Raw genomic sequence first — 223042 nt, 5'->3', positions numbered from 1 at the left:
ACTGGAACCACAGTTCGCTATGCTCGAAACCAGCCTGATGCAGACGCGCTTTGTGGGTTTCAACCGAGTCGGTCAGCATGACGTTTTCCAGCATACTGCGCTTCTGGCTGATCTCCAGTTCGCTGTAGCCGTTGGCGCGTTTAAAGTCATGGTGCATATTGAACAGCAATTCGCCAACCGTTGTGTCTTCAAAGCTGAACTTTTCCGACAGCACCAGCGCGCCGCCCGGATTCAGACCCTGATAAATCTTATCCAGCAAGGCCTGGCGCTCAAGCGGCTCAAGGAATTGCAGGGTAAAATTCAGCACCACCATTGAGGCATTCTCGATGCTGATGTCGCGAATATCGCCTTCCACAATCTCAACCGGGGTCGGGGCTTTGTAAGCGTCGATATGACGGCGGCAGCGTTCAATCATCGCCGGGGAGTTGTCGACGGCGATGATTTTACAGTTGGCATGATGAATATTACGACGCACCGAGAGCGTCGCAGCGCCCAGTGAACAGCCTAAATCGTAGACCTGCGTATTGGGTTGTACGAAGCGTTCGGCCAGCATGCCAATCATGGAGATGATATTGGAGTAGCCGGGAACAGAGCGCTGGATCATATCCGGGAAGACTTCAGCTACCCGTTCATCAAAGGTCCAGTCGCCCAGACTGGCGATAGGCGCAGAAAAAAGCGTGTCGCGGTGAGACATAACGTAAAAATCCGGGAAAAATAAAGTGGCGTATTGTGCGCTAATGCAAGGAGAAAACCAACTCCCAGGGCATATACCAAAGATTCGCCAGCACCATCAGCAACAAGGCGCACCAGGTCGCACTCATCCCGGAACGCCGCCAGCGAAACAGACGGTGGTGGAAACCGTAATAATGCATCAGCCGACCAGCGATTAAAATAATCCCGCAGATATGCACCATCCATGTTTCGGCGCCGTTCATTTCCATAAACAGCAGCAGCGCGACAGCGATAGGAATATATTCCACCGCATTACCGTGAATGCGGATGGCGCTTTGCAGTTCGCTAAAACCGCCGTCACCGTAGGCAACGCGATACAGCATCCTTAGTCGGACAACATCAAAAGAGAACTTCATCAACAACAACGCACCTAATACGGTATATAGCGCGCTTACCATACAAACTCCCTTTAAAATGCCTGATGGCACTGTCTATGATAGGTGGCAATTTCAGAAAAGAGAAGATTGCTGTGGAATAGACGGTGCGGTTCCAATGCCGGGCAAGGCCGCGCGTAAATCTCCCCATAATGTATTCACTAACTCGGGAGCCTGCGCGATATCTGGCGTGTGTAGAAAAAGATACGGCGTAGAGGTCGTTTCCCACTGCGGGAGTTTCGCCAGCCAGTCGGCAAAAAATGTCTGATTCTGCACCATATTGTCGCTGCCGATGAACCTGATCAACGGATGCTTCGCGGTCACGATGGCATGGACCGGCACTTTAGGTTTTTTGCGTTGCGCTTCGCGAATGGCCTGGTTATGAGGATGCGCGGCATGTACCGGGCGGCTGTCGAGGATCACCCGATTCACCTCGCGTTCAACCAGGCCGCGATTGAGCTGTTGTTCTTCCTCGCCTTTGGCGAAAAACACGGGATGGCGCACTTCGACGCCATAGGTGAATGCCTTTGGCAACGCGTCAAGAAAGCGCCAGAGCGCAGGGAGGTCGCGCGGTGAAAACGTCGCGGGGAGTTGCAGCCAGTACTGACCAATTCTTGCTTCCAGCGGCGACATGCGGGTAAAAAATTCCTGCACAAGATCGTCGCAGTTACGCAGCGCGGCCTGATGCGAAATCGTTGCGGGGAACTTAAAGCAGAAGCGAAAATCGTCCGTTGTTTGCGCATGCCAGCGTTCGACAATTTCTGCTTTCGGCAGCGCATACAGGGTGGTGTTGCCCTCCACACAGTTAAAGTGGCGGGCATACTCTTCAAGACTGGTGATACCCAGACGCACCCATTTAGGATGCGACCATTGCGGTAATCCGATGTAGATCATAACGCGTTAAGGATCTCCTCCACGCTGCGCACTCTGGCGATACGCGGAAAAATATGTGTCATGCTGCTTTGATGCTGTTCCGTGCTGGCGGCGCTACAGGCATCTTCGGCGATCACCAGACCAAAACCCAGCTCCCAGGCGTTACGCGCGGTGGATTCTACGCCGATATTGGTGGAGATGCCGCACAGCACGATGGTGTCGACTCCCCGGCGGCGTAATTGTAACTCAAGATCGGTGCCATAGAACGCGCCCCATTGACGCTTGGTGACTTCCAGGTCACTGTCGCCTTTACCGAGCGCCGCCGGGTAACGCCACCAGTTTTCCGGCAGCGCGTTGGCTGGCGCCCGGGCATCGACGGGTTGCTTTAACGCGTCGGCATAATCGTCGGACCAGCCGACGCGAACCATCACCACCGGCGAGCCGTTTGCCCGACATTTTGCGGCCAGTTTCGCTGCGCGGGCGACAACATCGCTTGCCGCATGGGGGCCGCCAGCGAAAGGTAAGATCCCTTCCTGTAAATCAATAACGACCAGGGCAGTGGTTGCGGCGTTCAGTTCCAGCATGATGACTCCTGTAAAATAGATGATTCCGCTACACCTTAAGCGCGTTCCCGAAGGAAAGTGACGACAAATATTGTTAATTTTTGTGAGAATACGCAATAACCGCGTAGCAAACACGCGTACAGTCAGTATCGGACTTATCGTGCGGCAGAATTTCCAGTATAATAGCCGCCTTTTTTCATTCAGTTGTGACATTCAGCTAAAGCTGCGACAACGTCGCCTGTAAAGCAGGCAACAATCCGCCAGCGGCTAAGTTAAGGGATATCTCATGCGTACAGAATATTGCGGACAGCTACGTCTGTCCCACGTGGGGCAGCAGGTGACTCTGTGTGGTTGGGTCAACCGTCGTCGTGATCTTGGTAGCCTGATCTTTATCGATATGCGCGACCGCGAAGGTATCGTACAGGTCTTCTTTGATCCGGATCGTGCGGATGCGTTAAAGCTGGCTTCTGAACTGCGTAATGAGTTCTGTATCCAGGTGACCGGCACCGTGCGTGCGCGTGACGAGAAAAACGTCAACGCCGACATGGCGACGGGCGAAATCGAAGTGCTGGCGTCCGATTTGACGATCATCAACCGTGCAGATTCTCTGCCGCTTGACTCTAATCACGTCAATACCGAAGAAGCGCGTCTGAAATACCGTTATCTGGATCTGCGTCGCCCGGAAATGGCTCAACGCCTGAAAACCCGTGCCAAAATCACCAGCCTGGTGCGTCGTTTTATGGACGACCACGGCTTCCTCGACATCGAAACCCCGATGTTGACCAAAGCGACGCCGGAAGGCGCGCGTGACTACCTGGTGCCTTCGCGCGTTCATAAAGGTAAATTCTACGCGCTGCCGCAGTCTCCGCAGTTGTTCAAACAGCTGCTGATGATGTCCGGTTTTGACCGCTACTATCAGATCGTAAAATGCTTCCGTGATGAAGATTTACGTGCTGACCGTCAGCCTGAATTTACCCAGATCGACGTCGAGACCTCCTTCATGACTGCGCCGCAGGTGCGTGAAGTGATGGAAGCGCTGGTACGCCATCTGTGGCAGGAAGTGAAAGGCGTGGATCTGGGCGACTTCCCGATCATGACCTTCGCCGAAGCCGAACGCCGTTACGGTTCCGATAAACCGGACCTGCGTAACCCGATGGAACTGGTGGACGTTGCCGACCTGCTGAAATCTGTAGAGTTCGCCGTCTTTGCCGGCCCGGCTAACGATCCGAAAGGTCGCGTAGCGGCCCTGCGCGTGCCGGGTGGCGCAAGCTTAAGCCGTAAGCAGATCGACGACTACGGCAATTTCATTAAGATCTACGGCGCGAAAGGGCTGGCTTATATTAAAGTCACCGAACGCGCGAAAGGTCTGGAAGGCATCAACAGCCCGGTGGCGAAGTTCCTGAATGCGGAAATCGTGGAAGCGATTCTGGATCGTACCGCTGCACAAGACGGCGATATGATTTTCTTCGGCGCCGACAACAAAAAAGTGGTTGCCGATGCGCTGGGCGCGCTGCGTCTGAAAGTGGGTAAAGATCTGAACCTGACCGACGAAGCCAAATGGGCGCCGCTGTGGGTTATCGACTTCCCGATGTTTGAAGATGACGGCGAAGGCGGCCTGACGGCGATGCACCATCCGTTCACCTCACCGAAAGACCTGACCGCCGCCGAGCTGAAAGCCGCGCCGGAAAACGCGGTTGCTAACGCCTATGATATGGTGATCAACGGTTATGAAGTCGGTGGTGGTTCCGTGCGTATCCACAGTGGCGACATGCAGCAGACCGTGTTTGGTATTCTGGGCATTAATGAGCAGGAACAGCGCGAAAAATTCGGCTTCCTGCTGGATGCGCTGAAATACGGTACGCCGCCGCATGCGGGTCTGGCGTTTGGTCTGGACCGTCTGACTATGCTGCTGACCGGCACCGACAATATCCGTGACGTTATCGCCTTCCCGAAAACGACTGCCGCTGCCTGTCTGATGACCGAAGCGCCAAGTTTCGCGAACCCGGCAGCGCTGGCTGAGCTGGGTATTGATGTCGTTAAGAAGGCCGAGAATAACTGATATGGCATACAAACAGCCTGTCTCGGTGTTAGTCGTGATTTATGCAAAGGACACCGGGAGAGTGCTGATGTTACAGCGACGCGACGATCCTGATTTCTGGCAGTCGGTTACCGGCAGTCTGGAAGAGGGCGAAACCGCGTCGCAAGCCGCTATGCGCGAAGTAAAGGAAGAGGTCACAATAGATGTTGCAGCAGAGCGACTGACCTTAATTGACTGTCAGCGCACGGTGGAATTTGAGATTTTTTCACATTTACGTCATCGCTACGCGCCGGGAATTGAGCGTAATACTGAATCCTGGTTTTGCCTGGCACTTCCCTCTGAACGAGAGATCGTGTTCACCGAACATCTGACCTATCGTTGGGTTAATGCGGATGAAGCCGCGCAGTTAACCAAGTCGTGGAGTAACCGGCAGGCGATTGAAGAGTTTGTAATTAACGTCGCCTGAGAAGGCGCGCTTTTTGGAGATATTATTTATGGCAGGTCATAGTAAATGGGCCAACACCAGACACCGTAAAGCAGCGCAGGATGCTAAACGCGGTAAAATTTTCACCAAAATCATTCGTGAGCTGGTGACGGCGGCCAAACTGGGCGGCGGCGACCCGGACGCTAACCCGCGTCTGCGTGCGGCAGTCGATAAAGCGTTGTCGAACAACATGACCCGCGACACGCTGAATCGTGCGATTGCGCGCGGCGTCGGCGGCGATGATGATGCGAACATGGAAACCATCATCTATGAAGGTTACGGTCCTGGCGGCACGGCTGTGATGGTTGAGTGCCTGTCTGACAACCGTAACCGTACCGTTGCGGAAGTGCGTCACGCTTTCAGCAAATGCGGCGGCAACCTGGGTACTGACGGTTCCGTGGCTTACCTGTTCAGCAAAAAAGGGGTGATCTCCTTCGAACAGGGTGACGAAGACACCATCATGGAAGCTGCGCTGGAAGCCGGTGCGGAAGACGTTGTGACCTTTGATGACGGCGCGATTGACGTCTACACCGCATGGGAAGAGATGGGCAAAGTGCGCGACGCGCTGGAAGCTGCGGGTCTGAAAGCGGACAACGCTGAAGTGTCCATGCTCCCGTCCACCAAAGCGGATATGGATGCGGAAACCGCGCCGAAACTGATGCGTCTGATCGATATGCTGGAAGACTGCGACGACGTGCAGGAAGTTTACCATAACGGTGAGATCTCTGATGAGGTTGCGGCTACGTTATAATGACGTGGTTTAATTCCGTTCTAATCGGAGGCGCGTGATGTCTATTATTCTCGGTATCGACCCGGGTTCACGCGTCACGGGTTATGGCGTGATTCGTCAGGTGGGCAGGCAACTGACTTACCTGGGCAGCGGGTGTATCCGCACGAAAGTGGATGATTTACCGTCTCGTCTGAAGCTGATTTATGCGGGCGTGACGGAAATCATCACCCAGTTCCAGCCGGACTATTTCGCGATTGAACAGGTGTTTATGGCGAAGAACGCGGACTCCGCGCTTAAGCTGGGTCAGGCGCGCGGCGTGGCGATTGTCGCGGCGGTAAACCAGGATCTTCCGGTGTTTGAGTATGCCGCCCGTCAGGTGAAGCAAACCGTTGTCGGGATCGGCAGCGCCGAGAAAAGCCAGGTACAGCACATGGTGCGCACGTTGCTGAAACTCCCGGCAAATCCCCAGGCGGATGCGGCGGATGCGCTGGCTATCGCCATCACCCACTGCCACGTTAGCCAGAACGCGATGCAAATGAGTGACTCGCGGCTCAATCTGGCGCGTGGGCGGCTACGATAATGACAAATGAGGCTGGATATCTATCCAGCCTTTTTTTATGATACCACTTTACTTTTTCGGCCCCAACGCAGGAGCGCAATGTGATAGGCAGACTCAGAGGCATTATTCTGGAAAAACAACCCCCGCTGGTATTACTTGAGGTGGGCGGCGTAGGCTATGAAGTCCATATGCCGATGACCTGTTTTTATGAGCTCCCGGAATCTGGAAAAGAAGCGACCGTATTCACCCATTTTGTGGTGCGTGAAGATGCGCAATTGCTGTACGGGTTTAACAATAAACAGGAGCGAACCCTGTTTAAAGAACTGATCAAAACGAACGGCGTTGGGCCGAAACTCGCGCTGGCGATCCTCTCCGGGATGTCGGCTCAGCAGTTTGTGAATGCCGTTGAGCGCGAGGAGCCCGCCGCGTTGGTGAAACTGCCGGGTATTGGTAAAAAAACCGCAGAACGCCTGATCGTTGAAATGAAAGATCGCTTCAAAGGCCTGCACGGTGACCTCTTTACGCCGGCCGCCGACCTGGTGCTGACCTCTCCGGCAAGTCCGGCAACGGATGATGCGGAGCAAGAAGCGGTTGCTGCGCTGGTGGCGCTGGGCTATAAACCACAGGAAGCCAGCCGCATGGTGAGCAAAATTGCCCGCCCTGACGCCAGCAGTGAAACATTGATTCGCGAAGCACTCCGCGCCGCGTTATGAGGTAAAGGATGATAGAAGCAGATCGCCTGATTTCAGCAGGTGGAACCCAGGTGGAAGAGGTTGCCGATCGCGCCATTCGCCCGAAGTTGCTGGAAGAGTACATTGGTCAGCCTCAGGTGCGTTCGCAAATGGAGATCTTTATCCAGGCGGCAAAGCTGCGCGGCGACGCGCTCGATCACCTGCTGATCTTTGGCCCGCCGGGGCTGGGGAAAACGACGCTGGCTAATATTGTCGCCAATGAAATGGGCGTGAACCTGCGCACCACGTCTGGCCCGGTGCTGGAAAAGGCGGGCGATCTGGCGGCGATGCTGACCAACCTTGAACCTCATGATGTGCTGTTTATCGATGAGATCCACCGTTTATCACCGGTGGTGGAAGAGGTGTTGTATCCGGCGATGGAAGATTATCAGCTGGACATTATGATTGGCGAAGGGCCTGCTGCGCGTTCGATAAAAATCGATCTGCCGCCTTTTACGCTGATTGGCGCCACCACGCGAGCCGGGTCATTGACGTCGCCGCTGCGTGACCGTTTCGGTATTGTTCAGCGGCTGGAGTTTTATCAGGTGCCTGACCTGCAACACATCGTCGGGCGCAGCGCGCGGTTTATGGGGCTGGAAATGAGCGATGAAGGCGCGCTGGAGGTTGCCCGCCGCGCTCGCGGTACGCCGCGTATCGCCAACCGCCTGTTGCGTCGCGTACGTGATTTTGCCGAAGTGAAACATAACGGCGCCATCTCTGCGGATATCGCCGCTCAGGCGCTGGATATGCTGAATGTCGATGCGGAAGGGTTTGACTATATGGACCGCAAGCTGCTGCTGGCCGTAATTGATAAATTCTTTGGCGGCCCCGTCGGTCTCGATAACCTGGCCGCAGCCATTGGCGAAGAGCGTGAAACGATTGAGGACGTACTGGAACCGTATTTGATTCAGCAGGGCTTTTTGCAACGAACCCCGCGCGGGCGAATGGCGACGGTGCGGGCGTGGAATCATTTTGGAATAACGCCGCCGGAAATGCCTTAACTTATGTGAGTTAGGCCGGATGGCGGCTGCGCCTTATCCGGCCTGCCGTAGGCCCGGTAAGCGTAGCGCCACCGGGAAACAACACGCTTAGCTCGCCTGCTTCTTCATCATGCTGAAAATAAACAGCAGCGCGGCACACAGCACCACTGACGGGCCTGCCGGCGTGTCGTAAAACGCAGAAAACGTCAGACCGCCTGTAACCGCTATCATACCCATTCCTACTGCGACACCCGCCATCTGCTCCGGGGTGCGGGCAAAGCGACGCGCCGTGGCGGCAGGAATAATCAGCAATGAGGTGATGATCAACGCGCCAACGAACTTCATCGCCACGCCGATAGTCAATGCGGTGACCAGCATCAGCAGGAGCTTAACGCGCTGTAACTTCACGCCATCGACAAAAGCCAGATCCGGGCTAATGGTCATCGACAGCAGATTACGCCACTGCCAGAAGAGGATCGCCAGCACGATAACCACGCCGATGGCGATGAAAATCAGGTCTTCCGGCGTCACGGCCAGCAGGTCGCCAAACAGATAAGCCATCAAGTCCACGCGAATGTTGGACATCAGGCTGACGACCACAAGACCTAACGACAGGGCACTGTGCGCCATAATGCCGAGAAGCGTGTCGATAGCGAGGTGAGGGCGTTTCTCCAGCCACACCAGACCGGCTGCCAGCATCAGCGTAACGGCAATCACCGCATAGAACGGGTTGATGTCCAGCAGCAACCCAAAAGCGACCCCCAGCAGCGAGGCGTGCGCCAGCGTATCGCCAAAATAGGACATTCGACGCCAGACCACGAACGAGCCCAGCGGGCCAGCGGCGCAGGCCAGCATGATCCCAGCTAACCAGCCAGGCAATAACAGTTCAATCATGAGTGTCCATTTCCCCGGCGCAGTACGATACGGCCTTGTAAATCGTGGCGATGATTATGATGATGACGGTAAATCCCCAACTGTTCTGCGCCGCGCGGCCCGAACATAGAGATGAATTCAGGATGCATGGAAACGATTTCAGGGGTGCCGGAGCAACAGATGTGGTGATTCAGACACAGCACTTCATCCGTTTTCGCCATCACCAGGTGCAGGTCGTGCGAGACCATCAGCACCGCGCAATCCAGCTCGCGCCGCAGCTGGTCAATGAGATCGTACAGGGCGACCTGACCATTGACATCCACGCCCTGAGTCGGCTCATCCAGCACCAGCAGCTGTGGTTGATTCAGCAGCGCGCGGGCTAACAAAACGCGCTGGGTTTCACCGCCGGACAGCTTTTGCATGGGGGCGTCAATGAGGTGTCCGGCCTGAACGCGTTTCAGGGCCGGAAGAATGTCGGTTTTTTGCGTACCGGGGCGTAAGCGTAAAAAGCGGCTTACCGTCAGCGGCAGCGTGGTGTCGAGATACAGTTTTTGCGGGACGTAGCCAATACGCAACTGCCCGTTGCGCTTGATCAGCCCTTCATCAGGCGCTACCAGCCCTAATACTACGCGTACCAGCGTAGACTTCCCGGCACCGTTTGGGCCGAGAAGCGTCAAAATTTTTCCTGGTCTGAGTTCAAGCGACACGTCAGAAAGGACGCGGCGTTGACCGAAAGAGACCGAAACATTTTCCAGTGAAACCAAAGTCGTCATGTCAATTTTAGGCTTGCAGAAGTCATAGAATGTTATAATATCACATTTCTCACATTCATTACGATGATTAGTCGCATTATGTTACATAAAAATACGCTTCTTTTCGCAGCATTATCCGCTGCGCTATGGGGTGGTGCAACACAGGCCGCAAATGCCGCCGTTGTCGCCTCTCTCAAGCCCTTAGGTTTCATCGCTTCCGCCATTGCCGATGGCGTCACGGACACCCAGGTTTTATTGCCGGATGGGGCGTCTGAGCATGATTATTCACTGCGTCCGTCTGACGTAAAACGCTTACAGGGCGCGGACTTAGTTGTCTGGATCGGCCCTGAGATGGAAGCGTTCATGGAAAAGTCAGTAAAGAACATTCCTGACGGAAAACAGGTAACGATTGCGCAGCTCGCCGACGTGAAACCGCTACTCATGAAAGGCGCTGATGACGACGATGACGATCACGATCACGGGCATGAGCACGGTGAAAAAGGTGACGCACATCACCATCATGGTGATTACAACATGCATCTTTGGCTTTCCCCAGAGATAGCGCGGGCTTCAGCGGTTGCAATCCATGAAAAATTAGTGGAACTTATGCCGCAAAGTCGAGCCAAACTTGACGCCAACCTGAAGGATTTTGAGGCACAATTAGCCGCAACCGATAAGCAGGTAGGTAACGAGCTCGCACCGCTCAAGGGGAAAGGGTACTTCGTTTTTCATGACGCCTACGGCTACTACGAAAAACATTATGGGCTAACTCCGCTTGGTCACTTTACCGTGAACCCTGAGATTCAACCTGGTGCGCAGCGTTTACATGAAATAAGAACACAGTTGGTTGAGCAAAAAGCAACCTGCGTTTTTGCTGAGCCACAGTTCAGGCCAGCGGTCGTTGAAGCCGTTGCGAGAGGGACATCCGTTCGAATGGGAACGTTGGATCCCCTCGGAACGAACATTAAACTGGGTAAAACAAGCTATTCAGCGTTTCTGAATCAATTAGCCAACCAGTATGCGAGCTGCCTGAAAGGAGATTAATGAGGAAGTGAATACGTGCAACAGATAGCCCGCTCTGTCGCCCTGGCATTTAATAATCTGCCCCGACCCCACCGCGTTATGCTGGGGTCGCTTACTGTTCTGACACTGGCCGTCGCGGTATGGCGGCCTTACGTTTACCACCCTGACTCTGCGCCCATCGTCAAAACCATCGAACTGGAAAAGAGTGAAATTCGTTCGCTGCTGCCTGAAGCCAGCGAACCGATTGATCAGGCTGCGCAGGAAGATGAAGCGATCCCACAGGATGAGCTGGACGACAAAACGTCTGGCGAAGTGGGCGTGCATGAATATGTTGTCTCCACCGGCGATACGCTGAGCAGCATTTTGAATCAGTATGGCATTGATATGGGCGATATCAGCCGACTGGCCGCTGCGGATAAGGAACTCCGTAATCTGAAAATCGGCCAGCAGATCTCCTGGACGTTGACGCCGGACGGCGATTTGCAACGCCTGACCTGGGAAGTCTCACGCCGCGAAACGCGTACCTACGATCGTAGCGGAACGGGTTTCAAAATGAGCAGCGAAATGCAGCAGGGCGACTGGGTCAATAGCCTGATGAAAGGCGCGGTTGGCGGGAGCTTTGTCGCCAGTGCGAAAGACGCCGGTTTGACCAGCGCAGAAGTCAGCGCCGTCATTAAAGCGATGCAGTGGCAGATGGACTTCCGTAAGCTGAAAAAAGGCGATGAGTTCTCTGTGTTGATGTCGCGTGAAATGCTGGATGGCAAGCGTGAACAGAGCCAGCTTCTGGGCGTGCGTCTGCGTTCAGATGGAAAAGATTATTACGCGATTCGCGCGGAAGACGGTAAGTTCTATGACCGAAACGGCACAGGGCTTGCGAAAGGATTCCTGCGCTTCCCGACGGCGAAGCAGTTCCGCATTTCGTCAAACTTTAATCCGCGTCGTCTGAACCCGGTGACCGGTCGCGTTGCGCCGCATAAAGGCGTCGATTTTGCGATGCCGCAAGGTACGCCCGTGCTGTCGGTCGGTGACGGTGAGGTCGTGGTAGCGAAACGCAGCGGCGCGGCAGGTTATTATGTCGCTATCCGTCACGGCCGTACTTACACCACGCGTTATATGCACCTGCGTAAGCTGCTGGTGAAACCTGGGCAAAAAGTGAAACGTGGCGATCGTATCGCGCTGTCAGGCAATACCGGGCGTTCTACCGGGCCGCATCTGCACTATGAAGTCTGGATTAACCAGCAGGCTGTTAACCCGCTGACGGCAAAACTGCCGCGTACCGAAGGGCTGACAGGTTCTGACCGCCGTGCTTATCTGGCGCAGGTCAAAGAAGTCCTGCCGCAGTTGCGCTTCGATTAATAAATATGCTTATGGAGCCGGTACGCGATGCGTACCGGCTTTTTTATTTTGTGTGGCGCACAGCGCGCCGCTACACTATCAACAGATTTACTTTTCGTGGCATCAAACACTGGAAAAGCATGGAAACGAAAAAAAATAACATTGAGTACATCCCTGAGTTTGAGAAATCTTTTCGTCATCCACGCTATTGGGGTGCCTGGCTGGGCGTGGCCGCAATGGCGGGTATTGCATTAACGCCCGCGTCGTTTCGCGATCCTTTACTGGCGAAGCTGGGACGTTTTGCCGGACGTCTGGGGAAAAGCGCCCGGCGTCGCGCGCTGATCAACTTATCTCTGTGTTTTCCTGAGTACAGCGAAGCAGAGCGTGAAGCTATCGTCGACAGAATGTTTGCGACCGCACCACAGGCGATGACCATGATGGCCGAACTGGCGATTCGTGGGCCTGAAAAACTGCAAAAGCGCGTCGACTGGCAGGGGCTGGAGATCATTGATGAGCTGCGGCGGAATAATGAAAAGGTGATCTTTCTGGTGCCGCACGGGTGGGGCGTGGATATTCCCGCGATGCTGATGGCGTCCCAGGGGCAGAAAATGGCGGCGATGTTCCATAACCAGGGTAACCCGGTATTTGACTATGTCTGGAACACGGTCCGTCGTCGTTTTGGTGGTCGTCTGCATGCGCGCAATGATGGCATCAAGCCGTTTATCCAGTCTGTCCGTCAGGGCTACTGGGGATACTATCTGCCGGATCAGGATCATGGCCCGGAACACAGTGAGTTTGTTGATTTCTTCGCAACCTACAAAGCGACGCTGCCAGCCATTGGCCGGTTAATGAAGGTGTGTCGTGCTCGCGTGGTGCCGCTTTTCCCGGTTTATGATGGTAAAACGCACCGTCTGACCATCCTGGTGCGACCGCCGATGGACGATCTTCTGACTGCGGATGACCACACTATCGCCAGACGGATGAACGAAGAGGTGGAAATTTTTGTCAGACCGCATCCTGAGCAATATACCTGGATTCTGAAACTGCTCAAAACCCGCAAACCGGGTGAAATTCAGCCGTATAAGCGCAAAGAGTGGTATCCCATCAAATAAAAAAAGCCTCTCGTCAGAGAGGCTTTTTTGTTACCCGGCCTGTAAGCCTGATAAGCGAAGCGCCATCAGGCTTATCACCAACGATTACTCGACGGTCAGGATACGCGTGGTATTGGTGGAGCCGATGGTGCTCATCACGTCGCCCTGGGTCACGATAACCAGATCGCCCGAAACCAGATAGCCTTTATCGCGCAGCAGGTTAACTGCTTCGCTTGCCGCGACAACGCCGTCCGCCGCGCTGTCAAAGTGAACCGGCGTAACGCCACGGTAAAGAGAGGTCAGGTTCAGCGTGCGTTCATGGCGGGACATGGCGAAAATCGGCAGGCCGGAACTGATACGCGAAGTCATCAGCGCCGTACGACCGGATTCGGTCATGGAGATAATCGCCGTTACCCCTTTCAGGTGGTTCGCCGCATACATGGCGGACATTGCGATCGCTTCTTCAACGTTGTCGAACTGGACATCCAGACGGTGTTTAGAGACATTGATGCTCGGGATCTTTTCTGCGCCCAGGCAAACGCGCGCCATTGCCGCAACGGTTTCTGCCGGGTATTGTCCTGCCGCCGTTTCCGCCGACAGCATGACGGCGTCGGTGCCGTCCAGCACGGCGTTCGCCACGTCCATCACTTCCGCGCGGGTCGGCATTGGGTTGGTGATCATCGATTCCATCATCTGCGTGGCGGTAATCACCGCACGATTCAACTGACGAGCGCGGCGAATCAGCGCTTTTTGAATCCCGACCAGTTCAGGATCGCCAATCTCAACGCCGAGGTCGCCACGCGCAACCATCACCACGTCTGATGCAAGAATAATGTCGTCCATTGCGTTCTGGTCGCAGACGGCTTCCGCGCGCTCTACTTTCGCGACGATTTTGGCGTCGCAACCTGCATCGCGCGCCAGGCGACGCGCATAATTCAGATCTTCGCCGCAGCGCGGGAAGGAGACAGCCAGATAATCCACGCCGATCTGCGCTGCGGTAACGATATCCGCTTTATCTTTCTCGGTCAGCGCTTCGGCGGAGAGACCGCCGCCCAGCTTGTTGATCCCTTTATTGTTAGAGAGCGGGCCGCCGACGGTCACTTCGGTGAAGACTTTCATGCCCTGAACTTCCAGCACTTTTAGCTGTACGCGACCATCATCAAGCAGCAGGATGTCGCCAGGCACGACGTCAGCAGGCAGGCCTTTATAATCAATACCGACTTTATCTTTGTCGCCTTCGCCTTTGCCCAGGTTGGCATCAAGAAGGAATTTATCGCCAATATTGAGGAAAACTTTGCCTTCTTTAAAGGTGGATACACGAATTTTTGGCCCCTGGAGGTCACCCAGAATCGCCACATGACGCCCCAGTTTGGCGGCAATCTCACGAACTTTATCCGCGCGCACTTTGTGATCTTCCGGCGTGCCGTGAGAGAAGTTCATACGTACGACGTTCGCGCCAGCAGCGATAATCTTTTCAAGGTTGTTATCGCGGTCAGTTGCCGGGCCTAACGTGGTAACGATTTTGGTTCTGCGAAGCCTTCTGGACATGTAATACTCCGTTGACTGAAACAACTTGGTGTTGCGTGAACATTGATCCGGTCGTTCTGAGACCTTAACGGTTAAAAATGAACGTATCCGAATGACGAAAAGGATAGAACATTGTTATTGCTTTTAGCTGTCATTACTCTTGATGAGTAATTCTTTATCAAAACGCGATTCCTTGAGCGCTTCCTTGACACGCTTCAAGTTATCTCTGAATTTTGCCCCACGACGCAAAGTAAATCCTGTTGCCAGCACATCTATCACGGTCAGTTGAGCAAGTCGAGAGATCATGGGCATATAAATGTCAGTATCTTCCGGCACATCAAGGGTAATTGCCAGCGTTGCTTCTCGTGCCAGCGGCGTTCCGGCAGAGGTTAGCGCAATCACCATCGCATCGTTTTCGCGCGCCAGCTGCGCCAGTTCCACCAGACTTTTGGTTCGGCCGGTGTGGGAAATGAGCACGACCACGTCATCATCGCTACAATTCATACAACTCATACGTTGCAGGACAATGTCGTCGGAGTAGATCACCGGCACGTTGAAGCGAAAAAACTTGTTCATGGCGTCGTGCGCCACGGCCGCAGAGGAACCCAGGCCAAAAAAGGCGATTTTCTTCGCCTGGGTGAGCAAATCGACGGCACGGTTTATCGCAGATTTATCCAGCGACTGGCGAACGTGGTCCAGACTGGCCATCGCAGACTCGAAGATTTTCCCCGTATAGGACTCAACGCTGTCATCTTCATCCACATTGCGATTAACATAAGGGGTACCATTCGCCAGACTTTGTGCCAGATGCAGTTTAAAATCAGGGAAGCCGCGCGTATCCATGCTGCGGCAAAAACGGTTCACGGTAGGCTCACTGACGTTCGCTTCCTGGGCCAGCGTAGCAATACTTGAATGAATCGCGCGGTCGGGGGAGGCAACGATAACATCGGCTACTTTACGTTCTGACTTGCTCAAATGTTCCAGTTGAGACTGGATTTTTTCTAGCATATTCATGATGTAGAAAAGCTCACAGTTAATAACGATTTCAATGATGTGAGAAATCGAGATGCGATTTTGTTAGATATTACCCCTGAGCATCCGGGAAGGGGGCAAAATGGATAGAATAGTTGTTGTTTTTTTTCATTACATGATCGGTGTCTGATTTTAGCTGTCTGTCACATGTACGAAAACGACAATTTTTTTATCTGTTTTACGGCTATTTACCGCGGGAAAACCGAAGATCGCCCGAATCGCACGGGTGGATAAGCGTTTACAGTTTCGGGATTCACGTAAAAGCAGTACAGTGCATTGTAATAAAATTACAACTATACCCTGGCAAAAGCACCGGGATATTTAACTGAGGAGAATGACATGGCGGTAACGCAAACAGCCCAGGCATGTGACCTGGTCATTTTCGGCGCGAAAGGCGACCTGGCGCGCCGAAAATTGCTGCCTTCCCTGTATCAACTGGAGAAAGCCGGTCAGATTAACCCGGATACCCGTATTATCGGGGTGGGTCGCGCGGACTGGGACAAAGATGCCTATACCAAAGTGGTTCGCGAAGCGCTCGAAACCTTCATGAAAGAAAAGATTGATGAAGGCTTGTGGGATACCCTGAGCGGCCGTCTGGATTTTTGCAATCTGGACGTTAACGACACTGAGGCGTTTGGTCGCCTGGGGGCCATGCTGGATCAAAAATCGCGCACCACCATTAACTATTTTGCGATGCCGCCGAGCACCTTTGGCGCCATCTGTAAAGGTCTGGGTGAAGCGAAGCTGAACGCTAAACCGGCTCGCGTGGTAATGGAAAAACCGCTGGGCACCTCGCTGGCGACCTCGCGTGAAATCAACGATCAGGTAGGCGAGTACTTTGAAGAGTGCCAGGTTTACCGTATCGACCACTATCTGGGCAAAGAGACCGTTCTTAACCTGCTGGCGCTGCGTTTTGCCAACTCGCTGTTCGTGAATAACTGGGACAACCGCACGATTGATCATGTGGAAATTACCGTTGCGGAAGAGGTGGGTATTGAAGGTCGCTGGGGCTACTTCGACCAGGCGGGCCAGATGCGCGACATGATCCAGAACCACCTGCTGCAAATTCTGTGCATGATTGCGATGTCGCCGCCGTCCGATCTGACGGCCGACAGCATCCGCGATGAGAAAGTGAAAGTGCTGAAGTCGCTGCGCCGCATCGATCGCTCGAACGTGCGCGAGAAAACGGTTCGCGGGCAATACACCACCGGTTTTGCTCAGGGCAAAAAAGTGCCGGGCTACCTCGAAGAAGAGGGAGCGAACAAGAGCAGCAACACCGAGACCTTTGTGGCGATTCGCGTGGACATCGACAACTGGCGCTGGGCGGGCGTACCGTTCTACCTGCGCACCGGTAAACGTCTGCCGACCAAATGCTCTGAGGTTGTCGTCTACTTCAAGACGCCTGAGTTGAACCTGTTCAAAGAGTCCTGGCAGGATCTGCCGCAGAACAAGCTGACCATCCGTCTGCAACCTGATGAAGGTGTGGATATCCAGGTGCTTAACAAAGTGCCGGGTCTGGATCACAAACACAATTTGCAGATCACCAAGCTGGATCTGAGCTACTCCGAAACCTTCAATCAAACGCATCTGGCGGATGCTTACGAGCGTCTGTTGCTGGAAACCATGCGCGGTATTCAGGCGCTGTTCGTGCGTCGTGATGAAGTTGAAGAGGCCTGGAAGTGGGTGGACTCCATCACTGAAGCCTGGGAAATGGATAATGATGCGCCAAAACCGTATCAGGCGGGGACCTGGGGGCCGGTCGCTTCGGTGGCGATGATCACCCGTGATGGCCGTTCCTGGAATGAGTTTGAGTAAAATTCCATCTAGCCCATAGGTGTTATTTTACCGGTAACATGATCTAACACAGATTGTAGAACAATTTTTGCACTTTTAAGCCTCGCGTGGATTCACCCGCGGGGCTTTTTTTATTACACTGCCGGAAGTGATTTTGCCCCAGTGCGCCATATAACAAGCGATTCAGCAATATTTAACCTTACTGAAACTCTTTGTTAATCGGCGGCACAGACAAATAAATTTCAGGAGCCTCTATGAATCCAAATTTGTTACGCGTAACAAAACGCATTGTCGAACGCTCGCGTGAGACACGTTCTGCCTACCTCGCCCGTATTGAACAAGCGAGAACATCCACTGTTCATCGCTCGCAGCTGGCATGCGGTAACCTGGCGCACGGCTTTGCCGCCTGCCAGCCTGACGACAAAGCGTCACTGAAGAGCATGTTGCGTAACAATATCGGGATCATCACCTCTTACAACGACATGCTTTCCGCTCATCAGCCGTATGAGCACTATCCAGAGATCATCCGCAAAGCGCTGCATTCCGCGAATGCGGTAGGCCAGGTCGCCGGCGGCGTTCCTGCGATGTGTGATGGCGTGACGCAGGGGCAGGACGGTATGGAGCTTTCTCTGCTGAGCCGCGAAGTGATAGCAATGTCGGCGGCGGTGGGGCTGTCTCACAATATGTTTGATGGCGCGCTGTTCCTTGGCGTGTGTGACAAAATCGTCCCCGGTCTGGCGATGGCGGCGCTGTCATTTGGCCACCTGCCGTCTGTTTTCGTGCCTTCCGGCCCGATGGCAAGTGGTCTGCCTAATAAAGAAAAAGTGCGTATCCGCCAGTTATATGCGGAAGGGAAGGTCGATCGCATGGCGCTGCTGGAATCTGAGGCGGCCTCTTACCACGCGCCAGGCACCTGTACGTTCTACGGCACCGCCAACACCAACCAGATGGTGGTGGAGTTCATGGGGATGCAGTTGCCCGGCTCATCCTTTGTTCACCCGGACGCGCCGTTGCGTGAAGCGCTGACCGCTGCCGCCGCGCGCCAGGTGACGCGCCTGACCGGTAACGGCAACGAATGGATGCCGATCGGTAAGATGATTGATGAAAAAGTGGTCGTGAACGGCATTGTGGCGCTGCTGGCAACCGGCGGTTCAACCAACCACACCATGCACCTCGTCGCGATGGCGCGGGCGGCAGGCATCCTGATTAACTGGGATGACTTCTCCGATCTGTCGGAAATCGTACCGTTGATGGCGCGTCTGTATCCGAATGGCCCGGCAGATATTAATCACTTCCAGGCGGCAGGCGGCGTACCGGCACTGATGCGTGAACTGCTGAATGCGGGACTGCTGCATGAAGATGTGAATACCGTGGCGGGTTTTGGTCTGTCTCGCTATACCTTCGAACCGTGGCTGAACAACGGCGAACTGGACTGGCGCGAAGGGGTGGCGAAATCCCTGGACAGCAATGTGATTGCCACCTTTGATAAGCCGTTCTCCCACCACGGCGGAACGAAAGTGCTGAGCGGCAACCTTGGCCGCGCGGTCATGAAAACGTCTGCGGTGCCGGTTGAAAATCAAATTATTGAAGCGCCAGCGGTTGTTTTTGAAAGTCAGCATGATGTTTTACCGGCTTTTGAAGCGGGTCTGCTTGACCGCGATTGCGTGGTGGTTGTGCGCCATCAGGGACCAAAAGCGAACGGAATGCCAGAATTACATAAACTCATGCCGCCACTTGGTGTATTATTGGACCGTTGTTTCAAAATTGCGTTAGTTACCGATGGACGGCTTTCCGGTGCTTCAGGTAAAGTGCCTTCAGCAATCCATGTAACCCCGGAAGCCTATGATGGCGGGCTACTGGCGAAAGTACGCGATGGCGACATTATTCGTGTGAATGGACAGACAGGCGAACTGACGCTGCTGGTTGATGATGCGGAACTTGCTGCTCGCCAGCCTCACATTCCTGACCTGAGCGCATCGCGCATCGGTACAGGCCGTGAGATGTTCAGCGCGTTGCGTGAAAAACTGTCCGGCGCCGAGCAGGGCGCAACCTGTATGACGTTTTAAGACGACAAATTTTGTACTCAGGCGAGAGAAAACTCTGATGAAAAACTGGAAAACAAGTGCAGAAGCAATCCTGACCACAGGCCCGGTTGTACCGGTGATCGTGGTGAACAAACTGGAACACGCGGTGCCGATGGCAAAAGCGCTGGTTGCAGGCGGTGTGCGCGTTCTGGAAGTGACTTTACGTACCGCGTGTGCGATGGATGCCATCCGCGCTATCGCGAAAGAAGTGCCGGAAGCGATCATCGGTGCGGGTACGGTTCTGAACGCGCAACAGCTGGCGGAAGTGACGGAAGCGGGCGCGCAGTTTGCTATCAGCCCGGGCCTGACGGAGCCTCTGCTGAAAGCGGCGACCGAAGGCACCATTCCGCTGATTCCAGGTATCAGCACTGTTTCCGAACTGATGCTGGGTATGGACTACGGCCTGAAAGAGTTCAAATTCTTCCCGGCGGAAGCTAACGGCGGCACCAAAGCGTTGCAGGCGATCGCTGGTCCGTTCTCTCAGGTACGCTTTTGCCCGACTGGCGGTATCTCTCCGGCGAACTACCGTGACTACCTGGCGCTGAAAAGCGTTCTGTGTATCGGGGGTTCCTGGCTGGTTCCGGCTGACGCGCTGGAAGCGGGGGACTACGATCGCATCACGAAACTGGCTCGCGAAGCGGTAGAAGGCGCGAAACAGTAAGCTCAAATGCCCGGTGGCGCTGACGCTTACCGGGCCTACGTTTTATAGGGTTGTAGGCCGGATAAGCGCAGCGCCATCCGGCATTTTTTTACCCCGCGACTTTCACCTGTGCCGCCGCGTATTTTGCACGCTCAACGGCCTCTTCGACGCGTTCCGCTGTCGCCAGCGCGACGCCTAACCGACGAGTTCCGTCGATGTCCGGCTTGCCGAAGAACCGCACCTGTAAACCCGCTCCGACGGCCGCTTGTACATTATCAAACGTTACATTCTGGCTGGTGAGCGTCGGTAAAATAACGGCGGACGCGGCAGGGCCATACTGACGAATTTCGCCCACGGGCAGGCCGAGGAAAGCGCGAACGTGCAGGGCAAACTCTGACAGATCTTGCGAAATCAACGTCACCATGCCGGTATCATGCGGTCGCGGGGAGACTTCGCTAAAAACCACTTCATCGCCGCAGACAAAAAGCTCGACGCCAAATAACCCATAGCCGCCTAACGCCAGAACAACCTTGCGGGCGATCTCCTGCGCGCGCGCCAGCGCCAGATCGCTCATCTGCTGCGGTTGCCAGGATTCACGATAATCGCCGTCTTCCTGACGATGGCCGACAGGGGCACAAAAATGGACGCCGTCTATGGCGCTGACGGTCAGCAGAGTGATTTCAAAATCGAATTTAACCACGCCTTCGACAATTACGCGCCCTGCGCCAGCGCGGCCGCCCTGTTGGGCATATTCCCATGCCTGCGACAGTTGGTCGGCGCTGCGGATGAAACTCTGTCCTTTACCGGAAGAACTCATCACCGGCTTCACGATGCAGGGAAAACCGATCTCCGCCACCGCCTCGCGAAAGCGTTCTTCGCTGTCGGCAAAACGGAAAGAAGAGGTCGGCAACGCCAGCTCTTCTGCCGCCAGACGACGGATGCCTTCACGGTTCATCGTCAGTTGCGTCGCCCGGGCGCAAGGCACCACATTCAGTCCTTCCTGCTCCAGTTCTACCAGCATGTCCGTCGCGATAGCTTCAATTTCCGGCACAATGAAATGCGGCTTTTCGTGTTCAACCACGCGGCGCAGCGCTTCGCCATCCAGCATATTGATGACGTGTGAACGGTGGGCGACGTGCATCGCTGGCGCATCCGGGTAGCGATCCACCGCGATAACTTCCACACCCAGGCGTTGGCATTCGATCGCCACTTCTTTTCCCAGTTCGCCTGAACCCAATAACATTACGCGCGTAGCCGCCGGACGCAGCGCGGTGCCTAATAACGTCATAAAATATATCCCCTGATTTAACTGGGCGCAGTATATACGAAAACGTTTGCGTCTGTCTTTATTGCCAGGTTGATTTCATTACTGAAAAGTAATATACTGTACATAATTACAGGTTATTGAGAGGCTGCAAAAATGGCGGTTGAAGTTAAATACGTGGTCATTCGGGAAGGTGAGGAAAAAATGTCGTTTACCAGCAAAAAGGACGCCGATGCGTATGACAAAATGCTTGATACGGCAGACCTGCTCGACACATGGCTTGAGCAGTCTCCGGTAGCAATGGAAGACGAACAGCGAGAAGCGCTTTCTCTGTGGCTGGCTGAACAAAAAGACGTATTGAGCACGATCCTGAAAACCGGCAAATTGCCGTCGCCGCAGGTGGTTAAAAGCGATGCGACGACGGAGGATGACACGCAAGCGGCCTGAGTCTGACTTGCGCTCCTGATGTTTTGTACCATGCTTTTTCCTGAATCATTGTGCTATGCCCGTGGATTTCGCGTTGCAAACATGCAGCCTGAAAGACGAAGGAGATATAAGGAGAAAAAGTATGAATAAAAAAAGAGGAGCGCTGTTGAGCCTGCTGTTGTTGTCCGCCAGCGTATCGGTCTTCGCTGCCGATACGGCCAGCAAATCGGTGAAATTCCCGACCTGTGAAGGGCTGAACGCTGATGGGATCGCCGCCAGCGTAAAGCGCGATTATCAGCAAAACCGTATCGTACGTTGGGCTGATGACCAAAAAAAGGTCGGACAGGCGAATCCGGTAGTGTGGGTCAACACTCAGGATATTACCGGCAAAGAGGGTAACTGGATGGTTCCTCTGACTGTTCGCGGGAAAAGTGCCGATCTTCATTATCTGGTAAAGGTTGATTGCAAAGCCGGAACCGCGGAATACCAGCCCCGCTAATGACAAATTTGCGCATCTTTTGCTGAATTAGACACTTCCTGACACCCCCTCAAGTACGCTTTGACGATTCATCGTTTGTATTTGAGGGGCAAAATGGCTAACTGGCTAAACCAATTACAATCTCTTCTCGGGCAAAACGGAGCCTCTGCATCTTCTTCAGGCGAGCAAGGGCTGAGTAAACTGCTGGTTCCCGGCGCGTTAGGCGGTCTGGCCGGTTTACTGGTCGCCAATAAATCTTCCCGTAAGTTACTGACTAAATATGGCACCAGCGCCCTGTTGGTTGGCGGCGGCGCGGTGGCAGGCACCGTCTTATGGAACAAATACAAAGAGAGGGTACGTGCTGCGCATCAGGATGAGCCGCAATTCGGCGCGCAGAGTACGCCGCTGGACCAACGAACCGAGCGGTTGATCCTCGCCCTGGTGTTTGCGGCGAAAAGCGACGGGCATATCGATAGCCAGGAGCGTGCAGCCATCGAACGCCAGTTGCGTGAAGCCGGGGTGGAGGAGCAGGGACGTGTGCTTATCGAACAGGCGATTGAACAGCCGCTCGATCCGCAGCGTCTGGCGCAAGGCATCCGTAATGAGGAAGAGGCGCTGGAAATTTACTTCCTGAGCTGTGCCGCCATTGATATCGACCATTTTATGGAGCGCAGTTATCTGAATGCGTTGGGCGATGCGCTGAAAATTCCTCAGGATGTGCGGGATGGCATCGAGCAGGATCTGCAACAGCAAAAGCAGGCTCTGCCAGGCTAACGTAATCCCCTGCATAGCATGTTTCGCTTGCATCGTGCGTGACTTTTGCCACCCTTATAGGGTGTTTAAAGACAAAAGAACAAAGACATGCTACCAAAAGCCACCCGTATTCCGCACACCATGACGCTGCATGGCGACACCCGTGTCGATAACTATTATTGGCTGCGAGACGACTCCCGCTCGCAGCCTGATGTCCTTGACTATCTGCATCAGGAAAACGCCTATGGACATCAGGTCATGGCGTCACAGCAGGCGTTACAGGATCGCGTGCTGAAAGAGATTATCGATCGCATTCCGCCCAGAGATGTTTCCGCACCTTACGTTAAAAATGGTTATCGCTACCGGCAGATTTATGAGCCAGGGTGTGAATATGCTATTTACCAACGCCAGTTGGCGCGAAGTGAAGAGTCGGATGCGTGGGATTTATTGCTGGATGCGAATCAGCGAGCGGCCCACAGCGAGTTTTATACCCTCGGTGGAATGGCCATTACGCCGGACAACACCATCATGGCGCTGGCGGAAGATTATCTTTCCCGTCGTCAGTATGGGCTGCGTTTTCGTAATCTTGAAAGCGGTAACTGGTACCCGGAACTGCTGGATAACGTGGCGCCAGAGTTTGTCTGGGCGAATGATTCGCTGACGCTTTACTACGTGCGTAAACACAGCACCACGTTGCTGCCTTACCAGGTATGGCGCCATACCGTGGGTACGCCGGCCACGCAGGATCAACTGGTCTATGAAGAAAAGGACGACGCTTTTTACGTCAGTTTGCACAAAACCACCTCTCAGCATTATGTGGTGATCCATCTTGCCAGTGCGACCACCAGTGAAGTGTTGTTGCTGGATGCTGAACTGGCCGATGCGGAACCCTTCTCGTTTTTACCACGGCGTAAAGATCATGAATACAGTCTCGATCATTACCAGCATAAGTTTTATCTGCGTTCCAATCGCCACGGAAAAAACTTTGGTCTGTATCGCAGCCGGGTACGTGATGAAAATGCCTGGGAAGAGCTGATTGCGCCGCGCGAGAGCATCATGCTGGAAGGGTTTACCCTTTTTACCGACTGGCTGGTGGTGGAAGAACGCCAGCGTGGTTTGACCAGCCTGCGGCAGATTAACCGTAAAACGCGTGAAGTAACGGGGATTGCGTTCGACGATCCGGCCTACGTCACCTGGCTTGCCTATAACCCTGAACCGGAAACGTCCCGCTTGCGTTATGGTTATTCATCGATGACGACGCCGGACACCTTGTTTGAGCTGGATATGGATACCGGCGAGCGGCGCGTGCTCAAACAAACGGATGTGCCGGGATTTGACGCTGCGAATTATCAGAGCGAGCACCTGTGGATTGTCGCCCGGGATGGCGTAGAGGTTCCGGTTTCGCTGGTTTACCATCGAAAACACTTCCGTAAGGGGCAAAATCCACTACTTGTCTACGGCTACGGTTCCTATGGCGCCAGCATGGATGCTGATTTCAGCAGCAGTCGGTTAAGTTTGCTGGATCGCGGGTTTGTTTACGCCATCGTGCATGTTCGCGGCGGCGGTGAGTTAGGTCATCAGTGGTATGAAGACGGCAAGTTTCTGAAAAAGAAAAATACGTTTAATGACTATCTTGATGCCTGCGACGCGTTGCTGAAACTGGGCTACGGCTCGCCTTCATTTTGCTATGGCATGGGCGGCAGCGCGGGCGGCATGTTGATGGGCGTCGCGATTAACGAACGTCCTGAACTTTTTCATGGCGTCATCGCGCAGGTGCCGTTTGTTGACGTCCTGACGACAATGCTTGATGAATCTATCCCTTTAACCACGGGAGAGTTCGAAGAGTGGGGAAATCCGCAGGATGCGGAATACTACGCGTATATGAAAAGCTACAGTCCGTACGACAACGTCACCGCGCAGGACTATCCGCATCTTCTGGTTACCACCGGGTTACATGATTCGCAGGTGCAATACTGGGAACCCGCCAAATGGGTCGCTAAACTGCGCGAACTGAAAACGGATGACCACCTGCTGTTGCTGTGTACGGATATGGATTCCGGGCATGGCGGGAAGTCCGGGCGTTTTAAAGCGTATGAGGGAGTGGCGCTGGAATTCGCTTTTCTGATTGGCCTCGCTCAGGGCACGTTGCCAGGGCAGGCAGGCGCTCAGGCGTCGCTCAGATAGTGTTTAAGCGTTAAACGCAGCTCCGGGCTCATGTTGTCAAGGTTATTAAATAACCAGCGCAGATAGCCCGGATCGCGCTCGGCGACTTCAGAAACGGCTTTGCCGCGATATTTGCCAAACGTAAATGTCGTTAACAGAGCCGGGCGTCCGGTAATGTCGACCATTTGTTCCGCCGTCCAGCCTGACGTGTTCATAATATCGATCAGCAATGCCGCCGTGATGTAGCAGTCATACAATGCGCGGTGATGATGAAGGCCGGGCGGTGTTTGCACGCTTAGCTTACGGGATTTGTAGAGCGCCATGTTGCTGTATTTGATCCCCGGCCATAACCGGCGGGACAGCTTCATGGTACAGATCCACTCTCCCGGCATCTCTGGCAGTACACGCCGGTCGAAACTGGCGTTATGCGCGACATACCATTCGCTTCCGTGATAGAGCGGAATGATATCTTCGATCCAGGGTTTATCGGCAACCATCGATTCACTGATACGGTGAATCGCCATCGCCTGCGGACTGATGGGGCGGTCGGGACGAACCAGATGGCTCATTGGATTGACAATTCTCCCCGCCACCACATCGACAGAGGCAATCTCAACAATCCCGCCCTGTAGTCCGCAGGTTTCCGTATCTATAACTCGCAACATGGGGTGCTCCCGACCGAAAACACCTAGCGTAATGGAATGATATCGCCTTGCCAACCCCGTGTCGTATGCTGACCTGTTAACAACAGAGAACCGCTGTCCGCGCGGACAATGAGTTGGCCGCTTTCATCCCATAGCGCGCTGCTGCCTCCGGCGTTTGCCATCAACACGGCAATGGCGAAGCGATGCGAAAACCGTTGCAGCCGGGAGGTGGAGGTAAATAAATCATGTTCGCTGACGCACTGGCTGGTGGTGAATAACGAAAAGGCGGGATCGATATCAATGCCTTCCGGCTGCTCATCCATCACGCTTATCGTTTTCCGGTGGCGGGCCACGCAGGCGCCGTGGCTTTGATGAAAGATCAGCGGCGATGTCACCCAGGGGGCGAAAATGGCAATGCCTCTGACTAACTGGCCGTTATGCTCAACCGGCAGCCCGGCAATAATCGTCATGCGGTATGCGGATGCCGCATAAGCAAGCGGCTGTAATAAGGACTCATCGGGCGGGACAGGGAGCGCCTGCGCCGTATCGTTGCATCCGGTTAACGACAGGGAAGGGAATACCAGGAGTTCGCATTGCTGGCTGGCAGCAATCTCAACAAATTGCAGATGGTGCGCGACATGTTCTGCCAGCGTGGCGCGAGGTGGTTCATACTGCGCCGCCGCGATTTTCCAGTGTGACATAATGATTTCCTTTTCATAGTGTCTACAATCATCCTTAAATCTTAGTTTAAGAATGTACTTATACTGTAGCAACTCATGTGTAAGGAAGTGTAACGCTATATAAGTTTATTTAACTTTCGGTTCGTAAGGTAAGCGTGACAGGGAAACCGACGCCAGACGGTGGGCAATCAGACGTTCACGAAACCATTCGCGCAGGTGTTCTGGCTGTTCACGCTCAACGACTTCTGCCACGACGGGCATATTGTAACGCTCTTTAAACGCCACACCGGCTGCGGCCAGGTCAACGTTAATCTTATCCATGTCAGCTTGTTCAAGTTGAGCCAGGTTCGTTTGCATACGCTTCTCCTTATCATCAATGGCGCGCAAAAGTTACTAAGAGTGCGCCTCAATGGCAAGCCGGAAATGATGATTCTCGACTCGACCATTATAGAAGGTTATTCTCTGTAAATCAGACATAACAAAAAGGAATAATTGATATGGCTTCTACTGCACCTTCTTTGCGCTATGCTCTCCTTTTCCTCGCCTCAACGCTGGCGGCGCCTGCGGCCTGGGCACATGCGCATCTGACGCATCAATACCCGGCGGCTGACGCTGAGGTGACTGCCGCGCCGCAGGCATTGACGCTGAATTTCTCCGAAGGCATTGAGCCTGGCTTCAGCGGGGCGACGCTGACCGGGCCAAAGCAGGAAAGCATCAAAACGCGGCCTGCGAAGCGCAATGAGCAGGATGCGAAACAGCTCATTATTCCTCTGGATCAGACGCTTAATCCCGGAACCTATACGGTTAACTGGCATGTGGTGTCGGTTGACGGTCATAAGACAAAAGGGCAATACACCTTTAGCGTGAAGTAATCATGCTGACGTTTACCTGGGTAGCGCTTCGCTTTATCCATTTTAGCGCCATGATGCTGGTGTTTGGCTGCGCGTTATATGGCGCGTGGCTGGCGCCGGTTTCTGTTCGTCGCCTGATGACTCGCCGCTTTCTGCGCCTGCAACAGCACGCTGCCGTGTGGAGCTTTGTCAGCGCGACGCTGATGCTGGCGATCCAGGGTGGACTAATGGGGGCGGGCTGGCAGGACGTGATCTCGGTTTCGATATGGGGCGCGGTTTTACAGACTCAATTTGGCGGCGTATGGCTGTGGCAGATTATTCTCGCGCTTGTCACGTTGGTCATGACGCTGGTTGTGCCGAGAAATTTACCGCGTCTGCTGTTCATCCTGATGATTGCCCAGTTTACGTTACTGGCAGGCGTTGGCCACGCCACGCTGAATGATGGCGTGGTGGGCGCGGTACAGCAGATTAACCATGCGACTCATCTGGTGTGCGCTGCGGCCTGGTTTGGCGGCCTGCTGCCGGTTATCTACTGTATGCGCATGGCGCAAGGTCGCTGGCGACAACAGGCCATCGAAACAATGATGCGTTTCTCCCGCTATGGTCATCTGTTTGTCGCGGGCGTATTGTGCACCGGCATCGCAAATGTGCTTTTTATTACGGGGTTTTCCGCCCCCTGGCATACCGCGTACGGGCAGTTTCTTTTGTTAAAATGTGTCCTTGTCCTGCTAATGGTGGCAATTGCGCTAACGAACCGGTATGTTCTCGTACCACGTATGCGGCAGGAAAATCGCCGCGCGAATCTCTGGTTTATCTGGATGACTCAGATTGAATGGGGAATTGGAGCCGTTGTGCTGGCGATTGTCAGCCTGTTCGCAACCCTGGAACCCTTCTGATGGACTGGCAAAACTCATGAAAAAAATGATTCTCTCTCTGCTATTGTTGGCAAGTTCAGGCGCTGCGCTGGCGGCGCCTCAGGTTATCACCGTGAGCCGCTTTGAAGTGGGCAAAGACAAGTGGGCGTTTAACCGCGAAGAGGTGATGCTGACCTGCCGACCGGGCCATGCCCTGTATGTCATCAACCCGAGCACGCTGGTGCAATACCCGCTGAACGATGTCGCAGAGCAGCAAGTTGCAAGCGGCAAAACCAACGCGCAGGCTATCACCGTCATTCAGATTGACGATCCGGCAAAACCGGGTGAAAAAATGAGCCTTGCACCGTTTATTGAACGCGCGGAAAAGCTCTGCTAATTACCAGAAGTATCTTTCTGATTTCCAATAAAAAACCGCAAGCCTCATGCAGAGGAACTTGCGGTTTTTTCGTTGTTGCGGCTGACAACGGTCGTTTTTTACCGGCCACTTTCGTCGTGGACTGGAAAACCTGGCGTCGTCATCTATTCTTAAAGGGCAAGGCGACTTAGCCTGCATTAATGCCAACTTTTAGCGCACGGCTCTCTCCCAAGAGCCATTTCCCTGGACCGAATACAGGAATCGTATTCGGTCTCTTTTTATTTTCCTTTAAAATCAAAGGCTTATGTATCTTCCCTCGAAATCCCTCGAAATTTCCTCGAATTTCCGTATCCGGTCTTTTTCCCTTATACCACAACAAAATTAGATTTAACATTTTTTAAACTGAAAATCAGAGCATCATATACGCCTTTTCATCACGCTCATCGAGATACATTTTTGTTGTGTTCTCTGATGTATGCCCCAGCAGCTTCTGGGCGAAATCTTCGCCGTAGGCATCTTTGTACAGTCGCCCGGACAAGCTGCGGATTTCATGAAACGGCGGCGGGTTTTCGCTGAATGCAATGTCAGTTAATTTCCTGGCAGCGACAAACTTTTTCGTCAGGCTGTCAGGGTGAATACTCCCGTCCGGGCTGTTCTTCCTGACCCCTGCGCTGATCAGATAGTCAGTCCTGCTCACAAGTCGGCAGCGATCGACCACCGTTCCGAGGCGCAGGCCGACGGATGGGAGACTGAGCGACAACGGTAACGCTATTTTCATCCCTGTTTTGATCTGTTTTACATATAGACGGTCATCAATAATATTACTGAATCGCATGCAGGAAACATCTTCGCGACGCTGACCAGTGATCAACGCGAGATCCATAGCCAGAGGAAACCATGTCGGCAGTTTCTCTGCTGCTGCACGAATTTTTCTATACACGTCCAGTCTCAGACGATCACGCGCAACCTCGATTTTGGGCGCGCGGGTTGGCTCAACCGGATTCTGTGTTATATGCCCCTCAACAACCGCCTCCCTGAACATATCTGATAAGACAGATCGCATTGCTCCCGCCATAGTATTCTTCCCTCCTTCAATCCACGTTTCCAGAAACGTAGCAATATGCTTTGTGGTCACTTCCGCCAGGAGCATTCCGCCCATTTTGTCCCGTATAGTCGCTAACTGGTTGCCACGGATCTTGTATGTGTTCGCCGACAGATTGCGACGCTGTAACAGTACCTCATAGCGCTCGATCCACTTTGTGACAGTAAGCGAGTCCAGACCTTTAAGTTTTTCAATCAGCGCAACAGGGGTGTAATTCTGCGCGATGAAGTTGTTGGCCTCGATCGCCTGTGCGACCGCATCCCTGCGGGAAATTTGCCCCAACACAATTTCTTTTTTAGTCAGCGGATTACGCCAGTAAAACGCTCTGTCATTTTTACGATAGGTGAGGTTCTTGGGTAGATTAGCGTCGTATCTTTTTTGACTCATTTATTAACTGCTCCAGCAACGCACTTTTTTTACCAGTTCGCCCGTTGGGATGGTGCTGTTGCAGCACTTTTCCCGCTTTGTTGGGCTTGATATAAAACGCTTCCGGGTTAACGCGGTATTCACGCCCATGAAGCTCGGGGGGCGGGTAGATGTTTCCGTTCCTCGCCCAGCGTCTGAGGGTCACTCGCGCCGGGGGATTGTCGGGATAAATCTTCGCTGCCCAGGTGGTCAGAGTTACGTATGACATCTCGTTACCTCATGACAGGCTGCATTATCGATATACAGCCCGTTTAAAACTGATTTTCATAAATCACTTAAATGGACACGCCGCGTTGATAGCTGTGCTGACTGTTTACGGCCTGGCTCTCAGCTTTCTGACGCATGCGTTACGACGCTGGGCGATCAGCGCTACTCCGGTAGCTGTGTTTTGCATCGCGACAAGCTCAGTTAGTAACGTCTGGGCGCGACGAAATAACCCGCGTTGTTCAAGTTGAGCTATTTTCTCTTCCAGATCTTTTATTTCGTCATAACTGCACTTCGGCGGAGGGGCATCAGGAATAATCGTCGGGGAATAACCCGGCGCGGCGCTGAACAGGCTTATTTTACCTTCTCTTTGTCGAATAACTTTTCCTTCACCGATCAATTTGCTTAGTAAGTTACTGCAACTACTGTTATTTCCCATGCCTGATATTTCGGTAATAACAGAAAGGGGGGAACGGGGGTTGTGATATACGAAATTAGTGATGATTTCTTTTTTTGAAAGTTTCATAGCCATTAATGGCCCCGAAGGGCCACCTCCAAATTACCGAACCTGTAATGACTCCGCACCAATTTCTAAATGTGCGCCTTTAATTTCTTTGCCGGATTCAATAGCTTCTTTGATTTTTTTCTTATCAGGAGCAACAACAGTAGCAATGTCCACTAACTCATCCGGCAATTGATCAACGTTATCGATCACTACTGATACTGAACCTTTGCGCACTGTCAGGGTGTTGCGCTCGGTCTTGAAGTTCTTAAGTTGCGCCGCTTGTAGGCACTGGAGAATATACGCTTTAAGGTTTTTAGCCTGGTTTTCAAATGATTTTTTACGGTCACTGAGGCGTTTAACTTCTTCCGCTAAAGTGTTTGCCTGGCCTTCAATGTTTCGCACCAGAGACATAATTCCGTCGAACTTATCACCGAGTTGCATTTCCACATCTTCAAGAGTGTCGGCGATATCTTCGGAGGTAAATTCACCGTTCTCAACTAAAGCGAGAAGCTTTGTCATGTTTGCGGCGATAGAAATAGCGGTATTATTCTGGATCATATAATTGTTGCCTCTACATTGTTTCCGTTCGTTATCTTTACAAATGACCGCTCGCAATGCGGACAGGTTGAAATTGTGTCCCAGATCTCCCCAGCAGGGGCTGGCAGGGTTTTTATGACACGTCTGCAATCAGGGCATTTGAAGGTGATTAGATTTCTTCCATTCTGTTCAACCCTGCGCACGTATTTCAGGTAATCAGCCATTAACTGTCTCATGCCGATTGCTCCTGTTTTGTAACGTTCTCCAGCTCGCTGACTTTCTGCTCTACGGCACGGTGCAGAACCAGTAGACGCTTTTTCAGATATGCATCAAATTCGTTATCTGCTTTTGCCTGGGCATCTTTGCGGTACACATCCACTTCACGAGTGATTGTGCTGTAAACGCCTTTTGCTTCATTCGTTGTAACTGCTGAGCGAATGATTTCGAGGTTTCTCTCGATTCGTTCATCAAGCTCTTTACGTAAACGAATGGTGTCACCGGCTTTATCCGAAGCGTTTTTAATTGCGAACTCTGTGCGGTTCTCTTCCTGGTATTCTGGCTGGTCATAGAGACCGAGCCACACGTCGGCGCTGAAGCCGAGCAGTGAAAGGCCTTTTTTGATCGCATCGGTCAGTGATTTTTTCTGCGCTTCGCCGTCACACTTGAGGCCGTGTTTGGTTCTGTACAGGTACGGCGTGGCGCCATAGGAATAAACACTTCCCTCATCGGTTTCGGTCTGATACCAGAGACGGATTTTAATGCTGTGATTTTGCTCAAACAGCAGGGTTCCATCGGCATCGCGCAGCATGCGGTTGCAAATAAATTTCTTATCTTCGTAGATCGCTTCACTGAGTGGGGCGCCGGGGAGCATGCGATCTTCCAGAATTTCAAAACCCCAGCGGCTTCCGATCGGGCCAAATAACTCTGTTGCGCGCATAACCATGTATTCAGCGTTAATACTGGTTCCTTCAAACCCTGTGCCGCTCAGTTCCTTCGTGAAGCGCGGATCTGTACGCATAACGTTGCGCCAGATATTGAGGTTGTCCTGCGCTGTAGCAGGCTTCTCCGACAGCTCTTTCTCCAGGCTGTCACCAACACTCTGGAAATCAGCAGAAGGTTGACGCGGTAGAGTTTCTTCGGTGTCATTTTCCGTTTTTTCCCCCTCATTTGAGGGGGATGTATCCTGATGATCTTCATTTTTCGGCTGCTCAGCCATCAGGGAATCAACGGAGTAGATCCCATTGCCGTGGCTTTTAACCTCAGGTTGTTCGTGACGTGGCTCTACGTTCTCCTGGGGTGCTTTGTACGTGCCGTTCTTACGTGCCTGATACTCTTCCTGGCTGATTTCAGTGCAGCCATCGGAAAGCGCTTTGTTCAGGCCGGGCAGTTTGTTTGCACGACCAACCTTTTCACCGTCCGGGAACAGGAAATAAAACGGCCCCTGACGTTCGGTTACTACTTCCTTGCCTTCCTGAGGCTGCTCAGTAGATTGTTCCTGCTCCACTGGATCTGATTCAGACGGATCATCAGCCAATTCATCCGCATTCTGTGGTTCCTGTGCTTCGCTTTCATTTTCTTCACCGTCCGGCAGGTAATCAGGTAACAGTTCGTGACCCGCAAAATGTTCCCGTACATACGCACGGCGGGCATCATCATCTTTGATCAGGGACAGATCTTTCATTCCGTCCAGGGTGAGGGCGTACAGCTCGCTTTCAGGAAACAGGTAAATCCCCGGAATACCGATAAGCGTTGTACGCCATGCGCGCCACGCAGGATCACGCGATTCTTTTATGTGTTTTGCGTGTTTTACCTGTGTCGCATTGGCGGTTTCGGGATCAAGCCCCATAACGAGCAGCGCAACAACAGTGTCGAAACGGTCAGGATCACCGCTACCAACTTTCGCTTTTTCTTCTATCTGCTGAATGGTCTGGTTTGCTGCCTTTTCTCTTGCAATTTCGACAATGGATTTTGACGGGCCGGTTTCCTTCCTCTTGGAATCCTGGCGCTTTTTCCATGCGAACAGTTCGGCTTTAATTTCAGGCCATTTTTTATTTTGTGAGCATTTGTGCTTAACCCATCCGATAGCGTACAGCTTACGCTCAGGGTACATAGCGTTAATCTCAGGTGTTTTGTTGATTGCTTCAACAATATGACCTTCGAATGTGCCTTCTTCATCCTGCGTTAATTTCAGTGCGGCAGGGAGCATATCTTTTGTGACTTCAGTTGTGTCGAATTTAACGAGCACCGCGTTTTGCATTACTTTAGATAACGAATCGAAATCAACTGGTTCAGGTTCACTCTTGCGTAATACGGGATGGCCGATATCTTCCGGCCAGTCGTTTTTATAAAGAAATTCGTCATCCCACACGCCACGAACAGGGCGGCATGGAACATCGGGAGTATCTTCGCAAATGAGGATTTTATATGCTGCATCCTGTGAGCCTGGATATTCTTCCAGAAACAGGAATGAAGCTTTTGCTCTCGCGTGTTTCATATCTTTTGCATTGAATGCAGTTGCAACACGGCGAGCGCCAAACTCCTCAACTGATTTATCATCAGGAATATAACCAGCAATGAAAATTTTCTGTTCAGACATAATTTACTCCTTAATTAAAACTGTCATTCAGTAGCCAGGAAAAACGGTTTTCCCATTCTTGTTCTGCACGGTCATATGCAGCGACTGTTATAAAGTCGTTATAAGCTTCTATAGTTTTTGAAGATTGAAGCCCCATTCGAATATCGTTAGATAAATGAGTCGAAGCGAAATAGGCTGGTTCGGTTGGATATTCAGCTTTTATCTCTGCGGCTCGTTTATCTATCCACTCGTCGCGCGTAAGAGCTGCGTTATCCTCTTTGTCCTGCCGTTCCTTTATTTGGTCTTGAATTAAATAAGCTGGCATTATTCAGTACCTTTTAACGCCCCGTTTCCGGGGCGGTAACAATCAATGTACGCGTGAGTTAGCACCTTCTGAGAAAGTACGTTTATAAGCGGGGTAATCCATACCGGAAACTTCGCGGGCATCTTCGATTTGCATACGAAGAAACGAAATGTTTTTCACCGCTTCATTTTCATTATGAAACTTACCCAGCAGATATCCGCCATCAAGAAAAACGGTGTATGGGCCGTTCTCAGAAGGTGAGTGAATTACCCCTGATAAGTTTTCACCGCAATCAAATGATGCAAACTCATTAGTGAGTAGTTCCAGATTAATTTTTACAGATACCACTTTAACTTTTAACATACGATGCTCCTGATTTTAGGTTGATAAATACCCTGCCCGTTAGGGCATAAATAAAATTGTTTCTATGCTTAGTTAATTAATGCGTCTCCGCGACCATCCAGAAGAATGGTTATCCAGATATCTTTAGTTAGGGTGCTTTCCCTCATGTTATTTAAATAAAGTTTTCCGCCGCGATTCGCTGATGCTTTCCATATTTGGTTTTTATATAAAACCATCATACCTGCACGAACACATCCGCGAATTACTTCCTCTGTGCCGTAATGCTGATGTTTCATAATGCCTCCGCCAGCATTTTTACGCGGATCGCCTGCTTTACTTCTTCGACGGTCTCAAGGTGGCGGGGTAGAGCACCACAAAACCAGTGGGATGCTTGTCCAAAAATTGCCCGGTACACGCAACCCCTCTCGGGGTCGTAAGTAAAATCGGCAGTGGTTGTTTTCCAGGTTACAGGTTTAGCGCTCATAAGCTTTCTCCCATCGTGGCCTTAACGCGGCTAACGGAACATTTTTCTGAGTAATCACTGTGCTGTGATTGCTGTTGATGGGGTAACTTTAGTTTTCTCATGTTGCAAGGTCAAGAGAAATTATGAGAAAACTCAATATTTGTGGCGTGAGAAAACGCAACACATTGAATGTGAAGAGATTAAATTTTATTTCGAAGGTTTGTTAGGGCTGGTTATTACGCTTTCTGGCTTCAAGAAGTTCATTGAACAGGCGGTTAAAATTCTCAACACGCGCTTTCATTCCTTCAATTTGGGTGATCTGTTCTGATTCAGGCAATGCCCGATAAAGACGAAGAAGTTCTTGCTCATCTTCTTTTAGCACGGATGCGGTATCAGTAGGGCGTGGTTCTTCTGGAGTCTGGTCGGTATCACCAAAAAGTAGCCATGTTGGTGAACACTGTAACGCCGAGGCTAGTTTGTGCAGATTCGCGCCACGCGGGGCAGTGTTATCACTTTCCCACAGCGAAACGGAAGATTCAGAAACGCCAGCTGTTTTACTTAACTCATTCTGACTTAAGCCGATCTGCTTGCGTCTCTGTCTAATTCTTTGACCTAAAGTTATCTCACTCATTGAGTTATCTTAATATTTCTTGACTTGAGATTCCTTGCCTGCTTAAACTTGAGAAAACTCATGATAAGGTGCAAGTAATGTTGAAATCTGAAGTCATCAAATTCTACGGAACTAGGGTCAAGGTTGCGCGCGCAGCTGGTGTTGATCCGTCTGCTGTTTCTCAATGGGGTGAACTCGTACCGGAGAAAAACGCTGCTCGTTTGCAGCTTGATTCCGGCGGTGCCCTGCAATACGACCCTGAAATTTATATTCGCCATGCTAAAGCAAAGCGATCTGGAGAACTGAATCATGAAAATCAGTCCTCCGATTGATGCTGTTGCCGCAGAACTGGAAGCATGGGCGCTTGATGCTGGCTGGAAGGCCGTTGGCCTGGCCGTTGCTGAGCAATATCACTTAACGGGTGGCGGCGACATTCTGCCAGTAACCAGCACCGCGAAGGGACTGAATAACGCAACGCAGCGAGTTAAACGGATCTTCCGTGGATTCGATGGCCCGAGATATGCGCCGCAGGCCGAAGGTCTGAAAGCCGCAGCCCTGGCAGCACTACCGACAGAACGTCGTGCGCGACTGGAATATCCGGGCGATCCGGTCTTTCTGGCGGCGGTGGCAGCTAAAGAGGGGATCGAGGCGATTAACGCCGTGAACCTCGGCGCGGCGCCAGCATTAGTAATTCAGGCAATTAACGAAGCGATCGCCGCGTTCCTGGCTATTAAAGCTGCTGTTGAGCGGCTGCTGTGCGGCGAAACGCACGAAGTTTATCGGGGAAGTTATGCGTGATTACGCAACAGTATCACCTCAATTTTGGTTGGGGAAAACAGGCCGGGAGCTGAGGAAAGCTGGAGCGGAGGCGCAAGTCGTTGCGTTTTATCTGATGACTTCACCTCACGCGAACATGCTCGGCTTGTATTACCTACCAGTGTTGTACCTGGCTCATGAAACGGGGCTGGGCTTTGAAGGGGCATCGAAGGGGCTTCAAAGCGCCATCAAAGCGGGGTTTTGTAGCTATGACGAGCATACAGAGATGGTTTGGGTGCATGAAATGGCTGCTTACCAGGTTGGGCGTTCTTTAAAGCCGGGTGATAACCGCTGCGCTGGCGTGCGTAATGAATATGGATCATTGCCTGAGAACCCCTTTCTGCCTGCATTTTTCGACCGTTATCAGGGTGATTTCCACATGACAACAAAGCGCGGAAATACAGAGATACATGAAGGAGCTTCGGAGGGGCTAGGAAGCCAAGATCAGGAACAGGATCAGGAACAAGATCAGGATCAGGATAAAAACCTAATCCCCGGCGCTGATGAAAATCAGCACCAGGAACCAGAACCCGTTTTTATCTCGCTTCCACTTTCAGACGGAAAAAGTTTTTTCGACGTGACTGAAAACTACATGAGCGAACAAGCGGCCCTGTATCCCGGAATCAACATTGAACAGGAATTCCGCAACATGCGCGGCTGGTTAAACAGCAATCCGGCCAAAAGAAAAACGCCGCGTGGAATTAAACGATTTATCACAACGTGGTTGCAGAACAGCCAGGACAAACCGCGTGGCTGGCAATCGGGCAGGGCTGCACCAGCAAGAGACGTGAACGTCATCTCGCAGCCAGACAAAAAAGTTCCTGATGGTTTCAGGGGGTAAGCATGAAAGACATTTCAGCAGTTGGCGGCGCGCTGGAACGACTGAAACGGATTATTCCGGCAGGCGTTCAGCCAAAGTTTACTACCGCCGAAGAATGGCGGAACTGGCAGCAGGAAGAAGGGCGTAAACGCTCTGCTGAGGTGGACAAACTGAACCAGAAAGCGCGTGCAGAAAAGATCCTGGGGCGATCTGGCATACAGAATCTGCACCGGAACTGCACATTCAAAAATTACGAAGTAACTGGCGATTCGCAGCGCCGCGCACTGAGCCTTGCAAAAAGTTACGCCATGAATTTCGGTTCTGGATTTACCAGTTTTGTATTCAGTGGAAATCCGGGCACCGGGAAAAATCATCTGGCGGCAGCAATCGGGAATTACTTACTCCAACGGGATCACTCCGTTCTGATTGTTACGGTTGCCGATCTGATGCTGCGCGTTCGGGCGTGTTACGACGGGGGGCAATCGGAAGCAGCTCTGCTTGATGAGCTGGGCCATGTCGATTTGTTGGTTCTGGATGAAGTCGGGATCCAGAAGGACTCCCAGCACGAAAAAATAATCCTGAATCAGATTATCGATCGCCGCCTGGCATCCATGAAGCCGGTCGGGGTGCTGACAAATCTGAACTATGACGAATTAGCCAGAACATTAGGGGAGCGTGTTGTTGACCGCCTGAAAATGGATTCTGGCATGTGGGTAAATTTCGACTGGGGCAGCTATCGCAATAACGTTAGCCACCTCCGGTTAGTTAAATAATCGCTAAGGAGCGGAATCAGTGAAAATTATCAAGTTAAACCAGCAGGTAACGATTGAACGCCAGGAGGCCAACAAATGACTTATCCGAAAATCGGCGGTGTTTTAAAAAAGAAAAAAAATAGCAGCGCAAAATGCAAATGTGGTGCGGTTGCAAAATATAAAACCACGGTACAAGTGAACATTTTTCGCGGTGATGACGAGGTTTTTTGGGCTTGCGATGAGCATAAAAACGACAGTTTATTTTTGCTTACCGATATCAGTAAGGGGATCGCACAATGAGCAAAGAACGCGGAATGATTTTTAATGATGAAATGGTGCGCGCCATTCTTGAAGGTCGGAAAACGCAGACGCGGCGCCCAGTTAATTCGTCAACTGCTGACCTGCTTGATTTGCAAAAACAATATCCGCATAAGAAATACAACATTGTTTGCCCGTTCGGTCAGCCAGGTGATTGCCTGTGGGTGCGTGAGACGTTTCAGGGGCCGCTTGTTTCTGAGGAATTATTCGAGGAATACCGAGCCCATCATGAAAAGTTCGAAACGCCGCAATACTGCGAATATGCCGCCGATGGTGGTGCCAAACCTGAATACTGTGATCTTGACGATAACCTCCGTCATGGCTGGCGACCGTCGATCCATATGCCTCGTTGGGCCAGCCGCATCACGTTGGAAATCACCAGCGTGCGGGTGGAGCGGCTTAACGACATTAGTGAAGAAGATGCGCAGGCAGAAGGGGTGAAGAAACTGCGTGGTGGTTACTGGAAGCACTACCAACCAAACGAGTGGACGCAGTTCCAGCTCAGTGCGCGCGGATCTTTCGCTACTCTCTGGAATTTTATTTATGGAGAAGGTGGCTGGTGGGCTAATCCGTGGGTTTGGGTGATTGAGTTTAAACGAGTTGAAGGCGGTGCAGCATGACAGACAAACAGGCGCTGCGTGATATCGCAGAGAAAACAAAAATCGCTGGCGAAGCTCCGGTTATGCCGTTCGAGCAACGAATCAATGCGCTGAATGATTTCATGAAGCATTTTACCCCGGCAACTGCGCTGGCGATGCTGGATGAGCTGGAAGCCAAAGACAGGCGCATTGCCAAGTTATCCACTAAACGTGCAAGGGATGTCGAAACGCTCCAGAGCGAATTGATACAGGCAAGAATCCGAGCTGAGGACGCAGAGAAACGGATTGCTGAGTCTTCTGGTCAGAAACGGCTGATTGGGTGGCGGGCGTCAGATTACACCGATGAGACATCAGACCCTGAGTTAGCTAAAAACTGGGCTGCGGCGATTGGTGTGCTGCCTATTTTTGAAGGCGACGTGAATACCAAACTTAGCGCCGCTGGCATCGGTAAGGGGGAGTGATGGCAATGACACACGACGAACTTTGCCAGATTGCCTATCGGTTTCTGCAAAACAATGGTTTCAAGGTTGCTTTCCATGACCGGTTCCGCGCATGGACACCTTACGGCGAGCAGGCTGACGCAATCGGATTTCGCAATGGCGCCAGCTGCCTGATTGAGGCTAAGTGTTCCCGTTCTGACCTGTTGGCAGACCGCAAGAAACCTTTTCGGATTGAACCAGAGAAGGGTATGGGCGATTGGCGCTTTATGATTAGCGAGCCGGGAATAGTGAATGTTGAAGACTTGCCTGCTGGATGGGGGTTACTCCACGTTGTCAAAGGCCGGGTAAAAAAGGTTCACGGCTGGCCGGGCAATGGCCTCTGGGTAAACAAAGAGAGCAAGCCATTCAAGGCTAATAAACAGGCCGAGTGCGACTACATGTTTAGCGCTCTGCGTCGAATGGATTTACGTGGCCACCTCAAAGAGGTTTATGACGGCGTAATCGTAAACAAGACAGAAGGAAGCGCGGCATGACCACTATGACCAATAACAAACTAACAGGCCTCGGCAAAAATCATCCGGCCAACGGCCCGCTTACGACCGAGCGCCTTACTCACGTTCGCGACGTGTTACATCGCAATCTCAAATACTCAAACGGCGGAAGTATGGATTACATCATCGCTGACGCTGTGAAAGCGATTGATGAATTGTTAGCAGGGAGGAAGGCGGAGCCAATGGCGTGGTTATGGACAAACGAACGGCTTGATAAGCAGAGCGTTTCACTAACCGATCCGGCCGATGAAGAAAACACTCAGGATGCAATGGCGTGTGGCTGGAAGCATCAGCCTCTCTACACCGCCGCGCCGGTATTCCAGAATGGTTTGCAGCAGTGGGTTAGCGACGTTATTGAATATCTGGAAAATGGACTTGAAGCGGACGGTGAACTTGAGGCACAGGGTAGTATTGATGCTAAGCGCTTGCTCGCAGCTGCACCGCAGAAATGACGAAGAGTGATTCGGGTATTTTGTGTATCAGAAAAAGCTGAAAGAACATCGGAAAGATAGTAAAATCCGCCAAAACAGCGAGTTATATATTAACGCTTTGTTCGCATCTGCTGGATGCTGTAAACGTAAAAGAAGGATCAAATGACCTACGCAATCTGTTTGGTTGTCTACGTTCTGGGATTTGTTGCAATGTATTTTTATTCTTTGAAGCGTGATGTTGTGTGTGATCTCCCCAGAAATCCGCGAGAAGCGATCTGGTTTGCAATATTCTGGCCGGTGCTTGTCGTGTTTATGGTAATCGCTATTTTTATTGAAAAAGTCGTTTGCTTGGTCTGTGCAGGATATCGTCACTATAAAAAATATGGAAAATCATAGTGATGAAAAGTAATATTGCTGCGGGTGCTTGAGGCTATCTGTCTCGGGCATGAACACCAAAGGCAGATAGAGAAAAGCCCCAATCGACTATAAATCGACTGAGGCCAATCTGATGCTTGAACAACTGAAGATTAGCTTCTTAACAGAAAAAAATCAACTGAGGAAGCTATATGCGCAGGAGCTATGTGTATTGTCTGGTGGTGGTTTGTATCACCGTCCTGGCGTTTGTCTGGATGGTTCGCGGTTCGCTTTGCGAGCTGCACATCAAACAGGGGAACACAGAGCTTTCTGCGTATTTAGCCTACGAAGTTGAACAACGTTAAGAGCACCGGCGGGGAGAAATCCCCGCCACTCTTTTCTCGTTTTTGCAGCCTCAACGCGCCCACACTACTAACCCGCCGCTGGCGGGTTTTTTTATGCCTGTCGAAAAAAAACCATGAGAAACAGGTAACTGACTTTTGCAAAAAGTGCTCTATGCAGGTTGATCATTTTATATTTTAGGTGTACTGTTTTTATATACAGTATGTTTATTTATACAGTTATTTTGCGAAATGAGGAGATCACGCTATGGCCGTTGATAAGAAAAAAACTGCTCTTTCCGATAAGTCAAAACCAGCATCAAAGGAAGAAAAAGAGAAAGCGCTGACATCTGCTATTGCGCAGATTGAAAAAACATTTGGTAAAGGGGCGATTATGCGTCTGGGCGCTGAGAGCGATCTGAACGTAGAAACTATCTCCTCTGGTTCCCTGACTCTGGATATTGCGTTGGGCGGCGGACTTCCGACGGGGCGTATTGTAGAAATTTATGGCCCGGAGTCGTCCGGTAAAACAACAGTTGCATTATCAGCCATTGCCAGCGCCCAAAAACAGGGGCTTCAGTGCGCTTTTATTGATGCTGAACATGCACTGGATCCTGTATACGCCAAAAAACTTGGCGTTGATATTGATAGCCTGCTGGTTTCACAGCCTGATACTGGTGAACAGGCGCTGGAAATTACCGATGCGCTGGTGCGTTCCGGTGCTGTGAATATCATTGTTGTGGATTCTGTTGCGGCGCTCACGCCTAAGGCTGAGATTGAGGGTGAAATTGGTGACTCTCATATGGGGTTGCACGCTCGCATGATGAGCCAGGCAATGCGCAAGCTGAAAGGGAACATCAACAACAGTAAAGCCATTGTTATTTTTATTAATCAGATCCGCATGAAAATTGGTGTGATGTTCGGTAACCCGGAGACGACAACTGGCGGTAATGCCCTGAAATTCTACGCATCTGTGCGAATGGATGTGCGGAGAATTGGTCAGGTAAAAAATAAAGACACAGATGTTATTGGTAGCGAAACCCGAGTTAAGGTGGTCAAAAACAAGGTGGCGCCGCCGTTCAGACAGGCTGAATTCCGCATCATGTATGGCGAAGGTATTTCCCGGATTGATGAGATATTAACCCTGGCTGAAGGGTGCAAAATCATTACGAAGGCTGGCGCATGGTTCAGCTACGGTGGTGAACGTCTTGGACAAGGGCGCGACAATACGATCGAGTGGTTGAAACAAAATCCTGTGCTGCTGGCCGACATTGAGCAGCAGGTCAGAGAGAATTATCTGCGTCCTGACGCTACACCCCCCCAGATTACAGGCAAGCGCGAGTCATCAACTGATGATGAAACGCTGCCTGAATACGAAGAACACGACAATTAATACGTGGGGAGGGATGAGCAATGAAAATCGAAGTGACAATCGACCGTACTAAAAAATTGCCTGATGGCGCAGTACCGGCTCTGGAACAGGAGCTACTCCGTCGGCTGGAGCGGAACTTTGATGACTGCAATCTGATAATCCGGCGCGCTGGTTCCGATGGCCTCAGTATTATCGGTGGCGCCGACGATGATAAAAAACGTATTGAAGAGATCCTGCAAGAGACCTGGGAAAGCGCCGACGACTGGTTTTATTGAGTAATCCTTTTTTGTTGACGGGTGCAGCCGCCAGCTATCTGAAAATTACTACTCCTGTTGTCATTGTTGGGTGTAGGACCACCGTAGGGGCATCCCATGCATATTCCAGATGATTTGATCCCTGGACTACCGGCATTAACTGGCCCGGTGCTTATTTATTTTGTTAAGGGCAAGGCTGAACGGGGATTTGCGCTGCGCAAAGATGAGTTCGTAACGTCATTGCGAGCTCTGGAAGAAGCACGAAAAAAAGCTGGTTTGAAAGTATCAGAAGCAGAGTAACATCAGTTATAATCAACGAACAGGTCTGAACAACCTGCTGAGTAACACTGTGCCACGGAGAACAACCGATGGCACAGATTCAACTGATAAAAACCTCATCAACGACACTGACCACGGCTACGCCCGAGGCCAGTGAACTTTTGCAACGTGTGAAAACTGGCGCGTGGCTTAACTGTGATGTTAAGCAGGCCAGAAATTATCTTTTCCATAAGCGCTTTTTCGCGCTCCTCAATCTTGGGTTCGAATACTGGACGCCGACGGGCGGGACGATCACCCCTGCCGAAAAGCAGTATCTTACAGGTTATGTTCGTTACCTGATCTCCATCGTTGCTAACGACGACATTCTCATTGAAACCGAAATTGCTTATGCAGAGCTCACAGCGCAGCGGCGCGCGAACGGTCACGCCGTGGTTAAATCGTTCGAGGCTTTCAGGAAGTGGGCGACGATAGAAGCCGGTTTCTATGACGAGTTCGTTTTACCGGACAATACCCGCCGCCGGGAAGCTCGTTCTATCAGCTTTGCGAATATGAGCGAGGCCGAATTTCACGAAGTGTACAAAGCCGTTTTCAATGTCCTCTGGAACGTAATTCTTTTCCGCAAATTTGCATCCCAAAAAGAAGCCGAAAACGTAGCCATGCAGCTACTGGAGTTTGCCGCGTGACTAAATGGCCTAATGAAGTGCGGAATCTGTTTCTGACAGCAGTCGGCAATGCGGCAATAGATAATCAGAATGCCGAAAAACTCAGAGCACATATTAACCGTCTGTGGCTGGTTGATACCCCAGAAGAAACCATTATTCACGAAATATCTATCCTTGCTGATGCTATGGAGGGCGAACCATGCGCGAAATAATTGTTGATAATTTTGCTGGCGGTGGTGGTGCGAGCACAGGAATAGAGTTAGCAACGGGTCGTCCGGTAGACATTGCGATCAACCACGATCCACATGCTATCGCGATGCATACAGTAAATCACCCGAGGACGTTGCATTATTGCGAATCAGTTTTTGATGTTAAGCCCAAAATAGCTACTGGTGGTCTCCCTGTGGCTCTGGCGTGGTTCTCGCCGGATTGCCGCCACTTTTCAAAAGCGAAGGGTGCAAAGCCTGTCGAAAAAGCGATTCGCGGGTTAGCCTGGATTGTACTTCGCTGGGCGCTGGAAGTTAAACCCCGGGTAATGAAGCTGGAAAACGTCGAAGAGTTTAAAACGTGGGGACCGCTGCTTGCTGGTGAAATGCGCCCCGATCCGGCTCGTGCTGGTGAAACTTTCCAGGCGTTCATCGGCATGCTGACTACTGGCATCCGGGCTGATCACCCGGCACTGGCGGAGTGCTGCGAATTTCTTGAAATATCTATCGACAGCGATGCTGCTGCGCGGTTGGTTAAAGGGCTGGGCTATGCCGTAGAGTATCGTGAGTTACGCGCCTGTGATTACGGTACACCGACAATCAGAAAACGCTTTTTTATGGTTATGCGTTGTGACGGAAAACCGATTGTGTGGCCTGAGCCAACACATGGCGACCCGAAATCACCGGCTGTCCAGGCTGGTAAGCTGGCGCCGTGGCGTACTGCTGCTGAGTGCATTGACTGGTCAATCCCGTGCCCGTCAATTTTCGAACGCAAAAAGCCGCTGGCAGAAAATACCCTTAAGCGCATCGCGCGCGGCATCCAGCGATTTGTTATCGACAGTGCGTCGCCGTTTATCGTGAAGTGCAACCACACCAGCACCAAAACGCATTATGACTGTTTCCGGGGGCAGGCGTTGGGCGAACCGCTACAGACGATCACGAAAACTCCTGGTTACGCCATCGCAGTACCGCATCTGACGAAGTTCCGTACCGGCGCAACCGGGCAGGAAGTCACCGAACCAGTACCGACTGTAACCGCTGGCACGTCGGCGCGCCCGGGCGGGAATGGTCATGCGCTTGGTATCGTTGAAGCTGCGCTGACTCCGTTCCTGGCTGGTAACGGCGGCAGTGAGTACCAGGCTAAGCCGCGCCCGCTGGATAAACCAGCTCACACTATACTGAAACAATCCCGGGCATGTGTCGTTGCGCCGGTTATCGCCAGACAGTTTGGCGCCAGCACCGGCCACCGCGCAGATGAGCCGAGCGCGACTATTACCGCTGGTGGCGGCGGTAAATCGCAACTTGTTACATCGACACTGATCCAGATGGGATACGGGGAAAGGCCGGGTCAGGAACCTCGCGTTCTCCAGATCGAAAAACCGTTAGGGACAGTAACCGCTGGTGGTAACAAGTTCGCCGTGGCCAGCGCATTTCTGGCGAAACACTACGGCGGCAATTATACGGGGCCGGGCGTCGGGCTGGATGAGCCGACTCACTCAGTTACGACGGTTGATCATCATGCTGTAGTGACTTCTCATCTTGTGCATTTGCGAGGGTTCTGCAAAGACGGTCAAAAAATGGATCAGCCGGTGCCAACGATTACCGCCGGAGGCCAGCATATTGGGGAGGTGAAAACCACTCTGGCAGTTGAGCACTACGACGAACAGCGCGCGCAGCAGACTTTGGCGTTCCTGCGCGAATACTGTGGCGAAGAGTGTACCGGGCTTGTGGATATCGATGGGATCACATACCGGATCGTTGATATCGGTATGCGCATGCTGCAACCACATGAGCTATATCTCGCCCAGGGTTTTCCTGAGTGGTATGTGATCGATCGGGACGCAGACGGCAACCGCTACGCAAAAGATAAACAAGTGGCGCGTTGTGGTAACGCTGTGCCGCCGCAATTTGCTGAAGCGCTTGTACGTGCCAACCTCCCTGAACTGTGCCTCTCAAGGGAGGTTGCAGCGTGAAAAAAGTTGATCTCACAAAACAAGCGCGCGGGCGTGAATGTACTGTGCGTATACCAGGAATCTGCAATTTCAACCCGGAAACCAGCGTACTGGCACATTACCGGCTTGCCGGAACCTGCGGCACGGCCTGTAAACCCGATGATATGCAGGGGGCGATCGCCTGTAGCGCATGCCATGACCTGATCGATGGTCGAACCAAAACAAAAGAATTTACCCGTGATGAACTTCGGCTGATGCATGCCGAGGGTGTGTTGCGTACTCAACAAATCTGGAGAGAAGAGGGCTTTATATGATTTACCCAACAAATATAGGTAAGGCAGGGGAAATGATCCGCCTGAATACTCTCGAAAGTATGATGGTCCAGGGCCGCTTAAAAATGTGGGGGCGGTGGTCATATATCGGCGGCGGACGAGTCGGGAATATGTTCAACCAGTTATTGGTAAATAAAAAAATAACAAAGACAGCTATTAATGAAGCACTGCGCAGGATGAAGAAGGCAGGAATAAGCAAACCTGAGTTGGAAATGTTTCTTCGCGAAATGATGACCGGGAATAAAAAGAGTCATCTGGCTCACTGTACTGATGCTGAGGCTCTGATTATCGATCGCGTCGTGGGGACAGTTTTAGCTGATCACCCGGCTCTAATTGAGTTATTACACGAGCGTTATGATGGAAAAGGGAAAAGTAAAAAGAAACTAGCGCGGGAATTGAACGATAAACACCCTGAATGGTGCCTGAGAACCTGTGAAAGCCGTATTGATGTTTGGCTACATACGGCAGAATATATGCTTTATGTACCATTATGTGATGCTTTCGGTACAGATAGCAGCAAATTTCGCTTGCGGGCTTGCGCGGAAACTGCTTAAATTCATATATGCTTCGTAAGCTGTACCGCGAGGCGACAAGCAGAACATGAACACATTAAAACCCGCTCGATGGCGGGTTTTTTGCTATCTGTAATTAATCATCCAGTTTCCCGGTTGCTAGGCAGCGTTCGGCCTCGCCGCTGGTTTTCGCATTTTGCTGACAAAATTTTGTGACTTCTGGTGATGCTTCCGGGGCTTCTCGTAAATATCCATAGATTGTTACTAATCCAGCGCTTTCGCATGCCTCGGCATAGGCATATGTTGCTTTTTCTTCAAAGGTGGTTCTTTTACCGGGATTGGCATTAGCATCAGCGTTAAAGGATTTAAGTTTCTCAATTGCATAATTGCAGTCAGCTTGGGTTAATTGCACTGCATTCGCCTGGAGTGTTGGTAAAACGACAGCAAAAATACCGAGAATAAATCGTTTCATATGGATATTCCCTATCTAAATAGTTGGTAGTGTATATCTTAAGCATTTTCGGCGGTAACTCAGCAGAAATAGTAGCATAGCCTCGGCATTAGCTGGGGCTTTCTTATTTAAGGCCGCTGACAGGCCCGTTTAGTGCAAAGCTTTTCCCCGTTTTCCGCTCCTGGATTTTCGGGGTTTTTTTTATTCACAGCAGGCTCGCTTCGCCGGGCTACATATTTAGGGGGCTATGGTGAGCGAACCTGTATCCACTGTCACAACAACGACGGTGACTTTAACGAGCGTGACGTTTGCCAGTTTGATGGCAAATACGCCTGCGGGGGTGTATGTCGGCGCATTTGCTGGCGCTGTTGTCTACGTTCTCTCTTCTCAGGAACTTAGCCGATTTGCCCAGGTGGGATATTTCGTCGCTTCATTTCTAATCGGCATTCTGGGGGCGGATTTCACAGCAGCAATTCTCAACGATCTGATCGGGAAATATCTTCCTGACGATATCACGATCGGCAATTGGCTGGGGGCCACCGTAGCGGCTGCGCTTGGGGTGTGCATCCTCATCTCAATGAGGAAAATAAATATCCAGACAATCCTCAGCCGGTTAATTTCCGGGGGTGGTGATGGTAACGCTAAATGAATTCCTCCTTATGGTTAACGCGGTTGCGTGCATCGTGATAGCGACCAGTCTGGGTACATATCAGCGCAAGGGAGCTGCGCATAAAATTCTTGGTGCGCTTTTCGCTCTCGTGCTGATGATTGCCTGCGGATCAATCGCGATTTTGATTATTTGTGGTCGCTATAGTGTGGCGAATCCTGCGGAAACCATCATTAACGTCGTTCTCTGTGTGGCTGTTGTTCAGGCACGAGGTAATGCGATGCGCATCTTCAAACCGAAGAGGGAAGACAATGCAGACTAGCAAAAACCTCCAGGCCTTTCTCGACATGCTGGCATGGGCCGAGGGAACGGCGACACACCCGCTGACAAGAAATCGCGGCTATGACGTCATTGTCACAGGAATGGACGGCAAACCGGAGATTTTCACCGATTACAGCGACCATCCTTTCGCGCATGGCCGACCGGCGAAAGTGTTTAACCGTCGCGGTGAAAAGTCCACGGCGTCAGGGCGCTACCAGCAGCTTTACCTTTACTGGCCGCATTATAAGAAACAGCTTGCACTGCCGGATTTCAGCCCTCAGTCGCAGGATAAACTTGCGATCCAGCTAATCCGCGAGCGTGGCGCACTGGAAGATGTCAGGGCGGGGCGTATTGAGCGTGCAATATCCCGCTGCCGGAATATCTGGGCTTCACTTCCGGGGGCTGGTTATGGGCAGCATGAACATAAACTCGATGCGCTGATCGCGAAGTTTAAAGAGTTCGGCGGTACGGTGACATGATATGTCCATTCTCGAAAAATACTGGAAGCCACTGGCGATCACTTTGCTGGTGGTTTTTTTGTTATGGCGAGCATACAGCGCGGGGTTTGATTCTGCGGATTCCGACTGGAAAGGGAAGTGGTTACAGCGCGATCTGGCTGACTCTACCGCTGCGTTGCACAGGGATGTATCCGAACGGGCAGAAGAACAGCGCCGGCGGCGCGCCGCAGATGAAGAACGGGAAAGGGCAGATGAAGAACTGGCAAAAGTGCAGTCTGATGTTGATGCTGCTAACCGTGCTCGTGGCGGGCTGCAACAGCAACTCACAATCCTACAACGGCAACTCGCCAGAAGTGAAACCGGCCGCATTTCCGCCCTTGCAGCAGCAGGCGCGGCAAAAGCCGAGGCCGCCAGCTTGCTCGCCGAGCTGCTCAGCGAAGCTGACGCAATGGCGGGAGAATTCGCAAAAGAAGCTGATGAGCGTTATGTCGCAGGAAGCGTCTGCGAACGAACCTACGACAAAGTGACACAGCATTAGCACTACAGCAGGCATTCCCTGAGTGTCTGCGATAATGCAAAGCTGAATGTTGTTTCCTACCGTGCACCCTGCGCATGACAGCATGCAGCTTTTTATTTTCTTCTGATTTCCCGGCAGGTTTGGCGCTCACGGCAGCATAAAGGATCTGTTTTCGATCTTCTCGTTCTCACGTATTGCCGGAGTAATAGTTTTCAGACCAGAGGATTATTCTGTATGTCCAGAGTGAACTGGGAGGAACGATTATCCCTGTTCGCTGATGAATGGAAGCGGACGGGAATATCTCCTAAGGAGTGGTGCGAAAGAGAGGGTTTTTCGTGGGGAACTGCGAAAGCGTATATCTCGATAAAAGCGGCGAAAGCATTGCTGGCTGGTGGGGGAGATAAAACAGAAAAATCGGAGCGAAAATCGCGAAAAAAAACTCCGAAAAAAAGTGCGAATTCGGAGTCGGTAAAACGCGAAGAAAAAAACGCTGATAAGGGGGAAGCCGCAGAAAAATTATCAGCGTCGCGCTCTGTGCACGAGGATAACGAAACGCCTGATGATTTCGGACTTTCTGACCAGTTAATGACGTTCGCGCAATTTGTGGTGGATGGAAAAACCAGAGTCGAGGCTTACCGGCTGGCCGGGTACAAAGGCGAAGGAAACACAGCATATTCCAATGCATCCCGCATGCTAAGAAATGCCAGGGTTTCTCGTTATGTTCACCACCTCAGGAACGAGCGACAGAAACGCTACTCCGCCGAGCTGGATGATGTGATTACTCAGCTCGTCGCCATTATCAACGCCGACCCCAATGAAATAGCGCAATACAGGCGCGTCAATTGCCGTTATTGCTGGGGGGAGAATCACAAATACCAATGGCGTGATTTAGAAGAGCAGATAAGGGCAGAAAAAAAAGCCGAGTCGGAAAATAAACCGCCGCCGGATCTTTCCGGTGGAATTGGTTTTGTCGATAACGCTGATCCTAACCCTGATTGTCCTCGATGCAACGGGGAGGGAAAGGGGGAGGCTTTCTTTGCTGATACCCGTGATTTAGAGGGCGATGCGCGTTATCTGTTGCAGGGCGTGAAGCTCGGTAAATTCGGCATCGAAATAAATACTGCGGATAAGGATGCTGCTCGTCGTGAATTAGCCAGATTGCTTGTTGCTCGTGGCCCCGGAACGGGCAAGGAAAAAGGAAATGGCAAAGGCAACGAGCCAACGGTGATCATTAAACTGGTGAATTCCCCTGATGGCGACTGAACACGTTATTGAGTTCCTGCCGTTCCATGCAGGGCAAAAGAAAATTTATCGTTCTCCGGCTAAGCGAAAAGTTATCCGCGCCGGGCGCCGCTTCGGTAAAACCACCATGCTTGAACAGGCTGGCGGTAACTGGGCGGCGCGGCAGATGCGCGTAGGCTGGTTTGCGCCATCTTATAAAATCCTGTTGCCGTCGTTTAAAACTATCCGCGATTTATTACGCCCGATCACAACGAGCTCAAGCAAGACCGATTCCATCATTGAAGTGATGGGCGGCGGGCTGGTGGAGTTCTGGACGCTGGATAACCCTGATGCGGGGCGTTCCCGTAAATACCACAAAGTCATTATTGATGAGGGAAGCCTCGTTAAGAAGGGCATGCGTGATATCTGGGAACAGGCAATAGAGCCGACGCTGCTCGACTTTGACGGCGATGCAGTAATGGCCGGTACGCCGAAAGGCGTTGATGACGAGAATTTCTTCTACCAGGCATGTAACGATAAATCGATGGGCTGGGAGGAGCATCACGCGCCGACTGCTGCAAACCCTACGATTAATCCGGCGGCGCTGGCGCGAATTATTGACGGCCGCCCGCCGCTGGTGGTTCAGCAGGAATACAACGCTGAATTCGTTGACTGGCGCGGGCAGAACTTTTTCAAACTCGACTGGTTGCTGGAGAACGGTGCGCCCGTCGATTATCCGTTTTCCTGTGACACGGTTTATGGCGTCGTTGACTGTGCGCAAAAAGGGCAACTCCAGAACGATGGATCCGCATGTATCTGGTTTGCGCTGGATAATCTGCCATCGCCACACCTCATCATTCTGGACTGGGACATTATCCAGATTGACGGATATTTCCTGAAAGACGTTGTGCCGCAGTGGATCGGAAAGTCCAAACAACTTAGTGAAATTTGCCGCGCCCGCATGGGGACTACCGGCCTGTTTATCGAAGATAAGGCAACCGGCATCACGCTTTTACAGCAGGGCGCTAACGAGGGCTGGAACGTTCACCCTATCGACAGTGATTTAACGTCACTTCCCAAAGAATCCCGCGCCATCAACATTTCTGGTTATGTGGCGTCCGGGAAAGTACGCATTTCTAAATACGCTTTTGACAAAATCGTAGAGTACAAGCAGTCGAAGAAAAACCATCTTCTTACTCAGGTGCTCCGGTTCATCATTGGCGAAGAAAACCAGGACGACGATCTTTTTGACTGCTTTAACTACGGCGTCGCGCTTGGTCTTGGTAACGGAGAGGGGTTCTGATGCAGGACGACGACGATATTTGCATGGGTAGTAATGCTGGCGTCCTCAGTAAGATTCTGGAGGGCGGAAGCATTGAACCCGGCGCGCAGGCGGGGTATGAGCTCTGCAAGCTGATTTACTTGTTTCACCCGCTGGGCGGAAAGATGGTTGATCGCCCGATCAAACTTGCTATGTCAGAACCGCGAACCGTGCATGTTACGCGCGGACCAGAAAAGCGGTTGCGGGAGGCGTTCGAACGGGAATGGAAAGCCATTAAAGCCGATCGCATTATTGCCAACGTTGCGCGCCAGTCGCGTATTTATGGTGTTGGCGCGGTAGTGATGTTGATTGATGGCGAGCCGACTAACGAAGCCGCAGAATTCGACACGCTGTATAAGAAGTCCATCACCTTTAACGTGCTGGATCCGATGAATACAGCCGGTTCTGTTGTGCTTAATCAGGATCCTAATGCTGCTGATTTCCAGAAAGTGGGAAGCGTCACTGCGGCGGGACAACCTTATCACCAGAGTCGTTGCTGCGTGATGATGAATGAAGATCCGATTTACCTGGCTTATACGCCGTCGTCTTTCGGGTTCGCCGGGCGCAGCGTTTATCAGCGTGCGCTTTACCCCCTGAAATCATTCATTCAGTCGATGCGTGCCGATGACATGGTGACGATTAAAGCCGGGCTACTGGTGGCATTCATCCAGCAGGCCAGTTCCATCGTCAATAACATGATGCAGAAAATGTCCGGTATTAAACGCTGGATGCTGAAACGCGGCGGTAACGGTGATGTATTGCAGGTTGGCCCGAGTGACAAGATTGAATCACTCGACATGCAGAATCTTGAAAAGCCGCTGGATACTGCCCGAAATCACATTCTGGCGAATATCGCGACGGCGGCAGATATGCCAGCGATTCTGCTCAACAGTGAGACGTTCACGCGCGGGTTTGGCGAAGGTACAGAAGATGCAAAAGCGGTTGCACAGTACATCGACGATGTGCGCAAAGATTTGCAGCCGCTTTATGATTTTTTCGTTCGCATCGTTCAGTACCGGGCGTGGTCACCTGAGTTTTTCGATGCACTGAAAAATGATTTGCCTGAGTACAAAAGCCTCAGTTGGGAGACCTCTTTCAGTTCCTGGGTGAATAATTTCGATTATGTCTGGCCGTCGTCCCTGAAAGAGCCGGAAAGCGAAAAAGTGAAAGTCGATGAAACACGTTTTAAGGCGATCACTGAGATGCTTAACGTTCTGTTGCCGCAACTTACCAACGACCCGGAGAACAGGGCGACGCTCATTAAATGGGCTTGTGAGAACGCTAATATGAACGAAAACCTGTTTGCGGATCGCCTGGAACTGGATTACGAACTGCTTGAGCAAAATCCGCCGGATATAACGACAACTGGCGAGGGTAATTTTGATGAGCACCTTTCTGAAAGAGCTGCGTGATGCGATTAAATTCTTTCTGGAGCATGGCTACAGCAGTGAAGAAAGTCTGCTGATGTGGACTGAGCGCCTGCGTAATGCCACAGAGGATAAAATCGGCGGGGGTGATTTTTATAAATATGTCTCCCGGCGCTTAACAGCAGCCTACGATCTGGAAGTTGGCAGGGAAAGGGCGCTTAAACGTCACCCCGGCGTCAGCCGGTTCACGCTCAATTATCTGGAGCCAAAACTGCGGGCAGAGCTGGACAGGCGGATCATGGCATCGGCAGACCTGATAAAGCTGAACCGCACACAGGCAGTGGATCGGACAATTCAGCGTTTCAGCGGCTGGGCTACCAGTATTCCCCCCATCACATCAATAAGTCCCGGTTTGTCTGCTTCATCGCGTTCCGGGGTGGTTGCCACGAGTCAACATATCGCCAAATCAGCGCGGCAGATTGATTTTGAGCAACGCCGTGTGATGGTGGATCAGACGCATAAGCTGGTTGCTAACATCGATAACATCATTGCGACCGACGGCGGAGCAATCGCGGCGGTATGGCATAGCCACTGGCGCCAGCCCAATTATGATTACCGGGATCCACACAAGGATCGTGACCTTAAAACCTATGTGATACGCGGCAACTGGGCGTTGAAGAAAGGTTTTATGAAGGTGGGGCCGGATGGCTATCTTGATGAAATTACCCAGCCTGCCGAAGAAGTATTTTGTCGTTGCTATCTCACCTATATCTACAACGTCCGAAGCCTCCCTGATGAGATGAAAACCGAAAAATGGCGGAAGTTCGTCGAGGGGAATAAATCTGTTGGTCGTCGTTCTGCAAACTTTGAGGCCATAAAAAACGGAGGATAAGTGAAAACCTACGCTGCCGGGATCCTGTTTAAATCTGGCGGGAAAATATTTCTGGTTAAGCGTGGGGATGATGGTTCGTGGGCTGTGCCGGGTGGGAAGCTGGAAGAGGGGGAAACGCCGGAGTCTGCTGCAAGGCGTGAAGTGCTGGAAGAGTGCGGGTTTGATTATTCTGCACCATTGACGCCGCACACCCTGATTGATGGCTATGTCACCTATCTTGCCAATGATACCGGGATGTTTGATGCGGTTCTGAATGAAGAAAATCAGGCGTGTGGCTGGTTTTCTCCTGATGAACTTCCCGAGCCGCTTCATCCTGGCATGGTGGCGATGCTTGACGCTGAACCGCTCAACGAAATGGACGTTGCCAGCCTTATTGCTGGCGGGCAACTCACATCCCCGCAATTTTTCAGAAATATGTACCTGTGGGCGCTGCGTATCACCGGAACGGGTGTTACATGGCGATCCAAATTCAGGCAATACGCCTACCGATCACCTGAAAATTATCTGACGGATGAATTTATCGCCCGGTGCGCTGGCCTGCCGGTTATCTGGTGGCATCCAGAGAAAAACACGCTCGACAGCGAAGAATTCGCGTCCAGGACGATCGGAACCATCACGTTTGCCTGGATACAGGGTGATGAGGTGTGGGGAATGGCCCGCATCTATGACACCGACGCCGCCGCGAACCTTTTAACGCGGCAACTGAGTACATCCCCCACGGTGGTGGGCGGCGATGACGTTCTGATCAACGTTGACGGTGAACCGCTGCTGCTGGAAGGAACCCCGGAATTACTGGATCACCTTGCGATTTGTGAGCAGGGCGTCTGGGACAAGCTGGGGGAACCGACGGGAGTTAAATCCGACAAACTAAACGAGGTCCAGAAAATGGATGAAGAAAAATTATTAGCACTCATTAACCAGGCGCTGGACGCTCGCGAAGCCCGCGCAAAGGCTGACGCAGAGGAAAAAGCGAAAGCAGATGCGGAGGCCGCAGAAAAAGCCAAAGCGGATGAAGATGCCGCCCGCATCAAGGAAGAAGAAGAAAAGGCGAAAGCTGACGCAGAGGAGAAAGCTAAAGCCGATGCTGAAGCCGAAGAAAAAGCCAAAGCGGATGCAGAACTGGACAAGATCCGCGCAGACATGGAAGAAATGAAAAGCCGTGTACCTCAGGAACTCAGCGACGAAGAACGTAATGAGATTGCTGATACCCAGTGCAAGGCCGACAGTGTTTTTGCTTCTTTCGGCGAACGCGCGCCGCAGCCTATGGCGGGGGAACGTGCGATGCCGTATCGCCGCCGCATCATGACCCGCCTGCAAAAATACTCTCCCGATTATAAAGAAGTGGATCTGCATGCGATCGCAGACAGCCAGCTTCTGAGTATTGCGGAGAAAAAAATCTATGCCGATGCGCAGGCATCAGCGGCATCCAGTCTGGAACCCGGCGCGGGGCTGCGTGAAATCGTCCGCACTGACGCAACCGGGCGCCGTATCAGCACTTTTATCGGCGATCCGTCTGCGACATGGGCTCCTTTCCAGGCTGTCACCCGTAAAGTCGTTGGCATTAAACAGTAATCAACCGGAGAACAAAAAACATGGCGAGTGCATTGTCAGTTAACCCAATGCAGACCACTAACGCGTATGGCACTTTTTACGCGAAATCTGATGGTCTTATCCAGGGCGTGGCGCTGGATGATCCGGCAGCACGTTACGCGCTGGCATCAGGCACCCTTTCCGGCGATGAAGTAAAGCCTCTCTGGGGCGGTCTGGCCGTAAATGAACTGGTGCCGGGCGCTTCTTCTGCTCCGCGAGGCAGCGTCATCAAGCGGGCGGTCACACTTTCACAAATTGTGGGATTTTCCGTATTCAACCAGGCACATAACGGCCTGACCACGCCGCAATCACCGGTTCCGATTTTCCTCAGTAACATGAGCGTGTCTTTTTATCGCCTGGGGTCCGGGATGCGCGTTCCGGTTAAAGCATCTGATGCCGTTATCTCTCTGGCCAGCGCTGGTATTTCCGTTAATCAGCCGCTGGTATGGAACTTTGTTGACGATTGTCTGGATGTATTCAGCACAGTGGCAGAAGAAGTTGCTACAACCGATATCACCTGGACTGCGCCCACCGGAACTACGCCAGGCTTTGCAACCGCGACGACCGACGGCGCTCATGGTCTGAAAGTCGGGTCGTATGTGGACATTACGGGGGCGGTTCCGGCGGCTTATAACGGTACTGTTCAGGTTCTTAGCGTGCCGTCGGCGACAACTTTCACTTTTACCCCGGTTTCAGTGCCTGCGGGCAATGCAACCACTCAGGGAACCGTAGGCGCGGCTCAGGTAAAGGACGTTGCCCTTCCGGTAAAAATCATCGAAATGCAGATGGGTAACAGTAAAACCGTTTCTTACGATCCGGCTACTGGCTTTGTTACCTGGAACGACAGCGGAAACGCTGCGTTAATTCTGCTGTAATCAGGAGAGGCTAAAAGATGCCAGCTATTACACCCGCTTATCAAATTGTAAGTCCGTCGTACATCATGCCGGAAATGATCCTGTCATATCAGCAGGCTTCCGGCGCGTTCTCTGTCATGGCAAGCGGTAATCCGCTGGTTCGCCTGGCAGATGGCGACCAGTACGTTTATATGAAACGCCTGGATATTCGTACCCAGGTAACATCCAGCCAGTCAGGTAACGCAAACCAGCTTCCATCCGTTGCACTTGATGCGCGAATGGTCAGCACGCCGACATACATGTTCCGCGCACGCGCCATTTACGATCATCACGATATGGCCGCAGCCGGAAACTGGGGGATTGCGCTTCCTGAAGCCCAGCGCCTCGGCACCCGGCAGGCTATTTTCCAGCAACTGCGAAATGCAGGGCTTTACGGTATGAACCCGGCGGGCGGTGAAGGTATCCTGAACACCAACGGCGCGACCACGATCAGCCTGCCAGCAGACAGCGGCGGCAATACTACCGTTCTGACTTACGATCATGGCGAAATGGCAGTATTCCTGCTGGCGCAGATTCAGGCGATCCGCACCCGTACCATGCAAATGGGACGGGCTTCACGCATGGTTATCCTCGGACCTCAGCGCACGCTGGGTACGATGGAAATGCAGCAGATCGTCCAGTTGACCAGTTACCAGCGTCCTGGCGGTGGTACTGCTACAGTGAAAGGCACTGTTAACAACGTGGCGGATGATGCAGATTGTGAGATCGAGTGGGCTTATGACGATACGCTAATTGGCGCTGGTGCTAACGGTACTGATGCAGTTGTTATCGCTATGCCAGAAGTCGAGCGTCCCGAGGTTAACGCGAAGATCAACACCAACGAATTCGCGAAACTGAGCCCGTCACTGGAAGCCACCACGTTGATGTTGTGTGACATGGCTGCACCGCGTGAAATTCCTACCCCTATTGCGGGCGGGGCGATCGATGTGCTTTCCGAGCTGCGTTCTACCTCCGGCTGGGTGCTTCGTCCTGAAGCGCTGACCATTATTTCGATGAAATACAGCGATTAATTTTCCCTCGCTGATTCCCTGCGTGTCTGATGGCACGCGGGGATTTTTTTACCCAGGAGTAAACATGAAACTGTACATCGCCAATACAACCAAACAGCGCCACGATTTTGCATATCGCAAACCTGAAACCGGGCGCCTTGTGTATCACCCGATTAATGCCGGTTCCCAGGCTGTTGTTATCGACGGCACCCGCGCAGAGATTGATCTCATTATTCAGCAGCATGCTGAGTATGGCCTGATTGATGCGACAAAGATCGACCAGAACCGCGTTTATATCGGTCTGTGCTACAGCATTGATAAGCCCGTAGCGTCAAAAGTCATCGAGAAGGCTATGCGTGATAACGACAGTCACCTGAACCGTGCGGCTCATGATCGTCGTCAGGCATCCGTGCTGGCAATAAATAACGCGCTCAACGAGCAGGAAAACGGTTATCTCGGCGAGCTGGAAGTCAGTGCAGAACAGCGCCTGAGCGCTACTGATGATCGTGACGAAACGGCGTTTATCGATGAGACGCTGGCTGTTAGCACAGGCGCTAAAAAGAAAAAATAAGCGAGGGTTGTTATGCCTGAACTGGCCGGATTTATCCTGTTTATTCGTAATACGATGGAGGTTAGCGCCGACGATTTACCTGATGATGATCCGGCCATTATTCTTGCATGGTCAATGTCGCTGGACTGGGTAAACCGACAGATCGCATGTATCAGCCCGGTTCTTTATTCTCAGGCTGTTTATAACCTTGCGGCATCTTTCCTGATCAACTTCGGTCCCGGTGCTGTCTTCGGTTCGGTACGCGAAAAACTGGGTATCAACAATTTCACTGCTGGTGTTATCAGTGCGTCCTCTGATGAATCAACAAGCCAGACGCGGGTTGTCAGTGATGCGTTGAAAAATCTCTCTCTTGCCGACCTGCAACAACTCAAAGATCCCTATGGCCGGTGGTATCTGGCAATTGCACAGCAATACGGTGATCTCTGGGGGCTTACATGAAACTTCATCTGGGCGTTATGGATATTCCCTATGAAAACGAGAATACGACCAGTGGCGATGTGGCTGAAATTCTTGAGGGGAAATACCGGATCATGCAGACATTCTTTGACCGTCACGGCGAAGAAATTGCGCAGATGATGAGTGATGACCTTGCGGCCGGTCTCGAAAATATGCTGGCCGGTGCGCCGCTTCCTGCGGATCCTTTCGCTGAATCAATGTCACAGGTACATCACCTTTTTGTCGCTTTTCTCGATAACGCAGAGATGAACGGCACAGAAGGTGTGCCGACTGCCCGCGCGCTGGAGGGGATTAGCAAGCGTTTTAAAAACAAGAAAGGGGAGCCGCGCCCCTCTTTTATTGATACAGGCATGTTTCAGGCGTCAATGCGCGCCTGGGTAAGTGGGGTGCTGAATGCCTTCCCTCAATGAATTGTCTCAGGCAAAAACAGAACTCAATGCTTCACTGGTGCAGGGGCTGGAGGATATCAGCCGCTCGGCTTCTGTCACATTCACAAAGTATGTACGTAAGGTTCTTCCGCTTGATGGTTTTGTTTTTTGGGTAAAAGCGTCAATTCTTGCCGAAGATCCGAACAGTGAACCAGACACGAGAGAGGTAAAAGGCTACCTGCACCTGACGACCGAAACGATCCAGGATGAAGAACAGCTCTACGATAAAAACGTGGTTACCTTCACTGCGCAGGCGGATATTGACCCGTTTAACGATATTGGTTCAGAGGTGCTCTACATTGGGGAGTTTTACGGTATTCAGTTTGCTTTTTCCCGCCGTTCCGGGCTGAACGAACCGGCAAACATCTATCATTACACCGGGCATGCAATTTACCCGCATATGTTGTCGCAGATTATTAACTCTGTTGATGATATCGATCTGGCTGATGTTGTGGTTTCAAACTCGCTCCCTATCTGGTTATCTCTTAATCATTTTATGCCTATGTATCCTGCGATGCTGTCATTGCAGAATCTGGCGCCGCCGTATGCCACGGTTAAATGTGGGGATCCGGCTCCTGTGGCCGGGGCATTTTATCTGGATGAAAAGTCCAACCAGTATCAACTGGTTTCAGAGGAGGTGACGATTTATATCACCGGGCTTCGTAATGCAGCGGCAGAGGATTTCCTGCGTTATGTCCAGGACTATACGTTAAGTGATGATGCTGAAATGGGCGTGATGAATATTCCGGTTGTTAAAGATGACCGGGTGACGCAGAACGAACTAAATATCATCGCCATGCGGAAAATCGTCAAATTCAAAATCAATTACTACCAGCAGCGGATGAGGAATGTCGCCCGCAGGCTGATCACGTCTGCAATTCCGTCCATTTACGTGGAGAAATAATTTAAATGGCAATTGTAAATATCAATGTGTCGGTGACTAATCCGCCGAAACCATCCCAGTTATTGAAGTCTGGCGCGCTGGTATCAACCGGGGGGACAACTCTGGCGGCAGGAAGTTACCAGTTGCTTACGTCAAAAGATGATCTCAAGAATATTCTTGCGCCGGAGAAAAATATTTCATCCGTTTCGTGGGAAGAAAATACGGTCACGGTAACGCTTTCCGAAGCGCATGGGTGGAATACTGGTGATCAGGTTCCAGTCATTATTGCTGGCGTTACTCCCGCTGAGTATAACGGCGTGTTTGTCGTCACGATTACCAGCGATACCGATTTTACTTATTCACTCAGTAACGATCCGGGTGCCGTAACGGTCATGGGAACAGTAACTGCTGTTGCTGCCGGAGAAATCCAGCAAATGAACACCACTTACTGGGCGCAGGGGAGCAGCCGCGCTGTTTACGTTCTTGAGCTGGGAGAGATGAACGTTGCGTCAGCGGTTTCCGCGTTGAGTTTCTTCATTGATGAGGATATTTCTCTGGGGAACACGTACCAGAAATTTTTCTCTTACCTTGTGCCGCGTGAATGGGACACAGAAGCGACATTTAAAACGCTGGCGAACAATTACACATCGCCGGGGGCACTGGTTAAATTTTTCGTGACCACCACTATTTCGACATACCAGGACTGGGCGTCAGGCAAATATCCTAACGTTTTTGCAGGGGTTGAAGCTCCTGCAATTGGCGCGACAGAATTCTCTATGGCGGCGCCGTTCCAGTCCTCTCTGTCAAACGACCCTGGTTCCTCAAATATGGTTCCGCCAATGTCCTATCGGTTTATGTATGGCGTTACGGAATATCCGGCAGCGGGTAACGGCACGCTGCTGAAAACTTTGCAGGATAATAATATCAATTATATCGGTACGGCGGCAGAAGGTGGCCTGAGCAATAAGATGCTGGTAGCCGGTCACATGCTTGATGGCATGCCGTTTAACTACTGGTACTCAGTTGCCTGGTGCGCAATCAATCTTGAACTGGATCTGGCTAATGAAGTTATTAACGGTTCGAACACCACCGTTAACCCGCTTTATTACGATCAGCAGGGTATTGGTCGCTTGCAGCGCCGCGCGCTTAAAACTCTCCGTTCCGGTATCAGTTACGGGTTAATCCTGGGGCAGGTGATTGATACGCAGCTCACGCAGGATCGTTTTAACGAAGAGTATGAGAAAGGCGCTTATGCGGGGAACGCAGTTATCAACGCTGTACCATTCGCCAGCTATACCAGCCTGAACCAGTCTGATTACGCAGATGGAAAATATAACGGCCTTAGCGCGGTTGTTACGCCGCGTCGAGGTTTTGAGTCCATTACGTTTAATCTCAACGTAACCAACTTTGTGGGAGCGTAATAAATGCCAAATCCATTAGTACCGCAGGGATTTCTGAACCGCGTCAGGGGCGCTGTGACCGTCACTGATATCCCGGAACTGAACGTTACTGCGTCATATCTGGGGAAAGATGCGATCAACATGCGGCCGGATTCTGCTGCAACGGACATTATTCCCACACTGACCGGGACAGTCGGGAGCCAGGCCCCTTATCAGCAGGTAACGATCACCGTGCATTTGCTGCGGACGCAGGGGCTGGCGGCAAGCTATCAGAAACGCTTCGCCTCTGATACATCGCTGGGGGAAGTCGTTATTACGCCGGATGCAAGCACTTTTGGAAACTACACGGTTCTGAATGCGTATCTGGTTAACTTCAACGAACTGCCGATCACCGGTATGGATGCGGGGTATGTCGTGACGATTTCCGGCTACCTGATCACCAACGATAAAATGTGGGATTAATTTACGTGAAAATTGACAGAAAACTGAATTTCGTCAGCACCATTACCCGGGATGATGGTTCGCTGGTGTATCTGCATGTTGTGCCGTTCCCGTATGAAATCGTTGAGCAAAATTGTGTGCTGCTGGGGAATTTGTTCAACAACTTTTTCTCCCTTGTGGGTTCTGTTGGCGCGCCGCGAGTTGCAGCGATGATGTTGCGTAACATCATCAAATCACGACAGGAAGCGGGAGATCTTAAGCCGGGAACGCCGACGATTGTTGATGATATCCAGCGTCTGACGACGGTCATCTGGAACGATCAGGGGGTATGGAAAACGTCGTCACTTGATGCTGCATTTAAGCAGGAAATCATCACCGATGATGAGTACAGGGAAGTTGAGGGAGAAGTGGTTTTTTTTATGGTGAGCTCTGCTATTCAGAAAGCGAGCCTGATCGCCACGACGGTGGGGAAAGCGCTCGATATGTACAGTGGGCGACTCGTGTCATTGAGCGCTACGGCGTATCGCGATTCTTTACCGACGTCGAAAACGGTTACCGATACCCCGATCCCGGAAGTCCTGCCGGAACCATCACACATACCCTCCTGACATGGGCCTCCTGTGAAGGCTTCAGTCACCTCTGCCGTGAACTGGATTGCGGCGAATACAAAAGCCCTCTCCATTTCCGGCAGCGGTTCATGCTGGAGGAAATAAAACGCAAGGGGTATTTCAATGGCAGCTAAATCCATTGTTGAAATTGATGTTCAGGACGAAAAATTTCAGTCGTTCCTGGAAAAATTCAATGAATACCAGAAAGCGCTCAGTGAGTTACCGGAACAATGGCGGGGGGCGGTTCATGGCCTCGGTGAAACCGCAAAGGAAACAGAGCGGGTTCGTGATGGCACCGAAGCCATTACAAAAGCGTTTACCGATGGTGTGGCCGCAATTGCTTCTGTCAATGATGGCCTTGATCGCCTGAATGGTAATCTGGAAAAGGCCACAAAAACCCAGGCGGAATTCAGCAAGAAATCCAGTGGCGCCCGCAACTTCCTGAATAAAGCCAGCAAGGATGCAAAATCACTGGCCGGTCATATCAAAGATGCCACAAGCAGCCTTTTTTCATGGGGAACTGTGCTGGGCCTCTTTTCCGGGCTGGCTGGCGCTGGCGGGTTGTGGGGGCTTAATCGTCTTGCAGGAAATGCTTCCGCGCAGCGTTTTACGGCTTTGGGGCTGGGTACAACTGCTGGCGGGCTGAGTGCGAGCGCTGTCAATTATCAGAAGGCGCTGGGTAACCCGACAGGTACGCTTGGTGCGATACGTGATGCTCAACTGGATTTGAGCAAACGCTGGCAATTCCAGGCTATGGGGATTGATAACCCGAATCAGGATCCGGCGGAGCTGTTACCGCAGATGATCCGCAGCGCACGGGATATTTTTGTACGTAACGGCAGTACGCAACAGGGGGCAGAAGCCTACGGTCTGACGAACTACTTCTCTCTCGATGACCTGAATCGCTTTAAAAATATGAGCGATGCGGAAATCGATGCGATGGCGAAACAGGCGCAGAAAGATACCCAGCGCCTGCAACTGACCGATCAGCAGCTCCGTCAGTGGCAGGATTTTAACGTTCAGCTCGATCGCAGCAAAGTCAGTATCGGTAATACCTTTATCCGTGGTCTGGCTCCACTGGCGCCAGAACTGGACAAGCTTTCTGATGCGTTTTCAGGTGCGATAGAAACGGTTTTACAGTCCCCGGAACTGGGGAAATGGATTGATGGCCTTTCGGATGGTATCCGGCGCTTTGGTAACTATCTGGCTTCGCCTGAGTTAAAAAAGGATGTTGAGGCGTTTATGTCAGGTGTCGAACGGCTGGCGCACATCATCGGTAAAGTTATTGACTGGATCGCAGGAAAGACAAGCCTGTCAGTTGACGACGTGGCGTCGGGATCGTCCATTCTTGGAGATAAGCCGGTAACTGATGAAAAAACGGGGCAAAGTTACGTTCCCGGAAGCGAAAGCGATCCGCGTGTCTGGGGATGGCTGAAATCTGCAAAACGCGCCTCAGGCGTTGCACCTACCACCTATGATGAGTATTTCGAAGAGGCCGCGAAAAAATACGATCTCGATCCGAAATTGCTTAAATCAGTGGCCGCAGCGGAATCGTCATGGGATCAGAATGCTGTCAGCAAAGCTGGTGCACAGGGTCTGATGCAGGTGATGCCTATGAATTTTCAGCCCGGTGAAGATCCTTTTTCCCCTCGCGATAACATCATGGCTGGCGCGCGGGTTATGTCATGGGCGAAAGGCCAGGCGGGAGACGATGTTGAAGAGATGCTGCGCTGGTACAACGGCGGAAAGAACAGGGGAAGTAAGGAGAATCGCGAATACCCCGGGCGTGTACGAGAGAAATATGTCGCTCTTTACGGTTCTGATATGCCCGGAACAAACCAGAGTGCGCCGGTGGCGCCGCAGGCTCAGCCAGGTTCGGGAAAAACTGACCAAATCCTGCAACAAATTCTGGACAACCAGAAGCGTGGTAATGCTCAGGGTCTTGTCGTTTATAACAACACTGGTGGTAGTGCGATTGTCTCCAGTACACAACTTGGAGGGTTCGGTTAATGTCATTTACCCGCGAGCTCTACAAGCTCGGTTTTGAAATATCCCCGGTAATTCTTTGCGATGGTGTTGCACAGAGTATTCCCGGCGGTATGTTACCGATAGTTGCCCTTACCCAGAGTGCCAGCTATGTTTCTGGCCTTTTGGGTGGGGCTATCGAACTTACAGACCTGGATAAGTATTTTTGCCACTGGCGAGCTGCGCCCGGCGCGACAATGATTGATTACGATATCGGTCGCTACCCGTTTGCAAATCAGGCAGTGGCAGCAAATGCGCTACTTTCTCAGCCTCTGCGCATTCCTCTGCTGATGGATGCGCCAGTAAACGAAAATACTGGCGCTATGACAAAACTTGTCACCCTGAGTGCATTGCAGGCAGTCTTGCAGGCGCATGCGAATCTTGGCGGAACATTTATCGTTGCAACACCGGGCATAATTTACAGCAACTGCATACTGAGAACGGTGCGCGATGTTACCGGCTCAAATGACACCTTACCGCAACGGCAATGGCTCTGGGATTTTGAGCAACCCCTGATTTCTGAAACGGGCGCAGATCAGGCTATTAACAGCTATTTGAGCAAAATAGATAACGGTGATAAGGCGACGGAAAGCGCCTGGACAAGCACCGTTTCGGCGATCGGTAACACCTCATTGGGTAGCAGTGTATCAGGTGCTGTAATTGGCTTGATCGGTAAACTGAGCGGGGCGTTTAATCTATGAGCACTTCGTTTTATCCCTTTTCTGGTAATGAACAGAAAAGCATGGTTTTTACTCCCATTCTTGATGGCGAGGTTTATAACTGCCAGACAAAATGGAATATCGCTGCCCAGCGCTGGTATCTCAACATTACGGATAACTCAGGTCGGCGACAGCTGACAATTCCAGTAATTGGCTCTCCCAATAATTACGACATTAATTTGCTTGTTGGGGCATTCAGTACAACAAAAATGGTGTGGCGTATTTCTGATGGTCAAATAGAGGTTATTAACTGATGCGTTTTTATGACATTCAGATTTTTAATCATCCTGATACCAATGGAAACCCCGGAACGCTGTACAGGCAGTATACCAGTCTTAAAAACGGGGTATATAACCCCGGTTGTCTGATGATTGAATTTGATATCCTTCGTTTTGGTGAGTCGACCCCTAAAGGGAAGAGTTGCATCACCATCTGGGGGATCAGCCCGCAGGATATGCAGCAGGCCAGACAGAATATGTTTGGCATGACGATAAAAATGTGGGTCGGAATGTCAAAGGGGTTACCACTGGCGAAACCGGAGCAACAGGGGCTGGTACTGGAGGGGACAATCTGGCAGGTTCTGGGTAACTGGCAGGGTACTGAATTGCGTATGGATCTCATTGTTACCGCCGGGCCAGTGTCGAACGTCAACCCGATGCCTCTGGCGCCAGTCAATTTAACGGTGCCGTGGAATAAAGGGATTAAACTCTCTGTTGCGTTGACACAGTGTTTTCAGACGATGGGAGGCGATTACCGATACTCGATCAGCATCAGCGATCAGTTAATCAACAACTACGATAATAATATGTTTTGCGGAAGCCTTACTGAGCTTGCAACAAAACTCAAAACGCTGAGCAAAAGCATTATTAAAGACAATAATTATTCTGGCGTTGAAATAGCTATGGTCAACGGTAAAGAGATCCGTGTATTTGATAACGATTTTTCTAACCACCAGGATAAAGATTCGAAAAAAAGCGCATCGTACAGGAGTAAAAACCCAGTCCAGATCGAATTTACCGATCTCGTCGGTCAGCCTACGTGGATTCAGTTTGGTACGGTGAGCATCCCGTGTGTCATGCGTAGCGATATTCAGGTAGGGGATTATATCCGTATGCCTGAAAAATTAAGACCGATGATCCAGGCTTCCTCTTATTCCCAGTTTCGCGATGATTCTGCTTTTACTGGCGATTTCCTTGTGTCCTCTGTCAGGCCGGTAGGTAACAGCAGGCAACCGGACGCTAACAGTTGGGTAACCGTGCTGGAGGCACATCCGACAGGAGGGCTTGCAGCGACATGAGTATTGATAAGAAGCTAAATTTCGGCGGCAATATGCATAATTTTGCTGACCAGAAAATTGCTGATGCTATGCAAATGGCCGGTAAGGTATTACCCGCATCAGTCGTTAAACAATCCGGGAAGATGATTACCGTATCTTTTCTGCTCCGCGATATTCCCTACACATTGCCACAACTGACAATCCCCTTGTTTGGTCCCCAGTACATCCGGTATCCGATGCAAAAAGGGGACAGGGGGATCGTTATTCCTGCTGATACGTATCTCGGTGGTGCAAGCGGCCTGGGAGGGGGAACCGCTGATCTGACGCCCCCGGCTAACCTTAGCTCGCTGGTATTTTTACCGATCAGCCATACAGAGTGGGAGGATGTTGACGGGCAGGTTTTAACCCTCTACGGGCCGGAGGGCGTGACAATCCGGGACGCCAAAAGTAACACCACGTTTCTTCTGACACCGGACAGCATCACGATCGCTACGCCGAAACAGTTCAAAGTGACGGTAGGTAATACTGTGCTGACCCTGACAGCGGGCATGTGGTCTCTCACAGGGCAGAGCGGAAAACTCCAGGACAGCGCGGCCAGCACAAGCCCGCAAATCATGCATGAGGGCTGGCAGCAGCTTCTTCAGTGGCTCAATTCCCATCAGCACTCCAACGGCAACAACGGAAATAACACCGGGGGGCCGATATCAACGTTTAACGGGAGTATCACAGAATGAGAACTTACGGGCGGGATGAATCCGGCAGATGGGTTACGGTTACCACCGATGAAAACGGTTTTAACGATTCTGTTTACCTCACGACGCTGGTTCAGAATCTCAAGCTTGCTCCTCAGGAGTCCCCTTTTTATGCAAATCACGGCATACCTGCGAATGGTTCTGTGATTCAGCAGATACTGCCTACCTTTTATGTAAACAGGCTCCAGCAGCAGTTCAGCAAATATTTTTCCTCTCTCCAGATAGCACTTATGGGGGTTGATCCCCCGGTCTACAACATTTCAGTGATTACCAACTCAGGCTCTAAAATTGTGGCGCAGGTATACGTATGAGTGATTTACCGATCAGTTATGATATTGCCGGTCCTGTTCCTAAAACGACGGATGAACTACGGCAGCTTGTTATTGATACTGCGACAGCTCTTTCGCCGGGCATTACAACGGATTTACCCGGCTCTTTAGTTGAGGATATGGTCAGTACGAGTGTCGGTGCGCTCGTCGTGTGTGACCAGGCGCGTGTTGATTTGATCAACTCCTGTAGTCCGTATGCTGCGAACGTTCATCTGCTTGCACAACTGGGCGGCATGTATGGCGTGCAGAAAGGACAGGGAACTAATACATCCGTTTACGAAGTGTTCAGCGGGCCACCGGGATTTGCTATCCCGAAAGGTTTTATGGTCGGAGATGGGTCATACACTTATGCAGTCCAACGGGACACGATGATCCCGGAAAGCGGGCAAACTGAGCCGGTTTATTGCCTGGCAACAACTGAGGGAACATGGGCGGTGCCTGCGGGTTCTGTGAACCAGATAAAAACGTCTGTTCCTGACTCGTATAACCTGACATGTACCAACCTGACGGATGGTCTGCCCGGTGCGCCGGAGCAATCATTTTCATCCTACAGAGCACAGGTTTTTCAGGCCGGTATGTACGGCGTACAGGGAACGCCGGACTGCTACCGTATTGAACTGAAAAACGTCTACGGCGTACAGGAGAACCTGATCTCATATCGACAGGCATCACTCGGATCATGGGTTGCGGTCGCTGGTGGCGGGGATCCTTATGAGGTGGCTTATGCTATCTATAAGTCAGTACCGGACATATCTGCACTGACAAATGATGTATCGAATCCGTCCGGTTCCCCCGTTGAGAAAAAAACGATACCGATCATTGTGTATCCTGATACATATCAGGTGCCTTATGTCGTGCCATCGTCGCAGAATGTTTCAGTGATAATTACATGGAATACCGTATCAACAACCTATGTTGATCCTACGGGGATAGAGAAAGCAGTACAGCCAGATATTGCTGATTACATCAATGCGATCGCAGTCGGCGAACCTGTCAACATTTACCAGATTCAGGATCTATTTCTTAAGTCGGTACAGGGGCTTGTTTCCGCATCTCTTGTTTCTATGATCGACGTTCAGATCGGAATTAACGGGCAAATAGTGCCTCCTGTTGCTGATTCAAGTCTGGTGTATGGTGATACATACGCGTATTTCTCTACCTCCGCATCACAAATTCAGGTTAAGCAATATGCCAGCACCTCTTGATAAAATTATTCCGGCTTACCCGTATACTCAGTACAACGACGATCCAAATATTTCAGCCTTGTTTAACGCTTATAATCAACTGGCGCAGGGATACCTTGATTATCTCAATAACCTGAATCTTCCATGCTGGACGTCTCCTGCTATTACTGGTGATCTGCTTGACTGGATCGCACTGGGTATATACGGCGAAAAACGTCCATTGCTCCAGATTTCTGAGGATGCTATTGCGCGTGGGGCTTATAACACGGTTGAGTATAACAACGTTGCTTATGCAAAATTGAAGAATTATGTTCCGGGTTCGGCATCCTATGTTCCTGATGATTACTTTAAACGGATCCTGACCTGGAATTTTTATAAAGGCGATGGTTCTCATTTCTGCATAGACTGGCTAAAACGCCGACTGGCGCGATTTATACATGGGACTAATGGGATAGATCCTCCAGTCCAGGATACCTTTGATATTAGTGTGACGCCCGATAAGGGCGTTTTTTATATCTCTATTCCTGACTATGGCGACGGTGTCGGTTTTTTTCTAAAAGATGCAATTAGCCAGTCTCTTGTGAAACTCCCATTTATTTACACCTACAATGTAACGGTGGTTGAACAATGATTATTGGATTTGGAAATAATGTCGTTTCCTCTCTGGCCGCAGATATCACTGCCAGCCAGACGACTATTCAGGTTATGCCCGGTACGGGGGCGATGTTTGCTAACCTGCTTACTTATGATTATGCAAATAGCTCAAATGCGCTTAAAACTTACGCCAAAATAACGCTCACAGATGCGAAAGAAACAGTTTTCGAAATCTGTCATCTGAAATCAGTCAGCGATGACACCCTGACTGTAGTGCGCGGGCGAGAGGGAACGACAGCGAAAGGTTGGTCATTAAATGATGTGATCGCGAATTTCGCAACACGCGGTTCAGAAAATCAGTTCGTTCAAATTGAACAGCTACAGAGCGGGCACTATACGGCGGGCGTGGCGGGAGGGACGGCGAACGCGCTCACCCTGGCACTACCGGCCACGTATTTTGTCGATAACGCTACAGACTGGACATTGCGTACGCCGATTGTTGTCTATCCCGCACAGAATAATACTGGTGCCGCGACGCTACAGCTCACATTAGGTGGTAAAGCTCTCGGCACGTTTCCTCTGTATAAGGGAAATAAATCCCCGCTGGTGGCTAACGATATTTTAAAGGACGTGGCGCTTGTCTGTCTGATGGATAAAACGAAAACCTTCTTTAACGTTGCTAACCCCGGCGCGATTTATGCGGGGCTGGGAACCGCTGCCTTTCGCGATGTGACAACATCAAATTATGACGCAACCGCTGGCCGGGTATTGAAGGTCGGTGATTACGGGCTTGGTGTGAGTAACGGTAGTGTGAAGTCGTTAGCCAGCATTTACGATATTACTTGCTCAGGCGAGTATAACGCGATGGGAAGCGGAACTACCTCGCCGACAGTGGGCATCCCTGCTGATTCTGGTAATACAAGATTCGCCGTTTACGCTGGCAATATTTACAGCAATCAATACCTGGTAACTTTGACCAGCAGCGTACATTTTTATGTCGGCCTTGTTAATACAGCGAATAAAACAGCTACATGGTCAAGATTCTACAATACATTATATAAGCCCACCCCATCGGATGTTGATGCCGTATCCGCATCGAATGGAGGCGTGTTTAGTAAATTCGTTCGATTTAATGAAGGGCTTACTCTACGGGGTAGTAAGGTCGGCGATGCCGGAATGGTCGGCATTAACTTTGGCGCTGATGATGCCAGTTTTAATGGCGCGAATTTATTACTGCAAAGCTGGTATGGAATAGGTTTTTATAGTTCTTTTCCTGCCGATGCTCCACGCGGCATCATGGGTTATATCGATGTCCGTATGGGGCGACTGGCAATGAAAGAACAAGTCATTCCAGGCAATTATACGAACTTTGATGCGCGTTACCAAGCGAAAGGCAATTACACCCCTGCTGGCGAAGCTTACACAAAGGCTGCGTCTGATGCACGCTACGTGCAAAATATTCGAGTAAGCGCAACGCAAGTCAGGGAATTCCGTGACGGCAGCGGATACTCATCAAATGACGCTGCATTCGCCACAGCGATCCAAATGGTCGGCGGTTCATCAAACGTGGGTTCTCTGCTTGTCCGATACGTTCAAAAAAATATTAACGGCACCTGGGTTAATATCACAACTTAAGTCATGAGGGGAAATAACATGCAACACCTTAAGAACCTGACGAAATACACTCCTGATGACGCATATAATCTGTTTTTGATGGACGAGCATAATGCGGAATTTTTCATCTCTGATGATGGACGTGACTGGTATGAGTCCCAGGCTGATTTTCTACCGGATACACTGAAAGTTGCTTACGATAAATCAGGGGTTATTTGCTGTATCAGCAAAGATGTGTCGAGTATTTACCCGCGTGATTTCAGCGTCGTAGAAGTCGAAATTACCCCAGAAAATCAGGATGTGGACATTATGGGGGGCTGGGTGTTCAAGGACGGGAAAATTCAGCCGCGCGAATATTCACAGGAAGAATTGATCGCGCAGGCGGAAGCAAAGAAAGCCGAATTACTTGCTATGGCAGATGCTGCAATAGCTCCGCTTTCCCGTGCCGTAAAGCTGAAATTGGCGACAAATGAAGAAGTCGTAAAGCTCGAAGCATGGGAGCTATACAGCGTGATGGTTAACAGGGTTGATACCAGTAAACCGGAGTGGCCTGAGCTACCTGTTTGACAACGCATGTAGACTAACGCTATGTACTGAATTATTGCTTGGCGATATCTGTTAAAAAGGAGCAACCACACAGGTCGCTCCTTTTTACGCTATTTCGTGCCAGCGAGAAGCCTTAATTTGTATTTAAATTTATTTACAAAGCAAAGTTCCCGGATAAAAAACAATCTGATGCGACGGCTTATTTTTTGTGTTTTAAAGTATGGCTTGAGAGCCTTCTTTATATCATGGATTTGTGTGCTGTTAAAAAAACAATACCCATAAACTCTTTTGCTTATTTTTCTCGCGAGGTTGTATGTAATATATACAGATGGTGATATGACTTCAATCTCATCTTTAGTTTTATTATTGGCTAATTCTTTGAAAACACCCAAAGCATATATTATGTCATCAACATCCATACTTGTTGTGGAGTTGGTTATGCTTCCTTGCCTGATGCGATAGAGAACCAGTTCATCAGTTATACGGTGAATCTCTTTTGCTGAAAGGTATATTTTTGGTAATAATGCAACATCTTCGTAACGTCTCCCAGCGGGAAATCTTAATTCATTAAATAAATCTTTTTTATAAATCCTGGCCCAGGCATACCATTGGCTTCTTAGAAAAGTTTCACGTAAATCATTTATTGATTTTATTTTAAAATGTCCATCTGATGACGTTATTGATGGGATTTTCATTTTGTTATCATATTCATAAAATACTTTTATATTAAACTCTATTAAATCAGTCTCACCATTCTCTATTATTGGACGGGTTTTCTCCCAGAAGGATGGTGCCCAAAGATCATCTCCATCCAGTAGAGCAATGTATTTTCCAGATGATGCCTCTATTCCATTATTTCTTGCAATGGATATTCCCTGATTTTCTTGTGATATCACTCTGACAGTCTGGGGCGTTTTTTTGATAAAAGATTCTATCTCTTTAAGAGAGTTATCTGTTGAACCATCATTAATTACAATAACTTCAACACTATCATCAATTTGACGGCATACAGATTGCAAGCATTCATAAATATAATCTTGGCAGTTGTAGCAAGGAATTATGACGCTTAACAAGAAAGGGGCACTCATTGAATATATCCTTATTTTTACTGAATTTTGTTACAAATAGAGTCTCTTGAGAGGATTATCGTCTTTCTCATCCCAATACTTTATCATCAGTAACACGAAACAGGAAGTCTGAACGGGGCTCCATACTCAGAACACACAGCGATAATCTGATCTTTGCAAAGAGATGGCATTGATTTTGCTGAATCCCGAAAGTTCGGGATTACATGTATTACTATCCATGAGATTACCAGCTAACATACCACCAGAAATCATTGGCGAGCCGAAATTCTCCCGAACACCAACGAAAAAAGTGGTATGTATTTGATTATAAAAGTACGAGAATGGATGTGTTTTTGCTTGAAAAGTGCGCTATTTGTTTTATATCTATTTGAATTTACTGTCTTTGTTTGTGTCTTGGCGATAACAGGAATCGTATTCGGTCTCTTTTTATCTGTTTGTTTTGAAGTATGTTTTCAGATACTAACCCGAAACCACACGAAAGTTACTCGAATTTTCCATATCCTGTCCAAACCATAACATACTCTGTACCGAGTGCGTCCAGGGTTTTTTGATTGGTATGTTAATTTTTGTGCGTCAGAGTGCCGTGTGAAGCCAGGTTTACATGGATGAACGTTTATGAATCATGCTCGATGAGTTACTCATGCTGCGCACAGAAGGCTCGCAGAATGAGGATGACAGGGGTAAAAATCAGAGCGACATAAAACAGTATGATCAACACCGCGTCTAATGCGTGATAATTCAAAATGAAATAGATAACATTCCCAATAGATATCAGGATAAAGGTGTATTTACTAATAAATAAGCATCTTTTCATTTTGGTCGTAGCTATAAAGAGTTAATTTTTGTTTCTATTTACGTCTTTGGGCGTACTGGAATTCAGGGCTTTTTCACGACATGCTTCTTTTACCCATGCAGAAAAATTGCTGGTTTTTTCCTTCGCCATCACTTGCTCTATTTGTTTCAGCAAACTGTATGAAAAACGGATGTTTTTTATCACTGTTTTGCCTGTAAAGTTCTTTATCGACATAAGGTGCTTCTCGCAACTAATTCACATCACTGTTACTTTCGCGTAACTACGCATGAAGAGAATTGATTTACATCAATGAAATTAACGGTGATGACGGCGAGGTTTCCTGGTTGTGAATTGCGTCGCAACAAAGAATGCCTCAGCGATATCACATTGAAGAGTGGGGTTGTTCAGTGACTATTCTCTATTTTTTAATGCCTTGAATCTTTTCAAGATGTGCGATAACGATAATCAGATTGATTTTATTGGGTAATTCATATTGTGAGGGTAGATATTTATTAATTAATATCCGTGTGTTTTTGGGCTGTTTATACTCACAAAAAGATAAGCAAGCGCCGCATACGGAGTGTATGGACGCTTGCTGTATTATTAGAACTGATAGTTTAAAGACATCCAGTAGTTGCGACCTGGAATAACGTATCCGGTCGTTGACTGCGCTGTCTGGAAATAATCGCCAGCATAGGTGCTGGAACGGCCAGATTGATATAATTTGACGTCGCTAAAGTCTTTATCCAGTACGTTATTGACGGCGGTATTCAGGGTTAAATCTTTAGTCAGTTTATAAGATAACCCCATATCCAGCACTGTCCATGCTTTTAGATTTGCGCCTTTGTCATCATACACTTTCTGCTGTACCGCACTGAGATTGTCATAGGTCTGAGTAAAGCGGGGCGCTTTACCGCGATAGCGGGCGCTTAGCCAGGCATTTAAATCATCTGTCGCCTGCCAGTTAACGCGGGCATTTGCCATATGTTTTGGTGTATAGCTGAGCGGTGCGCCTTTATTATCTCCATCTTTCTGTTTGCTCTGAGTATAGGTATAGTTGAGCGACAGACTCAAATTATCCAACCAGAGCGGGAACGATGTTGCAAATTCGACACCATCGGTACGCGCTTTTCCGCTATTGGTATAGCTACTGGTATTGTCATCAATCGAATAAGAAACAATTTTATTGCGATATTCAGTGTAGAATCCGGTTATATTGGCATTGAACCCATTGCCATTATCGTAATAAAGTCCGGTTTCATAACTGGTGCTTTCTTCAGGTTTTAAATCTGGATTACCGACGGTATTGATTGTTCCCTGACCAGAAACACCGCTGATGCCGTTATGTAACTGGCTAAGAGAAGGCGCTTTATAACCGGTTGTGATTCCCCCTTTGAGCGTCCATTCATCTGTCATATCCCAGACCAGATAGCCACGAGGACTGAAATGACCGCCGAATACGTCGTTATGTTCATAGCGACTCCCTACGGTAAGCGCCAGAGAATCCAGAATATGCCACTCATCTTCAAGGTAAGTCGCCCAGCTTTTTTGATGGAACTTTTCACCTGAACTGGCCAGAACGACGCCATCTTTCATTCGTGCGTCCCAGTATTCGCCACCCACCGTCAGTAAATGTGATTCTCCCAGCGGCGTGAGAAGCACCGAGTTGAGAATAACATTGGTATTTTTCAGTTCACGATCGTCACCCGCTCTCCAGGCTTGATCGGGCGTCAGAGCGGAGGAAACCAGCTGCCGTCCTTTGTTTTCTGTCTCATTCCAGTTAAGAGACGATTTCCATGTACCAAACGTTAAGGCGGTGTCATGTCCTAACGTCACTTTATTGCGCTCATAGCGGAGCGTTTTATCATATCCTCCCGTGAGGCTACCAAGCTGACCGTCGCTGTTATCATAACGCTGTCGGGATGTGTCGAGATCCATCCATAGCGTATTGTTTGCGCTGGCTTTCCAGTCAAATCTCGCGCCGATGTTGTAGTTTTGCGACTCAGTGGGATAAGGAACGCGTGTTTCTGCGGTGTCGCTCAGTGATGTAATGCTGGAGCCTTGTCGCTGGGTTGTGCTTCCACGAACCTGCATATCCAGCGAGCCAGGAATCAGGGGACCGCTTGACCAGAAATTTGCGGTTGTGCTGTTTCCCCACTTATTACTTTCCTGTAGGTTCACTCCCGTATTAATGGCCGTGCTCCACTTATCGGTGCTTTTTTTGGTAATAATATTCACCACGCCGCCAATGGCGTCTGACCCATAAAGTGTAGACATGGGCCCGCGTATAACCTCTATACGTTCAATGGCTGAAAGTGGAGGCATAAAACTGGTATTCATTGCAGAAAAGCCATTCGGTGTTACATCCGATGTTCCATTCTGACGAATACCGTCAATAAGAATAAGGGTATAACTGGCAGGCATCCCACGAATACTTATTTCAAGCCCCCCTGTTTTTCCGGTACTGCTTTCAACGTCCACTCCCTCAACGGCCCTGAGAGCATCGCCAAGATCATTATATTTATTGGTCTGTAATTCTTGTTGTGAAATAACAGAAACACTGGCTGCCGCATTGGTGATCTTTTTCTCGTATCCCGATGCGGTGACGACCATGACATCTTCTGCAAAAACATTAAAACTTGTGGCGCCCAGACAAGATAAGACAAGTGAAGCGAGAGGTTTAATACGCATTATCGAACTTCCTTTGTTAAAAAAAGCAAAGTCAATAAGATAATGCATGAAAATGATAATAAAAATAATTATCATTACACTTTTACATAAGTTGGCATTTATATGATTTTATTGAAATCAACAAGAATTATTGCAGGTTAAATTATTGCTATAAAAATAATTAATGGTCTCAGGAGAGGCGGCCTGCGACTGAAGATTTCCTGCTATGGTTAAGTATGTCAGGTTCATTTTTACTGATGGTGAACCAATGAAACAGCCGGAAAACGTCTATCAGAAAATTGAGGGGAGTCAGTGGCGGCATGTCTGGATTGTCGGCGACCTCCACGGCTGTTTTTCGCAGTTGATGGAGAAACTACGACAGTGTCGGTTTGATCCGTGGCAGGATCTGCTGGTGTCGGTGGGGGATGTGATCGACCGTGGGCCTGACAGCTTGCGGTGTCTGGAACTTCTGCACAAACGGTGGGTGGTTGCCGTCAGAGGGAATCACGAGCAGATGGCGTTAGACGCGCTGGCCGCCTCGCAGTTGTCGTTATGGTTTATGAACGGCGGCGACTGGTATGCCGCATTGTCGGCAAACCAGCAGCGCCTGGCGAGGAAAGCGCTCGACGACTGTCAGCGTTTACCCTGGATTCTGGAATTGCACTGCCAGAACGGCATGCATGTTGTGGCGCATGCTGATTATCCGCATCAGGTCTATGCCTGGCAAAAAGAGGTGGATTTACACCAGGTGCTATGGCGTCGTTCCCGGTTGAGCGAGCGGCATGCGGGTCAGGGAAACGGCATTGCCGGGGCCGATCACTTCTGGTTTGGTCATACGCCGCTGCGTCATCGCGTTGATATCGATAATTTGCACTATATTGATACCGGCGCGGTATTTGGCGGGGAACTAACGTTGGTTCAACTTCAGTAATTAAAAATCACTGTACTGGCGAGCGGGTAGCCAGAAACCGTCAATAAAGTCTTCGACCGGAAAACAGCCACCGTGACGAATCCGCTGGTCGTCCATCGAATACAGGCACTGCTGCTCAGTATTGTAGATATCCACCACAATGTCCTCACAGCCGCCGTCCAGGTAGCAAACAAAAAGTACCAGTGCGAACATTCCATCCTCAAATTGTCCTGCCGTATCGATAGTGTAGGAGAGGTTGTCGCAAGGGGGAAAGGGTGAAATAAATAACCCGTCTGGCGACGGGTTCTTTTTGAGTCAGGCAAGACGCATGACCCAGGCATCGGACTTACGATCGTAACGGGTGCGGAATAGAACAGAGTGCTCTCCGTTTAAAATGGCGGGAATGCTGGTTTCATCATCCCAGGCATCCAGTTGCATACATAAATCTGGGTCGGATTTACAGGGAATGCTTAACGTTCGGTCCCCCGGCGATTCGCCATGTAACTCGGCATCGTCGATTTCAAAAGCGCCAATGCGCACACTGGTTTTCATCATCGTGCTCTCCGTTAGTTCGCTGATTGTGGTACGACCAGTTTGATCGCCCAAATTTCAGCGTAGCCAACTTCAGCAAAAGCGCCAGTAAAAAAGTGCGCTATTTTTGACCGCTTTCAGTCGTTACCAGTAAAGAGTTTGCCATCGCGAACCAGTTCACGTGGATAACTGTTCTTCAACCGGGAACCAATCCGTTTCGCCAGCCCAATGGGCTGATGCTGGAATGTGACCAGCACATCATCGGCAGACGGCGCGGTTTGCGGGTAGACATCCCGCCCCCGATACCACTCTTCCGCCTCCTGATGAGACAGCTCGAATGCGTTGGCATGATGTGGATCGGCGAGGGCGATCACCGCTTCATGCTGCCAGCGATAACCTTTATTATGGCTTTCCGCCAGTTTTATACCCAGGCGGGAAAAGCGGACTTTTCCGATCAGCGCTTCAATCTCTGCCGGGAATAACCACACCTCTTTATCTCGCTGCCAGAGGTGCAGGTTTTCTCCCCACTGAAGTCCACTGGCGTTAGCCGCCTGAGTGATTTGCGTCGCCTCACGCCCCTTCATCGGCGCGAACGGAAACTTGCCGACCTTATAGCCAGGCGCGGGAAGCGGGGGAATGGCTGCGGTTTTACGCAAACGGGCGACAAAGAAACCTTCGCAGTCGTAAATCTGCGGGAAAACGTGTAAAAAACCCTCTGCCGTCAGCGCGCGCTCCGCCTCCGGGAACAGATCGCCTAAAGGCAAAAATTCAACCGCTTCCGGGTAGGTCTCTTTCAGCCACAAGCAGACGGACTCATTCTCCTCGCGATTTAGCGTGCAGGTGGAGTAGACCAGCGTACCGCCAGGGCGCAGCGCGTGAAATGCGCTGTCGATTAGTTCCCGCTGTGTGGCGGCAATATCCAGGTTGCTTTCGACAGACCAGTTTTTAAGCGCGTCGGGATCTTTGCGCACCACGCCTTCACCTGAACAGGGCGCGTCCAGCAAGATAGCGTCGAATGTCTCCGGGAGCGCGGCGCCGAAGACGCGGCCATCAAAATGGGTCAGGGCAACATTACTGATCCCACAGCGGCTGATGTTGGCGTGCAGCACTTTGACCCGGCTGGCGGAGAATTCATTCGCCAGAATGGCGCCCTGATTATTCATCCGCGCGGCGATCTGGGTGGTTTTCGAACCCGGCGCGGCAGCAACATCCATAATACGTTCCGGCGTATTCCCTTCAGCAAACAGCGCGGCGACCGGCAACATTGAGCTGGCTTCCTGAATATAAAACAGGCCGCTCAGATGTTCGGCGGTGCTGCCCAGCGGTAACGATTCGTCATCATCGCGTTCGATCCAGAAACCTTCCTCGCACCAGGGAACAGGCGTCAGCGACCAGCCATAGGGTGCCGTCAGGGCAAGAAAGTCGGTCACAGAAATTTTTAGCGTATTCACGCGAATGCTGCGACGTAACGGGCGCTGGCAGGCGGCGAGGAAATCGTCAAAAGAGAGTGTCGAAGGCATTGCTTCGCGCATTTGCGTCAGAAAGGCATCAGGGAAATAAACAGCGTGTTGAGCCACTTGGGTACCACCGGCAATAAAACAGGCGCGCAGTGTAGCATAAATGCTCCGGCGCGAGCACGCCGGAGCGGGGGAGTTAACGTGGCAGGGCGGTGCCCCATTCGCGCCACTCTTTCGGTTCGCTTTCCAGCAGCAGGAAGTGTTTACCCGCCTGCGCTTTCGGCGCCAGCGGCGTCCCTGGCGGGGTTGCAAACGCGATGCCGCCGCGAATGAATTGATTGAAGGTGCCGGTTTTCACCACGCCGCCGGTCAGGCCAAAGTCCAGACTGTAGCCGGAGGCCAGCCAGAAGACGGAGTTATTACGCACCAGATGCTGATAACGCTGGCTGATGCGCATGGCAATCATCACGCGGTCAGACAGCGAACCCAACGTCATGCCCGTTACCGTGCCCACTTCGATACCTCTGAACAGCACTGGCGTGCCGATGTTCAGCGAACCTGCCTCAGGAGCTTCCACGACGATGCTCAGACCATCGAGATAGCGCGAGTCGGAAATGGTTGCTTCCTGCAATTCGAAATCACGACGCGGATTGCCGCGTCCGGGCTCCACGTTAATGTAGGGCTGCAAAATCGTATCGAGATGCTCCACGCCCGCGGCGGAGATTTGCGGCGTGATCACCGAGAAACGCGTACCGCTTCGGGCAAAGGTCTGGACATACTCCGGGTAGAGCACCGCTTTCGCCTGAACCTCATTGCGCGCGGTAATCAGCTCCAACGTCTGGATCTGGCCGATGTCGATGCCGAGATAACGAATCGGCATACCCGCCGCGAGTTTACCGGCGTCAAAGGCGTGCAGGGTGATTTGCCCACCCACCGCGCGGGCGGCAGTTTCCGAGGCGTAGAGTATTCGTTTGTCGCCTTTACGCTGGCTGGCGCTTGCGCCGCTCAGGTTATCGAAACTGATAGCGCCTTTCAGCGCACGCGACAGGGGAGAGGCCTGCACGGTCAGGCCGCTGCCGTTAAGCTGTACCTTCGCCCCGCCTTCCGCCCAGAATACGCTGTTGCTGGTTAACAGGTTGCGGTATTCCGGTTTGATATGCAGATCGATATCAAAGGCGTTAGCGCGTGGGCGCACGGTGATCACTTCACCTACCTCAAACTTACGGTACAGCACCACTGACCCCGTTTGTACATCCGGGAGCGTTTCAGCAGTGAGGCTCACCGTGGTCGTGGGGAGGTCGCTGAGGCTGTTTTCCACGGCCTTTTCCAGATTGGCGTACAGCGGGTAGCTGGATTTCATTTCGCCTTTTGTGCCGGGCAAAATACGAATGCCGCCGCTCACCCACTCGCTGGCGCTGGCGCCGAGAAACTCCACGCCGTCGAGACCGACTTTGATATCCACGCGACTGTTGACGACAAATTTGCTGTCACCCTGAATCAGGGCGCGATGTTGCGGATCGATAGCCACCGTGAACGCAACGCCTTTACTGGATAACTTACGTTCAATGACCTGGCCCACCTGCACGCCATGCAGAACCAGCGGTTGACCGGCGTCGATACCGTAGCTTTCCGGGGCGGTCAGGGTTAACGTCAGCGCATTTGGTTCATGGAGCAGGGCTTCTTCGCCAGGCACCACGACGAATTCACTGCGCGGTTCGCCTTCGCCTGGCACCAGTTCAAACGTTTTGCCGGTCAAAAGCGAACTGATACTGGCATCGCTCAGCGACAGCTTTGGACTGCGCAGCTCAATACGCGTCTTATCACGCAGGAGTGTTACCACGCTGGGGTCAACCGTCATTTCGCCCGTGACTTTCCCGCCGGGGTTGAGCGTTAATTTGGTGAGTTCGCCCACTTCAAGCCCCTGATACATCAGCGGCGTGGAGTCGGCTTTCAGGCCGTCGCCGCTGGGAAGTTCAAGTTTGACGATGACGCCGCGTTGGCTATGGGCTAAATCTTCATAGAGGCCAAATGCGTCATCTGCGGTTGCAGGCTGCGAATCGTCGGGCGAGTCAAACGCGATTGCGCCATTTACCAGCGCTGCCAGGCTCTCCAGCTTCACCTTCGCGCCGCTAAGGCTGACATCCGCATTGACGCCGGAGACATTCCAGAAACGGCTGCCTTTTTTCACCAGGCTGGTGAACCGACGCTCAATCAGTACGTCAATGGTGACGCCCTGTTTGTTGGGATTGATGGCATAGTCGTATACCCGACCCACCGGAATTTTGCGGAAATAGACCAGCGACCCGCTGTTAAGAGAGCCGAGGTCAGGCGCGTGAAGATGGATCATCAGGTCGCCGTTGTCCAGACGGTATTTCGGCTGGGTATCAAGCGCGACAAAGTGATCTTTCTCGGCCCCTTTGCCGGGCATCATGCCGATATAGTTCCCGCCGACCAGCGCGTCCAGACCCGAAACGCCCGCCAGCGACGCTTTTGGCGTCACCAGCCAGAACTGGGTCTCCTCGCGCAAGGCATCTTTCATGTTTGACTTAATACTGACGCGCACTTCTATCTTGCGCAGGTCTTTACTCAGGCTGATGTCCTGCACCGTACCCACTTCAACGCCCTGGTAGCGTACAGGCGTCCGCCCCGGAACAATGCCATCCGCCGACATAAAGTCGATCGTCACGGTGTTGCCGCGATCTTCATAACTTCCCCAAATCAGCCAGCCTGCGATCATCAACGCGATAAACGGCAGCAGCCAGAAAGGGGAAATACGACGTTTTGTTTTTATCTGCGCTTCAGTCGGCGAAGCAGGCGTTTCCTGACTCATGTGCATCCCAAAGTAAGCGGCTATCCAGCCATTCCACTGCAAGAATAGTCAATATTACCGCTGCGCCGAAATAAAACGCAGCCGGTCCCATAGTAAAAGCGAGTATCTGATCGCGATTAATCAGCGACATCGTTAACGAAATAACAAAGAGATCCAGCATGGACCAACGGCCGATCCAGGTCACCATCCGTAGCAACAGGATGCGCGTACGCAGCCCTTGCTCACATTTGAAATGGATGCTGAGCAGCAGTGTAAACATCACAATAACTTTGGTAAATGGCACCAGAATACTGGCGATAAAGACCACGGCCGCCACGGCGATATTGCTGTTCGCCAGTGACATAATGCCCGACAAAATCGTGTCCTCCTGACGCCCGCCATTCACGTAAATAATGGATATCGGCATCAGGTTTGCGGGCAGCAGCAGGACGACAGAGGCCAGTAGCGCCGCCCAGCATTTCTGTATGCTTTGATTTCTGCGCAGACGTAGCGGGATATGGCAACGGGGGCAACGTCCCCGTGAGTCAGGATAACCGGTGAAGTGGCATCCGAGACAGACGCGAAGTTTTTCGTCCGGGCGTCGGGCGGGGCGTTGTGGGTAAAAGCGCTCCCAGAGTTGCTCTACATTGAGATGCGACAGCGTCAGAATACTGAGGATCACCAGCGCCACAAAGGCGTAAAGCCCCAGGCCGGGTTGCAGGAAGGCGTAATCCTGCACTTTGATCGAGGCGACCCCAATGCCGACCAGATAAATGTCGAGCATCACCCACTCTTTGAGCCTCTCCAGCATCAGCAATACCGGACGCAGATTCATGCCGAGAATATTACCGAACCATAGATAAGCGATGGCGGTGACCAGAATTAACGGCGCGCCTGCCACGCAAAAGAGCACCATGGCGGCCGTAAGCGGATCGCCTTGCCTGGTCATCTGCCAGATGCCCTGCATCACGTTGGCGTCAATACGCACCCCTAACAGCCAGATACGCAATAGCGGCTCGCCCCAGGCAAAGGGCATCAGCAGCAGCATCGTAACGGCCAGCGCCGCCAGACGCGTCAGCGACCAGTCGCGTCCATCGCGAATTTTGGCCTGGCAACGCGGGCAATATGCGCTCTGGTGCGATTGCATTTTCGGCAGGCTAAACAGCATGTCGCATTGGGGACAGCGCTGATAATGGGCGCGGGGCAACGCTTCACTGATAGACCAGACCGTTATTCTCTTTGTTGGCGTGAGTCGCGGGGTGTTCAGGGCCATGTATCGTGAATCAAAGTGTTAGATTAATGTAATCTTAACTCATGACGGGAATGATCTTGAGCATTAACGCATTTAATGCTTATTTTAATAGGCTGTAGTTTTAGAGTAAGACAACTAAGTGACTATATAATGAGCAAAACAGAGCTATACGCGGATCTTAACCGCGACTTTCAGGCAGTAATGGCAGGTGAAACCAGTTTTCTCGCTACCCTGGCAAATACCAGCGCGCTGCTGTTTGAGCGCCTTTCGGGCGTCAACTGGGCGGGGTTCTATCTGCTGGAAAACGACACGCTGGTGCTGGGGCCGTTCCAGGGGAAACTCGCCTGTGTGCGGATCCCGGTTGGACGCGGCGTCTGTGGTACGGCGGTCGCGCAGAACCAGGTGCAGCGCATCGAGGACGTTCATGCGTTTGACGGACACATCGCCTGCGATAGCGCCAGCAATGCGGAAATTGTGCTGCCTCTGACGGTAGACAATCAGATAATCGGCGTGCTGGACATTGATAGCACGGTATTTGGCCGCTTTACCGAAGAGGATGAGCAAGGCCTGCGTGAGCTTGTTGCGCGGCTTGAAACCGTGCTTGCAACGACGGATTACAAAAAATTCTTTGCGACCGTTGCAGGATAATCAACGGATAACGTAGCAATTACTGATGGCGTCATTATAATGACGCCTGTTCATGCCTGCGGCTTGTTGGCTACGTCCGTTGTAATCAGGAAATTTCATGGAAAATCAACCTAAGTTGAATAGCAGTAAAGAAGTTATCGCGTTTCTGGCCGAACGTTTTCCACAGTGTTTTAGTGCGGAAGGCGAAGCGCGCCCGCTGAAAATTGGCATTTTTCAGGATCTGGTAGAGCGTGTTGAGGGCGAAATGAACCTCAGCAAGACACAACTTCGTTCCGCTTTACGTCTTTATACTTCAAGCTGGCGTTACCTGTACGGCGTTAAGCCGGGCGCAACGCGTGTCGATCTCGACGGCAACCCTTGCGGTGAGCTGGATGAGCAGCACGTTGAACATGCGCGTAAGCAGCTTGAAGAAGCGAAAGCACGCGTCCAGGCGCAACGTGCGGAACAGCAGGCGAAAAAACGCGAAGCTGCCGCTGCGGCAGGCGAAAAAGAAGACGCTCCGCGCCGTGAGCGTAAACCGCGTCCTGCGCCACGTCGTAAAGAGACGACTCCGCGTACTCCTCGCGCTGAAAAACCGGCGGCTAAAGCACCACGCGAAGAACAGCATACCCCGGTGTCTGATATTTCAGCGCTGACGGTAGGGCAGTCACTGAAGGTGAAAGCAGGCAACAATGCGATGGATGCCACCGTATTAGAAGTCACCAAAGATGGCGTCCGTGTGCAGCTGAATTCGGGTATGTCTTTGATTGTACGCGCAGAACACCTGGTGTTCTGAAACGGAGGCCAGGCCTGGCATGAACACTTTTTTTAGGCTTACCGCGTTAGCTGGCTTGCTTGCAATAGCAGGCCAGTCCTTCGCCGTCGATGACATTACGCGCGCCGATCAAATTCCCGTTCTGAAGGAAGAAACGCAGCATGCGACCGTGAGTGAGCGCGTGACTTCGCGCTTTACACGTTCCCACTATCGTCAGTTCAACCTGGATCAGGCGTTTTCGGCAAAGATTTTCGATCGCTATCTTAATCTGCTCGACTACAGCCACAATGTGCTGCTGGCGAGTGATGTGGAGCAGTTTGCGAAAAGCAAAACTGTCCTCGGCGATGAGCTGCGTACAGGAAAACTGGATGTTTTCTATGACCTCTATAACCTGGCGCAAAAACGCCGTTTCGAACGTTATCAGTACGCGTTAAGCGTACTGGAACGCCCGATGGATTTCACCGGTAACGACACGTTTAACCTTGACCGCAGCAAAGCGCCCTGGCCGAAAAATGAGGCTGAGCTGAACGCGTTGTGGGATGGCAAGGTGAAATTCGACGAACTTAGCCTGAAGCTGACGGGCAAGAACGATAAAGAAATTCGCGAAACGCTGACGCGTCGTTACAAATCTGCGATTCGCCGTCTGGCGCAAACCAACAGTGAAGATGTGTTCTCACTGGCGATGACCGCATTTGCGCGCGAAATCGACCCGCATACCAACTACCTTTCTCCGCGAAATACCGAACAGTTCAATACTGAAATGAGCCTGTCTCTGGAAGGTATTGGCGCGGTTTTGCAAATGGACGATGACTACACGGTCATCAACTCGATGGTTGCCGGCGGCCCGGCGGCGAAAAGCAAGGCGATAAGCGTAGGCGATCGCATTGTAGGCGTAGGCCAGACGGGGAAAGGAATGGTTGATGTGATCGGCTGGCGTCTTGATGACGTGGTGGCGCTGATCAAAGGGCCGAAAGGCAGCAAAGTTCGTCTTGAAATTCTGCCTGCCGGTAAGGGCACGAAAACGCGAACCATTACGCTGACGCGCGAACGCATTCGTCTTGAAGACCGCGCCGTTAAAATGACGGTGAAAACGGTCGGTAAAGAGAAAGTCGGCGTGCTGGATATTCCGGGGTTCTATGTGGGGCTGACGGATGACGTCAAAGTCCAGCTACAGAAACTGGAAAAACAGAACGTGAGCAGCATTGTTATCGATCTGCGCACCAACGGCGGCGGCGCGCTGACCGAAGCGGTTTCGCTGTCCGGTCTGTTTATCCCGTCTGGCCCGGTTGTTCAGGTTCGTGACAACAACGGTAAAGTGCGTGAAGACGCCGATACCGATGGCGTGGTGTATTACAAAGGCCCGCTGGTGGTACTGGTCGATCGCTTCAGCGCATCCGCGTCGGAGATTTTTGCCGCGGCGATGCAGGATTACGGTCGCGCATTGATTGTCGGTGAACCGACTTTCGGTAAAGGCACCGTACAGCAGTACCGCTCTCTGAACCGTATTTATGATCAGATGCTGCGTCCTGAATGGCCTGCGCTGGGCTCCGTGCAGTACACCATTCAGAAATTCTACCGTGTTAACGGCGGCAGCACGCAGCGTAAAGGCGTCACGCCGGATATCGTCATGCCGACGGGGAATGAAGAGACGGAAACCGGCGAGAAGTTTGAAGACAACGCCTTGCCGTGGGACAGCATTGATGCGGCAACGTACGTGAAGTCAGATGATTTAACGCCGTTTGGCCCGGAACTGCTGAAAGAGCATAACGCGCGTATCGCGAACGATCCTGAGTTCCAGTACATCCTGAAGGACATTGCCCGTTTTAACGCGATGAAAGATAAGCGCAATATCGCTTCTCTCAATTTCGCCCAGCGCGAAAAAGAGAATAATGAAGACGATGCCCTGCGTCTGGCGCGTATCAACGATCGGTTTAAACGTGAAGGCAAGCCGCTTCTGAAGAAACTGGACGATCTGCCGAAGGATTATAAAGAGCCGGATCCGTATCTGGATGAAACGGTACGGATAGCGCTGGATCTGGCGCATCTTGAGAAAGAGAAGCCCGCGGAGCAACCCGCAACCAGCAAATAGCGTCAAGCAGGCACAAGAAATTGTGCCTGTTTTTTTAACAAGCGCATGAAGCCGTCAGTCTTATGCAACAAAATGTAAAGTTGTGTCTTTCTGGTGACTTACCGCCCGCAGATGCTTGAAAATAGCCACAAGACCCATACGATGTGGGTATCGCATAGTGCGTTTTGTTAAGTTGAGGTTAAAAGAAAATTATGATGCGAATCGCGCTCTTCCTGCTGACGAACCTGGCCGTGATGGTCGTTTTCGGGCTGGTGCTGAGCCTGACAGGGATACAGTCAAGCAGCGTACAAGGCTTGCTGATTATGGCGCTGCTGTTTGGTTTTGGTGGTTCCTTCATTTCGCTGCTGATGTCCAAATGGATGGCGTTAAAGTCCGTGGGTGGGGAAGTCATTGAGCAACCGCGTAATGAAAGAGAACGCTGGCTGATGAACACGGTGGCGACGCAGGCGCGTCAGGCCGGAATCGCTATGCCGCAGGTGGCTATCTATCATGCGCCGGATATCAACGCGTTTGCGACCGGCGCGCGCCGTGATGCGTCGCTGGTTGCGGTGAGCACCGGCTTGCTGCAAAACATGAGCCCGGATGAAGCCGAAGCCGTTATCGCGCATGAGATCAGCCACATCGCTAACGGCGATATGGTCACCATGACGCTGATTCAGGGGGTTGTGAACACCTTTGTGATCTTCATCTCGCGTATTATCGCGCAGATCGCCGCGGGCTTCCTTGGTGGAAACCGTGATGAGGGTGAAAGCAGCAACGGCAACCCAATGATCTATTTCGCGGTGGCGATGGTTCTTGAACTGGTGTTCGGGATACTGGCAAGCATTATCACCATGTGGTTCTCACGTCACCGTGAATTCCATGCGGACGCCGGTTCTGCGAAGCTTGTCGGACGTGAAAAGATGATTGCCGCGTTGCAGCGCCTGAAAACCAGCTATGAGCCGCAGGAAGCCAACAGCATGATGGCGTTCTGCATCAACGGCAAGTCGAAGTCACTGAGCGAGTTGTTCATGACTCACCCGCCGTTGGATAAGCGTATTGAAGCGCTGCGTAGCGGCGAGTACCTGAAGTAAGGCGGTATGCCTGGCATTCTAAAAAAGCGCATCATCTGATGCGCTTTTTTTTACGCCACGGAGCGGGGTTGAGTGATGCGCAACCCGCTGATAATGGCGGCTACGGTCGCCAGGATGCCCGCCGTCATCAGGGAAATATGCGTACCGTTGTCCGCAAACTGATTCAACATGAGCGCAACCAGCGCTGCGCCGGTACTCTGGCCCAGAAGACGCGCCGTGCCCAGCATCCCGCTGGCCCCTCCGCTGCGATCGCGTGGCGCAGAGGTGATAATCGTGTGGTTATTGGGCGACTGGAATAAGCCAAAACCGGCTCCGCAAAGGATCATCGGCCAGATGATACTGATATCTGACGGCGAGGCTGGCAGCAGCATCAGCGCAAAAAGTCCTGTGGCCATAATTATCAGTCCTGACGCGCCCAGCAGCCCGGCATGAACCCGTTCAATTAAGTAGCCCGCCAGCGGCGCCATCACCATTGTCGCCAGCGGCCAGGGCGTCAGCAATAACCCGGTCTCGACTTCGCTACGCCCCAATACCGTTTGCAGATAGAAGGGAAGGGAAACCATCGCCAGCATCTGCGCGCAGAAAGAGCAAATACTGGTGCAGATCGACAGAGAAAAGAGCGGAATACGCAGTAAGTCAATCGGTAACAAAGGCACCGGGAGTGAGAGCTGGCGGCGAATGAAGAAGAAACCGACGACAAGCATAACCGCCAGTTCTGCGCCAATCAGCGTTAAAGGTTGCCCCTGTGCGAATCCGCTGAGAGCGGTGATCAGCAAGCCGAAGGTTAAGGCGTTCATCACTGCGCTGGGCAAGTCGAAGCGCGGTTTGGCGCTGCGAGCGCTGTTTGGGGGTAAGAAACGCATAGCCAGCAGTAATGCGATAATGCCTAACGGAACGTTAATCAGGAACAGCCATTTCCATGACGCTATCGACAGGATTGCTGCCGCAATGGTCGGCCCCGCAGCCGAAGACACCGCGACAATGAAGGAGTTGATGCCCATTCCGCGCCCAAGGTGGCGTTGCGGATAGATAAGCCGGATCAGCGCCGTGTTCACGCTCATCAGCGCGGCGCCGCCAAACCCCTGCGCGACGCGCGCAAGCGTCAGCATTTCCAGGGAGTCCGACAGCGCGCAGAACAGCGACGAAAACAGGAAAATGACCAGGCCGTATTTATAGATGCGTCGATAGCCGAACATGTCTCCCAGAAATGAGAGCGATAAGAGAGAAACCACGATCGCGATTTGGTAGGCGTTAACAACCCAGATCGACCGGGCGGCGGACGCCTGGAGATCGGTTGCAATGGTAGGGAGCGCGACATTCGCGATTGCGCCATCCAGCACGGCCATCGAGATACCAATAATGATGGTTAAAATGGCGCCGTAACGCTGGGGTAATGGCAGGCCATCGGCCTGGATTTTGTCCATAGAGAGTCAATGTCTTTCGGGGGATTATGATCAGAGTAATGATTTTAGCATTGATATCGCGGGGTTATGTCGCAGATTTGTAACTAAGTAAGCAAAGATGGATTGCGACCGCCATGACGTGAAATTATAATAAAAACCGGTTCTGATTTTTATAAAACACTCGCAATGAGGTGATAAATGGCTATCGCAGATCTGGATAAACAACCTGATTCTGTTTCTTCTGTGCTGAAGGTTTTTGGCATTCTGCAAGCGCTGGGTGAAGAGCGCGAAATAGGGATCACCGAGCTGTCGCAACGTGTCATGATGTCAAAAAGCACCGTTTATCGCTTTTTACAAACGATGAAAACGCTGGGTTATGTCGCGCAGGAAGGTGAATCTGAAAAATATTCGCTGACCCTGAAATTGTTTGAGCTGGGCGCCCGTGCGCTGCAAAACGTTGATCTGATCCGTAGCGCTGATATTCAGATGCGTGAAATTTCCCGCCTGACCAAAGAGACAATTCACCTCGGTGCGCTGGATGAAGACAGCATTGTCTACATTCATAAAATCGACTCCATGTACAATTTGCGCATGTATTCCCGCATTGGCCGCCGTAACCCGCTGTACAGCACCGCAATCGGTAAAGTGCTGCTGGCATGGCGCGACCGTGATGAAGTCAAACAGATACTGGATGGCGTGGAGTACAAGCGTAGCACCGCGCGCACGATTACCAGCACCGAGGCGTTACTGCCGATGCTGGATCAGGTGCGCGAGCAGGGGTATGGCGAAGATAACGAAGAGCAGGAAGAAGGTCTGCGCTGTATTGGCGTGCCGGTGTTCGACCGTTTTGGCGTGGTGATCGCCGGTCTGAGCATTTCGTTCCCGACGCTGCGTTTCTCTGAAGAACGTCTGCATGAGTATGTCGCTATGCTGCACACGGCAGCGCGTAAAATCTCTGAGCAGATGGGTTACAACGACTATCCATTCTGAGGTGAGCGTGCCCTGAGCCGTTCAGAAGCCAGCCGGTAGAAGATACCTGCTGGCTTTTTTATTGCCCTGAAAAGGGGCGGGAGAGTGGTTTCTCCCGCTAAAAAACGCATTAAAAAGGCATAACCACGTTATGCCTGATATTTATGCAGATGAATGGATGTGATGCCAGATTAGCCGTTATCGACCACCACGGCGCTTTTTCTGAATACAGGACAGTCTGACAGACCAATGATGCCGCTGTCAGTATGGACATATTGCGCTGTACTGGTGCCGCGAGCGGTCAGATATTGACATTGCAGACCCAGACCGGCGGCGTTCTCCTTGCTGCCAATCAGAACCCCATAGCCACTGAGCAATAAACCAATCCATACCAGAGCAATCAAAACAATCGCGCGAATGATCAAACGCATTACTACCTCTTTTCTTTTTTTGGTTAGAATAAGGGTAGCCTGAACGCCCACTGAAACAAGTGTATCATTCCTAAAAGTATATAATGTCGCTCCAGTTAGTTCCGGTTTAGATAACGCGTGGTAATTTGATGGCATAAGATGTGGATGCGGAGAGCGGAGTGAAAAAGTTTCGGTGGGTAATCCTGATTATTGTTGCGTTGGTATGTCTGCTGCTGTGGGCGCAGGTGTTCAACATAATGTGCGATCAGGATGTACAATTTTTCAACGGAATTTGTGCCATCAATAAATTTATCCCCTGGTGATAGCATTTTTACAACAGTTGATTACCTTCCCGTGTAGCAGTGGTAAAATACGGCGTCTACATTGAGGTGGTAACATGAACGAAGTTCTGAATTCTGGCGTACTGACTTTTACGTCTTTGATTGTATCGGTGGTGGTTCTGATTGTCGGGCTGGTCCTGTGGTTTTTTGTGAACCGGGCAAGTTCAAGAACAAATGAGCAGATTGAGCTGCTTGAAGCGCTGCTGGATCAGCAAAAGCGGCAAAATGCCTTGCTACGCCGTCTGTGCGAAGCTAACGAGCCTGAAAAAGTCGCTGAGGCCGAGTCTGAAGCGAAACCTCAGGAAGAGGATGACGATATCATCCGTCTGGTCGCTGAACGGTAACGACAAGCAGAGACAGGATGCGCGTCTGCCAGCCATTCCTTCAGGCAGGCCCATCCTGTTTTCATTAATGTAACCCTGTGTATACCAGGTCTGTTATTTCATTGATCATTTAATGCTTTAACTTAATCTCTCCTTAAATATATTTATCCATACGCTAATAATGTGATTATGTCGCTTTTGTGATAGCGATCGTTTTTATTAATAGCGAAACGTTTCTCTCACTTTTTTTGTGCGTTGTCATCATTCTTTCATTATTTTGGTGCACAACCAAAGCACGTATTGGCTATCAGTGAAACGGATGAAAAATGGTCGAATACTTCGCATTTTTAAACAATATTGGTTTTTTTGCGTTGTGACAATTTATGCATTACAAAGCATAAAAAGTGATATCTGTTTACCGTATCGATAAGATCAACGCATGACCTGGAACAACCGAAGTTATTGAGCTATGGTAGAAAAGCCGCTGTACGGGCGTAAGCCTGTCGAAAGGCGCCTGGAGAAGCGAGAATATATCGTCGGGAACTGTGCCGCATAACTGTGCAGTTGATCTTTGATATCTCTCTGGATTTGTGCGACTGATCGAGACACGTTTAAAAATGGCTTGCCATAATTAACGTTGTATGTGATAACACGTTTTGGGTTAAACGAGGTACAGTTCTGTTTATGTGTGGCATTTTCAGTAAAGAAGTCCTGAGTAAACACGTTGACGTTGAATACCGCTTCTCTGCCGAACCTTATATTAGTGCCTCAAGCAGTAATGTCTCAGTTTTATCTATGTTATGCCTGCGGGCGAAGAAAACACTCTAAGGAATTTTGCAAATGGCAAAGATTAAAGGTCAAGTTAAGTGGTTCAACGAGTCTAAAGGTTTTGGCTTCATTACTCCGGCTGATGGCAGCAAAGATGTGTTCGTACACTTCTCCGCTATCCAGGGTAACGGCTTCAAAACCCTGGCTGAAGGCCAGAACGTTGAGTTCGAAATTCAGGACGGCCAGAAAGGTCCGGCTGCTGTTAACGTAACAGCTATCTGATCGACACCACTGATTTGAAGCGCCAAGGCGCATCAACCTCAGATATAAAGCCTCGCCAGTGCGGGGCTTTTTAATTCAGGTTCCTTCAAAATATTTCTGAATACACTTCTGTTAGCGCTTTGTTGCAAAGCCGCGATGTTCGTAGCATTGTTTTTCCCGCTTTCCCTCGTCAATTCCCGTTAAATCAATCACCTGAAAAACGACCTTGCTGGAGACCAGGTGAAAAAGAAAAGCGACGGCGCCGTGCGTAATTTTGCTCCCATCCGTTTTGCTCTGCTGTGCGTGGCGATTTTGCTGAGCATGGGGTTATTGCTGGGACGCGTGGCGTGGTTACAGATCATCACGCCGACAAATCTGGTTAAACAAGAGGACAGGCGTTCGTTACGTGAGGTCACCACGGCGTCGCCACGCGGCATGATTACCGACAGAGAAGGGCGTCCGTTAGCCGTTAGCGTGCCGGTCAATGCGGTCTGGGCCGACCCGAAGACGATCGTCAGTAAAGGCGGCGTGGGGTATAACCAACGCTGGCAGGCGCTGGCGCAGACGCTGCATCTTTCACTGGCTACGCTGGCTGAGCGGGTAAACAGTAATCCTGCCGGGCGGTTTATCTATCTGGCGCGCCAGATTTCGCCGCAGCAGGCCGAATGGATCGATAAGCTCAATCTTCCTGGCATTAACCTGCGTGAAGAGTCCCGGCGTTTTTATCCGGCAGGGCATGTGGCGGCCAACCTGATTGGCTTTACCAACATTGACGGGCAGGGGATTGAGGGGATTGAGAAAAGTTTTAATGCCCAACTGACGGGGAAACCTGGTTCCCGCCTTGTTCGCAAAGATAAGTTTGGTCATGTCATCGAGAACATAACCGAAACAAATCCTGTGCCGGCGCATGAGCTTCAGCTCAGTATTGATGAGCGTCTACAGACTGTGACGGAGGATGCGCTGGATAACGCCGTCACCTGGAACAAAGCGGAGTCCGGCGCGGCGGTACTGGTCAACATCGCGACGGGGGAAATTCTGTCGATGGCGAGCTTCCCGGACTTTAATCCGAATAACCGGGAAGGCGCCGTGCTGGATGATTTTCGCAACCGTGCCATCAGCGATACCTTTGAACCGGGTTCCACGGTCAAGCCGCTGGTGATCATGACGGCGCTTCAGCAGGGCATTGTCCAGCCCGACAGCGTGATTGATACGCATCCGTTCAATCTTGACGGCCACCGGATTCGTGACGTGGGGTATTACCCGGAGCTGAGTTTGACCGGAATCCTGCAAAAATCGAGTGATACCGGCGTGTCGCGTCTCTCGCTCGCTATGCCGGTTCAACGACTGCTGGATACGTATAAAGGCTTTGGCTTTGGGCAGTCTACGGGACTGGGGCTCACCGGGGAGAGTAGCGGCTTACTGCCGCAGCGTCGTTACTGGAGCGATCTGGATCGGGCGACGTTTGCCTTCGGGTACGGTCTGATGGTGAAGCCGCTCCAGCTGGCGCACGTATATGCCACCATCGGCAGTTTTGGGATCTACCGACCGCTTTCCATTACGCGTATCGATCCGCCCGTTGTGGGGACGCGTGTGATGCCCGCCGAACTGGTGCATCAGGTTGAGCATATGATGGAGAGCGTCGCGCTCCCCGGCGGGGGAGGAACCAAAGCCGCAGTCAGAGATTATCGCGTGGCGGTAAAAACCGGTACGGCGAAGAAAATCGGCGATGACGGTAAGTATGTCGATAAATACGTGGCCTATACGGCGGGCGTGGCTCCGGCCAGCGATCCGCAATTTGCGCTGGTGGTTGTGATTAACAATCCGCAAAACGGATCTTACTATGGCGGCGCGGTGTCGGCGCCGGTGTTCAGCCAGATTATGGGCGATGTTCTGCGCCTGGAAAACGTTAAACCGGACGGTATGCCCGCCGACTCCGACCACCTGTTAGTGATGCACGGCAACCGCCTGTCGTCCCCCTCGCTGTAAGTTATTTTCCCGGGGCGCAATTCGCGTTACACTTGCGCCCTAAAATTACCGGCCGGAGTTGTCATGTCGTTTTCTTGTCCCCTTTGTCATCAGCCACTTGCGCAGGTGAAAAACAGTTTTATCTGCCCACAACGGCATCAGTTTGATGTGGCGAAAGAGGGATACGTCAACCTGTTGCCCGTGCAGCATAAACGGTCACGGGACCCGGGCGACAGCGCCGAAATGATGCAGGCGCGTCGGGCATTCCTTGATGCCGGGCATTATCAGCCGTTGCGCGATACCATCGTCAGGATACTTGCTGAACGGCTGGACGAAAATGCAACGTCGATTCTGGATATCGGCTGCGGTGAAGGGTATTACACACATGCCTTCGCCGAAACGCTGGCGTCAGGCACCACATTTGGTCTGGATGTCGCGAAAGTCGCCATTAAAGCGGCGGCGAAACGTTATCCGCAGGTGACGTTTTGTGTGGCGTCAAGCCATCGTCTGCCTTTCGCCGACGCCTCTATGGATGCGATTGTCAGGATTTATGCCCCCTGTAAGGCTGAAGAGTTAGCGCGAGTGGTAAAACCGGGTGGTTGGGTAATCACCGCTACGCCGGGGCCGCGCCATCTGATGGCGCTAAAAGGGCTGATATATGATGAAGTGCGCTTACATGCCCCGCATACTGAGCAGCTTGAAGGGTTTACGTTGCAGCAAAGCATGGCGTTAGGGTATGAGATGCGGTTGCGCGGTAATGAGGCCGTTGCGTTGCTCCAGATGACGCCTTTCGCCTGGCGTGCAAAACCTGACGTATGGGAGCGGCTGGCGGCTTGCCAGCAGTTTGATTGCCAGACGGATTTCAGCCTTCACATCTGGCAACGTGAGTGTTAACCGTGGAAGTGTGTCCAGAGGATCTGGGCGCCGATACCGATAAGTACAGCCCCGCCAAGAATTTCCGCCCGTTTGCCGAGCAGCGGGCCGATAAAGCGCCCCACCATGATGCCCAGCGTGGACATGATTAACGTGGCACAGCCGATAGCCAGCGCGGTCGCAATAATGTTCACCTGCAAGAACGCCAGACCGACGCCAACGGCCATTGCATCCAGGCTGGTGGCGATAGCGGTAGTGACCAGCAGCCAAAAACTGTGGCGGCGTAACGGCTCGTCATCTTCGTCATTACCGCCACGAACGCCTTCGATAATCATACGAATCCCCAGAAACACCAGCAGGATGAACGCAACCCAGTGATTCCATTCCAGTACGAATTTACTGGCCAGCATACCCAGCCCCCAGCCGATCAGCGGGGTGAGCGTTTCAACCGCGCCGAAAATAAGGCCGGTGCGCAGGGCTTCGGAGAATTTAGGTTTGTGTAGCGTGGCGCCTTTACCAATCGATGCCGCGAAAGCATCCATTGACATGCCGAAAGCGAGAAGAACAGTTGCGGTGATATTCATAACAGCGTCCTGACCGGGGTTCCATAAAACACATCACTGCCCCCAGCGAACATGCATACCTGAACATGGCGTTCATAAGCTATGCATAGCAGTTGATGTGCATATGGTCTCGCCTGACTGAAAATAGAGTGATATCAGTCCGTACGCGCCACGTTTTTCAACGAGTATGTTGACACGTACATTTCCTGAGTCTGGAAATCGGCTACTCCCCAAATGACGGCGCAACATTAACATATTTTGAGAATATAAAACAACAATGGAGAAATATTATTTGACTTCTAATTGAAAACGATTTTCATTTAGATTTAATTATCAATAAAACGTTAAAATAAATAACAAATCAGGCGGGATGAATATAGCCTTAGCTATGTTTTTTTGATCGCGAATATACTTAAAACATAGTTCAGGCTATATCTGTAACTCATTGAGATGAAACAAGAAGCTTATATATTCTTTCCAGATCGTCGATATTTCGTACGCGAATAAGCAGGCGCCGTTGTTCTAATTGCATCACCAGTACGCCATCTTCCGATAAATTCATCTCTTTAATACGGTTATATTCTATCCAGACATTGGCGAAGAAAAAACCTTTCTGTTTGAAGATGATCCTGGGGGCGCGAACCCAAAAAATATAAAACCCCATCAGCGCCAGTGCACATAATAACCATGTGGTAATTTGCGCGCCGTGACTGGTAACGTTGTTGTAGATAAGAATGGCGACCAGGCCGACGAAGATAACGCTATCAACACGACCACGACGCAGCAGAGGCACTGCAAGCAGAGTGGGGCCGTTACGGCGGGGCATGATGAACTGATCGTAAATGGCGTAAGCCAGTAACGCGACAATAAAAAGAACCAGCACCAGGTCCGTGACAGTCATTAATCCTCCAGATAAAAAAACCGGGGCCAAAGGGCCCCGGTAGTGTACAACAGAATTACAGACCCAGCAGGCCGCAAGCGTAACCGGCGATACCGATGACGAAGAAGCCAACGATGATCCACAGCGGGTTTACTTTCTTACGCAACAGCCACATACAGGCGAAGGTCAGCAGCAGCGGAACCAGACCCGGCATCAACTGATCGAGAATGGTCTGCACGGTGGTGACGTTTTCTTTACCCGTCTGGTCAGTGATGCGTGATACCACCAGCGGAATATTGACGTGCGTCCACTTGTTAACCAGCGCTCCCATGACAAACAGGCCGAGGATTGACGCCCCCTCAGTCAGTTTTTGCAGGAAGCCGCCGCCCATATCCTTAACGATATCGACGCCTTTACGGTAGCCGTAAGCCACGCCGTAGTAACGGGTCGCCAGACGCACCAGGTTAAACAGAATAAAGAACAGCAACGGCCCCAGCAGGCTGCCGCTCATCGCGATACCCGCGCCCAGCGCGGCGAATACCGGACGAACCGTACCCCAGAAGATCGGGTCGCCCACGCCTGCCAGCGGCCCCATCAGACCGACTTTGATACCGTTGATGGCACCATCGTCGATCTCCGCGCCGTTGGCGCGCTGTTCTTCCATCGCCAGCGTAACGCCCAGTACCGGAGCGGCAACGTAAGGATGGGTGTTGAAGAACTCCAGGTGACGTCTGATCGCCTGTTTACGCGCGTCGTTGTTTTCCGGGTACAGGCGTTTGATCGCCGGCACCATGGAGAAGCAGAAGCCCAGCGCCTGCATACGTTCGAAGTTCCATGACCCCTGGAACAGGTTAGAACGGATGAACACGCCACGAATATCACTCGGAGTGAGTTTTTTCTCAGTGGTAGTTTTAGTCATATCAACCATTTCGTTCACCTGTTAGTCCAGTTCGTTATCGAGATCGTTGTTACCAGCAGCCTGAGCTGGCGCACCGGCTACGCGGTTATATTTCGGGCTCAGCTGGATGTAGAGGATGGCCATTACCGCGCCAATTACGCCCAGAGCAACCAGGTTGAAGTTAGTGAATGCCGCAGTGACGAAGCCGAGGTAGAAGAACGGCATCAGATAGCCCGCGCGCATCATGTTGATGACCATTGCGTAACCGACAACCACGATCATGCCGCCGGCGATGTTCAGACCGCTGGTCACGACTTCCGGGATCGCATTCAGCATGCCCTGAACTTCACTGGTGCCGACAGAAATCGCCACGATAACCGCCGGAATCGCGATACGCATTGCCTGCAGGAACAGGGAGGATACGTGGATCCAGGACAGCGCCGTCAGGTTGCCGCTATCGGCCGCTTTATCCGCCGCGTGCTGGAATGCCACGGTGATGGTACGTACGATGATGGTCAGCACCTGACCTGCGGCCGCCAGTGGGATCGCCAGCGCGATACCTGCGCCAATGCCTTGATGACCGGCGATAACCAGCACGGTTGAAATAATGGAAGCCAGCGCGGCATCAGGCGCAACGGCAGCACCGATGTTCATCCAGCCAAGCGCGATCATTTCCAGGGTACCACCGATGATAATACCGGTTTTCATGTCCCCAAGAACGGCACCGATTAGCGTACAGGCCACCAATGGACGGTGGAACTGAAATTCATCAAGTACCGACTCCATACCCGCGATACATGCGACGATGAACACCAGCACAATCTGAAGAGTGGTAATCTCCATTGTACTTCTCCTATTGCTATACAGACTTAAGTGTGAATGCTAATTAAATGCCGGGTGGTTATTTCGCCACTTTGGCAATCAAATCCATCATTTTCAGTTTCTGATCGGTGGAAACTTTACGAACCTCAAGCTCGATACCGCGTTCGTTGAGCTTTTTAAAGGCGTCGATATCGGTCTCGTCGACGGAAACGGCGTTATTAACCTGCGTTTTACCCTGACGGAAAGCCATACCGCCAATGTTTACGGAAGTCACTTTCACGCCGCCTTCAACGATACGTTCCACATCGGTAGGGTTGGTGAACAGCAGCATCACACGTTCGCCTGCGTATTTCGGGTTGTTGTAGACACGAATCATCTTGGCAACGTCTACCACATGCGCCGTTACGCCCGGAGGTGCCACCTGTGTTAACAGCGTTTTACGTACGGTGTCCGCCGCAACTTCATCACTCACGACGATGATGCGGGTGACGTTGGTCTCTTTGGTCCAGCGGGTGGCGACCTGGCCGTGAATCAAACGGTCATCGATACGGGCGAGGCCGATTACCATGTAATCGTTGGGTCCCATTGGTTTAGCGGGCGCCGCCGCTTTTGGCGCAGCAACCGGCGCCGGAGCGGCTTTTTCAACCGGTTTCGCTTTCAGCGCTTTCACGCCTTCACGACCGGTTTCTACCGCCAGAGCGACTAATTCGTCAAAGCTCGGATTGTCATCGCGGGCCATGAACGTTTCCACCAGCATCGGAATATTGACGCCAGCAATGACTTCATAGTGCTCTTTGTCGACGACAATACGGCTGGCAGCATTAAATGGACTGCCTCCCCATGTATCAACGAGAAACAGCACGCCTTTGCTGGTATCGAGTTTTGCCAGCTGAGCGTTGTACTTTTCAATCAGCGTTTCGGCATTTTCGCCTGGAACGAAATCGATCCAGCCGACGTTTTCCTGCTCGCCTAACAGCATTTCTGCTGTTTTAAGTAACTGCTCTGCAGCCCAACCATGTGTGCCTATAACAATAGCAATGGTCACTTGCTACCTCCTTTATTATCGTTAACACATCAACGTGACAGATGTATTTTGAATCGCCGTCCGCACTCGAATCGATTCAGATAAGGGTTATAATGAAAAAACAGTTATTTCCGGGAATTATTTTAGATAGCGAAAAAAATATTTTATGTGATGAAGATCCGCAATTTAGCTTTCACATCAGAGAAATTTCGTAGTGTAAAATATCCCTGTAACATCTCATTGCAAAGGAAGGTAAATCTTTGCCAAAAAGACATTGTCTCTGTTATGTTTAGCTTCCGTTTAATTAGTAAGGAGTATAGGGCAGTAGCCCGCCGTATGGATCGTCACCGACGTCATTTCACTTTGAGGCCGTATCAGGCCTGTCTGTCTGGCTCTTTTGGCCGCAACCTTAATTCGCATATTGCTTTCTCGCCTGTTCGCTATTCCTTAAGCAGGAGCTTGTCATGGAATTCTTAATGGACCCCTCAATCTGGGCGGGTTTGCTCACGCTTGTTATCCTCGAAATTGTTCTGGGTATTGATAACCTGGTCTTTATCGCGATTCTGGCGGACAAGCTGCCGCCGAAGCAGCGTGATAAGGCGCGTCTTATCGGTTTGTCGCTGGCGCTGGTGATGCGTCTGGTCCTGCTGTCCATCATTTCGTGGATGGTGACCTTAACGAAACCGCTCTTTACCGTCTGGGATCTCACCTTCTCAGGGCGCGATCTGATCATGCTCATCGGGGGTCTCTTCCTCCTGTTTAAGGCCACGACGGAGCTGCATGAGCGCCTGGAAAACCGCGAGCATGACTCGGGGCACGGCAAAGGATATGCGAGTTTCTGGGTCGTGGTAACGCAGATCGTTATCCTTGATGCCGTCTTCTCCCTTGACGCGGTGATTACCGCCGTGGGTATGGTTAACCATCTGCCGGTGATGATGGCTGCCGTGGTGATTGCGATGGCGGTGATGCTGCTGGCGTCTAAGCCGCTTACCCGTTTCGTCAACCAGCATCCGACGGTTGTAGTGCTCTGTCTGAGCTTCCTGTTGATGATCGGTCTGAGCCTGGTGGCGGAAGGTTTTGGCTTCCATATTCCGAAAGGGTATCTGTACGCTGCTATCGGTTTCTCAATTGTCATCGAATTGTTCAACCAGATTGCGCGTCGTAACTTTATTCGCCATCAGTCAACGTTACCGCTACGTGCACGCACCGCAGACGCCATCCTGCGACTGATGGGCGGTAAACGTCAGGCGAGCGCGCAGCACGAGTCTGACAGCCCGGCGACGGTGCCTGTACCTGAAGGCGCGTTTGCTGAAGAAGAGCGTTATATGATCAACGGCGTGCTGACCCTGGCGTCCCGTTCGCTGCGCGGCATCATGACGCCTCGCGGTGAAATCAGCTGGGTGGATGCTGACCTGAGCGTGGATGAAATCCGCGAACAGTTACTCTCTTCTCCGCACAGCCTGTTCCCGGTGTGTCGCGGCGAACTGGATGAGATCATCGGTATTGTTCGCGCGAAAGAACTGCTGGTGGCGCTGGAAGAGGGCGTGGATGTGGCCGCGATTGCTTCGGAATCACCAGCGATTGTCGTCCCGGAAACGCTGGACCCGATTAATCTGCTGGGCGTCCTGCGTCGCGCTCGCGGCAGCTTCGTCATCGTCACCAACGAGTTTGGCGTCGTGCAGGGGCTGGTTACGCCGCTGGACGTGCTGGAAGCGATTGCCGGTGAGTTCCCGGATGCCGACGAAACGCCTGAGATCATTACCGAAGCGGGCGGCTGGCTGGTGAAGGGGGGAACGGATCTGCATGCCCTGCAACAGGCGCTGGATGTCGATAACCTGGTGAACGATGAGGAAGACATCGCCACCGTCGCAGGATTGGTTATCGCCGTAAACGGTCATATCCCGCAGGTGGGCGATGTTATCGACGTTGCGCCGCTTCATATCACGATTGTCGAAGCGAACGACTACCGTGTTGATTTGGTTCGTATTGTTAAAGAACAACCTGCTCACCACGAAGACGAATAAGCGCCGTTCCCCGGTAAAACCGGGATCTAACGAAACGGCATAACGGGCGTCATGTGTCCGTTATGCCGGGCGGGCGGCGGTGCGCTACCCGCCAGCCACTGAGGAAAATCGTGAAGCGGCATAGGCCTTGCGAACAGAAATCCCTGCAACGCCTGAACGCCGTGTCCCCGCAAATATTGCGCCTGCTCTCGCGTTTCAACGCCTTCCGCCACCAGTTCAATATTCAGTCTTTGCCCCAGCGCGATGATGATATCGGTCACCGTGGAGTTCACCGCATCAGTACCGATCGCTGCGGTAAATGATTTGTCGATCTTCAGCACGTCCGGGCGCAATTTCTCCAGCCATGACAGCGAACTGTTGCCGGTGCCAAAGTCATCAATGGCGAGCTTCACCCCTTTGCGGTGAAGTTCACGCATCAGCCGATAATCGACGTCCAGTAAGGCGTCCCGTTCCGTCAGCTCAAGCACAAGTTGCTGAACAGGATGGGCGCTGAACCAGTAATGATTGAGATCTTTTAATAGCATGCCATGACGAAAATGGCTGGCCGCAACGTTGATGCCAATATGGAACTGGCTGTTCATCGGGAAAAAATGCCGCTGCCGAATGGTTTCCGCAATGACATAGCGGGTAAGGGGGGCGATCAGGTTGTGTTCTTCAGCGATAGGGATAAAAACATCGGGAGAAATCCATCCCTGTCGCGGGTTATTCCAGCGCAGCAGGATCTCAACCCCCACGCATTGCTGCGTACGGGCATTTAACAGCGGCTGGCAAAACAGTTCAAATTCACGGGCGGCAAGGGCGAGATTGATCTCCCATGAAAAACTCATTCTGCTGGCCGTTGCCAGCCAGGCAAGGTATCCCACCAGTAAACTCAGCATCACCGCCAGCGGCAGCTGCGTCGGCAGGTGGCGTAGCGCCAGCTCGCCAGCGCCGGGCCCCGTCACGCTGATGGTGAAAGGGAAGTGCTGGGATGCGCGCTGATAACGTTTTTCACCGTTCAGGGCGGGTAGCGCCTCCACCACCCCCTGACCATAGAGTAAGTGGCGGTTGCCGACCGTCAGGCTTGCGCTGGCGATCTGCGGCTGTTGCGGTTCAAGCAGCATCATCGCCAGAAGATCAATATTGACGATCTCAAAGAGCCCGTTTTTGCCATCAGGCGATGACGGATACCACTGAATCAGAATCGGGCTGTCTTTGAGCAGGGACTGATCGGTAGACAACAGCAACAGGTTATTTGGCGCAGGCAGATCGGGTTGTAGCTGGTGAATCGGCACGTCGCGTGAACCAAAGATACTGGAGCAGTAGAGAATACCGTCCTGAACCAGACCAATGGAACGCACGGTTTGCAGTCTGGCGACCTGCTTACGCAGGGGAAAATGCGCGGCCGGGCAGGGTTGTCCTACCAGGGGCAGCAGGAGATCGCGCCCGGCCTGTAGAGGGCGGAGCACTTCATCCAGCGTCTCTACGGCGTGAGCGGCGAACGTTTCGGTGCGGTGCTGATTTATATTTCGCTCCGAAATAAATCGGATACTCAATGTGAGGATAAGCGTGATCAGCGCACAGACCGTGCAGACGATGAAACGATTGCGGCGATAATTTTTAATGATCCGTTGTGCTGTTTGCATGCGGGCCGCCTGATAAGCCGTTGGTCACAAAAGCCAATTGCAACACAGCAAGTGTAGTGGGGAAATTTACCGCAGACGAGATTGATGAGAAAAATTCGCCCATCAGTGGGAGATGGGCGAAGTGGCAGGCTATGTTTTGTTAATCACACTGGACTTTAATCGCCAGTCCGCCGCGTGATGTTTCGCGGTATTTCGCGTTCATGTCCTTGCCGGTTTCGTACATGGTCTCAATGACTTTATCCAGCGAGACGCGCGGTGCGCTGGTACGGCGCATTGCCATACGCGCCGCGTTGATCGCTTTTACCGAAGCAATCGCGTTACGCTCGATACACGGCACCTGAACCTGACCGGCAACCGGGTCACAGGTCAGCCCCAGGTTGTGCTCCATGCCGATTTCCGCGGCGACGCACACCTGCTCCGGGCTGGCCCCAAGCAGCTCCGCCAGTCCTGCCGCCGCCATTGAGCAGGCGACGCCGACTTCCCCCTGGCAGCCGACTTCGGCGCCGGAAATCGAGGCGTTCATTTTGTACAGCGCGCCGATAGCGCCAGCGGCCAGGAAGTAACGGGTGTAGATATCCGGGCTGACGGGTTCAATGAAGTGGTCATAGTAAGCCAGCACCGCAGGCACGATTCCGCAAGCGCCGTTGGTCGGCGCCGTAACGACACGCCCGCCTGCTGCGTTTTCTTCGTTCACCGCCAGCGCAAACATATTGACCCAGTCAATGACGTTCATCGGGTCGCTGGACAGTTTATCGCTGGAAACCAGCATGCGACGCAGTGCGGAAGCACGACGCGGAACGCGCAGCGGCCCCGGCAGAACCCCTTCGGTATTCATCCCGCGATCGATACACGCCTGCATGGTCTGCCAGACGTTGGCGAAATACTCTTCGATTTCCTTTTTGCTGTGCAGAGCCAGTTCGTTCTGCATCACCATCCCGGAGAGCGACAGACCGGTGCTGTTGCAATATTCCAGCATTTCGGTCGCCGATTTAAACGGATAAGGGACGCTGACCTCATTGGCGGCGTCCTGACCAAAATGCTCTTCATCGACAATAAAGCCGCCGCCGATGGAATAATACGTTTTGCTATAAATGACGGTTTCGCCATTGTACGCGTGGATCTGCATTCCATTTTCATGCAATGGCAGGTTGCCATTGTGAAAACGCATCCCGTTATCCTGGGGAAAATCCACTTCGTGCTGGCCCTGCGCCAGTAACAGGCGACCGCGCGCTTCAACGTCGCGAATAAAACCAGGGATGCTGTCAATATCCACGGTGGCAGGTTCGTTACCCGCCAGACCCATAATAATGGCGATATCGGTGTGGTGACCTTTACCCGTGAGCGACAGTGAACCATACACGTCGACGGCGACACGGGTAACGCTATCCAGTAATCCTTTTTCGACCAGGTCATCGACGAACTGTTTACCCGCCTTCATAGGCCCTACAGTATGGGAGGATGAGGGACCAATCCCCACCTTAAACATGTCGAATAGACTAATCACGATAATACTCCTGACAGGGTGACCGGGCTTCCCGGTTACGATGTAATAACTGCGCATAGTGTAAGAGGGAACGCGGCGATCGGCTTAACTATTCACATGAATTAAACTAATGGATAACCACGTATTTACTAATGTTGGGACGGGAATCTCAAGTTGTGTTCTGCGCGTGTAAAGATAAGTATAGTCAGGGTCTCACGCCAATTTGCAGCGCCAGCTCACGAATTATTCCGGCGGTCATTCCCCAGACGAAATAATGCTCATACCACGAAAGCCATACGCGATGTGAATCGCCGCGTCGATAAATATCCAGCGGATGATAACGCCCCAGACGCAGAGCTTCTGAAAGCGGCATCTCAAAAACAGAGGCCACCTCATCTTCGCTGGCGTGATAATGCAGATTCGGGGGAATAATGCCGACCACCGGCGTAACCTGAAAACCCGTGACGCTGTCTACGGGCGGCAGCACGCCAATCACTTCGACGGATTCCGGCGGGATCGCCACCTCTTCCTGCGCTTCACGCAGCGCAGCGGCAATCAGCGACGCATCGCTGCTGTCAACGGCGCCGCCGGGGAACGCGACCTGACCGGCGTGTTTGCGCAGGCGCGCTGAACGCTGAGTCAGCAATAGACCCGGCCGGGCGCGGCGAACCACCGGGATCAGCACGGCAGCCTGACGATGGTTTAACGTCTCACCATTCACCTGCGGGCGCAAAAGTTGAAAGCGCGATAAAAAATCATCAAGGGTCAGGCTGCTGTTTTCCACGACTCAGTTCTCCAGTTGCTGCAAAATTCGATTCACTTTATCAAACGTCTCCTGATATTCCGCGTCCTCCTGGCTGTCCGCTACGATGCCGCCGCCCGCAGAGCAATAGAGATGCCCGTCTACAGCGGTAAGCGTGCGGATCGTGATGCTGGTATCCATGTTGCCGCAAAAACTCAGGTAGCCGATGCTGCCGCACCAGGCGTTGCGCCTGTGCGGCTCCAGCGCGTCAATGATCTCCATCGCCCGGACTTTTGGCGCGCCGGTAATCGAACCGCCAGGAAAAGCGGCGCGCAGCAGATCGGTGGCATGTAAATTATCGGGCAAACGGGCGGTAATGGTACTGACAAGATGATGTACCGCCGGGAAGGGTTCAACCACAAACAACTCGGGAACCTTGACCGACCCCGGAACGGCAACGCGGCCGACGTCGTTACGCATCAAATCGACAATCATCAGGTTTTCTGCGCGGTCTTTTGCCGACATCGCGAGCGTTAGCGCCTGCTGGCGATCCGCCTGCGGGTCGTCCAGCCGGGGAAGGGTGCCTTTGATTGGGCGAGTCTGAATGTGCCCCTCTTCGGACTGAATAAAGCGCTCGGGAGAAAGGCTCAGAATCGCACCGTCCTCCAGGCGCAAAAACGCGCTGAACGGGGCGCGGTTAGCGTGATTAAGCCGCACGAAGGCCAGCCATTCGTCTCCCTGATAGTCAGCCTGAAAACGCTGGGCGAGGTTAACCTGATAACAGTCGCCGCTGTGCAGCCAGCTCTGCACCTGGCGGAATTTTTCACCGTACTGCGCGCGGGTCATGTTTGATTGCCATGCGGAGGTCAACGCGAAGGGCTTTCGCACCGGCACCTGCTGGCGCGCCAGCCACTCAAGGCGAGCGTGAACATCGGTATGGCTCAGCAGAGAGACGGTCTGTCTGCGATGATCGACGATTAAGGCCCAGTCGTAAATGCCGATCGCCATATCCGGCAGGGTGATATCGCGTTGTGCGAGCGTGGGCAGGGATTCAAAACGGCGGCCAAGGTCGTAACCTAACAGCCCCAGCGCGCCGCCCTGAAACGGCAGATTGGGGTCATATGGCGGCTGGATGCCCGCAGACGCCAGCGCCGCCTGCAACACGGTCATGGGATCGTCGGCGGTCGTGGTCGTGCCATGCTTATCGCGCACGCGGGTCTCTTCGCCGTGTGTCGACAGCGTTGCCACGGGGTCGGCCACCAGAATATCAAAACGATTATGCGGATGTTCAGCATGGCCGGAATGCAGCAGCATGGCCCAGGGCTGATGGCTCAGCGGGGCAAAATAGTACTCGGCGGCGTCCGGGCGCCACGGTAAAATAATAACAGCGGGTGATAATGTCTTCATCGGTCCTGGTCTACTGGCTATGTGCCGGGTAGCATGAAATAATTAGCGCAGACAATTTAGCAGGAGTTAACAATGTTTGCAGGTTTACCTTCACTCAGCCACGAGCAGCAACAAAAAGCGGTAGAGCGCATTCAGGAACTGATGTCGCAAGGAATGAGCAGCGGACAGGCAATCGCGCAGGTGGCGGATGAACTGCGCGCCACCCATACCGGCGAGCGGATCGTGGCGCGTTTTGAGGATGAGGACGAATAACGTCGCGTTACACTGCGGCGATAATCTTGATCTCAACTCTGTATTTCGGGTTCATCAGCCCGGCTTGCACCGTGCAGCGTACCGGCGCGTGACCGGCAACGACCCACGCGTCCCAGGCTTTGTTCATGGCGGCAAAATCGCTTTTATCGGCCAGGAAAATAGTGGCATCAAGAATACGTGACTTACGGGTGCCCTGTTTTTCCAGCACCGCATCAATTTGCGCCAGCGTGTTGGCGGTCTGTTCAAACGCATCGGCGTCGAGGTTTTCCGGCACACCGGTGTAATAAAGCGTGTTGTTATGGATTACTACATCAGACCAACGATCTTCGGCATCAATACGTATGATAGTCATAAATCATTCCTCGTTAACTTTCCGTTCGACGCGGCAAGACTGCCATAATGTTGCGTTGCCGTCACCTCTTCAACTGGCGTAAGCGACGGCGTCCTGACATAATCCCTGTTCAAATCAACAGGGGGTAGTGTGACGGACGATTTTGCAGCAGACGGTCAGTTGGCTAAAGCGATACCGGGATTTAAACCGCGCGAACCACAGCGGCAGATGGCCGTTGCCGTCACGCATGCTATTGAAAAATCACAACCGCTTGTTGTCGAAGCCGGGACGGGGACAGGCAAAACCTATGCCTACCTCGCGCCGGCGTTACGCGCCGGAAAAAAAGTGATCATCTCGACGGGATCGAAAGCGTTGCAGGATCAGCTCTACAGTCGCGATCTTCCCACCGTCTCAAACGCCCTCAAATTCAGCGGTAAACTGGCGCTGTTGAAAGGGCGCTCTAACTATCTTTGTCTGGAACGTCTCGAACAGCAAGCGCTGGCGGGCGGCGATTTGCCGGTACAAATTTTAAGCGATGTGATTTTGCTGCGGTCGTGGTCGAATCAGACCGAAGACGGCGACATCAGTACCTGCGTCAGCGTAGCGGAAGACTCGCAGGCGTGGCCACTGGTCACCAGCACCAATGACAACTGTCTGGGCAGCGACTGCCCGCTGTATAAAGACTGTTTTGTGGTTAAAGCGCGTAAAAAGGCGATGGACGCCGATGTGGTTGTCGTCAACCACCATCTTTTCCTCGCGGATATGGTGGTCAAAGAGAGTGGGTTTGGCGAACTGATCCCGGAGGCGGAGGTGATGATCTTCGATGAGGCCCACCAGCTTCCTGATATCGCCAGCCAGTATTTCGGCCAGTCGCTCTCCAGCCGACAGCTCCTCGACCTGGCGAAAGATTTTACCATCGCCTACCGCACGGAATTGAAAGACACCCAGCAGTTGCAGAAATGCGCCGACCGACTGGCGCAGAGCGCGCAGGATTTTCGCCTGCAACTGGGCGAGCCGGGCTATCGCGGAAATTTACGTGAGCTGCTGGCCGACCCACGGGTACAGCGCGCGCTATTGCTGCTCGACGATACGCTTGAGCTTTGCTACGACGTGGCAAAACTGTCTCTGGGGTGTTCCGCATTGCTGGATGCCGCTTTCGAGCGTGCGACCTTGTATCGTGCGCGGCTGAAACGCTTAAAAGAGATCAACCAGCCAGGGTACAGCTACTGGTACGAATGCACGTCGCGCCATTTCACGCTGGCGCTCACTCCGCTTACGGTCGCGGATAAATTCAAAGAGGTGATGGCGCAGAAACCCGGCAGTTGGATTTTTACCTCTGCCACGTTGTCGGTGAACGACGATCTCCATCACTTTACGGCGCGGCTGGGCATTGAACAGGCCGAATCGATGCTGTTGCCCAGTCCGTTCGACTATACCCGCCAGGCGCTGTTGTGCGTGCCGCGTAACCTGCCGCAAACTAACCAGCCGGGCTCTGCCCGACAGTTGGCGGCAATGTTAAGACCGATCATCGAAGCCAACAATGGCCGCTGCTTTATGCTGTGTACGTCGCATGCCATGATGCGCGATCTGGCGGAACAGTTCCGCGCCACCATGACGCTGCCCGTCCTGTTGCAGGGCGAAACCAGCAAAGGTCAACTGCTGCAACAGTTCGTCAGCGCCGGTAATGCGCTACTGGTCGCAACCAGCAGCTTCTGGGAAGGGGTGGATGTGCGCGGCGATACGCTGTCGCTGGTGATTATCGATAAATTACCTTTTACCTCTCCTGACGATCCCTTGCTGAAAGCGCGGATGGAGGATTGTCGTCTGCGCGGCGGCGATCCGTTTGATGAAGTGCAGCTACCCGACGCGGTCATCACGCTGAAACAGGGGGTGGGGCGTCTGATTCGCGATTCCGACGATCGTGGGGTGTTGGTGATTTGTGATAACCGGCTGGTGATGCGACCGTATGGCGCCACCTTCCTGGCGAGCCTGCCGCCCACACCGCGCACCCGGGACATCGCCCGCGCCGTCAGATTTCTCGCCATACCAACGGCCGAGTAATTTGTTACGGAGTATGGTAAGATGCGCGCCATTTTATTGATTTAAGCACGAAGACCCATGCGAATTCTGGCTATCGATACCGCCACAGAAGCGTGTTCCGTTGCCCTGTGGAATGACGGTAATATCAACGCTCATTTTGAGCTTTGCCCACGAGAACATACCCAACGTATTTTGCCGATGGTGCAGGATATCCTGGCCGCCAACAGCATTACGCTTACCGATATCGACGCGCTGGCGTTTGGTCGCGGCCCCGGCAGTTTTACCGGCGTGCGCATTGGCATTGGCATTGCGCAGGGGCTGGCGCTGGGCGCGAACCTGCCGATGACTGGCGTTTCAACGCTGGCGACAATGGCGCAGGGCGCCTGGCGTAAAAGCGGCGCTACGCGCGTGCTGGCGGCGATTGACGCACGTATGGGCGAAGTCTACTGGGCGGAATACCAGCGTGATGAAAATGGCGTCTGGCACGGGGAAGAGACCGAGGCCGTGTTAAATCCCGGGCTGGTTAGCGAACGGTTGAAGCAGCTTTCCGGGGAGTGGGCTACTGTTGGCACAGGCTGGCCTGCATGGCCTGATCTGGGTAAAGACAGCGGTTTGGCTTTGCGCGATGGCGACGTTCTGCTTCCGGCGGCGGAGGATATGCTGCCTCTCGCCAGTCAGATGCTGGCAGCGGGGAAAACCGTCGCGGTTGAACAGGCCGAACCGGTTTATTTACGTAACAACGTCGCGTGGAAGAAACTTCCGGGCAAAGAATGAATCTCAGTATTATCACCCTGAATAATTTGAACGTAGCTGTTACACACAGGCAGTTTGAAGTATGACGAGAATATGTGCTGAGAAAAAAGGAGTCGCACTATGGCGGTTCAACAACAGGTAATGAAAGGAATTCTGGCGGGAGTGGTCGCGTTAACGCTGAGTGGCTGCGTTACCGTCCCGGATGCCATCAAAGGTTCCAGTCCCACGCCGCAGCAGGATCTGGTGCGGGTTATGAATGCGCCGCAGCTGTACGTCGGCCAGGAAGCGCGTTTTGGCGGTAAAGTGGTGGATGTGCAAAACCAGCAGGGAAAAACGCGGCTGGAAATCGCCAGCGTGCCGCTTGATAACGGCGCGCGTCCGATCCTCGGTGAGGCTTCGCGAGGGCGGATTTATGCCGACGTGAACGGCTTCCTTGACCCGGTAGACTTCCGTGGGCAACTGGTGACGGTCGTCGGGCCGATTACCGGCACGGTGGACGGTAAGGTCGGCAGTACGCCGTATAAGTTTATGCTGATGCAGGCAACGGGCTATAAACGCTGGCACCTTACTCAGCAGATCGTCATGCCGCCGCAGCCGATCGATCCCTGGTTCTACGGTGGACGAGGCTGGCCGTACGGCTATGGCGGTTGGGGATGGTATAACCCAGGCCCCGCACAGGTTCAAACGATCGTAACTGAATAACCCCTTGTTTTATCAATAAAAGAGACAGCGGCTGGTCCGCTGTTTCTGCATTAATACGGACATAAGAAAAATAAATAGTGACGCGCTTCGCAACCTTTTCGTTGAGTGATTAATAAACTGGTACGCTGAGTTAATATTATGTTAACGACTTGTTTATTAACTGGGGTTGCGATGACGACGAACACTCATTTTAGAGGTGATGCTTTGAAGAAGGTTTGGCTTAACCGATATCCCGCTGATGTCCCGGCGGAGATCAATCCTGACCGTTATCAATCCCTGGTTGAATTATTTGAACATGCCGTCGTGCGTTACGCCGACCAGCCTGCGTTCGTCAATATGGGGGAGGTGATGACCTTCCGCAAACTGGAAGAGCGCAGCCGGGCATTCGCGGCCTATTTGCAGGAAGGGCTGGGCCTCAAAAAAGGCGACCGCGTCGCGCTAATGATGCCGAATCTGCTGCAATACCCGGTCGCGCTGTTTGGTATTTTGCGCGCCGGGATGATCGTCGTGAATGTCAACCCGCTGTATACGCCGCGTGAGCTTGAGCATCAGCTCAATGACAGCGGAGCGGCGGCTATCGTGATCGTCTCTAACTTTGCCCACACGCTGGAAAAAGTGGTCGATAAAACGTCCGTACAGCACGTAATTCTGACGCGCATGGGCGACCAGCTTTCTACCGCGAAAGGTACGCTGGTTAACTTTGTCGTGAAATACATTAAGCGTCTGGTGCCGAAATATCACCTGCCGGACGCGATCTCTTTTCGCCGCGCGCTACACGCAGGTTATCGGATGCAGTACGTGAAGCCTGAGCTGGTCACCGAAGATCTGGCGTTCCTGCAATACACGGGCGGTACAACCGGCGTAGCGAAAGGCGCGATGCTGACGCACCGCAACATGCTGGCAAACCTGGAGCAGGTAAAAGGCACCTACGGGCCGTTGTTGCATGAGGGGAAAGAGCTGGTGGTGACGGCGTTGCCGTTGTATCACATTTTCGCGTTGACCATGAACTGCCTGCTGTTTATTGAACTGGGCGGGCAAAACCTGCTCATCACTAACCCGCGCGACATTCCGGGCATGGTGAAAGAGCTGGCGAAATATCCGTTTACCGCGATGACCGGCGTTAACACCCTGTTTAACGCCTTGCTGAACAACAAAGAATTCCAGCAACTGGACTTCTCTACGTTGCACCTTTCTGCTGGCGGCGGTATGCCGGTACAGCATGCGGTTGCAGAACGTTGGGTGAAACTGACCGGACAATATTTGCTTGAAGGCTACGGTCTGACCGAGTGCGCGCCGTTGGTCAGCGTGAACCCGCATGATATCGATTATCACAGCGGCAGTATCGGGCTGCCCGTTCCCTCTACCGATGTAAAACTGGTGGATGACGAGGGCAACGAGGTGCCAACAGGCGAGCCTGGCGAGCTGTGCGTGAAGGGGCCGCAGGTGATGCTGGGATACTGGCAGCGCCCGGACGCGACGGATGAAATCGTCAAAGACGGCTGGCTTTACACGGGGGATATCGCGGTGATTGATGACGAAGGGTTCCTGCGCATCGTCGATCGCAAAAAAGATATGATTCTGGTTTCCGGCTTTAACGTCTATCCTAATGAAATTGAAGATGTGGTGATGCAGCATCCTGGCGTTCAGGAAGTGGCGGCAATCGGCGTACCTTCGGGCAGCAGCGGTGAAAGCGTGAAAATCTTTGTCGTGAAGAAAGACCCGGCGTTGACCGACGAGGCATTGATTACCTTCTGTCGTCGCCAGTTGACGGGGTATAAAGTGCCGAAGCTGGTGGAGTTTCGCGACGAACTGCCTAAATCGAACGTCGGAAAAATTTTACGACGAGAATTACGTGACGAAGCGCGTGGCAAAGTAGACAATAAAGCCTGAGCTTTAAGCAAGTCGCCAGACGCCGGTTAAGCCGGCGTTTTTTTTGGCGCAAACTAAAGAGAATATGATTTGAATTACCAAATGATCACTACGGACGACGCGCTGGCGACGTTATGTGAAGCGGTTCGGGCATTTCCGGCGATTGCTCTTGATACGGAGTTTGTCCGTACGCGCACCTATTACCCGCAACTTGGGCTTATCCAGCTGTTTGATGGCGAGCATGTCGCCCTGATTGATCCTCACGGTATTACCGACTGGTCGCCTCTGCGCGCCGTGTTGCGTGATACCGCGATAACCAAATTTTTGCATGCGGGCAGCGAAGATCTGGAGGTTTTTCTCAACACCTTCGGAGAGCTGCCGCAACCGCTGATCGACACGCAGATCCTTGCCGCATTTTGCGGCCGCCCCTTGTCCTGGGGTTTTGCCGCGATGGTGGAGGAGTTTACGGGCGTCGCGCTGGATAAAAGCGAGTCCCGTACCGACTGGCTGGCAAGACCGTTAACCGAACGTCAGTGCGAGTATGCGGCGGCGGACGTCTGGTATTTGTTACCGATCACCAAAAAACTGATGGTCGAAACCGAAGCATCCGGCTGGCTGCCTGCGGCGCTGGATGAGTGCCGTCTGATGCAGCAGCGTCGTCAGGAAATTCTGGCGCCGGAAGATGCCTGGCGTGACATCACCAATGCGTGGCAGTTGCGTACCCGTCAACTGGCCTGCCTGCAACTGCTGGCCGACTGGCGGCTGCGCAAGGCGCGTGAGCGCGATCTGGCGGTCAACTTTGTGGTGCGCGAAGAGCACCTGTGGGCGGTGGCGCGCTATATGCCGGGGAGTCTGGGCGAACTGGACAGCCTGGGGCTTTCTGGCAGCGAAATTCGTTTTCACGGTAAGACGCTGATCGCGTTAGTGGAGAAGGCGCAGGCGCTGCCGGAAGAGACGCTGCCGGAACCCTTGCTGAACCTGATGGATATGCCAGGCTATCGCAAGGCGTTTAAAGCCATCAAAGCGCTGGTGGCAGACGTTAGCGCGATGCACAACGTCAGTGCGGAATTGCTGGCGTCGCGTCGGCAAATCAACCAGTTGCTTAACTGGCACTGGAAGTTAAAACCGCAGGCCACGCAGCCGGAACTCATCTCCGGCTGGCGTGCGGAACTGATGGCGGAAAAACTGCGGAATCTGTTGCAGGAATATCCGCTGTAATACGGATAATGGCCGCTACCCGGCCGCTCCATCATTAGCGCAGCGCCTGACAGATAGCCTCCGCCATCTGCCGGGTGGAGGCGGTGCCTTTCAGATCCGGTGTTTTCGGGCCGTTGGCGATAACCTGCTCAATGGCCGCGAGAATACCGTCATGTGCCTCCCGGTAGCGCGTATCGCCATTGCCGAGGAAATCCAGCATCATGGCGCCCGCCCAGATGGTGGCAACAGGGTTGGCGATATTCTTGCCGTATATATCCGGCGCAGAGCCGTGTACCGGTTCAAACAGCGACGGGAATGTGCGTTCCGGGTTCAGGTTTGCGGAAGGCGCAATGCCGATGGTGCCGGTACAGGCCGGGCCAAGATCGGACAGAATATCGCCAAACAGATTTGAGGCGACAACCACGTCAAAGCGCTCCGGCTGCATGACAAAGCGGGCGCACAGAATGTCGATATGCTGCTTATCCCAACGAATCTCCGGGTAGTGCTGCGCCATGGCTTCAACGCGTTCATCCCAGAAAGGCATACTGATGGCCAGGCCGTTGGATTTGGTGGCGGACGTCAGCGTTTTGCGCGGTCGGCTTTGCGCCAGCTCAAAGGCGTAGCGCAGAATGCGATCCACTCCGCGCCGGGTAAATACCGACTCCTGAATCACCACTTCGTGCTCGGTTCCGGCATTGACGCGCCCGCCCAGCGAGGAGTATTCCCCTTCGGTGTTCTCGCGCACGACGTAGAAATCAATATCTCCCGCTTTTTTTCCGGCCAGCGGGCAGGGAACGCCGGGAAACAGACGTACCGGACGCAGGTTAACGTACTGGTCAAATTCGCGACGGAATTTAAGCAGCGATCCCCACAATGAAACATGGTCCGGGACGGTATCCGGCCAACCGACGGCGCCGAAATAGATCGCATCAAATGATTTTAGCTGCGCATGCCAGTCGTCAGGCATCATCGTACCGTGATGCGCATAATATTCGCAGCTGGCCCACTCAATCGGCTCAAAGCTGAGCGAGAGATCCCAGCGTTCGGCGGCGGTCTGCAATACGCGAATACCTTCAGGCAGGACTTCTTTACCAATACCGTCTCCGGGAATAGCGGCAATACGACAGGTTTTCTTCATACCAGCTCTCACTTATCAGCAGTCAAAATTGACTTACCCCTTATCCTATAATTGACTGATTGAGAGTTAATCCTTCCAACTGGTGAAACATAAAACACAGATCATGAATAATCTGCCTCTCCTGAATGATTTACGCGTCTTTATGCGGGTTGCCCGGCGTGCGGGTTTTAGCGCGGTTGCGGAAGAGCTGGGCGTTTCGCCGGCGTTTATCAGCAAACGGGTGGCGTTGCTGGAGCAGACGCTGAACGTGGTGCTGCTCCACCGAACGACCCGGCGGGTGACGATCACGGAAGAGGGCGAGCGTATTTACGAATGGGCGCAGCGCATTTTGCAGGATGTGGATCAGATGATGGATGAGCTGTCTGACGTGCGGCAAGTCCCACAAGGTATGCTGCGTATTATCAGCAGTTTTGGCTTCGGTCGGCGGATTGTTGCGCCCGCGCTGTCGGCGCTGGCGAAGCAGTATCCACAGCTGGAGTTGCGGTTTGACGTTGAGGACCGGCTGGTGGATCTGGTGAATGAAGGGGTCGATCTTGATATTCGTATTGGTGATGAGATTGCCTCTAATTTAATCGCGCATAAGCTTGGAACCAATTACCGTATTTTATGCGCATCGCCGGCGTTTCTGGCGCAGCACGGCACGCCGAAGCAGCTCAGCGATCTGGCAGCCTTTCCGTGTCTGGTGATTAAAGAGCGTGACCATCCCTTTGGAATCTGGCAGTTACGCACAAAAGAACGGGAATATTCGATTAAAGTGACAGGGTCACTGTCCTCCAACCACGGTGAGATTGTGCATCAATGGTGTCTGGACGGGCAGGGCATTGCGTTGCGGTCGTGGTGGGATGTCTGCGATAACATTGCCAGCGGCCATCTTGTGCAGGTTCTGCCGGAATATTATCAGCCTGCTAATATCTGGGCTGTCTCTGCTTCCCGTCTTTCCTCGTCGGCAAAAATTCGCATTACGGTTGAATTTCTGCGCCGCTATTTTCAGGAGCGTTACCCGAAGTTCAGCCTGGAATAAGCGCCGCCGCGTTACTGTTTATGGCACAGCAGCAAATAAAAGGCAGAATACTCTGCCTTTTTATCGCGTTGCGTTATCCGAAAAGAGATTATCTGGACTCTTCGGCTTCCGGTAATGTCACGTTAAGCTCGAGAATTGAAATATCGCCGTCTTTTTGCTCAAGCTGTACGGTGACCATTTCTGGATCAATTTGCACATACTTGCAGATGACTTCGAGAATATCTTTTCTCAACTGCGGTAAATAATGCGGCTCGGCGTCGCTGCGACGGCGCTCCGCAACAATGATTTGCAGTCGCTCTTTAGCGATGTTGGCTGTACTCTTTTTCCGCGAGAGAAAAAAATCCAGTAATGCCATAACTTATCCTCCGAACAGGCGTTTGAGGAAACCTTTCTTCTCTTCTTCAATGAAGCGGAAAGGACGTTCTTCTCCCAACAGACGTTCTACGGTATCTGCATAGGCTTTACCCGCATCAGCAGTGATGTCGAGAATAACCGGCTCTCCCTGGTTGGATGCGCGCAGGACTGACTGATCTTCCGGGATAACCCCCACGAGTTTGATGCGCAGGATTTCCAGCACGTCTTCCATACTGAGCATATCGCCTCTGTTAACGCGGCCTGGGTTGTAACGCGTCAGCAGCAGATGCTCTTTAATCGGGTCTTCGCCGTTTTCAGCACGACGGGATTTTGACGCCAGAATGCCCAGAATACGGTCAGAGTCACGTACTGAGGAGACTTCCGGGTTCGTGGTGATAATCGCTTCATCGGCAAAATAGAGCGCCATCAGCGCGCCGGTTTCAATGCCCGCCGGAGAGTCGCAGACGATAAAGTCGAAATCCATTGTCTTCAGGTCATCGAGAACTTTTGCTACGCCCTCACGGGTCAGCGCGTCTTTATCGCGGGTTTGCGATGCCGGAAGAATAAAGAGATTCTCAGTGCGCTTATCTTTGATTAACGCCTGGTTTAGCGTCGCATCGCCCTGAATCACGTTCACGAAATCGTAAACGACACGACGCTCACATCCCATGATCAGGTCGAGGTTACGCAGACCGATATCGAAATCGATAACGACAGTTTTCTTTCCCTTCTGGGCCAAACCAGTAGCGATGGCCGCGCTGGAGGTGGTCTTGCCAACGCCCCCTTTACCCGAAGTAACTACAATAATGCGTGCCATAGAAATTCCTTGTTAAAAAGGGATCAATTCAACGGTTGAACTGCCAAAGCGTTATCTGCTAACCGCAGACGCGCCGCTTTGCCATAAAATTCTGCCGGGATTTTATCACTCAGCCAATAAACACCTGCGATAGACACCAGTTCTGCCGTCAGATGGGTACAAAAAATTTGCGCTTCCCGATCGCCGCTGGCGCCTGCCAGCGCGCGGCCCCGCATCATGCCATAAACGTGGATATTACCGTCTGCGATTAACTCTGCGCCAGCGCTGACGTGACTTGTAACAATTAGATCACATTGTGGAGCATAAATGCGCTGACCGGAACGAACCGGTACGTCAATTAATCGCGTTTTTGTGATGGGGGTAACATTTTGCGGCGGCGCGCTCGGTGCCGGGGCTTCGACCGGGGCGGAACGAGCGACTTTCTCTTTACCTTCAGTCAGTAAAGGAAGACCCATCTCGTCAATTTCCGCTTTTAGCGCCGCGTCTTTGCAGCCACTAACGCCGATAATACGCAGACCGGTAGACGTCACCACCTCTTGCAGCGCAGGCCAGTTTACTGGACTTTCAAGGCCGCTGACGTTAATGACCACGGGAGCATGTTTTAAAAAAGCAGGTGCCTGAGCGATTTTGTCTTCCAACGCCTGACGAATAACCTTGGGTTCAGCTTCGTGCAAATGAACCACTGATAAGGTGAAGCTACTGCCTTTAAGCTCGATTGGCGTGTTTGACATCCTGGCCTTACTCAATTTGCTATTTATCATCCCCAATGCGGGGCGATATTCCGAAGACTAGAAGGCATGTTATAGTCAGTATTATATTGAGGCAAGTCACCATCCCGTTAATTCAGAGTAAAAGTATGTTTTGTGTGATCTATCGAAGTAGCAAACGCGACCAGACCTATTTATACGTCGAAAAAAAAGACGATTTCTCACGGGTTCCTGAAGATCTGATGAAGGGATTCGGGCAGCCAACGCTGGCAATGATTCTGCCGTTGGATGGGCGTAAGAAATTAGTGAATGCCGACCTGGAGAAAGTAAAACAAGCGTTAACCGACCAGGGGTATTATTTACAACTGCCGCCACCGCCGGAAGATTTACTCAAACAACATCTTTCTGCGCCGGGCGAAAATAAACCAGACGCTAAAAGTTAAACTGTATCCGGCAACGCGAATGCCCTGCCGATGCAGTTCCTGAAATCCACGATTACGTTAGGGGAAAATAATGTATCAACATCACAACTGGCAAGGTGCTCTGCTTGATTACCCGGTAAGTAAAGTGGTTTGTGTAGGCAGTAACTACGCAAAGCATATTAAGGAGATGGGTAGCGCAACGCCGGATGAACCCGTTCTTTTTATTAAACCGGAAACGGCGCTGTGCGATCTGCGCCAGCCGCTGGCGATTCCGACGGACATGGGTGCCGTTCACCATGAAGTCGAACTGGCGATATTGATTGGATCGACTCTGCGCCAGGCGACGGAAGACCATGTCCGCAAGGCGATTGCCGGTTATGGCGTGGCGCTCGATCTGACGCTGCGGGATATTCAGGGCAAAATGAAAAAAGCCGGTCAGCCCTGGGAAAAAGCAAAAGGGTTTGATAATTCCTGCCCGCTGTCAGGTTTTATTCCGGTTTCGGAGTTTCATGGCGATCCGCAAAATACCGCGCTCGGGTTGAAAGTGAATGGCGAAATCCGTCAGCAAGGCTCGACGGCGGAGATGATCCACCACATCGTGCCGCTCGTCGCCTACATGAGCCGTTTCTTCACGCTCAAGGCGGGAGACGTGATCCTGACCGGCACACCGGAAGGCGTCGGCCCGTTGCAAAGCGGCGACGAGCTGGAAGTCAGTTTTAACGGTCAAACGCTGACGACGCGCGTCCTGTAATCTCTGCTTGCCGCCTTTTCGGGCGGCAAAACTTGCATCAGCGTGCCAGACTGGTTATAAGGTGCAGCTTTACAGCAATGGTGGATACCCTGATGAGCGACATACCTTTCTGGCAAAGTAAAACCCTGGATGACATGACCGATGCCGAGTGGGAGTCGTTGTGTGATGGATGCGGCCAGTGTTGCCTGCACAAACTGATGGATGAAGACACCGACGAAATCTATTTCACCAACGTAGCGTGTCGCCAGTTGAATATCAAAACCTGCCAGTGTCGTAACTATGAACGTCGGTTCGAGTACGAGCCAGACTGCATTAAACTCACTCGCGATAATCTGCCAACCTTTGAATGGTTGCCGATGACCTGCGCCTATCGCTTGTTAGCGGAAGGAAAGGGGCTGCCGGGCTGGCACCCCGTTGTTGACCGGGTCGAAAGCGGCGATGCACGGCGAGCGTATTTCTGTGCGCCATATTGCGGTGAAAGAATCTGAAGTGCGGGACTGGCAGGATCACATCTTAAACAAACCTTCATGGGCTGATTAACTTAATGAGCTTAAAGGATTTTATGCCTACTCACTTTGAGCATGGGGCATCAGTGGGGCATTACTTCCAAAATTAGCGTTCAATATTGCCAGTTGGTTGTCATTGTTGTCGGACATCCATTTCCCGTAAACGCTGTAAACCATCTGTGCTGACGTATGCCCCATTTGAGCTGCAATGAAGTTGGGGTTAGCTCCGGCGCTTAATGCCCAGCAAGCGTATGTGTGCCGAGACTCATATGACTTGCGATGTGGTATACCGCTCCTTTTAAGTATGTTATTCCACGTCCCTGAGAATGATCCTGGTGAATACCATTCACCTCCTTTACCGTTCCTTGCCGTTAACCTGGGAACAAAAACGAATGTACATTCATCTCGGCGAGTTCTGCCAAACTCTCTGAGGTGAACGTCTATCTGATGTTGCTTACCCATTCTGGTGTATGCCAGTTGGCTTTTTAGAGCCTCGATAGCAGGAGTAGTAAGGTTAATTGTCCGGTTCCCGCTTTCTGTCTTTGGAGGCGTGAAGTGATCGGAAATGGCAAGGTTCCTGCTAATCCGAATCGTCCAGTTCTTAGTGTCGATGTCCTCCCATGCTAGTGCGCATATCTCACCATGTCGCATGCCTGTGTTAAACGCAAGCTTCCATAGGTTACGTATCTGTTCGCATGGGCATCTTTCAAGAAAGCGATGGTACTCATCATGGGTAAGTGGTGACGGATCCGACTTCGATTTCTTTAGCGGGGTAATTGCAGCAAATGGAGATTTGCTTATGTACCCATTCAATACCGCAAAATCAAACATCCCCTTCATGCAGGTAACATAGACGTTAACCGTCCTGACAGTCCTTCCTTTCTTCGCCGACCTGTTCTTCTGGTGCGCTCCGCATATCTGGTAGCCGGTCAGCAACTCTTTCCTTACGTTAAGCACATCCTCATGAGTTATGGAATCAACCATTCTATTTCCGCCGAGAATATCGGTTCCAATCGTGATATACGATACATATCGAAGATGTGCGTTAAGGGTTAAATCCATCCTCTTAAGTTCCAGCCATTTGGATGCCAGTTCAGCAACAGTTATCCCCGGCGGCGCGATATTGAACTTCTTCAGATTGGGTGACTGTGGGAACTGTCTGGCGTAATCGAATGCACCAGTTTTTATAGCAAAACAAACAGAGGCGCGAAGCTCTCCAGCAATGCGCCTGTTCTTTGCAGTATCAACAACCCCAAGGCTTTCCCTTACCCTTTTCCCGTTATATATGAACCATATGCGCAAAGTGCCGCCGTGGTTCTCCACTCCAGTTGGATAACCAGACATAAAATCTCCTGCGTAGTTTAATGGGGAGGGTATTTAAGCAGATTTCTGGCGTGGGATCGCTGGTCGTTGACGCTCAACCCAGTTATCGACTTCGTGTCGGTTATAGAGGATAGGTGAGTTCTCCTTTGGCTGACAGTCACCAGAGTAGTGACGATACTCTCGGCCCTCCATCCATGAATTTGTACGCGCAGATTTGATCGCGTTCTTTGTCAGGCCAGTAATAGCCATCAGAACTTCTTCGGATACCCACTTGTTGGGCGTCAGTTGGATAATGTCGCTCATGGTTTACTCCAGGCAAAAAAGAAGCCCGGCGCGGAACCGGGCAAAATGGTGGATAACGGAGCAGTGCTTTCGCACCCAATAGCTCATAACTGGCTATCAGTTGCGTCAATGCACAAGGCCGAGGTCGTAGTTGAGGTGCTCAAGGCATTCCCGGTCTTGCTCAAAGCAGTAATCCCAAAACTCTTGATCACGCCATTCACGAACCAGTTGCCACTTCCATCCGCCTTCATGCTTAACACGGCGAACCTTCCGCTTTACGATGGCGTCCATGTCAAAAATCACGCCGCCACCCCCTCCGATACCATTACGCAAAACGTCCAGATCCACTTCGATAACCCGGAACAACTTCGGTAATTTTGGTAACTCTTCAATGCGCATAATCTCTCCTCATGCCGCGCGCCGGGCACGCAGCGATTTAATGTGCTCGCTCGTCTCCAGTTCGGCGCGTATCTGTGCCGCCTCACGGTGATCGAGGTGCTCAAAATCAATGTTAAAACGGTCGATTGAGGCGGTGTTTATCCGGCCCTGTCGCCAGTAGCGGACTATCTGTGATGTGCAGCTGTGGATGATGACGGGCCAACCGTGCTGGTCAGCGTAAATCTGACCCCGTTGAATTAGCTGGAACATTGGCTGAGTCCTGCATCATGAGGAATACAATCATTGCGGCGCGTAGCGGGTTGACGTTGTCTTGATGATGTTCTGGGTCATAATCCCAACACCAACAACCATCCGTCATAACCCCTCCAACATGGGCGCACCATGACTTTTCAACTTCAGCCCAATTAAGGCTAATTTTGTTTTCTAAGATGATGGGCCATGCGTCTGATGGGTTTGTACATGGTTCGAAAAACGAGTATTGATGCCGACCATGACGTCTAAAAATCACTGAATGAGTTTCGCAAAAATCCTCTTCGAGGAAGCCGCCGACCGCCATAGCTACGCGCTTGCTAACTTCATAGTCACTCAATTCGCTGTAATCAATCATAATCCCCTCTGCTTATTCCTCAGTTCGATAATGCCCTGGCACTCCGCGCACGTCTGGCAGCCGGGAACGGCAGCGCGCCGCGGCTTGGGAATTGGTTCGTCGCATTCTTCACAACGCTCAGCTGATACGGCGTGACGGTTCAGACGGTGAGCGGAAAGGGCAGCGTTACGCTGAAGCTCTTCAATCTCTGCTGCGGTATCGATGATGTCCATGGTCAATGCTCCCGGAACTGTCGGTTAATTCGGTTGAAGGTGAACGCCAGCAATAAAAAAGGCCGCGATAGCGACCTGGTGATTAGTGCTTTCATGCTTACCCTCTCTTGATATAAGCCACAGGAATGTGTGTGCATTCATATCCAGTAGAAAGGAGTTCTGCGTACACTTTATCGACAACGCGCCTGTCTCGATTGCACTGGTGAGTGCCGCCGCGTTTTGATTTGAAATACATACCATCTTTCGTAAGCCAGTAGTTATCCAGCAATACCTCAGCACCATTTCGTGGGGTGGTAATGTCGGTCAAAGGGAATGGCTTAATGAATTTTTCCATGCTCATGCTGCACCTCCTTCATCCTTTTCGGCTTCGACTGCCATCTGCCCAAGCCGTCGAGATAGCTCGGCGGCCAGCGTCTTGAATTCTTCCTCGTTCGCCACCGGAATTGGCACGAAACGAATCCCAATATGTGCGAGGTGGTTGGCGATTTCGAGGCTCTTCCTCAGATCAACTGGAGAGGCTTTGTTCATGCGGCGCGATCCTCTTCCTGGAAGATAATTTCCATTTCCAGCTTCTCGTCCAGAGCATTCTCAGCGCGGGCGCCTGCAGATTTTTCCCAGCCACGCAGCATGAAAACAGCATCAGCACAGCGAAGCATTGATAGGCAGATGTCCATATACTCCGCCTGAGTTAATCCATCCGGGAGCAGTGCGGGATTAAGGACCACATGACCTTTCGACCCGAGGAAAAAATGCGCATGGTTGAAAGCGGCGCGGTTAAAATCAGGTAGCCCACTCATGGGGCCGGCAATATAAACTTTCACGATTCCACTCCGAAGCGGCGATTAAGCCGCCCTGTGTATACGACGAACTCCAGGAGGCTAACTCCCAGAGCTTCAATTTTCTTGTGATGCTTGTTGATGATGGGAGGCACCGTTTCGTTCCAGTTAGGCTTTGGCTTCTTGCGCATGGCCTGCTGGATTTCTTCGGTGCAGCGGCGACAGGCGGCGCGGATGGCGTTTTCCTGTTCTGGCGTCATGCTGCCTCCCGGCGGGCGAGAAGTTTCGCCCCGAAAGCCATCAGCTCGTCCCGGTCCACAGTTGCGAAGTGGCAGTGTGTACGCGGGTACGGTCGCCAGATTATGAGCATCGACCCTTTGTTATTTCCCGATACTGGCTTACCGGTGACCGGGTTGATAAACGCCAGCCGCCCTGCGGTGATGAAGCGAACCTCGCTGGCGGTCTGGATAGCCTCCTTAAACCAGCCAACCGATGTGTCTGCCGGAACCAGCATGACTGTGCCGATCTGATTGTTGCTCTCGGCGGCGGCCTTCTTAACGAATGGCGTGATGTCGCTGTATGGCGGATTAAGCCAGACGTAGCCGGGAATGCTCAGGTAATCAGCCCAGGGCGTTTCCAGCGTGTTCTGCTCGGCTGTGATGAACTTCCTGCACAGCGCGTTATGCGGCGCCGCGGCGGCATCCAACTGGAAGCAGAACTCAGCATCAAGGGAAGCGAAAAGGGCTGGTGGCGTGCGCCATAGGTCTCGCTGGTCTAACGGTGTTTTACTTCCGCCGTAATCACCGTTCAGCTTCTCGGCTGGCAGTGCTGCGGCAATGCGCTCACCAATCCAGCGCATAACCGGCACCGCCATGCTGTTACCGATCGCCTTATAGCGTGGCCCGTCCGGGCATTCATCAGCATCCTTCCCGCGCCAGCCGATCAGTGTGTGATTATCAGGAAAGCCCTGAAGGCGCTCGCACTCAATTGGAGTTAGGCGGCGAACCTGAGTCCCAAGAAAAACATGCGGATCCTGGTCGCTTCCTCCTCGACCATGATCAGCTTTAAGTGTTGGAAATATTTGATCGCTGGGCGCTGACCCTGCTCCTCGTGAAAGGTTTCCTGGCTGGAAAGCTATCGCTGGAGGTTGCCCGCCATTTGCGTGGCTGGTGTGGTGGTTCCCGGCCCGTAACGTTGTCGCCATATCAATAGTGGCATCCGCGCCGTTGTCTTTATAGCTAAATGCAATGCAGGCGTTTTCTTGTCCGTTGTTGCGGCCAATTGTGTGCGCCAGTTCGCAATTGGTATCTGGATCCTGCGTGCCGTGCACTGCGAAGGTTTCCACTTCAAAGTCTATTCTCTGTCCTTTCGCAGTCAGGCAGGCGGCAACATCGATGTTTCCACTGGTATTTCCACCGCCGAAAGCCACAACTTGAACGCCTCTCCCAGTTCCGTCCTCACTACCATCAAATCCTTCGCCCTTTAATGTGTGGCTAACGTCACCATTAGCGCACTGAGCTATCAGGTGTCCAGCTTGTGCCTGGTTGTCGTCTGCGCCACACGTTCCAACGCCTCGTGCAGTAAGGGCGGCAACAGCCTTTTGCGTTTCTCGGCACGGCGCAGAATCCCGGCGCACGCTGTCGAGCTCAAAAAGTACCGCTGCGGGATCGAATCCTTTTCGAGCACTTGCGACAACGAACACACGACGGCGGCGTTGGGCCACTCCGAAAAATTGAGCATCAAGGACACGCCAGGCAATAACCCTTTCTGGTCCAGACACACAACCTGCGTGCGTCCATTTTCCCCCTGCTGGCTGCAACTCACTGCTTTCTCCGGCAAGTCCTGCCAGAAAGCACCCGAAGGCATTGTCTTTGCTGCTGAGCACTCCGGGGACGTTTTCCCAGACGATGATTGATTCTGGCTCACCGCGTTCGCGGCGCTTTGCGTCGATTGCATTGGCTAATTCCACGTAAGAGAGGGTTAACTGCCCGCGGTCATCTGACAGGCCTTCACGCAAGCCTGCAATGCTGAAAGCCTGGCAAGGCGTGCCACCGACCAGAACATCAGGCGCTTCGACATCACCAGCGCGCACCACATCGGCGATTTTGGTCATGTCGCCGAGGTTTGTTACTTCCGGCCAGTGATGGGCGAGGACTGCGGAAGGGAATGGTTCGATTTCAGAGAACCAGGCAGGTTTCCAGCCGAGAGGTTCCCACGCTTTACTGGCAGCTTCGATGCCGCTGCACACGCTTCCGTATTTCATGATGTACGCTCCGGATCGTTAACATCCCAGCCATTACGCTCAATATTGGTTTGCAGCCGCTTATCTCCGACCTCTTCGATACTCCGACCAGTCATCTCTGCGACTTCTGCGTTGGTGTGGCGCCACAGGTATGCAATTTCTTCTGCTGTCCATTCAGGCATGACTTTTCCTCCTGACGCTCTGGTCAGAGACTGTAATTTGCTGCGTACGGAGTAGATGGAGCGCCCAGTTGCTGTGGCGACTTCTTCAGGGGGGAATCGGCTGAGCAGGAATAGCTCGGCTTTAGTCCAGCGTCTGCCGGTCATCCTGCTGATAAGCGGTGCGCCGATACGTGATGCCTGGCGAGTTATTGCCGATTCTGAGCGCTCAAGCTTTTCCGCTATTTCTGAGCGAGACATCTTTGTCCCAACCTCATGCAGGAACAGGTTTTCAAAAGGTTGCCAAAGTTCGCTCATTGGTTCTCCTTAAGGCGATACACGCAGCCGCCGATCGTTCCGTTTCCCCACTCCTCAGCGATCAGGTGCTGTTGTATTTTTTTCAGTGCCGGACCAGAGATGAATGTTTGTTGCATCACTAAGTTAGGGGCCCATCCCTCGTAATATGGCTCGTGGTAATTGAGGGTGATTCCTTCTGAGTGGCTTAGTGCGCCTGTTGAAGTTTTCCATCTGTGGAACGCGGTGATATTGTTCCGCGCGTCCTTGCGCAGAATGCTGAGGATAGTTTCAGGAGTCATATCGATAACGGCGATGCCGCCCGTTGTTAGATAGGAGAGGCGGTTATGCCGCCTGTTTAAGCTCTTTTATGCGAATGCCAGTGACTTCTTTGCATTTGTTCTGGTGCTCAGAAAATCCGTTAAGCAATTTCCATGTTTCTTCGTATCGATGCTTTAGCCGCTCGCTGTTGTTTTCAGAGCTGGCATATTCAGAGAAATCGGCAAGGATTTTGTCAGCATCCTCAGGCTGAGTTGTCCGCTCTTCCTGCTGGACCTCATTGCAAGGTTGCTCTTCCTGTTGGACTGCAGATCCGGATGGCAATGCCCATGCTGGCAATGCTGGAGCCTTCCAGTAAAACACGCCGACCTCTTTTGATTTTGCATACTGGAATCCCGGTGCGCGTGTTGCTGAAACTACGGCAAAACCTTCATCCAGGTTGTAGAGGTAACGTCCGATACCCCACTGAACGGCAGCGCGCTTCATTGCGCCAGAACGCCCACCTTTAATAGCTTCTACCTGGGTGTTTTCGGCCGCATCCCATTTGGTGATCCACTCGCCATCAACTTTGATGGAAATACCGCACTCAACCCCGCCATTATTTGGGATGTCGCGGTAGTCGTTACGCCAGCCAGCCTTTCCGCATACTTCATCCAGGCGTTTCATGATTGCCCGGTTAGTAACGTAAGCCAGCACTTTGGCCCAAATGCCGTTATTAGTTTTCCCTGCTTGCTGTATGCGCCATTCGATGTCGTCTGAATGGAATGGCTCATCTAATTTATTCAGATCCATGCTTCACCTCAGAACGGCAGGTTTTCGCCGAGAAAGTCACATTGATTGATACGTTCATCACGAGCCATACGCAGACAATGACGCTTCATGCTTTTGTTGGCGGCCTTGCGCCAGTACAGAGCTTCAACAACGTGATACTTACGTTTTATCCGGCTGAGTTCCGGTGTTCTTGCTAAATCAACGGGGATCATTGTTCACCTCAGTAGTGAATTTTTGCGCAGGGGATCAGGTCATCTTTCAGAGCTGTTAGCACTTCGATAGCCTGTTCGCGGGTTAAGCTGGTGTTGCTGGTGAGCGCGTTAACGATGTTGGTGCCGACGGCTTTGCGGTGCTTCACGTCAGCTTCTCGCTTTGCCTGCTCGTCGGCTTTGCGCTTCTCTTCGGCCAGGCGAGCCTTTTCTTTCGCTTCAGCTTCACGCTTGATGCGTTCTGCTTCTTCTTGTGCTTTACGCTGCTCGGCGGCGATGGCTTCCTGTTTTTCGCGCTCAGCACGTTCATCGGCTTCTTTCTTATCGCGTTCTGCCTTCTGCTCTGCTGCTATACGGTCACGCTCGGCTTGCTCAGCCCTAAGCTTCAACTCCGCTTCCCGCCGTGCAGCCTCAGCACGTTCGCGTTCGGCTTTCTCTTCGGATTCACGTTTAGCCTGTTCTGCTGCCTGACGTTTCAACTCTTCTTCACGAGCAATGCGCTGGCGTTCTGCTTCTTCTGCTTTTTCTTTTTCGTCGCGGTCGAAAGCGTCATTCATCAGCAGAGCCATTTCGTGGTCAGCTTCAAACTTGGCCGCCAGCTCCTGATCGAACTTGATGTTCATTTCAAACGCTTCGGCGTGCATCGCGTTCATGGCTTCTTCAGCCTTAATTCGTTCCTGTTCGGCTTCCCATTTGGTGAGTGGGCGGCGCACTTCATCCTTCAGCGCGTCCAGGCGCTCACGCACAATGCGGCGGCTTTCGTCGATCTGCTTCGGCAGGGCTTTAAGCTCGGCAACCAGATCTTTACCGGCGTTGTCGATGTAGGTTTTGGAACGGGCAACCTTGTGCGCCATGGATGCGATAGCGTCGCGGCCTTTGCGGGTCGACACATCCGGCACCAGGCTGCGAGCTTCTTTCTCGATCGCCTCAATAATCGGGTCGAGCTGCTCTTTGGTGGTGAATACCGCCATTGCGTTATGTTTCTCAATGACGACTAAATCCGTTACTTCGCTCATGGTTTCTCCTGAAATTTGGATGTGCAGATCCCGCCCGCGTAATGCCAGGCCGATCGGTTGAATAGGGTGGTTAGTGCTGGATAGGGTTGCCGTGACCGTCCAGAAGGACGTCAATCACGCAGTCATTGAGGCGGATGATTTCTGCATCGGTGTGCAGGTACACCCATTTGCGCTCCTGAATGACTGCTGAGACGCGATAGGTTCGGCCTTCATGCATTGCCATCATGCCTGGCGTGACGCACTGGCGAATGATGGGCGTCGTTCCATAGTGTGAAATCATGGCTTCTCCTCGACCTGCTGCAATAACCCGGATAAATCCATCTGCCAGCGGTTCATCGTGATTTTCTCTCGGGGTTTATCGACGGAGGTCAGTTGCCACTCGTTATCGTTGAGTTGTTTGGCGGTGTACCGCTTGCCGTTGTGGGTGACTGCCTTGTTATTCATCACTCACCTCATCCAGACGCAGCTTGATTACGGGGATTAGTGCCAGATAGATTTGAGCGTGCTTACTGTCTCCGTGTCGCTCTTTTACTGCCGACTCGAACTCGTCGATCGTTCCTGAGAAACATCCTCGGCTCACAACAATTGAGTTATCTTTCTGTCGAAAAGCAGTCAGAAATCCATTCTCAGAACCGATTGGGCCGATAGTGATCCAATGCGCATCGCCGTACACCCGCGCATCGCCGTACACCCGCGCATCGCCGTACACCCGCGCATCGCCGTACACCCGCGCATCGCCGTACACCCGCGCATCGCCGTACACCCGCGCATCGCCGTACACCCGCGCATCGCCGTACACCCGCGCATCGCCGTACACCCGCGCATCGCCGTACACCCGCGCATCGCCGTACACCCACGCATCGCCGGACACCCGCGCATCGCCGTACACCCGCGCATCGCCGTACACCCACGCATCGCCGGACACCCACGCATCGCCGGATTGATCCAGGTTGTTTTCTTTTTCCACCCAACCACCCAAATCACCTTCGGAAACATCGCCGAAAGAGACAACTGCACGAATACGGAATAATTTTCTGCCGAAAAACTCTTTCGTTAATTCGGCGACGAGTTCGAATTTTTTAGTCATGGTTATTTCCTTGTGATGCCGATGACGTTCGGCTGACGGAACGAATAGGACTTCTGCGCTAATGGGCGGTGGATGGCCGCCGGTTGTCATAAATGGGCAGACTCGAAAATCTGCCTATGTATGGCCGATAAAAAACCCGCCGGAGCGGGTTAATCTTCTTTTTCTCTTTCAACCGCGTCGGCTAATGACTGATCAACTTCAATGGTCTGCATGAAACATTCGTCATCAACGTCTTCGTATTGCTCCCTGAAGCTATCGGCGAGAGTGGAAACTGGATTCCATCTCATACCGCCAGCTGCATGCTCCGCGTCACCATCTGATCCACAATCCCAAGTGGAACCATCAGGTTCTCGCTCTAAAAAACCGACACACTCTGTCTTCTGTGGATTCCAGACCAGAACAACTTTTGCCATCGCCTTACCCTCTGTCGTTACCCGCTGATGCGGGAGAAATGCTTTGTGGTGGAGTGCTCCGGATTCGAACCGAAGTTTTCATGGGTGATCAGTCCATGCAGGCCCAGCCACACCCCACTACAAAACATTCCACGGTGTGCCCCGGCATAATCCGGGGCTGAATGTTGGTTTTCAGTCGTCACTGTTACCTGTTACATAACTCCTCCGATACGATGCGCCGCGTCGAAAAGGGTGGCAGCGGCTAGCCAGGAAATTTCGAAATGCTTTGGCGATTGGATGGCCGGTGCTGATCTCCGGCTTGCTGAGTTCTCACTCAATCTCATGGTGTCGGCTATGCCGTCTTTACGCTTTCGCACCGTAGCGCATCAGCCTGCGCATTCATCCAATCCCAAAACATTCCAGTTAGTGCCGGGGTATTTATCCGCGCCCGGCGCGCGCTCCCTTGCTTTCCACAGTCAAAGGAATGCCGTAGACTGATGAATCCACAGTCAAAAGGAGGTTTTATGTCAGATATTGCTAATCCTAAAACACACCCTGATCTTGCAGCCGCTCAATTGGTAATTGAGTTAGTGCGCGCTGAACGTGTTCCCATTCATCATGACAATGTGAATGGTCTATTGAAGATTTATGACCAGGCATTACAGCACTTTAAAACTGACCATTTTGAAGATGGCAGTGATAGGTAGTTAATTGTCGTATAGTTTAAAAAACGCCTCCCGGACGGTTTGAGCAATTGCTTTTGCTTTTTCCGTCCTGTTTTTCTCATCAATAAAGACCTCATCATTAAGCCTCTTAGCCAGAAGCTCTGCAGCTATTAACTGCACTTGTTCAGGTAATTCGTAAAACTTCATAAGCGCCTCTCTTTTTGTTTACCGTCAGCCCCTCGCAAAGAGCTGTTGGTAAATCGCTTTGCCATAATTGCCGCTCTTCCTGAGCCCGCCTATGGTCCGACGCATGGTTTACTGTCGCGCCGTTCGACTGACCGAATCTCCACTTCTCAGTTGGCTAACTTCGCTCAGCTGTCGATGTTTCGTTTCGATGGGTTGATAATAGCTTTGGGTATTCTTCGTGTAAATAGCTTTGGATATTATTTAATGCATTTGGGTATTTAGTTGTTGATAACCAAAGGAATTTATTTTTGTAAATGATGCGTGATATGCTCACAAAAACATCAATTGCCGAGGGTTTAGTGATGGATTACGAAGAACTGGCGCAGCTGCGCTATCAGGAAATGTGCCGGATTGTGGGTGATGTCGTGTTTGCGATGGTGGCTGAAGGGCATGAAACCAAAAGAGTGGCTATAGCGATCGTGGTGGCGGGAAATTGATGCTGCTATTATCGGTATCCCACCTTAATCAATAGGTTAGGTTGTCGGTCGATGGCGGGCGATGGGGGGGCGTCAGGCAAAAGAAAACCCGGCGCGGCGGCCGGGTGATGTTCTGCCTAGTCTGCCCATCCAGACTTGGTATTGATTTCAGATTCTGCCATTGTGTATTTCTGAACAGTATCATCTTTAAAAAGAATTGTTAGTTCCTTTTTAGTCCCGTTAGTTCCGTTATGGAACAACCCATAGAAAGGAATAAACGTAGTACCATTTACTTTTACTTTAGCAAAAGCATATTTCCAAATCTCATTACCACCATCAGTGTAAGATACTGCATCAGGAGATCCAAAATAAGATTTCACCTCCGACTTCGTGGTTTTTCCTTCCTGAATTTTTGTCTGAACGCTGGTTTCAGTTTCATTTTTCAGTTGCTGGTTTCCAGAGGATGCGCAACCCGCAAGAACAACCGCTATAGCTGCTGCTATCATCGCCTTTTTCATTGTAATTTCCTTTGCTGTGTCAGCTTCAATTATTGAAGCGAAAAATTAACCATGCTTCCTGTATGTTTGAGGCATACTGCCTATTATTTTTCCGAAAACATACAATTGATTCATTTCTTCACGCTCTATTGGCTCCCATGGGGCATAGGTTTTGTTATCTGATATCACCAATAGCTTATTTTTCATCTTTTGCAGGCGCTTCACATGGGCTGTACCGTCGTACAAAAAGGCATAAATCCCATCCCCATCAAAGTGCTGGATGCTTATATCTACGAATAGAAGGTCTCCTGGCTCAATGGTTCCAGACATGCTGTCTCCACGCACGTTAATGATACGGATCTGTTCCTGCTTCCTTCCATTAAACATATGCCGAGCTTCTTCAATGGGATATTCGACGGAGTGGAGCACCTCTACAAATTCGTTGTTTATGGCCCCATCACCTGCGCTAACAGTGAAGTCGAGAACCTCAATGCGGAAAATATTCCGCTCAGCACTGATCGTCGGAGCAATCGGCTGCTGACCTTCAATTCTCATCAGTCCATCACCATTGGCGAGCCAGTCAGGGCTAACCCCAAGAACTCTTGCGATTTCAAAAAGCTTCCGAGTGTTTTGTGTTTTCCCTGATGACAGCTTCCATACGCTCGGCTGGGACATGCCTACAGCCTCACCGAGTGATGCCTGACTGTACCCAGCTTCCTTCATGGCTTGATTTAGCCTGTCTGCAAAAGTTTCTTTTTTCATGAAATCAAAAGTATAGCTGTAGCTATTGTTCGTCAAATAACTAAAGGTATTTACACATCGAATAGCTTTGGCTATTATCCATGTAACTAACCAACCGTGGAGCTATCAATGGTTAACAACGCAATCAATTCAGCAATTGAAATTGTTGGAAGCCAGCAGAAGCTCGCCGATGCATGTGAAGTAAGTCAGCCAACCGTTTGGGCATGGCTGCATGGTCGAAAAAAAGCATCCGCACAGAACGCTGTGCGCATTGAAAAGGCGACCTGCGGGAAAATCCGGGCGTATCAAATCCGACCTGATTTGACTGAGTTGTTTCCGCATCCGAATTCTGCCGCTTGAGCTGCGATAAAGCTCACTGCTCTTTAACAATTTGGACTTATTAAACCGACTGAATAAACAGTCAAATGTTAACTATTCAAACGAAATGGAATGCATATGCAATCACTTATGTATCAACACAATACCGGATTCATTCCGGGAGCGATGATAAATCGAGCTCAACCTAAGCTAGCGCCAGATCACGACAAGATCCGTGATGCAGTGCGTGCCTGGTCGTCGGCGCTGGACAATCAGGACGTCGTGTCGGCGCTGATCATCAACGAGTACCGGGAGCAGGGCGGGACCGCCATCAACTTCCCGGAAGATATCAGCCGCGCGCGCCAGAAGTTATTTCGCTTCCTGGATAACCGCTTCGACTCCGATCAGTACCGCGAGAACGTTAGAGAACTGACCCCAGCAATCCTGGCTGTTCTGCCGCTTGAATATCGTCACCGGCTTCTGCCAGAAGACAGTTTCATGTCCCGCTTAGCGCGCCTAGAGAAGGAAACGAGCGAGGCGAAAGTTGCTGTGGTTATGAATGCCCCACGCCATCAAAAGCTGAAGGAACTGAGCGAGGGGATCGTAGAGATGTTCCGTGTTGACCCGGACCTGACTGCGCCTCTTATGGCCATGGTCACGTCAATGCTGGGGGTTATGTGATGAAAGGTATCAATAAAGGCGAAAGCCGCGCTGTTGGTAGCAGCTACGGCTCTCAAAACACTGTGTTATGTCAACAACACTAACGAGGTAAGTATGTCAGGAATAATTACTACGGGCAATATCCTGAAGATGACAAGCCGCGAAATTGCTGAATTGACCGGCAAAAATCACGCCCATGTTATGCGTGATATCGACGTGATGTTAGAGCAACTCGGAGAGCGTGCTGAGGGGTATATCCAGACTTGGGTACACCCCCAGAACGGTCAGGAATACCGTGAATATGCTCTTGACCGTGAGCATACCGAATGCCTGGTAACCGGCTACAGCGCTCAGCTTCGCATGAGAGTGATACGTCGCCTTCACGAACTTGAAGAACAATATCGCCCTTTGCTGCCGCAGACATTACCGGAAGCTCTGCGCCTGGCTGCTGATTTGGCTGAAGAAAAGCTTCATCTTGAGAATCAACTTTCCATTGCGGCGCCGAAAGTCCAGTTCGTTGACAACTACGTTAACGCGTCGGGATCTCTCGGATTTCGCGAGACCTGCAAACTTTTGCACATCAAAGAAAACCTCTTTCGCCAGTTCCTGCTGGATAACGAAATCATGTATCTGCTGGCCGGAAAGTTGACGCCGTATGCACAGCATATCGATGCCGGGCGGTTCACCGTGAAAACAGGTGAAAATCAGCTTAACGGTCATGCGTTTACCCAGAACAAATTCACACCTAAAGGCATCCAGTGGATCGCCGGGTTATGGACCGCCCAGCAGGTTAAGGAGCGTGCAGCATGACAATGGCGACCGTCTATGACTTAAACGCCGCAAGGCAACTCAGGAGCAACAGGATGGAAAACCAGAAGTCTGGTTACATCCCGTTGTACCGGAGCGTGCTTAAGCAGCCATGGGCGAAAGACGTTTATCTTCGCACCCTGTGGGAAAACCTGCTTATGAGCGCTGCCAGACAACCCTACATTGCCTCATTTAAGGGGCGTGAATGGCCTCTGCATACCGGTCAACTGGTAGTAACTGCAGCCGATTTAGGCCTTCAGCTTTGCGACAGAAACGGAGTGCCAGCAAGCAGGGATTCTGTTGAGCGAATGCTGTCTGTTTTTGTCCGCGAAGGGATGATCACCATCAGTGGAGAGAAGCGAAAAGGCCGGGTGATCACCATCACAAACTATAGCGAATACGCTCAAAAAATGGACGATTTACCCGCACATAAAGCCGCACATACGGGCGCACATGGTGAAGCCAGTAATGACGCGGGTTCGGATGGGTATGCCGCACATAAGGCCGCACAATTACCCGCACATCATGAACAAGAAGGTAATAACAAGAATAAAAACATTAAAAGATCTTCGTCCGAGAATTCTGGCGAATCCTCTGACGCCCGGATGAAGAAATTTTTGTCTGCTCATCCTGACGCAATGGTTTACACACCTAGCGGCAGCAAGTGGGGAACCGCTGAAGACCTTCGGGTTGCCGAGTGGATTTTCTCCAGGGTCAGGATGATCAACCCAACCTGCAAAGCCCCTGACATGACTACCTGGGCAAACACGGTTCGGCTGATGCGCCAGATCGACAACCGCAGCTACCAGGATATCTGTGCCATGTACGACTGGGCCAGCAAAGACTCGTTCTGGCACCGCAACATCCTGAGCCCTGAGGCGCTGCGCAAGCAGTGGGACAAACTGAACATGCAGCGAAGCGTGCCTGGAACTCAGGTTTCCGGGAAGCCAAAAGTCGACCTGACCAACACTGACTGGATTTACGGGGTGCAGATATGAAAAGCCTTGCAGAGCAGATGCATAACTTTGACCGCGAGCAGATGCGCCGCGTTGCGAACAACCTGCCAGAGCAGTACGACGACAAGCTGCAACTGGAGCAGGTTGCCCTGGTCATCAACAGCGTGTTCAGCCAGTTACTGGCAGCGTTCCCGGCAACCACTGCAAACCGTGACCAGACCGAGATGAACGAAATTCGCCGTCAGTGGGTTATGGCTTTTGCTGAGAACGGAATTACCACAATGGCGCAGGTTGATGGTGGTCTTCGTGTAGCACGTCGTCAGGAGCGTCCATTTCTGCCGTCGCCGGGTCAGTTTGTTGCCTGGTGCAAAGCGGAACAAGCGGCCGCCGCTGGACTGCCTGACGCGAATGAACTTGTCGATCTGGTTTATGAGTATTGCCGGACGCGCGGACTGTACCCGGATGCTGAGTCCTATCCGTGGCCCGGGAGAATTGACGGGCAGCATACGCAGGAATCATCTGCCAGCTACTGGCTGGTTACATCCCTGTATTCAAACATGCGAGCCAACGCACTCAGCGACACAGAACTGCGGCGTAAGGCATCAGAAGAACTCGTTCACATGGCATCCAGAATTAATCGCGGAGAAACCATTCCTGAACCTGTAAAGCAGCTTCCCGTTCTCGGTGGTAAGCCTCTGAGTAAATCACAGGGACTGGCAAAGATTGCTGAAATTCGCGCAAAACACGGACTGAGGGGGAAGCACTGATGAAAGGCAAACAGGCAATTCTGCGTTATCTCGAAACGCACCGTACTTTCACAGCAAGGGATGTGGCAATCGAATACGGAATATCTCTGAGTTGCATAACCAAAAACGCCCTTGAGCTTGAGAAGAAGAGAGTAATCACACGGCTTGGAAAGGTCTGGCGAACGGTTACTTATCGCCTGGCGACGCCAGAAGAACAGGATGGAACAGCACGCAGCTGCACAAACGGGATATTTCAGGAGTGTCGCCAGAGTCCGGCGATGAAACGAATTTTAAGCGTATACGGGGTGATGGCATGAAATCAACGGTAGAAACAAAAATCATTGAGTTAGTGAAGTTAGGGCATGAGCTGGCGAAAGAACTGCATTGTGCTGAGTCTGCCGCGCTGGTGAGCGATCTGGCTACGCAGCTTGATGTGCAGTTTGCCCGTAGCAATGCGCTGGCTGCTGAGAATGCTGGGCTGAATAAGTTTATTGCAGAGAGTTGCTTTGTGCAGGCTGGCGAGGTTCCGTCATGGCATCAGGCTATTGACCATGCTCCAGAAGCCCCAGCAACCGACGCTTTCCTGGCTGAAGTGTGCAACGAGGCTGGTGCTCGCGCTGTGGAGCTTTTTGCTAAAACACTCGGTAGTCCATATAGCTTTCGGGATGAAATATGTTACGAGGATGGATTCGCAAGAGCCATCGAAGTAGTCCGCGACATTCAGGCTCCACGATTCGCAGCCCAACTTCGCAAAGGAGTGCAGTCATGAGCACACAAATTAAACCTTGCCCATTCTGCGGCAGCAAAGACGTAGAGGCGTTCGCGCAGTACGAAGAGGATTGCCCTTACCAGTCGGCAATTGTTCGCTGCCATTCTTGCGACGCGCAGTCTGCTCAGATGGTCGGCGCTAACAAAATCAACATGGCTATTGCTGCATGGAACAAACGTGTCGTGGAGGCCGCCCAATGAGCAACATCGACAAACGCGCATTACGGGAAGCGGCAGATGGCGTTCTCCAGAAATACGGAAGTGAATGGTTTGAAACAGGGAGTCAACTTTGCACGGTCCACAAGTCAAAAATAGAGCTTATCGCCGCCGCCAACCCCGCCACCGTTCTGGCGCTGCTGGATGATCTGGAAGCCGCAGCGAAGCGGCTTGCTGAGCTGGAGGCGCGGACGGTGACGCTCCCGGAAAACATTACATCAGCCAATGCGCCTGAAGTTTTCGAGATTTCCGCTGAAGCTGAACGCCTAGGATTGCGCGGCACCTATGCGTCATATGCTGTTGGCTGGAATGCTCGCGGGATAGCAGACAAAGAGGCGCTTAGAGAGGCTGGCGTGAAGGTTGCCGCAGCCGGTAAAGGAGAGGCATCATGATCACCCTCACCAAAGAACAGCTTATCTCTTCTGCGCACGCGCGTATTGAGTTTGCAGAGATGATGCTGGCTGGAGAGTTAGAGCCCCTCAAAGAGCGCACATGGTCAATTGAACTGGAGCTGGCGGGTATCGCGCTGGCATCGCTCGAAGCGGAGGCTGTATTTGAAGTGGAAGTGTCAGGCAATCACTGGTTAAACGCTGGGCCGGTAGACGATAGCGATTTTTCGGGAATGCCCGATGGAGTTAATCAGCTCTATTCCGCCCCTCCAGCGCCGGTAGCAATGAAAGACCATCAGATCCGTGAGCTGGTGAACGAGCTGCGTGATATAGCAGTCAAGTATCACGGGAGCCAGCAGCTTCGTGAACACATTGCTCGCTCAATACGCGCCGCCATGCTTCAGGGAGGTAAATCGTGAAAACTATCCAGTTGTCGGAACGTGAGTTTTCCATGATTTTCAGCATGCTTACGCCGCCCTACGCCGTCAGAGACACCCACACAGACGAGTTCAACGAATTGCGTAATAAAGTCTTTTACGCTCTGCGTGATGCTCAAAACGATGAACCTGTAAGTAATCGTGATGAGTTGCCGCTGGATTATCTGCAAGGTCACAAAGACGGGCTGGAATTGGCTGCGCAACTGGCTGAGGCTAACCACCCGCAAACAGGTGACTGGCTTTACGATGACCCGACAGAGCTTGCGAAGGCGATACGCAAGGGGCCTGATATGCCTGAATTAAAGTCAGTGCCAGCTGATGCTGATGACAATTTCTACTCATGGTTTGGCAGATTCTGGTCCGAAAATTATCAGCAAAATAATTACACAACATCTGCAAAACAGATGCTTGGTACGATGGCTGAATTTGCATTTAGAGCAGGGAGAGAGTCGGCAACTCAGGCTGGCAACTCTCCGGTGATTCCGGATTGTTGGTGTCACACTTGCCGGCCGGTGATGATGGGCGACATGCGATTCGTCGTTTGCCCTGAATGCGGAAACAAGCGCTGCCCGCACGCCAATGACCACAGGAATGCATGTACCGGAAGCAATGAGCCTGGACAGGTAGATAGCGCGTATCCAGCAGCACCGCAGCAGGAGGAATGATGGATCAACTTCTGCAATACGCCACCAATCGGATTATAGAGCTGGAAAACCTGCTGCTGGTGGACGTTGAGGAAACGGTCTGGCCAGCAGAGGTTCAGATGGTTTTTAGTCAAATCGAAAACGCCGGGAGTTTCCCGGCGCACCACCAGCGCCGATTGCAGCACCACATCAACAGAATGTGGCTGGAAAAAATGCCAGTTACTTCGATTATTGCCGCAGCGCGCTCGCTGGCAGACGCAATGGAGAAATACGCGTGAGAAATAGCGAAATCATTGTTGATAACTTTGCTGGTGGCGGCGGTGCTTCCACTGGAATTGAGATGGCGACTGGCCGCAGCGAGCATCAACGTGGAGGCAGAGTGATGGCTAATTCATTACTGGAAACCTGCAACAACTGGCAGATTCGGCGCGCTGAGTTACTGGCTCACAACCCTGACATAGCAATGACAATCGATCAACTGGACTCTCTGATTGAGCGCACGGTGCGCTCTGCAATTGAGATAGCGCACCGCGTGGATTGGGACTTCCGTGAAGCCGAGCGGCTGGCGAAAGAAGTTGCCGCCGCTGGCATCGGTAAGGGGGAGTGAGTTATGTGGGTATTAATTATCTGGATGCTTGGCGGCTACAACTGGAATAGCCCCTCAATCGCCGCTCAGGAATTTAACTCAGAATCAGCGTGTCGCGCAGCCTTTGCTGAAGTTAAAAAGATAAACGACGGTGAAATACCTCTTCGTGGCGCATGTACGCCAAAGGACTAACCCATGACCACTATTACCAATAACAAACTAACAGGCCTCGGCGTGGGTCATCCGGCCAACGGCCCGCTTACGACCGAGCGGCTGGGCCACGTTCGCGACGTGTTACAGCGTAATCTTCAATACTCAAACGGCGGAAGTATGGATTACATCATCGCTGATGCTGTGAAAGCGATTGATGAATTGCTGGAAGGGAGGAAGGCGGAGCCGGTTGCTTTCATCAATGGAGCGTGGACGCTGGTTTATTATCGCCCGCCGAAAGAGGCTGGCCTGAAGATTGGCGATAAGCTCTACGCCACCCCGCCAGCGCCGGTAGAGCCATTGACCGATGAACAGATCGACGATGTGCTCGATTCTCGCGGCAATATTTTATACGTCATTGCCGACAAAAGGGAGCGCCTGCGTATGTTTGCGCGTGAAATCCTCCGCGCTGCAATGGGGGATAAATCGTGAAAACTATCCAGTTATCAGAGCGTGAGCTTTCCATGATTTTCAACATGCTGACGCCGCCCTACGCTGTCAGCGATACCCACACGGACGAGTTCAACGAATTGCGTAATAAAGTATTTTACGCTCTGCGTGATGCTCAGAACGATGAACCTGTAAGCCAGCCTTACAAGTTTCCTGGCGGATGGATTCCGATAAGCGATCGGATGCCGGATCGCGATGCTGAAGTTCAAGTTTACTGCGCTGATACGAAAGAGCAGATGGTTGGCTACATGGAGCGCAATGGAACAGAGGGATGGTTTAGGTTTGCATCGCTTCCGAATGGTGGTGGCATTTATTGCAATCCAACCCACTGGATGCCACTGCCAGCAGCACCGCAGCAGGTTATTTAACAGAAACAAGATTTAATTCAAGGCCCGTTCGGGCCTTTTGCTTTATCATTTTTGAATGGTTCAGGTTAAGTATTTAGAATTATGAAATCTAAAAAACTATCTCCGAAGAAACAGTATCAACTTGATGTTGAGTTGGTTAAGTCAAAACCCAACAATCGAGGAGAGGCAAAGGCTCACTTGGCTGCGCGGTTGCGCATACAGAAATACAAGAATCAGGGAAGAAAAGGATTTAGGAGTGGAAGTGAACATGCCAGGAACGCTTTAGATAAGGCTAATGCAATTCGGTTTAGCGAGGGGCTGGTAGAGTCTGTAGATACAGACAGGGTCTCTGAAAGCAATAAGCGATGGAGAGGGAGAACTGCTGACTAATGTCAAAATATAACATCGCAGCAAAACCGAAAGACGAGCAGGACAAAATTAATGTGGATTTAGCGGCCAGCGGCGTGGCGTACAAAGAGCGCCTGAACATGCCGGTTATCGCTGAGCAGGTAGCACGTGAGCAGCCGGAGCACTTGCGCGACTATTTCATGGAGCGCGTACGCTACTATCGCGAGCAGAGTATTCAACTACCCCGCGCATCCGACCCACGCTACATCGAAATGGCTGAGCAGAACGCCAAAAAGTAGTTTTGATTTTCTGTTATCAAGCAGCCATAATTAAGTCATCGGAGCCTGAACAACTTCGGTGACTTCTGCGCATTTAAGGGGACTTAAATGCGACCACAATCTGAAACTCTTCAACCGTCACAGATGCAGAAATGCACCTGCGATTTTCTGCATTCTGCGTTTGGCCTCTCAGGAGGTGAAGCGTGAGCATCAAATTCTACCTTCGCGACGAGCAGGTTCGTCGCAATCTCATCGACTACATCAACAAACAGCCTGTCAGCACTGATTTCCCGCTGGTGGTCACTCTTTCTGATCCTAAACGAACCCTTCCTCAGAACTCTCTGTTCCATGCCCTGTGTGGCGACTTCGCTAAATACCGCATCCAGTGGGCTGGTTCTGCGTGGTCGCTCCCGTCGTGGAAAGCAATTCTGGTGTCCGGCCATTCGATTGCCACTGGCGGTCAGGGCAAGGTTATAGCCGGACTTGAGGGTGAACTTGTCGCCATTCGCGAAAGCACAGCATCAATGGGCATTAAGCGGATGAACAGCCTCATCGAGTACACCCAGGCATTTGCAGTCAGTCAAAACATCCAGCTTCGCGACGTCCGCTATCGCGGCGACTACTTCGGGAGAGCGTCATGAATATCTATCAACGCATTAACGGCGCTGACTGGCGCAATATCTTTGTAGTCGGCGATCTTCACGGCTGCTACACGTTGCTGATGAACGAACTGGAAAAGGTTTCATTCGACCCGTCGCGAGATTTGCTGATCTCCGTGGGTGACCTTGTTGACCGCGGCGCTGAAAACGTCGAGTGCCTGGATCTGATTACTATGCCGTGGTTCCTGGCTGTGCGCGGAAACCATGAGCAGATGATGATTGATGGTCTTTCTGAATACGGGAACGTCAATCACTGGCTGGTAAATGGTGGCGGTTGGTTCTTCAATCTCGACTATGACAAAGAGGTGCTGGCTAAGTCTCTGGTTCACAAAGCCGCTGAGTTACCACTCATCATTGAGCTGGTTACCGCTGAGCGGAAAATCGTTATCTGCCACGCTGACTACCCGCATAACGAATATGAATTTGATAAGCCAGTGCCTAAAGAAATGGTCATCTGGAATCGCGAGCGGGTGAGCGACGCGCAGGACGGGATAGTCTTGGAGATAACCGGGGCTGATCTTTTTATCTTCGGTCACACCCCGGCGCGCCATCCCATGAAGTTTGCAAACCAGATGTACATCGACACCGGCGCTGTGTTCTGCGGAAACCTGACGCTGGTACAGGTGCAAGGTGGTTCCCATGCGTAAGCCATCCCGCCGTAAGTGCAAAGTATGCAATGAGTGGTTCATCCCGGCATACGACAACATTCGCTGGTGCTGCCCTGAGCATGGGGCTATTTACGCAATGGAACTCCGTACAAGAGAAAAGGTGAAAGCCGCTGCGAAGCGCATCAAGGAGCAGAAAGAGGCTGAGAAGGCTGGGCGAAAACGCCGTAAGGAGCGACTGGCAGAGCTAAGGCCCGCCGGTTACTACAAGGCACAAGCTCAGCAGGCTTTCAACGCCTACATCCGCGCCCGTGATGCTGGTTTGCCATGCATCAGCTGCGGCGAGACCAACCCGCCTGACCTGCACGGCGGCCAATGGGATTGCGGACACTTCAAAACGGTCGGCGCCAACCCTGAGTTGCGCTTTGAAGAGCGCAACGCCCATAAGCAGTGCAAATCGTGTAATGCCGGGGCTGGGAAGTACACCGCTAAAGAGGCCTCGGTCACGAAGCAATACGAAGTTGGCCTAGTCGCTCGTTACGGCCAGGAATACGTCGACTGGCTCAACGGCCACCACGAAATGACCAACTACCGCCGGGAAGACTTCATCCGCATTCGCGATGAGTACCGCGCCAAGCTCAAAGCACTGAAGCAGCAGGAGGTAGCATGAAGGCATTCACTCCAGTTGAAGCGAGAAGGTTCGTTGCCAGCACCTGGTATGAAACGACGCAGCTTTCGAAAAGAGAGAGGCTGTATGCGAAAGCTCGCGAGCTGATAAGCGGCGATCGAGCGGAAATTATCTGCCAGACAGAGAACCCTGAATACAGAAAGTCAGCACGGGAGTGGTGGAATCATGACCAGAGCTGATTTCGAACGGTACCAGGCCGAAAGCGTTAAGCGCGCCAGCATGCCACCTGTAGCAAAGCACAGCCAGACCAAAGATAAACAGACCGAGAGGGCAGCCGCATGAAACTGGAACTTACCACAGATCAGTATCGTTGGATTGATGGACAGCTCCAGTTGTGGGGAGCATGGGTACAGACTGGCAGGATTGATAAAGCCATGATAAACATGATCGCTAAATTTATGGCGACCGTTGAGCCACAGCAGACAAGCCGCCCGGTATGCAGTGACGATGACGGCATGCTGATCAGCCAGGTCATCGGCAGCCATCTGAAGGCCATTGACGAGAACGCCTACAAGATGCTTCTGGCCTATTACGTTTACCAGTCCAGCGAGATACGCATTGCAACATGGCAACATGCGGTTGCTTGCCCGCGCCTGATGAAGACGCGAGGCGGTAATCAGTACAAGAAGCCGAGCATATCCACGGTGCGCCGTGAAGTTAAAGAAGTGCTCAACGCTGCGTTGTTCTGTCTCTACCAGCCGATGCAAAATGCCTTCATCGTTCGCGATAATGCGAAGAAAATCTCAAAAAATGTTCATAACGTGCTTGCTTTTCAATGAACAAATGAGCAGAATAAATCGTATATGTTGCCATTGTTGTGTGTGACATGAGATTTTGAATAAATGGTCCTCGCCATCGTGCGGGGATTTTTCGTTTCTGGAGCAAGTATGTCGCAACCAATTACCGAACAGCTTCATTTCCGACCAGCAAGTGAAAAACCAACCAAAGAATTTAATGGGCGTTGGGTTATCCTTCTTAATCCCTGTGATGGTTGGCATATTGCTCAGGTGCTGGCACTCGAAGAGGACGGCGAGATTTTCCATGTTGGTGCATACGAATTTGCTGGTGGAGAGTTTGAGCCACATGATTTCTATGTCGCCTGGGCGCTGCTGCCAGATTCGATAAACCTGGCAAACCATTTTGAAGATCAGCGACTGAGCCCTGAGATTAGAGAGGCCCGCTGGCGAGAATGGACGGCCAGCATCAGTAAGTGATCTCAAACCACATTAGCCGGTCTAGTTCAGTGGCAGAACGGCAGCCTTGTAAGCTGCGCGTCAGAGGTTCGATTCCTTTGCCCGGCACCAGAACCCACTACCTGGGACCCTTCGGCCAGAGAGCCGACATTGCCTTACCCTCACATTCCCGCCTTGAGCGGGTTTTTTATTTCAGGCTCACGGGAATCAATCACTACGTGCTTTGTTGAAAATCCAGCCCGTGAAGCCTGACCCCTTTCAAACACACACAGCACCCGCTAACAACGCGAGGTGAGAGCATGCAACGCATGGATAAAATCAGAGAATGGCTCAGTTATTAGGTTGGAGGCTTAACAACCATGGGTGGCGTTCTTTCCCTGAACGACTGGGCAATCATCATCGGTATCGCCTGCACTATCGGAACCTTTGGCGTGAACTGGTACTACAAGCGCAAAGAGCGCGAGGATAGATTAAATGGCAATGTCTCCGGCGCTCAGAAATAGCATTATCGGTGCCCTAGGTGCCGGTGCGATTAGCATCGCTACTGTCATGGTTTCCGGGAAGTCTGGCCTTGAGGGGCGTGAGTACACTCCGTACCGGGATATCGTTGGAGTTATCACCGTATGCGATGGTCACACAGGCTCAGACATAATCTGGGGAAAGCGTTACTCCGATAATGAGTGTGACGCCCTGACCAGAAAAGATATGCGGCGCATTGCAGCTCGAGTCGACCCGCATATCAAGGTTCCCACTACTGAAACGCAGCGAGCAGCAATTTACTCATGGGCCTATAACGTCGGCGAGACCGCCGCCATAAACTCCACGCTTCTGAAAAAACTAAACAGCCTGGACTATTCCGGAGCATGCGCAGAATTAAAGCGTTGGGTGTATGCCGGCGGTAAGAAGTGGAAAGGTCTGATGAATCGTCGTGATGTCGAGTATGAGGTTTGCACCTGGAGTCAGAAATGAGCAGGTTAACCGCAATCATCATCGCTGTGGTTGTCTGTATCATCGTGTCGCTGGGCTGGGCGGTGAATCACTACCGCGACAACGCCACCACTTACAAAGACCAGCGCGATAAAGCTACGGAACGGCTCACCCTGGCGAATGCCACCATCAAAGACATGCAGACCCGCCAGCGTGATGTCGCTGCACTTGATGCCAAATACACGAAGGAATTGTCCGATGCGAAAAAAACCATTAACGATTTTCGTCGGGATGTCGATTCTGGCGCTAAACGGCTGCGCATCGCCGCAACGTGCCCTGGAGTGCCCAAAACCACCTCCACCACCGGCGTGGATGATGCAGGATCCCCCGAACTTACTCCAGACGCTCGACGGAATTATTTCGATCACCGGGACGGAATCGCAACCGCTGACAAAATGATTCGGGGCATGCAGGACTACATCAAAGAGCAGTGTCTTAATTAAAGAGGATTTATGAGCGAAGCAAAACCGCAGGATGGCAGCACCGTCAAGGGCTATCGTACGTTAACTCCGGGTGATATTGAACGAATGAACCGCTTCAAAGGTGTCAGTCGTCATTTTTGCAGCCTGCTGGATACAGAGCGTGAAGTTGTATCTGCTGAGGTTGTAGAGCGCGGCAGTCAGTCTGAAATTGAACGTGCAGAATCTTTGCGCTGTCTGGCAATTGCTCGCACCAAAATGCAGGAAGCCTACATGTGGGCCTGTCGTGCTGTAGCGCGTCCAGATGCCGATTGCTAGCCATTACAGAAGCTCTTCACTGAGGGGCTTCGATAATGGATATCCCCAGTAGAGGATAATTCACCTGATATCCCCGCAAGCGGATAAAGAGGCTCTCAATGTCCGACATCTACCAAATCACGCTAACCACCCAAACAGGCGAAACCTTCACAGGCAAGATGTCACGACGTCAGCCTGAGCTGGTTAACGGCTTTGTGCCGCTGGCAACGGAGACGGGCGAGTGGTTGTATTTCGCTCCTGCCGATGTGAAGCGCGTGCAGTTTACGCCAATGCCTGTCGAGGAAGAAAACAATGGCGACGTGCAGACTGTCAGTTGAAATCAAAAGCAGGTGGTGGCTTCCCGTTTATATCAAGACGCTGACACTGTTCTGCGTGATGATGCGGTGCGAGCCTGATTACCGAAAGGTGTCTGAATTCATCGTTAAGTATGGCATTAGCCAAAAGGTGAAGTCAGAGCCTGCAAAGAGATAACGGAGTAAACCATGGCTAACGATGACGAGCGCAGGCCATATCCGCCAGTTAACTTCATCGACTCCGACAACTGGCAGCCATACACCAGGCTGATTCCCGCTAACGAAGTGCATGAGTGGGTAAACCGCCAAATCCTCAGCGATACCGGCAGCATTCATAACCCTGACCACGGACACCTGTTAGAGGCTGATCTCTGCTTCATGTGGGCGTCAGATTCGTTCGCGAAGAAAGGGCGATACGTCCTCGGCCAGGCTGAGCAGGTAATGCTCCGCGCCGGTGGATGGCAGAAAGCCAGAATGGAACAGCAGATGTATGAATGGTTCGGGCGAATCCCGAAGTTCATCATCACGCTGGCAGCCGATTACTGCTCACAATGCAGCGACCTTGAGTTCTGCGCACTGGTAGAGCACGAGCTTTACCACATCGCCCAGGCTACCGATGATTTCGGCGCGCCTAAGTTCAACAAAGAGACCGGACAGCCGGTACTGACACTGCGCGGGCACGACGTCGAAGAGTTCGTTGGCGTGGTCAGGCGTTACGGAGCCAGCGCCGACGTGCAAGAACTGGTGGACGTAGCCAATCAACCGGCAGAGGTGGCAAAACTTAACATCGCCAGAGCGTGCGGGACGTGCATGCTGAAACTGGCTTAATTTTTGGATTGATCTGGACGGATGGTGACTTATGGCTGCGCTAAAACCAGAAGTGAAAGCCTTCATCATTCAACAAATTGCATGCTTTGACACGCCGTCTATTGTGGTAGATGCCGTCCAGAAGGAATTTGGCATCAAGATCACCCCGCAGCAGGTTGAGACGCACGATCCGACGAAGGTTAGCGGTCGCGGCCTGGCGAAAAAATGGGTGGCGCTGTTCAATGCGACGCGAACACGTTTTCAAACTGAAATAGCGGAAATCCCTATCGCAAACAAGGCTTATCGCCTGCGTGTGCTCGATCGCATGGCGACAAGAGCGGAAGGGATGAAGAACATGGCGCTTACTGCTGCGTTGATGGAACAGGCAGCGAAAGAGGTTGGCGACGTCTACACCAATAAGCAGAAAGTAGAGCAAAATGTCATAGCCACGCATAACGTAATGCCGGTACCGTCCTGCGATAACGTGGATGACTGGGAAAAGGCCGCGCAGAAGCAGCAGGGTGAGGTATTGGGTGGATGAATTACAAAGCCGTCTGGAAACCTCTGCCGGGATCGCAATCGCTCTCCCTGAGTTGCCCTTGTAACGAAATCCTCTACGAGGGAACACGCGGACCTGGTAAAACTGCTGCGCAGCTGGCGCGCTTTCGTCGACTGGTTGGCCTGGGCTATGGCTCGTTCTGGCGAGGTGTTATTTTCGATACCGAGTATAAAAACCTCACCGACATCATTACCCAGTCAAAACGTATGTACCGGCTGTTTAACGACGGCGCTCGCTATCTTGCTTCGGCCAGTGAATTACGCTGGGTGTGGCCGACTGGCGAAGAGTTGCTTTTCCGCTTCGGGAAAGAAGAGAGCGACTACTGGAACTTCCACGGGCAGGAATTTCCGTTTATCGGCTTTAACGAGCTGACCAAACAACCGAATTCAGATTTCTACGAAGCAATGTTTTCGTGTCGCCGCTCATCGTTCCGGCCTGAAGACTATCCGCGAAAAGATGGCTCGTTGCTAAAACCGATCCCGCTCGAAGTATTCAGCACGACAAACCCATTTGGCATCGGTCACACCTGGGTAAAAAAGCGATTTATCGAACCGGCACCACGCGGAACTGTGCAGCGTCACAAACAGTTAGTGTTCAACCCTCAAACCGAGCGGGAAGAAGAGATCACGTTAACCCGCGTCGCGATACATGGTTCTTTCAAAGAAAATCCGTACCTCGATCCGCAGTACATCGCAACGCTGATGGCAATCAAAGACCCGAACCGTCGCAAGGCGTGGGTTAATGGTTCGTGGGACGTGACCAGCGGCGGACGGTTCGACCACCTCTGGAATGAATCACTGCATGTCATTAAACCATTCCGCATCCCGGATAGTTGGACTGTTGACCGCTCCCATGACTGGGGAGAGTCGAAGCCATTCTCTAACCTCTGGTGGGCTCGCACGGATGGAACTGTCGCGACGTTGCCGGATGGGCGTCAATTTTGCCCGCCTGCCGGGTCTCTGATTCTGATTGGCGAGTGGTACGGCTGCCCGCCTGACGAACTGAATAAAGGGCTGAACATGTCATCTACCAACGTTGCAAAAGGCGTTGCGTGGATTGATAAGCGGCTAACAGGCCAGGAAGTTGACGAACCGGACGAGATAAAACTCGATGGCGTCACTCAGGGACAACTCAACATTATGCCGGGCATCTGCAAAAAGGTTGTTCCCGGCCCGGCCGATAGCGCGATCTACAACACTGGCGATGATGAACTTTCAATCGCTCAGAAAATGGAAGTGCAGGGCGTTAAATGGGTTGAGGCCAATAAGAAGCCCGGCTCCCGCGTCAATGGTGCGGCATTGTTCGCTGATATGTTGGAGGCAGTCATTGAAGGCAAGAAGTTGGAATCTGGTATTCCTGAAAAGCCAGCATTCTACGTATTCGATTATTGCCGCGGCTGGATAAGCCGCATACCGGTGCTAGTTCGCGACAGTAAAAATCCTGACGACGTTGATACTCAGCAGGAAGATCACGACTGGGATGGCACTCGCTATGCCGTTCTACATTTCCCGCCGAAGAAAGTCGGCAAAGTCACCAAACTTCGGATGTAAACCATGCCAGATATTTCGACACCCAACCTCGACTATAACGACATGGTTGAGGCGTGGGACATTAATGATGCCCTGATGGGTGGCACGCTGGAAATGCGCCGGCAGGGCGAATCCTACCTACCCCGCTGGCCGCGCGAGGATAAAGAGGACTATAAGAAACGCCTGTCTGTTGCGACGCTGCTCCCGGCCTACGAAGAAAGCATTAAGCAAAATACCGGGCGCGTATTTGCTGAGCCAACTGTGTTAAGCGAAAAAACGCCGGAAAAAATCAAAGATTATGCCGAAAACATCGATATGGAAGGCAGCCGCCTTGATGTCTGGGCGCAGCAATTCTTCAGTCTGGCGTTTCAGTATGGTCTCGCACATGCACTGGTGGATTACCCGCGCACCAACGCCGAAGAAATCCGCACAAAAGCTGACGAGCAGGCTGCTGGTGGTCGACCGTATGTAACGATGCTTAATCCTCGCCAGGTGATCGGCTGGAAATCAAAGGTTGTCAGCGGAAAAGTTGTACTCACTGAACTGCGCGTAAAAGAAGTCATTGTCGTGGATGGTGACGACTTCGGGCAAACCAAAGTTGAGCAGATCCGCCACATCATGCCGCGTAAAGTGGAAATCTGGCGCCGTAACAAAGGTGATGGTGGGGAATCCACCTGGACTCTTTATGAAGAGTGGGAAACCAGCCGCGACGATATTCCCCTTGTAACGCTCTACACCAAAAAAACCGGGTTTATGCGAGGTTCTCCGCCATTGCTGAATCTGGCATTGTTGAACATCAAGCACTGGCAAAGCCAGAGTGAGCAGGACAACATTCTTCATGTTGTGCGTGTGCCGCTTCTGTCTGTTTTTGGCCTGGAAGATGATCAGGAACTGGTTATTGGCTCATCCAGTGCTACTAAATTCACCGACCGCGCAAAGCAGGGTATGGAATACACCGAGCACACCGGCGCTGCCATTGAATCCGGCAAAACGTCGCTGGATGATCTGGAAAATCAGATGCGCCAGGCGGGCGCGAAGTTGCTGCGTGCAGAAAACACATCAACAAAATCTGACGACCAGACGCATGAAGAACACATGCAGGAAAACTCACCGATCTACACGATGGCGAGTTCGCTGGAGGATGCGCTCGATAACATTCTGCAAATCATGGCCGAATGGATTGATCTGCCTGATGGCGGCAATGTTGATGTGCGCACAGAGCTGGATGTTTCTACCCAAACGTTCGATTCATCTGCTGCTATGGCCGTTCAGTCCCTGCGACAGGGGGGCGACATCCGCCAGGTTGATGCCGTTCGCGTGCTTCAGGCGCTTAAATTCATCGATCCTGACGCGAAGCCGGATGACGTGATCGACGAGCTGAAAAATCCACCAGTGACACTGACAGGCAACAATAATGGCGACGGTTAACGAGCAGCTGCGTGACGAGTCCATAGCGCACGCTCTCTGGATTAGTCGTTACAGTACCGGCGTTGCCAGTCGAATGGTGAAACTGCTCAACGAAAGTGATGCTGAACTGACGGCGCGCCTGCTGGTGGCGATGGATGGTATAGAGCCGAATAGCTTTACGGTCACACGTCTTGAAGCACTGCTGGCGAGCGTGCGGGAAATTAACCGCACAGCGATAAACGGCATGTTTTCCAGCCTGTCCACCGAACTGAATGACCTGGCGCAACATGAGGCTGGGTATCAGTTGAGCCTGTTTGACGCGCTGTTGCCGGAGTTCGTGACCGACGTTCATCCGTTGGTGGGTATCTCTCCTGACGCGGTGTATGCCGCCGCGATGGCGCAACCATTCCAGGGGCGATTACTCAGTGAGTGGGCGTCAAACCTCGAAGCGGATCGCCTCAACCGCATAAATAACACAGTGCGACAGGGCTTTTTGCTGGGAGATACGACAGAGCAGATAGCGCGCAAGGTTCGCGGCCACGCGAATCGGGGCTATCAGGATGGCGCGTTGCAGATGAGCCGAGCCAATGCTGCCAGTATCGCGAAAACGGCGGTGGGCCATCTTGCTGCGACGGCGCGCAACAGCTTCGCCAGTGCAAACGATGACCTGATGAAGGGCAAGCAATGGCTTTCTACTCTGGATAACAGAACGACGCATATATGCAGTATTCGCGATCGTCTGAAGTACACGCTGGATAACAAGCCAATCGGTCATAAGATTCCTTACTTGCAGGGGCCTGGAAAAATTCATTTCTGCTGCCGCTCTACTGAAACCTTCATCCTCAAATCGGCAAAAGAACTGGGTATCGATGTTCGCGATATCCCGCCAGCGGAACGCGCAAGCATGGACGGCGTTGTACCGGGCGATACCAACTATCAGGAATGGTTCTCGCGCCAGTCGTTCGATCGTCAGAAGCAAATCGTTGGCGAAAAGCGCGCCCGGTTGATTCGTGATGGCGGTATGTCTCCTGATGAGTTCTACACCGACAAAGGCGAGTGGCTCACCCTTGACCAGTTGCGTGAACGTGACGCGCAAGCGTTTAAAGATGCCAGAATGTGATAGGGTAAATTCGTGGTGAATGTAGGATGCTGACCTGCGCGCTAAAGCATCACGTGAGAAACGGGCAAGCCGGAAACTAGATTCACTTCGGTGAATCCCTGCCGAACGTTTTATCGTTTGCCGTGGCAGCACCGGCCACCACACTTATTCTGTGTCATTCAGGAGGGGCTATTAAGCATGAAGATATTTTTAAGGGGCGGGCCAAGAGATGGTGAGTCCGTGCCCGCTCACACCGATGACTACGGTGTACCATTAGAACGAGTTCAATTCCCTCAGCCTGTTTCTGATGCATCCCCAATGTTTAACAATGGTTTTGATGCCTGTGATCTCGAACAGGGTATCCTGGTATATACGCTCGAAAGGATAGTAATAGACGGAAAACTGCATCACTACGAATATCACTATCAAGGTCGCTAACGCGGCCTTTTTTAATATCTGAAATTCACCACAGGCTGCCTCCGGGCGGCCTTTTTTATTGCCGCAATCCGGATGGTGAGCGGTGCAACGGTCGGATGACCAAATCAAAGGTAACAACATGAAACTGAAGACAGTAGAAGTAAACGGTAAGCACTACGCAGAAGTCGATGCTAATGGCCTGCCGGTTTACGTGCATGACGACGGGAAAGAAATTGGCTTCGATGCCGCTCAGGCTGTCAGCAAAATCTCGGCACTGAATGGCGAGGCTAAATCCCATCGCGAAGCCAAAGAAGCCGTTGAAACGAAACTTGCGGCTTTTTCCGGTATTGAAGACCCCAAAAAGGCGCTTGAAGCAATCGAGATGATGACCAAAATCGACCAGAAAAAACTGATCGATGCTGGCGCTGTTGACCAGGTGAAAGCCGAAATCACCAAATCATTCCAGGTGCAACTGGATGAGGCCAACAATAAAAATAAAACGCTGGAAGGCCAACTGTACGACTCGATGATCGGTGGTAGTTTTACTGGCTCCAAATTTATCACCGATAAAATCGCCATCCCTGCCGATCTGCTTCAGGCCCGCTTCGGGCAGTCGTTTAAAGTCGAAGAGGGTAAAGTTGTCGCCTATGACGGCACCGGCAACAAAATTTATTCCCGCTCTAAACCGGGCGAACTGGCCTCATTCGATGAGGCGCTGGAGTTCCTGGTAGAGCAGTACCCGCAAAAAGACCACATCCTGAAAGCCAGTGGCAACAATGGCGGTGGTTCGCGAACAACTCAACACGATGCCGGGCAAAAGACCATGAAGCGCTCAGCATTCGATTCTCTGGATATGGCCGGAAAACAGACTGCTCTCAAAGACGGTATCACCATCGTCGATTAACTGCATTTGCCAGCTTCCGGATGGTGGCTGGCGCCAGAGCTGGATAGCTCAACCAACCCAAATCTATCTCTAAGGAAAAATGAATCATGTCGAATACACTGACCGGGTTGATCCCGACTATCTATACCGCTCTGGATATCGTTTCTCGTGAGCAGGTGGGGTTTATTCCTGCAGTAGCGCGCAACACCAAAGCAGACGCAGCGGCGAAGGGGCAGACAGTAACTGCGCCCGTCGCACCGGAAGCTGTTACCGAGGACATCATGCCGGGGCCGTCTGCGCCGAATACTGGTGATCAGAACATCGGCACTGTTGATGTAAAAATTACCAAATCCAAAATGGCACCGGTCAAATGGAACGGTGAAGAACAACTGGCTCTCGGCCCGGCAGGTACTTACAACACTATCCTCGCCGACCAGTTCACCCAGGCATTCCGCGCACTGTCAAATGAGGTCGATGCTGATCTCGGCGCACTTTACTACGGCACTTCTCGCGCCGTTGGTACTGCTGGCACAACGCCGTTTGGCGTGAAGGAAGATCTGACCGACGCAGCTAATGCACGCAAGGTTCTGGAGGACAATGGTTCGCCAACCACCAGCCTGCAAATGGTTCTCGGTTCTTCTGCAATCGCGAATCTTCGCGGGAAGCAGACGGTACTGTTCAAAGTGAATGAATCCGGCACTGAGCAACTGCTTCGCGAAGGTACGCTGGGCCGACTGGAAGGCTTCAACATTCACAACTCTGCGGGCGTTAAGCGTGCGCCAGCTGCTACCGCGACAGGATATCTGGTCAATGGCGCGAAACAGGAAGGCGATATCATCATTGCCATTGATACCGGTACGGGTGCTATTGCTGCGGGCCAGCTTGTGACTTTCGCTGGTGACGATAACCAGTATGTCGTTGCTGCTGCGACCGCTACCACTATCACCCTGGCGGCACCGGGTCTGCGTCAGGACCTGGCTGACGGCGTTGCTATCACTGTAGTCGGTGGTTTCACTGCAAATATGGCGTTTGACCGTAACGCATTTCTGCTGGCTTCTCGTACCCCGGCTATGCCGGAAGGTGGTGACACCGCTGATGACGTGATGAATGTCACCGACCCAGTTTCCGGTATCACCTTCCAGATCGCGCTGTATCGTCAGTACCGCCAGGTGCGTTATGAAGTTGGCCTGGCGTGGGGCGTGGCTTCCATCAAACCAGCCCACGCAGTAATGCTTCTGGGCTAATACCATCACACAAGGGGCTTCGGCCCCTTTTCCTTTTGGAGGGATTATGGCTGGATTGACGAAAGAACAGCGCGCTCAGCGAGCAGCAGAAAAACTTGCTGCTGAGTTGGCGGCGCAAAACAATTCTGAGCAGCAGGAGCAGGGTGCTCAGTTGGTTGCTATGTTCACTGACTTCCCAGCATTCCCCGGTGCGCCCACCACCGCAGATGTGCATCCTGACGAAGTGGAAAACTGGAAGGCGGCAGGCTGGCACATAGAGGAGTGATTCATGATCACCTACATCACGGTAGCGGACGTTGATCAAATCCTCGGTGCCGACTGGACTGATGCCAGCAAAAAATCAAAATCGGTACTGATGGCTAACACCTGGATGAATGGCCTTGGCCTGAAATTACCATGCGACAAAAATACCCACGAAATCATTATCCCTGATGATGTGAAGCAGGCTGGGGCGTATGCGTCGCTGGCGGCAGCAAATGGCGGGCTATATCAGCAGAAAACCAGTTCTGGTGTCCTCACCAGTGAATCGGTTGATGCCGATGGTGTGAGTGTGTCAGAAAGCTACGCCGAAATGGCAACAAACAGCACATCTTTGCTGGATTCCGATCTGCAACTGGCACTGGCGATGCTCAAGCCGTATGGCGCGAATACTTCGCAGATTCGGATTGTCAGGGGGTGACGTGGGAATTCGTGACAAGATTCAGACGAAGGTCGCAAAGGCCTTTGATACCAAGCTGGCGGATGCTGTCAACGATTTCACCGGCTCTTACGTCATCCAAACCGGATGGGACCCGGTAACGGAAACAGGCGGTGAAACCACAGTGACCTACACCGGGCGTGGCGTTCTGTCGAAATACAGCCTCAACCGCATCGATGGCGTCAATATCCTGCACGGTGACCTGAAATTAACCGCGCTGACGAATGAAGTTACCGACAAACCGAAAGTCGATCACATCATCACTGCACCAGACCTGATTACCGGCGAACAGCAAAGCTACAAGGTCATTACGGCAGGAACCGACCCGGCAAAAGCGACATATTCCATCCAGTTGCGGAGGGCGTGATATGGCGAACGGGTGGAGTATCGACCCTTCTGTTTTTATGAATCAGGTTGAGGAAGACGTTGGTAAAAAATTGCGTTTTATCTCGCTTCAGTTGCTGAATGAAATTGTCTCTCGCTCTCCGGTCGATACCGGGCGTTTCCGTGCGAATAATCAGGTGAGTATTGGCTCTCCTGAATACGGCACCACCGATACAACAGATAAAAATGGATCGGCGACTTTGCAGCAAGGCAGTGCTGTTATCGCGCAGGGAAAACCTTATTCAGTCATCTACATTCAGAATAACCTCCCATACGCGGAACCTCTGGAGAATGGTCACTCGCAGCAGGCTCCGGCGGGTATCTACGCTGTCTCATTCCACGGTGTAACACAGGCCTACAAATGACCCTCACAGAAATTCGTAACGCTGTCATCACCCGCATGACGGCGCAGACCGCTATTGCCAAAAGCGACGTGACATACCCTAACGACCCGACATTCGACCCGAAAGGAAAAGATATTTGGGCGCGCGTGACAAATATAGCCGGTCAGGCGGGCGCGACGGAAATCGGCGCGGGTCCCGTTGTACACAGAACGGGGATTGTCATTATCCAGCTTTTTGTTCCCACCGGTTCTCACTCATTACCAATAACTCAGGCCGCCGACAAAATTGTTTCTTTGTTCGAGTTCCAGGATGACGGCGCGCTGAGCTATTTCGCTGCATCAGCATACGAAGTCGGCGATGCCAATGGTTGGTATCAATGGAACGTCAATATCCCTTACCGCGCGACTTAGCGCCAAATAACAGGAGGTCACCAGATGTCATCTGGAGCCAAAGTTCTTAGTGCATTCGTGCGCGAAATCACTCCCGGAGTGACCCCAACGGGTATTCCGTGGAACCTTTTAAAACGCACAAGTTGGGGCGTTGGCCCGTCCCAGAATACCAATGACAACGATGAAATCGGCGGCACCCGAATGGCACAGGGCGCTACGCTGGGAACAGTCGATGTTGGCGGCGATGTCGGGGCAAAATTCCGCTACGGCCAGCATGATGAATTCCTGGCTTCGTGTTTTGGCGCGGAGTGGGCGGGCAATGTGCTGACGATGGGGAATGACCGCATTTCTTTCTCTCTTGCGACATACGCCTCTGACGTTGGTATCGCCTCTATCGTTCGCGGCGCGCAGGTAAGCGTGTTCCAGTTGGAAGTTCCTAACGACGGTGACGTTACCGCGACGATCACTTTCGCCGGGTTGGGCTGGGATTCGAAAGCAGACGATACGAGCTATATCGAAGGTACACCTGCCGATAATGCTGGCGAGTTGCGTTACTCGTTCAAAGAAGTCACCGCAATCAACCTGAACGGAATCGACGGTGGTGATGGCTTCTGTATTGATACCTTCAACATCCAGTTCGACAACAACGTCCAGACGCAGCGCTGTATCGGCACTGGTTCACCATATGCAGGGGCCAATATCCCGACCACCTTTACGCCGTCAGGTTCGATCACATTATCCTGGTCTAAAGCTGCGTGGGAGGTATGGAGCAAGACGCTGACCGGGGCGACGGTGCCGTTTAGCTTCACCCTGGCGAATGACGAAGGTCAGTACACGTTTAACTTCCCGAAAGTGCAGGTTGCTGGCGACTGGCCTGATGGCGGCAATACCGACATCATTCAAGTGCAACTCGACATCACTGCGGCCGACGAGTCACCGACCATTATCCGCGCCGTTACCATTCCGGCAACCGGTATCACGGTAACCCCGGAAACAGCTTCCGTTGATGTGGGCGATACAACCAGCCTCACTGCAACGCTGGCTCCCGCCGGCGCCACGGATACTGTTACGTGGGAGTCATCAGATCCTGAAGTGGCAACAGTTAGTGCGTCAGGCGTCGTTACTGGTGTGGCGGCCGGAACGGCAACCATCACCGCTAAGGCACGCACTTTTACCGATACGGCAACCATTACCGTAACTGAACCATAAAATTTCCCTTGCCCGTTCCGCTCTGCATGGCGGCGCGGGCTTTTTTCATGCAGGAGTTCCGAATGATTATCCTAACCCCACGAATTGATGTTGGCGGCGAGCGCTGGTTTACGCCGATGAAAGATCTCAACCCCATTGAAGGCCTGAAGCTGCTCGTCAGCAGCATCGATAACGACCAGTATCGCTCGCGTAATGCACTTATTCGCCGCCACATTGAAAAAATGGATGCCAGTTACCAGGTGGGAACCAGCGAATTTAGCCTGTCAGCGGTCGGGGAAATTGACTCTGCCGATGACCTGCTGATCGACAACTGCGCGCGTTACCTGCTGAAAGACTGGAAGGGTGTCGGTGAGCTTGTGGATGGCAAAGAAGTGCCGATTGAGTACACACCGGAACGCGGTGCTACCCTTCTGAAACAGGAACCAGCGTTTTACTGGCAAATTCTGGCGGAGGCAGCCAGCATCGCCCAGGGCAAAGAGCAGCAAAAGCAGGAAACCGTAAAAAAGCCATCGAAGCGCAAAAGTGGCTGAGTGAATTCGGCGGGGAGCAGGGCGAAAAGGCAAAGTGGCGAAGGGAGAAATTAAAACTCCCGCCAATTCCCGAACCTGAAATTGACGGTGTTACAGGGGAAATCCTCAACGCTTACTCCGTTATCTCCCGCTCCCGGCTGTATGCCGGGATGGCTGGCGCGCCGCTGCCAATCTCACTTCATGATATTGAGCGCTTTCTTTCTGCACGTCCCGTCCTCATTGATCGTGATGAATTTGACGCGGCGATATTTGCCCTCGATGACGCATGGCGTGAGCAGTGGGCGAAGGAACAGAAAAAACGCGGCAAACAGAAACAATAAGCCCGGCATGTCCGGGTATTTTTATGCCCGGAGATCGCAATGGCAGAACAGACATCCCGCCTCGCCATCATTATTGACAGCACCGGCGCTGAGAAAAACGCAGAAAATCTGACGACAGCCCTCAGTGGTCTGACTGAATGGGGTATGAAGGCTGCGGCCAGTGCCGGGAAGGTGACTAAAGCCACCGAGGAAGAAAAGGAGGCGATGAGTAAACTTCGCGCCGCTATCGATCCTGTTGGTGCAGCCATTAACACCGTTGGGCGCCGCTTTACCGAATTAAAAAAATATTTCGACAAAGGGTTAATTGATAAGGAAGAGTTTGAGTTTCTGTCGAGAAAACTCAACGAAACCACAGAAGAGTTGAGTGGAGTAGCTCAGGCTCAGCGTGAAGCGGAAAAAGCAGGTAAATTAGCAGCCGCGCAGCAAGAGGCGCAGGCACAAGCCTTCCAGCGCATGCTGGATAAAATTGATCCGCTAACTGCTGCCCTGAGAAATCTTGACCAACAGCAAGAAGATCTTAACGCTGCGCTCTCAGCCGGAAAGCTCAACACTTCGCAGTTCGATGCCTACAGTAAAAAATTGCAGGAAACTCGTCGGGAAGTCACCGGAGAAGCACAGGCTGAGAGAGAGGCGGCGAAAGCTCATGATGAGCAGCGCGCGGCATTGCAACGCCTGGTCGCTCAGCTTGATCCAGTTGGCGAGGGATTTCGCCGACTCGCGGAGCAGCAAAAGCAGCTCGACTCTGCGAAATCGTCAGGGCTGCTTTCCCCTGAGTCATACACAAAACTTTCCGGCACGCTCGGTGAAATGCGTACCGAGTTAGAAAAAACGCAGGCGCAGTTAGGCAAAACTGGCATGTCAGCAAAGCAAACTGCTTTTGCGATGCGCATGATCCCTGCTCAGATGACCGATATCGTCGTGGGTCTGTCTACCGGGCAAAGTCCGTTCATGGTGCTGATGCAGCAGGGCGGTCAGTTAAAAGATATGTTCGGCGGCATCGGCCCGGCGATTAAAGGCGTTAGCTCCTATGTGATGGGCCTGATCAATCCTTTCACGCTGGCGGCTGCTGCGGTCGGCGTGCTGGGTGTGGCGTACTACAAAGGCACGCAGGAACAGGACGCTTTCAATAAATCACTCATCCTGACGGGTAACCAGGTAGGGAAAACATCGGGTCAACTGGCGGACATTGCCGCGCGTGCTGGTGTAGCGGCGAACTCTACCACTGGCAAAGCAGCATCGACGTTAAATTTACTGGTGGAATCTGGAAAGGTTGCCGGTGATTCGCTGGAGCGTGTGACCACGGCTGTTGTTAAAACGAGTGAAGCCACTGGTATTGCGACCGATAAACTGGTGGACGATTTCAACAAAATAGCCGCCGATCCGGTTGCAGCAATCACCAAACTGAACGATCAGTATCACTTCCTTACTCTGGCAACTTACAACCAGATTAAGGCCCTTCAGGATGAAGGGAATCAGCAGGAAGCCGCGCGCGTTGCCAGCGAAGCATATTCTTCGTCGATGATTCAGCGCTCCAATCAGATTAAGGAAAATCTGGGGTATCTGGAAACCGCATGGAACTCACTGGCTAAAGCTGCTGGATGGGCGTGGGATGCCATGCTTGATGTTGGTCGTGATGCATCCGTAGAGCAAAAAATTCAGGATGCCAGCAGCGAGCTTGAACGCGCGCAGAAATCGCTTGCTGATTTGGAGCGTGGTCAGGCCGCTAATGCGGGCCCCTATGGCGCATGGAAGTCCGATGATTTAGATCGGCAGCGAAAAGCGGTAACTTTGCTTAAACAGCGGTTATCTACACTGCAAAGTGAAAAAACGGCGCAGGACGTAATTAACAATACAATTGATGGATACAACCAACGCCAGCAAAAAAGTATTGAGGCCCAGAAAGTTGTTAATTCACTTACTGAGCAGACGCTGTCTAATGAGCAGAAAAGGAAAAAGGAACAGGACAAGCTAACCAAAGCAATTAAAGATGGTGCGGTAATCAGCAAGGAAGAAGAGGCTCGTTTACGGAAAAATATCAACGATAGATATAAAGATCCCAAAACCCCAAAAACACCCAAAGGAAAAGCATATAGCGAAGACGCAGCGACACGGTTGCTGGATCAGTTAAACCAGCAGTACGTTACTTTAACCTCACAGTTCGACACAACAGAGAAAATAGGTTCTGCGCAACAAGCTCTTATTAAATGGGAGCAACAACTTTCTGATATTAAATCGAAGAAAACTTTGACTGCTGATCAGAAATCCCTCTTGGCTAATCAGGAGGCTATTACTGCTCAATTGCAAAAAAACGCAGCTATCGAAAAGGAGATAGCGCTCCGTAAGGATGTTGATAAGTTGACAGCGTATAAAAATACGCTTTCTTCTGGTCTGCAAAATGATGCTACAGGGCTACAAAATAGCCTTAATAGCAACACGGTGCTTTCTCAGGAGCAGAAACGTCAGCAGGAACTGACAAAAATCGTCAGTGAGTACCAAAAAAAGCAGGTCGAATTAACCAATCAGAGAACAACCGGGCAGATCTCGCAAAACTTATACGACCAGGAAACCGCCGCTCTACAGCAGGCTCTCAATCAGCGCCTTGCCATGCAGCAATCCTATTACACTCAGTTGGATCAACTGAATGGTAACTGGCAGTTAGGTGTTCAAAATGGGTTGCAGTCATATCTGAACAGTGTCCCAACACTTTATGAATCAGTTACTACAGCAGCAACATCAATTCTAAGCTCCACTGAAACCGCCATTTCATCCAACCTTTCAGCGATGGTGCATGGAACGGAAAGTTTGAGTGACGGATTTAAAAACATGGCAGCAGGAATGGGTGAAGCTGTTATTGATGCGCTGACGAAGATGGCGGCGCAGTGGCTGGTGTATCAGGCTGTTCAATTGCTTGTAGGGAAAACGGCAGCGGCTGGCGCGTCTGCATCAATGATTGGACAAGCAACCGCAATGTCACAGATTGCAGCAATTAACGCATATGCTTCTGCGGCTGCGATCCCTATCACAGGATGGGCAATAGCTCCAGCTGCGATGGCCGCAGCAGAGGCCGCAACCACTCCTTTAATTGCGGCAGTTGCCGCTGCTTCATCAGCCATGACTGCTGGCGCAGGCTTCGCTAATGGTGGTTTTACGGGCCCGGGCGGAAAATACCAGCCCGCCGGGATAGTGCATAAAGGCGAGTATGTTTTTGACCAGGCTGCAACCAACCGGATCGGCGTCTCGAACCTTGAGGCGCTGCGCAATGGTGGTTCTCTGGATGCAACGCTGAGTAAACCCGGCTTCGGTACGGGGGCGCAGAACGTCAATAACAACAGCAATGCTATGACCCTGAACGCGCCCATCAACCAGAATTTCAACATTCAACAGGGTGTAACCCCCGATCAGATGAATCTGTCGCTGGCGCAGACTCAGAAACAGGCTACCAGCGATGCATTGGATCAGGTCGCCAATCAGATCGTGAAAGGTAACGGGAAAGTGGGTAACGCAATGCGAGGAACGTACACCGGAAGGAGAACTACCTGATGGCTGAAAAATACTACCCTCACGATTATCTTCCCATGCCGCTTCAGGACGGTTATGCATTTCAGCCAGTCAGTCCGTTAAAGCGCACCGAAATGACCACCGGACGCGCCCGCCAGCGCCGCGCGTTTATTTCGACGCCGACACAGGCAAATGTACAGTGGTTTTTCGAAAACGATGCTCAGGCTCAGCTTTTTGAGGGCTGGTATCACGAAACCATCACTGACGGTGCCGACTGGTTTTTTATGCGGTTGCAAACGCCGCTGGGCGTTGAACTCTACAAATGCCGGTTTACGGACATCTATCAGGGGCCGACTCTTGTCGCCCCGATTTACTGGCAGTTCTCCGCGACGCTGGAATTATGGACGCGTCCTGTTCTTGGCGATGGCTGGGCTGAGTTCCCGGACTACATCATCAACAGCAGCATCATCGATATTGCACTTAACAGGGAGTGGCCGGAAGCATGACCAGTCCGACTTTGAAACGACTGTATGCCTCTTCCGGTGAAGAGGTCATTATCAAAACTTTGCAGATCAACATCGGTGATGATGTCCTGTATCTCTGCGATGGCTACGACAACATAACAGCGACGACGGAAACTGGTGAAGAGGTCACATTCATCGCCAGCGCCATTGATGTTGCACTACCCGCGCGGAACAGTGACGGCACTCAGGATTTGCAGTTTGCTGTCTCAAACATCAAAGGCGAAGCGTCCACATCCGTGCGCAGCGCGCTGGAAAATCTGCGTGGCGCCACGGTGACCTACCGACAATATACATCTGACGATTTAGCCGCGCCCGCAGACCGCCCTTATACCCTGACTGTTAAAAACGGGTACTGGACTGCAACACAGGCGCAGATTATCGCGGGATACATGAATGTGCTGGATACTGCCTGGCCCCGCTATCGCTACACACTCCCGTTCTATCCTGGCCTTCGTTACATGAGCTAAGGAGTTTCAATGTTCAATCAAGATAAATACCTTTCAGTCAGATGGCTGAAAGGCGGTCGCGCTTACCCTGAACTTGACTGTTTCGGCATCGTAAATGAAGTGCGTCGCGACCTGGGATTACCAGAATGGCCGGATTTTGCCGGGGTAACGAAAGATGATGGCGGCCTTAATCGCGAAGCAAGAAAACTGATGCTCTCCCTGCAACGCTGCGAGCCGTGTGAAGGCGCGGGTGTTGCGTGCTATTCAGGCTCAACAGTTACGCATGTCGGCGTTGTCGTGGTGCTTAATGGTCGTTTGCATGTGGCCGAATGCAACCCTAAATCCAACGTTTCTTTCACGCCGGTGGCACAGTTTGTTCGCCGCTTCGTTAAAGTGGAGTTCTGGAAGTGACCATCAGAATTTATCCTTCCCGATTACCCGGCGAGCCGCTGGAAACGCATGAACATAGTGCAATCACGATCCATCAGTGGATGACGCGGAACGTTGATAATTACCGCGCTGACATGAAGCATCCGATCGCCATTGAAGTGGACGGCGTGAATATACCGGCTGCGGCATGGTTCGATTATGCGATCAGGCCAGACAACGATGTAAAAATTTACCCTGTACCCTATGGAACGGGTCTTGAGATCGCTGCGTGGGCTGCGATTGCCGTGTCTGTTGCTACCGTGGCATATGCTCTTTTCTTTGCGCCAGGCGCATCCGATCCCGGTGGTTTTTCTTCATCGACTGGCGATTCACTGGACGTTAACCCGGCGAAAGCGAACCGTGCAAAGCTGGGCGATCCAATTCGCGAGTTGTTCGGACGCCGCCGAATTTACCCCGATTATGTAGTGCAGCCGGTAACCCGGTTCAGCCCGGACGATCCGACAGTGATGACCGTTGAAATGTTCGTCGCGCTGGGATTCGGACAATTTTCATTCGGCGAAGGGGATATGCGTGTTGGCGCCACGCCAGTTTCATCGCTTGGTGATGGTTTCACGTACACCGTTTTTCAGCCAGGCCAGAATGTCGCTGGTGATCGCCGTAGCGAAAACTGGTTTAACTCTACCGAGGTCGGCGGGACGTCATCGGGTGCCGGGCTGGATATGGCCCAGACCGCGCCGGATACGGATGATGTTGTGGCGCAGTCGCTGACGGTGTCGGGAAGTACAATCACATTTAACGGATTAAGCGCTGACGACGATACTGCAACAAACGAGCTGCCTGATTCCTGGGTTGCTGGTGCGACGGTTGAGCTAATCGTACCCGATCAGTTTGTTGTTACCAACGATGGCGCATACAGCCGCATTACCAGTGACAATCTGGCGGAAATCGCCCCTTACGTCGGAATGCCGGTAACGCTCTGGTACAACAGCGTCGACTACAGCCTGTTTATCGCTTCGTATACGCCGCATGCAGATGCGACAGAGGAAGAAGAAGAGATCACCGCGTCGGTAACGCTGGCTTATGAGAGTGAGACCGGCGCGCCTTTTACGGGTATTCCTGAGGGATATATCAGGCTTTCCGTTTCTCACGCTGGATATCAGTACAAAATTTTCGACGTGGACGGCACCAGTGTGACTCTTCAGCGCTTGATTGATGGTGTTGTCGATAACACATGGCCGGGTTTTGTGGCGCGAACCGTGCTTGATTTTGAGGCATCTGGCGTTAACCAGAATGACTCCTGGATGGGACCATTTCTGGCATGCCCGGATAATGAAACCATAGACATGTTTGAAGTGAATTTCTTCTTCCCGAATGGCATTTGCGGATACGACAAAAAAGGGAGAAAACAAAACAGAACGGTTCGCTGGGAAGTTCAGTACCGTGTCTATGGCTCTGGTTCGGGATGGATGAGTAAAACCGGTTCGTATAACACAAAAAATATTAATGGCCTTGGTTTCACTGAGCGCATCACGCTGAGTTCTCCCGGCCTTGTTGAAGTGCGGTGCCGACGCACTAACGAACAGGGGCAGGATAACAGCCGCGATAATATGTACTGGCAATCGTTGCGTGGCCGCCTGCTGACCAGACCGTCATCGTATGCTGGCGTAACGACTATGGGCGTCACGGTGGAAACCGGTGGCAAACTGGCAGCGCAGTCCGATCGCCGGGTGAACGTGGTAGCTACAAGGATTTATGACACTGGCGCGGCGCGCAGCATCTCCGGCGCGCTGTACCACGTTGGTAACTCGCTGGGGCTGGACATGGACACCGACGCCATTGATGCGCTGGAAAGTGCGTACTGGACGCCTGACAATGAGTTTTTCGACTTCGAGACGACCGACAGTACATCTGCGCTGGAGGTTTTGCAGAAGATCGCCAACGCCGGGAAAAGCTATTTTCTGCTTGCAGATGGGCTTGCTTCGGTTGCGCGCGAAGGCGTTAAGCCCTGGTCTGGGGTTATCAGTCCGCATGAGATGACCGAGGATCTGCAAACCGCGTTTGTGGCTCCGTCTGACGACGACTATGACGGCGTGGATGTTACGTATATCAACGGAACGACATGGGCGGAGGAAACGGTACAGTGCCGGACACCAGATAATCCAACGCCCGTAAAAATCGAAGACTACACGCTTGACGGTGTGCTGGACCGGGACCGGGCATATCAGATCGGCATGCGGCGGCTGATGAAGTACCTACAGCAACGGCTGACGCATACGACCTCAACAGAGCTGGACGCGCTTTGCTATAACGTCGGCGATCGTATCGTGCTGACCGACGATATACCAGGCAGCCAGACGATTAGCGCGCTGATTGAAGAGATGGATACCACTGATAACAAGACAACGTTTACGGTGACGGAGCCTCTTGACTGGTCTTTCGAGAACCCTCTCGTGCTGATACGTTACCAGGATGGCACCGCTTCTGGCCTGATGGTTGCAACAAGAATGGGGGATTATCAGGTGCTGGTTCCCGAGCAACCAGAATTCAGCTCTATTATTCTCAATGATCCGGCTATCGAGCCGCCGCGCCTTATTTTTTGCGACTCTTCGCGCGTTGGCTATAACGCCATTATCTCTGAGATCGCGCCTCAATCTGATGGCACATGCCAGGTAACGGCAAAGCAGTATAAACCCAACTTCTACGATTACGACAATGCCACTTATCCCGGCAACGTCGCATAACAACAATCTCTCCAATACAGACCCGCTTCGGCGGGTTTTTTCGTTTATGAGGCCTATATGACGACTTACAACACCGGCAATCCGCTGGGGTCTGCTGCTGCAAAAGATTTGTACGATAACGCCCAGAACTTTGATCACCTTTCAAATGACCGGGTTAATGAAACGTGGGATGACCGTTTTGGCGTGCCGCACCTTACCTGGCATGGAATGGAAGTGCGTTATCAGGAAAAGCTCTCATCAATGGGCTGGTCACTGATGGATTCTTTCCAGAGCGGGGCGACTTTAACGCGTGCTGATCAGGCATTACGCTGGACCCTTCCTGATGGTAACGGAGAATATTACCGTTGGGATGGAGAATTGCCAAAAACTGTCCCTACCGATTCCACTCCAGAATCAACCGGTGGGGTTGGGGCTGGTGCGTGGATTGGAGTTGGGGATGCCTCTCTGAGGTCTCAAATAATCGCAAATCAACCGGGAGCCACTGTAGTAAATGGTTTCTTTTTAAAATTTACACCAGTCGCTTATGGTGCACTTGCGACCACTGGCACAGATGATACAACTGCGTTTACCGCATGCATAGCTGCAATGCCTGATGGCGCAACGATGGATCTACAGGGCCTGACGTACTCTGTTACGGACATCGAAGTCGCAAAACCGATGCGTATTATTAATGGAACGATTAATGTGCTGTATGGTTCACTGAAGGGGGGTATATATGTGCATGATACTAATAATGTGCATATCCAGAACGTGACTACTATCGTTGACTATGCAAACAAATCTTCATACACGGCAGATAATGTATCTGGCATTCATTTCGAAAACTGCGCTGACATTTCGGCAACGAACTGTACTGCGATAGGCTCTAAGAATGATGTTTACCTTCTCACTGGGTCATGGGGCTGTCCTATCCATGCCTATCAGTGTAACCGTGTTTCTTTCCAGAACTGTGTTGTAAAATATGGTGATAAAGAAGGGCTGATGACTCGCTTTTGTGATGAAGTATGGATGGATAACTGTCGCGGCTATGAATGCGGGCAATCATGCATCGGAACATCAAGCGGCAATAAAGCAATTATTAATTCATGCTATTCTTATAAGTCAGGTAATACTGGCATTACCATGAATAGCGAAAACTCGGTAGTAACAAACAGTGTTGTTGAGGGAAACCTACAGTTTCACGGGATTCTTATAGGGCACAGCCATGAGGCAACTGCGTATGCAAATAATTGCTTGATTGCCAACAACGTAATTATAAATTCCGCAACAAATGGAATCGCTGTTACTTACGGAAGAAATGTAACAATAACAGGTAATTCAATTGAGAACTCCGGGATGCATGGTGCAGGTAACGGGGTGTTAATTGACCGATTTTCTACATCTAACTCTGTCGTGACAATATCTGGTAACTCAGTGAAAGGTGCGTCAGCCGCGGGTATATACTCATTTTCTGAACCCGGCTCTGCTAACAATATTACAATATCTGGAAACACAATCATTTCAACTAGTGGTAATGGCATCAGAGTTGATGATGATGGATATGTGAGCGTGAAGTCAAACTTAGTGAGAGCTTCCTCAAATAGCGCAATTCAAGTGCGCTCTGCCACGCTAGACGGTTCAGTAATAGCCAGTTCGTTTGATATTTCACAAAATACTGTCGGTTTCTGCGCTAACTTTGCATGCGATACTATGGGCGCGTCTATTATAAATGTAAGCAACAATACGTTTATAGGATTTAATAACACAAATAATGCAAGCTACACTGGAATGCGTCATATCGGTGTGTACGGAGGTAACAATATTCCTCACCCCACCTTTATGGCTATAACTGATAATACATTCTCTGCTGGTATAGTCGGATCGGGAAGGCCATACACGGTCTTTATTGAGGGGAACGGTCTTACCGAAATAGATAAAATACTGAAGGTATCTGGTAACAAATTCGGTAATGATTCATATACTCCACTTTCGTATTCAAATATGACATTGCAATGGGGGGCTGGAAATACGAAAGGAACTTCACCAACTCTGGTAACAGTAAGCATCCCATCATCGGGAAGTGTTATTGTAAATAATTCTAATCAAACGCAATTTGCCTTGCCACAAATTACGGCAAGAGGAAATTCTGGTTTTTATGTTTCGTCATTTTCAACAGGCACAATAACCATAAATAATACATCGTCAACATCTATCAATGTTACGGTTTGTTATTAATTAAAATGCCGGGTTTACCCCGGCGTTATTTTAACTTAAATACCTTACCTTCATAGAAAGAAATGGTTTTTCAATGGCGTGGTATGTCAAGGTTGATATAAGTATGACTGTTGGAAGGATGATAAGTGCGGCACTCTCAACAAAAGAAAGTCCACTTTTGGCAATCAACCCAGAGGCTTTCAACGCTTCGCCTATAGGGAAATGGAGCAGATACATAGAAAAGCTGATGGTTCCAAGCTTGCATAACAAACCATCAATATGGCGATTTATCGTAAATGGTATTTTCAGATATGAGACGATGAACCATCCCCACAAAGCGCCCTCTATACTAAATCCAATAACTGATCTAAACCATAAAGATTTATCCAGTAAGAAATATAAGGTTAATGCTATTAAGCTAGCTACCAATGAAAAGTATTTAACAAGAATGCTACTTATAAACTTTACTGAGTCAATTCGGTTATATGCTAACCCAAAAAGCATTCCGATTAAAAACTGATCTAATCGACCGGTGATTGTGTTGTAGAGATTTCCGAACTGCATATCTCCCTTGATTGTTACAATACCAAGTTTCACAATTACAGCGCATGCAATGAGAAGAATTATCTGTTTGTATCCATAACGATGCATGAATGCAGCTAAAAATGGAAAGATAAGATAAAATTGAAATTCAACTGCTATCGTCCATATAGGTCCGACAGGGAATATTTTATCATTGAATGGGCCTGTGTTTAGCTGGAGCGTTAAAAGTCTTAATATATCTTCGGGTGAGGATGCTGGTCGTGTGACACAAATTATTGTGAAGAACACAACGGTTAGTAAAGGAAATATTCTTAATACACGATTTTGAAGGAACCGTAAATAATTTATTTTCTTAGAGCCCTCTCCAGAAATTATGCAAAATAAAAATCCAGACATAACAAGGAAAAGGCTCACTCCTGAAGAACCATTGTTTATCCATGCAGCAAGAATGGACTTGATGCTTGATAGACCTTCAGTCATGTCATAAGTCTTACCCCTAAAGTGATAAAACACGACAAGAGTAGCTGCATAAAACCTAATATGATCAAGTCTATTTAAATGGTTTTGCTCATTCATTCCATTGCCTTACGGTGAATATTACTAATCTTACGAAAGATTATCATTTTTATGTGATTTCCGATAGTCAGGATCCCGCAGCACATCATTGAGCCACGGTGGTCAGCTGGCGATCGTTCGACAGAGAGCACCAGTCGCCGATGATGTCTCACAAAACTAAATTTCACCTCACGCCAGTTACTTACCGTGTCGTACTTCTAAGAGACTTGATCGCTGCTGTCGATACAATAATACTGTATATATAGTCAGTATTAGTTAAGGTGATTATCATGCAGTTTTTCACGCCTACAGAACTACGCCAGATAGTATCGCTACCGATGTTTAGTGACCTTGTGCCATGCGGGTTTCCTTCGCCAGCGCAGGACTATGTTGAGTCGCGTATAGACCTTAACGAATTGCTGGTGCGGCACCCAAGCGCGACGTATTTTGTAAAGGCCACTGGAGATTCTATGCGTGATGCTGGAATCGGCGAGGGCGATTTGTTGGTAGTCGATAGTTCACGAAAAGCAGGGCATGGGGATATTGTCATTGCAGCGGTCGACGGTGAGTTCACAGTTAAGCGCCTGTTGCTGCATCCTGCTGTCATGCTCAAGCCTGAGAACTCTGTGTATAAACCAATCATGATTGGGAGTGAAGACAATCTGGAGGTTTTCGGCGTCGTAACCTACATCGTGAAGTCTGCTTGAGTATGTTTGCGCTCGTGGATGTGAACAGCTTTTATGCGAGCTGTGAAACGGTATTCAGGCCAGACCTAAAAGGAAGGCCGGTTGTCGTTCTCTCTAACAACGATGGCTGCGTTATTGCCCGTTCGGCAGCAGCTAAGCCCTTTGTGAAAATGGGTGAGCCCTATTTCAAGCAGAAAGAGGCTTTCCGCCGCCACGGAATCGTCACGTTCAGCAGTAACTATGAGCTTTACGCTGATATGTCGAACCGCGTAATGACAACGCTGGAAGAAATGAGTCCTCGCGTAGAGATCTACAGTATAGATGAGGCATTTTGCGATCTTACTGGTGTGAGAAACTGCCGCGACCTTACTGAGTTTGGCCGGGAGATCCGCACTACAGTATTACAGCGTACACATCTCACAGTCGGCGTCGGTATTGCGCAGACAAAAACCCTCGCGAAACTGGCAAACCACGCAGCTAAACAGTGGCAGAACCAGACGGGAGGAGTAGTGGATTTATCGAACCTTGATCGTCAGCGTAAACTCATGGCAATACTGCCTGTTGATGATGTCTGGGGTATCGGACGACGCATTGGCAAGAAACTTCAGGCGATGGGCATCAAAACTGCTCTTGACCTGGCTGACACAGATATCCGGTTTATCAGGAAGCATTTCAATGTTGTGCTCGAAAGAACGGTGAGAGAGTTGCGTGGTGAGCCGTGTCTGGAACTGGAAGAGTTTGCACCAGTAAAGCAGGAAATTGTATGCAGTCGCTCCTTCAGTAGTCGTATCACTGCTTACGAAGAGATGCGCCAGGCGATTTGCAGTTACGCCAGCCGGGCGGCGGAGAAGCTGCGCGGCGAGCATCAATATTGCCGGTTTATCTCCGCGTTCGTGAAGACAAGCCCGTTTGCACTGAACGAACCGTATTACGGCAACAGCGCCTCCGTGAAGCTTCTGACCCCGACGCAGGATAGCCGGGACATCATCGGTGCGGCCACGCGATGCCTGGATGCTGTCTGGAAAGATGGACACCGTTACCAGAAGGCAGGCGTTATGCTCGGTGATTTTTTTAGTCATGGTGTCGCGCAGTTAAATCTGTTCGACGATAACGCGCCACGGCGCAATAGCGACAAACTGATGAAGGTGCTGGATCATCTCAATGCCAAAGACGGCAGAGGAACACTGTACTTCGCCGGGCAGGGCATACAACAGCAATGGCAGATGAAACGTGAGATGCTCTCACCTCGATATACAACGAGATTCACTGACTTGCTGCGAGTTAAATAATCCCCGTTATATGCGGTGTCTGAAAGTATAAGGCGGGAGAGTTTGATGATTGTCCGGCGATGTGATGGGGCATGGGTGGGGCAAAAAATTAGCGCAAAACAACTCAAAACCTCGGAAGGTGGTGATTCGTCTTGCGCTAATGCTTTGCTTTATGTCGGCTTTCAGCTCACTTCGACGCACAATGATTTAATAGTGCCGCCTATCTTAAACAAACCTTCATGGGCGGACTGAACCGCCCATTGTTCAGTAAGCGTTAATTACGCTTTTTTCGCCTGATACATTTCATCGCCGTGGTTGTCGTCTTCAACCCAGAAATTGATATTGAATTGCGCATCGTCGCTTAATTCGATGCGGTGCCAGTATTGCGGCGGGCTGGTCGCAAACTGACCGGCGTTAATGACCACTTTGAGTTCAGGTTCTTTGGCGTCTTCGTTAGCGAAACCGTAGTAAGTGACTGAGCCTTCCATCACGCAGAGTTGCCCAAAGACACCCGCAGCGGTGTTATGGTGGGAGAGCAGTGCGGCTGGCACATTCTCTTTGGTGAAGAAGGGAGTGGAACGTTTAATTTTCCAGTTTGCCGGGATGCGTAAATGGGACATAAGGCGTCTCCTTGTGGGGGCATCTATAAGATGTATTTAATATACATCTTATAGATGCCCGGAAGCAACGCCGTCAGGCGAAAAAAAACGCTCCCGAAGGAGCGTTCTGTTACCGACTAAAGAGATCGCGTCTTTTCGGCCTAAACGGTTGAGCAATCAACACCAGGATCGCGATCGCCAGATACGCCGCAAAAATCCCCAACAGCCACTGCGGCATCTCCAGGGTTAAAAACGACCACTGACGCTCGGCGCAGTCGCCGGAAGCCAGGAAGACCTGCGGCAGCCATTTATCCAGCGGCAGCCACGTCGGGAAGCGCGCAGCAAAATCACAGGTCATGAACGGCGAAGGATGAAGCTGGATCATCGTGTGTTCATAAGCCAACTGCAACCCGCGCCAGGCGCTGTAAATCCAGATCGCTATCGCCACATAACGCAGCGGCGTTTTAGGGGCGACAGCGCCAACCAGACCCGCGCCCATCACGCCGAATAACGCGCTACGTTCGTAAATACATAGCACGCAAGGTTTGAGCAGCATGACGTGCTGGAACCACAGCGCTACCATTTCGAGCGCAAAGGCAGTTAACGCCATCAGTAACCACGCGCCCCGACCCCGTGAGCACTGGTTTAAAAATCGCAACATAATTATTTCCCTGCAACATGCGTAGACACCGCAGTGTAAACCAATTCAATTTATGCGCCAGTAGTGGGAAATGAAATAAAGTATAATCGGATAATTATCATGCAAAAAGTCAAACCGGGCAGTGATTTGCCCGGTTTGATGTTATGAGAATGTAGCTAACCAGCCAGATTGCGTCATCCACTCCGTGATGGGGGTGAGGGTAAACTCGACGCAGAGTAAACCAACGAGGGTGAGCACCAGCGTGTATGGCAACGCCATCCAGACCATACGGCCATAAGAGAGACGAATCAGCGGCGCCAGCGCAGAGGTGAGCAGGAACAAAAATGCCGCCTGGCCGTTTGGCGTCGCTACGGACGGCAAATTGGTGCCGGTGTTGATCGCCACCGCCAGCAGTTCGTACTGTTTCATGCTGATTGCGCCGCTTTCCATAGCCGCTTTGGCCTCATTGATGTAAATCGTCCCGACGAACACGTTATCGGAAATGGACGACAGCAGGCCATTGAAAAGGTAGAATAGCGTTAACTGCGCATGTTCGGAAGCCTGTAAAACGAACTGGATGATCGGGGCGAAAAGATGCTGATCGATAATGACCGCCACGATGGAGAAGAAAACCGTCAACAGCGCGGTAAACGGCAAGGACTCAGTAAATGCTTTGCCAATCGCGTGTTCATCGGTGACGCCGGTGAGTGACGTGGCCAGAATAATGACCGACAGACCAATCAAGCCCACTTCCGCCAGATGCAGCGCCAGCGCCGTCACCAGCCAGACGCCGATAATCGCCTGCACAAACAGATTGAGTTTGTCCTGGCGTGTACGACGTTGACGGCTTTGATCGTCGAACTCCTGCAAAATATGACGCACTTTCTCCGGCAGCGTTTCACCATAGCCAAACCAGCGTAGTTTCTCGACCAGCACGCAGGTGAGCAGCCCGCAAATTAGCACCGGAACCGTCACCGGCGACATGCGCAGGAAGAAATCGCCGAAATGCCAGCCCGCCGCTTTGGCGATAATCAGGTTCTGCGGTTCACCGACCATCGTCATGACGCCGCCCAGCGCGGTGCCTACGCCCGCATGCATCATCAGGCTGCGCAAGAAACCGCGAAACTGTTCCAGCACCGCTTTACTGTTCTGGTCGAGGTGGTCGTCATCCTGGAGATCGTTCTCTTCGCCGCGCGCAGAGGCGACGCGATGATAAATGCCATAAAAGCCGACCGCGACGCTGATGACCACCGCGACAACGGTCAGGGCATCAAGGAAAGCGGACAGGAAGGCCGCAGCCATACAAAATGCGAGCGACAGCAGCATCTTGGAACGAATGCTAAGCAGCAGGCGGGTAAAAATGAACAGCAGCAACTGCTTCATAAAGTAGATGCCTGCGACCATGAACATCAGCAGCAGCAGCACTTCGAGGTTGGCGGCAACCTCTTCACGCACATGCGCTGCGCTGGTCATCCCAATGATGACCGCTTCAATCGCCAGTAATCCGCCGGGCAGCAGGGGATAGCACTTCAGCGCCATCGCCAGCGTGAAAATAAATTCAGCGACCAGCAGCCAGCCCGCTACAAATGGGTTGATGAAGAAAATCAGTGGATTAGCAATTAAAAAAGCGATTAATGCAAGTTTATACCAGTCAGGCGACTGGCCCAGAAAGTTGCGCCAGAATGCGCGACCCCAGGAGAGCTCCATGGCAGTTTCCCTTACCTGTAAATGTGAGAATCATGTTTTTATGTTTAGGCGCAAAGCTTAGCGGCCAGGGTAAAAGCAGGCAAGTCCTTAACGTGATGGCGTGGCGTTATCCAGAAAATGAAGCCTTGATCCCCTTTTTCTTCATCCTGTCCGCTATCAGCCATGAAACCCGTCTGGTATGATGAGTGTAACTATGTTTTGCTGTGTAATGGAAATCTCACTATGGTCATTAAGGCGCAGAGCCCGGCGGGTTTCGCGGAAGAGTACATCATTGAAAGTATCTGGAATAACCGCTTCCCACCTGGCACTATTTTGCCTGCCGAACGTGAACTCTCCGAACTTATCGGAGTGACGCGCACCACGTTACGCGAAGTATTGCAGCGCCTGGCGCGAGACGGCTGGTTGACGATTCAACACGGCAAACCGACAAAGGTGAACAATTTCTGGGAAACGTCCGGGCTGAATATTCTTGAAACGCTCGCGCGTCTTGATCATGAAAGCGTGCCGCAACTGATTGATAATCTGCTGTCGGTGCGCACCAATATCTCCACGATTTTTATCCGCACCGCGTTTCGTCAGCATCCTGATAAGGCGCAGGAGGTACTGGCGACGGCGAATGAAGTGGCCGACTACGCCGATGCATTCGCGGAGCTGGATTACAACATTTTCCGCGGTCTGGCGTTTGCCTCCGGTAATCCGATTTACGGTCTGATCCTGAACGGGATGAAAGGGCTGTATACCCGCATTGGCCGTCACTATTTCGCCAACCCGGAAGCCCGGAGCCTGGCGCTCGGTTTCTACCATAAGCTGTCATCGCTTTGCGAACAGGGCGCGCATGACCAGGTGTACGAAACGGTACGCCGTTACGGTCATGACAGCGGTGAGATTTGGCATCGTATGCAGAAGAATTTGCCCGGCGATTTGGCTATTCAGGGCCGCTAATCGTTATATGCCGGATGGCGCTTCGCTTATCCGGCCTATGGTGATGTGCTGTTTGTTTGTGCCGGATGGCGCTTCGCTTATCCGGCCTACGGCGATGTGCTGTTTGTTCGCGCCGGATGGCGCTTCGCTTATCCGGCCTGCGGCGATATGCTGTTTGTTTGCGCCGGATGGCGCTTCGCTTATCCGGCCTACGGTGGTGTGCTGTTTGTTCGCGCCGGATGACGCTCCGCTTATCCGGCCTACGGTGGTGTGCTGTTTGTTTGCGCCGGATGGCGCTCCGCTTATCCGGCCTACGGCGGTGTGCTGTTTGTAGGCCGGATAAGGTGTTTACACCGCCATCCGGCAATTAAACTACAGGCTGTTCATTCTCGGCGGGCACCGCTCCAGCAGTTCAACGCTGCCATCCTCATTCTGCTGCTCCAGCATGACATCAAACCCCCACAGGCGATGCACATGTTTCAGCACCTCTTTACGTCCCTTGTCCAGCGGTGCGCGGTTGTGAGGAATATAGCGTAGCGTCAAAGAGCGATCGCCGCGTAAATCCACATTCCAGATCTGAATATTCGGCTCCAGATTGCTCAGGTTGTACTGTGACGAAAGCCGATTGCGGATCTCGCGATAACCTTCCTCATTGTGAATGGCCGAAATTTCCAGATAGTTGTGCCGGTCGTCGTCCAGCACGGTAAAGAAACGGAAATCACGCATCACTTTCGGCGACAGGAACTGGCTGATAAAGCTCTCGTCTTTAAAATCACGCATCGCGAAATGCAGGGTTTCCAGCCAGTCTGAACCGGCGATATCCGGGAACCAGTATTTGTCTTCTTCCGTTGGCGACTGGCAAATGCGTTTGATGTCCTGGAACATCGCGAAGCCAAGCGCATAAGGGTTAATTCCGCTATACCACGGGCTGTTGTACGGCGGCTGGAACACCACATTGGTGTGGCTGTGTAAAAACTCCAGCATAAAGCGCTCGGTCACTTTACCTTCATCGTAAAGATGATTCAGGATGGTGTAGTGCCAGAACGTCGCCCAGCCTTCGTTCATCACCTGCGTCTGTTTTTGCGGATAGAAATACTGGCTGACCTTGCGCACGATGCGCAAGATCTCGCGCTGCCATGACTCCAGCAACGGCGCGTTCTTTTCCATAAAGTAGAGCAGGTTTTCCTGCGGTTCAGACGGGTAACGCCGCGTTTCGGCGACGGCTTTCTCTTCCTCTTTCTTCGGCAGAGTACGCCACAGCATATTCACCTGGCTTTGCAGATACTCTTCGCGACTTTTCTGCCGGGCTTTCTCCTCCTGCAACGAAATTTTTTGCGGGCGTTTGTAGCGATCGACGCCATAGTTCATCAGCGCATGGCAGGAATCCAGCAGCTTTTCAACTTCGTCCACGCCATAGCGTTCTTCGCATTCGGTAATGTAATTACGGGCAAAGATCAGGTAATCGACAATCGAACTGGCGTCGGTCCAGCTGCGGAACAGGTAGTTATTCTTGAAGAAAGAGTTATGCCCATAGCACGCGTGCGCCATCACCAGCGCCTGCATAGTAATGGTGTTCTCTTCCATCAGATAAGCGATACACGGGTTGGAGTTAATGACGATTTCATAGGCCAGCCCTTGCTGACCATGCTTATACAGGCGCTCGGTTTCAATGAATTTTTTGCCAAACGACCAGTGAGGATAGTTGATCGGCATCCCGACGCTGGAATAGGCATCCATCATCTGCTCAGAGGTGATCACCTCGATTTGGTGCGGGTAGGTATCCAGTTTGTAGAGTTTCGCGACGCGGTCAATCTCCGCCAGATAGACATCCAGCAGATCAAACGTCCAGTCGGGTCCATCGCTCAAACGTGTGCTGTCCTTGTTCATGGAATCAATCGTAGCCATTCGCGCACCCTCATTGTTGGCGGCACTCTCTGTCTGGAGCACCTCATTTCAAGCATAGAACACCGTGTTAAAAAACGTGCTGATGAAGAAAATTTTTCTTTGCGATTTCGCAGCGCCGGCACGCCAGAAACTGGCATGGCTGCGATATTTTATGCTGGATAAAAATGACGCACAGCAGGAGATGCCAAAGCAGAGAGATCCCTGACAACAGAGGCAGATGTGAGGTGCGTCACCATAAAAAAGCCATATGTTGAATAATATTTTCAACTGAGTTATCAAGATGTAATTAGAAGATTGTTCTTTTACTGTTAACGGAGTGGCTATGCGAGTTGTCATACTGGGAAGTGGCGTCGTTGGCGTAACCAGCGCCTGGTATCTGTGTCAGGCTGGGCATGACGTCACCGTCATCGATCGTGAACCTGGCCCGGCGCTGGAAACCAGCGCGGCGAACGCCGGACAAATTTCTCCGGGCTATGCCGCGCCGTGGGCGGCGCCGGGTGTGCCGCTGAAGGCCATCAAGTGGATGTTCCAGCGCCATGCGCCGCTGGCTGTTCGCCTGGACGGGACGCAGTTTCAGTTGAAGTGGATGTGGCAAATGTTGCGTAACTGCGACACCCGCCATTACATGGAGAACAAAGGGCGCATGGTGCGTCTGGCGGAGTACAGCCGTGATTGCCTGAAAGCGCTGCGTGCCTCAACCGGCATTCAGTATGAAGGGCGTCAGGGCGGAACATTGCAGTTATTCCGTACCGCGCAACAGTATGAGAACGCCACCCGCGATATCGCCGTTCTGGAAGATGCTGGCGTACCGTATCAGCTACTGGAATCCAGCCGCCTGGCGGAGGTTGAACCTGCGCTGGCGGAAGTGGCGCACAAACTGACCGGCGGCCTGCGTTTGCCCAATGATGAAACCGGAGATTGCCAGCTGTTCACTCAGCGCCTGGCGCAGATGGCGGAACAGGCGGGCGTGACGTTTCGCTTCAACACGCCGGTGGAAAAACTGCTGTACGAAGGTGAACAAATTTACGGCGTGAAGTGCGGGGATGACATCATCAAAGCCGATGCTTACGTGATGGCGTTTGGCTCTTACTCGACGGCGATGCTCAAAGGGATCGTCGATATTCCGGTCTATCCGCTTAAAGGTTATTCGCTGACGATTCCGGTCGCACAGGACGATGGCGCGCCAGTTTCGACTATCCTTGATGAAACCTACAAAATCGCCATTACCCGTTTTGATAAGCGCATTCGCGTGGGGGGAATGGCGGAAATTGTCGGCTTTAACACTGAATTATTACAACCGCGTCGTGAAACGCTGGAGATGGTCGTACGCGATCTCTTCCCGCGCGGAGGGCATGTGGAACAAGCCACGTTCTGGACCGGGCTGCGGCCAATGACCCCGGATGGTACGCCGGTGATCGGACGGACGCGCTTCAAAAACCTGTGGCTGAACACCGGGCATGGGACGCTGGGCTGGACAATGGCCTGCGGTTCAGGGCAATTATTGAGCGATATTCTTTCAGGTCGTACACCTGCTATTCCTTATGACGACCTGAGCGTAGCGCGGTACAGCCCTGGCTTTACGCCGTCACGACCCCGGCATCTTCATGGCGCGCATAACTAATAAGGAAGCGAGATGACCCGCCCTATACTGGCCAGCCTTGACCTGAAGGCGATGAAACAAAATCTTGGCATTGTGCGCCAGGCCGCCCCGGACGCTCGCGTCTGGTCGGTGGTGAAAGCCAATGCCTACGGACATGGTATTGAGCGTATCTGGACGGCGTTGGGGGCGACCGATGGCTTTGCCATGCTCAATCTCGAAGAGGCGATTACGCTGCGAGAGCGGGGATGGAAAGGGCCGATCTTAATGCTGGAAGGGTTCTTCCATGCCGACGAGCTGGCCATATATGACACATACCGTCTGACGACCTGCATACACAGCAACTGGCAGCTCAAAGTGTTGCAAAACGCGCGCCTGAACGCGCCGCTGGATGTTTATCTCAAAGTGAATAGCGGCATGAACCGGCTGGGTTTTTTACCCGAGCGGGTACAGACCGTCTGGCAGCAACTGCGGGCGCTGCCGAATGTGGGCGAAATGACGTTAATGTCGCACTTTGCCGATGCTGAGCACCCGGAAGGGATCGACCAGGCGATGACGAAAATCGCCCATGCGACGGAAGGGCTTGAATGCCGTCGCTCGCTGTCGAATTCAGCGGCTACGCTGTGGCATCCTGAAGCCCATTTCGACTGGGTGCGACCCGGAATTATTCTGTATGGCGCATCGCCGTCAGGGCAGTGGCGGGATATCGCCAATACCGGGCTGAAACCGGTTATGACCCTGAGCAGCCAGATTATTGGCGTACAGACGCTGAAAGCGGACGATCGGGTCGGGTATGGCGGACGCTATACCGCGACCCAGGAGCAGCGCATCGGGATTGTGGCGGCGGGCTACGCGGATGGTTATCCCCGTCATGCGCCAAACGGCACGCCAGTGCTGGTGGACGGTGTGCGTACCGGAACGGTTGGCACCGTGTCGATGGATATGCTGGCGGTGGATCTGACGCCGTGCCCGCAGGCGGGTATCGGTACGTCTGTGGAACTGTGGGGGAAAGAGATCAAGATTGATGATGTCGCCTCTGCGGCGGGAACGGTGGGGTATGAACTGATGTGCGCGCTGGCGCCGCGTGTTCCGGTTGTGACGGCGTAACTTTTTTTGTGGCGCCGTAGGATGGCGCCAGTGCTTATCCGGCCTACAGAGGGCAGAGTGTAGGCCGGATAAGGCGTGTCAACGCCGCCATCCGGTAGCGTTTCCATTATTCCATTTCATCCCCCGCGACGCGAACCCCGACTTTACGCACGGCGTTGTCTTCTTTCTCTGCGACCGTCCAGATCATGCCGGCAAACTCCACCTGGTCGCCCACAACCGGCGCAGCGCCCAGCAGTTGTTGCACGATTTCCCCCAGCGTCTGCTGTTTATCGCGATATTCCGTTCCCTCGTCCAGACCGTAAATCAGGGCGACGTCAGCAAATTTCGCATTGGCTTCGAGAATAAAATCGCCGAAAAAACGCTGATCCAGCGCGACCGGCGGCGACTGGCTGAACAGTTTTCCCAGCGCCGGAAGGTCGCGCTCACGTCCAATAACGCACAGAACGTCGCCTTCGCGTAAACGGGTGCTTCCGGTCGGATGGAACAGCACGTTGTCGCGAAACAGGGCGGCGATGCGGGTCTCCTGCGGCATGTGCAGATCGCGCAGCGCGGCGCCGACGCACCACTTATCTTCACTCAACTGGTAGACAAACTGCTCCCAGGGGTTTTCCGGGTGAATATCCAGCCCGATACGCGAAACCGGCCAGCCGACGGGAGGCACCACCACTTTGGCTTTTTTGGCCGCCCAGGTCAGGGACGTTCCCTGGAACAGCAGCGATATCAGCACCACAAAGAATGCGACATTAAAAAACAGTCGGGCATTCTCCAGCCCGGCCATCATCGGGAAAACCGCCAGGATGATAGGCACGGCGCCACGCAGCCCTACCCAACTGATGAAGATCCGCTCACGCAGATTAAAGCCCCGAAACGGCAGCAGGCCCGCGAAAACGGAGAGCGGGCGAGCCACCAGAATCATCCAGACCGACAGCACCAGCGCCGGAACGGCGATAGGCAGCAGATCGGATGGCGTAACGAGCAGTCCCAGCACGAGGAACATGGCGATTTGCGCCAGCCAGGCCAGACCGTCAAAGTTTTGCAGGATGCCAAACCGGTTGCGGATAGGGCGGTTGCCCAGCAGGAATCCACACAGGTAAACGGCCAGAATGCCACTGCCTTCCAGCGCGGTGGTTACGGCGAAAACGAGAATTCCCCCGCTCAGCGCCAGCAGCGGATATAACCCGGTGGGCAAGGCAATCCGGTTAATCATTTGCTGAAGCAGATATCCGCCGCCTAACCCCAGCATGATCCCCAGTCCAAACTGCTGGATGATATCGAGCACGAAAAGCCAGCTCAGGCCGGTCTCATGTTTCTGAATCATCTCTATCAGCGTGATGGTCAGGAAAACCGCCATCGGGTCGTTACTCCCGGATTCGATTTCCAGCGTCGAACCGACGCGTTCGTTAAGCCCTTTACCACCCAGCAGAGAAAAAACGGCAGCCGCATCCGTTGAACCGACAATGGCACCAATCAGCAGCCCTTCAATGAGATTCAAATGAAAGAGCCAGGCGGCCATCATGCCGGTGAGACCGGAGGTAATCAGTACCCCTACCGTCGCGAGCGAGAGCGCCGGGCCCAGGGCGACGCGAAAGGAGCTGGCCTGGGTACGCATCCCGCCATCCAGCAGAATAATTGCCAGCGCGAGGTTACTCACCATGTACGCGAAAGGATAATTATCAAACGGGATACCGCCAACGCCATCAACACCCGCGAGCATGCCAATCGCGAGAAAGATAACCAGAATAGGGATGCCAAGACGAGATGAGAATGAACTTAATAAGATACTACAGGTTACGAGGACTGAACCCAAAATGAAAAGACTAATAATGGCTGCGGCATCCAACGTTATGTTACTCCTGAATTACGCTGTTTCTAATAATAAACCCTAACATAATAACGACAGAAACAGCGTTTTACTTAGCCCAGGCGACGGCTTTTTTTATGATTTGAGGACAGGATGGCCGGAGAGTGTGAGTTGGCTGCCATTTTCGCCATTTTTTAGCACCGCGTGGGCACCGAGCGGCAGCGTAACGGTGCGTTGCTCATGACCGAAATCCAGACCGGTCACGACGGGGATGGAGAGACGGGAACGCAGAAACGCGTAAACCGCGTCAAGATCGTAACCGGCATCGTAATCATTCGGCGCGCTACCGCTGAAACTGCCCAATATCAGCGCGTTCTGCCGGGACAGAATCCCCGCGTGATACAGTTGCAGAAGCATTCGCTCAACGCGGAAAGGATGCTCGTTAATATCCTCCAGCACCAGTACGCCATTTTCAATGGCGGGCATCCACGGGGTGCCGATAAGGGAGATCAGCATGGCCAGATTGCCGCCCCACAGTGTGCCTTCCGTTTCACATGTCGGGCCGTGACCTTGCCACTCCACCGTGAACTGCGCGTTGCACAAGGCCCGCCAGAAATGGCGCTCGGTGAAGGTGTTCATCTCCTCCGCGCCGAAATTCGCCGCCAGCATGGGGCCGCTAAACGTTATCACCTTGCCCAGCGCCAGCAGGGCGGACTGAATCACCGTAAAATCGCTGTGGCCGCAGATCAGCAGCGGGTTCGCCTGTTGCCGTGCGATGAGCGCCTGCCAGTCAATGCTCTCCAGCAGACGACTGGCGCCGTAACCGCCGCGAACCGGCATCACAATGGTATCGGGCGTCGTCAGGCGGGCGAGGCCGTTAACATCCGCCAGACGCTCGGCGTCTGAACCGGCAAAACGCTGGTCACGGCGGCCAATGACGGCGGCGTTATCCACCTGGTGGCCGGATTCGATAAGCCGTTGTACGCCGCGTAAAGCCGCTTGCTGATTGATGCAGTAACCCGATGGGGCGATTAAGTGAAACAGGGACATGGCAATTCCTTGCTGACATCTAAAACCAAATGTATATCATGCCGATTGAGCATGTCGTTGTCACTCGCAGCGGCGAATTCCGGCTATAAGGATAGATGACGTGAAATTGAGATGGTTTGCTTTTTTGGTTGTATTGCTGGCGGGCTGTAGTTCAAAGCAGGATTACAAGAATCCGCCCTGGAACGCCGAAGTCCCGGTTAAACGGGCAATGCAGTGGATGCCGATAAGTGAAAAAGCCGGGGAAGCCTGGGGCGTCAGCCCGCGTCTGATTACCGCGATCATCGCGATTGAATCGGGCGGTAATCCGACGGTGGTCAGTAAATCCGGGGCGGTTGGGTTAATGCAACTGAAGGCCTCGACGTCCGGGCGCGATGTTTATCGTCATATGGGCTGGAGCGGCGAACCGTCGACCAGCGAACTGAAAAACCCGGAGCGGAATATCTCGATGGGGACGGCGTACCTGAGTATTCTGGAACACGGGTCGCTGGCCGGTATTAACGATCCGCAGGTGATGCAGTACGCGCTGGTGGTCTCTTATGCCAATGGCGCGGGCGCGCTGCTGCGCACGTTCTCTTCCGATCGCAAAAAAGCGATTGAGAAAATCAACGATCTGAGCGCGGATGAGTTTTTCGAGCACGTTGCCAAAAATCATCCTGCGCCACAGGCGCCGCGTTATATCTGGAAACTCCAGCAAGCGCTGGATGCGATGTAACCCGCGCGGGGGTTATTCACGCACCTTATTGGATTTTTCCCGCGCTTCCCGTTCAAGAGAGAAAATAATCCGCTGTAATTCCCGCTCCACCGCCGGGCTGACGTTGAGAAAACGAAAGCTCAGGCGGGGAGTGGTAATTGTCTCATTTTTACCGTCAATCACTCTGCGTTCGCTGATGGAAATAAGCTGGGCGTCAAAGTGGAAAACGCCCCATTGCCCCATGTTCAGCTCAATTTGCGAAAAGCGCATGCCTTCGGTTAATCCGGCGGGTTTTGTCGCTTCCAGCAATGCGCCCATGCCGCCCAGCGAGAGATCGAACAAGCGAAAACGTAGCGTGTTGTCGTCCGGCATTTTCGCCTGGCAGTAGTAGGGGGGATGTAAAGGCGCGGAAATACGGAAATACTCCCGGCGCTGAACGAACCACAGCTCGGGTGGCAGTGCGGTAATAAATGCCGGAAGCTGCTGGTATTCGCCACGGGTGAGCTGATCCAGCGTGAACTCCACTTTCGCGCCCTGCGTTTCTGCGGTAATGGTTATCTGTCTGGCGCGCTGAACGGCGATGTTTTCATAGTCCTGGCTGCCGAAATCCATCACCAGTTTTTCCGCGTTAACGTCCAGAATCTTACTGATGAACTGCCCCCCGGCCCAGGAGATGCGTAGCGGCACCTGGCTCTTGTTTAAATCTTTGAGTACGCCTAATACCGCCAACGGGTTTTGCTTCAGGAACTGCTCACTGTAGTGACTCACGCGTAATGACTCCTGGATGCCTGACAGATTATCGTTTGGTTATCGGCATGGCATGACGGAACTTAAGACAAATGGGTGAAATTTTTATCAACGCCAGCGCATAACGTCGCAGGATGAAAAGCATGGCCGGTTGATTTGCCTATACTTAAGGGACTGGCGCAAGAACGTCTTGCGCATGCTTTCACTGGAAAGAGGGCCTGAATATGGGAATTATTGCCTGGATTATTTTTGGTCTGATTGCAGGTGTTATCGCTAAGCTGATTATGCCGGGTCGCGATGGCGGTGGTTTTATACTGACCTGTATTCTCGGTATCGTTGGTGCGGTTGTCGGCGGCTGGCTGGCAACTATGTTTGGTATCGGCGGCAGCATCAGCGGGTTCAATCTTCACAGTTTCCTGGTGGCCGTCGTCGGGGCGATTGTTGTGCTCGGCGTTTTTCGCCTTCTGCGGCGCAATTAAATGAACAGAGCGGATGTGGGGATGAGTGCGTAAATCGGCGACATGCTACCCTGGCGTGTTTTCCGTTCACTTGATGCCCATTATCGCTCTGGCGCATTATCAGTCGTGAACGTGTCAGGGAAGGCGTCTTCCCGGCACGTTTACGGGAATTCAACAGACGTCAGAACAATCTGTATTCCTGAGCAACGCCTGGCCGGATTAACGGCGAAAGCTGGCTTGATTTGTGAATAAAAATGAGAATAATTGTCATTCCATTTCACATATAATAATTTGCTCATGAAAACAACTCATCGTTTCACATTACGCGCGCTCTCTGGATGTATCACCTTAGCCCTGACTGTCCCGTCTTATGCTGAAGAGTCAAAAGAGTCGACCATTGTGGTCACCGCCGCCGGGCAGGAGAGCCTTCTTCCGGCCTGGACCAACAGCGCCACCAAATCCGCCGTGCCGGAAAGCAAAACGCCGCAGGTGATCAACACCATCGACAGGCAGGAGATTGAGCAACGCCACGCCAACTCGGTGAATGAAATTCTGCGCTACGCGCCGGGCGTGTCAACGGAAGTTCGCGGTAATACCTCCTATATGAGTGAATATAAGATTCGCGGTTTTACGGTGGATCAGGAGTATTACAACGGCCTGCAACTGCCGTACAACGTGACCGGGAATACCAAAGCGCGTATTGATCCGCTGCTGATTGAAAGCGTGGATATTCTGAAAGGCCCGGCCTCGGTGCTGTACGGCAATGGCTCGCCGGGTGGACTGGTAAACATCCAGAGTAAAAAACCGCAGGCGGAACAGAAAACGGAAGTGGGCTTCAACACCGGCACCCGTAATCTGAAAGAGGGTTATCTGGATTCAACCGGGCAAATCAGCGACAGCGACTGGAACTACCGTTTACTCGGCAAAGCGACGGAAGGGGATGATCAACCGCATACCTCCCGCTATGAAAACTATCTGGTTGCCCCGTCCGTTACCTGGCAACCGGACAACAAAACGCGTCTGACGATTGATGCGCTGGCGCAGAATACACCGTCGCTGTCGCCTTCCAACCCGCTGCCCATTTCTTATCTGCGCTCAGAGTATGCGGGGCGTCGTGATTTTGCCGGAGATGAGTGGAGCGGCTTTAAGCAGCGTCAATGGATGCTGGGTTACAGCTTTGAACACCAGTTTGACAGCGGCTGGGGCTTCAATCAGAAAGCGCGCTACTTTGATGTGGATACCCACCAGCGCAGCGTCTACTCCACCGGAAATATGGGGAATCCGGTCTGGGAGTTGAACCGGTTTGCCTACACGACCGATGAAGATCTGAAAAGTTTTAACATCGACAACCAGGTTACGAAAACGGTAGTGTCAGGCGACTGGCAGCACCATCTGCTGGCAGGCTTCGATTACCAGAAGCTCGACAGCCATTACTTCTACCGCTATGCCAGCAGCACGCCGGGGATCGACATGCGCCACCCGAACTATCGTCAGATTCATACCGACGATTTAGGGCTGAGTACTGCGCAGAATAACCGTCTCTCTTATCAGCAGAATGGTTATTATCTTCAGGATCAGATTGCGTTTGGCGGCCTGAACCTGCTGGCGAGCGTGCGTTACGATGACTATCGTTCCGCCACGACCGACTATCTGCAAAACGGCGATAAAACCTGGATTTCACAGGATCGCGTCACCAAACGTTTCGGTGCGTTATATGCGTTTGAAAATGGGATCTCTCCATTTATCAGTTATTCCGAAGGCTTTAAGCCGATCTCGCCGCAAGGGACTCTGACCTCGAAAGAGGTGAAGCCGACCACCAGCAAGCAGGTTGAGGGCGGGGTGAAATACCTGCTGGCGGAATACGCGACCACCTTTACCGCATCGGTGTTTAATATCCGCCAGAAAAATGTGCTTTCCGCCACGCCAACCTGGGATTACCGTCAGACCGGCGAGATTGAGTCAAAGGGGGCCGAACTGTCGATTGTCAGCCGTCCGGCGGATAACGTCACGCTGATCGCCAACTATGCCTATACCCATGCGATCAACACGGAAGATGAGACGTATGAAGGCAAACGTCCGACTCAGGTGCCGGAAAACGCGTTTAACCTGTGGGGCGATTACACCTTTGATAATACGCCGCTGCGCGGGCTGAACGTTGGCGCGGGCGTCCGTTATACCGGGCCGATGGAGATCTCGCCAGCTAACGACAAAGGCAAACTCGGCGGCACGACGCAGTATGATATGGCCGTCTCTTACCGTCTGGGAGAGGCGATCCCATCGTTGAGCGGGGTGACGCTGAAGGCCAGCGCGCAGAATATTACCAACAAAGAGACGTTTAGCTGTTACGACGACAACAACTGCTGGATTGGCCGCGACCGCACCGTTCAGGTTGGCGCCAGCTACAGCTTCTGATAGCAACCCGGCCTGCAATTGCGCAGGCCGGGTTCGTTTTCATTCGGCGGAACAATCAGAACTTATATTCCACCCCGGCCCAGAAATTACGGCCTTCCTCGATAAACCCTTCGCTGTAGGCATACTTCGTATCGAACAGGTTGTTCACGGACGCGTTGACGCTAAAACCGTAGCCCAGCGCATAATCCGCGCGGATATGGGTAATGGCAAATCCGCCCGCTTTCTGTGAACCGTCTGAATTGCTGTAGCTGGAGGAACGCGCCTCTTCTGACAGCGTAATACTCAGCGGTTCCCACGGTTTGAGCGTCATCCATGCGGTGAGCGTCTGCGTTGGCAAATCGGTGATTTCACCGATTTCATCACGCTTGACGTCCGCGTGGATCAGCCCATAGCTCAGCCCGACATCCAGCATTTCAGACACATTGCCTTTGATTCCGGCATCCAGACCGGTGTAATCCACCCGGCCGCTATTGCGGTTCTGGATCGTATCGGCATCAATATTGTGCGACAGGATTGCGTCGGTCACACGGTTATAGTACACGCTGACCTCGAATCCCCAGTCGCGGGTCAGCGAACCGTTCCAGGTCAGATCCACGCTGCGGGCGCGTTCGGGTTTTAACTGCGGGTTGACGATAGCCACCTGGTTATACGCCGGTTTCGACGTGGTATACCGCTCTTTGAGCGTCGGGAAACGCGTCCGGTCAGAGTAAGAGAGCGCCAGCGTGTCCTCGTTTGCGAAGTGGTATTTGGTCATGACCTGCCAGTTAAACGCCGACTGGTTGTTGTCGTCGTAGTGGGTTACGCTGCCGTCTTTTTCGTGTTTCATCCCTTCCAGACTGTCACGCCAGTCATAGCTAATACCGGCCACGACATCCACATTATCGGCGGCGGCCCACTGGTATTCGCTGGCTAACGACCAGGTGCGATCTTCATAGCGATCGTATGCCGCATGCGGCGCGCCTTTTTCACGGTGGACGTCATCTTTCCAGTTAACGGCGAACGAGAGCAGATCGTTTTCACGCATTTCGGCGGCGAGTTGTAACCCTGCGCCATCGCTGTAATCGGAATAGTGGCTATAGCTGCCTTTCTTGTTTTTCAGGTCGGCAAGGGAGTTGTACATCATCAGCGTGTTTTCAAAGGTGTCGCGATAAAGCCGGCTTTTCAGCGTGAAGCGATCGCCCAGATGCGTGGTGCCCTGATAGTAATAACTCTCTTTATCGTATTGCGGCCACTGCCAGTAGCGCGACTTCTGGCTGCTGGTGCCTGCGTATGGCGGGTTGTCCTTTTCACCGTCCTGGTTGATATAGGTCAGGGTGTACTCGTCATTTTCGCGCGGCGTGAAGCCCAGCTTAACAATGCCCCGTTTATCATCTGCCGACGAGTTGATCATCTTCCCGTTGCTGCCTGCAATGGCGTTGTCCACCCCGTGCGGCAGACCCAGGAAATCCTGCTTCAACTGGCTACCGCTGACTTGCAGATAACCCAGCTCATTACTGGCGCCAAACGAGGCGTGCATATCGTGGGCGTTATCTTTGCTCCGGCTCCATCCCTGGCGATAACCGATGCTCCCTTCGAGAGGTTTTGTCGGTTTTTTGGTGGTGATGTTGATCGCGCCGCCCATCTGGTTAGGGCCTTGCAGCAGCGATGAGTAGCCTTTGGACACCTCAACGGAGGCAATGTCCGAGGTGAGGAAGCGCCCTAAGTCGAGGTTGCCGTCGTAAGGGATGTAAACCGGCACGCCGTCGAAAAAGATCGGAACCTGGCGGCTGTCAAAACCGCGAACTTTGACCTGCTGTTCGTTGCGGTTGCCTGATTTTTGCAACGCCACGCCAGGGATGACGCTTAATGCCTGCGCCACATTCTGCTTATCCAGATCCTGCATGGTTTGTTGACCAAGCACCGTGGTGGTCGCCGCAGAGGCGGGGCTCGACCAGACGGTCATGGTGTCGCTTTCTTGCCCAGCAAACGCATTATGCGCAAAAGCTACCGATAATGCCGTGTAAAGACAACTCTGAGTGAATTTCATTGTTTTTATTCCATTTATCAATGTTATATGTCACTTTCGTCCGGGTTCAGGATGACGTTGATATCCATCGGTGGTGCGTAGTACGGTGCGGATGTAATAAAGAGCCTGATACCACAGTCGAGATAACTCGCCAGAGTGGCGAGGTTGATGCCGCCAGTCAGCGCCAGCGTGCAATGGGGGGCCAGTGAAGGCGCCGCCCGGGCCACCTCCGCCGCCTGATGTGGGGTAAATTTGTCGAGTTGCAAAACGTCGGGGCCTGCGCGGAGCGCTTCAAGGGCTTCCTCTGGGGTGTCTGCTTCGACGACGATCTTTTTTTCCGGGGCATGACGGCGCAACTGCGAAATGGCCCCGGCCCAGTCGTTACCGGGGGCGAGAAAGCGGCGGTGATTTGCAAACAGCAGCACGGTTTCCGCGCACCCGGCGCGGTGAATGATTCCGCCTGCGGCGAGCACCGCCTGTGCGGCTAACAGCCGGGTGCCGGGAATGGCTTTACGCGTGCAGGCTATTTGCCCGTCGGGGTAACGGCTATGCAGGATGTGAAGCATGCTGTCGAGATAGTGTGAAACGCCGCAACTCCACTCCAGTACGTTTTGTACGGCCTTCCAGCCCTGGTGCAGCTCCGCCGCATTCCCGCTGACGCTGATCAATCGTTGACCGGCTGCGGCGCGCTCGCCGTCGTTCATCTGCTCCAGGACGGTCAGCCCCAGCGACTGCAACATTTGTCTGGCCACGGCAATGCCGCTCACGCAGCCGCCCTGGCGATGGCGGAAGGTCATGCGGCCTGGCAGATTGCCGATGCCCAGAGCGCGCGTGGTCAGGTCGCCTCCCTGAATATCCTCCAGCAGCAATGCGTCCGTTTGTGCGTGTGAGAAGTAGATCATTTCAGCGCCTTTTGTGGAATGCTGTCCCACCAGATCAGCGCCCAGTCCCGGCTGGCCGGGGCAAGGGCGCTGGCATCCTGCTGTTGATACCAGCGGTACAGACGTTCACGCTCTTCATCGCTGATGTCGCCCATGCTCCAGCGAACGTTTTCAGCAAAGCGTTCCCAGGTACTGTTGTCCTGCTGGCAGTTCTGCCCACGGATAAAATCGACATGGGCGCAGATCCCCATCTGGTACAGGACATTGAGGGCATAAATATAGTTAGGCAGCTCGATAACCTCGCGACCCAACGCGCGCTGGATAGTGGGGGAAACAAAAGAGGAACTGACCAGGTGCGTGGTATAGACGCGCAGCCGCGCCTGGTTGTTGAGCTTTGTCATCGCCTGGCGCATATCCGCAACGAGCGTTGAGCGGGAGGCAACGGCGATATCGCAGCGCGGGAGATCGCTCCAGTCCTCTTCCCAGGCGCGTTGCACCCAGTGAACATGGGTTGCCCGTTGCTCTGTCGCGCGACGGGCGGCAACGCGCAGCATTCCGGGGCTGTAATCCACGCCGCAGATATGCGGTATTTTTCCCGCTAACGCCAGCGAGACGGTGCCCGGGCCGCAGCCCATATCAAACAGCGAGTTCACGCCCTGCAAATCCATTTTTTCCGTCAGCTGTTGCAGGTAGGTGTCCGTCGGTGACGCGCAGTTTTCTGCCATTTTCTCTGCCCGTTTATCCCAATGGTCGGGCGTTTTTTCCGTTCGTTTCGCCTGCAATAGCTGCTGGCGGTAGAGGTCTGCAAAATCAATGTCATCAATGAGCATGGCTGTCCCTTATTGCTGATCGCCAAAAAGATGGCGGTGGATTTGTGTGGGCGAGACCCGATAAAGCGCGGCCAGATTGTCGGCAGCGAGCTGGCGCTCTGGCGCGCCTTGCGATACCTGGCCGTCGGACTCCACGCGTACGACGCTGTCGGCTATCGCCCTGGCATGGAGCGGATGATGGGTTGACATCAGTAGCGCCATCCCCGTTTTTTTCAGTGTCACCAGCGTGTCGAGCAGGCGGATCTGGTGACCAAAGTCGAGGCTGGAGGCGGGTTCATCCAGCAGTAGCAGGCGAGGGCGTTGCGCCAGGGCGCGGGCGATCAGCACCAGTTGACGCTCTCCGCCGCTCAGGGTGTTCCAGCGTCGGTGCGCCAGATGGACGATTTCAAGCGCGGCGAGCTGATGGTGGGCAATCTCTCGCTCCCTGGCGCCGGGAACGGCGAATGCCGCCATTTTCGGCGTCAGCCCCATCATCACCATATCCAGAGCGGTGAAGGCGAACGCGCCGTCGTGCGCCTGTGGCACCCAGGCAATGGCGCTGGCGCGCTCCCGGTCAGAAAAACGCTGCACCGCCACGCCATCAAGCAGGATGTCGCCGCTGATCAAGGGGAGAACGCCAAGAATGGTGCGCATCAGCGTGGTCTTGCCGCTGCCGTTTGCGCCGAGTAAACAGCAAATTTCTCCCGCCGGTACGGTAAAAGAGACGTCGCGCAAAACCGGGCGTCGGGCGTATCCCAGGTTGGCGTGGTGAACCGTCAGTCGTGTCATTGGCGTCCTCCGCGCAGCAGAAGCAGCAAAAAGAAAGGGGCGCCGATAAATGCGGTGAGGATCCCCAGCGGAATCTCCGTACTGCTGATTGCGCGCGCGAGCGTGTCGGTCAGCAGCAGTAAAATGGCGCCAGCGCCCATTGAGACAGGAAGCAACTGCTGGTGGTTATTGCCGGTGAGCAACCTGCCGATATGCGGCACGACTAAGCCTATCCAGCCGATAATCCCGGCAATCGCCACCGTGCTGGCGGTGATGAGCGTCGCGCAGACAATCAGCGCGAGCCGAAGGCGGGTAACGTTGATGCCCAGGGAACGGGCTTCATCATCTGAAAGCGTCAGTAAATTCATACGCCAGCGCAGTAGCAGCAAAGGGATGGCGCCGAACAGAATCAGCGGCGCCGAGAAACAAAGATCATGCAGCGTGATGGTAGAGAGTCCGCCGAGTAACCAGAAGGTGATGGAAGGCAACTGGGTATAGGGATCGGCCAGCGTTTTTATCAGGGAAATTCCCGCGCCGCACAGCGTGCCGAGCGCGATACCTACCAGCACAAGGGTTAATACGGGGTCGTGACGCGTCACCCGGCGGGTAATCAGCCAGACGCCAGCAACCACCAGCAGACCGCCGCCGAACGCGTAGAGCTGGATAAACAAAATCGGCAGGCCCAGCAAAATCGCCGTACATGCGCCTAAACCCGCTCCGGCGGCAACGCCGAGAATATCCGGGGAGACAAGCGGATTGCGAAACATCCCCTGATACGTCGTGCCCGCGCCCGCCAGCGCAGCGCCCAGCAGCAGCGCGGCGAGAATGCGGGGGAGGCGGATCTGCCAGAACACGATTTGATCCTGTGTCGGCACCGTGTCATGGCTGAAGATCATCGCCAGCACCTGCCGGGCATCGAGGTGATAAGCGCCCGATACGCTGGCAAAGGCAATACAGAGAAGGGCAATCCCCAGCATCAGGACAGAAAGGGTGGTCGTTCTCATCAGATGATCGCCCACTGTTGATACTGTTCGTCAGTCAGCGACGTATGCCAGAACAGGCGCGCATAACGCACCATATCGTCTTTAAAATGTTGATTAACGTTCGGGTCCAGCCAGGCATGCAACCGGCGCAGCCCGAGTAAACGGTTAATGCCCGGCGGCGCATCCAGCCAGCCAAACGGCAGACCGCTCAGGAAAAGAATGCGCTTGTCCGCAACCGCCTTAACGCCTTGCCAGACGGGGTCGTGACGCAGGTAGTGCGCCGTGGTGGCATCCTGTACCAGAATGATGTCGGGCTGCCAGGTGAGTAAGTTTTCCATAGAGACCTGGGCCAGTCCGCTTCGTCCGGGGATTCGCGCTACGTTGTGTAATCCCAGCAACTCTGCCGCTTCCGTATGCAGCGATCCCTGTAATCCCGTCTCCAGACCTCGGGCACCCCGCGCTGCATAAAAACGAATACCGGCAGCAGGCGTGCGGGAAAACGCGAGCGCTTGCGCAATGAAGCGCTGAGCCAGCGCCGCCTGAGCGGCAGTACGCGCCTCCATCCCCAGTGCTTGTCCTGCGGCTTGCAGTTGTTCCGGCGTTTGCCGCAGTTCACCGTTAATCAGCAGCCACGGAATCCGGGTCTGGGCGCTGACCTGGCGCGCCTGCGAAAGCCAGGTTTCATCGGCGTTGCCGCAATCCACTACCAGATCGGGATGCAGGGCCAGCAGTCCTTCCAGAGACAACGTGCTGGCGCGCCCCGCCAGCCTGCCCAGTTTGGGCAACGTCTGAATGGACTCGGGGAAGGGAATCGCCGCCTGGCGCGAGAAATCAAAAGAGGAGAAACCCACCAGCTTTTCCGGCGCGACGGCCAGCAGTAACACATCGGCGGGCGCACCGGCGCTCACCACGCGGCGAATAATATTGCCTTCCGGCGGGCGGCCAATAGCAAACGTCAGCGGTGTCTGCGCAATGCCAGGGAGGTGGCGAAACAGCAGCGCAGAGGCCATTGCCTGAGCGAATCTCCGTCTTGTGAGCGGCATCGTTTCCATCCTGAAATGGTTAAAAAATCGCTATATGTTTACATATATAACGTTAAAAAACTTGTTCAGTATCAAATTCTCACCGATGAAAAGGGGGTCTAACCCTTAAGAGCTAGGAGGGGCAGAGATGAACGCGCGGCATTGCCAGGATGAAAAATCCGCGACGGCGCGCGGATTTTTGTCAGCATGATGGTCGGGTCACATTATGGCGTGGTTTCAACCTGTTTTTGCGGCGCAGGCTGGGAAGCGCCTGGCGCTGCGGGGCGAGTGGCCGGTACGCTGTCGCACGGTTTCTCTTTTGGACAGATCAGGTCGAGCATTTTTAACGTCACGCCGTTGGTCCAGCCGAAACCATCCTGAAGAGGATATTCTCCACCGCCGCCGCCGGTTCCCGTACTGCTGACGTCATATTTCTCAACCAGCTTTTGTTCGCGGTCGTAGGTATGCTGAACGTTGGTGAGGAAGCGCCAGGTGACATCCATCGCGACGTTGTCCTGCCCGTAATTCTGCAACCCTTCGGTCGCCACCCACTGTAACGGCGCCCAGCCATTGGGGGCGTCCCATTGCTGCCCGCTTTTCACCGAGGTGGTGGACAGTCCGCCAGGCTGCAACAGGTGCGCCTGGGTCGCGGCAGCCACTTTGCTGGCGCGATCTTTCGCCGCCGCGTTGACATACAGCGGGAACAGCGTGGCCGCCGTCAGTTGGTTACGCACCTTTTTGCTCTTCAGATCGTAGTCGGCATACCAGCCTTCCTGATTGTTCCACAGGTGCGTTTCAATGCCTTTCTGACGGGCGCCGGCGAGCGCTTCATACTGGTTCGCATTGGCGTCATCGCCTGCCGCTTTGCTGGCGCGCGCCAGCATTTTCTCCAGTTTATACAGCAGGGCGTTGAGATCGACAGGGACGATGCTGGTGGTGCGAATGGTGCTCAGCTGATTCGGGTCGTCCATCCAGCGCGAGCTGAAATCCCAGCCCGATGCGGCGGCAGATCGCAGGTCGCGATAAATCTCGGTTGCCGGGCGGTTCGGGTTGCTCTTCGCGGTGGTGATATCTTCCATCCACGACTCCGGTCGCGGCGTGTCCCGGTCATCCCAGTAGCGGTTCAGGACGGTGCCGTCATCCAGTTTCACCACGCGCTTATTCTGCTCGCCGGGCTGGAGATTCTCCACGCCCTCCATCCAGTAGGCATACTCTTTTTGCAGCTGCGGCAGGTATTTTTTCAGGGCGTCGTCGCCTTCATGCTGCGCCAGCAATTCCACCATAAATGCGAAGAAAGGCGGCTGCGAGCGGCTCAGATAGTAGGTACGGTTACCGTTGGGGATATGCCCCCAGGAGTCCAGTTCATAGCCGAAATTCGCCACCATATCGGCGACCTTATCCCAGTGATCGCTTTCGGCAAGTCCCAGCATGGTAAAATAGCTATCCCAATAATAGACTTCCCGGAAACGTCCGCCAGGCACCACATACGGTTCCGGCAGCGGCAATAATGAATCCCATTTTCCGGCGCTCTCCGTTGTGCGGGTCAACACGGGCCACAGGCCGTCAATATGTTCACGCAGCGACTGTCCTTCCGGCGGAACGTATTTTTCCCCTTCTTTGGGCAGCGTAAAGTTCACATCAACAAAGTGACGCAAATCGAAGCCTGACTGGTTTCGTTGCATCCGGTAATCCGCGAGGATCATCAGCGGATCGCTGTTAGGCACGGCATCGGCGAACGTTTTCTGGTCGGGGAACAGTTTGGCGCTCTGCACGTCATTAAACAGCGGCCCCAGCAGAATATCCGGGGGCTGCGGAGGACTGGCTGGCTGTTCCTCAGCGTGCGCCGAGAGCGACGCGAATGTCAGCAGGGTGCCTGCAACGGTCAGTTTTATGGCGAAAGAGAGCGTGCCGGAATGGCGAAGCGCAGGTGTTATCATCAATATTCTCCTTAACGGCGTGCCGCAGTCAGCGGCATGAACCATGACAAAACCTTAGTCCAGGATTGTCATGTGCGCGTGATCGAACCGCTATTTTGGGAACTGGTAAACATTTCCCGTTATCGCCGGTTGAAGCGTGGGGATGAGCGCGGTGATGCGACAGCGCGCCCTCAGAAGAGGACGCGCGATGGGAGAGCGATCAGTCAGAAAAGAGAATGCGCTGTGCCGCGAGATCCAGCGTAATCGACTCGCCGGTGCTCAGGGCATATACCGCTTCCCCTTGCTGACAAAGCCAGCCGATCCCCATTTCACGGGCGATGATTGCCGAATGTGATTCATTGCTGCCTGCGCTCAGGCAGATCCCTTTAACCGTCTGTGGGTCGAACTGCAACACGGTGGACGGGAAGATATTTTCTGCCGCCACGATAGTCGGGCGCGTGAATACCGGCAAGCGCGCGTTTATTCCGCTCAGGTGCCTCAGCGTCCGATGGAGAATATCGTCGATATCGATATAGCGGGCCTGCAAATAGGCGTCGTCGAGCTGTCGGTACTGATCGCGGAGATCGTCCAGCACGCTGCGCCACGCCGTTTCCGCCCGACACGATTTATCACGCATCACCTCACACGCCATCTCGTACAGCTCGGGGTCATCCAGCAGCGTGTGATGCCCGGAAAAAATCGCCGCCAGATCGGCGGAGTATTTCTCTTCCGCCAGCGTGGTCAGCGCGTTGAGATCGTCCAGCGTCTGACGAATCGCCGTTTGCAGGCGCTGCTGCTCTTCCGGCAAATTGACGGTCGTCGGATTCGCGACGTCCGGTGCAGCGGGGGAATAGCAGAACACCACGCCGGAGACCTGCGCGGGGAGCTGACGCGCCGTGCTGCTGGCAGGCGTCTCCTCCACGGACTCGCCAAAGTTTTCCGTCGCCAGCTGTTTGAACGCCGCCAGCGCCTCGTCGGCCTGTTCTCCTTTGGCGATCAGGCGCAGAGTATCGTTGCAGCGCACCTGTAATAACGCTATCTGATTCAGGCTGTCCGGCGTCACGCATTTGCCATTTTTCTCCAGCAGCATGTCGGCCCGAAACCCCGACAACGTGGAGACCAGCCGCGATGCCGGACGAACATGCAGCCCGTTTGGATTTTTCACCACAACAGAAATGGAGTGGGCGTCGTTATCCTGAAATGCTGGTTTTGTGGCGACGCCCCCGGCTTGCGCGGGTGACGGTAAACCCAGTTGTTCACGCTTGGCATCCAGCGCGCTCATGGCGTCATTGATGACTTTATCAATACCGGCGCCCATTGCCGCGCTGACCGTCGCCGCCAGCGTGCCTTCTACCAGCGGCGCCGCGCATAAGCGGACTTTCGCCGCAATCGCCGGGTCAAGCAAATCCAGGGCGGTTTCGGCGCTCAATAATGCGCTGCCCATATCCATCATGACCAGGATATGGTCCGCATCAGCCACGGATTCGATGGCTTCCATCACCTTGAGCGGATCGGTGCCAATCGGATTTTGTGGGTCGTCGATACCGGCTGCAATCGCGAGTTTACAACCATCGCCGATTAACATCTGCCGGGCTAACTGCCCGACGCCTTCACCCAACAGGGCGCTGTGCGAAACAATGACCAGGTTTACCATCGCGTTATCCTTACTCTTTTGCCGCTGCCGCCAGCATTTGCATCATGAACATCACGGAGGTTGCGCCCGGGTCCTGATGGCCAATGCTGCGCTCGCCAAGATAGCTGGCGCGCCCTTTGCGGGCCTGCATGGTGATGGTGCTCTGCGCCGCCGCTTCGGCCTGGGCGCTGGCGGCATCCAGCGCTGCCTGCACCGACAGGTGCTGTTCGCATGACTGGCGCAGCGACTCCACAACCAGCCCCCAGACGTCACACATGGTTTTATCGCCAGGCTCTGCTTTACCTCGGCTGGTCACGCCTTCCGCGCCTTCCCGCATCATCTGGTACAGCTCGTCGAGCGTCAGGCTCTGGTGCGCCTGTGTCACCTGGGCGGCGCGAATGAAGAACGTGCCGAACAGCGGGCCGCTGGCGCCGCCGACGCTGGAGAGCAGCACCATCCCTGTGTTCTTCAGAATGAAGCCGATGTCTTTATCCGCAATCGCGGGTAATTTTTCGACGACTTTACTGAAACCGCGATGCATATTCAGCCCGTGGTCGGCGTCGCCAATCTCTCTGTCCAGACCCGTCAGATAATCACTCTCTTTGGTGAAAATCTCACCGCAGCGGTAGAGCCAGTTAACAATGTGTGTTCTGTTGAGTGACATACATAATCTCCTTATTTGCCCCAGTTGAGCGCAGGCGTGTGAACCGGCGCATCCCAGAGCGCGAGCGTTTCATCGTCCACTTTTAGCAGGGTGATGGAAAAGCCGGTCATATCCAGAGAGGTGCAGTAAGAGCCGATCAGGTTGCGTTCAATGGTAATGCCGGTTTCCTGACAGCGGCTTTCAAGCCGGTTATAGACGCCGAACAGTTCAGACAGCGGCGTGGCGCCGAGATTGTTGACCAGCGCAATGACGCGATCGCCACGCTGCAACGGCTGTTTGCTCTGCTTATCTTCCTGCCAGCTTCCCTGATGATGATCCCAGTGACGCAGCGTGCGGCTGTATGCGCCGTTTTCCAGCAGCGTGTCAAACATTTCATCGACAGTTTGATCGAGAGAAGAGAAGGGGCGACGGTCAATGCCGGGTTCGCCGTGAATTCCCACGCCAAACTCCATTTCGTTATCCTGCAATGTGAAGGACGGTTTACCCGCCGCAGGCACGGTACAGGCATTGAGCGCGATGCCGATTGAATGCCCCTGATTATTCAGCTTACGGCCAAGCTCCGCGCAGGCTTCCAGCGTGTCACCGCGTTCTGCGGCCGCGCCCACCAGTTTTTCAATTAATACCGTATTGGCGACGCCGCGACGACCGGCGGTATAAAGGCTGTCTTTGACCGCTACATCATCATCTACCACAACGGTGGTGACTTTTACGCCGCTGTCGTGCAGTAGCTCCGTGGCGGTTTCAAAATTCAGGATGTCGCCGGTGTAATTCTTAATGATCAGTAAGACGCCTTCGCCGCCGTCAATGTGCATGGCGCACTCAAACATTTTGTCTGGCGTCGGTGAGGTAAAAATTTCGCCCGGGCAGGCGCCGGAGAGCATGCCTGGCCCAATATAGCCGCAGTGCATGGGTTCATGCCCGCTGCCGCCGCCGGAAAGCAGCGCCACTTTTCCTGCCACTGGCGCATCTGACCGGGTAACGTAGACCGGGTCCTGATGCAGCGTCAGCGTCGGGTACGCTTTTGCCAGACCAGCGAGTTGTTCGTTCAGTACCTCTTCTACACGGTTAATCAGCTTTTTCATTATTTTGCTCCGCATCTTCTGCTGTAGGGGTATCGGTTGTGTACCATGACACGGCTACCACTCACTGCCGATAACCTTATTGTGCAACAGTGAGCGGAAAAGAAAATTCGGCCATAACATGTTTCATCAACGGAACATTTATGCTTAATCATGTTTCATTATGGAACGCAAAGGCGAGGTAATCGTCAGAATTGCGATCCCGACCAACGAATGCCGCCGCTTTAAGCGTAAAAAACGGGGGGTTAGAAACGAGAAGGGAGGTGATGAATTGCGATTAATTTGCCCTGTTCCAGTTCGATATAGCCGCCTTTTTTCAGCGCTGACAGCATCTTCATCACGCTGCTGCGCGAAAGGCGGGTACGTTCAAGAATATACTGGTAGGCCGCCATCTGAGAGCGGATGCTTTCCGGCTCCTGGCTTAGCGCCTGCAACTGGTAGCACAGCAGGTCGTAAGCGGTCGGCGCTGTCGCCATTTCATTCTGGATAAACAATTTATTGGTGACGATGATCATATGCTTTGCCATGATCTCCCACAGGTGCTTGCGCTCAATGGTTTCCATCACGTCATCGAGGGGAATTGTCGCCGCTTCGCACTCTTCGAGCGCGCGAATCAGCAGTTTATCCGACAGGGCGCTGGTGAACCCCAGGGAGACCGGGGCAGAAGCTATCCCCAGCAACAGACTATTTTCGATGTTCTCAATGCTCACGACGCCCGTGCGGAAAAACAGGCACTGGTGCTCGCCCCCCTGAACGAAGACAAAGCGACTTCCGCGAGGATACCGTTTGAAATCCTGTTCTGACGTGAGTGCGTTGAGCAGCGCAATTGCGTAGGGCGAAGGCTGCTTCAGTTGATTAAAGGAAGAATCCTGGGGCATGGTAGGTGTTATCCGGTCACTGTCGTTGTCATTCTATTTTAGTGGCTCTGCGTTAATGCGTGTTGAACATAGCTAGTATTTCAGAGGAATATTCTGCTGAATTTGCTTCAGAACACCACGATCGGTCACGATGTAGCCGCCTTTTTTTAAATCGGCCAGTATCTTCATCACGCTGCTGCGCGACAGAAATGTTCTTGACTGAATATAATTTGCGGCAGTTATATTTTGCCTGAATTCATTAGACTCACGCATTAATTCATACAACTGAGCGCGAATAATATCATAGGATGTCGGCGCTGAAATGCGCGTACAGTGGTCGTACACCCGACCGGCGGTGTAGATAAGCACCTTCGCCAGGCTTTCCCAAAGATTCTCATTTGCTATAACGTCATTAACTTTCTCCAGCGGAATAAAGGCGATCTCAGAGCACTCCTCACTGCGCATCAGCAAATATTCAGCATCAACCAGTTGATTGCTGAGGCCAAAAATAAAGGGGGCGACTTCTGAGTTAAGCATGAAGCCGTCCCGTGCTCTGAAAACCCCAATGGTTCCCTTCAGCAATAAATAACATTGATGTGGTCTATTATTTTCGTTGTTAATAATTTGTCTGCATTTTGTTTCTCGTGTGTTTGCGTGTGGCTTCAGGTGCGCAATCAGTTTTTCTACATGTTCAATTGGCTTCAGAGGCAGAGCCTTATACATACTTGATTCAATAGCTATTTTGGTTTCAGGCATGATCTGTCCTCCCATATAATAGTCTCTGTAATAGCGTAATGTCTTGCTTGAGCTAATAATTATGGTGACAGACTAAAAATAAGTGAATCCAGAACAAGGTGTAAAATTACACCAAAAAATCACTTGAGCAAATATGTGCATTTATATGAAAATTTAAATTAAGGAGAACTTAATTGACATAGCGCCCTGATTCAGAATTCAAACCGCTGACGTGATGCGGCCCGGAATGATGAAGGGGAAATCGCATGTTATTTATCTCCTTGTCTTTACGATGATAGCCAAAAATAAGCGTTTCCCGACAGCCCATTTCCAGAGCAGAAAATGTATGGACATTATGTCGTAACGCGATAAATAAACAGGTGTTAAGGATAGCGATGATGAAAAAAAATATGATAGCGATGGCGCTTTCCGCTGCGGCCATTTTGTCAATATCACATGCGATAGCGTATGACGGCACGGTCAAATTTGTGGGTCAGGTTCTTGATACCGCCTGTACCGTAGATATTGGCGCCAATAATACGATGACCGTTGATATGGGAAGTGTCTATAAAACAGCGTTTACCAACGCAGGGGATGAAGCGTCAACGACCAAATTTACCTTGCGTCTGATTAACTGCCCCTCTTCCGTCACGTCCGCGCGGGTGAAATTTGATGGCGTTAATCATTCGGGTAATACCGATCTGTTGGCGCTTTCCGCCGATCCCGGTTCGGCAAGCGGGGTGGCCATTCGACTGATGACGGCAGACAGATCGCCTTTAGGCCTTAATCAGATCAATGGCTATTCCTATTCACTGTTAGATATGGTTGACAACCAACTGGATTTCTACGCCGCCTATGTCGCCACCAGCGTGCCTGTTGTGCCGGGCGTCGTGAACGCCGTAGCAAACTTCACCGTTAACTATAACTGACGAGCATATGTTGTTGGGGGGCCGATAACCGGCCCTCTCAGAGGTTTACCATGAAAGTATTACGTGTTTGCGCCACCGCGTTGGCGCTGTTTGTTACCGGCGTTTCCAGTGTGAATGCTGGCGTTTCCATTGGCGGAACACGGGTTATTTACGATGGCGGTAAAAAAGAAGCGTCATTAAGCGTCAGTAATCCCGATAATATTCCGTATTTAATTCAGTCGTGGATCGAAACGCAAAATGACGGTAAGGGCAAAGCCCCTTTTATTATTACACCGCCGCTTTACCGGCTTGATAACGGGCAGCAAAACGTAATGCGTATTATTCGGGCGGGAAATTTGTCTGAGGATAAAGAGTCCCTGTTTTGGCTGAATATTAAATCGATACCGTCGGCCCAACGTAAGGATAATACGTTACAGATTGCAGTTAAAACACGAATAAAACTGATTTATCGGCCTGCGTTGCTGAGCAAGTCAGCGCCTGAAGCGCAGCTCGGAAAGTTAAGCTGGAGCCGGAGCGGGGCGTTTATTCAGGTAAATAACCCCACGCCTTATTACGTTAATTTCAATGAAATTACCGTATCCGGTAAGAAAGTTGACAATGTAACGTTTGTGGCGCCGGGGAGTACCGCCCGTTTTGCACTGCCTTCGGGCGGAAATGGCGGAAGCGTGAAATTCAGGATTATTAATGATTACGGTGGAATCAGCGAGGAGTACAGCGGTTCTGTTTAAGTCGCGACGGGTCGGCATTACGTTAATGATGATAGCCAAATATATAATTAATCCGTATCCGGCCAGGCTTGTATTGTTTATCTCCCTGGGAATATTCAGCGTGCTGAATGAGGTTCTGGGTCGGGATTACTTTAATCCGGCGCTACTGGAGCATATATCATCCGGTAGCGAGAATATCGATCTTTCTGGTTTTGAAATGGGGGGGCAGGCGCAGGGCACTTACCATGTCGATATTATCCTCAACGGGCAGTTTCTGGACACGCAGGATATCGCATTTAATAAAACACCAACGCCTTCTGGTGAGGATGTGCTTGAGCCCTGCCTGTCGGGGGAAATGTTGCAACGCTATGGCGTTAACATCGCGCAGTATCCGGGTGTGCAGGGCAAAGGGGATTGCGCCGATCTGTTCGCTATTCCACAGGCTTCAAGTGAGTTCCAGTTTTCGACGCAAAAGCTGTTGTTAAGTATTCCGCAGGCGGCGTTATCTGCCAGAGCGCGGGGGGATGTCGCGCCGGAACTCTGGGATGAGGGCATTACCGCCGCGATGCTTAACTACAGTCTGAGCGGTGATAACAGTAATAGCCAGTACGCTAATTTGCGCCCCGGAATAAATATCGGCCCGTGGCGTTTGCGCAATTACACCACCTGGCGGCGCAGCGGTCAGGGCGATGAGGACTGGGATTCGATTTATACCTATGTCCAGCGCAATATCGTCCCGCTGAAAGCGCAACTGGTGCTGGGAGACAGCGCCTCTCCTGCGGATGTTTTTGACAGCATACCGTTTCGTGGCGGCCAGCTTGCGTCAGATGACGACATGCTGCCCGATTCGCTGAAGGGATATGCGCCCGTGGTACGCGGTATTGCCCGCACCAATGCGCAGATCGTCATCCGGCAAAATGGCTACCAAATCTACCAAAGTTACGTGGCCCCAGGTGCGTTTGACATTACCGACATGTTCCCCACGGGAGGCGCCGGCGATCTGGAGGTCACGGTTAAAGAGGCGGATGGCAGTGAGCAGCACTTCACCGTCCCGTTCGCATCATTACCGGTGTTACAGCGTGAAGGCCGGTTCAAATATGCGTTAACCGGCGGGCGCTATCGCTCCAGCGACAGTCGTGTGGAACAAACCGATTTCGGCCAGGGAACCGCGATTTATGGTTTGCCGGGCGGTTTCACGCTTTATGGCGGCGTCCAGACTTCCCGTAACTATCGGGCTATAGCGTCCGGCGTCGGTAAAAATCTGGGAACGATTGGCGCGCTTTCTGCCGACGTAATCCAGTCATGGGCGCAACCCGCTGATGGCAGCAAGACTCAGGGGCAATCCTGGCGTGTGCGCTATAGCAAAAATAGCGTCGCGACAGGAACAAACTTTTCGATTGCGGGTTACCGATATTCAACACGCGGTTACTACGGTATGCAGGACACTTTCGATACGTATGGCGGTAGTTCCGGGCAGATAACGAAACGACGTAACCGTATGGAAGCCAACGTCAACCAGTCCCTGGGCTCAGGCGGCGGATCGTTGGCGTTAAGCGCGGTACAGGAGGACTACTGGCATACCGGAAAACCGATGCAGTCGTGGAGCGTGGGGTATCACAATGCCTGGAACGGCGTGAGCTATAGCGTCGCCTGGGCGCTGAGTAAAAACGGCAGCGGCGATCGTTATGATAAAGACCAACAGCTGGCGCTGAATATCAGCATTCTGCTGGATCGCTTTATGAGCAATACCTGGGCCAGTTATGGCATGAATGCCAGCAGCGGGAAGGGCGCGACTCATAGCGCAGGGCTGAGTGGAACGGCGCTGGCTGGCAACGCGCTGAACTGGAATATTCAGCAAGGTTACGGCACGGATGACGTAGGGTATACCGGTAGTCTGAGCGCGGATTATAAGGGTACTTACGCCGATGTTAGCGGGGGGTATCGTTACGATCGCCACTCGCAGCGCGTGAATTACGCTCTCGCGGGGGGCGTGCTGGCATATGCCGATGGCGTAACGTTCTCTCAGCCTTTGGGGGAAACCAACGTGCTGATTGGCGCGCCTGGCGCATCGGGGGTCGGGATTAAAAACCAGAGCGGCGTACGAACTGATTTTCGTGGCTACACCGTTTCCGCCAATGTTTCACCGTATCGCAAAAATGATATCGGCCTGGATACGGCATCCGTTGCGGACGATGTTGAACTGGCGCTCACCAACAAAACCGTTGTGCCGACCCGTGGCGCGGTCGTGAGGGCGGACTATGTCGCTAATGTTGGGCTGCGCGTGCTGTTGACGTTGACCAGGCCCCACGGTTCGACGGTGCCATTTGGGGCGATGGTGACGTTAAAAGGCGCGCAAGAACAACAATTTATTGTCGGTGACGAGGGGCAGGTTTATTTAAGCGGCATGCCGCCGGAAGGGACGCTGAATGTGGTCTGGGGACGTGACGGCGAGCAGCGCTGCACGGCAAATTATTCATTAACCGCAGCCGAGAACTACAGCGGCGTTAGCGTGACCGGCTCTCTTTGCCGCTAAGTGGGCTGACCTCGCGTGAGAATCTGACAATGAAACGAACTTATCTCTTATTCAGTTTACTGATGCTTTTTTCAGGGCTCAGCGTTGCCGATGACTGTACCGTGAATACGACATTATTTAATACCGTCTCAATGGGGAATATTGTCGTGCAGCGAGATGCGCCGGTAGGGGCAGAAATCGCCCGCGCCAGGGTCTCCGGGTATGCCAAACTGTTGGTCACGGCGCCTGGCGGTGCCGTCTATTGTAACGGCGCTTATGCGATCAATTACCTGTCAGCGACGCCTTCGCCGATAAATCATGTTTACAACACCAATCTGAAAGGGGTGGGAATCAGGCTATCCATTCCCGCAGGGGATTTTGTGCTGCCGTCAAATGGCGCCAGCTATATCTATAATCTCGGTAACTATGACGTGATGCTGATTAAAACAGCAACGATCCAATCGGGATATTTGACGCCGGGAGTGGTTGCACAGGGATGGTTTGGTACGCCGGATCATTCTTTTATGCAGATTTCAATGGGCGCCGATACCCAGGTGACGGCGCTCGCATGTTCGTTTTCCAGCCAGATTCTTAATTTTCAGCTCGGTGATATTAATGCCGCCGAGTTCACCGGCCAGCCCGGACCCGTGCTGTCGCACAGCGATACGCAAAATCTGGGGCTGAACTGCGATCCGGGGGCGAATATCAATGTTGAACTGGCGGGAACGCAAAACCCTGACGCGCCGACTGACGCCAGCGTTCTGGCGCTGACCGGGCAGGGTAGCCCCGAAACGGCAGACGGCGTGGGAGTCCAGATAGTTTATAACGATGCGCCGCTGCAACGGAATAACCGCATCGTACTGAAAAAATCCGCAGGCGGGCAGGAGACATTTCCGCTGGTGGCGCGTTATTACCAGACGAAAAGCCAGGTGAAGCCGGGCAGCGCGAATGCCACCGCCACGTTGAATATTACCTACCAATAACCCAAGGAAAAAGTATGCCTGGAAGAAAACGCTGGCTGCTGGCCCTGATGTTGCTTACTGGTCAGGTATGGGGTCAGGGCGATCCGATCGCATTAAGCATCAAAGGGAATGTTAAAGCCGCGCCGTGTCAGGTGAGCAGCGACAGCATCACTAAAACCGTTGATTTAACGGCAGGGAGTCCGGTAACGGCTTCATCAATGTATACCGCAGGGTCAACGACGCCGTGGGTCAGTTTTGATTTCAGCATTGAACATTGCCCGGAAGGCACAACCGGCGTGATGATTCAGTTTAACGGCAACGCTGATGACATGCATCGCGATGATATGTATCGCAATCTGGGTACCGCTACCCCTGTCGCGATACAGTTGCAGGCGGCGGACGGTCGACCGCTGGGCGACGGTCAGGTTCTGACCAGTGAAATTGTCGCACAGCGTTATACCTGGAATTTACGCGCCCGGCTCTACAGTGAACAAGGGCAGGTCTCACCGGGAACCATTGATTCGGTTGTGACGGTTTCATTGAGCTATCAGTAATTATTACCCGGAGCCGCGTATACATGAATATTGTCATCAGATGTCAGGATCGTTTTTATCAATACGGATTGCGCGCGTTATTGTGCGAAATATTTCCACCGAACCTGAATCGGACCACGCTCACCTTTAACGACTATGACTACGCAAACGCCGCCTGTGCCGATATCTTAATTCTGATGCTGCACCCCGGTGAACAGTATATTTGTCATGCTGAAATGCGATTTCGTGCGCCCCGCCTGATGATTGGCCTGGTGGATAAAAAACATATTCCCGCGCGAGGAGAAATTCCCTCCTGTATAGAAAACATCGTGTTTATTCCGCTCAATGCAAGCGTCAGTAAGATCAGTAGAGTGATTAAGCAGCATTGGTTTTCTTTACAGCAGGCAAAAACGCCCCATGCCGTACACCACTGCGGGTATTGCCCGCATAAGACGCTTACCGGGCAACAAAACCAGCTCGCTGCCTTTCTTTATGCGGGGATGACGTCAAAGCAGATTGCCTACAAAATGGCGATCGGTCAGAAAACGGTGCTGGCGCATCGAAACGCGTTAATGACGAAATTCCGCTTAAGAACCGATCGTGAATTATTACTGTTTTTAAATGCCGTAAAGGAAAAAAACCGGCACAGAAACGGCATGTGCGAATCCTGCAATGATGAAGATGGATGGCTTGTGTAAGCAATCCACGCAAAGGCGCGGATTGCGGGTATTACGAATGCTGTGGGTTGTGGGCGGCGTAGATGTCGCGCGCGTCCGTAAAGCAGCGCAGCGCGAGCGAGGAAACCGGCGCTTGCTTACGCATGATCAGGCCGACAGGGGCTTCAATGTTGGAATTGACGACCGGCGTAATATGGAAATTACTGTTTAAATTCTCCAGCCCATTATTGAGCGGCATAATGGCGCAACATATGCCACGCTGTACGGCCTGAATAATCTGGAATGTTGAATCGCTTTCGAAAATATGCTTAGGCGAGATTCCGGCTGATTTAAAACTCATATCCATGTGCTCTCTGTAATGCATACCTTTGGTCAGAAAACCCAGCGGGAAATTAATGAGATCGTTCCAGGAGAGGCTCTCATTTTCTATTTCAAAATGGCGCGAGTCGTGCAGCAGACCCATCTGGGTTTTCGCTAACGGGATAACATCAAACGGACTGACATCAATGTTATTCAGATAACATATTCCCAGCTCCAGCTGGTTGCTGTTTACGCCTTCGGCAATTTGCTCCGAGGTCATGGAATAGAGACTAAATTGCAGTTCCGGGTATTTGGGGGTTAATTCGCGAATAAACAGCATAGGATCGACGCTGGCGAGCGGCACCATACCCAGACGGAGCACGCCGACAACCTGTCCTTTGCAGAGCGCGGCCTCGGCCTGTAAGCCATCGTGCGCGGCCAGCAGGGATTTTGCCCATGCCAGAATACGTTCGCCTTCCGGGGTAAAGCCTTCAAAGCGTTGCCCGCGAACGATAAGCACCAGACCAAGCTCCTCCTCCAGATTGCGAATGCGCATGGAGAGGGTGGGTTGCGTGATATTACACTGCGATGCGGCCTTGCCAAAGTGACGGGTCTGATCCAGCGCGATTAAATATTTGAGTTGTTTTATGTCCATCATTCATCTCTTCGGCAGACGGTCTGTTGGGGGCTAAGAAGAGGCTCCGGCAGCCGTTTGCGCTACGACATGGGTTCATATTATTGCATAAATGTATAAATTTTGTAACCAAATTGCGGCGTAGCAATACCGTTTCTGCGCGTCAGTGGCTGAAAAATAAATCCCCTTATTCAGCAGAACGCCATGAATAAGGGGCGAATTTTACAGCGCGCGAATTTCTTTTGAACGCAAGGTGATATTTACCGGTACGGATTTATAAGAAGGCGTACCGCTCTCTTTATCAATATAATTGAGCGGAACCAGAACATTGGCCTCAGGATAATAGGCGCCGACAGAACCAGCCGCAATGCTGTAGGCCACGACGGTGATATCTTCCAGGCAGAGATCGCTGTCAGGCAGGGCCGTTCGGATATCGACGCGATCGCCATGTTCAAGCCCTAACTGCTCCATATCGCCTTCGTTCATAAAGATAATGTCACGACGGCCAAATACGCCGCGATAACGATCATCCATCGCGTAAATGGTGGTGTTGTACTGATCGTGACTTCGCAGGGTAATCAGACGCAGCGTATTTTCACCTTCGCCGGTCACGTTCTCGTTAACGCCGTGGAATACGGAGAACATGGCTTTGCCCGTCGATGTCGGCCAGACGCGTTCGGTCGGCGGCAGCGGCATACGGAAACCGCCAGGCACCCGGATACGATCGTTGTAATTGTCGAAACCGGGAATGGTTTGTTCAATCAGTTCGCGGATGAGATCGTAATCAGCAACCAGCTCCATCCAGCCGATTTTGCTGTTTGTCAGCGTGGCTTTCGCCATTCCGGCAATAATGGCTGGTTCCGAACGCAATAACGGCGACGCCGGTTTCAGTTTGCCGGAGGAGGCATGCACCATCGACATAGAATCTTCTACCGTGATGGATTGTCTGCCGGTGCGCTGAATATCCAGTTCGGTGCGTCCGAGGCAGGGGAAGATGAACGTCTCTTTCCCGACCAACAGATGCGTTCGGTTCAGTTTGGTGCCGATGTGGACGCTCAAGTCCAGCCCGTTCATTGCCGGGAACCCCTGTTCGTGATCGGGCATTGCCACGGCAAAATTACCGCCCAGGCAGATCAGCGCCCTGGCGCGCCCGTCGATCATGGCCTGCGTCGCCTGTACGGCGTCGTGTCCGTGTTTCGACGGGGGAACAAACCCGAAAACGTCGCTCAACCGTTCGAGGAATTCTGGCGCCGGTTTCTCGGTAATGCCGACGGTACGGTTCCCCTGAACGTTGGAGTGGCCGCGAAGCGGGCAAATACCTGCGCCGGGTTTGCCAATATTGCCGCGCATTAACAGCAGGTCGGCAATCAGACGCACGTTCGCCGTCCCTTTGTTATGCTGGGTAATGCCCATGCCGTAGGTGATGATGGTGGCGTTGGACCTGGCGTAGGCTTCCGCGACTTTTTCCAGTTGCTCACGGTTTAAACCTGATTCGCGCTCAATGGATTCCCAGGAGGTTGCGGCAATATCTGCGGCAAAATCGTCAAAGCCCAGCGTATGGGCGGCGATAAACTCGCGATCCAGAACATCGCCACGCTCGGCTTCCAGCTGCAACACATGTTTGGCAATGCCTTTCAGCGCGGCGGCATCACCGCCAGCCCTGACCTGGAAATAGGTTGAGGCGATGTCGGTTGAGCTGTAGGTTGCCATTTCGATGATGCTCTGCGGGTCGGCAAAGCGTTCCAGCGCTCTTTCACGCAGCGGGTTAAAGACGATAATCGGCACGTCGCGGCGCGCAAGCTCGTGCAGCGTCCCCATCATACGGGGATGGTTTGTCCCTGGGTTATGGCCGATAGCGATCACCAGTTCCGTCTTTTCAAAATCATCCAGCGATACGGTTCCTTTACCGATGCCAATTGAGCGCGGCAGACCTACGCTGGTGGCTTCGTGGCACATATTGGAACAGTCGGGAAAATTGTTGCTGCCGTATTCGCGCGCAAAAAGCTGGAACAGATATGCCGCTTCGTTGGAGGCGCGACCGGACGTGTAAAATTCCACCTGTTCAGGGGAGAGACCGCGAAGCACTTCGCCGATGCGGGCAAAGGCCTGTTCCCATTCGACAGGGCGAAATGTGTCGCTTTCTTTGTGATAGGCCAGCGGATGAGTCAGGCGACCATACCCTTCAAGTTCGAAATCTGTTTTCTTCAGCAGCGCGCTGACGGTATTTTTGGCCAGAAACGCCGGTGTGACACGCTTGCTTGTTGCTTCCCACGTGACGGCCTTCGCACCGTTTTCGCAAAACTGAAACGTTGATTTATGTTCTTTATCCGGCCATGCGCATCCTGGGCAGTCAAAGCCGTCTGGCTGATTTGTGCGTAACAGGGTAACGGGTGCTTCAAGCGCGTCCATTTGTGTACGAACGGCAATGGCCGTTGCTTTTAACGCGCCCCAGCCGCCAGCAGGACCGTCATAGTGTCTGACTCCGGGAACTGAACGTCTTTTCTTATTCATATGAACTCCTGACTATTCTGGTCACATTGGCATCCTGAAATAGCTACATAGCAGGTAGGGTTATTCCAGTGTATTTAACAATTACGTTTAGCGGCTGCGCGTTATATAAATAAAAGCCAGCCGGACAAATATCCATTTGAAAAGCCATTAACCTTATTTAAAAAATGGGTAATGGTGATGGTTAATAAATACAAACAGTTGTCTCTACACGGGAGATAACAGCAACATCTTTTATTATTCGTTATATAAAATTTTATATAACAGATGGTGGAACCCAGTTAATTCGCGGGGTTTGCCCGGATTATGCGGCGTCTGCGCTGTCGATTTAAAGAAATTATAACAGGATTTTATCATTATCATAATAAATGTTATCTATCACTTATTAAATTTAACCTATTTGAACTTTTTGAATAATTGTTTGAGACTAATTAAACACGCCGAAAATTATTAGATTCACCTGCTCTGAAATATTCAGAAAATCGCTATTAATCAAAGAAAAAGGCTGAAAATGAAAGCGTTGTACAAAATAAATCAGTCAATGTCGACTCCGTGGGGGGAATTATGTTTGGAATAGATGCTTTTCACCTTGCGAGGATACAATTTGCCTTTACCGTATCTTTTCACATTCTTTTTCCCGCAATAACAATTGGCCTGGCAAGTTTTCTCGCCGTCCTTGAAGGGCTATGGCTCAAAACCAAAAATGAAACGTATCGCGACCTTTATCACTTTTGGTCAAAGATCTTTGCCGTCAATTTTGGGATGGGGGTGGTCTCAGGCCTGGTCATGGCTTACCAGTTCGGGACTAACTGGAGCGGCTTTTCACAATTTGCCGGAAGTATCACCGGTCCGTTGCTGACGTATGAAGTTCTGACGGCATTCTTCCTTGAAGCGGGCTTTCTGGGCGTGATGCTGTTCGGCTGGAAGCGCGTCGGGCCGGGACTGCATTTCTTCGCGACCTGTATGGTTGCGCTGGGAACCTTGTTTTCAACGTTCTGGATCCTCTCTTCCAATAGCTGGATGCAAACGCCGCAGGGTTACGCGATTGAGAATGGCGTTGTCGTGCCGGTGGACTGGATGGCCATCATCTTTAACCCGTCGTTCCCGTACCGTTTATTGCATATGTCCACGGCGGCGTTTCTGGCGAGCGCGTTCTTCGTCGGCGCCTCGGCGGCCTGGCATTTGCTGAAAGGAAACGACACGCCCGCGATCAGAAAGATGTTTTCGATGGCGTTGTGGATGGCGCTGTTTGTCGCACCGGTTCAGGCGGTGATTGGCGATGCGCACGGTCTCAATACGCTGGAACATCAGCCGGCGAAAATTGCGGCGATTGAAGGGCACTGGGAAAACCCGCCAGGCGAAGCCACGCCGTTGGTTCTGTTTGGCGTACCGGATATGGATGCGGAAAAAACGAAGTACAGCCTTGAAATCCCTTATCTGGGAAGCCTGATTCTGACGCACAGCCTCGACAAACAAGTGCCCGCGCTGAAGTCGTTCCCGAAAGAGGATCGCCCGAACTCAACCATCATTTTCTGGTCGTTCAGGATAATGGCGGGGCTGGGGATGCTGATGATCCTGACCGGGGTGGCGAGCGCGTGGCTGCGCTGGCGTGGCCGGTTGTATCAGTGTCGTCCTTTCCTGTGGTTCGTATTCTGCATGGGGCCATCGGGGTTAATCGCTATTCTGGCGGGCTGGTTTACCACCGAGATTGGCCGCCAGCCGTGGGTGGTCTACGGTTTGCAGCGCACGCGTGATGCTGTTTCCGCACACGGCGACATGCACATGTCCGTCAGCCTGCTGGCGTTCATCCTCGTCTATTCGTCCGTCTTTGGGGTGGGCTACCTCTACCTGGTGCGGCTGATCAAAAAGGGGCCAGTGCGCGAACATGCGCATGATATCGCTCAGGGGGGTACGCCAGCGCGTCCGTTATCGGCGGTGAGCGAACCCATGAACACACGCAGGGGAGAATAAAATGGGCATCGACCTGTCAATAATCTGGTTCGTCATCATTGTTTTCGCAACGTTGATGTACATCGTGATGGACGGCTTTGATCTGGGGATCGGCATTCTTTTTCCGTTCAATAAGAACGAGAAAGAGCGCGACATGATGATGAATACCGTGGCCCCCGTCTGGGATGGCAATGAAACCTGGATGGTGCTGGGCGGCGCGGCGTTATATGGCGCGTTTCCGTTGGCTTATGCGGTGATTGTCGATGCGCTCAGCGTGCCGTTAACCGCCATGCTGCTGGGGCTGATTTTCCGGGGCGTGGCGTTTGAATTTCGCTTTAAAGCGACGCCGGAACACCGTCCGCTTTGGGATAAAGCCTTTATCGGCGGTTCTGTGCTGGCAACCTTCAGCCAGGGCGTCGCCGTGGGAACGCTGGTTAACGGCTTGCAGGTAACCGGACGGGCGTTCAGCGGCTCGACGATGGACTGGCTGGCGCCTTTCCCGCTGTTCTGCGGCGTGGGGCTGGTGGTGGCCTATGCGTTACTGGGCTGCACCTGGCTTATCATGAAAACGGAAGGCCCGCTGCACCGAAGCATGTCGGAGAAGGCGATTATCCTGACGCTGCTGCTGCTGGCGATCATCGTCATTATCAGCCTGTGGACGCCGTTGACGCATCCGGCGATTGCTCAACGCTGGTTCAGCCTGCCAGAGACCATCTGGTTTGCGCCTGTCCCGCTGTTAGTGCTGGTTTGCTGCTGGGGAATTGTGCGTTCCGCCTATAACCGCAAAGCGAGCTATGGGCCGTTTATGCTGACCCTTGGACTGATTTTCCTGGGATTCAGCGGGCTGGGCATCAGCATCTGGCCCAATATCATTCCGCCGTCGATCTCTATCTGGCAGGCCGCGTCACCGCCGCAAAGCCAGGGCTTTATGCTGGTGGGGGGGCTACTGATTATCCCGGTAATTCTGATGTACACCTGCTGGAGTTACTACGTCTTTCGCGGAAAAATTAATCCTGATGAGGGGTATCATTAATGGCTTCACTATCAGACACAGAGCACGCTAAACCTGCGGATACCGCCCCACGCGCCTGGTGGAAAAGGGTGGGCTGGATGGTCATCATCTGGGCGGCAAGCGTTATGGCGCTGGCCGTCGTCGCATCCGGGTTTAAGCTGCTGATGCTGGCGGCGGGGATGAAAACCCACTAACACGTCTTACTTCCTGTCTCAGGCCACATCACGCTGATGTGGCCTGCCTGTTCGTTGTCTCCCGAGGTTATCTATGCAACCGCTTATGGACTCATGGCAGCGTAAATTCACCTATTTACGTCTGTCCGTTACCGATGTGTGCAATTTTCGTTGTACCTACTGTCTGCCGGACGGGTACAAACCCGGCGGCGTGAGCAACAAGTCATTTTTGTCGGTGGATGAAGTTCGCCGCGTCACCCGCGCGTTCTCCGCGCTGGGTACGGAAAAAGTCCGTCTTACCGGCGGGGAACCCTCCTTGCGCCGCGACTTTATCGATATTATCGCGGCGGTGCGCGAAAATGCGGCGATTCGCCAGATTGCGATAACGACCAATGGCTATCGCCTGGCGCGTGACGTCGCACGCTGGCGTGAGGCCGGATTAACCGCCATCAACGTCAGCGTGGACAGTCTGGACGCTCGCCAGTTTTATGCCATCACCGGGCAGGATAAATTTCAGGACGTGATGAACGGTATTGATGCGGCGTTTGCCGCCGGTTTTGAAAAGGTCAAGGTGAATACAGTTCTGATGCGCGATGTGAATCATCATCAACTGGACACGTTTCTGGCCTGGATTAAGCCTCGTCGCATTCAGTTGCGCTTTATCGAACTGATGGAAACGGGTGAGGGCAGCGAGCTGTTTCAACGCCATCATATTTCGGGCGCGGTGCTGCGTGATGAACTGCTGCGACGCGGCTGGGTGCGCCAGATTCGCCAGCGCAGTGATGGCCCGGCACAGGTCTTTTGCCACCCGGACTTTGCAGGCGAAATCGGCCTGATCATGCCCTATGAAAAAACGTTCTGCGCCAGTTGCAACCGGCTGCGTGTCTCTTCCATCGGCAAACTGCATTTATGTCTTTTTGGTGATGGCGGGGTCGATTTACGAGACATGCTGCAAGACGATACGCAGCAGGATGCCCTTAAGATGCGTATTGCCGATGCGCTGACGCATAAAAAACAGACGCATTTTTTGCATCAGGGGAACACCGGCATTACGCAAAACCTGTCGTACATTGGTGGGTAGCGGGCAATGGACTCAGGTCAGATTGAAGTAGCGATCGGGCTGATGCGGCTCCGGCAGGGGCTGTTGCCCGGTCATCTCTTTCAGATTGCGCTCAATGGTGTTGCAAATCGCGTTGAGCGGTAAATCGTTAGCCGATGTGCCAAAGGGATCTTCAAGTTCTTCCGCCAGGGAATCCCAGGATAAAAAGGTATAGGAAATAAAAACGGACACGAATGGCGTCATGTAATGCAGGTCGCCAACCAGCGCAAAAGGAAGAAGGGTACAAAAAAGATAAACAGTTCGCTGGAGTATTAATGTATAAGCAAACGGCACCGGGGTATTTGCAATTCGTTCACAGCCGCCAATAACGTGGGCGATTTCATCTATTTTATTATCGATGAGGCCAAATGTAATATCGCTCAGCTTGCCTTGTTTACGCAATGCCGCCATTTCATCGCCGATCAATAATAATATCCGGTTGGTTTTCATCGGGCTGAACATGACCTGGGTAAGAATATGCCGGGGCAGAATTCGGTACATATCATATCCGGCGTCGGTTTTACGTAATTCATGTTTCAGGCTCCAGCAAAGGGCAATCAGATAACCTGAAATTCTTTTATGTAGCTCAACGTCATTCGGCAACAAATTTTTTAACTGACGGATGATGGAACGCTCGGCAATCAGTAAGGTTCCCCACAGTCCCCGTGCCTCAACGAAACGGCTGTAGCTGGCGCTGTTGCGAAAGCCAAGAAAGATAGCGATTGCGATCCCCAGCAGGCTAAAAGGGGCAACGGTTAAGTGGATGCCCAGTTGCTCATACCATTGATAAATGATAATTGCGATAGCTGACATGACAAGGTTTAAAAATAACCGAAATGTTATTTTTGACAATACCGAGCCATGCCAATCAAATAATCGAAAAAACCAATGTTGCTCTGGTCTGATAATCATGACTGACGATTTCTCTGAAGATGTAATGAGAAGGATTCAACGAAGGGTGAATGCGATAGAAACTATTTTAATCGTTATCTTGCCGTCTGACAATCAATGGCGAATAAAAATAAGGCGGAATAAAAGTAATGGTATTGGCTTTATCATTCGCTGGTGAATTTAATCATTACGTTATGCCTCCTGGCTCAGATTTGAACTGTCACCGTTATGGCACAACCAATGTACATGCAACGTGAAGTATGACGGGTATATTGACCTTGAAGTTAACTTTAAGGTTATGCTGTGACGTAAGCCGGGCAATTTATTTATTAAAGGGGTTAATGCAATGAATGAGCAACATTCCCATCCAGAATTTCCGCGCTGGATGATCTATGGCGCGAACGGTTATACCGGAGAAATGATTGCCCGTGAGGCCGTACGGCGAGGATTCAGGCCAGTTCTGGCGGGGCGCAGGCAAGAAACGGTAGACTCTCTGGCTCGCAATCTCGGGCTTGAGGCTCACGCCTTCGCCCTTGATAACCCGGCTGAACTGCTCAGACAGCTTGAAGGGTGTGCTCTGGTATTAAATTGTGCGGGGCCGTTCTCCGCTACTGCGGCGCCTTTGATGGAGGCCTGCCTGCAAACCCGAACCCATTATCTTGATATTACAGGGGAGATAGGCGTGTTCGAAGCGGCACAACTGCTGAATACCCGTGCCCGGGATGCCGGTGTTGTATTGTGCCCCGGCGTCGGGTTTGACGTTATTCCTACGGACTGCGTGGCGGCCGCCCTGAAGGAGGCCCTGCCGGATGCGATCCGCCTTAACCTGGGATTCGATTCACGCTCTGTTTTTTCTCCGGGTACGGCGAAAACAGCGATCGAGGGGTTGGCGCAGGGCGGAAAAATTCGGCGAGGAGGGAAGATCATTACCGTGCCGCTTGCTTATGAAGTTCGCCGTATTGACTTCGGCGATGGCGAGAAGGACGCGATGACAATCCCCTGGGGGGACGTGTCCACGGCGTATTACACGACAGGTATTCCAGACATTCAGGTCTTTGTGCCGGGGTCGACGCGCATGATTTCCCAGGCCCGGAGAGCAAACTACATCAGGCCATTGCTGCGACTGGCGTGGGTTCAGAAGCTCCTCAAGGCTTATATATCCCGAACGGTGAAAGGCCCCGGAGAAATGAAACGTGAACAGACGCCCTCTTTTGTGTGGGGAGAGGCCATCAACGCCCGTGGCGACAAAAAAACTGCCCGTATCCGTACACCGAATGGTTATACCCTGACCATTATGGGGGCGTTAGCGGTGGTTGAGCACCTGATGATGAACCGGATTGCAGGAGGGGCCTACACGCCGGCAACGTTAATGGGCGCAAATCTGATAACCCGGTTACCAGGGGCTGGCCCGCTGAGGATTGTATAATTACTCAGGGCGGGACAGGGGATGCTCCCGCCCTTTGCGCTTATTCAAGGGTAAGGATAACTTTACCGATATGAGTTCCGGCATCCAGTAATGTATGTGCCTGACGGACATCCTCAAATTTAACTGTCTGGTGAATGACGGGTTTACACTTTCCGGCTTCGATTAAAGGCCATACTTTTTGTATGAGCTGTTGGGCGATTTCTTCCTTTTCAGCGGCGTCCCGGCTCCTCATCGTTGAACCGGTTACCACCGCTCTTTTAAGAATCAGTTCCTGGATATCAAATTCCTTAACCATCCTGCCCCCCATAAATCCAATCAGTACGAGCCGACCATCCTTTTTAAGAAGGCGAAGGTTCTTGTTAAAATAAGCGGCGCCGACAATATCAAGAATAACATCAACGCCTTTTCCGTCGGTTCTGCTGAGGATTTCTTCTTCAAAATCATGGGTTTTGTAGTTAATGATTTCCCCATATTGTTGCAGGAGCGGAATTTTATCGTCACTTCCGACGGTGCTGAACGCTTTAATATTCATGGCATTACACAACGCCAGCGCGGTCGTCCCTATGCCGCTTGCGCCACCGTGGATCAAAACAACATCCTCTTTTCTCACTTTTCCCAACGAAAAAAGATTGGCCCATACCGTAAAGAATGTTTCCGGGAGCGCAGCTGCTTCTGTAAAACTTAAATTTTGTGGGACAGGCAATACCTGACCTGCCGGAACGGCGCAAAATTCTGCATATCCCCCGCCATTGGTGAGCGCACAGACGCGATCGCCAACTGAAAAGTGAGCAACGTTTTTCCCGATTGAGTGTACGATACCCGCGACTTCCAGCCCGGGAATCGGCGTAACACCCTCTGGCATGGGATATTTTCCCTCTCTCTGCATAATATCCGGGCGATTCACGCCGGCCGCTTTAACTGAGATCAGGACATCGTTCTCGCCGCATTCCGGCATTTTTCCCTGGCTTACCTTCAGAACTTCAGGGCCGCCAGCTTCTGTTATCTCAATGAGTTTCATCTGATTCTACCTGTTTAATGTCAGGGGTTTATTGATACCACCCGCGTGGCTGTTTATTGGTCTTTCTTTACGGTGAGCGACGCTTTCCATTCACGGTAAAAGGTTTCCAGTCCCTGACGGTACGTTGTTATCTGAAAGTCCGGGAATCGCCGCTTAAATTTTGATGAATCAAACAGGTTATCATGTTGATAGCGGGGCAGGAGTTCCCGGAGTTCCCGTGGGCCTTTGGAAAAGATACCGGCGGCGAACAAGGCGAATTTGCTCAGGACAGACCATGACGTTTCTTTCCCGAACACGTTACAGGCCAGAGAAACGAACTGCGCATAGGTGAGCCGTTCATCGCAACAGGGCAGGTGCCACGTCTGACCGAAGGCATCAGGGGTGTTGCCAAGACGCGCTAAAGCCCGACTGGCATCGGGGGTCCATATGAGCGTACGTAACGTGTCGTCACGTAATGGCACGCGTGTTTTTTTCCCTGCTTTAAGTCTGTCTAAAATTAAGGCATTGGTAAAACTCTGGGTTTTCCCCGGCCCATAAAACTCGGGCGCGCGCCCGATAAGCACAGGGATGTCGCCCCGACGCATCTCCTCCAGCACTTTGTTTGCCATCAGGGCCCGAACCCGCCCTTTGCGCCCTGACGGCAGGAACGGCGTTTCCTCGGTCTGCAATCTGCTGTCCTGCGGGTACATATAAGTATTGTCAAAATAAACAAAACTTGCCCCCACTGTCCGACACGCGTTCAGCGCGTTTTGCAGCATTACCGGAAACTGCTGTTCCCAGAGGTCGGCATCCGGCGGCAGACCCGCCGCAAAATAGACAATGCGGCTTCCTTTAACCGCTTCCAGTGTCTGACGGGCATCCAGTAAATCAGCGGGCATAAGGCTATCGCTGTCATTTACCTTCTGTGGATTACGGCTTACAAGCCTCAGTTCAGCACTGTAAGAATGCGTTAACTCGCGAGCAAGTTCCCGGGCAATCTGTCCGCTTGCCCCCAGAATCGTTTGCATCTCACTTCCTCTTCGACAATTTCAGACGGCGTCCCGGCCTATTGGCCTTTTTCAAAGTATAAGTTTAAAGTTCACTTGAAGGTCAATGGGGTGTTGCGGCGTTGTTTAAATGTCGTCTGGTATTGGGATACACCGCCAGCAACGGAATGGCGCCGAAGCCGAACATCAAGCGATGAAAAATACGAGATTGCGCGTTGTCGAGGCATGGTAGAGTGTGGGGGCTCAAAGAACGATTCGAGGTTTGCGCTATGCAACAAATTGATTTTTACATGGTTGATGCCTTTAGCACGGCTACTTTTGGCGGCAATGCCGCAGCCGTGTGTCCGCTCATCGAGTGGTTGCCCGATGAGACATTATTGAAAATGTCTAAACAGCATAACCAGTCAGAAACGGCTTTTTTTGTCCCAAATGAAAACGGCTTCGAGTTGCGCTGGTTTACCACTCAGGGGGAAATAAATCTGTGTGGGCATGCCACACTTGCTGCTGCGCACGTCATCTTTGAACATCTTGATTACCCGGGCGCGACTATCCATTTTGATACCCGGTTTGTTGGCCCATTGACAGTAGCACGCAGCGGCGAGTGGTTGACGCTTGATTTTCCTGCCTGGGAAACCGAGCCTGTCGTGCCGCCGTCCTTATTGCTGGAAACGTTGGGCATCACAGAATGCAAAGAAGTGCGCGTGGCGCGTGATTACATGGTCGTGCTGGATAATCAACGGCAGGTAGAAGCGCTACGCCCGAACATTAATGCCATGCTCCCTCTGGGGAAAATGGTTTGCATAACCGCGCCCGGCGAAGAGAAATACGATTTTGTCAGCCGTTTCTTTTGCCCGGGAGAAGCCGTGGCGGAAGACCCCGTTACAGGTTCAGCACATAGCATGCTAATTCCGTACTGGGCTGAAAAACTGAAAAAAACACAAATGCTGGCGCACCAGGGCGCCGAACGTGGCGGGGATTTACGCTGCCAGCGAGTGGGGGATCGAGTCCACATCGGCGGACAGGCAACAACTTATCTGCTGGGTAAGGTACTGTTGCGCTAGAACGTCCAGAATGCGGTTCGGAATGGGCTTTCCGGTAAAAAGGTCTGCTGTACGATTATGGCAGACCTGACGGCGCTTTAGACTGACTGCGTTGTACCAGGAGGGGACATTGCTAATGTCCGCACGGTACTAATGATGTGGGGACAGGGCATCCTGATAGTTTTAAAAAAGCCAATCTGTTATATTTAATCGAAATCGTTTTCGATAAATCAATCAATTCTGGTGGCATGGGATGAAGCAAAGGATCAATATCGTAAAACTGGCACAGCACCTCGGGTTGTCCGTCTCTACGGTATCCAAGGCGCTGAATGGCCGGGAGGATGTGAGTAAAGCCACGAAGCAACGCGTGCTTGCCGCCGCGTCTGAACTGGGCTTCTCGCCCGATCCGGCGGGACGGCGTTTGCGCAGCGGAACGTCGGAAACCATCGGGTTTGTGCTTTCGTATCCTCAGGCCCACTTTGCACAACCTTTTTTTCTCGATCTAATGGCCGGAATCGACCAGGAACTGGAAAAAACGCCTTATCAGTTGGTTATTGTCACCGGAAGAAGCATTGAATCGGAGATAGACAGCTTCAGACGCCTGGTTGAACAACAGCGTGTTGATGCGGTGATGTTTGGCAGAACGCGTAAAGAGGATGCCAGAATCCAGTTTTTGCAGGATCGCAGCGTGCCATTTGCCACTCTCGGACGAAGTGAAACGGGCAATCCTTTCCCGTTCGTTGATATTGACCGCACTGTTGCCGGGCGCAACGGCACCGCGCGCTTTATCGGCCTGGGGCACCGCCGCATCGGGCTTCTCAATACTCCAGACTACCTCATGCTCAGCCACCACTTGCGGGCAGGCTACATGGCGGCGCTGGATGCCGCAAATCTGTCTTTTGATCCTGCTCTGATTGTTGACGGGGAGCTGTCCGAAACAGGCGGATTAGCGGGTGCCAGAAAGCTGCTGGCGATGAAAAATCCGCCAACGGCGATCATGTGCGGCCACGATTTGATTGCCAGCGGCGCGATGCAGGCCATTGTGGAAACCGGAAAGCGCCCCGGTACCGATGTGGCAATTATTGGTTGCGACAACCACCCGCTCGGACCTTACCTGAATCCGCCGTTAACCACCTTTTCCGCGCCAACCCAGGAAGCGGGCCAGCGAATGGTCCAGCTGCTTCTGGCGCACATGAACGGTAAACCGGTCGAAACACTACAGGAGGTGTGGTCGCCCGAGCTGATCCTGCGCTCCTCACACGGTAGTGAATTTTTCCAGAAAGCATAACCGGCCAATTTCCCTGCCTTGACGGCCACACGCGGTCAGGGTATTGTCTACTTAATTATCGAAAACGTTTTCGATAAAATTAACAAAGGAGAAAGAACATGACGTTGGTGGAAGGAGGATGCCTGTGTGGTGCCGTCCGCTACAGAATGAAAACACCGCCCCGCTCGGTGGTGGTTTGTCATTGTACCCATTGTCAGAAAGCGAGCGGAAGTGCATTCTCGGTTAACCTTCTGGTGGAAAAAAGTGATTATGAACAGCAGGGAGTAACGGCATGCTTTACCGATACAGGCGACAGCGGACTGCCGTCACACCGCCACTTCTGCCGGGAATGCGGCTCGCCAGTGGTAACCGAAGCGACAAATATGCCCGGCATGTTACTGGTTAAGGCCGGCACGCTCGATAACCCTGGAGAGTTTTCCCCGCAGGCCGAAATTTATACCCGATATGCTGTTAAATGGTATGCGCCGATCGCGGGTTGTGTACGGTTCGTTCAGGCCCCTGTTGCCTGAACACGATAACTTTATTTTTAATTCCTTGCGAAAACGTTTTCGTTAAATATGAAACGGACAGGGGAAAATGATGCGGTTTGCCCAGGCTCGCCGTTCCCCTATATTTTCTCTTATGCATTTATCATCAGGAGCCTTTTATGAGCTTTCAAAGTATTAACCCGGCAACAGGTGAATTACTCAAAACTTTCCCGTTGCAGACCGATGCTGAGGTCTTTTCCGCTCTGGAAAAAGCCGACACGCTTTATCGCGACGACTGGCGTTTACGGTCTGTGGCTGAGCGTGCTGCGATTGTCGGCAAGGCGGCAAAAATCCTGCGTGAGAAACGCGATGAGTATGTGACCTACCCGACGCTTGAAATGGGGAAAGTGACGCGCTTTGGCTATATGGAAATTGATTTAGTCGCGGATATTCTCGACTACTATGCCACCAACGGTGAGCGTTTGCTCGCGGCACAGGCTATTCCAGGTGAGCCAGGCGCGACGTTACTCTCCGAACCTATCGGGGTTATCCTGGCGATCGAACCCTGGAACTTCCCTTATTACCAGCTGGTGCGCGTGGCGGCGCCGCAGCTCATCGCCGGTAATGTCGTTATGCTCAAACACGCGGAAAACGTCCCACAGTGTGCACTGGCGTTCGCACGGTTGTTTGAGGAAGCTGGCGCGCCGGAAGGGGCGTACACCAACCTGTTTTGCAGTATCGATCAGATTGCCAGCCTGATTGACGACTTCCGGGTGCGCGGGGTCGCGCTGACGGGCAGCGAGCGGGCGGGAACGTCCGTTGGCGAACGTGCCGGGAGAAATCTGAAGAAGGTCATTCTTGAACTGGGCGGTAGCGATCCGGCGATTATTATGCCTGGCGCGCCGCTGGATCATGCTGTAGAGCAGGTTGTGATGGGGCGTACCTGGAACTCGGGGCAGGGTTGCGTCAATATTAAGCGCGTCATTGTGATTGGCCGTGAGCGTGGCGAACGCATGCTGGAGGCGCTCAAAGAGAAGTTTGCGGCAATCAACGTTGGCGATCCAGAGGATGCGTCGACGCTGCTCGGCCCGCTGGTAAGCGAACGTGCGTTGCAGGGGCTGCTGAAACAGATTGAAGAGGCGGAAGCGGCAGGGGCAAACATTGTTTTTGGTGGCAACAGAGTCGACCGTCCGGGTTTCTATCTTGAACCGACCATTATTACGGATATTACTGAGGCTAACCCACTCTATACTCAGGAAGCCTTTGGACCGGTACTCTCTTTTTATGTTGTCGACAGCGAAGAAGAGGCGATTCGTCTGGCAAACGCGACGCCTTACGGCCTGGGCGGTTACGTCTTTGATGCTGATACGAAAAATGCGCAGCGCATTGCGTCGCATATTGACTCCGGGATGGTTTATATCAACTCCTGTTTTGCTGACTCTCCGGGCCTGCCGTTTGGCGGTGTGAAAAACTCCGGCTTCGGGCGCGAGTTATCGGAAATCGGGATGGGGGAATTCCTGAACCGAAAATTAATCCGGGTAACGGAAATCGAATAATAATAAAGCCACCTGAGATACAGGTGGCTTTATTTGTCTATGGAAATAATTTGGGAATCAGCGCGCCCAAATCAGCGAAGTGCAGATAAGCTGATTCGCAACCTCCTTTTACGAAGGCTCAACCTCAAATCACGACAACAATTTTCCCGATTTGCTGACCTTTTTCCATATAGCGGTGTGCATTGGCGATTTCGGAAAGCGGGAAGGTGCGGTCGATGCGCGGTTTCAGCTGCCCGCTCTCCAGCTTCTCGAAAATGTAGCGTTCCGCGTTTTTGAGCGCGACCGGGTCGCCGGTAATTGAGAACATGGTATAGCCCATCATTTTGAATGGTTTACCCTGCGCTCCCTGACCCCAGGATTCATAAATCGGGAACGGTGTCGGTTCCGGCGCAAGGTTACCGTAAATCATGATCAGGCCATCTTTGGCCGTCGCGCGCGCCAGTTCGGCCAGACCGGAACCAGCTACGCTATCAAAAATGATCCGCGCGCCAGCGCCTTGGGTGATTTCCATAATTCGGGTTGCAACGTCTTCTTCGCTAGTCACGATAACGTGATCCGCCCCGGCAGCAAGCAGTTCATCCCGTTTGTCGGCGCCGCGCGTGGTCGCGATGACAATCCCACCCTCTGCTTTAACAATCTGAATTGCCGCGATCCCAATGGAGCTGGTTGCTGCTGTCAGCACGACGTAATCGCCCTTGGTGACATGGCCGTTATGCACCAGCGCCCCGTAGGTTGTGATGTACTGCATCCAGATACTTGTTCCTTCCTCGAATGATAAGCGCTCAGGATACGCGGCGAGCGCCTCGGCGGGCACGATAGCGACTTCGCCATACACGCCGTATTGATTAAGTGGGAAAGCAGGAACTGTGGAGCGGATTTTCCCGATAAGCCCGGCATCCACGCCCGAGCCAACCGCCTCGACAATCCCGGAGGCTTCATAACCAATGTTTGATGGTAGAGTAGGTTCCAGGAAATATTGCCCTTCGCGGAACATCACCTCGGCGCGGTTCAGCCCAATGGCTTTTACCCGCAGGCGAACTTCACCCGGACCTGGTTCTGGTAGAGTGAGCTCATCGATACGTAAAACATCTGCGCTTCCTTTTTCGTGGAACCGGATAATTTTCACTAAATTTGTCATGCGGATTCTCCATGCCTCATGAGAAGGCTTATTCTGGTTAAAGTGGTTTTTTCACAGGTGGGCATTCAGCCCACTCGCGGATCAATCAGGAATTTTTCGCCCGTCGCTTTGCGTTCAAGCGCGCGTAAGACATCAGGATCAAGCAGATCGGCCAGGCCGATGGTCCGCGTGTAGCGGCTGGCGAAGGTGGTCGTCAGTTCATCGACGATCCGCTGGCGCAGTCGCTGAAGAACCGCCGGGGAAACCGTGTTGAGATAGTTAAACAGCAGCCATCCCGATATGCTCCAGGCATAGCCGAGCCCGCCACGATCGAGGACTGTCGGGGCACTGTCCAGCCCGCCATAGATATACAGCTGCTTAAAGAGAGTGGAACCGTAGCGGCTATAGGCTGCGGTTTTGCGGGCGGCCGCGCGCTCCATAGCATTTATAATTTCAATACCCAGTTTGCCGCCGCCGATGGCATCAAAAGCAACGGTCGCGCCGGTCTCTTCAATCGCATCGGTCAACCGGGCAGCAAAATCAGGCTCTTTGCTGTTGAGCACATAAGTCGCACCCAGTTCGCGCAGGATTTTTTCCTGCTCAGTGGTGCGCACGATATTGATTAACGGAATACCATCGGCCAGACAGATGCGCTGTAGCATCTGACCAAGATTCGATGCCGCTGCGGTATGAACAAGCGCTTTATGGCCTTCCCGAAGTGC

At 52.3% G+C, this 223042-nt stretch carries 260 protein-coding genes, 1 tRNA gene and 4 pseudogenes (2 of these 265 running past the window's edge); 168 read left to right on the top strand and 97 right to left on the bottom strand.

Annotated elements, in window-relative coordinates; translation table 11 throughout:
* The 4 genes in view from cmoA to OGY62_RS11700 are tightly spaced (at most 51 nt apart) and all read right to left on the bottom strand, a layout consistent with a single transcriptional unit that may run on beyond the window.
* Window positions 1-694: the 5' portion of a carboxy-S-adenosyl-L-methionine synthase CmoA gene (gene cmoA / locus OGY62_RS11715; protein ID WP_049010371.1), read on the bottom strand. 50 nt of this gene lie to the left of the window's left edge; the window shows 694 of its 744 coding nt (coding positions 1-694); it begins with the start codon at window positions 692-694; its stop codon lies off the left edge, out of view.
* Between the two features lie 40 nt (window positions 695-734).
* Window positions 735-1130, bottom strand: coding sequence for an MAPEG family protein (locus tag OGY62_RS11710; protein WP_012131989.1), 396 nt, complete (start codon window positions 1128-1130; stop codon window positions 735-737).
* Window positions 1131-1181: 51 nt separating this feature from the next.
* Window positions 1182-2000: a DUF72 domain-containing protein gene (locus OGY62_RS11705; RefSeq protein ID WP_286459926.1), complete on the bottom strand. Its 819-nt coding sequence runs from the start codon at window positions 1998-2000 to the stop codon at window positions 1182-1184.
* Window positions 1997-2563 carry a hydrolase gene (locus OGY62_RS11700; protein WP_110494132.1) on the bottom strand — a complete coding sequence of 189 codons (567 nt, stop codon included), beginning with the start codon at window positions 2561-2563 and terminating at the stop codon, window positions 1997-1999. Before OGY62_RS11700 ends, OGY62_RS11705 begins: the two co-directional genes overlap by 4 nt.
* Before the next feature lie 265 nt (window positions 2564-2828).
* On the opposite strand from OGY62_RS11700, the gene aspS reads away from it, so the two are divergent.
* The 6 genes from aspS to ruvB all read left to right on the top strand — a co-directional run bounded on the left by aspS (window position 2829) and on the right by ruvB (window position 8085).
* Window positions 2829-4601: an aspartate--tRNA ligase gene (gene aspS, locus OGY62_RS11695; protein ID WP_012131992.1), complete on the top strand. Its 1773-nt coding sequence runs from the start codon at window positions 2829-2831 to the stop codon at window positions 4599-4601.
* A gap of 1 nt (window position 4602) precedes the next feature.
* The gene (nudB, locus tag OGY62_RS11690) at window positions 4603-5046 is read left to right on the top strand and encodes a dihydroneopterin triphosphate diphosphatase (RefSeq protein WP_110494133.1); all 444 of its coding nucleotides are present in this window, start codon (window positions 4603-4605) and stop codon (window positions 5044-5046) included.
* Between the two features lie 28 nt (window positions 5047-5074).
* Window positions 5075-5815 (top strand): YebC/PmpR family DNA-binding transcriptional regulator, encoded by a 741-nt coding sequence (locus OGY62_RS11685; RefSeq protein WP_286459925.1) that lies wholly within the window; start codon window positions 5075-5077, stop codon window positions 5813-5815.
* 37 nt (window positions 5816-5852) lie between these two features.
* Complete coding sequence (gene ruvC / locus OGY62_RS11680) at window positions 5853-6374, top strand: crossover junction endodeoxyribonuclease RuvC (protein ID WP_012131995.1); 522 nt, start codon at window positions 5853-5855, stop codon at window positions 6372-6374.
* 80 nt (window positions 6375-6454) lie between these two features.
* Window positions 6455-7066: a Holliday junction branch migration protein RuvA gene (gene ruvA, locus OGY62_RS11675; protein ID WP_012131997.1), complete on the top strand. Its 612-nt coding sequence runs from the start codon at window positions 6455-6457 to the stop codon at window positions 7064-7066.
* Between the two features lie 8 nt (window positions 7067-7074).
* Window positions 7075-8085: a Holliday junction branch migration DNA helicase RuvB gene (ruvB, locus tag OGY62_RS11670; RefSeq protein ID WP_012131998.1), complete on the top strand. Its 1011-nt coding sequence runs from the start codon at window positions 7075-7077 to the stop codon at window positions 8083-8085.
* Window positions 8086-8172: 87 nt separating this feature from the next.
* On the opposite strand, the gene znuB is transcribed toward ruvB, so the two are convergent.
* On the bottom strand, window positions 8173-8958 hold the full coding sequence (znuB, locus tag OGY62_RS11665; protein ID WP_012132001.1) for a zinc ABC transporter permease subunit ZnuB: 786 nt from the start codon (window positions 8956-8958) through the stop codon (window positions 8173-8175).
* A complete protein-coding gene (gene znuC, locus OGY62_RS11660) occupies window positions 8955-9710 on the bottom strand; it encodes a zinc ABC transporter ATP-binding protein ZnuC (RefSeq protein ID WP_012132002.1) in 756 nt (251 codons plus the stop codon). The genes znuB and znuC overlap by 4 nt, the downstream gene beginning before the upstream one ends.
* 78 nt (window positions 9711-9788) lie before the next feature.
* Between znuC and znuA the strand changes: the two genes are divergently transcribed.
* The 3 genes from znuA to lpxM all read left to right on the top strand — a co-directional run bounded on the left by znuA (window position 9789) and on the right by lpxM (window position 13159).
* A complete protein-coding gene (znuA, locus tag OGY62_RS11655; protein WP_286459923.1) occupies window positions 9789-10733 on the top strand; it encodes a zinc ABC transporter substrate-binding protein ZnuA in 945 nt (314 codons plus the stop codon).
* Between the two features lie 15 nt (window positions 10734-10748).
* On the top strand, window positions 10749-12068 hold the full coding sequence (gene mepM, locus OGY62_RS11650; protein WP_049008838.1) for a murein DD-endopeptidase MepM: 1320 nt from the start codon (window positions 10749-10751) through the stop codon (window positions 12066-12068).
* 119 nt (window positions 12069-12187) lie between these two features.
* Window positions 12188-13159, top strand: a complete 972-nt coding sequence (lpxM, locus tag OGY62_RS11645; RefSeq protein WP_058669451.1) for a lauroyl-Kdo(2)-lipid IV(A) myristoyltransferase — start codon at window positions 12188-12190, stop codon at window positions 13157-13159.
* Between the two features lie 84 nt (window positions 13160-13243).
* Here lpxM and pyk read toward each other — a convergent pair whose 3' ends face one another.
* Window positions 13244-14686 (bottom strand): pyruvate kinase, encoded by a 1443-nt coding sequence (gene pyk, locus OGY62_RS11640; RefSeq protein ID WP_012132007.1) that lies wholly within the window; start codon window positions 14684-14686, stop codon window positions 13244-13246.
* A gap of 123 nt (window positions 14687-14809) precedes the next feature.
* A complete protein-coding gene (gene hexR / locus OGY62_RS11635) occupies window positions 14810-15679 on the bottom strand; it encodes a DNA-binding transcriptional regulator HexR (RefSeq protein WP_012132008.1) in 870 nt (289 codons plus the stop codon).
* Between the two features lie 357 nt (window positions 15680-16036).
* Between hexR and zwf the strand changes: the two genes are divergently transcribed.
* The 3 genes from zwf to kdgA all read left to right on the top strand — a co-directional run bounded on the left by zwf (window position 16037) and on the right by kdgA (window position 20236).
* Window positions 16037-17512: a glucose-6-phosphate dehydrogenase gene (zwf, locus tag OGY62_RS11630; RefSeq protein ID WP_012132010.1), complete on the top strand. Its 1476-nt coding sequence runs from the start codon at window positions 16037-16039 to the stop codon at window positions 17510-17512.
* Between the two features lie 233 nt (window positions 17513-17745).
* On the top strand, window positions 17746-19557 hold the full coding sequence (gene edd, locus OGY62_RS11625; RefSeq protein ID WP_104868543.1) for a phosphogluconate dehydratase: 1812 nt from the start codon (window positions 17746-17748) through the stop codon (window positions 19555-19557).
* A gap of 37 nt (window positions 19558-19594) precedes the next feature.
* Window positions 19595-20236: a bifunctional 4-hydroxy-2-oxoglutarate aldolase/2-dehydro-3-deoxy-phosphogluconate aldolase gene (gene kdgA, locus OGY62_RS11620; protein WP_012132013.1), complete on the top strand. Its 642-nt coding sequence runs from the start codon at window positions 19595-19597 to the stop codon at window positions 20234-20236.
* Window positions 20237-20324: 88 nt separating this feature from the next.
* Here the strand turns inward: kdgA and purT are convergent, their stop codons facing one another.
* On the bottom strand, window positions 20325-21503 hold the full coding sequence (purT, locus tag OGY62_RS11615) for a formate-dependent phosphoribosylglycinamide formyltransferase (RefSeq protein ID WP_286459921.1): 1179 nt from the start codon (window positions 21501-21503) through the stop codon (window positions 20325-20327).
* A gap of 132 nt (window positions 21504-21635) precedes the next feature.
* On the opposite strand from purT, the gene yebG reads away from it, so the two are divergent.
* The 4 genes from yebG (at window position 21636) to ptrB (ending at window position 25320) form a co-directional block, all read left to right on the top strand.
* Window positions 21636-21926, top strand: coding sequence for a DNA damage-inducible protein YebG (gene yebG, locus OGY62_RS11610; protein ID WP_012132015.1), 291 nt, complete (start codon window positions 21636-21638; stop codon window positions 21924-21926).
* Window positions 21927-22047: 121 nt separating this feature from the next.
* Window positions 22048-22404 carry a protein YebF gene (gene yebF / locus OGY62_RS11605; protein ID WP_024130257.1) on the top strand — a complete coding sequence of 119 codons (357 nt, stop codon included), beginning with the start codon at window positions 22048-22050 and terminating at the stop codon, window positions 22402-22404.
* A 93-nt stretch (window positions 22405-22497) separates the two neighbouring features.
* Window positions 22498-23157, top strand: coding sequence for a tellurite resistance TerB family protein (locus tag OGY62_RS11600; RefSeq protein ID WP_058669276.1), 660 nt, complete (start codon window positions 22498-22500; stop codon window positions 23155-23157).
* Window positions 23158-23244: 87 nt separating this feature from the next.
* Window positions 23245-25320 (top strand): oligopeptidase B, encoded by a 2076-nt coding sequence (ptrB, locus tag OGY62_RS11595; RefSeq protein ID WP_286459919.1) that lies wholly within the window; start codon window positions 23245-23247, stop codon window positions 25318-25320.
* Here the strand turns inward: ptrB and exoX are convergent.
* The 3 genes from exoX to OGY62_RS11580 all read right to left on the bottom strand — a co-directional run bounded on the left by exoX (window position 25302) and on the right by OGY62_RS11580 (window position 26980).
* Window positions 25302-25964 (bottom strand): exodeoxyribonuclease X, encoded by a 663-nt coding sequence (gene exoX, locus OGY62_RS11590; protein WP_012132019.1) that lies wholly within the window; start codon window positions 25962-25964, stop codon window positions 25302-25304. The two genes, ptrB and exoX, sit on opposite strands and share 19 nt — an antisense overlap.
* A gap of 23 nt (window positions 25965-25987) precedes the next feature.
* The gene (locus tag OGY62_RS11585; protein WP_024130258.1) at window positions 25988-26644 is read right to left on the bottom strand and encodes a carbon-nitrogen hydrolase family protein; all 657 of its coding nucleotides are present in this window, start codon (window positions 26642-26644) and stop codon (window positions 25988-25990) included.
* 105 nt (window positions 26645-26749) lie between these two features.
* Window positions 26750-26980, bottom strand: a complete 231-nt coding sequence (locus tag OGY62_RS11580; RefSeq protein WP_024130259.1) for a DNA polymerase III subunit theta — start codon at window positions 26978-26980, stop codon at window positions 26750-26752.
* Between the two features lie 140 nt (window positions 26981-27120).
* On the opposite strand from OGY62_RS11580, the gene yobA reads away from it, so the two are divergent.
* Genes yobA through OGY62_RS11565 form a run of 3 tightly spaced genes read left to right on the top strand, consistent with a single transcriptional unit; the run spans window position 27121 to window position 28725 of the window.
* Complete coding sequence (yobA, locus tag OGY62_RS11575; RefSeq protein WP_012132022.1) at window positions 27121-27495, top strand: CopC domain-containing protein YobA; 375 nt, start codon at window positions 27121-27123, stop codon at window positions 27493-27495.
* Window positions 27495-28370 (top strand): copper homeostasis membrane protein CopD, encoded by an 876-nt coding sequence (copD, locus tag OGY62_RS11570; protein WP_286460009.1) that lies wholly within the window; start codon window positions 27495-27497, stop codon window positions 28368-28370. The genes yobA and copD overlap by 1 nt, the downstream gene beginning before the upstream one ends.
* A gap of 16 nt (window positions 28371-28386) precedes the next feature.
* A complete protein-coding gene (locus tag OGY62_RS11565) occupies window positions 28387-28725 on the top strand; it encodes a YebY family protein (protein WP_012132024.1) in 339 nt (112 codons plus the stop codon).
* 388 nt (window positions 28726-29113) lie between these two features.
* On the opposite strand, the gene OGY62_RS11560 is transcribed toward OGY62_RS11565, so the two are convergent.
* The 10 genes from OGY62_RS11560 to OGY62_RS11520 all read right to left on the bottom strand — a co-directional run bounded on the left by OGY62_RS11560 (window position 29114) and on the right by OGY62_RS11520 (window position 35793).
* Window positions 29114-30193 (bottom strand): tyrosine-type recombinase/integrase, encoded by a 1080-nt coding sequence (locus OGY62_RS11560; protein ID WP_194208836.1) that lies wholly within the window; start codon window positions 30191-30193, stop codon window positions 29114-29116.
* Window positions 30168-30440: an excisionase gene (locus OGY62_RS11555; RefSeq protein ID WP_194208835.1), complete on the bottom strand. Its 273-nt coding sequence runs from the start codon at window positions 30438-30440 to the stop codon at window positions 30168-30170. Before OGY62_RS11555 ends, OGY62_RS11560 begins: the two co-directional genes overlap by 26 nt.
* 105 nt (window positions 30441-30545) lie before the next feature.
* Window positions 30546-30968, bottom strand: coding sequence for a PerC family transcriptional regulator (locus tag OGY62_RS11550; RefSeq protein ID WP_194208834.1), 423 nt, complete (start codon window positions 30966-30968; stop codon window positions 30546-30548).
* Window positions 30969-30995: 27 nt separating this feature from the next.
* The gene (locus OGY62_RS11545) at window positions 30996-31499 is read right to left on the bottom strand and encodes a siphovirus Gp157 family protein (RefSeq protein WP_228099620.1); all 504 of its coding nucleotides are present in this window, start codon (window positions 31497-31499) and stop codon (window positions 30996-30998) included.
* The gene (locus OGY62_RS23395) at window positions 31496-31702 is read right to left on the bottom strand and encodes a hypothetical protein (RefSeq protein WP_502873551.1); all 207 of its coding nucleotides are present in this window, start codon (window positions 31700-31702) and stop codon (window positions 31496-31498) included. Before OGY62_RS23395 ends, OGY62_RS11545 begins: the two co-directional genes overlap by 4 nt.
* A gap of 8 nt (window positions 31703-31710) precedes the next feature.
* Window positions 31711-34074 carry a phage-associated endonuclease gene (locus OGY62_RS11540; protein WP_286459913.1) on the bottom strand — a complete coding sequence of 788 codons (2364 nt, stop codon included), beginning with the start codon at window positions 34072-34074 and terminating at the stop codon, window positions 31711-31713.
* A 10-nt stretch (window positions 34075-34084) separates the two neighbouring features.
* The gene (gene gamL / locus OGY62_RS11535) at window positions 34085-34378 is read right to left on the bottom strand and encodes a host nuclease inhibitor GamL (RefSeq protein WP_194208832.1); all 294 of its coding nucleotides are present in this window, start codon (window positions 34376-34378) and stop codon (window positions 34085-34087) included.
* A 42-nt stretch (window positions 34379-34420) separates the two neighbouring features.
* Window positions 34421-34720: a DNA breaking-rejoining protein gene (locus OGY62_RS11530; protein ID WP_194208831.1), complete on the bottom strand. Its 300-nt coding sequence runs from the start codon at window positions 34718-34720 to the stop codon at window positions 34421-34423.
* A 68-nt stretch (window positions 34721-34788) separates the two neighbouring features.
* Window positions 34789-34995 carry a cell division inhibitor protein gene (locus OGY62_RS11525; RefSeq protein WP_194208830.1) on the bottom strand — a complete coding sequence of 69 codons (207 nt, stop codon included), beginning with the start codon at window positions 34993-34995 and terminating at the stop codon, window positions 34789-34791.
* Between the two features lie 390 nt (window positions 34996-35385).
* Entirely contained in the window at window positions 35386-35793 is a 408-nt protein-coding gene (locus tag OGY62_RS11520) for a helix-turn-helix domain-containing protein (RefSeq protein ID WP_194208828.1), read from the bottom strand.
* A gap of 77 nt (window positions 35794-35870) precedes the next feature.
* On the opposite strand from OGY62_RS11520, the gene OGY62_RS11515 reads away from it, so the two are divergent.
* From OGY62_RS11515 to OGY62_RS11425, 19 genes are all read left to right on the top strand, one after another.
* On the top strand, window positions 35871-36104 hold the full coding sequence (locus OGY62_RS11515) for a Cro/CI family transcriptional regulator (RefSeq protein ID WP_194208827.1): 234 nt from the start codon (window positions 35871-35873) through the stop codon (window positions 36102-36104).
* Window positions 36082-36570: a toxin YdaT family protein gene (locus OGY62_RS11510; RefSeq protein WP_194208826.1), complete on the top strand. Its 489-nt coding sequence runs from the start codon at window positions 36082-36084 to the stop codon at window positions 36568-36570. The genes OGY62_RS11515 and OGY62_RS11510 overlap by 23 nt, the downstream gene beginning before the upstream one ends.
* Window positions 36563-37429, top strand: a complete 867-nt coding sequence (locus OGY62_RS11505) for a replication protein (protein ID WP_194208825.1) — start codon at window positions 36563-36565, stop codon at window positions 37427-37429. Before OGY62_RS11510 ends, OGY62_RS11505 begins: the two co-directional genes overlap by 8 nt.
* Before the next feature lie 2 nt (window positions 37430-37431).
* The gene (locus OGY62_RS11500) at window positions 37432-38181 is read left to right on the top strand and encodes an ATP-binding protein (RefSeq protein WP_194208824.1); all 750 of its coding nucleotides are present in this window, start codon (window positions 37432-37434) and stop codon (window positions 38179-38181) included.
* 75 nt (window positions 38182-38256) lie between these two features.
* The gene (locus tag OGY62_RS11495) at window positions 38257-38460 is read left to right on the top strand and encodes a hypothetical protein (RefSeq protein ID WP_194208823.1); all 204 of its coding nucleotides are present in this window, start codon (window positions 38257-38259) and stop codon (window positions 38458-38460) included.
* Complete coding sequence (locus tag OGY62_RS11490) at window positions 38457-39098, top strand: ASCH domain-containing protein (protein ID WP_194208822.1); 642 nt, start codon at window positions 38457-38459, stop codon at window positions 39096-39098. Before OGY62_RS11495 ends, OGY62_RS11490 begins: the two co-directional genes overlap by 4 nt.
* Entirely contained in the window at window positions 39095-39538 is a 444-nt protein-coding gene (locus OGY62_RS23390) for an ead/Ea22-like family protein (RefSeq protein ID WP_409334451.1), read from the top strand. Before OGY62_RS11490 ends, OGY62_RS23390 begins: the two co-directional genes overlap by 4 nt.
* A complete protein-coding gene (locus OGY62_RS11480) occupies window positions 39538-40050 on the top strand; it encodes a hypothetical protein (RefSeq protein ID WP_194208821.1) in 513 nt (170 codons plus the stop codon). Before OGY62_RS23390 ends, OGY62_RS11480 begins: the two co-directional genes overlap by 1 nt.
* Window positions 40047-40520 (top strand): hypothetical protein, encoded by a 474-nt coding sequence (locus tag OGY62_RS11475; RefSeq protein ID WP_194208820.1) that lies wholly within the window; start codon window positions 40047-40049, stop codon window positions 40518-40520. Before OGY62_RS11480 ends, OGY62_RS11475 begins: the two co-directional genes overlap by 4 nt.
* Before the next feature lie 141 nt (window positions 40521-40661).
* Window positions 40662-40895 (top strand): hypothetical protein, encoded by a 234-nt coding sequence (locus OGY62_RS11470; RefSeq protein WP_194208819.1) that lies wholly within the window; start codon window positions 40662-40664, stop codon window positions 40893-40895.
* 170 nt (window positions 40896-41065) lie between these two features.
* A complete protein-coding gene (locus OGY62_RS11465; protein WP_194208818.1) occupies window positions 41066-41218 on the top strand; it encodes a Hok/Gef family protein in 153 nt (50 codons plus the stop codon).
* A 244-nt stretch (window positions 41219-41462) separates the two neighbouring features.
* On the top strand, window positions 41463-42587 hold the full coding sequence (gene recA, locus OGY62_RS11460; RefSeq protein ID WP_194208817.1) for a recombinase RecA: 1125 nt from the start codon (window positions 41463-41465) through the stop codon (window positions 42585-42587).
* Window positions 42588-42607: 20 nt separating this feature from the next.
* Window positions 42608-42841: a DinI-like family protein gene (locus OGY62_RS11455; RefSeq protein ID WP_194208816.1), complete on the top strand. Its 234-nt coding sequence runs from the start codon at window positions 42608-42610 to the stop codon at window positions 42839-42841.
* 96 nt (window positions 42842-42937) lie between these two features.
* Window positions 42938-43120, top strand: a complete 183-nt coding sequence (locus tag OGY62_RS11450; protein ID WP_194208815.1) for a hypothetical protein — start codon at window positions 42938-42940, stop codon at window positions 43118-43120.
* A 68-nt stretch (window positions 43121-43188) separates the two neighbouring features.
* Window positions 43189-43782 (top strand): DUF1367 family protein, encoded by a 594-nt coding sequence (locus OGY62_RS11445; RefSeq protein WP_194208814.1) that lies wholly within the window; start codon window positions 43189-43191, stop codon window positions 43780-43782.
* Window positions 43779-43973 (top strand): hypothetical protein, encoded by a 195-nt coding sequence (locus OGY62_RS11440; protein ID WP_194208813.1) that lies wholly within the window; start codon window positions 43779-43781, stop codon window positions 43971-43973. Before OGY62_RS11445 ends, OGY62_RS11440 begins: the two co-directional genes overlap by 4 nt.
* On the top strand, window positions 43961-45940 hold the full coding sequence (locus OGY62_RS11435) for a DNA cytosine methyltransferase (RefSeq protein ID WP_194208812.1): 1980 nt from the start codon (window positions 43961-43963) through the stop codon (window positions 45938-45940). Before OGY62_RS11440 ends, OGY62_RS11435 begins: the two co-directional genes overlap by 13 nt.
* Window positions 45937-46233: a DUF1364 domain-containing protein gene (locus OGY62_RS11430; protein ID WP_194208811.1), complete on the top strand. Its 297-nt coding sequence runs from the start codon at window positions 45937-45939 to the stop codon at window positions 46231-46233. Before OGY62_RS11435 ends, OGY62_RS11430 begins: the two co-directional genes overlap by 4 nt.
* Window positions 46230-46805 carry a DUF1133 family protein gene (locus OGY62_RS11425; protein WP_194208810.1) on the top strand — a complete coding sequence of 192 codons (576 nt, stop codon included), beginning with the start codon at window positions 46230-46232 and terminating at the stop codon, window positions 46803-46805. Before OGY62_RS11430 ends, OGY62_RS11425 begins: the two co-directional genes overlap by 4 nt.
* Window positions 46806-46899: 94 nt before the next feature.
* Here OGY62_RS11425 and OGY62_RS11420 read toward each other — a convergent pair whose 3' ends face one another.
* Window positions 46900-47235 (bottom strand): hypothetical protein, encoded by a 336-nt coding sequence (locus tag OGY62_RS11420; protein WP_194208809.1) that lies wholly within the window; start codon window positions 47233-47235, stop codon window positions 46900-46902.
* 226 nt (window positions 47236-47461) lie between these two features.
* Between OGY62_RS11420 and OGY62_RS11415 the strand changes: the two genes are divergently transcribed.
* From OGY62_RS11415 to OGY62_RS11280, 28 genes are all read left to right on the top strand, one after another.
* Window positions 47462-47863 carry a putative holin gene (locus tag OGY62_RS11415; protein ID WP_194208808.1) on the top strand — a complete coding sequence of 134 codons (402 nt, stop codon included), beginning with the start codon at window positions 47462-47464 and terminating at the stop codon, window positions 47861-47863.
* Window positions 47847-48143: a phage holin family protein gene (locus OGY62_RS11410; RefSeq protein WP_194208807.1), complete on the top strand. Its 297-nt coding sequence runs from the start codon at window positions 47847-47849 to the stop codon at window positions 48141-48143. The genes OGY62_RS11415 and OGY62_RS11410 overlap by 17 nt, the downstream gene beginning before the upstream one ends.
* Window positions 48133-48621 carry a glycoside hydrolase family 24 protein gene (locus OGY62_RS11405; RefSeq protein WP_194208806.1) on the top strand — a complete coding sequence of 163 codons (489 nt, stop codon included), beginning with the start codon at window positions 48133-48135 and terminating at the stop codon, window positions 48619-48621. The genes OGY62_RS11410 and OGY62_RS11405 overlap by 11 nt, the downstream gene beginning before the upstream one ends.
* A 1-nt stretch (window position 48622) precedes the next feature.
* Window positions 48623-49138, top strand: a complete 516-nt coding sequence (locus tag OGY62_RS11400; RefSeq protein WP_194208805.1) for a DUF2514 family protein — start codon at window positions 48623-48625, stop codon at window positions 49136-49138.
* A gap of 213 nt (window positions 49139-49351) precedes the next feature.
* Entirely contained in the window at window positions 49352-50380 is a 1029-nt protein-coding gene (locus OGY62_RS11395; protein ID WP_194208804.1) for a terminase small subunit, read from the top strand.
* Window positions 50370-51641: a hypothetical protein gene (locus tag OGY62_RS11390; RefSeq protein WP_194208803.1), complete on the top strand. Its 1272-nt coding sequence runs from the start codon at window positions 50370-50372 to the stop codon at window positions 51639-51641. Before OGY62_RS11395 ends, OGY62_RS11390 begins: the two co-directional genes overlap by 11 nt.
* Window positions 51641-53071, top strand: coding sequence for an anti-CBASS protein Acb1 family protein (locus tag OGY62_RS11385; protein ID WP_194208802.1), 1431 nt, complete (start codon window positions 51641-51643; stop codon window positions 53069-53071). Before OGY62_RS11390 ends, OGY62_RS11385 begins: the two co-directional genes overlap by 1 nt.
* Window positions 53043-53918, top strand: a complete 876-nt coding sequence (locus OGY62_RS11380) for a hypothetical protein (RefSeq protein WP_194208801.1) — start codon at window positions 53043-53045, stop codon at window positions 53916-53918. Before OGY62_RS11385 ends, OGY62_RS11380 begins: the two co-directional genes overlap by 29 nt.
* On the top strand, window positions 53919-55490 hold the full coding sequence (locus tag OGY62_RS11375) for an NUDIX hydrolase (RefSeq protein WP_194208800.1): 1572 nt from the start codon (window positions 53919-53921) through the stop codon (window positions 55488-55490).
* A 20-nt stretch (window positions 55491-55510) separates the two neighbouring features.
* Window positions 55511-56383: a hypothetical protein gene (locus OGY62_RS11370; protein ID WP_194208799.1), complete on the top strand. Its 873-nt coding sequence runs from the start codon at window positions 55511-55513 to the stop codon at window positions 56381-56383.
* Window positions 56384-56400: 17 nt separating this feature from the next.
* Entirely contained in the window at window positions 56401-57432 is a 1032-nt protein-coding gene (locus tag OGY62_RS11365) for a major capsid family protein (protein WP_194208798.1), read from the top strand.
* A 64-nt stretch (window positions 57433-57496) separates the two neighbouring features.
* Window positions 57497-57982 (top strand): hypothetical protein, encoded by a 486-nt coding sequence (locus OGY62_RS11360; RefSeq protein ID WP_194208797.1) that lies wholly within the window; start codon window positions 57497-57499, stop codon window positions 57980-57982.
* Between the two features lie 12 nt (window positions 57983-57994).
* Window positions 57995-58420: a hypothetical protein gene (locus OGY62_RS11355; protein WP_194208796.1), complete on the top strand. Its 426-nt coding sequence runs from the start codon at window positions 57995-57997 to the stop codon at window positions 58418-58420.
* On the top strand, window positions 58417-58848 hold the full coding sequence (locus tag OGY62_RS11350) for a hypothetical protein (protein ID WP_194208795.1): 432 nt from the start codon (window positions 58417-58419) through the stop codon (window positions 58846-58848). The genes OGY62_RS11355 and OGY62_RS11350 overlap by 4 nt, the downstream gene beginning before the upstream one ends.
* A complete protein-coding gene (locus OGY62_RS11345) occupies window positions 58832-59770 on the top strand; it encodes a hypothetical protein (RefSeq protein WP_194208794.1) in 939 nt (312 codons plus the stop codon). Before OGY62_RS11350 ends, OGY62_RS11345 begins: the two co-directional genes overlap by 17 nt.
* 5 nt (window positions 59771-59775) lie before the next feature.
* Complete coding sequence (locus tag OGY62_RS11340; RefSeq protein WP_194208793.1) at window positions 59776-61170, top strand: hypothetical protein; 1395 nt, start codon at window positions 59776-59778, stop codon at window positions 61168-61170.
* A 3-nt stretch (window positions 61171-61173) separates the two neighbouring features.
* On the top strand, window positions 61174-61611 hold the full coding sequence (locus OGY62_RS11335) for a hypothetical protein (RefSeq protein WP_194208792.1): 438 nt from the start codon (window positions 61174-61176) through the stop codon (window positions 61609-61611).
* On the top strand, window positions 61611-62198 hold the full coding sequence (locus OGY62_RS11330; protein ID WP_194208861.1) for a hypothetical protein: 588 nt from the start codon (window positions 61611-61613) through the stop codon (window positions 62196-62198). The genes OGY62_RS11335 and OGY62_RS11330 overlap by 1 nt, the downstream gene beginning before the upstream one ends.
* Window positions 62199-62321: 123 nt before the next feature.
* Window positions 62322-64208: a lytic transglycosylase domain-containing protein gene (locus OGY62_RS11325; RefSeq protein WP_194208791.1), complete on the top strand. Its 1887-nt coding sequence runs from the start codon at window positions 62322-62324 to the stop codon at window positions 64206-64208.
* On the top strand, window positions 64208-64924 hold the full coding sequence (locus OGY62_RS11320) for a hypothetical protein (RefSeq protein WP_194208790.1): 717 nt from the start codon (window positions 64208-64210) through the stop codon (window positions 64922-64924). Before OGY62_RS11325 ends, OGY62_RS11320 begins: the two co-directional genes overlap by 1 nt.
* Entirely contained in the window at window positions 64921-65196 is a 276-nt protein-coding gene (locus OGY62_RS11315; protein ID WP_194208789.1) for a hypothetical protein, read from the top strand. The genes OGY62_RS11320 and OGY62_RS11315 overlap by 4 nt, the downstream gene beginning before the upstream one ends.
* On the top strand, window positions 65196-66239 hold the full coding sequence (locus OGY62_RS11310) for a hypothetical protein (RefSeq protein WP_194208788.1): 1044 nt from the start codon (window positions 65196-65198) through the stop codon (window positions 66237-66239). The genes OGY62_RS11315 and OGY62_RS11310 overlap by 1 nt, the downstream gene beginning before the upstream one ends.
* Window positions 66236-66952 (top strand): hypothetical protein, encoded by a 717-nt coding sequence (locus OGY62_RS11305; protein ID WP_194208787.1) that lies wholly within the window; start codon window positions 66236-66238, stop codon window positions 66950-66952. Before OGY62_RS11310 ends, OGY62_RS11305 begins: the two co-directional genes overlap by 4 nt.
* Window positions 66949-67281, top strand: coding sequence for a hypothetical protein (locus OGY62_RS11300; RefSeq protein WP_194208786.1), 333 nt, complete (start codon window positions 66949-66951; stop codon window positions 67279-67281). The genes OGY62_RS11305 and OGY62_RS11300 overlap by 4 nt, the downstream gene beginning before the upstream one ends.
* Window positions 67278-68504, top strand: coding sequence for a baseplate J/gp47 family protein (locus OGY62_RS11295; protein ID WP_194208785.1), 1227 nt, complete (start codon window positions 67278-67280; stop codon window positions 68502-68504). Before OGY62_RS11300 ends, OGY62_RS11295 begins: the two co-directional genes overlap by 4 nt.
* A complete protein-coding gene (locus OGY62_RS11290) occupies window positions 68488-69114 on the top strand; it encodes a hypothetical protein (protein WP_194208784.1) in 627 nt (208 codons plus the stop codon). Before OGY62_RS11295 ends, OGY62_RS11290 begins: the two co-directional genes overlap by 17 nt.
* Window positions 69111-70712 carry a tail fiber protein gene (locus OGY62_RS11285; protein WP_194208783.1) on the top strand — a complete coding sequence of 534 codons (1602 nt, stop codon included), beginning with the start codon at window positions 69111-69113 and terminating at the stop codon, window positions 70710-70712. Before OGY62_RS11290 ends, OGY62_RS11285 begins: the two co-directional genes overlap by 4 nt.
* Window positions 70713-70730: 18 nt before the next feature.
* Window positions 70731-71258: a tail fiber assembly protein gene (locus tag OGY62_RS11280; protein WP_194208782.1), complete on the top strand. Its 528-nt coding sequence runs from the start codon at window positions 70731-70733 to the stop codon at window positions 71256-71258.
* Between the two features lie 89 nt (window positions 71259-71347).
* Here the strand turns inward: OGY62_RS11280 and OGY62_RS11275 are convergent, their stop codons facing one another.
* The 3 genes from OGY62_RS11275 to OGY62_RS11265 form a co-directional block, all read right to left on the bottom strand.
* Complete coding sequence (locus OGY62_RS11275) at window positions 71348-72325, bottom strand: glycosyltransferase family 2 protein (RefSeq protein WP_194208781.1); 978 nt, start codon at window positions 72323-72325, stop codon at window positions 71348-71350.
* Window positions 72326-73160: 835 nt separating this feature from the next.
* Window positions 73161-73352 carry a YlcI/YnfO family protein gene (locus OGY62_RS11270; protein WP_012132027.1) on the bottom strand — a complete coding sequence of 64 codons (192 nt, stop codon included), beginning with the start codon at window positions 73350-73352 and terminating at the stop codon, window positions 73161-73163.
* Between the two features lie 369 nt (window positions 73353-73721).
* The gene (locus OGY62_RS11265) at window positions 73722-75809 is read right to left on the bottom strand and encodes a TonB-dependent receptor (protein ID WP_104869126.1); all 2088 of its coding nucleotides are present in this window, start codon (window positions 75807-75809) and stop codon (window positions 73722-73724) included.
* Window positions 75810-76056: 247 nt separating this feature from the next.
* Here OGY62_RS11265 and pphA point away from each other — a divergent pair, with 247 nt between their 5' ends.
* Window positions 76057-76719 carry a protein-serine/threonine phosphatase gene (gene pphA / locus OGY62_RS11260; RefSeq protein ID WP_047464032.1) on the top strand — a complete coding sequence of 221 codons (663 nt, stop codon included), beginning with the start codon at window positions 76057-76059 and terminating at the stop codon, window positions 76717-76719.
* Here the strand turns inward: pphA and OGY62_RS11255 are convergent, their stop codons facing one another.
* The 5 genes from OGY62_RS11255 to yebS form a co-directional block, all read right to left on the bottom strand.
* Window positions 76720-76911: a YdfD/YebW family protein gene (locus OGY62_RS11255; RefSeq protein WP_012132031.1), complete on the bottom strand. Its 192-nt coding sequence runs from the start codon at window positions 76909-76911 to the stop codon at window positions 76720-76722.
* A gap of 102 nt (window positions 76912-77013) precedes the next feature.
* A complete protein-coding gene (locus OGY62_RS11250) occupies window positions 77014-77250 on the bottom strand; it encodes a YebV family protein (protein ID WP_024130262.1) in 237 nt (78 codons plus the stop codon).
* A gap of 116 nt (window positions 77251-77366) precedes the next feature.
* Entirely contained in the window at window positions 77367-78806 is a 1440-nt protein-coding gene (gene rsmF, locus OGY62_RS11245; protein WP_286459889.1) for a 16S rRNA (cytosine(1407)-C(5))-methyltransferase RsmF, read from the bottom strand.
* A 76-nt stretch (window positions 78807-78882) separates the two neighbouring features.
* Window positions 78883-81516 (bottom strand): PqiB family protein, encoded by a 2634-nt coding sequence (locus OGY62_RS11240; RefSeq protein WP_104868549.1) that lies wholly within the window; start codon window positions 81514-81516, stop codon window positions 78883-78885.
* Window positions 81485-82768 (bottom strand): membrane integrity lipid transport subunit YebS, encoded by a 1284-nt coding sequence (gene yebS, locus OGY62_RS11235; RefSeq protein ID WP_024130263.1) that lies wholly within the window; start codon window positions 82766-82768, stop codon window positions 81485-81487. Before yebS ends, OGY62_RS11240 begins: the two co-directional genes overlap by 32 nt.
* 129 nt (window positions 82769-82897) lie before the next feature.
* Here yebS and msrC point away from each other — a divergent pair, with 129 nt between their 5' ends.
* The 4 genes from msrC (at window position 82898) to htpX (ending at window position 87311) form a co-directional block, all read left to right on the top strand.
* Window positions 82898-83395 (top strand): free L-methionine (R)-S-oxide reductase MsrC, encoded by a 498-nt coding sequence (gene msrC, locus OGY62_RS11230; protein WP_012132036.1) that lies wholly within the window; start codon window positions 82898-82900, stop codon window positions 83393-83395.
* 97 nt (window positions 83396-83492) lie between these two features.
* The gene (gene proQ, locus OGY62_RS11225) at window positions 83493-84170 is read left to right on the top strand and encodes an RNA chaperone ProQ (protein WP_286459888.1); all 678 of its coding nucleotides are present in this window, start codon (window positions 83493-83495) and stop codon (window positions 84168-84170) included.
* Window positions 84171-84189: 19 nt separating this feature from the next.
* Window positions 84190-86238: a carboxy terminal-processing peptidase gene (gene prc / locus OGY62_RS11220; protein WP_012132038.1), complete on the top strand. Its 2049-nt coding sequence runs from the start codon at window positions 84190-84192 to the stop codon at window positions 86236-86238.
* Window positions 86239-86429: 191 nt separating this feature from the next.
* Window positions 86430-87311, top strand: a complete 882-nt coding sequence (htpX, locus tag OGY62_RS11215) for a protease HtpX (protein ID WP_012132039.1) — start codon at window positions 86430-86432, stop codon at window positions 87309-87311.
* A gap of 50 nt (window positions 87312-87361) precedes the next feature.
* Here htpX and OGY62_RS11210 read toward each other — a convergent pair whose 3' ends face one another.
* Entirely contained in the window at window positions 87362-88735 is a 1374-nt protein-coding gene (locus OGY62_RS11210) for an MFS transporter (protein WP_047463223.1), read from the bottom strand.
* Window positions 88736-88912: 177 nt separating this feature from the next.
* Between OGY62_RS11210 and kdgR the strand changes: the two genes are divergently transcribed.
* On the top strand, window positions 88913-89704 hold the full coding sequence (gene kdgR, locus OGY62_RS11205) for a DNA-binding transcriptional regulator KdgR (protein WP_012132042.1): 792 nt from the start codon (window positions 88913-88915) through the stop codon (window positions 89702-89704).
* A 170-nt stretch (window positions 89705-89874) separates the two neighbouring features.
* On the opposite strand, the gene OGY62_RS11200 is transcribed toward kdgR, so the two are convergent.
* Window positions 89875-90114, bottom strand: a complete 240-nt coding sequence (locus tag OGY62_RS11200; protein ID WP_024130264.1) for a YobH family protein — start codon at window positions 90112-90114, stop codon at window positions 89875-89877.
* Window positions 90115-90272: 158 nt separating this feature from the next.
* On the opposite strand from OGY62_RS11200, the gene mgrB reads away from it, so the two are divergent.
* From mgrB to rlmA, 6 genes are all read left to right on the top strand, one after another.
* Window positions 90273-90416: a PhoP/PhoQ regulatory lipoprotein MgrB gene (mgrB, locus tag OGY62_RS11195; protein ID WP_024130265.1), complete on the top strand. Its 144-nt coding sequence runs from the start codon at window positions 90273-90275 to the stop codon at window positions 90414-90416.
* A 74-nt stretch (window positions 90417-90490) separates the two neighbouring features.
* A complete protein-coding gene (locus OGY62_RS11190; RefSeq protein WP_012132046.1) occupies window positions 90491-90778 on the top strand; it encodes a YebO family protein in 288 nt (95 codons plus the stop codon).
* A 663-nt stretch (window positions 90779-91441) separates the two neighbouring features.
* A complete protein-coding gene (locus OGY62_RS11185; RefSeq protein WP_001537930.1) occupies window positions 91442-91585 on the top strand; it encodes a DUF2627 domain-containing protein in 144 nt (47 codons plus the stop codon).
* Window positions 91586-91597: 12 nt separating this feature from the next.
* Window positions 91598-91807 carry a transcription antiterminator/RNA stability regulator CspE gene (cspE, locus tag OGY62_RS11180; RefSeq protein WP_001062678.1) on the top strand — a complete coding sequence of 70 codons (210 nt, stop codon included), beginning with the start codon at window positions 91598-91600 and terminating at the stop codon, window positions 91805-91807.
* Between the two features lie 219 nt (window positions 91808-92026).
* Complete coding sequence (gene ftsI2, locus OGY62_RS11175; protein ID WP_286459887.1) at window positions 92027-93772, top strand: peptidoglycan DD-transpeptidase FtsI2/PBP3(PARA); 1746 nt, start codon at window positions 92027-92029, stop codon at window positions 93770-93772.
* A gap of 63 nt (window positions 93773-93835) precedes the next feature.
* Window positions 93836-94645 (top strand): 23S rRNA (guanine(745)-N(1))-methyltransferase, encoded by an 810-nt coding sequence (gene rlmA, locus OGY62_RS11170; RefSeq protein ID WP_071258572.1) that lies wholly within the window; start codon window positions 93836-93838, stop codon window positions 94643-94645.
* On the opposite strand, the gene mntP is transcribed toward rlmA, so the two are convergent.
* From mntP to manX, 5 genes are all read right to left on the bottom strand, one after another.
* Window positions 94642-95208 carry a manganese efflux pump MntP gene (gene mntP / locus OGY62_RS11165; protein WP_012132050.1) on the bottom strand — a complete coding sequence of 189 codons (567 nt, stop codon included), beginning with the start codon at window positions 95206-95208 and terminating at the stop codon, window positions 94642-94644. The genes rlmA and mntP overlap by 4 nt on opposite strands.
* Window positions 95209-95629: 421 nt before the next feature.
* Complete coding sequence (locus OGY62_RS11160; RefSeq protein WP_012132052.1) at window positions 95630-96088, bottom strand: DUF986 family protein; 459 nt, start codon at window positions 96086-96088, stop codon at window positions 95630-95632.
* Between the two features lie 55 nt (window positions 96089-96143).
* Window positions 96144-96995, bottom strand: coding sequence for a PTS mannose transporter subunit IID (gene manZ, locus OGY62_RS11155; protein ID WP_012132053.1), 852 nt, complete (start codon window positions 96993-96995; stop codon window positions 96144-96146).
* Window positions 96996-97007: 12 nt separating this feature from the next.
* The gene (gene manY, locus OGY62_RS11150) at window positions 97008-97808 is read right to left on the bottom strand and encodes a PTS mannose transporter subunit IIC (protein WP_012132054.1); all 801 of its coding nucleotides are present in this window, start codon (window positions 97806-97808) and stop codon (window positions 97008-97010) included.
* Between the two features lie 58 nt (window positions 97809-97866).
* On the bottom strand, window positions 97867-98832 hold the full coding sequence (gene manX / locus OGY62_RS11145) for a PTS mannose transporter subunit IIAB (protein WP_047463231.1): 966 nt from the start codon (window positions 98830-98832) through the stop codon (window positions 97867-97869).
* Between the two features lie 150 nt (window positions 98833-98982).
* Here manX and OGY62_RS23385 point away from each other — a divergent pair, with 150 nt between their 5' ends.
* Window positions 98983-99288 carry a protein YoaL gene (locus OGY62_RS23385; RefSeq protein ID WP_370906254.1) on the top strand — a complete coding sequence of 102 codons (306 nt, stop codon included), beginning with the start codon at window positions 98983-98985 and terminating at the stop codon, window positions 99286-99288.
* On the top strand, window positions 99276-100835 hold the full coding sequence (gene yoaE, locus OGY62_RS11140) for a CNNM family cation transport protein YoaE (RefSeq protein WP_047463233.1): 1560 nt from the start codon (window positions 99276-99278) through the stop codon (window positions 100833-100835). The genes OGY62_RS23385 and yoaE overlap by 13 nt, the downstream gene beginning before the upstream one ends.
* 26 nt (window positions 100836-100861) lie before the next feature.
* Here yoaE and pdeD read toward each other — a convergent pair whose 3' ends face one another.
* The 4 genes from pdeD to pabB all read right to left on the bottom strand — a co-directional run bounded on the left by pdeD (window position 100862) and on the right by pabB (window position 106092).
* Complete coding sequence (pdeD, locus tag OGY62_RS11135; protein WP_275055815.1) at window positions 100862-102460, bottom strand: cyclic di-3',5'-guanosine monophosphate phosphodiesterase PdeD; 1599 nt, start codon at window positions 102458-102460, stop codon at window positions 100862-100864.
* A gap of 139 nt (window positions 102461-102599) precedes the next feature.
* On the bottom strand, window positions 102600-103964 hold the full coding sequence (gene sdaA / locus OGY62_RS11130; protein ID WP_024130267.1) for an L-serine ammonia-lyase: 1365 nt from the start codon (window positions 103962-103964) through the stop codon (window positions 102600-102602).
* 184 nt (window positions 103965-104148) lie between these two features.
* Window positions 104149-104727: a CoA pyrophosphatase gene (locus OGY62_RS11125; RefSeq protein ID WP_047463238.1), complete on the bottom strand. Its 579-nt coding sequence runs from the start codon at window positions 104725-104727 to the stop codon at window positions 104149-104151.
* 3 nt (window positions 104728-104730) lie between these two features.
* Window positions 104731-106092, bottom strand: coding sequence for an aminodeoxychorismate synthase component 1 (pabB, locus tag OGY62_RS11120; protein WP_286459885.1), 1362 nt, complete (start codon window positions 106090-106092; stop codon window positions 104731-104733).
* Window positions 106093-106164: 72 nt separating this feature from the next.
* Here pabB and OGY62_RS11115 point away from each other — a divergent pair, with 72 nt between their 5' ends.
* On the top strand, window positions 106165-106344 hold the full coding sequence (locus tag OGY62_RS11115; protein WP_012132063.1) for a YoaH family protein: 180 nt from the start codon (window positions 106165-106167) through the stop codon (window positions 106342-106344).
* A 7-nt stretch (window positions 106345-106351) separates the two neighbouring features.
* Here OGY62_RS11115 and OGY62_RS11110 read toward each other — a convergent pair whose 3' ends face one another.
* Complete coding sequence (locus OGY62_RS11110; protein ID WP_200090700.1) at window positions 106352-106696, bottom strand: RidA family protein; 345 nt, start codon at window positions 106694-106696, stop codon at window positions 106352-106354.
* Window positions 106697-106825: 129 nt separating this feature from the next.
* Here OGY62_RS11110 and yoaA point away from each other — a divergent pair, with 129 nt between their 5' ends.
* From yoaA to rnd, 5 genes are all read left to right on the top strand, one after another.
* Window positions 106826-108736, top strand: coding sequence for a DNA repair helicase YoaA (gene yoaA / locus OGY62_RS11105; protein WP_286459883.1), 1911 nt, complete (start codon window positions 106826-106828; stop codon window positions 108734-108736).
* A 57-nt stretch (window positions 108737-108793) separates the two neighbouring features.
* Window positions 108794-109489, top strand: coding sequence for a tRNA (adenosine(37)-N6)-threonylcarbamoyltransferase complex dimerization subunit type 1 TsaB (gene tsaB / locus OGY62_RS11100; protein ID WP_047463242.1), 696 nt, complete (start codon window positions 108794-108796; stop codon window positions 109487-109489).
* A 99-nt stretch (window positions 109490-109588) separates the two neighbouring features.
* Window positions 109589-110170: a Slp family lipoprotein gene (locus OGY62_RS11095; RefSeq protein ID WP_047463245.1), complete on the top strand. Its 582-nt coding sequence runs from the start codon at window positions 109589-109591 to the stop codon at window positions 110168-110170.
* 204 nt (window positions 110171-110374) lie between these two features.
* Window positions 110375-112060: a long-chain-fatty-acid--CoA ligase FadD gene (gene fadD, locus OGY62_RS11090; protein WP_286459882.1), complete on the top strand. Its 1686-nt coding sequence runs from the start codon at window positions 110375-110377 to the stop codon at window positions 112058-112060.
* A 69-nt stretch (window positions 112061-112129) separates the two neighbouring features.
* The gene (gene rnd / locus OGY62_RS11085; protein WP_286459881.1) at window positions 112130-113257 is read left to right on the top strand and encodes a ribonuclease D; all 1128 of its coding nucleotides are present in this window, start codon (window positions 112130-112132) and stop codon (window positions 113255-113257) included.
* A 34-nt stretch (window positions 113258-113291) separates the two neighbouring features.
* Here rnd and OGY62_RS11080 read toward each other — a convergent pair whose 3' ends face one another.
* Complete coding sequence (locus OGY62_RS11080) at window positions 113292-114374, bottom strand: tartrate dehydrogenase (RefSeq protein ID WP_199975959.1); 1083 nt, start codon at window positions 114372-114374, stop codon at window positions 113292-113294.
* Between the two features lie 103 nt (window positions 114375-114477).
* Between OGY62_RS11080 and OGY62_RS11075 the strand changes: the two genes are divergently transcribed.
* Window positions 114478-115395, top strand: coding sequence for a LysR substrate-binding domain-containing protein (locus tag OGY62_RS11075; RefSeq protein ID WP_049008374.1), 918 nt, complete (start codon window positions 114478-114480; stop codon window positions 115393-115395).
* Window positions 115396-115483: 88 nt separating this feature from the next.
* Here the strand turns inward: OGY62_RS11075 and minE are convergent, their stop codons facing one another.
* From minE to minC, 3 genes are read right to left on the bottom strand one after another with little or no spacing between them, the layout of a single operon-like run.
* A complete protein-coding gene (gene minE / locus OGY62_RS11070; protein WP_003859937.1) occupies window positions 115484-115750 on the bottom strand; it encodes a cell division topological specificity factor MinE in 267 nt (88 codons plus the stop codon).
* Between the two features lie 3 nt (window positions 115751-115753).
* Window positions 115754-116566 (bottom strand): septum site-determining protein MinD, encoded by an 813-nt coding sequence (gene minD, locus OGY62_RS11065; RefSeq protein WP_047463261.1) that lies wholly within the window; start codon window positions 116564-116566, stop codon window positions 115754-115756.
* A gap of 23 nt (window positions 116567-116589) precedes the next feature.
* Window positions 116590-117297 (bottom strand): septum site-determining protein MinC, encoded by a 708-nt coding sequence (gene minC, locus OGY62_RS11060; protein ID WP_047463264.1) that lies wholly within the window; start codon window positions 117295-117297, stop codon window positions 116590-116592.
* A gap of 125 nt (window positions 117298-117422) precedes the next feature.
* Here minC and OGY62_RS11055 point away from each other — a divergent pair, with 125 nt between their 5' ends.
* The 3 genes and pseudogenes from OGY62_RS11055 to ycgN all read left to right on the top strand — a co-directional run bounded on the left by OGY62_RS11055 (window position 117423) and on the right by ycgN (window position 118986).
* The gene (locus tag OGY62_RS11055) at window positions 117423-117716 is read left to right on the top strand and encodes a YcgL domain-containing protein (protein ID WP_024130270.1); all 294 of its coding nucleotides are present in this window, start codon (window positions 117423-117425) and stop codon (window positions 117714-117716) included.
* A gap of 70 nt (window positions 117717-117786) precedes the next feature.
* Window positions 117787-118446 carry a fumarylacetoacetate hydrolase family protein gene (locus OGY62_RS11050; RefSeq protein WP_049008376.1) on the top strand — a complete coding sequence of 220 codons (660 nt, stop codon included), beginning with the start codon at window positions 117787-117789 and terminating at the stop codon, window positions 118444-118446.
* Window positions 118447-118538: 92 nt separating this feature from the next.
* Window positions 118539-118986 (top strand): annotated as a pseudogene (gene ycgN, locus OGY62_RS11045) (cysteine cluster protein YcgN).
* Window positions 118987-119012: 26 nt separating this feature from the next.
* On the opposite strand, the gene OGY62_RS11040 reads toward ycgN, so the two are convergent.
* The 20 genes and pseudogenes from OGY62_RS11040 to OGY62_RS10950 all read right to left on the bottom strand — a co-directional run bounded on the left by OGY62_RS11040 (window position 119013) and on the right by OGY62_RS10950 (window position 129020).
* On the bottom strand, window positions 119013-120296 hold the full coding sequence (locus tag OGY62_RS11040; protein WP_286459880.1) for a tyrosine-type recombinase/integrase: 1284 nt from the start codon (window positions 120294-120296) through the stop codon (window positions 119013-119015).
* Window positions 120297-120329: 33 nt separating this feature from the next.
* A complete protein-coding gene (locus tag OGY62_RS11035; RefSeq protein WP_047500635.1) occupies window positions 120330-120578 on the bottom strand; it encodes an excisionase family protein in 249 nt (82 codons plus the stop codon).
* 105 nt (window positions 120579-120683) lie between these two features.
* Window positions 120684-120956 carry a hypothetical protein gene (locus OGY62_RS11030; protein WP_111925778.1) on the bottom strand — a complete coding sequence of 91 codons (273 nt, stop codon included), beginning with the start codon at window positions 120954-120956 and terminating at the stop codon, window positions 120684-120686.
* Window positions 120957-120965: 9 nt separating this feature from the next.
* The gene (locus OGY62_RS11025; RefSeq protein WP_286459878.1) at window positions 120966-121205 is read right to left on the bottom strand and encodes a DUF4222 domain-containing protein; all 240 of its coding nucleotides are present in this window, start codon (window positions 121203-121205) and stop codon (window positions 120966-120968) included.
* Window positions 121168-121563 carry a phage protein NinX family protein gene (locus OGY62_RS11020; RefSeq protein ID WP_256994593.1) on the bottom strand — a complete coding sequence of 132 codons (396 nt, stop codon included), beginning with the start codon at window positions 121561-121563 and terminating at the stop codon, window positions 121168-121170. The genes OGY62_RS11025 and OGY62_RS11020 overlap by 38 nt, the downstream gene beginning before the upstream one ends.
* Complete coding sequence (locus tag OGY62_RS11015) at window positions 121560-121775, bottom strand: TraR/DksA family transcriptional regulator (RefSeq protein ID WP_286459877.1); 216 nt, start codon at window positions 121773-121775, stop codon at window positions 121560-121562. The genes OGY62_RS11020 and OGY62_RS11015 overlap by 4 nt, the downstream gene beginning before the upstream one ends.
* A gap of 97 nt (window positions 121776-121872) precedes the next feature.
* Entirely contained in the window at window positions 121873-122115 is a 243-nt protein-coding gene (locus OGY62_RS11010) for a hypothetical protein (RefSeq protein WP_286459876.1), read from the bottom strand.
* Window positions 122112-122303, bottom strand: coding sequence for a DUF1382 family protein (locus tag OGY62_RS11005; protein ID WP_286459875.1), 192 nt, complete (start codon window positions 122301-122303; stop codon window positions 122112-122114). Before OGY62_RS11005 ends, OGY62_RS11010 begins: the two co-directional genes overlap by 4 nt.
* Complete coding sequence (locus tag OGY62_RS11000) at window positions 122300-122596, bottom strand: DUF4406 domain-containing protein (RefSeq protein WP_286459874.1); 297 nt, start codon at window positions 122594-122596, stop codon at window positions 122300-122302. Before OGY62_RS11000 ends, OGY62_RS11005 begins: the two co-directional genes overlap by 4 nt.
* The gene (locus OGY62_RS10995) at window positions 122593-122811 is read right to left on the bottom strand and encodes a hypothetical protein (RefSeq protein WP_286459873.1); all 219 of its coding nucleotides are present in this window, start codon (window positions 122809-122811) and stop codon (window positions 122593-122595) included. Before OGY62_RS10995 ends, OGY62_RS11000 begins: the two co-directional genes overlap by 4 nt.
* On the bottom strand, window positions 122808-123410 hold the full coding sequence (locus OGY62_RS23315) for a phage N-6-adenine-methyltransferase (RefSeq protein WP_353654537.1): 603 nt from the start codon (window positions 123408-123410) through the stop codon (window positions 122808-122810). Before OGY62_RS23315 ends, OGY62_RS10995 begins: the two co-directional genes overlap by 4 nt.
* 36 nt (window positions 123411-123446) lie before the next feature.
* A pseudogene (locus OGY62_RS10990) lies at window positions 123447-124814 on the bottom strand (DNA cytosine methyltransferase); the annotation flags it as partial.
* Window positions 124811-125269, bottom strand: a complete 459-nt coding sequence (locus tag OGY62_RS10985; protein WP_286460011.1) for a hypothetical protein — start codon at window positions 125267-125269, stop codon at window positions 124811-124813. The pseudogene OGY62_RS10990 and the gene OGY62_RS10985, both read right to left, overlap by 4 nt.
* 321 nt (window positions 125270-125590) lie before the next feature.
* A complete protein-coding gene (locus OGY62_RS10980) occupies window positions 125591-126316 on the bottom strand; it encodes a Rad52/Rad22 family DNA repair protein (protein ID WP_286459869.1) in 726 nt (241 codons plus the stop codon).
* Between the two features lie 8 nt (window positions 126317-126324).
* Entirely contained in the window at window positions 126325-126507 is a 183-nt protein-coding gene (locus OGY62_RS10975; RefSeq protein WP_194693987.1) for a hypothetical protein, read from the bottom strand.
* Window positions 126508-126515: 8 nt separating this feature from the next.
* A complete protein-coding gene (locus OGY62_RS10970; protein WP_286459868.1) occupies window positions 126516-127520 on the bottom strand; it encodes a hypothetical protein in 1005 nt (334 codons plus the stop codon).
* A gap of 70 nt (window positions 127521-127590) precedes the next feature.
* The gene (locus OGY62_RS10965) at window positions 127591-127800 is read right to left on the bottom strand and encodes a cell division protein FtsZ (RefSeq protein WP_286459866.1); all 210 of its coding nucleotides are present in this window, start codon (window positions 127798-127800) and stop codon (window positions 127591-127593) included.
* Window positions 127797-127964, bottom strand: a complete 168-nt coding sequence (locus OGY62_RS10960; RefSeq protein WP_286459865.1) for a hypothetical protein — start codon at window positions 127962-127964, stop codon at window positions 127797-127799. Before OGY62_RS10960 ends, OGY62_RS10965 begins: the two co-directional genes overlap by 4 nt.
* On the bottom strand, window positions 127957-128607 hold the full coding sequence (locus OGY62_RS10955; protein WP_286459864.1) for a hypothetical protein: 651 nt from the start codon (window positions 128605-128607) through the stop codon (window positions 127957-127959). The genes OGY62_RS10960 and OGY62_RS10955 overlap by 8 nt, the downstream gene beginning before the upstream one ends.
* A 149-nt stretch (window positions 128608-128756) precedes the next feature.
* Window positions 128757-129020 carry a hypothetical protein gene (locus OGY62_RS10950; RefSeq protein ID WP_032936032.1) on the bottom strand — a complete coding sequence of 88 codons (264 nt, stop codon included), beginning with the start codon at window positions 129018-129020 and terminating at the stop codon, window positions 128757-128759.
* Between the two features lie 503 nt (window positions 129021-129523).
* On the opposite strand from OGY62_RS10950, the gene OGY62_RS10945 reads away from it, so the two are divergent.
* Window positions 129524-129706, top strand: a complete 183-nt coding sequence (locus OGY62_RS10945; RefSeq protein WP_286459862.1) for an ATP-NAD kinase — start codon at window positions 129524-129526, stop codon at window positions 129704-129706.
* On the opposite strand, the gene OGY62_RS10940 is transcribed toward OGY62_RS10945, so the two are convergent.
* Window positions 129707-129871 (bottom strand): hypothetical protein, encoded by a 165-nt coding sequence (locus OGY62_RS10940; protein ID WP_164084805.1) that lies wholly within the window; start codon window positions 129869-129871, stop codon window positions 129707-129709.
* A gap of 341 nt (window positions 129872-130212) precedes the next feature.
* On the opposite strand from OGY62_RS10940, the pseudogene OGY62_RS10935 reads away from it, so the two are divergent.
* Window positions 130213-130335: pseudogene (locus OGY62_RS10935) on the top strand (DUF2767 family protein); the annotation flags it as partial.
* Between the two features lie 128 nt (window positions 130336-130463).
* Here OGY62_RS10935 and OGY62_RS10930 read toward each other — a convergent pair.
* The gene (locus tag OGY62_RS10930) at window positions 130464-130844 is read right to left on the bottom strand and encodes an SEN1984 family lipoprotein (RefSeq protein WP_286459857.1); all 381 of its coding nucleotides are present in this window, start codon (window positions 130842-130844) and stop codon (window positions 130464-130466) included.
* Between the two features lie 45 nt (window positions 130845-130889).
* Window positions 130890-131585 carry a S24 family peptidase gene (locus OGY62_RS10925; protein ID WP_286459856.1) on the bottom strand — a complete coding sequence of 232 codons (696 nt, stop codon included), beginning with the start codon at window positions 131583-131585 and terminating at the stop codon, window positions 130890-130892.
* A gap of 108 nt (window positions 131586-131693) precedes the next feature.
* Between OGY62_RS10925 and OGY62_RS10920 the strand changes: the two genes are divergently transcribed.
* From OGY62_RS10920 to OGY62_RS10670, 52 genes and pseudogenes are all read left to right on the top strand, one after another.
* Complete coding sequence (locus tag OGY62_RS10920; protein ID WP_286459854.1) at window positions 131694-131924, top strand: transcriptional regulator; 231 nt, start codon at window positions 131694-131696, stop codon at window positions 131922-131924.
* Between the two features lie 96 nt (window positions 131925-132020).
* Window positions 132021-132563 (top strand): toxin YdaT domain-containing protein, encoded by a 543-nt coding sequence (locus tag OGY62_RS10915; protein WP_286459852.1) that lies wholly within the window; start codon window positions 132021-132023, stop codon window positions 132561-132563.
* A 93-nt stretch (window positions 132564-132656) separates the two neighbouring features.
* Window positions 132657-133352: a phage antirepressor KilAC domain-containing protein gene (locus OGY62_RS10910; RefSeq protein WP_286459850.1), complete on the top strand. Its 696-nt coding sequence runs from the start codon at window positions 132657-132659 to the stop codon at window positions 133350-133352.
* A gap of 53 nt (window positions 133353-133405) precedes the next feature.
* Entirely contained in the window at window positions 133406-134347 is a 942-nt protein-coding gene (locus OGY62_RS10905) for a phage replication protein O (protein WP_286460007.1), read from the top strand.
* Window positions 134344-135072 (top strand): replication protein P, encoded by a 729-nt coding sequence (locus OGY62_RS10900; RefSeq protein ID WP_286459846.1) that lies wholly within the window; start codon window positions 134344-134346, stop codon window positions 135070-135072. Before OGY62_RS10905 ends, OGY62_RS10900 begins: the two co-directional genes overlap by 4 nt.
* Complete coding sequence (locus tag OGY62_RS10895; protein ID WP_286459844.1) at window positions 135072-135368, top strand: protein ren; 297 nt, start codon at window positions 135072-135074, stop codon at window positions 135366-135368. The genes OGY62_RS10900 and OGY62_RS10895 overlap by 1 nt, the downstream gene beginning before the upstream one ends.
* Entirely contained in the window at window positions 135365-135820 is a 456-nt protein-coding gene (locus tag OGY62_RS10890; RefSeq protein WP_286459842.1) for a hypothetical protein, read from the top strand. Before OGY62_RS10895 ends, OGY62_RS10890 begins: the two co-directional genes overlap by 4 nt.
* Window positions 135817-136020: a Lar family restriction alleviation protein gene (locus tag OGY62_RS10885; protein WP_286459840.1), complete on the top strand. Its 204-nt coding sequence runs from the start codon at window positions 135817-135819 to the stop codon at window positions 136018-136020. Before OGY62_RS10890 ends, OGY62_RS10885 begins: the two co-directional genes overlap by 4 nt.
* On the top strand, window positions 136017-136427 hold the full coding sequence (locus OGY62_RS10880; RefSeq protein WP_286459838.1) for an ead/Ea22-like family protein: 411 nt from the start codon (window positions 136017-136019) through the stop codon (window positions 136425-136427). Before OGY62_RS10885 ends, OGY62_RS10880 begins: the two co-directional genes overlap by 4 nt.
* Window positions 136424-136843 carry a hypothetical protein gene (locus OGY62_RS10875; RefSeq protein ID WP_286459837.1) on the top strand — a complete coding sequence of 140 codons (420 nt, stop codon included), beginning with the start codon at window positions 136424-136426 and terminating at the stop codon, window positions 136841-136843. The genes OGY62_RS10880 and OGY62_RS10875 overlap by 4 nt, the downstream gene beginning before the upstream one ends.
* Window positions 136840-137526, top strand: coding sequence for a thioredoxin domain-containing protein (locus OGY62_RS10870; protein ID WP_286459835.1), 687 nt, complete (start codon window positions 136840-136842; stop codon window positions 137524-137526). Before OGY62_RS10875 ends, OGY62_RS10870 begins: the two co-directional genes overlap by 4 nt.
* Complete coding sequence (locus tag OGY62_RS10865) at window positions 137526-137783, top strand: hypothetical protein (protein ID WP_286460005.1); 258 nt, start codon at window positions 137526-137528, stop codon at window positions 137781-137783. Before OGY62_RS10870 ends, OGY62_RS10865 begins: the two co-directional genes overlap by 1 nt.
* Window positions 137784-137845: 62 nt before the next feature.
* Window positions 137846-138112, top strand: a complete 267-nt coding sequence (locus tag OGY62_RS10860) for a hypothetical protein (protein WP_502873550.1) — start codon at window positions 137846-137848, stop codon at window positions 138110-138112.
* Between the two features lie 3 nt (window positions 138113-138115).
* Window positions 138116-138283, top strand: coding sequence for a hypothetical protein (locus OGY62_RS10855; RefSeq protein WP_181397018.1), 168 nt, complete (start codon window positions 138116-138118; stop codon window positions 138281-138283).
* Between the two features lie 3 nt (window positions 138284-138286).
* Window positions 138287-138733: a hypothetical protein gene (locus OGY62_RS10850; RefSeq protein ID WP_286459832.1), complete on the top strand. Its 447-nt coding sequence runs from the start codon at window positions 138287-138289 to the stop codon at window positions 138731-138733.
* The gene (locus OGY62_RS10845) at window positions 138730-139119 is read left to right on the top strand and encodes a DUF551 domain-containing protein (protein ID WP_286459830.1); all 390 of its coding nucleotides are present in this window, start codon (window positions 138730-138732) and stop codon (window positions 139117-139119) included. The genes OGY62_RS10850 and OGY62_RS10845 overlap by 4 nt, the downstream gene beginning before the upstream one ends.
* Window positions 139120-139487: 368 nt before the next feature.
* A complete protein-coding gene (locus OGY62_RS10840; protein WP_286459828.1) occupies window positions 139488-139745 on the top strand; it encodes a DNA polymerase III subunit theta in 258 nt (85 codons plus the stop codon).
* A 182-nt stretch (window positions 139746-139927) separates the two neighbouring features.
* Window positions 139928-140365 (top strand): recombination protein NinB, encoded by a 438-nt coding sequence (locus OGY62_RS10835; RefSeq protein WP_286459827.1) that lies wholly within the window; start codon window positions 139928-139930, stop codon window positions 140363-140365.
* On the top strand, window positions 140362-141030 hold the full coding sequence (locus tag OGY62_RS10830; RefSeq protein ID WP_286459825.1) for a serine/threonine protein phosphatase: 669 nt from the start codon (window positions 140362-140364) through the stop codon (window positions 141028-141030). The genes OGY62_RS10835 and OGY62_RS10830 overlap by 4 nt, the downstream gene beginning before the upstream one ends.
* Entirely contained in the window at window positions 141023-141658 is a 636-nt protein-coding gene (locus OGY62_RS10825) for a recombination protein NinG (RefSeq protein ID WP_286459823.1), read from the top strand. Before OGY62_RS10830 ends, OGY62_RS10825 begins: the two co-directional genes overlap by 8 nt.
* Window positions 141655-141855, top strand: coding sequence for a hypothetical protein (locus OGY62_RS10820; protein WP_286459822.1), 201 nt, complete (start codon window positions 141655-141657; stop codon window positions 141853-141855). The genes OGY62_RS10825 and OGY62_RS10820 overlap by 4 nt, the downstream gene beginning before the upstream one ends.
* Window positions 141842-141958, top strand: a complete 117-nt coding sequence (locus OGY62_RS10815; RefSeq protein WP_286459820.1) for a PPVAKH motif-containing phage-derived small protein — start codon at window positions 141842-141844, stop codon at window positions 141956-141958. Before OGY62_RS10820 ends, OGY62_RS10815 begins: the two co-directional genes overlap by 14 nt.
* A complete protein-coding gene (locus tag OGY62_RS10810; protein ID WP_286459819.1) occupies window positions 141955-142455 on the top strand; it encodes an antiterminator Q family protein in 501 nt (166 codons plus the stop codon). The genes OGY62_RS10815 and OGY62_RS10810 overlap by 4 nt, the downstream gene beginning before the upstream one ends.
* Window positions 142456-142563: 108 nt before the next feature.
* Window positions 142564-142890, top strand: a complete 327-nt coding sequence (locus OGY62_RS10805; protein WP_286459817.1) for a hypothetical protein — start codon at window positions 142564-142566, stop codon at window positions 142888-142890.
* Between the two features lie 15 nt (window positions 142891-142905).
* Window positions 142906-142980: transfer RNA gene (locus tag OGY62_RS10800), tRNA-Thr, on the top strand.
* A 248-nt stretch (window positions 142981-143228) separates the two neighbouring features.
* Window positions 143229-143372 (top strand): HP1 family phage holin, encoded by a 144-nt coding sequence (locus OGY62_RS10795; protein WP_353654534.1) that lies wholly within the window; start codon window positions 143229-143231, stop codon window positions 143370-143372.
* On the top strand, window positions 143344-143838 hold the full coding sequence (locus OGY62_RS10790) for a lysozyme (RefSeq protein ID WP_286459815.1): 495 nt from the start codon (window positions 143344-143346) through the stop codon (window positions 143836-143838). The genes OGY62_RS10795 and OGY62_RS10790 overlap by 29 nt, the downstream gene beginning before the upstream one ends.
* Window positions 143835-144299: a lysis protein gene (locus tag OGY62_RS10785; protein WP_286459813.1), complete on the top strand. Its 465-nt coding sequence runs from the start codon at window positions 143835-143837 to the stop codon at window positions 144297-144299. Before OGY62_RS10790 ends, OGY62_RS10785 begins: the two co-directional genes overlap by 4 nt.
* Before the next feature lie 9 nt (window positions 144300-144308).
* Entirely contained in the window at window positions 144309-144593 is a 285-nt protein-coding gene (locus OGY62_RS10780; RefSeq protein WP_286459810.1) for an Acb2/Tad1 domain-containing protein, read from the top strand.
* A gap of 98 nt (window positions 144594-144691) precedes the next feature.
* Window positions 144692-144910, top strand: coding sequence for a hypothetical protein (locus tag OGY62_RS10775; protein WP_286459808.1), 219 nt, complete (start codon window positions 144692-144694; stop codon window positions 144908-144910).
* A gap of 165 nt (window positions 144911-145075) precedes the next feature.
* The gene (locus OGY62_RS10770) at window positions 145076-145714 is read left to right on the top strand and encodes a putative metallopeptidase (RefSeq protein WP_286459806.1); all 639 of its coding nucleotides are present in this window, start codon (window positions 145076-145078) and stop codon (window positions 145712-145714) included.
* A gap of 31 nt (window positions 145715-145745) precedes the next feature.
* Window positions 145746-146234 (top strand): DUF2280 domain-containing protein, encoded by a 489-nt coding sequence (locus OGY62_RS10765; protein ID WP_286459804.1) that lies wholly within the window; start codon window positions 145746-145748, stop codon window positions 146232-146234.
* Window positions 146231-147802, top strand: a complete 1572-nt coding sequence (locus OGY62_RS10760; protein ID WP_286459802.1) for a terminase large subunit domain-containing protein — start codon at window positions 146231-146233, stop codon at window positions 147800-147802. Before OGY62_RS10765 ends, OGY62_RS10760 begins: the two co-directional genes overlap by 4 nt.
* Window positions 147803-147805: 3 nt before the next feature.
* Window positions 147806-149209, top strand: coding sequence for a DUF4055 domain-containing protein (locus tag OGY62_RS10755; protein ID WP_286459800.1), 1404 nt, complete (start codon window positions 147806-147808; stop codon window positions 149207-149209).
* Window positions 149196-150308 carry a phage minor head protein gene (locus OGY62_RS10750; protein WP_286459798.1) on the top strand — a complete coding sequence of 371 codons (1113 nt, stop codon included), beginning with the start codon at window positions 149196-149198 and terminating at the stop codon, window positions 150306-150308. The genes OGY62_RS10755 and OGY62_RS10750 overlap by 14 nt, the downstream gene beginning before the upstream one ends.
* A 535-nt stretch (window positions 150309-150843) precedes the next feature.
* Window positions 150844-151608: a DUF6651 domain-containing protein gene (locus tag OGY62_RS10745; protein WP_286459796.1), complete on the top strand. Its 765-nt coding sequence runs from the start codon at window positions 150844-150846 to the stop codon at window positions 151606-151608.
* Between the two features lie 83 nt (window positions 151609-151691).
* On the top strand, window positions 151692-152831 hold the full coding sequence (locus OGY62_RS10740) for a major capsid protein (protein ID WP_286460003.1): 1140 nt from the start codon (window positions 151692-151694) through the stop codon (window positions 152829-152831).
* Between the two features lie 46 nt (window positions 152832-152877).
* Window positions 152878-153096, top strand: a complete 219-nt coding sequence (locus OGY62_RS10735; RefSeq protein WP_286459794.1) for a hypothetical protein — start codon at window positions 152878-152880, stop codon at window positions 153094-153096.
* Window positions 153097-153099: 3 nt separating this feature from the next.
* Window positions 153100-153510, top strand: coding sequence for a protein singed (locus tag OGY62_RS10730; protein ID WP_286459792.1), 411 nt, complete (start codon window positions 153100-153102; stop codon window positions 153508-153510).
* Between the two features lies 1 nt (window position 153511).
* A complete protein-coding gene (locus OGY62_RS10725) occupies window positions 153512-153895 on the top strand; it encodes a glutamate 5-kinase (protein WP_286459791.1) in 384 nt (127 codons plus the stop codon).
* Window position 153896: 1 nt separating this feature from the next.
* Window positions 153897-154277, top strand: a complete 381-nt coding sequence (locus tag OGY62_RS10720; RefSeq protein WP_060816048.1) for an HK97 gp10 family phage protein — start codon at window positions 153897-153899, stop codon at window positions 154275-154277.
* Window positions 154274-154666, top strand: a complete 393-nt coding sequence (locus tag OGY62_RS10715; protein ID WP_286459790.1) for a phage tail terminator-like protein — start codon at window positions 154274-154276, stop codon at window positions 154664-154666. Before OGY62_RS10720 ends, OGY62_RS10715 begins: the two co-directional genes overlap by 4 nt.
* 24 nt (window positions 154667-154690) lie before the next feature.
* Window positions 154691-155623, top strand: a pseudogene (locus OGY62_RS10710) (phage tail tube protein); the annotation flags it as partial.
* Window positions 155606-155854 carry an Ig-like domain-containing protein gene (locus OGY62_RS23310; RefSeq protein ID WP_378075501.1) on the top strand — a complete coding sequence of 83 codons (249 nt, stop codon included), beginning with the start codon at window positions 155606-155608 and terminating at the stop codon, window positions 155852-155854. The pseudogene OGY62_RS10710 and the gene OGY62_RS23310, both read left to right, overlap by 18 nt.
* Before the next feature lie 62 nt (window positions 155855-155916).
* Window positions 155917-156384, top strand: coding sequence for a phage-derived protein YdaY family protein (locus OGY62_RS10705; RefSeq protein ID WP_286459787.1), 468 nt, complete (start codon window positions 155917-155919; stop codon window positions 156382-156384).
* Window positions 156385-156533: 149 nt separating this feature from the next.
* On the top strand, window positions 156534-156704 hold the full coding sequence (locus tag OGY62_RS10700) for a hypothetical protein (protein WP_286459786.1): 171 nt from the start codon (window positions 156534-156536) through the stop codon (window positions 156702-156704).
* A gap of 39 nt (window positions 156705-156743) precedes the next feature.
* A complete protein-coding gene (locus tag OGY62_RS10695) occupies window positions 156744-160244 on the top strand; it encodes a phage tail length tape measure family protein (protein ID WP_286459784.1) in 3501 nt (1166 codons plus the stop codon).
* Complete coding sequence (locus OGY62_RS10690; protein WP_012132715.1) at window positions 160244-160708, top strand: hypothetical protein; 465 nt, start codon at window positions 160244-160246, stop codon at window positions 160706-160708. The genes OGY62_RS10695 and OGY62_RS10690 overlap by 1 nt, the downstream gene beginning before the upstream one ends.
* Entirely contained in the window at window positions 160705-161193 is a 489-nt protein-coding gene (locus OGY62_RS10685) for a DUF1833 family protein (protein WP_198448107.1), read from the top strand. The genes OGY62_RS10690 and OGY62_RS10685 overlap by 4 nt, the downstream gene beginning before the upstream one ends.
* A 9-nt stretch (window positions 161194-161202) precedes the next feature.
* On the top strand, window positions 161203-161583 hold the full coding sequence (locus OGY62_RS10680; protein ID WP_114647384.1) for a nitrite transporter: 381 nt from the start codon (window positions 161203-161205) through the stop codon (window positions 161581-161583).
* On the top strand, window positions 161580-164303 hold the full coding sequence (locus OGY62_RS10675) for a host specificity factor TipJ family phage tail protein (RefSeq protein WP_286459780.1): 2724 nt from the start codon (window positions 161580-161582) through the stop codon (window positions 164301-164303). Before OGY62_RS10680 ends, OGY62_RS10675 begins: the two co-directional genes overlap by 4 nt.
* A 57-nt stretch (window positions 164304-164360) precedes the next feature.
* Window positions 164361-166517 (top strand): right-handed parallel beta-helix repeat-containing protein, encoded by a 2157-nt coding sequence (locus OGY62_RS10670; RefSeq protein WP_286459778.1) that lies wholly within the window; start codon window positions 164361-164363, stop codon window positions 166515-166517.
* A gap of 30 nt (window positions 166518-166547) precedes the next feature.
* Here OGY62_RS10670 and OGY62_RS10665 read toward each other — a convergent pair whose 3' ends face one another.
* Entirely contained in the window at window positions 166548-167615 is a 1068-nt protein-coding gene (locus tag OGY62_RS10665; RefSeq protein ID WP_286459776.1) for an acyltransferase family protein, read from the bottom strand.
* Between the two features lie 269 nt (window positions 167616-167884).
* Here OGY62_RS10665 and OGY62_RS10660 point away from each other — a divergent pair, with 269 nt between their 5' ends.
* Window positions 167885-168301, top strand: coding sequence for a translesion error-prone DNA polymerase V autoproteolytic subunit (locus OGY62_RS10660; protein WP_286459774.1), 417 nt, complete (start codon window positions 167885-167887; stop codon window positions 168299-168301).
* A 2-nt stretch (window positions 168302-168303) separates the two neighbouring features.
* Window positions 168304-169569 carry a Y-family DNA polymerase gene (locus OGY62_RS10655; RefSeq protein ID WP_286459772.1) on the top strand — a complete coding sequence of 422 codons (1266 nt, stop codon included), beginning with the start codon at window positions 168304-168306 and terminating at the stop codon, window positions 169567-169569.
* Between the two features lie 257 nt (window positions 169570-169826).
* Here OGY62_RS10655 and OGY62_RS10650 read toward each other — a convergent pair whose 3' ends face one another.
* The 3 genes from OGY62_RS10650 to nhaB all read right to left on the bottom strand — a co-directional run bounded on the left by OGY62_RS10650 (window position 169827) and on the right by nhaB (window position 172494).
* Window positions 169827-170168 carry a TehB family protein gene (locus OGY62_RS10650; protein WP_286459771.1) on the bottom strand — a complete coding sequence of 114 codons (342 nt, stop codon included), beginning with the start codon at window positions 170166-170168 and terminating at the stop codon, window positions 169827-169829.
* A 109-nt stretch (window positions 170169-170277) separates the two neighbouring features.
* Window positions 170278-170808 carry a disulfide bond formation protein DsbB gene (dsbB, locus tag OGY62_RS10645; RefSeq protein WP_286459769.1) on the bottom strand — a complete coding sequence of 177 codons (531 nt, stop codon included), beginning with the start codon at window positions 170806-170808 and terminating at the stop codon, window positions 170278-170280.
* 141 nt (window positions 170809-170949) lie between these two features.
* Window positions 170950-172494, bottom strand: coding sequence for a Na(+)/H(+) antiporter NhaB (gene nhaB, locus OGY62_RS10640; protein ID WP_114847803.1), 1545 nt, complete (start codon window positions 172492-172494; stop codon window positions 170950-170952).
* A 222-nt stretch (window positions 172495-172716) separates the two neighbouring features.
* On the opposite strand from nhaB, the gene fadR reads away from it, so the two are divergent.
* The gene (gene fadR / locus OGY62_RS10635; protein WP_024130272.1) at window positions 172717-173436 is read left to right on the top strand and encodes a fatty acid metabolism transcriptional regulator FadR; all 720 of its coding nucleotides are present in this window, start codon (window positions 172717-172719) and stop codon (window positions 173434-173436) included.
* 45 nt (window positions 173437-173481) lie between these two features.
* Entirely contained in the window at window positions 173482-173658 is a 177-nt protein-coding gene (locus OGY62_RS10630; protein ID WP_286459766.1) for a hypothetical protein, read from the top strand.
* Window positions 173659-173787: 129 nt separating this feature from the next.
* Here OGY62_RS10630 and OGY62_RS10625 read toward each other — a convergent pair whose 3' ends face one another.
* Window positions 173788-175320 carry a SpoVR family protein gene (locus OGY62_RS10625; protein WP_024130273.1) on the bottom strand — a complete coding sequence of 511 codons (1533 nt, stop codon included), beginning with the start codon at window positions 175318-175320 and terminating at the stop codon, window positions 173788-173790.
* 322 nt (window positions 175321-175642) lie between these two features.
* On the opposite strand from OGY62_RS10625, the gene OGY62_RS10620 reads away from it, so the two are divergent.
* Window positions 175643-176941 (top strand): D-amino acid dehydrogenase, encoded by a 1299-nt coding sequence (locus OGY62_RS10620; RefSeq protein ID WP_012132085.1) that lies wholly within the window; start codon window positions 175643-175645, stop codon window positions 176939-176941.
* Window positions 176942-176953: 12 nt separating this feature from the next.
* The gene (gene dadX, locus OGY62_RS10615; RefSeq protein WP_286459764.1) at window positions 176954-178024 is read left to right on the top strand and encodes a catabolic alanine racemase DadX; all 1071 of its coding nucleotides are present in this window, start codon (window positions 176954-176956) and stop codon (window positions 178022-178024) included.
* 106 nt (window positions 178025-178130) lie between these two features.
* Here the strand turns inward: dadX and OGY62_RS10610 are convergent, their stop codons facing one another.
* Both OGY62_RS10610 and ldcA read right to left on the bottom strand, forming a co-directional pair.
* On the bottom strand, window positions 178131-179864 hold the full coding sequence (locus OGY62_RS10610) for a potassium/proton antiporter (protein ID WP_047463283.1): 1734 nt from the start codon (window positions 179862-179864) through the stop codon (window positions 178131-178133).
* A 96-nt stretch (window positions 179865-179960) separates the two neighbouring features.
* Window positions 179961-180875 (bottom strand): muramoyltetrapeptide carboxypeptidase, encoded by a 915-nt coding sequence (ldcA, locus tag OGY62_RS10605; RefSeq protein WP_286459762.1) that lies wholly within the window; start codon window positions 180873-180875, stop codon window positions 179961-179963.
* A 100-nt stretch (window positions 180876-180975) separates the two neighbouring features.
* On the opposite strand from ldcA, the gene emtA reads away from it, so the two are divergent.
* Window positions 180976-181587, top strand: coding sequence for a membrane-bound lytic murein transglycosylase EmtA (emtA, locus tag OGY62_RS10600; RefSeq protein ID WP_012132090.1), 612 nt, complete (start codon window positions 180976-180978; stop codon window positions 181585-181587).
* A 12-nt stretch (window positions 181588-181599) separates the two neighbouring features.
* On the opposite strand, the gene ycgR is transcribed toward emtA, so the two are convergent.
* Window positions 181600-182334 (bottom strand): flagellar brake protein YcgR, encoded by a 735-nt coding sequence (gene ycgR, locus OGY62_RS10595; protein WP_047463290.1) that lies wholly within the window; start codon window positions 182332-182334, stop codon window positions 181600-181602.
* A 203-nt stretch (window positions 182335-182537) separates the two neighbouring features.
* On the opposite strand from ycgR, the gene OGY62_RS10590 reads away from it, so the two are divergent.
* Window positions 182538-182792 carry a GlsB/YeaQ/YmgE family stress response membrane protein gene (locus tag OGY62_RS10590; RefSeq protein ID WP_012132092.1) on the top strand — a complete coding sequence of 85 codons (255 nt, stop codon included), beginning with the start codon at window positions 182538-182540 and terminating at the stop codon, window positions 182790-182792.
* A gap of 276 nt (window positions 182793-183068) precedes the next feature.
* The gene (locus tag OGY62_RS10585) at window positions 183069-185183 is read left to right on the top strand and encodes a TonB-dependent siderophore receptor (RefSeq protein ID WP_286459760.1); all 2115 of its coding nucleotides are present in this window, start codon (window positions 183069-183071) and stop codon (window positions 185181-185183) included.
* A gap of 55 nt (window positions 185184-185238) precedes the next feature.
* On the opposite strand, the gene OGY62_RS10580 is transcribed toward OGY62_RS10585, so the two are convergent.
* The 12 genes from OGY62_RS10580 to OGY62_RS10525 form a co-directional block, all read right to left on the bottom strand.
* Entirely contained in the window at window positions 185239-187209 is a 1971-nt protein-coding gene (locus tag OGY62_RS10580) for a TonB-dependent receptor plug domain-containing protein (protein ID WP_115181552.1), read from the bottom strand.
* 23 nt (window positions 187210-187232) lie between these two features.
* Window positions 187233-188090 carry a ModD protein gene (gene modD, locus OGY62_RS10575; protein WP_286459759.1) on the bottom strand — a complete coding sequence of 286 codons (858 nt, stop codon included), beginning with the start codon at window positions 188088-188090 and terminating at the stop codon, window positions 187233-187235.
* Window positions 188087-188899, bottom strand: coding sequence for a class I SAM-dependent methyltransferase (locus OGY62_RS10570; RefSeq protein WP_115609233.1), 813 nt, complete (start codon window positions 188897-188899; stop codon window positions 188087-188089). Before OGY62_RS10570 ends, modD begins: the two co-directional genes overlap by 4 nt.
* A gap of 9 nt (window positions 188900-188908) precedes the next feature.
* Window positions 188909-189667, bottom strand: a complete 759-nt coding sequence (locus OGY62_RS10565) for an ABC transporter ATP-binding protein (protein WP_230010887.1) — start codon at window positions 189665-189667, stop codon at window positions 188909-188911.
* A complete protein-coding gene (locus OGY62_RS10560; RefSeq protein WP_370906253.1) occupies window positions 189664-190623 on the bottom strand; it encodes a FecCD family ABC transporter permease in 960 nt (319 codons plus the stop codon). Before OGY62_RS10560 ends, OGY62_RS10565 begins: the two co-directional genes overlap by 4 nt.
* 26 nt (window positions 190624-190649) lie before the next feature.
* Entirely contained in the window at window positions 190650-191672 is a 1023-nt protein-coding gene (locus OGY62_RS10555; protein ID WP_286459755.1) for an ABC transporter substrate-binding protein, read from the bottom strand.
* Between the two features lie 203 nt (window positions 191673-191875).
* A complete protein-coding gene (locus OGY62_RS10550; RefSeq protein WP_047463307.1) occupies window positions 191876-193588 on the bottom strand; it encodes an alpha,alpha-trehalase in 1713 nt (570 codons plus the stop codon).
* Between the two features lie 199 nt (window positions 193589-193787).
* Complete coding sequence (dhaM, locus tag OGY62_RS10545) at window positions 193788-195221, bottom strand: dihydroxyacetone kinase phosphoryl donor subunit DhaM (RefSeq protein ID WP_110494159.1); 1434 nt, start codon at window positions 195219-195221, stop codon at window positions 193788-193790.
* A gap of 10 nt (window positions 195222-195231) precedes the next feature.
* Window positions 195232-195864: a dihydroxyacetone kinase subunit DhaL gene (dhaL, locus tag OGY62_RS10540; RefSeq protein WP_286459752.1), complete on the bottom strand. Its 633-nt coding sequence runs from the start codon at window positions 195862-195864 to the stop codon at window positions 195232-195234.
* Window positions 195865-195875: 11 nt separating this feature from the next.
* Window positions 195876-196946 (bottom strand): dihydroxyacetone kinase subunit DhaK, encoded by a 1071-nt coding sequence (gene dhaK / locus OGY62_RS10535; protein WP_047463312.1) that lies wholly within the window; start codon window positions 196944-196946, stop codon window positions 195876-195878.
* Window positions 196947-197188: 242 nt separating this feature from the next.
* Entirely contained in the window at window positions 197189-197821 is a 633-nt protein-coding gene (locus OGY62_RS10530; protein WP_286459750.1) for a winged helix-turn-helix transcriptional regulator, read from the bottom strand.
* Between the two features lie 72 nt (window positions 197822-197893).
* Window positions 197894-198556, bottom strand: coding sequence for a winged helix-turn-helix transcriptional regulator (locus OGY62_RS10525; protein WP_024130277.1), 663 nt, complete (start codon window positions 198554-198556; stop codon window positions 197894-197896).
* A gap of 377 nt (window positions 198557-198933) precedes the next feature.
* Here OGY62_RS10525 and OGY62_RS10520 point away from each other — a divergent pair, with 377 nt between their 5' ends.
* From OGY62_RS10520 to OGY62_RS10495, 6 genes are read left to right on the top strand one after another with little or no spacing between them, the layout of a single operon-like run.
* Complete coding sequence (locus OGY62_RS10520; protein WP_165383403.1) at window positions 198934-199464, top strand: fimbrial protein; 531 nt, start codon at window positions 198934-198936, stop codon at window positions 199462-199464.
* 50 nt (window positions 199465-199514) lie between these two features.
* Window positions 199515-200192, top strand: a complete 678-nt coding sequence (locus OGY62_RS10515; protein ID WP_286459749.1) for a fimbrial biogenesis chaperone — start codon at window positions 199515-199517, stop codon at window positions 200190-200192.
* A gap of 25 nt (window positions 200193-200217) precedes the next feature.
* The gene (locus OGY62_RS10510; protein ID WP_286460001.1) at window positions 200218-202704 is read left to right on the top strand and encodes a fimbria/pilus outer membrane usher protein; all 2487 of its coding nucleotides are present in this window, start codon (window positions 200218-200220) and stop codon (window positions 202702-202704) included.
* 29 nt (window positions 202705-202733) lie between these two features.
* On the top strand, window positions 202734-203666 hold the full coding sequence (locus OGY62_RS10505) for a fimbrial protein (RefSeq protein WP_200030098.1): 933 nt from the start codon (window positions 202734-202736) through the stop codon (window positions 203664-203666).
* A 14-nt stretch (window positions 203667-203680) separates the two neighbouring features.
* The gene (locus tag OGY62_RS10500) at window positions 203681-204199 is read left to right on the top strand and encodes a fimbrial protein (RefSeq protein ID WP_200030100.1); all 519 of its coding nucleotides are present in this window, start codon (window positions 203681-203683) and stop codon (window positions 204197-204199) included.
* Window positions 204200-204222: 23 nt separating this feature from the next.
* Entirely contained in the window at window positions 204223-204876 is a 654-nt protein-coding gene (locus OGY62_RS10495) for a helix-turn-helix transcriptional regulator (RefSeq protein WP_115609240.1), read from the top strand.
* A 31-nt stretch (window positions 204877-204907) separates the two neighbouring features.
* On the opposite strand, the gene OGY62_RS10490 is transcribed toward OGY62_RS10495, so the two are convergent.
* Entirely contained in the window at window positions 204908-205810 is a 903-nt protein-coding gene (locus OGY62_RS10490) for a LysR family transcriptional regulator (protein ID WP_200030300.1), read from the bottom strand.
* 201 nt (window positions 205811-206011) lie between these two features.
* Complete coding sequence (locus OGY62_RS10485) at window positions 206012-208300, bottom strand: FdhF/YdeP family oxidoreductase (protein WP_200030104.1); 2289 nt, start codon at window positions 208298-208300, stop codon at window positions 206012-206014.
* Between the two features lie 561 nt (window positions 208301-208861).
* Between OGY62_RS10485 and OGY62_RS10480 the strand changes: the two genes are divergently transcribed.
* The 4 genes from OGY62_RS10480 to moaA all read left to right on the top strand — a co-directional run bounded on the left by OGY62_RS10480 (window position 208862) and on the right by moaA (window position 212513).
* Entirely contained in the window at window positions 208862-210268 is a 1407-nt protein-coding gene (locus OGY62_RS10480; protein WP_200030106.1) for a cytochrome ubiquinol oxidase subunit I, read from the top strand.
* 1 nt (window position 210269) lies between these two features.
* Window positions 210270-211280: a cytochrome d ubiquinol oxidase subunit II gene (gene cydB / locus OGY62_RS10475; RefSeq protein ID WP_112002025.1), complete on the top strand. Its 1011-nt coding sequence runs from the start codon at window positions 210270-210272 to the stop codon at window positions 211278-211280.
* Window positions 211280-211453 (top strand): DUF2474 domain-containing protein, encoded by a 174-nt coding sequence (locus OGY62_RS10470; protein ID WP_072271878.1) that lies wholly within the window; start codon window positions 211280-211282, stop codon window positions 211451-211453. The genes cydB and OGY62_RS10470 overlap by 1 nt, the downstream gene beginning before the upstream one ends.
* Window positions 211454-211526: 73 nt before the next feature.
* The gene (gene moaA, locus OGY62_RS10465; RefSeq protein WP_058669255.1) at window positions 211527-212513 is read left to right on the top strand and encodes a GTP 3',8-cyclase MoaA; all 987 of its coding nucleotides are present in this window, start codon (window positions 211527-211529) and stop codon (window positions 212511-212513) included.
* A 12-nt stretch (window positions 212514-212525) separates the two neighbouring features.
* Here moaA and OGY62_RS10460 read toward each other — a convergent pair whose 3' ends face one another.
* Window positions 212526-213443, bottom strand: a complete 918-nt coding sequence (locus OGY62_RS10460) for a bestrophin family protein (RefSeq protein ID WP_047463338.1) — start codon at window positions 213441-213443, stop codon at window positions 212526-212528.
* A 325-nt stretch (window positions 213444-213768) separates the two neighbouring features.
* Here OGY62_RS10460 and OGY62_RS10455 point away from each other — a divergent pair, with 325 nt between their 5' ends.
* Window positions 213769-214848: a saccharopine dehydrogenase family protein gene (locus OGY62_RS10455; protein ID WP_233591044.1), complete on the top strand. Its 1080-nt coding sequence runs from the start codon at window positions 213769-213771 to the stop codon at window positions 214846-214848.
* A 40-nt stretch (window positions 214849-214888) separates the two neighbouring features.
* Here the strand turns inward: OGY62_RS10455 and OGY62_RS10450 are convergent, their stop codons facing one another.
* Together OGY62_RS10450 and OGY62_RS10445 are read right to left on the bottom strand one after the other, a co-directional pair.
* Window positions 214889-215866: an NAD(P)H-quinone oxidoreductase gene (locus OGY62_RS10450; RefSeq protein ID WP_286459748.1), complete on the bottom strand. Its 978-nt coding sequence runs from the start codon at window positions 215864-215866 to the stop codon at window positions 214889-214891.
* Between the two features lie 53 nt (window positions 215867-215919).
* A complete protein-coding gene (locus OGY62_RS10445) occupies window positions 215920-216873 on the bottom strand; it encodes an NAD-dependent epimerase/dehydratase family protein (RefSeq protein ID WP_286459747.1) in 954 nt (317 codons plus the stop codon).
* A gap of 248 nt (window positions 216874-217121) precedes the next feature.
* Between OGY62_RS10445 and OGY62_RS10440 the strand changes: the two genes are divergently transcribed.
* From OGY62_RS10440 to OGY62_RS10425, 4 genes are all read left to right on the top strand, one after another.
* Window positions 217122-217913: a PhzF family phenazine biosynthesis protein gene (locus OGY62_RS10440; RefSeq protein ID WP_104868582.1), complete on the top strand. Its 792-nt coding sequence runs from the start codon at window positions 217122-217124 to the stop codon at window positions 217911-217913.
* Between the two features lie 232 nt (window positions 217914-218145).
* Window positions 218146-219180 carry a LacI family DNA-binding transcriptional regulator gene (locus tag OGY62_RS10435; protein ID WP_197982111.1) on the top strand — a complete coding sequence of 345 codons (1035 nt, stop codon included), beginning with the start codon at window positions 218146-218148 and terminating at the stop codon, window positions 219178-219180.
* A 98-nt stretch (window positions 219181-219278) separates the two neighbouring features.
* A complete protein-coding gene (locus tag OGY62_RS10430; RefSeq protein ID WP_049008989.1) occupies window positions 219279-219689 on the top strand; it encodes a GFA family protein in 411 nt (136 codons plus the stop codon).
* 137 nt (window positions 219690-219826) lie between these two features.
* The gene (locus OGY62_RS10425; RefSeq protein ID WP_286459746.1) at window positions 219827-221203 is read left to right on the top strand and encodes an NAD-dependent succinate-semialdehyde dehydrogenase; all 1377 of its coding nucleotides are present in this window, start codon (window positions 219827-219829) and stop codon (window positions 221201-221203) included.
* A gap of 124 nt (window positions 221204-221327) precedes the next feature.
* Here the strand turns inward: OGY62_RS10425 and OGY62_RS10420 are convergent, their stop codons facing one another.
* Together OGY62_RS10420 and OGY62_RS10415 are read right to left on the bottom strand one after the other, a co-directional pair.
* On the bottom strand, window positions 221328-222341 hold the full coding sequence (locus tag OGY62_RS10420) for a zinc-dependent alcohol dehydrogenase family protein (protein ID WP_115626752.1): 1014 nt from the start codon (window positions 222339-222341) through the stop codon (window positions 221328-221330).
* A gap of 65 nt (window positions 222342-222406) precedes the next feature.
* A protein-coding gene (locus OGY62_RS10415; RefSeq protein ID WP_115614277.1) for a zinc-binding dehydrogenase crosses the window boundary here: on the bottom strand, window positions 222407-223042 show its 3' portion. Its footprint extends 480 nt past the window's final position; only the last 636 of its 1116 coding nucleotides appear in the window; the start codon falls outside the window, past its right edge; it ends in the stop codon at window positions 222407-222409.

Origin of the sequence: Citrobacter sp. CK198, assembly GCF_030333295.1 — a bacterium.
Taxonomy (GTDB): Bacteria; Pseudomonadota; Gammaproteobacteria; order Enterobacterales; family Enterobacteriaceae; genus Citrobacter_B; species Citrobacter_B koseri.
The sequence above is the reverse complement of the archived record's forward strand: the minus strand, read 5'-3'. Positions and strand labels throughout refer to the sequence as shown.

Bases quoted from the DNA above. Each gene is read 5' to 3' on its own strand.
- OGY62_RS11490 (WP_194208822.1), top strand. From the start codon at position 38,457: ATGAGCAAAGAACGCGGAATGATTTTTAATGATGAAATGGTGCGCGCC.
- msrC (WP_012132036.1), top strand. From the start codon at position 82,898: ATGAGCAAAACAGAGCTATACGCGGATCTTAACCGCGACTTTCAGGCA.
- kdgR (WP_012132042.1), top strand. From the start codon at position 88,913: ATGGCTATCGCAGATCTGGATAAACAACCTGATTCTGTTTCTTCTGTG.
- OGY62_RS10670 (WP_286459778.1), top strand. From the start codon at position 164,361: ATGACGACTTACAACACCGGCAATCCGCTGGGGTCTGCTGCTGCAAAA.
- yebG (WP_012132015.1), top strand. From the start codon at position 21,636: ATGGCGGTTGAAGTTAAATACGTGGTCATTCGGGAAGGTGAGGAAAAA.
- OGY62_RS10520 (WP_165383403.1), top strand. From the start codon at position 198,934: ATGAAAAAAAATATGATAGCGATGGCGCTTTCCGCTGCGGCCATTTTG.
- OGY62_RS11095 (WP_047463245.1), top strand. From the start codon at position 109,589: ATGGCGGTTCAACAACAGGTAATGAAAGGAATTCTGGCGGGAGTGGTC.
- OGY62_RS10785 (WP_286459813.1), top strand. From the start codon at position 143,835: ATGAGCAGGTTAACCGCAATCATCATCGCTGTGGTTGTCTGTATCATC.
- OGY62_RS10790 (WP_286459815.1), top strand. From the start codon at position 143,344: ATGGCAATGTCTCCGGCGCTCAGAAATAGCATTATCGGTGCCCTAGGT.
- OGY62_RS11480 (WP_194208821.1), top strand. From the start codon at position 39,538: ATGGCAATGACACACGACGAACTTTGCCAGATTGCCTATCGGTTTCTG.
- OGY62_RS10760 (WP_286459802.1), top strand. From the start codon at position 146,231: ATGAATTACAAAGCCGTCTGGAAACCTCTGCCGGGATCGCAATCGCTC.
- OGY62_RS10705 (WP_286459787.1), top strand. From the start codon at position 155,917: ATGATTATCCTAACCCCACGAATTGATGTTGGCGGCGAGCGCTGGTTT.
- OGY62_RS10425 (WP_286459746.1), top strand. From the start codon at position 219,827: ATGAGCTTTCAAAGTATTAACCCGGCAACAGGTGAATTACTCAAAACT.
- OGY62_RS10930 (WP_286459857.1), bottom strand. From the start codon at position 130,844: ATGAAAAAGGCGATGATAGCAGCAGCTATAGCGGTTGTTCTTGCGGGT.
- OGY62_RS11080 (WP_199975959.1), bottom strand. From the start codon at position 114,374: ATGAAGAAAACCTGTCGTATTGCCGCTATTCCCGGAGACGGTATTGGT.
- OGY62_RS11055 (WP_024130270.1), top strand. From the start codon at position 117,423: ATGTTTTGTGTGATCTATCGAAGTAGCAAACGCGACCAGACCTATTTA.
- OGY62_RS10440 (WP_104868582.1), top strand. From the start codon at position 217,122: ATGCAACAAATTGATTTTTACATGGTTGATGCCTTTAGCACGGCTACT.
- cspE (WP_001062678.1), top strand. From the start codon at position 91,598: ATGGCAAAGATTAAAGGTCAAGTTAAGTGGTTCAACGAGTCTAAAGGT.
- OGY62_RS10450 (WP_286459748.1), bottom strand. From the start codon at position 215,866: ATGAAACTCATTGAGATAACAGAAGCTGGCGGCCCTGAAGTTCTGAAG.
- OGY62_RS10780 (WP_286459810.1), top strand. From the start codon at position 144,309: ATGAGCGAAGCAAAACCGCAGGATGGCAGCACCGTCAAGGGCTATCGT.
- OGY62_RS10435 (WP_197982111.1), top strand. From the start codon at position 218,146: ATGAAGCAAAGGATCAATATCGTAAAACTGGCACAGCACCTCGGGTTG.
- OGY62_RS10995 (WP_286459873.1), bottom strand. From the start codon at position 122,811: ATGACGCCAGAACAGGAAAACGCCATCCGCGCCGCCTGTCGCCGCTGC.
- mntP (WP_012132050.1), bottom strand. From the start codon at position 95,208: ATGAATATCACCGCAACTGTTCTTCTCGCTTTCGGCATGTCAATGGAT.
- OGY62_RS10795 (WP_353654534.1), top strand. From the start codon at position 143,229: ATGGGTGGCGTTCTTTCCCTGAACGACTGGGCAATCATCATCGGTATC.
- yobA (WP_012132022.1), top strand. From the start codon at position 27,121: ATGGCTTCTACTGCACCTTCTTTGCGCTATGCTCTCCTTTTCCTCGCC.
- moaA (WP_058669255.1), top strand. From the start codon at position 211,527: ATGCAACCGCTTATGGACTCATGGCAGCGTAAATTCACCTATTTACGT.
- OGY62_RS10765 (WP_286459804.1), top strand. From the start codon at position 145,746: ATGGCTGCGCTAAAACCAGAAGTGAAAGCCTTCATCATTCAACAAATT.
- OGY62_RS11275 (WP_194208781.1), bottom strand. From the start codon at position 72,325: ATGAGTGCCCCTTTCTTGTTAAGCGTCATAATTCCTTGCTACAACTGC.
- OGY62_RS10650 (WP_286459771.1), bottom strand. From the start codon at position 170,168: ATGTCCCATTTACGCATCCCGGCAAACTGGAAAATTAAACGTTCCACT.
- OGY62_RS11500 (WP_194208824.1), top strand. From the start codon at position 37,432: ATGAAAGACATTTCAGCAGTTGGCGGCGCGCTGGAACGACTGAAACGG.
- OGY62_RS10490 (WP_200030300.1), bottom strand. From the start codon at position 205,810: ATGGACATAAAACAACTCAAATATTTAATCGCGCTGGATCAGACCCGT.
- OGY62_RS10735 (WP_286459794.1), top strand. From the start codon at position 152,878: ATGGCTGGATTGACGAAAGAACAGCGCGCTCAGCGAGCAGCAGAAAAA.
- OGY62_RS10685 (WP_198448107.1), top strand. From the start codon at position 160,705: ATGACCAGTCCGACTTTGAAACGACTGTATGCCTCTTCCGGTGAAGAG.
- OGY62_RS11305 (WP_194208787.1), top strand. From the start codon at position 66,236: ATGAGTATTGATAAGAAGCTAAATTTCGGCGGCAATATGCATAATTTT.
- dsbB (WP_286459769.1), bottom strand. From the start codon at position 170,808: ATGTTGCGATTTTTAAACCAGTGCTCACGGGGTCGGGGCGCGTGGTTA.
- OGY62_RS11540 (WP_286459913.1), bottom strand. From the start codon at position 34,074: ATGTCTGAACAGAAAATTTTCATTGCTGGTTATATTCCTGATGATAAA.
- OGY62_RS11030 (WP_111925778.1), bottom strand. From the start codon at position 120,956: ATGCGCATTGAAGAGTTACCAAAATTACCGAAGTTGTTCCGGGTTATC.
- nudB (WP_110494133.1), top strand. From the start codon at position 4,603: ATGGCATACAAACAGCCTGTCTCGGTGTTAGTCGTGATTTATGCAAAG.
- OGY62_RS10910 (WP_286459850.1), top strand. From the start codon at position 132,657: ATGTCAGGAATAATTACTACGGGCAATATCCTGAAGATGACAAGCCGC.
- OGY62_RS10925 (WP_286459856.1), bottom strand. From the start codon at position 131,585: ATGAAAAAAGAAACTTTTGCAGACAGGCTAAATCAAGCCATGAAGGAA.
- OGY62_RS11340 (WP_194208793.1), top strand. From the start codon at position 59,776: ATGGCAATTGTAAATATCAATGTGTCGGTGACTAATCCGCCGAAACCA.
- OGY62_RS11405 (WP_194208806.1), top strand. From the start codon at position 48,133: ATGCAGACTAGCAAAAACCTCCAGGCCTTTCTCGACATGCTGGCATGG.
- OGY62_RS10570 (WP_115609233.1), bottom strand. From the start codon at position 188,899: ATGCTCATTGATGACATTGATTTTGCAGACCTCTACCGCCAGCAGCTA.
- OGY62_RS10485 (WP_200030104.1), bottom strand. From the start codon at position 208,300: ATGAATAAGAAAAGACGTTCAGTTCCCGGAGTCAGACACTATGACGGT.
- OGY62_RS11115 (WP_012132063.1), top strand. From the start codon at position 106,165: ATGTTTGCAGGTTTACCTTCACTCAGCCACGAGCAGCAACAAAAAGCG.
- OGY62_RS10480 (WP_200030106.1), top strand. From the start codon at position 208,862: ATGTTTGGAATAGATGCTTTTCACCTTGCGAGGATACAATTTGCCTTT.
- OGY62_RS10900 (WP_286459846.1), top strand. From the start codon at position 134,344: ATGAAAAGCCTTGCAGAGCAGATGCATAACTTTGACCGCGAGCAGATG.
- OGY62_RS11360 (WP_194208797.1), top strand. From the start codon at position 57,497: ATGAAACTGTACATCGCCAATACAACCAAACAGCGCCACGATTTTGCA.
- OGY62_RS10810 (WP_286459819.1), top strand. From the start codon at position 141,955: ATGAAACTGGAACTTACCACAGATCAGTATCGTTGGATTGATGGACAG.
- OGY62_RS10660 (WP_286459774.1), top strand. From the start codon at position 167,885: ATGCAGTTTTTCACGCCTACAGAACTACGCCAGATAGTATCGCTACCG.
- OGY62_RS10580 (WP_115181552.1), bottom strand. From the start codon at position 187,209: ATGAAATTCACTCAGAGTTGTCTTTACACGGCATTATCGGTAGCTTTT.
- OGY62_RS11585 (WP_024130258.1), bottom strand. From the start codon at position 26,644: ATGTCACACTGGAAAATCGCGGCGGCGCAGTATGAACCACCTCGCGCC.
- znuC (WP_012132002.1), bottom strand. From the start codon at position 9,710: ATGACGACTTTGGTTTCACTGGAAAATGTTTCGGTCTCTTTCGGTCAA.
- OGY62_RS11265 (WP_104869126.1), bottom strand. From the start codon at position 75,809: ATGCGTATTAAACCTCTCGCTTCACTTGTCTTATCTTGTCTGGGCGCC.
- OGY62_RS11335 (WP_194208792.1), top strand. From the start codon at position 61,174: ATGCCAAATCCATTAGTACCGCAGGGATTTCTGAACCGCGTCAGGGGC.
- OGY62_RS10875 (WP_286459837.1), top strand. From the start codon at position 136,424: ATGATCACCCTCACCAAAGAACAGCTTATCTCTTCTGCGCACGCGCGT.
- OGY62_RS11505 (WP_194208825.1), top strand. From the start codon at position 36,563: ATGCGTGATTACGCAACAGTATCACCTCAATTTTGGTTGGGGAAAACA.
- OGY62_RS11250 (WP_024130262.1), bottom strand. From the start codon at position 77,250: ATGAAAACCAGTGTGCGCATTGGCGCTTTTGAAATCGACGATGCCGAG.
- exoX (WP_012132019.1), bottom strand. From the start codon at position 25,964: ATGTTGCGAGTTATAGATACGGAAACCTGCGGACTACAGGGCGGGATT.
- cydB (WP_112002025.1), top strand. From the start codon at position 210,270: ATGGGCATCGACCTGTCAATAATCTGGTTCGTCATCATTGTTTTCGCA.
- OGY62_RS11565 (WP_012132024.1), top strand. From the start codon at position 28,387: ATGAAAAAAATGATTCTCTCTCTGCTATTGTTGGCAAGTTCAGGCGCT.
- OGY62_RS11560 (WP_194208836.1), bottom strand. From the start codon at position 30,193: ATGAGTCAAAAAAGATACGACGCTAATCTACCCAAGAACCTCACCTAT.
- OGY62_RS11310 (WP_194208788.1), top strand. From the start codon at position 65,196: ATGCGTTTTTATGACATTCAGATTTTTAATCATCCTGATACCAATGGA.
- OGY62_RS10865 (WP_286460005.1), top strand. From the start codon at position 137,526: ATGGATCAACTTCTGCAATACGCCACCAATCGGATTATAGAGCTGGAA.
- OGY62_RS10700 (WP_286459786.1), top strand. From the start codon at position 156,534: ATGGCTGGCGCGCCGCTGCCAATCTCACTTCATGATATTGAGCGCTTT.
- manY (WP_012132054.1), bottom strand. From the start codon at position 97,808: ATGGAGATTACCACTCTTCAGATTGTGCTGGTGTTCATCGTCGCATGT.
- minC (WP_047463264.1), bottom strand. From the start codon at position 117,297: ATGTCAAACACGCCAATCGAGCTTAAAGGCAGTAGCTTCACCTTATCA.
- OGY62_RS11200 (WP_024130264.1), bottom strand. From the start codon at position 90,114: ATGCGTTTGATCATTCGCGCGATTGTTTTGATTGCTCTGGTATGGATT.
- OGY62_RS10730 (WP_286459792.1), top strand. From the start codon at position 153,100: ATGATCACCTACATCACGGTAGCGGACGTTGATCAAATCCTCGGTGCC.
- OGY62_RS11255 (WP_012132031.1), bottom strand. From the start codon at position 76,911: ATGTTCGCACTGGTACTTTTTGTTTGCTACCTGGACGGCGGCTGTGAG.
- OGY62_RS11315 (WP_194208789.1), top strand. From the start codon at position 64,921: ATGAGCACTTCGTTTTATCCCTTTTCTGGTAATGAACAGAAAAGCATG.
- OGY62_RS10500 (WP_200030100.1), top strand. From the start codon at position 203,681: ATGCCTGGAAGAAAACGCTGGCTGCTGGCCCTGATGTTGCTTACTGGT.
- OGY62_RS10895 (WP_286459844.1), top strand. From the start codon at position 135,072: ATGAAAGGCAAACAGGCAATTCTGCGTTATCTCGAAACGCACCGTACT.
- OGY62_RS10420 (WP_115626752.1), bottom strand. From the start codon at position 222,341: ATGACAAATTTAGTGAAAATTATCCGGTTCCACGAAAAAGGAAGCGCA.
- ruvB (WP_012131998.1), top strand. From the start codon at position 7,075: ATGATAGAAGCAGATCGCCTGATTTCAGCAGGTGGAACCCAGGTGGAA.
- lpxM (WP_058669451.1), top strand. From the start codon at position 12,188: ATGGAAACGAAAAAAAATAACATTGAGTACATCCCTGAGTTTGAGAAA.
- OGY62_RS11325 (WP_194208791.1), top strand. From the start codon at position 62,322: ATGGCAGCTAAATCCATTGTTGAAATTGATGTTCAGGACGAAAAATTT.
- OGY62_RS11300 (WP_194208786.1), top strand. From the start codon at position 66,949: ATGAGAACTTACGGGCGGGATGAATCCGGCAGATGGGTTACGGTTACC.
- OGY62_RS23395 (WP_502873551.1), bottom strand. From the start codon at position 31,702: ATGGCTGATTACCTGAAATACGTGCGCAGGGTTGAACAGAATGGAAGA.
- OGY62_RS23385 (WP_370906254.1), top strand. From the start codon at position 98,983: ATGAAGATCCGCAATTTAGCTTTCACATCAGAGAAATTTCGTAGTGTA.
- OGY62_RS10975 (WP_194693987.1), bottom strand. From the start codon at position 126,507: ATGATCCCCGTTGATTTAGCAAGAACACCGGAACTCAGCCGGATAAAA.
- OGY62_RS11425 (WP_194208810.1), top strand. From the start codon at position 46,230: ATGATTTACCCAACAAATATAGGTAAGGCAGGGGAAATGATCCGCCTG.
- OGY62_RS11110 (WP_200090700.1), bottom strand. From the start codon at position 106,696: ATGACTATCATACGTATTGATGCCGAAGATCGTTGGTCTGATGTAGTA.
- OGY62_RS11280 (WP_194208782.1), top strand. From the start codon at position 70,731: ATGCAACACCTTAAGAACCTGACGAAATACACTCCTGATGACGCATAT.
- OGY62_RS10560 (WP_370906253.1), bottom strand. From the start codon at position 190,623: ATGCTGGGGATTGCCCTTCTCTGTATTGCCTTTGCCAGCGTATCGGGC.
- ptrB (WP_286459919.1), top strand. From the start codon at position 23,245: ATGCTACCAAAAGCCACCCGTATTCCGCACACCATGACGCTGCATGGC.
- nhaB (WP_114847803.1), bottom strand. From the start codon at position 172,494: ATGGAGCTCTCCTGGGGTCGCGCATTCTGGCGCAACTTTCTGGGCCAG.
- OGY62_RS11380 (WP_194208801.1), top strand. From the start codon at position 53,043: ATGAGCACCTTTCTGAAAGAGCTGCGTGATGCGATTAAATTCTTTCTG.
- OGY62_RS10885 (WP_286459840.1), top strand. From the start codon at position 135,817: ATGAGCACACAAATTAAACCTTGCCCATTCTGCGGCAGCAAAGACGTA.
- OGY62_RS11390 (WP_194208803.1), top strand. From the start codon at position 50,370: ATGGCGACTGAACACGTTATTGAGTTCCTGCCGTTCCATGCAGGGCAA.
- tsaB (WP_047463242.1), top strand. From the start codon at position 108,794: ATGCGAATTCTGGCTATCGATACCGCCACAGAAGCGTGTTCCGTTGCC.
- OGY62_RS10755 (WP_286459800.1), top strand. From the start codon at position 147,806: ATGCCAGATATTTCGACACCCAACCTCGACTATAACGACATGGTTGAG.
- htpX (WP_012132039.1), top strand. From the start codon at position 86,430: ATGATGCGAATCGCGCTCTTCCTGCTGACGAACCTGGCCGTGATGGTC.
- OGY62_RS10860 (WP_502873550.1), top strand. From the start codon at position 137,846: ATGGCGACTGGCCGCAGCGAGCATCAACGTGGAGGCAGAGTGATGGCT.
- pyk (WP_012132007.1), bottom strand. From the start codon at position 14,686: ATGTCCAGAAGGCTTCGCAGAACCAAAATCGTTACCACGTTAGGCCCG.
- OGY62_RS11320 (WP_194208790.1), top strand. From the start codon at position 64,208: ATGTCATTTACCCGCGAGCTCTACAAGCTCGGTTTTGAAATATCCCCG.
- rlmA (WP_071258572.1), top strand. From the start codon at position 93,836: ATGTCGTTTTCTTGTCCCCTTTGTCATCAGCCACTTGCGCAGGTGAAA.
- znuB (WP_012132001.1), bottom strand. From the start codon at position 8,958: ATGATTGAACTGTTATTGCCTGGCTGGTTAGCTGGGATCATGCTGGCC.
- OGY62_RS10855 (WP_181397018.1), top strand. From the start codon at position 138,116: ATGTGGGTATTAATTATCTGGATGCTTGGCGGCTACAACTGGAATAGC.
- OGY62_RS11420 (WP_194208809.1), bottom strand. From the start codon at position 47,235: ATGAAACGATTTATTCTCGGTATTTTTGCTGTCGTTTTACCAACACTC.
- OGY62_RS11050 (WP_049008376.1), top strand. From the start codon at position 117,787: ATGTATCAACATCACAACTGGCAAGGTGCTCTGCTTGATTACCCGGTA.
- minE (WP_003859937.1), bottom strand. From the start codon at position 115,750: ATGGCATTACTGGATTTTTTTCTCTCGCGGAAAAAGAGTACAGCCAAC.
- prc (WP_012132038.1), top strand. From the start codon at position 84,190: ATGAACACTTTTTTTAGGCTTACCGCGTTAGCTGGCTTGCTTGCAATA.
- OGY62_RS11495 (WP_194208823.1), top strand. From the start codon at position 38,257: ATGACTTATCCGAAAATCGGCGGTGTTTTAAAAAAGAAAAAAAATAGC.
- OGY62_RS10590 (WP_012132092.1), top strand. From the start codon at position 182,538: ATGGGAATTATTGCCTGGATTATTTTTGGTCTGATTGCAGGTGTTATC.
- OGY62_RS11455 (WP_194208816.1), top strand. From the start codon at position 42,608: ATGAAAATCGAAGTGACAATCGACCGTACTAAAAAATTGCCTGATGGC.
- OGY62_RS10955 (WP_286459864.1), bottom strand. From the start codon at position 128,607: ATGACTAAAAAATTCGAACTCGTCGCCGAATTAACGAAAGAGTTTTTC.
- OGY62_RS11395 (WP_194208804.1), top strand. From the start codon at position 49,352: ATGTCCAGAGTGAACTGGGAGGAACGATTATCCCTGTTCGCTGATGAA.
- OGY62_RS10525 (WP_024130277.1), bottom strand. From the start codon at position 198,556: ATGCCTGAAACCAAAATAGCTATTGAATCAAGTATGTATAAGGCTCTG.
- OGY62_RS11580 (WP_024130259.1), bottom strand. From the start codon at position 26,980: ATGCAAACGAACCTGGCTCAACTTGAACAAGCTGACATGGATAAGATT.
- ldcA (WP_286459762.1), bottom strand. From the start codon at position 180,875: ATGTCCCTGTTTCACTTAATCGCCCCATCGGGTTACTGCATCAATCAG.
- OGY62_RS10850 (WP_286459832.1), top strand. From the start codon at position 138,287: ATGACCACTATTACCAATAACAAACTAACAGGCCTCGGCGTGGGTCAT.
- dadX (WP_286459764.1), top strand. From the start codon at position 176,954: ATGACCCGCCCTATACTGGCCAGCCTTGACCTGAAGGCGATGAAACAA.
- znuA (WP_286459923.1), top strand. From the start codon at position 9,789: ATGTTACATAAAAATACGCTTCTTTTCGCAGCATTATCCGCTGCGCTA.
- minD (WP_047463261.1), bottom strand. From the start codon at position 116,566: ATGGCACGCATTATTGTAGTTACTTCGGGTAAAGGGGGCGTTGGCAAG.
- OGY62_RS11075 (WP_049008374.1), top strand. From the start codon at position 114,478: ATGAATAATCTGCCTCTCCTGAATGATTTACGCGTCTTTATGCGGGTT.
- gamL (WP_194208832.1), bottom strand. From the start codon at position 34,378: ATGCCAGCTTATTTAATTCAAGACCAAATAAAGGAACGGCAGGACAAA.
- OGY62_RS23315 (WP_353654537.1), bottom strand. From the start codon at position 123,410: ATGCGCTGGATTGGTGAGCGCATTGCCGCAGCACTGCCAGCCGAGAAG.
- OGY62_RS10770 (WP_286459806.1), top strand. From the start codon at position 145,076: ATGGCTAACGATGACGAGCGCAGGCCATATCCGCCAGTTAACTTCATC.
- OGY62_RS10815 (WP_286459820.1), top strand. From the start codon at position 141,842: ATGACCAGAGCTGATTTCGAACGGTACCAGGCCGAAAGCGTTAAGCGC.
- OGY62_RS11545 (WP_228099620.1), bottom strand. From the start codon at position 31,499: ATGATCCAGAATAATACCGCTATTTCTATCGCCGCAAACATGACAAAG.
- OGY62_RS10470 (WP_072271878.1), top strand. From the start codon at position 211,280: ATGGCTTCACTATCAGACACAGAGCACGCTAAACCTGCGGATACCGCC.
- OGY62_RS11285 (WP_194208783.1), top strand. From the start codon at position 69,111: ATGATTATTGGATTTGGAAATAATGTCGTTTCCTCTCTGGCCGCAGAT.
- OGY62_RS11400 (WP_194208805.1), top strand. From the start codon at position 48,623: ATGTCCATTCTCGAAAAATACTGGAAGCCACTGGCGATCACTTTGCTG.
- OGY62_RS10825 (WP_286459823.1), top strand. From the start codon at position 141,023: ATGCGTAAGCCATCCCGCCGTAAGTGCAAAGTATGCAATGAGTGGTTC.
- hexR (WP_012132008.1), bottom strand. From the start codon at position 15,679: ATGAATATGCTAGAAAAAATCCAGTCTCAACTGGAACATTTGAGCAAG.
- OGY62_RS10690 (WP_012132715.1), top strand. From the start codon at position 160,244: ATGGCTGAAAAATACTACCCTCACGATTATCTTCCCATGCCGCTTCAG.
- OGY62_RS11415 (WP_194208808.1), top strand. From the start codon at position 47,462: ATGGTGAGCGAACCTGTATCCACTGTCACAACAACGACGGTGACTTTA.
- yebF (WP_024130257.1), top strand. From the start codon at position 22,048: ATGAATAAAAAAAGAGGAGCGCTGTTGAGCCTGCTGTTGTTGTCCGCC.
- OGY62_RS10915 (WP_286459852.1), top strand. From the start codon at position 132,021: ATGCAATCACTTATGTATCAACACAATACCGGATTCATTCCGGGAGCG.
- OGY62_RS11295 (WP_194208785.1), top strand. From the start codon at position 67,278: ATGAGTGATTTACCGATCAGTTATGATATTGCCGGTCCTGTTCCTAAA.
- OGY62_RS11385 (WP_194208802.1), top strand. From the start codon at position 51,641: ATGCAGGACGACGACGATATTTGCATGGGTAGTAATGCTGGCGTCCTC.
- OGY62_RS11240 (WP_104868549.1), bottom strand. From the start codon at position 81,516: ATGAGTCAGGAAACGCCTGCTTCGCCGACTGAAGCGCAGATAAAAACA.
- recA (WP_194208817.1), top strand. From the start codon at position 41,463: ATGGCCGTTGATAAGAAAAAAACTGCTCTTTCCGATAAGTCAAAACCA.
- OGY62_RS10940 (WP_164084805.1), bottom strand. From the start codon at position 129,871: ATGAAGTTTTACGAATTACCTGAACAAGTGCAGTTAATAGCTGCAGAG.
- OGY62_RS11685 (WP_286459925.1), top strand. From the start codon at position 5,075: ATGGCAGGTCATAGTAAATGGGCCAACACCAGACACCGTAAAGCAGCG.
- OGY62_RS10720 (WP_060816048.1), top strand. From the start codon at position 153,897: ATGGCGAACGGGTGGAGTATCGACCCTTCTGTTTTTATGAATCAGGTT.
- dhaM (WP_110494159.1), bottom strand. From the start codon at position 195,221: ATGGTAAACCTGGTCATTGTTTCGCACAGCGCCCTGTTGGGTGAAGGC.
- OGY62_RS11510 (WP_194208826.1), top strand. From the start codon at position 36,082: ATGAAAATCAGTCCTCCGATTGATGCTGTTGCCGCAGAACTGGAAGCA.
- OGY62_RS10515 (WP_286459749.1), top strand. From the start codon at position 199,515: ATGAAAGTATTACGTGTTTGCGCCACCGCGTTGGCGCTGTTTGTTACC.
- OGY62_RS11365 (WP_194208798.1), top strand. From the start codon at position 56,401: ATGCCAGCTATTACACCCGCTTATCAAATTGTAAGTCCGTCGTACATC.
- OGY62_RS10680 (WP_114647384.1), top strand. From the start codon at position 161,203: ATGTTCAATCAAGATAAATACCTTTCAGTCAGATGGCTGAAAGGCGGT.
- OGY62_RS11035 (WP_047500635.1), bottom strand. From the start codon at position 120,578: ATGAGCGACATTATCCAACTGACGCCCAACAAGTGGGTATCCGAAGAA.
- OGY62_RS11450 (WP_194208815.1), top strand. From the start codon at position 42,938: ATGCATATTCCAGATGATTTGATCCCTGGACTACCGGCATTAACTGGC.
- OGY62_RS11025 (WP_286459878.1), bottom strand. From the start codon at position 121,205: ATGTTCCAGCTAATTCAACGGGGTCAGATTTACGCTGACCAGCACGGT.
- dhaL (WP_286459752.1), bottom strand. From the start codon at position 195,864: ATGTCACTCAACAGAACACACATTGTTAACTGGCTCTACCGCTGCGGT.
- dhaK (WP_047463312.1), bottom strand. From the start codon at position 196,946: ATGAAAAAGCTGATTAACCGTGTAGAAGAGGTACTGAACGAACAACTC.
- OGY62_RS10745 (WP_286459796.1), top strand. From the start codon at position 150,844: ATGAAACTGAAGACAGTAGAAGTAAACGGTAAGCACTACGCAGAAGTC.
- OGY62_RS10820 (WP_286459822.1), top strand. From the start codon at position 141,655: ATGAAGGCATTCACTCCAGTTGAAGCGAGAAGGTTCGTTGCCAGCACC.
- OGY62_RS11555 (WP_194208835.1), bottom strand. From the start codon at position 30,440: ATGTCATACGTAACTCTGACCACCTGGGCAGCGAAGATTTATCCCGAC.
- OGY62_RS10945 (WP_286459862.1), top strand. From the start codon at position 129,524: ATGTCAGATATTGCTAATCCTAAAACACACCCTGATCTTGCAGCCGCT.
- kdgA (WP_012132013.1), top strand. From the start codon at position 19,595: ATGAAAAACTGGAAAACAAGTGCAGAAGCAATCCTGACCACAGGCCCG.
- pabB (WP_286459885.1), bottom strand. From the start codon at position 106,092: ATGAAGACATTATCACCCGCTGTTATTATTTTACCGTGGCGCCCGGAC.
- OGY62_RS11015 (WP_286459877.1), bottom strand. From the start codon at position 121,775: ATGGACATCATCGATACCGCAGCAGAGATTGAAGAGCTTCAGCGTAAC.
- OGY62_RS10890 (WP_286459842.1), top strand. From the start codon at position 135,365: ATGAAATCAACGGTAGAAACAAAAATCATTGAGTTAGTGAAGTTAGGG.
- OGY62_RS11550 (WP_194208834.1), bottom strand. From the start codon at position 30,968: ATGGCTATGAAACTTTCAAAAAAAGAAATCATCACTAATTTCGTATAT.
- OGY62_RS10970 (WP_286459868.1), bottom strand. From the start codon at position 127,520: ATGAGCGAAGTAACGGATTTAGTCGTCATTGAGAAACATAACGCAATG.
- OGY62_RS10455 (WP_233591044.1), top strand. From the start codon at position 213,769: ATGAATGAGCAACATTCCCATCCAGAATTTCCGCGCTGGATGATCTAT.
- OGY62_RS11350 (WP_194208795.1), top strand. From the start codon at position 58,417: ATGAAACTTCATCTGGGCGTTATGGATATTCCCTATGAAAACGAGAAT.
- OGY62_RS10620 (WP_012132085.1), top strand. From the start codon at position 175,643: ATGCGAGTTGTCATACTGGGAAGTGGCGTCGTTGGCGTAACCAGCGCC.
- OGY62_RS10715 (WP_286459790.1), top strand. From the start codon at position 154,274: ATGACCCTCACAGAAATTCGTAACGCTGTCATCACCCGCATGACGGCG.
- OGY62_RS11210 (WP_047463223.1), bottom strand. From the start codon at position 88,735: ATGGACAAAATCCAGGCCGATGGCCTGCCATTACCCCAGCGTTACGGC.
- OGY62_RS10585 (WP_286459760.1), top strand. From the start codon at position 183,069: ATGAAAACAACTCATCGTTTCACATTACGCGCGCTCTCTGGATGTATC.
- OGY62_RS10460 (WP_047463338.1), bottom strand. From the start codon at position 213,443: ATGATTATCAGACCAGAGCAACATTGGTTTTTTCGATTATTTGATTGG.
- purT (WP_286459921.1), bottom strand. From the start codon at position 21,503: ATGACGTTATTAGGCACCGCGCTGCGTCCGGCGGCTACGCGCGTAATG.
- OGY62_RS10505 (WP_200030098.1), top strand. From the start codon at position 202,734: ATGAAACGAACTTATCTCTTATTCAGTTTACTGATGCTTTTTTCAGGG.
- OGY62_RS11010 (WP_286459876.1), bottom strand. From the start codon at position 122,115: ATGAGCATGGAAAAATTCATTAAGCCATTCCCTTTGACCGACATTACC.
- OGY62_RS10530 (WP_286459750.1), bottom strand. From the start codon at position 197,821: ATGCCCCAGGATTCTTCCTTTAATCAACTGAAGCAGCCTTCGCCCTAC.
- OGY62_RS11705 (WP_286459926.1), bottom strand. From the start codon at position 2,000: ATGATCTACATCGGATTACCGCAATGGTCGCATCCTAAATGGGTGCGT.
- OGY62_RS11290 (WP_194208784.1), top strand. From the start codon at position 68,488: ATGCCAGCACCTCTTGATAAAATTATTCCGGCTTACCCGTATACTCAG.
- edd (WP_104868543.1), top strand. From the start codon at position 17,746: ATGAATCCAAATTTGTTACGCGTAACAAAACGCATTGTCGAACGCTCG.
- OGY62_RS11525 (WP_194208830.1), bottom strand. From the start codon at position 34,995: ATGAAACATCAGCATTACGGCACAGAGGAAGTAATTCGCGGATGTGTT.
- OGY62_RS10550 (WP_047463307.1), bottom strand. From the start codon at position 193,588: ATGATAACACCTGCGCTTCGCCATTCCGGCACGCTCTCTTTCGCCATA.
- OGY62_RS11160 (WP_012132052.1), bottom strand. From the start codon at position 96,088: ATGACTGTCACGGACCTGGTGCTGGTTCTTTTTATTGTCGCGTTACTG.
- OGY62_RS11270 (WP_012132027.1), bottom strand. From the start codon at position 73,352: ATGTCGATAAAGAACTTTACAGGCAAAACAGTGATAAAAAACATCCGT.
- ruvC (WP_012131995.1), top strand. From the start codon at position 5,853: ATGTCTATTATTCTCGGTATCGACCCGGGTTCACGCGTCACGGGTTAT.
- OGY62_RS11465 (WP_194208818.1), top strand. From the start codon at position 41,066: ATGCGCAGGAGCTATGTGTATTGTCTGGTGGTGGTTTGTATCACCGTC.
- OGY62_RS11040 (WP_286459880.1), bottom strand. From the start codon at position 120,296: ATGTCTGGTTATCCAACTGGAGTGGAGAACCACGGCGGCACTTTGCGC.
- OGY62_RS10960 (WP_286459865.1), bottom strand. From the start codon at position 127,964: ATGAATAACAAGGCAGTCACCCACAACGGCAAGCGGTACACCGCCAAA.
- OGY62_RS11700 (WP_110494132.1), bottom strand. From the start codon at position 2,563: ATGCTGGAACTGAACGCCGCAACCACTGCCCTGGTCGTTATTGATTTA.
- yoaE (WP_047463233.1), top strand. From the start codon at position 99,276: ATGGAATTCTTAATGGACCCCTCAATCTGGGCGGGTTTGCTCACGCTT.
- OGY62_RS10495 (WP_115609240.1), top strand. From the start codon at position 204,223: ATGAATATTGTCATCAGATGTCAGGATCGTTTTTATCAATACGGATTG.
- OGY62_RS11445 (WP_194208814.1), top strand. From the start codon at position 43,189: ATGGCACAGATTCAACTGATAAAAACCTCATCAACGACACTGACCACG.
- proQ (WP_286459888.1), top strand. From the start codon at position 83,493: ATGGAAAATCAACCTAAGTTGAATAGCAGTAAAGAAGTTATCGCGTTT.
- OGY62_RS10965 (WP_286459866.1), bottom strand. From the start codon at position 127,800: ATGATTTCACACTATGGAACGACGCCCATCATTCGCCAGTGCGTCACG.
- OGY62_RS10775 (WP_286459808.1), top strand. From the start codon at position 144,692: ATGTCCGACATCTACCAAATCACGCTAACCACCCAAACAGGCGAAACC.
- OGY62_RS10920 (WP_286459854.1), top strand. From the start codon at position 131,694: ATGGTTAACAACGCAATCAATTCAGCAATTGAAATTGTTGGAAGCCAG.
- OGY62_RS11530 (WP_194208831.1), bottom strand. From the start codon at position 34,720: ATGTTAAAAGTTAAAGTGGTATCTGTAAAAATTAATCTGGAACTACTC.
- OGY62_RS10665 (WP_286459776.1), bottom strand. From the start codon at position 167,615: ATGAATGAGCAAAACCATTTAAATAGACTTGATCATATTAGGTTTTAT.
- OGY62_RS10565 (WP_230010887.1), bottom strand. From the start codon at position 189,667: ATGACACGACTGACGGTTCACCACGCCAACCTGGGATACGCCCGACGC.
- OGY62_RS10980 (WP_286459869.1), bottom strand. From the start codon at position 126,316: ATGGATCTGAATAAATTAGATGAGCCATTCCATTCAGACGACATCGAA.
- OGY62_RS11005 (WP_286459875.1), bottom strand. From the start codon at position 122,303: ATGAACAAAGCCTCTCCAGTTGATCTGAGGAAGAGCCTCGAAATCGCC.
- OGY62_RS11710 (WP_012131989.1), bottom strand. From the start codon at position 1,130: ATGGTAAGCGCGCTATATACCGTATTAGGTGCGTTGTTGTTGATGAAG.
- OGY62_RS10510 (WP_286460001.1), top strand. From the start codon at position 200,218: ATGATGATAGCCAAATATATAATTAATCCGTATCCGGCCAGGCTTGTA.
- OGY62_RS11435 (WP_194208812.1), top strand. From the start codon at position 43,961: ATGCGCGAAATAATTGTTGATAATTTTGCTGGCGGTGGTGGTGCGAGC.
- OGY62_RS10750 (WP_286459798.1), top strand. From the start codon at position 149,196: ATGGCGACGGTTAACGAGCAGCTGCGTGACGAGTCCATAGCGCACGCT.
- yebS (WP_024130263.1), bottom strand. From the start codon at position 82,768: ATGGCCCTGAACACCCCGCGACTCACGCCAACAAAGAGAATAACGGTC.
- OGY62_RS11370 (WP_194208799.1), top strand. From the start codon at position 55,511: ATGGCGAGTGCATTGTCAGTTAACCCAATGCAGACCACTAACGCGTAT.
- manZ (WP_012132053.1), bottom strand. From the start codon at position 96,995: ATGGTTGATATGACTAAAACTACCACTGAGAAAAAACTCACTCCGAGT.
- modD (WP_286459759.1), bottom strand. From the start codon at position 188,090: ATGATCTACTTCTCACACGCACAAACGGACGCATTGCTGCTGGAGGAT.
- OGY62_RS10840 (WP_286459828.1), top strand. From the start codon at position 139,488: ATGTCAAAATATAACATCGCAGCAAAACCGAAAGACGAGCAGGACAAA.
- OGY62_RS10880 (WP_286459838.1), top strand. From the start codon at position 136,017: ATGAGCAACATCGACAAACGCGCATTACGGGAAGCGGCAGATGGCGTT.
- pphA (WP_047464032.1), top strand. From the start codon at position 76,057: ATGAAACAGCCGGAAAACGTCTATCAGAAAATTGAGGGGAGTCAGTGG.
- OGY62_RS10625 (WP_024130273.1), bottom strand. From the start codon at position 175,320: ATGGCTACGATTGATTCCATGAACAAGGACAGCACACGTTTGAGCGAT.
- OGY62_RS11600 (WP_058669276.1), top strand. From the start codon at position 22,498: ATGGCTAACTGGCTAAACCAATTACAATCTCTTCTCGGGCAAAACGGA.
- OGY62_RS10655 (WP_286459772.1), top strand. From the start codon at position 168,304: ATGTTTGCGCTCGTGGATGTGAACAGCTTTTATGCGAGCTGTGAAACG.
- OGY62_RS11515 (WP_194208827.1), top strand. From the start codon at position 35,871: ATGTTGAAATCTGAAGTCATCAAATTCTACGGAACTAGGGTCAAGGTT.
- OGY62_RS23390 (WP_409334451.1), top strand. From the start codon at position 39,095: ATGACAGACAAACAGGCGCTGCGTGATATCGCAGAGAAAACAAAAATC.
- OGY62_RS10905 (WP_286460007.1), top strand. From the start codon at position 133,406: ATGGAAAACCAGAAGTCTGGTTACATCCCGTTGTACCGGAGCGTGCTT.
- OGY62_RS10950 (WP_032936032.1), bottom strand. From the start codon at position 129,020: ATGGCAAAAGTTGTTCTGGTCTGGAATCCACAGAAGACAGAGTGTGTC.
- OGY62_RS11355 (WP_194208796.1), top strand. From the start codon at position 57,995: ATGCCTGAACTGGCCGGATTTATCCTGTTTATTCGTAATACGATGGAG.
- OGY62_RS11345 (WP_194208794.1), top strand. From the start codon at position 58,832: ATGCCTTCCCTCAATGAATTGTCTCAGGCAAAAACAGAACTCAATGCT.
- OGY62_RS10430 (WP_049008989.1), top strand. From the start codon at position 219,279: ATGACGTTGGTGGAAGGAGGATGCCTGTGTGGTGCCGTCCGCTACAGA.
- OGY62_RS10445 (WP_286459747.1), bottom strand. From the start codon at position 216,873: ATGCAAACGATTCTGGGGGCAAGCGGACAGATTGCCCGGGAACTTGCT.
- fadR (WP_024130272.1), top strand. From the start codon at position 172,717: ATGGTCATTAAGGCGCAGAGCCCGGCGGGTTTCGCGGAAGAGTACATC.
- OGY62_RS10555 (WP_286459755.1), bottom strand. From the start codon at position 191,672: ATGCCGCTCACAAGACGGAGATTCGCTCAGGCAATGGCCTCTGCGCTG.
- pdeD (WP_275055815.1), bottom strand. From the start codon at position 102,460: ATGCAAACAGCACAACGGATCATTAAAAATTATCGCCGCAATCGTTTC.
- OGY62_RS10985 (WP_286460011.1), bottom strand. From the start codon at position 125,269: ATGAGCGAACTTTGGCAACCTTTTGAAAACCTGTTCCTGCATGAGGTT.
- OGY62_RS11020 (WP_256994593.1), bottom strand. From the start codon at position 121,563: ATGATTGATTACAGCGAATTGAGTGACTATGAAGTTAGCAAGCGCGTA.
- aspS (WP_012131992.1), top strand. From the start codon at position 2,829: ATGCGTACAGAATATTGCGGACAGCTACGTCTGTCCCACGTGGGGCAG.
- OGY62_RS11410 (WP_194208807.1), top strand. From the start codon at position 47,847: ATGGTAACGCTAAATGAATTCCTCCTTATGGTTAACGCGGTTGCGTGC.
- OGY62_RS11185 (WP_001537930.1), top strand. From the start codon at position 91,442: ATGTGTGGCATTTTCAGTAAAGAAGTCCTGAGTAAACACGTTGACGTT.
- OGY62_RS10695 (WP_286459784.1), top strand. From the start codon at position 156,744: ATGGCAGAACAGACATCCCGCCTCGCCATCATTATTGACAGCACCGGC.
- zwf (WP_012132010.1), top strand. From the start codon at position 16,037: ATGGCGGTAACGCAAACAGCCCAGGCATGTGACCTGGTCATTTTCGGC.
- OGY62_RS11190 (WP_012132046.1), top strand. From the start codon at position 90,491: ATGAACGAAGTTCTGAATTCTGGCGTACTGACTTTTACGTCTTTGATT.
- OGY62_RS11520 (WP_194208828.1), bottom strand. From the start codon at position 35,793: ATGAGTGAGATAACTTTAGGTCAAAGAATTAGACAGAGACGCAAGCAG.
- OGY62_RS10830 (WP_286459825.1), top strand. From the start codon at position 140,362: ATGAATATCTATCAACGCATTAACGGCGCTGACTGGCGCAATATCTTT.
- OGY62_RS10805 (WP_286459817.1), top strand. From the start codon at position 142,564: ATGTCGCAACCAATTACCGAACAGCTTCATTTCCGACCAGCAAGTGAA.
- OGY62_RS11475 (WP_194208820.1), top strand. From the start codon at position 40,047: ATGACCACTATGACCAATAACAAACTAACAGGCCTCGGCAAAAATCAT.
- OGY62_RS11470 (WP_194208819.1), top strand. From the start codon at position 40,662: ATGACCTACGCAATCTGTTTGGTTGTCTACGTTCTGGGATTTGTTGCA.